Here is a 224,527-nt window from a genome sequence, read left to right as displayed (position 1 = left end):
GCGCGGATGCGGATCTCGTTGTCGGCATAGGCGCGTTCGAGGGTGGCGATCTCGCTGCGGACGATAGTCTCCAGCTCGCCGGCCCGGGCGAGCGCACGCTCGAGCCCGTCACCGACAGCGGCGACTTCCCGGCGCACAGCGCGCGAGACGTTCATCACGGCATCCGTCGCGAAATGCTCCGGCTGTGCGAGGCGGACCGCGACCTCGCCCACGGCGCGGGCGACGAGCTTCATCTCCGCCGAGCGGACGCTGAGCATGGCGGCGACGAAGAACAGGAGGACCGGCACGACCGCGAGGGTCGCCAGCGTGGCCTGCTGCAGGGGCTGGAGGCCGGTGAGATAGGCGGCGACGTCGCCGCCCGCCTGTGAGAAGACGAGGAAGCCGAGGCCGAGCAGCCAGAGGAGGCTCGCCGCGGAGGCGAGCATATACGCGGAGCGGGAGGGGCGAACCTTGAGGGCCTGGAGGAAGAGGCCGACCTCTTCCCGGTCGTCGTTGGCGACCTTCTCCCGGTCTGGGGAGACGACGCGGGACCCATCCGCGCTGCGCGCCCGCGCAGGTGCCTCGCCTGGGCCGCCGGACTGCCCGCCTGCCGGGGCGGTGCGGGCCGGAGCCCCACCCGTCGTCCCTTCGAGCTGCTCCGAGAGAGCCTGCTCGACCGCCGACATCGCCTCTTGTGTCGGATTTGCAAGCTTGGGTTCTGTGGCCATGAGCCGTGCCGCCTCGATCACGCAACCAGCGGGCGCGCATGCCTTTTGCGCTTCGGTGCTGAGAGCATTCCCGCCAGAATGCCGCCAGGCGCCGAAGTTAACCCGCGTTTACCATGGTCAGTGTAGGAGGGGCCCCGGCTGATGGGAACCCGCGAACGGGCTCCTCCTCCGAACGTCGTTAACGTCTTGGTGACGATATCCGGTCCATGAGGGACGCTCCCACAAGGGCGCCCAATGGCTTGCTGCGTGCGGCCCCGCCGGCGAGGGCGCAGGCACCCTTCGATTATCCTGGGGATTGTCTCATGGCTGCCGAGCGGGGTCCATCGGAGGCCATCGATCCGGAACTCCTCGCGTTGCAGACGCTCGGTGACCGCGGCCTCGAAGCCGACCTTTTCGAACTGTTCGACGCACAGGCGACGCGCCTCTGGCCGGTGATCGCAGGAGGCACGGACCGAGGCGCCCGCGCCGAGGCGGCGCATACTCTCAGGGGCGGGGCGGGCGCGATCGGCGCGACGGAAGTCATGCGCCTCGCAGGCGCCCTGGAGGCGGTGTTCGGCAGAGACGGGGAGGAGCCCTCCCAGCTGCTGGCTTCGCTCGCAACGGCGCTCACGGATGTGCGATCCGCCATCGCATCCTGGTGCCGTTCCAACTAAGCAAGGGTGACCCCTGCTCGTGACGGGTTCTCAGCGGAGCCCGTCGCGCTTAAGAGCGCCTCTGCGGCCAAGCGTGCCGCTCCTCCGGAGACCTCATGCCGAAGATCACGTTCATCGATGTCGCGGGCACGGCCCGCAGCGTAGACGCGCCGGTCGGCTGGACCGTGATGGAAGCGGCGGTGAAGAACAACGTCCCCGGCATCGAGGCGGAGTGCGGGGGCGCCTGCGCCTGCGCCACCTGCCACGTCTATGTCGAGGAGCCCTGGATGGAAGTCGTCGGGGAGGCTCAGCCCATGGAGGCGGACATGCTGGATTTCGCCTCCGACCTGCGCGCGAATTCGCGCCTCTCCTGCCAGATCAAGGTGAAGCCGGAGCTGGACGGCCTCGTCGTCCGCACCCCCGAGCGGCAGGGCTAGAGCCATGACCCGTCCCGTCGTTCTCGTGACCGGCGGCAGCCGGGGTATCGGCGCCGCGATCTGCCGGCTTGCCGCCGCGCGCGGCTACGACGTCGCGGTGAACTACCGCTCGGAGCGGGAAGCCGCCGAGGCCGTTGTGGCGGAATGCGCCGCGCTCGGCGCGAAATCCTGCGCGATCCAGGGCGACATGGCCGTGGAGTCGGACATCATCCGCCTGTTCGACGAGGCGTCGCGGGACCTCGGGCCGATCCGGCACGTGGTGAACAATGCCGGCATCACGGGACGCTCCGGCCGCCTCGACGCGACGGACGCCGACGTCATTCGGACCTGCATCGACGTGAACGTCACCGGCGCGATCCTGGTCGTGCGCGAGGCGGCGCGCCGGCTCTCCGCGCGGCATGGCGGCCCGGGCGGCTCGATCGTGAACATCTCGTCCGCGGCCGCCACGCTCGGTTCACCGAACGAGTACGTCTGGTACGCGGCCTCGAAAGGGGCCATCGACTCCCTAACGGTCGGGCTCTCCAAGGAACTCGCGGCCGAGGGCGTCCGCGTGAATGCCGTCTCGCCGGGCTTGACGGAGACGGAGATCCACGCCCGCTCGACGCGCGATGCCGGCCGGATGGAGCGCCTCGCGCCCGCAATCCCCATGGGACGCATCGGCCAGCCGGAGGAGATTGCCGAAGCGGTGCTGTTCCTGATTTCCGACGGCGCGTCCTACACGACGGGTGCGAACATCAAGGTCACGGGCGGGCGGTGAGGGCGTGCGGTCAGCGGGTGTGCCGAAAGGCGCGCCCGATGTCGCGCCCGGCATAAAATATTCGGTCGATCGTGACGGTTCGGTCCTGGATGTGAAAGGCGATCGACACGCGGCGTTTGAAGCCGATCACGCGCAATCCTGCGAAAAGTTCGTCCCGGCGGACACCTCGCTCCGGGAATTCGCGAAAGCCTCGACAGAAGCGTTCGATTGCTTCGATGTAAGAGAGAGCCTGGTTCTCCCCAGCTCGATCCGCAATGAAATCATAAAGCTTTCGCAGGTCTTCGCGAGCCTCAGGCGCGAATACAACCCGGTAGCTCACGAAAGCGAGGCGATCCGGCGCCTGTGGTGCGCCCGTATCTCCTCGAAGACTTGGTCGGCAGGGATTGCCCGCTCGGGATGTCGGGTCATCTGGGCCGCGACGGGTACGACTTCCTCGCGAAGCCAGCTTTCAAGGTCGGCCTCAGTCGTGCGGAGCGCCTCCAGCCCCGCGGCGATTACGTCGTGCTCTGAGCGATACTGGCCCGAGGCGACCAGTTCCTGCACGAAGGCTGCCTCGTCGTCTGTAAGCGTAACAGTGTTTCGCAAGGGCATGCAGCGTCTCGTCACTACAAGGTCACAACGCCATATAGGATCATAACGCCCTTGTTCGACCGTGTCGTGGGCCCTCGGCCACTTCGCCGGAAGTGCGATGGCGCGGCTCATCGCAACCAGCACCGCCGCCGGGATAATCCAGCCGAGACGGTCGTGAGCACCCCCGCCGGGCGGTGTTCTTTGCTCGCGACCGCCCAGAACGAAAAACGCCGGGGCGGTGAGGCCCCGGCGTGCAACCTTGCTGAAGCTCGGCTGAGCGTCAGACCGAGTAGTACATCACGAACTCGACCGGGTGCGGGGTCATCTCGAAACGAGCGACTTCCGCCATCTTCAGCTCGATGAAGCTGTCGATGAAGGCGTCCGTGAACACGCCGCCGGCCTTCAGGAACGACCGGTCCTTGTCCAGGCTCTCGAGCGCCTCGCGCAGCGAACCGCAGACCGTCGGGATTTCCTTCAGCTCGCGCGGCGGGAGGTCGTAGAGGTCCTTGTCCATGGCCGGACCCGGATCGATCTTGTTCTGGATGCCGTCGAGGCCGGCCATCAGCATCGCCGAGAACGCCAGATACGGGTTCGCGGTCGGGTCGGGGAAGCGGACCTCGACGCGCTTGGCCTTCGGGTTCTGCGTCCACGGGATACGGCAGGACGCCGAGCGGTTGCGGGCCGAATAGGCCAGGAGCACCGGAGCCTCGTAGCCCGGGACGAGACGCTTGTAGGAGTTCGTCGACGGGTTGGTGAATGCGTTCAGCGCCTTGGCGTGCTTGATGATGCCGCCGATGTACCAGAGGCATTCCTGGCTCAGGTCGGCATACTTGTCGCCGGCGAAGAGCGGCTTGCCGTCCTTCCAGATCGACTGGTGCACGTGCATGCCCGAGCCGTTGTCGCCATAGACGGGCTTCGGCATGAAGGTCGCCGACTTGCCGTAGCTCTGCGCGACGTTGTGGATGCAGTACTTATAGATCTGCATCTGGTCGGCCATGAGCACGAGCGTGTTGAACTTCATGCCGAGCTCGTGCTGGGCGGACGCCACCTCGTGGTGGTGCTTCTCGACCGAGACCCCCATGGCCTGCATGGCGGCCAGCATCTCGCCGCGCATGTCCTGGGCCGAATCCAGCGGCGGAACCGGGAAGTAGCCGGCCTTCATCTGGATGCGATGGCCGAGATTGCCGCCCTCGTAATCCGTGTCGCCGTTGATCGGCAGTTCGGCGGAGTCCAGCTTGAATCCCGTGTTGTACGGGTCGGCCATGAACTTCACGTCGTCGAAGATGAAGAACTCGGCCTCGGGACCGAAATAGGTCGTGTCGCCGATGCCGAGCGACTTCATGTAGGTCTCGGCCTTCTTGGCGATGCCGCGTGGGTCGCGCTCGTAGGGCTCGCCCGTGGATGGCTCGAGGATGTCGCACACGATGGACATTGTCGGGGCCGAGAAGAAGGGATCCATCTCGGCCGTCGCGGGGTCCGGCATCAGGATCATGTCGGACTCGTTGATCGCCTTCCAGCCGGCAATCGACGAGCCGTCGAACATCGTTCCCTCGGCGAACAGGTCCTCGTCGACCAGCGACACGTCGAAGGTGACGTGCTGCCACTTGCCCCGGGGATCGGTGAAACGGAGGTCGACGTACTTGACGTCGTTGTCCTTGATTGCCGCAAGCACGTCTTTGGCTGTCGTCGTGGCCACTTAGTCCTCTCCGTCGATTGATCGTTTGCCCGGCGGACGCCGAGCATAGAGCGCTGATGCCTAGATCGCGTCGGTTCCGGTTTCCCCGGTCCGGATGCGGATCGCTTCCTCGACGCTTGATACAAAAATCTTGCCATCGCCGATCCGGCCGGTCTGGGCCGCCTTGCGGATGGCCTCCACGGCCGCGTCGACCTGATCGTCGGCGAGCACGATCTCGAGCTTCACCTTGGGCAGGAAGTCGACGACGTATTCGGCGCCGCGATACAGTTCCGTATGACCCTTCTGGCGGCCGAAGCCCTTCGCCTCGAGAACGGTGATGCCCTGCAGCCCCACTTCCTGGAGCGCCTCCTTCACCTCGTCGAGCTTGAACGGCTTGATGATGGCTTCGATCTTCTTCATCTGGGATGCGGCCTGCAACGCGCGTGCAATCTGATCGGGGTCTTACCATCAGGGCGGTGGCGGTGCCATGTCGAATCCGGAGCGTCCGCTCCGGTGCTGATGATCAAGCGTGCAGCGGGTTGCATAACTTCTGTGCAACTGTTGATCCCGCGGGCAGACCGCTACCTTGAGCGATGAATCTCGATGCAAAGATTGCTCAAATCCGATCAGATGCGGGACGCTGATAGCCGAGCGACCGCGGCCGGCACGCCTGGCTTCACGCTCATGATCAGGGCGGGGGAGGCGGCCGCGGAGGCGGCTGCCCGCATGCTGCCCGAAGCGGGCCGGGTGCTGGTCCTGTGCGGTCCGGGGAACAATGGCGGCGACGGGTTCGTGGTCTCGCGCCTCCTGGCGAACAAGGGCCACAACGTCACGGTCGCGGCCATGAAGCTCTTGTCGGGGCTGACCGGCGACGCCGCGGAAGCAGGACATCTCTGGGGCGAGGAGCCGTTGCCCCTCGCGGGAGCCGACCCCGCGGGCGCCGACCTCGTGATCGACGCGCTTTTCGGGACCGGGCTCGCCCGCGACCTAGATGGCGAGGTCGCGGCCCTGATCGCCCGGGTCAATGCGGCCGGCAGGCCGGTCCTCGCGATCGACATTCCCTCCGGCATCGATGCGGATAGCGGCCTGGTGCGGGGAGCCGCCGTCAGGGCGGACCGGACGATCACCTTCGCGTGCCGAAAGCCGGGCCACCTTCTCCAGCCGGGCCGTGCCCATGCGGGCATTGTCGAGGTGGCCGATATCGGCGTCTCCTGCGATGGCCTCTCGGGACCGACGCTCTTCGCCAATGGCCAAGACCTATGGCGCAAGGCGTTTCCGCGCCCCGGCGAGACGGCGCACAAATACGATCGGGGCCATGCGCTGGTCGTCTCCGGCGGCCCCGCCAATACGGGCGCGGCGCGGCTCGCGGCGCGTGGCGCGCTGCGCACGGGAGCGGGGCTGGTTTCCGTGGTGACATCCGCGCGCGCACTCTCGGTCAATGCCGCCCATCTGACGGCCATCATGATGCGGGTCTGCGACGACCCCGACGAGTTTTCCGACCTCCTGACGGACGACCGCTTCAATGCGCTCGCGCTCGGGCCGGCGCTCGGCGTCGGCGAGACGACCCGGCGCTGGGTGGAGACCGCCCTCGAGGCGGACCGGGCGACGGTTCTCGATGCGGATGCGCTGACGAGCTTTTCCGGATCGGCCGAGGCGTTCGCCGCGCTGACGCGCGCGCCGCGCGAAACGCCGGTCGTCCTCACACCGCATGAGGGGGAACTGAAGCGCCTGCTTGCCGGATCGGGCGAAGCCTCGGCGGAGGCCCGCGCCATCGCGGCGCGGCCATCCAAGCTGGAGCGCGCCTTGGGGCTCGCGTCCTTCACGGACGCCTTCGTGATCCTGAAAGGCGCCGACACCGTCATCGCCAGCCCGCAGGGGAGGGCGGCGATCAACCTGAACGGGTCGGCCTATCTGGGCACGGCCGGCTCCGGCGACGTGCTGGGCGGCATCGTCGCGGGCCTGATGGCGCAGGGCATGCCGGGCTTCGAGGCTGCAGCCTGCGCGGTCTGGATGCATGCGGAGGCGGGAGCGGGTTTCGGTCCCGGGCTCATTGCCGAAGACCTTCCGGAACTGCTGCCCCGGGTCATGCAGGACGTGCTCGCCTGAAGCGAGGCCTCGGCCCTCTCGCCGGTCAGTTCCGCTGCTGATCCCCATCGACCGGGACGACTTGGCCGGAAATCGACCGCGCCGCAGGCGATGCGAGGAACACGGCGAGCGCTGCGATCTCGGAAGCCTGGGCGAGGCGCTTGACGGATTGGTGGGCGAGGGCCCCCTCCATCTCCTCCTCCGGGCTTCGACCCGAAATCCGGGCCCGACCTTCAAACACGCGTCGGATCCGGTCACCGTCCACGGCACCCGGCGCGATCGCGTTCACGCAAATCCCGTACTGGCCGAGTTCCATCGAGAGCGTCTTCGTGAGCCCGATGAGGCCCCATTTGGCCGCCGCATACGGACCTCGGTTGGCGTAGCCGAACCGTCCGGCCGCGGAGGCCATGTTGATGATCGTGCCGCCGCCCGACCGGATGAGATGCGGGATCGCGTGTTTCGCGACCAGGAACGCGCCCGTGAGGTCCACCCGTAGAACCGCTTCCCATTCGTCGGGATCGGTGTCCTGGACCGGGCTCGTCGGGCCGGCGATCCCGGCATTGTTGACGAGCACGTCGAGGCCGCCGAGGCGCGTGGCGGCATCCGCCACCATCGCCTGCACGGCGGAGCGATCGCCGATGTCGCAAGGGGCAATCTGCAACCCGGACATCTCGCCCTGCGCCCGAGCGAGTCCCGCCTCGTCGATGTCGCAGGTGAAGACGCTCGCGCCCTCCTGATGGAAGGCCCGGACCATCGCGAGCCCGATCCCCGACGCCCCGGCCGTTACGAGCACCTTCGACGCCATCTCGCCCCCCGCACAGATCCCGCTGCCGGTCCTCTATCTTGCTTGGCGCGAGGAGCAACTCACGAACGCGCCGCGCTCCTGATCCGGCCAGCCAGGGCATCCACATCCGCCCTGTCCGCCAGCAATTCGTCGAAGCCGAGGGGGCAGGACGCGGTCAGCCCGCTAGGTCACCTCGAACCAGCCCCAGAGGCCCGTGTCGAAGCGCTCGAGCACGCTGGAGCCGATCGCCCATTTGCCAGGATTGTCCGCCACGAAGGCGATCCGCGCGGTGCGGCCCTCTGCGACCTGGAAGGTGTCGAGCCAATAGGGCTCCCAGCCGTCGTCCAGCCCGTGCAGAAGCCGGCAGGAATGGCCGTGAAGATGGATCGGCTGGGGGAAGCCCGTCTGGTTGTGGAGCGCCAGGACGACGGGCTGGCCCCGTTTCGCCGTGAACAGGGGAGGGCCGCCCGCATCGCCCGACGTGCCGTTGATCTTCCAGATCGCCCGCGGGTCGCCCGTGTAGACGGGCTCGCCTGCCGGGCCCCGCGTTGCCCCGCCCGTGATGGCGAGGTCCTTCCGGAGCGCGTTCTGGAGCTTGATCTCCGGGGGCAGTGACGCGTTCTGCGGCAGGTTCTCGAGCTCTGGCGGCTTCTCGCCCCCCGGGGCTTGCGTCGCCGCGATCTCGAGGAGCGGCACCCCCTCGCCGACCAGGGCCGTGATGCGGCTCGCGCGGCCGGCCTCGGCCGGAAGCTCGACCAGGAGATCGTAGCGGGTGCCGGGCGGAAAGGGCAGGCTGGCGCGGAGCGGCTCGAAACGGTCCGTCGGCTGGCCGTCCACGCCAGCGACGAACACCTTCATGTCGTCGAAGCGGATGCGCAGGATTCGGGCATTCGCCGCGTTGGCGAGCCTCAGCCGGATCTGCGCGCCGGCAGGCGCCTCGATGCGTCGCGGCGGATCTTGGCCGTCGAGGCTGAGCCGGTTCCCGAGCCGTCCCGCGAGGGCCGCCTCCATCGGCGCGCCGAACGGGGACAGGGCGCCGGTCTTCTCGACGCGCCAGTCCCGCAGGACGAGCGCATATTCGGCCGCGACCTTCGGAGGCGCCGATTCCTCGACGATGAGCAGCCCGCCGATCCCGCGACCGGCCGCCTCGCCGGCGGAGCCGGGCATCATCGGACGGATAAGGCTGATTCCGGGATCGGGGGCCTTGAAGCGGTAGTCGAAGGAGGCGCCCGGCGCGACGGCCGCCTGGGTGAGGCCCGCGACGCCGTCCACGGCGTTCGGGCCGCGCAGGCCGTGCCAGTGAAGGGTGAGTGGTGCCGGCGTGTCGTTCACGAGGCGCGCGAACACTTCGTCCCCATGCTTCGCCCGGATGACGGGAAGCCCGTTCGGCCCGTCGAGCAGCCAGAGATCGGCTTCCTCGATAGCATCCGGCAGGAGCTTGCGGCGGGCCGGCGCGGCGCGGAGGAGAACGGGCTGTGGGCCGGCGCGGGGCGGTACCGCCCGCGACTCCTGTGCATGGGCCCGCAACGGAACGAGCGTCGCGGCAAGGCCGGCGAGCGCGCCGCGCCGGCTGAAGGTGAACGTGTCGGCCATCGATTGCTCAATCCAGGTAGCTGACGACGCAGAAGGGCGACATGCCGTTCCCAGGCCGCACGCCTACTCGTGGTGCTGTTCCTCTACTATATGTCGGCGGGAAGGGTTTCGGCCTCAGGGTTGCCGGAATTCAACATCTATGGGAAGAGCCGCCACGACCGCGACGCGGCGTGAAGCGGGCGTGGCGGAACTGGTAGACGCACTGGATTTAGGTTCCAGCGGCGAAAGTCGTGGGGGTTCGAGTCCCTCCGCCCGCACCATTCCGTCGCGACGGGTTCGAAGATTTGGCAGCCGACGCCCCACCGGAAAATCGGTGCCGGGCGCTGCGGCTGCAGGCACAAGAGGCGATTTCGATGCAGGTGACCGAGACGAGATCAGAGGGTTTGCGGCGTGAGTTCAAGGTGACTCTGCCTGCGACCGAGCTCGAGCAAAGGCTCACCAGCGAATTGTCCACCCTGAAGGACAGGGTGCGGATCAACGGCTTCCGTCCGGGCAAGGTGCCGCTCGCGCATCTGCGCCGGCTGTACGGCCGCTCGGTCATGGCGGACGTCGTCCAGAACGCCGTCAACGAGGCGAACCGCAAGATCATCCAGGACAACAACCTGAAGCTGGCCCTCGAGCCCAAGGTCGACATGGCCAGCGATCAGGCCGAGGTCGAGAAGGCGCTCGACGCCAAGGGCGACCTCGACTTCACGGTTGCGGTCGAGGTCCTGCCGACCTTCGAACTCGCCGATCTGTCGGACGTCACGCTGAAGAAGGTCGTCGCCCCGGTGACGGACGAGGAGCTGGACACGGCGCTCCAGCGCATGGCTGCCCAGAACCGCTCGTTCTCCGACAAGGGCGAGGGCGCAGAGGCCGCCAACGGCGACCGCGTCGTGGTCGATTTCGTGGGCCGCATCGACGGCGAAGCCTTCCAGGGCGGGACCGCGAACGACATCACGGTCGAGCTCGGCTCGGGCTCCTTCATCCCGGGCTTCGAGGAGCAGCTCGTCGGCGCGAAGGCCGGCGAGACGCGGACCGTCAACGTCACGTTCCCGGAGAACTACGGCTCGGCCGAACTCGCCGGCAAGGCGGCCGAGTTCGAGGTCAACGTCAAGGAGGTGCAGGCTCCGGGCGAAGTGACCGTGGACGAGGAATTCGCCAAGGCCTTCGGCATGGAGTCGCTCGAGAAGCTGCGCGATGCGGTCCGCTCCGCCATCCAGCGGGACTTCGACGCCCAGTCCCGCCGGAAGGTGAAGAAGGAGCTCCTGGACGCGCTCGACAAGAAGTATTCCTTCGAGCTCCCGGTCGGCCTCGTCGAGCAGGAATTCGCGGCCGTGTGGTCGCAGGTCGAGGCTGACCTGAAGAACAACAACCGCACCTTCGCGGACGAGGGCACGACCGAGGAAGAGGCCCGTGCGGAATATCGCCGCATCGCGGAGCGCCGGGTGCGGCTCGGGCTCGTCCTTGCACAGGTCGGCTCGAGTGCCGATATCCAGGTGACGGACGAGGAAGTCGATCGCGCCCTCGTGGAGCGGGTCCGCCAGTACCCTGGCCAGGAGCGCCAGGTGTGGGAATACTTCCAGAAGAATCCTGCCGCGAAGGCGGAGCTTCGGGCTCCGATCCTCGAGGAGAAGACGGTCGATCACCTGCTGGAGCGGGTCAATGTCGTCGAGGAGCAGGTCTCCCGCGAGGAGCTGTTCCGCGACGAGGACGAGACGAAGGCGGCCGACAACGCCGCTGCGTGATTGGGGGATGGGGTTCGTCCCGGCCGGCTAGTTCGGCCGGGCTGCCTCCGGAGCGAAGCGACAGATGAGAGATCCGGTAGACGTCTTCAACAACACGCTCGTGCCAATGGTGGTCGAGCAGTCGAACCGCGGCGAGCGTGCGTTCGACATCTACTCGCGGCTTCTCCGCGAGCGGATCATCTTCCTGACCGGCCCGGTCGAGGACTACTCGGCTTCGCTCATCGTGGCGCAGCTGCTGTTCCTCGAGGCGGAGAACCCCAAGAAGGAGATCTCCTTCTACATCAACTCGCCGGGCGGCGTGGTGACCTCGGGGCTGTCGATCTACGACACCATGCAGTTCATCCGCTGCCCTGTCGCCACGCTCTGCGTCGGCCAGGCCGCCTCCATGGGTTCGCTGCTTCTCGCCGCCGGCGAGAAGGATCATCGCTTCGCGCTGTCGAATGCCCGCATCATGGTCCACCAGCCGTCGGGCGGGTTCCAGGGCCAGGCGACGGACATCCTGATCCACGCGCGCGAGATCGAGGCGCTCAAGCGGCGGCTCAACGAGATCTACGTCAAGCACACGGGCCGCGACCTCGAGGCGGTCGAGCAGGCGCTCGAGCGCGACAACTTCATGACGGCCGAAGCCGCCAAGGAGTTCGGCCTCATCGACCAGGTGCTGGTGAAGAGGCCGGAAGCGGCGGCCGCAGCCTGAGCCGCCGCGCGCGGCGGGCGGCGCAGCTGTGCGATTTGACCGCTTTCGTTCCTATTGAATCGGCCTCCCCCGCGTGTTTGCATCCTTCCCGGGGCTTCTCGCGTTTGCGAGAGGTCGGGGGCGGGCGGGGAGCATGGAAGAAGGTGGCTACCTTTTCTTAGCCCGGCGCCACCTACCCTGAGAGACGATTCGCAGGCGCCAGACGCCTGCGATCCGAGCGGAGACATAAGATGAGCAAGGCTGGCGGCACCGACTCGAAGAGCACGCTCTACTGCTCGTTCTGCGGCAAGAGCCAGCACGAGGTTCGCAAGCTCATCGCAGGCCCCACGGTCTTCATCTGCGACGAGTGCGTCGAACTCTGCATGGACATCATCCGCGAGGAGTCGAAGTCCTCGCTGGTGCGTTCGCGTGACGGCGTTCCGACCCCCAAGGAGATCCGGCGCGTCCTGGACGACTACGTCATCGGCCAGGAGCACGCGAAGAAGGTTCTCTCGGTCGCAGTGCACAACCACTACAAGCGCCTGGCGCATGCGACGAAGCACCAGGACGTCGAACTCGCGAAGTCGAACATCCTGCTGATCGGGCCGACGGGCTCGGGCAAGACGCTGCTCGCGCAGACGCTCGCCCGGATCCTCGACGTTCCGTTCACGATGGCGGATGCGACGACGCTGACGGAGGCCGGCTATGTCGGCGAGGATGTCGAGAACATCATCCTCAAGCTGCTCCAGGCCTCCGACTACAATGTCGAGCGGGCGCAGCGCGGCATCGTCTACATCGACGAGATCGACAAGATCTCGCGCAAGTCCGACAACCCGTCGATAACCCGCGACGTGTCGGGCGAGGGCGTGCAGCAGGCGCTGCTGAAGATCATGGAGGGCACGGTTGCCTCCGTTCCGCCGCAGGGGGGCCGGAAGCATCCGCAGCAGGAATTCCTGCAGGTCGACACGACGAACATCCTGTTCATCTGCGGCGGCGCTTTCGCCGGGCTCGAGCGGATCATCTCGGCGCGCGGAAAAGGTACCTCGATCGGTTTCGGTGCGTCGGTTTCGGCCCCGGACGATCGGCGGACGGGCGAGATCTTCCGCGAGGTCGAGCCGGAGGATCTGCTGAAGTTCGGCCTCATCCCCGAATTCGTCGGTCGTCTGCCCGTGCTGGCGACCCTCGAGGACCTGGACGAGACCGCGCTGAAGCGCATCCTCCAGGAGCCGAAGAACGCGCTGGTCAAGCAGTACCAGCGGCTGTTCGAGATGGAGGACGTCCAGCTCACCTTCCAGGAGGAGGCGCTGTCCGTCGTCGCCCGCAAGGCGATCGAGCGGAAGACCGGTGCCCGCGGCCTGCGGTCGATCCTGGAGGGCATCCTGCTCGACACGATGTACGACCTGCCGGGTCTCGAATCCGTCGAGCAGGTCGTGATCGGGCCCGAGGTGGTCGAGGGCAAGACGAAGCCGCTCTTCATCCACTCGGACCGCGAGCGCGAGACTCCGAGCGCGGCGAGCGCGTGATCGCCGTGATGCGAACGGTCCTGGCTATCTCCTCGATGCCGGGACCGTGCTCGCATCCAGGCCGGCCGGCCCTGCGGCGCAGGCATTCGCCCCTCGGACGCGTGCCTGAATCCGCTGTGTGCGGTACCCCGCCTGCGACGGAACGTTGCTTGAAAGCGGGGCTCCCGCTCGCCACTTTAGCGATACGCCCACGGCGTACGCTCATTCCACCGAGGTGCGTTCCAGCGTACCGGTCGCAGCCGATCCAAGTCGGCGTGAGCGCCCGGTTGATCGCTCAAGCTCCTGCTCAGCCGAGGGGACGCGAAGGCGAATATTTTAAGGACGTTCCATGACAGATCCGAAGACCCGCCAGCCCGTCGAGCCTGGCACCGTCGGGAATTATGCTGTCCTTCCCCTGAGGGACATCGTGGTGTTCCCGCACATGATCGTCCCGCTCTTCGTCGGCCGCGAGAAGTCCATCCGCGCGCTCGAAGAGGTCGTGAAGGGCGACGGCCATATTCTGCTCGCGACGCAGGTGAACGCCACGGACGACGATCCGGCGACGGATGCGATCTACGACGTCGGCACGCTCGCCTCAGTGCTGCAGCTTCTCAAGCTGCCCGACGGGACCGTGAAGGTGCTGGTGGAGGGCGCGACCCGCGCCAAGGTGCGCAGCTACGTGCGCACGGAGGAGTTTTACGAGGCCGAAGCCATCGCGCTCGATGACGCCAAGGGCGATCAGGTCGAGGCGGAGGCGCTCGCCCGCTCGGTCGTGTCCGAGTTCGAGAACTACGTGAAGCTGAACAAGAAGGTCTCCCCGGAGGTCGTCTCGGCTGTCACGCAGATCGAGGACCCGTCCAAGCTCGCGGACACCATCGCGTCCCACCTCGCGGTGAAGATCTCCGACAAGCAGGACGTGCTCGCGACGCCGACGGTCGCCCAGCGCCTCGAGAAGGTGCTCGGCCTGATGGAGAGCGAGATCTCGGTCCTGCAGGTCGAGAAGCGCATCCGCACGCGCGTCAAGCGGCAGATGGAGAAGACGCAGCGCGAGTACTACCTGAATGAGCAGATGAAGGCCATTCAGAAGGAGCTCGGCGACGAGGAGGGCAAGGACGAGCTGTCCGAGCTCGAGGAGCGGATCGAGAAGACCAAGCTCACGAAGGAAGCCCGCGAGAAGGCGAAGGGCGAGCTGAAGAAGCTGCGCCAGATGTCGCCGATGTCCGCGGAAGCGACCGTCGTGCGCAACTATCTCGATTGGCTGCTCGGCATCCCGTGGGGCCGCCGCTCCAAGATCAAGAAGGATCTCGTCGGCGCTCAGAACGTGCTCGACAACGATCACTTCGGCCTGGACAAGGTCAAGGAGCGGATCACCGAGTATCTCGCCGTCCAGCAGCGCGTGAACAAGATGACCGGGCCGATCCTCTGCCTCGTCGGGCCTCCCGGCGTCGGCAAGACCTCGCTCGGAAAGTCGATCGCCAAGGCGACGGGTCGCGAATTCGTCCGCATGTCGCTCGGCGGCGTGCGCGACGAGGCCGAGATCCGCGGCCACCGGCGGACCTATATCGGGTCGCTGCCGGGCAAGATCATCCAGTCGATGCGGAAGGCCAAGACCTCGAACCCGCTCATCCTGCTCGACGAGATCGACAAGATGGGCATGGACTTCCGCGGCGATCCGTCAGCGGCGCTCCTCGAGGTGCTGGATCCGGAGCAGAACCACACCTTCAACGACCACTACCTCGAGGTCGATTACGACCTCTCGGACGTGATGTTCGTGACTACCGCGAACACGCTCAACATCCCGGCTCCGCTGCTCGACCGTATGGAGGTGATCCGTATCGCCGGCTACACGGAGGAGGAGAAGAGCGAGATCGCGCGCCGTCACCTCATCCCGACCGCGCTGAAGAAGCACGGGCTGACGGAGAAGGACTGGTCGATCACGGATGATGGCCTGCTGGAGCTCGTCCGGCGCTACACCCGCGAGGCCGGCGTCCGTAACCTCGAGCGCGAGATCTCCAACCTGGTCCGCAAGGCCGTGAAGGAGATCGTGCTGACGAAGGTCAAGACGATCGAGGTCACGGCGGCCAATCTGGGCGACTTCCTCGGCGTGGCGAAGTTCCGCTACGGCGAGATCGAGTCCGAGGACCAGGTCGGCGTGGTCACAGGCCTCGCCTGGACGGAGGTCGGGGGCGAGCTGCTCACGATCGAAGGCATCATGGTGCCCGGCAAGGGCAAGATGACCGTCACGGGCAACCTGAAGGACGTGATGAAGGAATCGATCTCGGCCGCCGCCTCCTATGTGAGGTCGCGGGCGCTCGATTTCGGCATCGAGCCGCCGCTCTTCGATCGGCGCGACATCCACGTCCACGTTCCGGAGGGCGCAACCCCGAAGGACGGCCCGTCCGCCGGTATCGCGATGGCGACAGCCATCGTGTCGGTGGCGACCGGCATCCCGGTCCGGCACGACATCGCCATGACGGGCGAGGTCACGCTGCGCGGGCGGGTGCTGCCGATCGGTGGCCTGAAGGAGAAGCTCCTGGCTGCGCTCCGCGGCGGCATCAAGACGGTGCTGATCCCCGAGGAGAACGCCAAGGATCTGGCCGAGATTCCGGATTCCGTGAAGAACGGGCTGGAGATCGTGCCGGTCTCCCGCATGGACCAGGTGCTCGAGCGGGCGCTGACCGGCAAGCCGGAGCCGATCGAGTGGGAGGAGCCCCTCCCGCTGCCGCGCGGCGCGGCGGAGGACCGAGGCGTCGTCGCCCACTAGACGCCCTCGGGGCTGAGACGGATCGGGGGCTCCCGGCGCAAGCCGGGAGCCCCTCTCGTTTTCGGCCGACGCGGGACTTGCCTGTGCGCGCTCTTTGCGCCAGACGGTACTCCCCTGGCCTGGAATGTGATTTTCGTACCACGGACGGGGAGGACGGAATGAACAAGGGAGAGCTCGTTAACGCGGTTGCTGCGAGATCGGGGCTCCCTAAGGGTGATGTCGTCAGGGCGATCGATTCGGCCGTGGCGGTGATTACCCAGGCGTTGAAGTCGGGCGACGAGGTCAAGCTCGTGGGTTTCGGCAGCTTCGTCGTTTCCGAGCGGGGGGCGGTTGAAGGCCGTAATCCGCGCACGGGAGAGAAGGTCAGCGTTCCGGCCCAGAAGACACCCAAGTTCAGGGCCGGCGCTCAGTTGAGAAGCGCGGTCAACTCGCAGTAATATCCGTTGCCGGCCCGGGCCGGCGGCGCCTCACGGGCGGTTAGCTCAGCCGGTAGAGCATCTCGTTTACACCGAGAGGGTCGGCGGTTCGATCCCGTCACCGCCCACCAATTTCCTTCTGCATCAATGGCAAGCGGAGCGAGGCGAGGGCGCCGCGCTCGCCCAGGCTTGGCTGCAGGCCCGCCGATCAGCGGGCTGCGGCAGGTGCGGCTGCCGCCGGAGCGGTGGCGGCTGGCGTCGGGGTGGCCGGAGCGGCGGGCGTCGCGGGCGCGGCCGGGGTCGCAGGCGCAGCGGCGGCCGCGGCAGGCGCGGCGACGGCTGCGGGAGCCGAGGCGCCGATGCTCTGGATCGCGAGCCCCTGGCTCGATGTGATCGTTCCCGAGATGGTCTGGGCCGCGCCGATGAGAACGGCCGACTGGCTGAGCACCGATGTGGCCAGCGTCAGGAACTTCTGAAGCTCGAATCCCGCGGCATTGGCCACGTAGATCACGTCCTTGTCTCGCATCCTGAAGGTGCGGGCCAGGAAGTAGCTCTTCGGATCCCGCAGGGTGAGCCGGTAGACGACCGGGATGAGTTGCTCGCGCGCATCGATGTCCTGGCCAGGCGCGAGCGCACGGGCCACCGAGGGCGGTTCGAAGCGGAGAAGGAACACGCCGTCCGGGTCGGACCGATCGTCGACCAGGCCGCCGGCGCTCGCGATCGCTTCCTCGAGCGTCAGGGACAAGCGTGGGAACGGGATGAGCCGGGGGCTGCCCGTCGCGCCGAAGGCCGTGAAGGTCTGGGGATCGCGCACGAGCGTCAGCACGTCGCCGGCCCGTGCGAAGATGTTCTCCGATGGTGTGGAGAGAATCGTCTCGAACGGCACCGTGACCGTGCGGTCCTGCCGCGTCAGCCGGACGAGCACCGTGTGGGCCGGCCCCAGGATGCCGCCGCCGGTCGCGATGATGTCGAGCAGCCTGTCGCCGCGCGGACTGAGCGGGATGCGGGCGCCCGGCGTCGCCTCGCCCGTGAGCACGACCGTGCTGGACAACGCGCCCGGTACCCTGACGAGGATCTCCGGCTCGATCGCCTTCCCGGCCAATGCGGAGCGGATGGCCGTCTCCACCTCGGCCGGCGTGCGCCCGACGACGGGCAGGCGGCCCGCATAGGGCACCTGGATCGTGCCATCCTGGTTGACCTGCTGGGGCGTGACGGTGGCGGTCCGCGAGCCGACACCGGCATCGGACGAGAAGAGTCCGCCCGCCGCGGCCTCCCAGATCGTGATGTTGACGACGTCGCCCACGCCGATCCGGATCTGCTGGGCGGCGCGCCGGTCCCCGAAGCTGGTGCGGAACGAGACTCCCGGAGAACGCGAGAGCGTCGCGACGGTCCGGTCGTCGACATCGACCAGGACATAGCGGAACTCGCCCCCGCTCTCGGCTCGGGCCACGACGTCGCCGCTGAGCGGCCCGACGGAAGGAAGGGCGGAGCAGGACGCCAGAAAGGCGCTCAGAGCTGCGGCAAGGAGATTTCGCGTGACCAAAGTTGCGCCCGGATCCAGCCGCCCTTGCTACCCCATTCCGAGCGGGACCGCTGTGGCCCGGAAGTGACGCGCAGGAGTTTGGAGCCCGAACGGGGCAGTGGCGCGGGTCGTCAGAGAGCCGGGAAATGTCCGGTCGCGGCGGCCGCGCCCGCAAGCAGCAGCGCTCCGGCAGCGATCGCCATCCCGGGCGCGACGACCGGCCTCCTGGAAGAGGCGGCCGGCCTGGGGGCAGGGGAGGGCAGAGCGATCGCCCTCATCCCATCCTCCAATGCATCGATCATGGCGAAGTAATCGTCGCTCCGAATATCGATGTCGGCGCGGTGCGCTTCGGGCATGGCGTGCTCTCGGAGAGATGCACGCCATAAACGCTTCGGCAGACCACCGGTTGCGCAAGCTTTCCGGCCTGCCGGTTGCTGGGCAACAGAGCGTCACCCCGCGCTCGACATTTTAGCGAATAGGCTCCGCGTGGGTTGGCCTGAAAAGCCTTCCACCCTCAGTCGCGAGCACGACGAGGAGGACGCTGAGGCTCAAGGCGCCATAGCCCAGGGCGAGGGGGATCACCGTCCCGTCGTAATGCTGGCCGACAAAGGCGCCGCAGATTGCACCGAGGAACGTCGTGTAGAAGCCGATCAGCGATGAGGCGGTCCCGGCGATCCGGCCGACCGGTTCCATGGCGAGCGCGTTGAAGTTCGGCATCGCGAGGCTGGTCAGGAACTGGCTCCCGGCCAGGAGCCCGCCGAAAAGCCAGAGGGGCGGCTTTCCCGCGTAGAGGAACGCGAAGGCGCATTGCAGCAGCGAGACCGCGATGAAGCCCAGGAGGGCGACATGCGAGATGCGATGCATGCCGTAGCGCCGTACGAGGCGCGAATTGAGAAGGGACGCGAACCCCATCGTGACCGCCACGAGGCCGAAGGCGACCGGGAAATAGGGTCCCAGCCCGTAGACGTCCTCGCCGAAGATCTGCTGGGCGGAGCCGACATAGGACATGATGGCCCCGAACATCAGGCCGAACGCCGTGGAGTACCCGAGGGTGACCCGGGTGGTCGCCGTCTGGCGGAAGGCGGACAGGATCCCCCGCGCCGAGAAGCGCTGCTTGTTCTCCGCTCGCAGCGTCTCCGGCATCCGGCGCACGAACCACGCGCCGAGCGCCACCCCGAGCACGAGCATCGAGAGGAAGATGGCGTGCCAGTCGCCGACCAGCAGCAGGAGCCCGCCGATGGCGGGCGCGAAGATCGGGACGGTGATGAACACCATCATCGTCAGCGACATGACCCGCGCCATCTCGCGGCCGACGAAGCGGTCGCGCACGATGGCCACGGCGACGACGCGTCCTGCCGCGGCGCCGCAGCCCTGGAGGCAGCGGGCGGCCAGCAACGTCTCGAAATTGGGAGCCAGCATGGCTGCGATGCAGCCCGCGAGAAAGATCACGAGGCCGGCCAGGAAGGCAGGCCTGCGCCCCAGAATGTCGGCGGCCGGGCCGTAGACGAGATGCGTCGCCCCGAACCCGATCATGTAGATGTAGACGAGGAGCTGAAGCTGGTTCGGATCGCTCACCGCAAAGGTGCGGCCGAGCGCCGGAAAGGCGGGCAGGACGTTGTCGACCGCGAATGCGGTCAGGCCCATCATGAACGCGACAAGCGCGACGAACTCACCGAAGGGTGGTCGTCGCTTCGTCTGGATGTCGGGGTCTAGGGGAGCGTGCATCTCGGGATCTCCCCTGGTCCGACCGTCTCGGGCGCTTAGCGCCGCTTCTTGCTCTTCCGGTTGGCGTAGCGCAGGTCGCGCGCAGCCTTGCGGGCGGCATCCAGCAGCGCCTCTGCCTCGGAGCGACGGCGAGCCTCTTCCTCCTTGCGCTGCAGCTCGGCGAGCTCGGCCGCGAGCTTCTCGGCGGCGATCCGCTCCTCCTCCGCCTTGCGGATGGCCTCGCGCTCGGCACGACGCTTTTCGCGCGCCTCGGCGATCGCGATACGCTCCGCCTGTCGGGCGACCACATCCGGGTCATCCGCCGGGGGGCGAGCCTTGAAACGCTCGAGCATCGCCTTCCTGGCATTCGCCGCGGCTTCGCGGCGATCGTTGAAATCGTTGCGTTTCGCAAACGCCATGTGTGTCGGAACCCTCGTCTTTGTCCGTATCGGTGGGGACGCGAAAAGGCCGCCCGGGTAAGGCGGCCGCGCAATGCCGATGGCCGAAAGCGCTCGACGCCCGAAGGAGGGCAGCAGATGCCCGATTCCGGCTCAGGTCGGCAGAGGGGTAGTTAGGGTGCGGTGGCGGAAAAAGCAAGCTGCGCAAAGCGCTTGGCCGCCATGTCGTGCAGGCGTGCTGACCATCGGGTTAGCGGCATCGCCGATCGTACGGTCTGAACAAAAATTAATCTGCCCGCCAGGACGTTCTCATATTGGGACTGCAATTGATGGACAACGCGGAAGCCTGTGGGGGGAACCCCGATCTCCGCTTCCGAACGGCTTCGGAGGCGCTTCCGAGTATGATTTCGGAGGTAAGTCAGATGAATCAATCACTTCAGAAGAGCGGCACCCTGCGCAACCGGGCCCTGGCATCGGTCGCCGCAGTGGCCATCGTGGCATCGGGCGCGCTCGGCGCGACCATCGTGCAGGGCCAGTACCCGGCCTTCGCCCAGGGGACAGCCATTACGGTGGACGCGGCGCAGGCGCCGGCGTCCTTCGCGGACGTCGTGGACAAGGTGAAGCCTGCCGTCGTCTCGGTCAGGGTTCAGACCGATCAGGGCGGGCAGGCGGGCCGCGACGACGCTTCGCGGCTCGAGAACATCCCGCCACAGCTGCGCGAGTTCTTCCGCCGCTTCGGCGAGAACGGCACGCCCCAGGGCCCGCGTCGCGGTCCGCGCGGCGCAATGGCGCAGGGCTCGGGCTTCTTCATCTCGCCCGATGGCCTCGTGGTCACGAACAACCACGTCGTCGAGAAGGCGAAGTCCGTCGAGATCACGACGGATGACGGCCGGACGCTGAGCGCCAAGGTCCTCGGCACCGACCCGAAGAGCGATCTCGCTCTGCTGAAGGTGAACGAGGGCGGGCCCTTCCCGTTCGTGAAGCTCGCGAGCACGGCGCCTCGGGTCGGCGACTGGGTGGTGGCGATCGGCAACCCGTTCGGCCTGGGCGGGACGGTCACGTCGGGCATCGTCTCGGCCCGCGGGCGTGACATCGGTGCCGGCCCCTATGACGACTTCCTGCAGATCGACGCGCCGATCAACCGGGGCAATTCCGGCGGCCCGACCTTCAACATGAAGGGCGAGGTGGTCGGGGTGAACACGGCCATCGCCTCCCCGTCGGGCGGCTCTGTCGGCCTCGCCTTCGCGATCCCGTCGGAGACGGTCCGGACCGTCGTCGATCAGCTCGAGAAGGGCGGCAAGGTCGATCGCGGCTATCTCGGCCTGCAGATCCAGGCGCTCACCCCCGACCTCGCGGAAGGGCTGGGCCTGAAGACGCAGAAGGGCGCCCTCGTGAATGCGGCCCAGTCCGGCACCCCGGCCGCCAAGGCGGGCCTGCGTGCGGGCGACGTGGTCACCACGGTGAACGGCGAGGCCATCTCCGATGCGCGCGAGCTCAGCCGGAAGATCGCCAGTCTGAAGCCGGGCACGAAGGTCGAGGTCGCCTATCTGCGTGACGGCAGCCCCCGCACGGCCACGGTCGAGCTCGGCGTCCTGCCGAACGAGACGGCCGCGGTCGGGCGCGAGGACGATGCCGGGAAGAGCTCGCTCCGCCTCGGCCTCCAGCTCGCGCCGGGCAGCCGCGTCGGCGAAGAGGGTGTCGAGGTCGTGAACGTGGATCCGGACGGGCCGGCGGCCCAGAAGGGCATCTCGGAGGGTGACATCATCCTCGAGGTCGGCGGCAAGGCCGTGACCACGCCCGACGAGGTCGCCGCCGGCATCAAGGCCGCCCGCGACGGGGGCAAGAAGGCCGTGCTGATGCGGATCAAGAACCGGCAGGGCACGCGCTTCGTGGCCATCGGGCTCAACAACGCCGGGTAATCGATCTCTGTGATCCGGCATACGGCGGGCGGCAACGCCCGCCGTTATCGTTTGGTGCAGGCGAACCTGCACGGCGGGGGCGTCGAGCCGAACGGGGTTTTTCCGATGCGGGCCGCTCTCCTCATCCTGGTCACAGCCGCGAGCACGGCCACGCCCGCGGCGGCGGCCGTGCGGGTGACCTATTCCGATCCGGCGCGCTTCACGGATGCGGACCGGGCGGGCGGCCTGATGACGGCCGACGCGGCGGCGCGCGCTCTGGTCGAACATCTCGTACGTCTCGCGCGGGACCTGCCGCCCGGGCAGGATCTTCGGGTCGAAATCCTGGACATCGACCTCGCCGGGCGTCTCGCGCCGGAGCTGGACCCGAGCGGGTCGAAGCGCGTCATGACCGGGGCGACCTGGCCGCGCCTCCGGTTGCGCTACGTTCTCTCGGCGCAGGGTCGCGTCCTGGCCCGGGGCGACGAGCTTCTGAGCTGGCAGGACTATCTCCAGCGCGCGACGGCGCGCCATGCGGGCGACCCGCTCCGGTTCGAGAAGGCGATGCTGACGGAGTGGTTCGCGCGGCGGATCGCCGGGAGGCAACGCGGCGCGTCGGGATGACGGCGCCCGCCAGCCTCGGCTCCGCTTCGCGACGGCGGAAACCCGGCTGTCCTGCTGCCAGGCGAGTCTCGAGGGGGACGCCGGCACGCGGACCTCGGCCGCCGGGCGGATGGAACCCGCTTCTGAGCTGCGCGCTGTCCGCACGAGCAGCAGAGTTCCCGCAAACCTCGCTCGCACGGGCTTCGCTCCAGTCCTCCTAGAGTTGCCGCCAGAACGGGCCGGTCCGCCGAATGCGCCGAGACGTCTCAGAGGATTTCGGCGCAGCCGCGCCTGCCGCCGCTCCGGAGAGCGGATGGCGGCGCAGCCGCGGTCTCGCCTCGCTGTCCGAGGTTCATTCCTCCATCCCCGTCGCCGGCACGCCCTGGCGCCGGATGATGGCTTTCCTCGGCCCGGGCTATCTCGTGGCCGTCGGCTACATGGACCCCGGGAACTGGGCGACGTCGCTCGCGGGTGGCTCGCGCTTCGGCTACGCGCTGCTGTTCGTCGCGCTTCTGTCCAACGTCATGGCGATCGTCCTGCAGGCGCTCTGCGCGCGGCTGGCGGTCGCCACGGGCCGCGACCTCGCCCAGGCCTGCTGCGATGCCTATCCGAAGCCGGTCGGCTATGCCCTGTGGGCGCTCGCGGAACTCGCCATCGTGGCGACCGACCTTGCGGAGGTGATCGGCACCGCGATCGGCTTGAACCTGCTCTTCGGCATCCCGCTCGAGCTCGGCGTCGTCATCACGGCGCTGGACGTCTTCCTGATCCTCTACCTTCAGAACAAGGGCTTCCGCTGGGTCGAAGCCATGGTGGTGGCGCTCATCGGGGTGATAGGGGTGTGCTTCCTCCTGCAGATCGCGATGGCGCATCCCGATTGGGGGCAGGTGATCCGTGGCTTCGCGCCGACGACCGAGCTCGTGACGAACCCGGACATGCTGTACCTCGCGCTCGGCATCATCGGGGCGACCGTGATGCCGCATAATCTCTTTCTGCACTCGAGCATCGTGCAGACCCGGGCCTACGGGCACACGATGCCCGAGAAACGGGAGGCGATCCGGTTCGCCACGATCGATTCAACGCTCGCGCTGCTCTTCGCGCTCACGATCAACGCCTCGATCCTCATCCTGGCCGCGGCCGCCTTCCACAAGACCGGCCACGTGGACGTCGAGGAACTGGGGCAGGCGCACAAGCTCCTGACGCCGCTTCTCGGCTCGACCCTCGCCCCGACCCTCTTCGGCATCGCGCTGCTCTGCTGCGGCCTGAACTCGACGGTCACGGCGACGCTGTCGGGGCAGATCGTCATGGAGGGCTTCATCAACTTCCGCATCGCGCCGTGGCTCCGGCGCCTCGTCACGCGAGGGCTGGCCATCATCCCGGCGGCCGCGGTGACGATCGCCTTTGGCGATGCGGGCACGGCGAAGCTGCTCATTCTCAGCCAGGTCGTCCTCGGCCTGCAGCTTCCCTTCGCGGTCATCCCCCTGGTGCTGATCACCGCCAGCAGGCGGAAGATGGGAGCCCTCGTCTCGCCCCGATGGCTGACGGCCAGCTCGGCCGCAATCGCCGCCATCATCGTGGGGCTCAACATCAAGCTCGTGGCGGATTTCATCCTGGGGTGACACCCCCGCCACCAGCCGGGCCCTCGCTCAGGCGGGCGCATCGGCCGTCTTCTCCGGTCCGGCGATGGGCGAGAGGCTGCTATTCCCTCAGGGCCATCCAGGGTGGAGCGGCGCGGGGTCAGGAGCGACCTGCTGTGCATTCTGCCGGTTGGGTCGAAGAAATCGTCCAGTGCTGCCCCGCCAAGCTGGCGGACCAAAGGCAGGCGCGCCCCGGAGCGTTCGCCCAAGTCTCCCAGTGCGCTGTCCGGATGTTCGATCCGCGCCGCCTCAGCGGTTGAACAGCAGGTTCGGCAGGAACAGGACGAGATCCGGCAGAAACACCAGCGCCAAGGTCACCAGCGCCACCGCGGCGAAGAATGCCACCGACTCGCGCGTGTATTCGCCGATCGACGTCCGCAGGATCGAGCAGACCGCGTACATGGCGGCGCCAACCGGCGGCGTGAAATTGCCGATCGTCGCGGCGATGATGAAGACCATGCCGAAATGAACCGGGTCGCCGCCGAGCTGCTCGATCAGCGGGAGGAAGATCGGCGTCAGCATGATGATCAGCACGGTCGAGTCGATCACGAACCCGGCGATCAACAGGAAGATGACGATGAGGATCATCACGGCCTGCAGGTTCTCGGTCAGCCCGAGAATGAGCTGCGAGATTTGATCCGGCACCTGCTCGTAGACGATGCCGTAGCTGATGATCGCGGACAGGGCGATCAGGAACATGACGGCGCCGACATCGGCCAGACTGCCCTCGAGCGCCTCCAGGAAGGAGGCTCGCGTGAGCTTGCGGTGCAGCGCGATGCCGACCACGACGGCATAGATGACCGCGAAGGCACCGATCTCGGATGGCGTGAAGACGCCGGCACGCAACCCGACCAGCAGGAACACCGGGAAGAGCAGCGCCCAGATGCCGCCGCGCAGCGCTGTCCCGACCTCGGCGACGCTCGGCCGCCTGTCCCGCTCCGGCGGATAGCCACGCCGGCGCGCCGTGACGTTCACGGCGATGCCGAGCGCGATCCAGAGCAGGATCGCCGGCACGAACCCGGCCGCGAACAGCCGCCCGATGGAGACCTGACCGATCGTGCCGTAGAGGATCATGCCGATGCCCGGCGGGATCACGGGGGTGAGCAGCGATCCGAACGAGAGGACGCCCGCGGCAAATCCCTTCGACATGCCGCGCTTCAGCATGGCGTCGCCGAGCATCCGGGCCTGCATGGCGGCGTCCGCAATGGCCGAGCCAGAAACGCCGCCCATGAGCGCCGATAGCGCGAGCGACACCTGGGCCAGGCCGCCACGAAGCCGGCCGGTCATCACGGATGCGAGCTTGAGGAGCTGTTCCGTGATGCCGGACTTGTTGAGGAAGTTGCCCGCGATGATGAAGAGCGGGACGGCGAGCAGCGCGAAGTTCTGGGTCTGCGAGACGGTCACCTGAACCGGTATCGTGAAGGGCAGGTCCGGGTTCTGCAGGAAGAACAGCGCGCCCGAGATGCCGATCGCAAAGGCGACCGGCATGCCCATGAGGATGAAGACCGTGAAGCCGATGGCGACGAGGAGCATGGCCGGCGCTCAGGCCATCGGCGCCGCAGGGACGGCTGCCGTCAGCCGCCGATGGTCGATAGCCTTGACGATCGTGGTGATGAGGAGAAGCGCCGCCCCGACCGGCAGGCTCATCGTGATCCAGGAATAGCTGACGTCGGGGATGCCCTGAAAGCTGCGCGCCCGGCTGACCCAGGACAGCCACAGACCTGCCCCGACCACGTAGGCGAGAAAGCCGGCAATGATCGCGTAGTTGATCCACGTGACCACATGCTGCGCCCCGGCAGGAAGGCGCTCCGTGACGATCTCGATCGCCATCAAGCCTCCATTCCGCCAAGCGATGTCGGCGCAGAGAAAGCAGGCCCAGGCGAAGAGGCAGGTCGCGAGATCCGTGGTCCAGTTGAGAGGCATGTGCGCAAGGCGCGCCAAGCCGCCCAGGAAGATGAGGAGCACCATCGCGACCAGGAAGGTTCCGGCGACAATGGCCTCGGCGCGGCCGAGCGCGCGATAGGCAGTCCTCATCCTGCTGGCTCCTCGGGATCTGCCTATTGCCGGCCGATTTCGGCCTCGACGGCCTTCTTCACCTCGGTCAGTCCGAGTTTCTCGTAGGCCGCGTTGCCGGCCTGCTTGAATGCTGCGAGGTCCACATCCTCGACGACCGTCATCCCGCGATTCTTCAGCTGCGCCCGCACCGTCGCTTCCGAGGCGAGGATCTTTTCGGACGTTTCCCGGCCAGCCTTCCTGCACTCCTCGACGAGCGCCGTCTGGTATTCGGCCGGCAGGCTGTCGAAGAACTGGGATCCGACGACCTGGAAGTTCACGAGCATGATGTGCTTGGTTTCGTTCGCGAACTTGAGCACTTCGTAGAAGCGCCCGCCCGGGATGTTGTTGTAGACGAGCTCGACCCCGTCGATCGCCTGCTGCTGCAGTGCCGGATACATGTCGCCGAATGCCATCGCGGTCGGCGCGGCGCCGAGCGCTCGGACCGATTCCTGCCAGATCGGCGCAGGCGGGGTGCGGATGCGCTGGCCGGCGAGGTCGGCCGGCTTGCGGACGGGCTTGTTCGTGAAGAAGTGGCGATAGCCCTGCACCCAGTCGAAGCACACGACCCTGAGCCCGTGCTGCTTGGCGAGTTCATCCGCGGCCTTCGTGATGGTGGGCGCCTTGCCGAGCTTCTCGACATCCTCGAGCGATGTCGCGAAGTACGGGCCATTCATCACGGCGAGGCTCTTCACGTAGTTCCCGAGCCGCGCAGCATCGGTGTTCTGGCCGATCGCGGCGCCCTGGCGCATCTGCTCGATGATATCTTCCTCGACGCCGAGTTGCGCGGAGTGGAAGACCTGGATCTTGAGCCCGCCCTTGGTGCGTTCCTCGACCCGCTTCGCCCAGTCCTGGAAGCCGCGGTGGAACGGCTCGTTCGGGCCGAGCACGTGGTTCAGACGCAGGGTGAATGTCTTCTGCTGTGCAACCGCGCTCGGCGCTGCGACCAAGCTCGCCGCCAGGGCCGCGCCGATTGCGACAAACGAGTGAACGGCATTTTTCATCATTCCCTCCCGGTTCATTGGTTCATGTCACATTGAGCGGTCTGCCGGGCTGAGCGGCTGCGGAAGCCCTAGGCCGCGCCGCTCGGCCATGCTGGCGAAAGCCGCGAGCGTCGTTGGGTCGATCGGGATGCCGTCCCGCTCGCGCCGTTCCGCTTCCGCCCATTCGCGGTCGCCCGGAGCCATGACGACTCCGCCCTCGGCTGGACGCGAGCCACGGAGAGCGGAAAGGTAGCGCTCCATCCCGGCCGCGAAGGCGTCCGCCCCTATGAAGGCCGCGGGATCGAGGGCCAGAACGAAGGCGCCCATCTCGCGTGGGGTGGAGAGATCGGGGCCTCCCATCGGCAGGATCTCGGGGCTGAGCCGCATTCCGGTCAGCACCGCGCTGAAGATCTCGGCGACGCCCGCGAGAGCCGCCCCCTTGAAGCCGAACGCAGCACCAAGCGGGGCCAGCATCTGGACCGCCCCCGGGTCGCGCGTCTCGCGTCCGCTCCCGTCGGAGGCGGTCTCCGGGGGGAGCTCGCGTCCGAGCCCGCCATAGAGCAGCACGCGGTTATGCGGGATGGCGCTCGTCGCCATGTCGAGGAGCCACGGGCGCCCGTTCCCTGTGGGGACCGCAAAGGCGAGCGGGTTGGTGCCGTGGAATCGCTCGGCCCCGTCGTGCAGCCGCACGAAGCTGTCCGAATTGCAGGTCGCGAAGCCGATCAAGCCTGCTTCCGCGGCAGCGAGCGCGTAGGCGCCCGCGGCGCCGAAATGAGACGAGTTGCGGATTGCGACCGCGCCGATGCCGAACCGTCGAGCGAGCCCGATGGCGCGCTCCATGCCGGCATAGGCCGCTCGGGCCCCCTGCGCGTGGCCAGCATCGAGGATCGCCACCGCACCTGCGCCCGTCTCGAAGCAGAGCTCCGGCGCTCCCTTCACCCGCCCGGCTTCAATGACGGCAGCGTAGTGAGGCAGGAGGCGGAAGCCGTGGCTGTCCACGCCGAGGCGGGACGCGTGCAGCATGGACCGTGTGGCGGCGTCCGCACTCGCCTCGTCGGCTCCGGCCGCCGCCAGCACGGAACGAGAGAACCAGGAGAGCGCCTGGGCCGCGAAGCGCGCTTCCACCCCTCCGCTCAAAGGGTCTGTCCTCCGTCGACCACGATGGCCGTGCCGGTCGTGAAGGCGGCATCCGCACTTGCGAGGTAGACTGTGACCGCAGCCATCTCCTCGGGCGTGCCGAGGCGGCCCATCGCCTGACGGGCGATGAATTCGCGCCGACGCGCCTCCGGGTCGGGCGCGCTCTGGATCCGCTCCTCGAGCGAGGGCGACAGCGTCGTTCCAGGGCAGAGCGCGTTGCAGCGGACCCCGGCCGAAACGCAATCGCGGGCGACCGCCTTGGTCAACCCGATCACGGCCGCCTTGCTTGCCCCATAGGCGGCACGTCCCGTCACGCCCGTGATGCTCGAGGCAACCGACGCGACGTTGATGATCGAGCCCGAACGGCGCTCCAGCATGGCCGGAAGCGCCGCCTTGATGGTGTGGAACATCGAGGTGACGTTCTGATCGAAACTCCTCGTCCAATCGGCCTCGCTCGTCTCCAGCAGCGTGCCGCCATGGACCCAGCCGGCGCAGTTCACGAGGACATCCAGGGGCGAGACATCTCCGATGATCCGGGCGACCGCCGGCCCATCCGTCACATCGAGAGCGACGGGAGTGATCGCGTTCGAAATCCCCGGCAGGTCGGCCAGCTTGGACGCCGTACGGCTCGCGGCGAAGACCCGAGCGCCCTCTGCCGCATAGGCGAGCGCAATGGCCCGGCCGATGCCCTGGCCGGCCCCCGTCACGAATGCGGTCAATCCCGCAAGCCGCCCCGTCACTGTCCCTCCAACGCGAAACGTCTAATGGATACATTGCTCGATCCGCATCTTGGCCAGCGTCCCTGACGTTGACAAGTACGACGAATGGCGGGTTCCGATACGTCCATCCGAACGGACGCGCAGGATGGAGCGGGATGGGAAGCGCCGGCCTCGACGCGGTTCAGCTGAGCGGGGTTTCCCGTCTGCATAGCCGGGCGGCCGATATCCTGGCCCGCCGAATTCGTGCGGGTGCTCTTCCGGCCGGGACGCGCCTTCTGGAATCCAGGGTCGCTGCGGAGTTCGGCATCAGCCGCGCGCCGGCTCGGCAGGCGCTTGCCTCGCTCGCCGAGGACGGGCTCCTCTCTCGCGCCGAGGGGCGCGGCTATGTGGTGACCAGCCTCGCAGGCACGGGCGATGGTTCGATGGAGGCGCCGGGGCCGATCCAGCTTTCGCCGGCGGCGAGTTGGGAGCGCATCTACGGAGAGGTCGAGACCAGCATCGTGTCCCGCACGGCCTTCGCGAGTTGGCGCGTGGTGGAGGCAGAGATCGCGAAACACCACGGGGTGAGCCGGACTGTGGCACGCGAGGTCGTGGCGAGGCTAAACCAGCGCGGCATCATTCGGAAGGACGAGGGTTCCCGCTGGTTTGCCCCGGCACTTACGCCGCAGCACGTGGCGGAGCTCTACGAGATGCGGTGGACCTTGGAGCCGATGGCGCTCGCGAAAGCCGCCAACTCGGTTCCGAAGGAGCTGGTGAGACGCGCCCTCCAGTCCACGCGGTCCGCCATGGAACGAGCCGAGACGCTCTCGGGGGGCGACCTCGACGTCCTCGAGGCGGAACTCCACGGTGAGATCCTCGGCTTCTGCGGCCAACGTACGATGCTGGAGGCGCTCCGCTCCTATCAGTCCCTCCTCGTGGCGCACAGCTTCCTGTATCGATGGATCCCGGCGCTGTTTCCGTCCGAGCCGTTCCTGCCGGAACACCTTAGGATCCTGGAAGCTCTCGATCGTGGGGAAACGGGTGCGGCCGTGGAGGCTCTGCGGGAGCACCTGCAGGCCTCGCTCGGGCGTGCGCTGCTGCGCATCGAGGCCGTGGCGGCCGAGTTCCGCCCCGAGCCGCTCCCTTACCTGAGGGCCTACTGACGCGCGCCGGCCAGCCACGCCCCTAGGCCTTTTCAGCAAAGCCCGAGAGCATCCTGTGCAGGGACGCTGCGCCATTGGATCTGGCTCGTCCGGTGAAGGCCCGCTCCTGGGCGCGGGTCCGGCCTCCGGCGGCCTACGGTTATGGGTGGATCCGAATTAGGCCGCCCCCTGCAATGCCCCGTTCAGGGCATCGTCTTGCGCAGTTGCGCCAGGGCATCGCGCAGCCCGTGCATCTGATCGACCAGATGGAGGATCACGTCGATCCCTTCGTCGTTCACCCCGAGGTTGTCTCCGAGATCCAGGATGAGGCGGGCGCGCGCCATGTCCCGTTCCGAGAAGGCCGGCTCGGATGCGCTTCCCTCGGGAACGAGCCATCGCTGCTCGATCCATACGTCGAGGGTTCGAATCTCGATCCCTGCCGAGCGCAGAAACTCCTCCTTGCTCATGGTCATGAGAACGCTCCCTCGCGCGGGTCGAACGCCTTGCCCTTCTCCCAGCCTGCCAGGAAGGCCTCGAGATCGGGGTCCGGCTCCTTGGGCAGCACGACCTTCAGCGTCACGAGCTCATCGCCGGATCCGCCGCCGCGCCGCGGCGCACCCTTGCCCCTGAGGCGCAGGACGGTTCCGGTGTTCGACCCCTTCGGCACGCCCATCATGACGTCGCCGGTCGGGGTCGGGACCCGAATGCGGCCACCGAGCACGGCCTCGGTGAGCGACACAGGAATTTCCAGCCGAATGTCGTCGCCCTCGCGCGTGAAGCGCGGATCGGGCAGGACCTCAATCTCGATCAGGGCGTCGCCTGGCCCGCCCGTTCCCCTTCCCGGTGCTCCCTTGCCCCTGAGGCGGAGGGTCTGGCCATCGACCATCCCGGCCGGGATCGTCACATCGAGGGTGCCGCCCTCGGGAAGCGTCAGGCGCTTGGTCCCCCCGGTGATCGACTCGACGAAGCTGATCGGCAGCCGGTAGTGGCGATCCGAACCGCGCTGGTTCGCACGGGCCCACTGCGCCTGCCGCAGAAGCTCCGCGAAGGGGTCCTCGCCCTCCGCGAAATCGGCGAAGCCGGATTGGCTGGCATAGGGACCCCAGTCATCCTCGCCCGCGAAGTCGCGATAGTATCGCTGCTGGGGACGTTCAGCGCCCGACGCATCGATCTCGCCCGCATCGAAGCGGGCCCGCTTGTCGGGGTCGCTCAGCAGGTCATAGGCGGCTGAGACATCCTTGAACTTGGCCTCCGCCTCCGTGTCGCCGGGGTTGAGGTCCGGGTGAAGCGTCTTCGCGAGCTTCCGGTAGGTTTTCTTGACGTCCTCCGCGGACGCCGTGCGGTCGACGCCCAGGACCTCGTACGGATCTCTCAAGACGCGCCTCCCATCGGATCGCCGCGCAGCCCTGAACAGAGCGGATCTTCCCGGAAGGGGCAACTCCGGCCGCTGGGCGCCGAAGTTCGAGCTTGAAGAGCGCAAGGGCAGCAGTACCCTGCGCGTCCGAGCGTCCTGGGATGATCCATGCGCCTCCTGACGATCTTCAGCCTCTCGGCGATGCTGATGGCAGCCGCGCCGCACTGCGCCTGGGCAGAGGTGCTGATCAACATCGATAAGGCTGCCCAGCGGATGGCGGTCTCCGTGGATGGGCAGCAGCGCTACACGTGGTCCGTGTCAACCGGCGCGGCGAACTACGACACGCCGAGCGGATCTTTCCGGCCGCTTCGTATGGCGCGCACGCACTTCTCGCGAGAGTGGGACAATGCTCCCATGCCCCACTCGATCTTCTTCACACCCGACGGGCACGCCATCCACGGTACGAGCCATGCACGCCATCTCGGACGCGCCGTCTCGCACGGTTGCGTTCGGCTGGCGCCCCGGCACGCGGCTACCCTGTTCGCCTTGGTGCAGGCCGAAGGCGTCGGCAGCACGAAAGTCGTGGTGGAGGGCGCGGATGGGTCAACGCTCGGCCAGAGCGGATCTGGTCCGGGCGTGAACCCGCTGCGAGCACTCCAGCGCTCGGCTGCGGCCCGCTCGAAGTGGCAGGAGGAGCCCAAATCACCTCCTGGTCCGGACGCCGCACCGGCTGTCTCCCCCGGCCCGCGGAGCGGCTCCGAGGCGGGCGCATCCTCCAGCCGTGGATTACCCGCCCTGTCCAAACCGCAAGGCGCAGGATTATCCGAGGCGACTACTGCGGCAACGGACACGGACGCACTGCTGACCCGGCTCATGGTCGAGGGTGCGCGAGCCTACAAGTCGATCTGTTCAGGTTGCTAGATCGATCGCTCTCTCGGGTCTGCCTCCCCGGTGCGTAGGAGGCCGGTCTGCTGAAACCTCCTGAGAGGGCGCAAGCTCTACCCGATCGCCTCGCAACGTCAGGAGGGCTGGGTCCCTACCCGGGATGTATGACGACCGGGGGCGTCCGGAGTAGCGCCATGGGACGTCCTGCCTCGGAACGGCTCTTAAGCTGAGATCGCGGCCGGCCGGGTCGACGTAGCCATCATCTACAAGGTGGATCTTCTCACTCCTCCACCCGCAGACCTCGCCGAGATCGTGGAGAGCTGGATGCCAGGCCTGTCGGTGGCTCAGGCCTTCAACACGACATCCGGGAGGAGATCGCGGCATCCAAGAAGAAGGGCGTTTGGATGGGAGCCCAAGCGCCGCCAGGCTACGATGGAGACGCCGGTGCTCCGGGGAGAGCGTCTCCCGTCGTGGGCGACGACATCGGCCTCGGTGAAGCCTCGGAACTAGCTGACTTCTTCCGGTCCTGCGACGCACTCAAGGGGGGCGGTCAACAGCTGAGTATTGGCGGAGGGAGCGGGATTCGAACCCGCGATACCGTTTCCGGTATACACACTTTCCAGGCGTGCGCCTTCAACCACTCGGCCACCCCTCCTAACCCTTTCGCACGTGGACGAAATAGGCCGCCACGCGCGAGAGCGGGCCGAAGCCGGCTCCGCTCGGGTGCGGGATCATCTAGACGGCCAATTGCCGGCGTGCAACCCGGTCCGCGCGGTAGGCGAGCAAGCCGAGATGCGCGCCGCATCTCGGCTTGACCTCCATGAACCGGTCCGGCCAACAAGCTCGGACCGCCCCGTGGGGCAAGGAGCTTCTGTCATCAGATGAGGCAGTTCGACGCCGCAGGCTTTCGCCCTGCTCATTTCGGCTGGTCGGTCGAGGGTGGGGTCGCGACGATCACGCTCGACCGGCCGGAGCGGAAGAACCCGCTGACCTTCGAATCCTACGGAGAGCTACGCGACCTCTTCCGCGACCTCGCCTATAGCCGGGACGTGAAGACGGTGGTCATCACCGGGGCGGGCGGGAATTTCTGCTCGGGCGGCGACGTGCACGAGATCATCGGGCCGCTCGTCCGCATGCAGGAGGCCGGCGACATGGCGGGTCTCCTCGCCTTCACCCGGATGACGGGCGATCTCGTCAAGGCGATGCGTCACTGCCCGCAACCAATCATCGCGGCACTTGACGGCATCTGCGCGGGCGCGGGCGCGATTCTCGCCATGGCGTCCGACATGAGGATCGCCACCGCGCGGACCAAGACGGCCTTTCTCTTCGTGCGGGTGGGGCTCGCCGGCGCGGACATGGGCGCCTGCGCCATCCTGCCTCGAATCATCGGGCAGGGGAGGGCGTCCGAGCTTCTCTTCACCGGACGGGTCATGACGGCCGAGGAAGGCGAGCGCTGGGGCTTTCACAACCGCCTCGTCGAACCGGAACAGGTTCTGGCTGAGGCGCAGAGGCTCGCCGGGCAGCTTGCGGCGGGGCCCACCTTCGCCCACGCCATGACGAAGACCTGCCTTCACCAGGAATGGGACATGGGGATCGACGAGGCGATCGAGGCCGAGGCCCAGGCCCAGGCGATCTGCATGCAGACCAAGGATTTCGGGCGGGCCTATCGGGCCTTCGTGGCGAAGGAGCAACCCGTCTTCGCCGGGGACTAGGAGGGAGACGCCGCGGCCGCCGGGCGGGCGGGAAGGTTCGGCGCACTCTCGCCAAAACCCGACCGGTGGAAAACAACGCCAAAAGGCTCTTGAAATGCCGGCGCGGTTGGGGCACATGGGCGTCGCGGCGCCGCGAAGCAGCGCCGCCGGATGCGGGTGTAGCTCAGGGGTAGAGCACAACCTTGCCAAGGTTGGGGTCGAGGGTTCGAATCCCTTCGCCCGCTCCAGTTTCTCTCAACGAGATCAGGCGTTTAGAACAGGCCCGCTTCGGCGGGCCTTTCTCGTTTTGGTTCCCGGGGCAGCACCGGGGTAGCACCTTCAGCGAACCTCGTGCGGAGGTCGTCAGTGGCAAGCCGGCCGAAGAAGGCAGGCGGAGGTTGCGAAAGCCGCATGGCCGTCGCCGAATGGCGGGCGGCTCGTTGCCGGCGTCGGTGGGTACAAGCGCTTCGACAGCCTAGCCGTGAGCGCTTCAGGGCGCATCTGCGTGGCGGCGCTCGATACATGCAGCATCGCGGAGATCTCCCGGATGGGCGAGGTGTGGTGGCATCCCGTCCCCGATCTCCTTGTCACCAATCTCTGCTTTGGCGGTCCCGACCTCCGGACCGCTTACGTGACGCTCTCCTACGAAGGCAAGCTCGCGGAGATGCAGTGGCACGAGCCGGGGCTGTGTCTGGCGCACCAAAGCGTGGTCTCGTGATCCGGGAGGCTGAACCAGCCAACCCTCCGCCGAAACGGATCGACTCAGCGCGGGAGCGCAGTCGAGCTGTATCGGTCGGCCGCGTTGGACGGTGCAGGCGTTCGGCTGTCGGCAAGCCGGCGAACGGGCCTCCGCCGTCCGCTTCAGCCTCCCGTGGGGTCGAGGAAGAACCGATCGGTGCCGGCTTGCCCGCCCTTCAGGATGACTTCGACGCCGTTCAATTCGTCGGTCGAGAGCAACCGGCAGATATGGCTCGCCTGCCGCCCGTTCGATGAGGCGATCTCGAGTGCGTAGGCACCGCAGCTTCGCATCGCGAAGCTCGAACTGTCGCCTCCCGCAAAGATGACACGGCGCATGCCCGCCTCGCGTACCGCTCGGCGAAAGAGCTCAGCGAGGGCGTGGCCAATCGCCGGTGCGCGGCCGAGATCGAAGCTTTCCGTAGCCTCGCCCCGCGATGTGTAGACGGCAACCGAGTGCCCGGCCCTGAGGGCTGCAATCATGTCCGGAGCGATTGCGGTGGTTGCTCGATGTAAGTCATCGGGTCCGGTGAGGCGTTCAACCGGCAGGTGGATCATCGTCCAGTTGGCCGCTTCAGCGGCGGCCAGTTGCGTTGCGGTGTGGGGCGAGCAACTGCCCGAAAGAACGAGGCCCGGACCCGGCGCCGGCCGCATCTCTAGCGAGGCTCGACGGCCGAGCTTGCCGGCGATCACCCCCCCGATGCCTTGCGGCAGGCCCTGGGCCGCAAGGCAGAAGACGCTCCTGGCCTCGGCCAGCTTCCAGATCGCGGCGCTGAGGCGCGTCAGGTCGTCATTCGTGATGGTGTCGAGAACAACGGGAACACCTCCCTCGCCGCGGACTGCGATCAGTTCCGCCAACGATGTCGGATCGTCCCGGAGTTCCGGCAGCATGATCGTGGCTGCGCGGGGAAGACCAAGCGCGGTCAGGTGGCGGCGCAGATCCGCCTCGTGCATCGGCGTGGAGGGATGCTGGACCAGCGCTGGATTGCGGTCGATCCGCAGGATCTCGCCGCCGTGCCGGGAGAAATGATTGGCGAAGGCGGTGTAGCGCCCGAAATCTGGTGTCGCGGGAAGCACGGGTAGCAGCGCGTCGGGCCAGACGCGGAGTGCTTCCTCCACGGCTACTGCAAAGTTCCCGAGCTCCGGCGCGGAATCGAAGGTCGAGCAGACCTTGTACTGATTGAGACGAGTGCCGAGACGGCCAAACAGCGCGAAGGCTTCCGCCAGCAGCGGGCGCATCTCTGCTGGCGGACGCGACCGGGCTACTCCCGCGATGCCGACGACATCCAGAGTGGCAGCGTCCGCCAGGACGCGGGTGGTATCGGCAGGCTCGAAATAGAGCCGGCTGCGCAGCCCGTGCGCGTGGAACTGCGCCAGGTTCTCCGCAGCCCCAGTGAAGTCGTCGCCATAGAAGCTGACGGCGGGGCCGTTCATGGTGTCTTTCCCGGTCTGTCGTGCTGCGGCGCCTGTTCGAGGACGCGACGGAAATACTCCATGTTCTCGTCCGCTCCGTAGCATTCGCGGGCAGCGGCCGAATTCCGCCCCTCGATCATCGTGTACATGACCTCGTGCAGGCGCACCGTGTCGGCAAGACCGCCATTGGCATGCGAGTGGCGCAGCCAGCCCGACACCATGTTGCTGACGAAGTTCGCGAGCGTCGCGACGAGTTCGTTCTTCGACGCCTTGTAGATCGCGCGGTGGAAGGCGAGATCGGCTTCCACCGTCGCGTCGTAATCCGGCGGGTCGGCTGCAACGAGCGGCCGCAGCCGTTCGATGCAGGCGCGCATCTCGGCCAGATCCTCCTCGGTACGGCGCTGTGCGGCGAGCTCGGCGCAACTCCGCTCGAAGATCCGCCGCACCTCCATGAGCTTCTGGGGCGTCGTGTCCGTGAGATAGGTTTCGAATAGGAGGAGCTGGCCGAGCGAGGCATGTGCGCCGTCGGTGACGAAGGTCCCGCGCCCGTGCCGCACGTCGAGGATGCCGACGGCGGCCAAAACCTTGACCGCCTCACGCACCGGCGTCCGGCTGAGGCCGAGTTCCCGGGCGAGATCGTTCTCGGGCGGAAGCTGATCCCCGGGACGCAGACGGCCTCCCGCGATTTGCGCCTTGATGTGATCGAGCACGGTCTCGAGCCGGCTTCGAGGCTTGCGCCCGCTACCGCCCGTCTTGTCGGAACCGTTCACTCGGCGCTCCTTCGAACACGACGCTCTCACCGTCCGGGTGAGTATTGTCTTGACACCCGGATCGGACAAGACATCATACCTCTCAATGAAGCAGGCCGCCACAAGAGCGGACCGCTGGGTGGAAACGCTGATGTCCGAGATCGCGCCGGAATTCTCCGGCCGCGTCGCCCTCGTCACCGGGGGAGCGCGCGGCATTGGAAGAGCCTGCTGCCTTCGGCTCGCCGCAGGCGGCGCCCGGATCGCGTTGAACTATGCCGCGAACCATGCGGCGGCACGCGAGACCCAGGCCATGGTCGCGGCCGCGGGTGGGGTCTGCGAACTCTTCCCCGCCGATGTCGGCGATGAACCCGCCTTCTCCGCTGCGGTCGAGGCCGCCCGCGAGCGGCTTGGACCGATCACGCTCTTCGTCGCCAATGCGGGCACCACGCGGGCGCGCGGCCATGACGAACTGACGCTCGCCGATTTTCGCGAGACGCTTCGGGTCAACCTCGAAGGCGTCTTCGTCGGCATCCAGCAGGCCAAGGCCGACATGCTTGCGAGCGGCAGCGGCGCGATCGTGTGCCTGAGTTCGATCGGAGCGTTCCGGCCCCGCAAACGTCAGATCGACTATGCGGCGGCCAAGGCCGGCGTCGTCGCAATGATGCGCTGCTACGCCGAGGCGCTGGCTCCGGCGATCCGGGTCAATGCCGTCGCGCCTGGGCTGACCGAGACCGATATGATCGGCGGGCTCGACCAGCATCTTCTGCCCGCACGCATGAAGGCGATCCCGCTCCAGCGGTTTGGCCAGGCGGCAGAGATCGCAGAGGCGGTGGCTTTCCTCCTGTCGGATCGGGCAGCGTTCATCACGGGCCATACGCTCGTCGTGAGCGGCGGGGATGTGATGGCGCCGTGAACGACATCATACATCATACAACTGGTGAGATCCGCGCCAGCTACCTGATCGAAACGCCGTTTCGGATCGAGCAGGCCGCGGCCGCGATCGCAGGTGAGCAATCCACTGGCACCTTCCTGAAGCTCGCCGCGGAGACCGACGCGGTCGGACGGCGGGCGGCGGCGCGGGTCGAGCGGATCGAGCGGCTGGCGGAAGTCGCAGTACCAAGCCTGCCCGGAACGCGCGTGACCGGGCGGGCCCGATACGCGCAGGCCCGCATCGAGATCGCCTGGCCATATTCGAATGTCGGCCCGGACCTGCAGACCCTGATGGCCACGGTTTGCGGCAACCTCGGGGAACTCAGCGAACTCTCCGGAATCCGCCTCCTCGACATCCGTCTGCCGCCGGAATTCGTGGAAGCCTTCCCGGGCCCGCGCTTCGGTGTCGTCGGCACCTGCGAGCGGCTGAAACTCGATGGCCTGCCGGCGATCGGCACGATCGTGAAGCCCAGCATCGGCCTCCTGCCGGAGGAAACAGCGGCCGCGGTCACCGCCTTCGCGGAAGGCGGCATCGATTTCGTGAAGGACGACGAACTTTCGGCCGATCCGCTCTATGCGCCCCTCGAGGCACGCATCGCGGCCGTGATGGCGGCGGTCGAGCGTCATGCGGATGCGACCGGCCGGCGCATCATGTACGCCTTCAACATCACGGGCGATCTCGACCGCATGCGCCGCGGCGCAGAAGCCATTCTCAAGGCTGGCGGCGATTGCGCCATGCTGAGCCTGAACTGGGTCGGCACGCCGGCCGTCTTGGCGCTGCGGAAGGAATTCCCGCTCTTCATCCACGGGCACCGCAATGGATGGGCGCTGTTCTCGCGCGCGCCGATGCTGGGCTTCGATTTCAGCGTCTACCAGATGCTCCACCGGCTCGCCGGGGTAGACCACATCCATGTGAATGGCCTTCGCAACAAGTTCGCCGAAAGCGATGAATCGGTGCTCGCCTCGGCACGCGCCTGTCTTACGCCCATCCGCGAAGGCGATCCGCGCATCATGCCGGTCCTTTCCAGCGCGCAGACGGTCTTGCAGGTGCACGATACCTACGCGGCGTTGGGCACCAGCGAGCTCATCCATGCTTGTGGAGGTGGCATCGTCGGCCACCCCGATGGGATCGCGGCCGGGACGCGGGCGCTGAGGGCTGCCTGGGAGGCAGCCCGTGCGGGCCTGTCGCTCGCTGCTGCGGCGCGGGATCTGCCCGAATTGGCCCGCGCGGTCGAGACCTTCCAACGACACGTCCGATGACGGTTTCTCTCTGGAGATAGAGCGACTATGGCTGAGCGCCTGAAAGACAAGGTAGCGCTGGTATTTGGTGCGGGTTCCGTTGGCGAGGGCTGGGGGAACGGCAAGGCCTCCGCAGTGCTCTACGGTCGGGAAGGCGCCAAGGTTGCTTGCGTCGACCTCAACGAGGAGGCCGCCCGAAGCACCGCCCGCATCATCAACGAGGAGGGCGGTGAGGCCGTTGCGCTGCAAGCCGACGTCACCAAGCTCGCCCGTATTCGCGAGGTCGTTGCGGACGTGAAAGGCCGCTGGGGGCGGATCGACGTGCTCCACAACAACGTCGGCATGAACATCGAAGGCGGCCCTGTCGAGACCACTGAGGAGCAGTGGGACAAGGTGATGGACGTCAATCTGAAGTCGATGTTCCTCACCTGCAAATGCGTGCTGCCGATCATGGAGGAGCAACGAAAGGGAGCGATCGTTAACATCTCCTCGTTGGCCTCGATCCGCTGGATGCACTTCAACTACATCTCTTATTATGCCTCGAAGGCCGCGGTGAATAACTTCACACGCGCGATAGCTCTGCAATATGCGGACAAAGGAATTCGGGCGAATACAGTTCTTCCCGGCCTCATGGACACCCCGCACATCTACGAGGCGATGAAGGCCCATTACACCGACTTCACCGAGATGCAGCGCAAACGCGCTGAAGTCACCCCGATGAAGCGCATGGGCGAGGGGTGGGACATCGCCTATGCGGCGCTCTTCCTCGCATCGGACGAGTCCAAGTACATCACCGGCATCGACCTCTGCGTCGATGGCGGGCTGCACTGCAAGACACACTGAGGAGGAGCGGCGCAGTGAGCACGTTCTCTCCAGGCTCTACGACGGTCGGCTTCATCGGGCTGGGCGTGATGGGCCGGCGCATGGCGCTCAATCTGAAGAGGGCCGGATTTGCGCTCCTGGTCCACGACCTCAACCGCGAGGCGGTGACCGAGCTGGTCGCCTCCGGTGCACGCGATGCCGGTTCGATCGCCGGCACCGCGGAGGCAGACCTCGTCATCACGATGCTGCCCGACACGCCGGACGTGGAGGCCGTCGTGCTTGGCGAAGGCGGGCTCGCCGTCGCGATGCGGCCGGGCAGCGTGCTGATCGACATGAGCTCGATCTCACCCACCGCTGCCATCGCGATGCAATCGGCGCTCGCAGCAAAAGCCGTTGCGATGCTCGATGCTCCCGTCAGCGGCGGCTACCAGGGCGCCGAGGCCGGCACACTTTCGATCATGGTCGGAGGCGATGCGGAGATCCTGGAGCGCTGTCGACCTGTGCTGGAGGCGATGGGCAAGACCATCAGCCACATCGGCGGGCCGGGTGCGGGCCAAGTCTGCAAGGTCTGCAACCAGGTCGCGGTTGCGATCAACATCCAGGCCGTCGCCGAGGCGCTCACATTGGCGCGAAAGAACGGCGTCGATCCGGGGAAGGTCAGGACGGCTCTGCTTGGCGGCTTCGCCCAGAGCAGGGCGCTCGACCTTCACGGCCAGCGCGTGCTCGACGGCAACTACGCCGCAGGCTTTCGCGTCACGCTCCAGCGCAAGGATCTGAAGCTTGCGCTGGAGAACGGTAGCGTCACCGGCGCCGCCCTGCCTGCGACGGCATTGATCCAGCAACTCTATGGCGTGCTCGCGAATACGGGGCGGGCCGATCTCGACAACTCCTCGCTGGCTCTGCTGATGGCGGAGATGTCGGGCCTCTCGGGGGAGGCCGAGCCGTGACCGGCGCGACCGGGTTCGTGATGGTCCGGGAAACTGTCGACACCGTTCGCGGCACCCCGGTGCTGGTGGTCGACACGATCGCTCATCTGCGACCGGAGGATGCCGGAGCAGTGGTGATGACCGGGTCGCATGGCGGAATCAGCTCAGGAGAATACGCCGCCAAGGCACCGATCCGCGCCGTGTTCTTCAACGATGCAGGCATCGGGAAGGACGGGGCCGGCACCGCCGCCCTCGCATACCTCGAGGCACGCGGGATTCTTGCCGGGACGGTCTCCCATGACAGCGCGCTGATCGGCAACGGCAGGGAGACCTGGGACTTTGGCGTGATCTCCGCGCTCAACCGGCTGGCCGAGCGGTCCGGTTTCCGCATCGGAGAGCCTGTCCGGCAGGCGGTCCGCCGAGTGTTCGGAGAGGCTCCATGAGAAACGAGACTGTCGCCACCCTTGGGGGGCGTCGCGTGGTGCTCATGGATTCCATCTCTCTGATCGGACCACAGGACGCGGGAACGCTCATCGTCTGCGGTTCGCATGGCGGCCTGATTTCTGGCGCCTTCGCAAGCCTCTACCCGCCGCGACTGGTGCTCTTCAACGATGCTGGCGGCGGCAAGAACGGAGCAGGCAGGGCCAGCCTCTCGATGTTGGACGAACGGGGGATCGCAGCTGCCACGATCGGGCACGACAGCGCGCGGATCGGCGATGCCCTCGACGCGTGGGAGGAGGGAGTGATCAGCGAGACCGGCAACACGGCGCGCCTGCTCGGGCTCCGCCCAGGCCAGGCCGTCAAGGAGGCAATTACAAGAGCAGCGGGGGTTTAACCCCGCAAGCAAGACTGGCGACAACAAACAAACCGGGAGGACAGGACATGATGAGATTGAAGCTCGCAGCGCCGATTCTGGCGCTGGGCATGCTCGTGGCGTCGACGGCAGCGCGCGCTGTCGACATCAGCTTCGCACTTCACACGTCCCCGCCGGGACCCGAGTTCGACGCCGTCAACAGGTTCGTCGAGCTCGTTAAGGAGCGCAGCAAAGGGAAGATCAACGTCAAGATCTTCCATTCGGCAGTGCTCGGGGGCGAGCGAGACAATCTCGAACAGCTGACCGTCAATGAGGTCCAGATGACGCTGTTCGGAGACACGCTCCCGAATGTGGTTGCGCCCCCCTATGCCGCGACCGTGGTTCCCTTCGTATTCCCTGGACCGGAGGAGATCTTCAAGTTCTGGGACAGCCCGGCCGGGGCCGAGGGCAAGAAGCTCATCAAGGATAAGGCGAAGCTCGACGTTGTCGCCTTCTTCCGTCGCGGCGACAGGCACCTGTCGGCGAAGAAGGCGATCCGTACGCCGGATGATCTCGCCGGCCTCAAGCTGCGCGTCCCCGAGATTCCGTCATGGGTGCGCGTCTGGACCCAGCTTGGTGCCCGGCCGACGCCGGTGGCCTGGCCCGAGGTGTTCAGCGGGCTTCAGATGGGCGTCATCGAAGCGCAGGAGAACCCCTGCTTCAACGTCAATCAGGCGAAGCTGTTCGAGGTGCAGACGCACCTGATGTTCACGGCGCATGTGCCGGCGGTCTGGCACTGGTCGATCAGCTCGCGCTTCCTCGACGGGCTTACGCCCGAACTGCGGGAAGCCGTGGTGAGCTCGGCCGTGGATGCCGCCAAGCACGGCGACGAGGTGACGAAGCAGCAGATCGACGTCGTGTGCAAGGATCTGGCGAATAAGAACAAGATGACGCTCGTCGAGGTCGATCGCGGGCCGTTCATTGCCAAGGCGCGGCCCGCCATCGACGAAATCGCCAAGGGCTGGGCGCCGAGTGTGCGCGAGGCCGTCGCTCAGTACCTGAACTAATCCCTCTCCCGGCGGCGATCCCGGTCGCCGCCGGCATCTTCAATCCGGCCATCGGAGCGCGTGATGGATCATATCCGGGGCACTCGCCGCCACGTCTACCGTCTGTTCGAAATACTGGCGGTCGCCGCCTTCCTGACGATGATCGGCTCCTCGATCTTGCAGGTCTTCTTCCGCTACGTCCTGAACGCTCCTCTGCAATGGACGGAGGAGGTCGCGCGGCTGACTTGCGTGTTGACGACGTATTTCGGCGGAGTCGTCGTCTTGCTCTCGCGGGAAAACATCCGCGTCGACCTGATCGACAATTACGTCAGCGGCCGAAGTGCCGACGCACTCGCAATGTTCTGCGACCTGCTCATCGTCTGGTTCCTGCTCTCGGTGGGTTACGGCTGCTACCTTCTGACGTTTGCCACCTGGGAGACCTTCACGGCCACGATGGACTGGATCCGGATGGGCTACATCTACTTGGCCGTGGGCGTCTCGATCGGCGTCATGGCCGCCCTGATCCTCCTCGATATGTATGAACGCGCGATGAGGCTCGCCCGGCCGCGCAGGGAGACCGCGCTGTGATCCTTGCTCTCTTCATCGGTGGGCTGCTTGTACTGTTCGCGATCGGCATTCCGGCGGCCTTTGCGCTCGGGTTGTCTTCGCTCATCGTTACCGTCGTCGAACGCGGCATCGGCGGGGTGCCCTACACGATCCTCGCGCAACGCATGGTCTACGCGGTCAACAGCTTCCCGCTGCTGGCGATCCCGTTCTTTATCCTCGCCGGCAAGATAATGAACACCGGCGGGATCACCGACAGGATCTACGACTTTGCGCACCGGCTGACCGGGCACCTGCGCGGCGGGCTCGGGCAGGTCAACATCGCCGCCTCGATCATCTTCTCGGGCATGTCCGGATCGGCGGTCGCCGATGCGGTGGGTGTCGGACAGGTCGAGATCCGGGCGATGCGCAAGGCGAACTACCCCGACGACTTCTCGATCGGCGTCACGGCCGCGTCCGCGACCGTCGGCCCCGTGATCCCGCCGAGCATCCCCCTCATCATCTACGCCGTCGTCGGGAACGTGTCCGCGACCGCGCTGCTCATCGCCGGCATCCTGCCCGGCCTGCTCATGGGCGCGTTGATGATGGCGCTGGTCTACTGGCAGGCGATCCGTCGCAATTTGCCGACGCATCCCTGGGAAGGCTTCGCGGCGCTCGTCCGCAGCTTCTTTCGGGCGCTGCCGCCGCTGATCACGCCGGCCATCATCATCCTGGGCATGATGAGTGGTGCGTTCACCCCGACCGAGGCCGCTGCCATAGCGGCCGTGTACGCAACGGTGATCGCGATGCTGGTTTACCGCGAGATTTCCTTTACCCAGCTCGTCCAGGTGCTGCGCGAGACGATGCGCGAGACGGCGGTGATCCTGCTCATCTTGGCCGCGGCCGGATTATACGGGTGGCTCCTCGTCTTCACCCAGATCCCTCAGCAGTTGATCGCCCTGGTGAATGACTTCGACCTGTCGCCCGGGATGCTGCTGCTGGCGATCAACCTGTTCCTTCTGGTCGTCGGCCTGTTCATGGAGACCAACGCCGCGATCACCATCTTCACTCCCATGCTGCTGCCGATGGCGGTGGCCGCAGGCGTCGACCCGGTCCATTTCGGGATCATGATGGTGCTGAACCTCATGATCGGAATGCTCACTCCGCCGGTTGGCATGCTGCTTTTTGCAGTGGCCAAGGTCGCGAACGTGTCGATGAACCGGGCGCTCGTCGCGGTCGCTCCCTACTACATTCCGCTGCTAATCTCGCTGCTGCTGGTGACGTACTTTCCGCAGATATCGCTGATCCTCCCGCAGCTTCTTCTCAGGTAGGGAAAGATCCGATGACCTTCTCCAATCCGCTCCGGCGGAGCTTGGCGTCTGGGAAAACGGCGCTCGGGCTGTGGGTCACGCTGGAGAGCGCGACCGTAACGGAGGTTGCGGCGGAACTCGGGGTCGACTGGGTTTGCGTCGACATGGAGCATGGCAGCCTGGGTTTCCGTGACGTGGTCGACCATCTGCGGGCCGCCAGGGGTAGCGAGCTTGCAGTCCTGGTGCGGGTCCCGACTTCCAGCGTTGACACGATCAAGCGGGCGCTCGACCTCGGCGCCCATGGCGTGCTGCTGCCCCTGATCAGCAATCGAGCCGAACTCGAGGATGCATTCCGCCACGCGCGGTATCCAACCTCCGGCAAGCGCGGGCTCGGCCACGAGCGTGCAACGGCCTGGGGCATGGCGTTGGAGAGTTATGTCGCCGTTGCGAACGAGGAGACAATGGTCATCCCCGTGATCGAGACCGCCGAGGCTTCGGCCAATATCGCCGACATTCTGGCAGCGCCCGGGTTGGAGGCGATCTTCTTCGGCCCTTCCGATCTCTCCCAGAGCTTCGGCCATCTCGCGGTCTGGGAAGGACCGGGCATCGCGGAGGAGATCCTGCGAATAAAGAGCCTGGCCGATGATCGAGGGATCTTCTCCGGCATCATCGGCACAATTCCCGACGATATGGAGAGGCGCCGGCAGCAGGGGTTCGGCATGGTCGCGCTGGGCTCGGATGTCGGCTTGATGATCCGCCAGATCCGTCAACTGCTCGAGCCCTTCCGGGCGCTCCCCGACCGCAAGGGCGGCTATTGATCAGGGGAGGGGGGCGGACACGTCTCCCCCGCGGTCCGGGCGCACCGCGACCGTCCAACGTCATGCAGGCCACGAGGAATACCTCGCGATTTCGTCCTTTCAGGTGATCCCCATGTCTCAGAGCATCCCGACCCAGCAGGATCGGCCCGCCGCAGGCCTGCCCTCGATCTCCCGCGCGGCCGTGCTGCGCCGCTTCGGCGAGCCGGTAAAGATCGAATGTGTTCCCGTGCCATCCGGGCCGGAGCCGGGAGCTCTGATCGTCAAGACCACGGCCTGCTCGATCTGCGGAACGGATGTGCACCTGTCGCGCGGCAATCTTTCCCTGGCCGTGGACCTGCCCGTGATCCTCGGCCACGAGATGGTCGGCCGCGTCGTCGCGATCGGGGAGGGTGCGGAACGCGACAGCGTAGGGCAGCCCCTCGCTCTCGGTGACCGCATCCTTTGGACGCACACCGCATGCGGCCATTGTTTCTTCTGCACGGTGGCTCGCCAGCCGACGCTCTGCGAGAACCGGCGCGCCTACATGTTCGAGAACATCGAGAAGCCGCCTTACCTGCTCGGTGGCTTCTCGGAATACGGCTACGTCCTGCCCGAGGCGGGCCGCGTGCGCGTCCCCGACAACGTCGACGATGCGGTCGCGAGCCTCTGCTCGTGCGCGTTCCGCTCGGTGATGAACGCCTTCGACAATCTCGGGCCGATCGACCCGTCCGAGCACGTCGCGATCCAGGGCGCCGGGCCTCTCGGCATACTCGCGGCGGCAGTGGCGCGGGTGTCGGGCGCAAAGACCGTGTCCGTGATCGGTGCTCCCGAGGCCCGGCTCGAACTCGCGAAGGAGTTTGGCGCGACGCATGTCTTCACGATCGAGGGCACTAGCCACGAGGAACGCGCCACGGCGCTTCGCGCCCTGACGGATGGGCGCGGGCCGGACATCGTGATGGAGTTCACCGGCGTTCCGGACGCGTTCGGGCAGGGCCTCGATCTCGTCCGCAAGGGCGGGCGCTACCTCACCGTCGGCCAGCTCGGCGCTGGTCCGACGACGTTCAGCCCCTCCCTGATCGTCAAGAAGAACATCCGTGTGATCGGATCCTTCTCGGGCGACGTGAAGTCCTATTGGAAGGCGCTGCAATTCGCCTCCGCGCATGTCGACCGGATCCCGTTTGGAAAGATGATCACGGGGCGCTACGCGCTGGAGGACGTGAATCGCGCCCTGGAGCGGATGCACGCCTTGCAGGAGATCAAGCCGTTGATCCTGATCGAGGAGCGCGCCTGAGACATGAGCAAGACCATCAGCTACGCGCCGGACGCGAAAGGGCCGCTCGACGGGGTGCGGGTCGTCGATCTCTCGCGGCTCGTCGCCGGCAACATGACCACGCACGTGCTGGCCGATTACGGCGCGGACGTCATCAAGGTGGAGCGTCCCGGGAAGGGCGACGATCTGCGCAGTTGGCGCGTGAAGGGCATCGAGACCTTCTGGAAGGTCTATGCACGCAACAAGCGCAGCATCGCGCTCGACATCCACGAGCCCGACGGCCGCGAGACCCTGCTGCGCCTGATCGATTCCGCTCAGGTCCTGGTCGAGAATTTCGTTCCCGGCACGCTGGAGCGCTGGGGATTGGGGCCCGAGGACCTGCTTGGCAGGAATCCGGGGCTCATCATCCTTCGTGTCTCGGGCTGGGGGCAGACGGGATCGTGGCGTCAGAAGCCCGGATTCGGCACGCTGGTGGAGGCCATGTCGGGCTGGGCCTACATGAACGGCCACCCGGACAAGCCCCCGACGCTGCCGCCGCTCGCTTTGGCCGACATGATCGCCGGGCTCTACGGCGCGGCCGCCACACTTGCCGCGTTGCGGGCAGTCGAGCATGGCGGAGCCGGACAGGTTCTCGATCTGTCGCTCTTCGAGCCCATACACGCGATGATCGGTGCAGAGGCGGCTCACATCCGGTTGACGGGTGAGCCCACGATGCGCGCCGGGAACCAGTCCTCCCACACGGCTCCCCGCAACGTCTACGTCTGCCGGGATGGCGGCTATGTCGCGATGTCGGGCTCCATGCAGTCCATGGCCGAGCGCATCCTTGACACGATCGGGCGGCCCGAGTTGAAGAGCGATCCGCGCTTTGCCGACAACGCCGCGCGCGTGCGGAACCGGGATACGCTCGACGCCATCATCGGCGGGTTCGTGGCCGAGCGCAGCCAGGCCGAGAACCTCGCCCTGTTCGAGGCGGCGGGCGTGACGGTCGGACCGGTTTGCTCGGTCGCAGACCTGATAGACCACCCCTACGTGCTCGACCGCGAAGCGCTGGTCGAGGCGCCCGACGAGGACATGAAGACGGTGCCGATGCCGAACATCATCCCGCGGTTCTCGGCGGTGGCGCAGCCGTTCCGGCGGCCGGCCCCGCGGCTCGGGGAACACTCGGACGAGATCCGCCGCGAGCTCGGTATGGCGGACGGAGCCACGCGATGACCTCCGGGGCGAGTTCCTGGCGCTCCATGCTGTTCGTTCCGGCGCTGAACGAACGGTTCCTGGCCAAGGCCGCCGAGCGTCGGGCGGATGCGATCCAGATCGATCTGGAGGACGCGATCCCCGAGGCTCTCAAGGACGCGGCCCGACGCAGCATCCCGACGGCGGCCGAGCGTCTCGCCGCACAAGGGATAACCGTCGTGGTCCGCATCAATCGACCGTGGCGCCAGGCGATCGCCGACATCGAAGCGTCCGTCGGGCCGCACGTGTCCTGCCTGACCTTGCCCAAGGTTCCCGATGCCGGTCACGTCAGGGCCATCGCGGAGATCCTCGACGAGGTGGAGCAGGAGCGCGGATTGCCGCGCGGCCACACCCGGCTGGTCGCCATGATCGAGACCTGCGACGGCCTCCTCGACATGCCCTCCATCGCGGCCGCGCATCCGCGGTTGTGCGGCATGACAGTGGGTGCCGAGGATCTGGCTGTCGCACTTGGCGGGCGCCCCTCTTTCGACACGCTCTACGTTCCGAACGCGCAGGCGGTCGTCGCCGCGCGAAACGCAGGTATCCAGCCGATCGGCTATGTCGGAACGGTGGCGGATTTCGCCGATGAGGCGGCTTTCGCGGCAAAGATCGCGCAGGCACGCGACATGGGCTTCACGGGGGGCTTCTGCATCCATCCGAAGCAGGTGCCGATCCTCAACGAGGGCTTCGCTCCCTCCCAGGTGGAGATCGCCTGGGCGCGGGGAGTGATCGAGGCGTTGGACGCCGCGATCAGCGAAGGCCGCGGCGCGGCAACCTACGAGGGTGCGATGATCGACCGGCCGGTCGCGGAGCGGGCACGCAACCTCCTGGCTCGCGCGGAAGGCCTCTCCAACTCGGCCCGGACCGGCTGAGCGGCGGGCGGCGTCGGCTGCCCGTTTGTAGCATCGCCTGTTCCTCACCGGCCTGTCGCTGGTCACGACGCGACAAGCCCGCATTCTTCGGCGGCAGGACGCTCTTGGCCGACCGCGGCGCGTCCTGTCCCGCTGGCGCCGAGCAGGTCACTTGAGGTCGGAGGCGTTGTCGATGTGGCCGGGCCGGGTGCCGCCGGTCATCTGCTCGAAGGCATCCTCGACGAGGCTGACGTGGTCCCCCATTGCGGCGTGGGCGGCGGCCGCGTCGCCGGCCAGGATCGACCGGACGACCGCGCTGTGCTCGGCATGCGACCGCGGCAGGCGTCCGGGCGCGCGGAACTGCGCCCGCCGGTAAGGAAGGAGGCGGCGGCGCAGACCCAGGGCCATGTCGGCGATCACGCCGTTATGGGCGCCGGCATAGATGGCGCCGTGGAAGGCGACGTTGGCCTCTGCGTAGCCTTCCCGGTCATCCGCCTCCACCAGCCCCGCCATGTGGTCGTGGAGGGCGCCGAGCCTGCGGCGCTCGAGCGGCGTCATCCGCATGGCGGCCAGACGGGCGCAGGTGGCCTCGATCTCGCCCATCGCGACGAAGAGCTCCTCGAGCTGCGCGTGAGTGACATGCGCGACGGTCGCGCCGCGGTGCGGCCGGATCTCGATGAGGCCCGAGGCGCCGAGCTGGCGCAGGGCTTCGCGCACGGGCGTGCGGGACACGCTGTAGCGCGCGGCGAGCCCCTGCTCGTCCAGCCGTGAACCGGGCGGGAGTTCGCCCGTCAGGATCGCGTCCGCGATCTCGCCCGCCAAGCGCTCTGCTCGCGTCACGATTGCCTGTCCGCCCACCGCATCCCCTGCTCGACTCTAGCAGAGGGCCGCGGGCCCGCTGCTTACGAAAGCAGCGCTCGACGGCGATTCTTTTCAGCATCGTCGCCGAACATTTGCGCATACATTGCAACTGAATTGTATGCATGATTGTTGCTGTCCATACAACACAACATGCGGGGCCCGGCATGGATCGGCGTGGATTTCTGAAGTCGGCAAGCGCGAGCGCGGCATTGTCCGCCGCCTCGGTCTCGGCCCCGGCCGTGTTCTCTCCCGCCCAGGCGCAGGCGCGCGCCGAGACGCTGCTCATCGTGTCCGAGAGCGGGCCGAACAACCTCGACATCCATGGTGTCGGCACCAACGTGCCCGGCTACGAGGCGTCGTGGAATTGCTACGACCGGCTCATCTCTCACGAGATGAAGGCCGGCCCGAACGGCGTCCCGTATTACGACCGGGACAAGTTCAAGCCCGAACTCGCCGAGGACATGAAGACCGGCGACATGTCGGTCACCTTCCGGCTCAAGAAGAACGCGACCTTCCAGGACGGCACGCCCGTGACCGCGAAAGACGTGAAGTGGTCGCTCGACCGCGCGGTTTCGGTCGGCGGCTTCCCGACCTTCCAGATGAAGGCGGGCTCGCTGGAGAAGCCCGAGCAATTCGTGGTCGTCGACGAGCGGACAATCCGGGTCGACTTCATCCGCAAGGACCGGCTCACGATCCCGGACCTCGCCGTCATCGTGCCTTGCGTGGTCAATTCCGAGCTCGTGAAGAAGCACGCGACCCCGACAGACCCGTGGGGTCTCGAATATACCAAGCAGAACACGGCCGGCTCGGGCGCCTACAAGGTCACCAAGTGGACGCCGGGCACGGAGGTGATCTTCGAGCGCAACGAGAACTGGGTCGGCGGCGACCTGCCCAAGGTCCGGCGCATCATCTGGCGCATGGTGCCCTCGGCCGGCAACCGGCGCGCGCTCCTCGAGCGCGGTGATGCCGACATCTCCTACGACCTGCCCAACAAGGACTTCGCGGAGCTGAAGGGCAACGCGAAGCTCTCGATCGTGTCGACGCCGTACTCCAATGGCATCCAGTATATCGGCATGAACGTGAAGAAGCCGCCCTTCGACAATCCGAAGGTCCGGCAGGCGGTGGCCTATGCGCTGCCCTACCAGAAGATCATGGATGCGGTGATGTTCGGCCTCGCCGAGCCGATGTTCGGCCGAAAGGGCGGCGAGACGAAGGTCGCCTGGCCGCAGCCGCACGGATACGACACCGACATCGCCAAGGCGAAGCAACTCCTGGCGGAGGCCGGCCATCCGAACGGGTTCGAGACGACGCTCTCCTTCGACCTCGGCTTCGCCGGCGTGAACGAGCCGCTCTGCGTCCTCGTCCAGGAGAGCCTCGCGCAGATCGGCATCAAGACGGTGATCAACAAGATCCCCGGCGCGAACTGGCGCACGGAGCTCAACAAGAAGGAGATGCCGCTCTTCACGAACGTCTTCTCCGGCTGGCTGGACTACCCGGAATACTTCTTCTTCTGGTGCTATGACGGATCGAATTCCATCTTCAACACGATGAGCTACCAGAGCCCGGAGATGGACAGGCTCATCGCAGGTGGGCGCGAAGCGGCGGCCATCGGCGACGAGGCGGGCTACGACAAGAGCGTGCGCGGCTTCGTCGACCTCGCCTTCGCGGACATGCCGCGCATCCCGCTCTTCCAGCCCTACGTGAATGTGGCGATGCAGAAGAACGTGTCCGGCTACCAGTACTGGTTCCACCGCCGGCTCGATTACCGCGCCCTCGTGAAATCATAAGCGGCACACGTTGTGCGTGTCGCGGCCCGCGTGCTTCGGCGCGGCCGGCTGACCCGGCCTCCTCGGTGTAACGCGAGGGGTGGCATGCCCACCGCTCGCTCTGGGGAGCATCGCGAAAGCGATGCGTGTCGAAGGACGCACCGCGCGCATCAAGCCGAAAGCGAACGATGACCATCACCCGCCGCACCGCCCTTGCCGCCGGCCTCGCCGCCCCTTTCGTCGCGCGTTCCGCATCCGCCCAGGCGCCGAGCCGGAACGAGACCCTGCTCCTCGTCCAGGAATACGGGCCGAACTCGCTCGACATGCAGGGGATCGGCGCCTCGCAGCCGGTGAACGGCGTCGCGCTGAACTGCTATGACCGGCTGCTGCGCTTCAAGCCGGTGCCGATCCCGACCGGCGGCGGCAACCAGGTCTCGATGACGGAGCTCGAGGGCGAGCTCGCCGAAAGCTGGCAGGTCGCCTCCGACGGCATGAGCTGCACCTTCAAGCTGCGCGACGCCAAGTTCCACTCGGGTCGCGCGGTGACGGCCAAGGATGTGAAGTGGTCGCTCGACCGCGCGGTATCGATCGGCGGCTTCGCGACCACGCAGATGGCGGCGGGCTCGATGGAGAAGCCCGAGCAGTTCGTCGTCCTGGACGACAAAACCTTCCGGATCGACTTCATCCGCAAGGACAAGCTGACGATGCCGAACCTGGCCGTCACGATCCCGTTCGTCTTCGACTCGGAGCTCGCCATCAAGAATTCGGGCGGCGATCCCTGGGCCAAGGACTGGCTGAAGAACAACGTCGCCGGATCCGGGGCCTTCAAGGTCGAGAGCTGGAAGGCGGGCGTCGAGACGATCTATGTCCGCAACGATGCCTGGGCGCAGGGAAAGCTGCCGACGCTCCGCCGCGTCGTCGCGCGCGACATCGCCTCGCCGTCCACTCGCCGCGCGCTGATCGAGCGCGGCGATGCCGACATCTCGTACGGGCTGCCGCCGAAGGATTTCAAGGACCTGATCGATGCCGGCAAGGTGAATGTCGTCGGCGTGCCGATCCCGAACGGCGCCTACGGGCTCTACCTCAACACGCAGGTCGGCCCGTTCACCGACATGCGCCTGCGCCAAGCGGTCGCCTGGGTGCTGCCCTACGAGAAGATCCTGCAGGCGTCGCTCTTCGGCCGCGGCGTCGAAATGTCGGGCGGGCCGGCCACTCCCAAGGCGGCGTGGCCTACGCCCTTCCCTTACCGGACGGATCTCGCCAAGGCGAAGGAACTCGCCAGCGCCGCGGCGCCGGGCGGCTTTTCGACCACGTTGATGTTCGACGCCGGCAACGCCACGGTGGTCGAACCCATGGCGGTCCTCATCAAGGAGGCGCTCGAGCCGCTCGGGATCAAGGTCGAGATCAGCAAGGTGCCGGGCTCGAACTTCCGCGCCGAAATCGCGAAGAAGACGAACCCGATGGTAATCAACCGGTTCGCGGGCTGGCTCGACTACCCGGATTACTACCTGTTCTGGACGCTCCACGGGGCGAATTCGATCTTCAACATCGCATCCTACCAGAACCCGGCGCTCGACAGGCTGGTCGACGCGGCACGCTTCACGGCGGACAAGGCGGAATACGACAGGAGCGTCGTCGAGTTCGTTTCGCTCGCGGCGCGCGAGGTGCCGCTGATCCCGATCGCCCAGCCCACGCACGACGTGGCGATGCAGAAGACGATCGGCGGCTACCAGTTCCAGCCCTGCCGCGAGCCCGATTTCCGCTACCTGACGAAGGGGTGAGGGGGGGTGGACCGCCTGTCATTCCGGGGCTCGCGAAGCGAGAGCCCGAAACCCACGATCAAGCTCCGGAGCCCAGTCGTGGGTTCCGGGTTCGACGCTGCGCGCCGCCCCGGAATGACGGCCCGGCCATGCTGAAGACCTTCGGCGACCGGCTCCTCACCACGATCCCGGCGCTCATCGGGGTGATCGTGGTCTCGTTCCTGCTCACCCGTGTCCTGCCGGGCGACACGGCCGCCTATTTCGCCGGTCCCGCCGCGACCCCGCAGGCCATCGAGGAGATCCGGCGGCAGCTCGGCCTCGATCGGCCCCTGCCCGAGCAGTTCGGCCGCTACGTGGCGGATCTCTCGAAGGGCGATCTCGGACAATCGCTCACGACCGGGCAGCCGGTCCTGGCCGACATCTCCTCGCGGTTGCCGGCCTCGGCCGAGCTGACGCTGTTCGGCCTCATCCTCTCGCTCCTGATCGCGGTGCCGCTCGGCATCACGGCCGCCGTGAAGCAGGGGTCCATGATCGACCACCTCTGCCGCATCGTCGCCACGGCGGGTGTGTCGCTGCCCGTCTTCTTCACGGGTTTGCTGCTCGTCTACCTGTTCTACTTCGTGCTCGGCTGGTCGCCGGCGCCGCTCGGGCGGCTCGATATCTTCTATTCGGCGCCGCCCGCCGTTACCGGCTTCTACCTGGTCGACAGCCTCGTCGCGTTCGACTTCGAGACCTTCCGGGCAGCGCTCTCGCAGGTCCTGCTGCCCGGCATCACGCTCGCGATCTTTGCCCTCGCGCCCATCGCCAGGATCACGCGCGCCTCGATGCTGGCCGTGCTCTCCTCCGAGTTCGTCCGCACGGCGCGCGCCGCGGGCCTGAACGGGCGCACGGTCATCCTCACCTATGCGTTCCGCAACGCGATGCTGCCGGTCGTGACGACGCTCGGCATGGTCTTCTCCTTCCTGCTCGGCGCCAACGTGCTGGTGGAGAAGGTCTTCGCCTGGCCGGGGATCGGCTCGTATGCGGTGGAAGCCCTCATCGCGTCCGACTTCGCGCCCGTCCAGGGCTTCGTCCTCACCATGGCGATCCTCTACATCGTCCTGAACCTCCTGATCGACCTGACCTATGGCCTGATCGACCCGCGCGTGAGGCTCGGCGCATGAGCGTCGCGGCCCGCCCCCTCCGCCAGCCTCCGCCTGGTTCCGCGCCCTCGCAAGCGGGGGAGGAACCCGCTTCGGCCCTGGGATCCTCCCCCGAGAAGCGGGGGAGGGGGACCGCGCGAAGCGCGGTGGGGGCGCGCGCGTCCGGCCTCGCGGCCACGCTCTCCCACGCGCGTTACGTCATCAGCGACAACCCGGTGACCGGGCTGTCCTTCGGGCTCTTCGCGCTGCTCGTGATCGCGGCGCTGATCGGGCCCTGGATCGTGCCCTACGACCCGCTCGCGAGCGACACGTCGTCCGCCCTTCAGGCCCCTTCGGCGAAACACTGGTTCGGCACCGACCAACTCGGCCGGGACATCTTCTCCCGCGTCGTCGTCGCGACGCGGCTCGACATGGCGATCGCGGTGTTCTCGGTCGCGCTGGTCTTCGCGGTCGGTGGTCTCGCCGGCATCGCGGCCGGCTTCTTCGGCGGCTGGACGGACCGGATCATCGGCCGGATCGCCGACACGATCATGGCCTTCCCGCTCTTCGTGCTGGCGATGGGCATCGTGGCGGCGCTCGGCAACACGGTGACGAACATCGTCATCGCGACCGCGATCATCAATTTTCCGCTCTATGCCCGGATCGCGCGCGCCGAGGCGAATGTCCGCCGCAATGCCGGTTTCGTGATGGCGGCCCGGCTCACCGGCAACACGGACCTGCGGATCGTCCTGACGTCGATCCTGCCGAACATCCTGCCCATCATGGTGGTGCAGATGTCGCTGACGATGGGCTACGCCATCCTCAACGCGGCGGGACTCTCCTTCATCGGCCTGGGCGTCAGGCCGCCGACGCCCGAATGGGGCATCATGGTCGCCGAAGGCGCCGCCTTCATCGTCTCGGGCGAATGGTGGATCGGCCTCTTCCCCGGCCTTGCCCTGATGCTCGCGGTCTTCTGCTTCAACCTGATCGGCGACGGCTTGCGCGACATCGTCGACCCGCAGCGGAGGACGTGATGACCAGCCTTCCGCTCCTCGACGTCCACGACCTCACGGTCGAATTCGCGACCCGGCGCGGCATCGTCCGGGCCGTGAAGAAGGTCGACCTCTCGGTCGCCAAGGGCGAGCCGGTCGGCATCGTTGGCGAATCCGGCTCGGGCAAGTCCGTCACTTCCTACGCGGTGATGCGCATCCTCGACCGTGCCGGCCGCATCGCCGAGGGCTCCGTGGCCTTCTCGGGCCTCGACCTTCGCGCCGCCCGCGAGCGCGACATGCGGGACCTGCGGGGCCGCGAGATCTCGATGATCTTCCAGAACCCGCGCGCCGCCCTGAACCCGATCCGCAAGGTCGGGCACCAGATCGAGGACGTGCTGCGCCAGCATGCCCGCGCCGGCTCCGGCGACGCCCGCGCCAAGGCAATCGCGGCGCTGGAGCAGGTTCGCATCGCGCGACCCGAAGAGCGCTACCACGCCTATCCGTTCGAGCTCTCCGGCGGCATGTGCCAGCGCGTCGTCATCGCGCTCGCGCTCGCCTGCCGGCCGCAACTCCTCATCGCGGACGAGCCGACCACCGGCCTCGACGTGACCACCCAGAAGGCCGTCATGGACCTCGTGGTCGAGCTGACCCGCGAGCGCGGGATGTCGACGATCCTGATCACCCACGACCTCGGGCTCGCGGCCGCCTATTGCGACAAGGTCGTCGTGATGGAGAAGGGCGAGGTCGTGGAGACGGCCGCGTCCGAGCGGATATTCCGCCAGCCCGAGCACCCCTATACGCGCAAGCTGATGCGCGCGACGCCGCGCCCAGGCATCACGCTGCGGGATCTGCTGCCGGATGCCGCTGATCCTCCCCCTTCAGGGGGAGGTGGCGGGTGCGCAGCGCCCGACGGAGGGGGACCGGGCCGGACTGACCCCACCCCGCTCGCGCGGCGCGCGAGTCGGCCCTCCCCTTCAGGGGAGGGATCAATCGGAGAGCCCCTTCTCACGGTGTCCGGTCTGGTGAAGGACTATCCGCGCCAGGGCGCGACGAAGACGAGGGGCTGGCTGTTCCGGCGCTCTGCCGCGACCGACGCAGCACCGTTCCGGGCGGTCGACAGCCTGTCGTTCCAGGTCCGCCGCGGCGAGAGCGTCGGGCTCGTCGGCGAATCCGGCTGCGGCAAGTCCACGACCTCGACCATGGTCATGCGGCTGCTCGACCCGACGGAGGGGACGATCGTCTTCGACGGCGAGGATATCTCCCAGATTCCCGCCTCCCGCTTTGCCCGGCACCCGAAGCGCGCAAAGATCCAGATGGTCTTCCAGGACCCGACGGACAGCCTGAACCCGCGCTACACGGCCGCCCGCGCCATCGCGGATCCCATCCTGCGCTTCGGCGCCGCGAAGGGCGGCAAGGCCGTCCGCGCCCGCTGCGAGGATCTCGCGCGCCTCGTCGGCCTTCCGCTCGACCTGCTCGACCGCTTTCCGCACCAGCTCTCCGGCGGGCAGAAGGCGCGCGTCGGCATCGCCCGGGCCATCGCGCTCGATCCCGAGCTCGTCATCCTGGATGAGCCGACCGCCGCGCTAGACGTCTCGGTCCAGGCCGTCGTGCTGAACCTCCTGGCAGACCTGAAGCAGCAGCTCGGCATGAGCTATCTCTTCGTCAGCCACGACCTTCATGTCGTCCGGCTCCTCTGCGACCGCGTCATCGTCATGCGGTCGGGCCGCATCGTCGAGGAAGGCACTGCGGCCGAGGTGCTGGAGGACCCGAAGGCCGTGTATACGCGCGAACTCATCGCCGCGATCCCGCATCCGCCCGTCTGAGCGAGCCATGACCCCTGTGACCGAGCTTCCGCCGCCCCTCGGCGACGAGGATGCCGACGCCATCATCGACGCGATGGCGCCGCTCCTCGGCCTCTCGATCGAGCCTGCCTGGCGCGAGGCCGTCGCCACCAACCTCAAGGTCGTGGCCAACGCGGCCCGTCTGGTGCTCGAGTTCCCGCTCGAGGACGAGCTCGAGCCTGCGCCGGTGTTTCGGGCATGAGCGCGATCGGACCGAATAGCACGGCCGCGGAGATTGCGGCCGCAGTCGCGTCGGGCTCGGTGACGGCTCGGGCGGTCGTCGAGGCAGCGCTCTCCCGCCTCGGGGCGATCAACACGACGGTGAACGCCTTCACGGACGTGACGTCCGGGCGCGCGCTCGCCAAGGCCGACGCGATCGATGCCGGACGCGCCGCCGGCCAGCCGCTAGGAACCCTCGCCGGGGTGCCCTTCGCGGTGAAGAACCTCTTCGACATCGAAGGGCTGCCGACCCGCGCCGGCTCGAAGATCAACCGCGAGCGCCCGCCGGCCTGGCGCGATGGCGCCCTCGTCCGCAAGCTCGACGAGGCTGGGGCCGTGCTCCTCGGCGGCCTCAACATGGGCGAGTACGCCTATGACTTCACGGGCGAGAACGCCCATGACGGCCCCTCCCGCAATCCGCACGACCTCGCGCATATGGCAGGCGGCTCCTCCGGCGGATCGGGCGCCGCGGTCGCGGCCGGGCTCGTACCGATCGCCCTCGGCTCGGACACGAACGGCTCGATCCGCGTTCCCTCGGCCTTCTGCGGCCTGTTCGGCCTCAAGCCGACCTTCGGGCGGCTGTCGCGCGCGGCCTCCTTCCCGTTCGTGACGAGCTTCGACCATCTCGGCCCTCTCGCGCGCTCCGTCGGCGACCTCGCCCTCAGCTACGACGCGATGCAGGGTCCCGACCCCGACGATCCGTGGCAGGCCGCGAGGGTTGCCGAGCCGGTCTCTTCCCTGGTCGACAGCGGCATCTCGGGTCTGCGCATCGCGGTTGCGGGCGGCTACTTTGCCACGGGTGGCGACCCCGCCGCCCACCAGGCGGTCGGCCTTGCGGCGGAAGCGCTCGGCACGGTGCGCACGGTCGAGATCCCCGAGGCGGCGCGGGCGCGCGCGGCGGCTTTCGTCATCACGGCATCCGAGGGGGCTGCCCTGCATCTCGACCGCTTGCGCACGCGCCCGGCCGATTTCGATGCCGCCACACGCGACCGGCTTCTCGCCGGCACGATGATCCCGGCCGCCTGGGTGCAGAAGGCCCAGCGCTTCCGTCGCTGGTACCGCGACCGGGTGCTCGCCCTGTTCGGCGAGGTCGACGTGATCCTCGCCCCGACGACGCCCTGCCGGGCACCGCGCATCGGGCAGCAGACATTCGTGCTCGGCGGGGTCGAGATGCCGGTGCGGCCGAATATCGGCATCTACACGCAGCCGATCTCGTTCATCGGCCTCCCGGTCGTGGCCGCTCCCATCCGGCTGGACGATGGCCTCCCGCTCTCGGTCCAGATCATCGCCCCGCCGTGGCGGGAAGACCTTGCGCTTCGCGTTGCGCGCGAGCTGGAAAGGGTCGGCGCGGCAAAGGCGCCGCTTGCAGCACTCTAGGACACCATCATGCAGATCGACATTCCCGAGGTGAAGGCCGAGGTCGAGGCCGCCTTCGCGGCGTACGAGACGGCGCTCGTCACCAACGACGTCACGACCCTGGAGGCGCTGTTCTGGGATGACGGGCGCACCATCCGCTACGGTATGGGAGAGAACCTCTACGGCATGGATGCGATCCGGGCCTTCCGCCGGGCGCGCTCGCCGGTCGGGCTGATGCGCCGCATCGACCAGACCGTGATCACCACCTTCGGGCGCGATTTCGCCACGGCCTCCACGCTGTTCTTTCGCGAGGGCAACCCCGGCAAGGTCGGACGGCAGCAGCAGAGCTGGGCCCGGCTTCCGGAAGGCTGGCGCATCGTGGCGGCGCATGTGAGCCTGATCGATGAGTGAGGGCGGCCCCTTCACGGTCGCCGAATACCGGGACGCCTACGCGGCCGGCGCGCTGACGCCCGCTGCGGCCGTCGAGGAGGTCTACCGGCGCATCGCCGCGCATGACGATGCCGCGATGTTCATCACGCTGCGGCCGAAGGAGGATGTCCTGGCCGAGGCCGCCCGGCTGGAGGAGGCCGGGCCTGCGGGCCGGGTGCTCTGGGGCATTCCCGTGGCCGTGAAGGACAATATCGACATCGTGCGCCTGCCGACCACCTGCGCCTGCCCGGACTTCGCCTACACGCCGGACGATGACGCCGCCGTGGTGGCGAAACTGCGCGCGGCGGGTGCGCTCGTGATCGGCAAGACCAATCTCGACCAGTTCGCGACCGGCCTCGTGGGCGTGCGCTCGCCCTACGGCGTGCCGCGCAATACGCTGCGGCCGGAACTCGTACCGGGCGGATCGAGCTCCGGCTCGGCCGTCGCGGTCGCGGCCGGCATCGTCCCGCTCGCGCTCGGCACCGATACGGCCGGGTCGGGCCGCGTCCCGGCGGGCCTCAACAACATCGTCGGGCTGAAGCCGAGCCTCGGAGCGCTCTCGACGCGCGGGGTGGTGCCGGCCTGCCGCACGCTCGATTGCGTCTCCATCTTCGCGCTCACGGTCGAGGACGCGACGGAGGCGCTCGGGGTGCTGGCCGGGTTCGATCCGGCCGATCCCTTCTCGCGGCGGATGTCGATCGGCAGCCCGGGGGCGCTTCCGCCCCTGCTTCGCGTCGGCGTACCGAACGCAGCGAGCCGCCGCTTCGGCGGCGACCGGCTCTCCGAGACGGCTTTCGACGCGGCCCTCGCCAATCTCATCGCGCTCGGTGCGGAACTGCGGCCCGTGGATCTGTCGCCGCTCTACGCGGCGGCGGCGCTCCTCTATGACGGGCCCTGGGTGGCGGAGCGCTACCAGGCGATCCGCCCCTTCATCGAGGCGACGCCGGAGGCGCTCCATCCTGTGACGCGCGCCATCACGGAAAAGGCGCTCGGTTTCTCTGCCGCGGACGCTTTCGCGGGCCTCTACCGACTCGCGGATCTGCGGCGCGCTGCCGAACCGATCTGGAACGAGATCGACGTGCTGATGGTGCCGACCTTCCCGCGCCCCCGCACCCTCGCGGATCTCGATGCGGATCCCATCGGCCCGAATTCCGAGCTCGGGACCTACACGAATTTCGTCAACCTGCTCGACCTCTGCGCGCTCGCCGTGCCCGGCCCGTTCCGGGCGGACGGTTTGCCGGCCGGCACGACCCTGATCGCACCTGCCGGCAGGGATCGCATGCTCGCGACGTTGGGCGTGCGCCTGCATCGCGCCTCCGGCACGCCCCTCGGCGCGACGCCGGCCCGGCTTTCTCCCGAACGGCCGCTGCCCGCATCCGAAGGCAGCGAGGCTCGCATCGAGATCGCGGTCGTCGGCGCCCATCTCAGCGGGCTCCCGCTGAACGGCGAGATCCTGGCGCAGGGCGGCCGGTTCGTGCGCGAGGCCGTGACGACGCGGGATTATCGGCTGTTCGCCCTGGATGGCGACGGAGTCCGGCGCCCCGGCCTGCTGCGGGTCGCCGAAGGAGCGGGCAGCTCGATCGCTTGCGAAATCTGGTCTTTGCCGCTGTCGGGGTTCGCTCGTTTCGTCGCCGCGGTGCCGGCCCCGCTCTCGATCGGAACGCTCAGGCTGGAAGGCGGTGCCGCCCCAAAGGGCTTCCTGGTCGAGCCGGAGGCGACGCGTGACGCGGAGGACATCTCATCCTATGGCGGCTGGCGGGCCTTCTTGCGGGGCAGCCGCCAAGGCCGTTCAGACCTCGAAGGCGGTTGTCGGCGCGAAAGCCACCCACATCGCCCGACTTGAGGCAGTGGGGAAGGTTCTGTTCCGCCCGGCCCCGGCAAGCGCGGGATAGCCCGGGAACTCGGTTCGTCAGCCGCTCCACCCCCCCCATGGCTATCCGGTCGTGCATCGGGATGAGCCGATGCTTGAAGAACGTCGCATTCTGGGGAATCCATCTCAGGCGCGCTTCAGGCGCGACAGGACGGGAGACCAAACGTTGCCGTCACTCTTTGAGCCTATCCGTCTCGGTGATCTTCACGCCCGCAACCGCATCCTGATGGCACCGCTCACGCGCGCTCGCAGCACACGTGACCATGTCCCCGTGCCCATGATGGTCGAGTACTACCGCCAGCGGGCTGGAGCCGGGCTGATCATCTCCGAGGCGACCGGCATCAGCCCGCAGGGACTCGGGTGGCCCTACGCGCCCGGGATCTGGAACGCCGAACAAGTCGAGAGCTGGAAAGGGATCACGGACGCCGTTCACGCGGCGGGCGGGCTGATCCTCTGCCAACTCTGGCATATGGGGCGTGTTGTTCACCCGAGTCTTCCGGGCCGGGGCCAGCCCCTGTCCTCCTCCGCGACGACGATGCCGGGGCTCGCCCGGACCTATGACGGCAAGCAGCCTCATGTGCAGGCGCGCCCGATGACCCGTGAGGACATCAGGATCGTTTTGGACGAGTACCGTGCGGCTGCCCGCAACGCCCTTGCGGCAGGTTTCGACGGAGTCGAGATCCACGCCGCGAACGGCTATCTCGTCGACCAGTTCCTCCGGGACAACGCGAACTTCAGGACCGACGAATATGGCGGCTCGATCGAGAGCCGCATTCGGCTCCTGCGCGAGGTCACGGCCGCGGTCGTGGAAGTCGTGGGTGCTGGCCGGACGGGCGTCCGCCTCTCGCCGAATGAGGAGCGGCAGGGCGTAAACGACAGCAATCCGGAGCCCCTGTTCGAAGCCGCATCCGCAGCATTGTCCGAGTTGGGGATCGCCTTCCTCGAGGTGCGCGAGCCCGACTATGACGGCACGAACGGAAAGGCCGAGCGTCCGCCCGTGGCTCCAAGGATGAGGCGGGCGTTCAAGGGCGCTTTCGTGCTGAACTCCGATTACGATCAGGAGAGGGGCCAGGCGGCGCTCGATGCCGGCCTTGCGGATGCGATTTCGTTCGGGCGGCCATTCATCGCCAATCCGGACCTTCCGAGGCGCTTCGCGGAGCGGGTGCCGCTGGCTTCCGACGACATGGAGACCTGGTACGCGGGCGGAGAGCGCGGGTACATCGACTACGCTCCGATAGGCTGAGCCTCGCCAAGTCTCGTCGACCAGCGTCGCAGCGGTCATTCTCCGTCATCTGTTGATCGTCCCATCCTCTGGGTCGCGGCAAAGCAGAGACTGCAGAATCGATCCGATCTTGCTGAACAATCGACTTGGCGGCGGCTCGAATACCGTCCACCATGCCCTTCGATCCGGTGACGCTCGCACGATCACTGGACGAAGGGAGGAATTACATGATCAGAAGGTCAGTTGTCGGGTTCTTACTCGTATTGGCGGCCATGCTGGCGCTTCCGGCAGGTCAGGCACGTGCTGCCTTCCCCGATCGACCGATCACGCTGATCGTCCCATGGGCGGCAGGCGGTGGAACCGATGCGGTCGCACGGATGATCGGCCTGATGCTCGAGAAGGAGCTCGGAGTGCCGGTCAATGTGGTGAACCGGACCGGAGGCAGTGGTGTCGTCGGCCACCAGGCAATCGCGTCAGCCCAGCCGGACGGATATACGATCGGCCTCATCACGCTCGAGATCAACATGATGCACTGGGTGGGCCTGACGAAGCTCACCTACGAGGCCTATACCCCGCTCGCCCTGATGAACGCGGATCCGGCAGCGATCCATGTCAGGGTCGATTCACCCTTCCCGACCCTCAAGGAACTCCTGGCCTTCATCAAGGCCAATCCCGGCAAGCTGAAAGCCTCGGGCACCGGCCAGGGCGGGAGCTGGCATCTCGCGCTCGCCGGCATGCTGAAGTCGCAAGACATCAGCCCGGCCACCGTTCCCTGGGTGCCGAGCACCGGAGCCGCCACCGCGCTGACGGACCTCGCGGCGGCCGGCGTCGATTTCGTGTCATGCTCCTTGCCGGAGGCCGACGCTCTGATCCGGGCAGGAAAGATCCGAAGCATCGCGCTCATGGCAGACAAGCGCGCCAAGAATTTCCCCGATGTTCCGACCCTGGCCGAAGCCGCGGGATCGGATTGGAAGAAGGGTGTGTGGCGAGGGATGGTTGGCCCAAAAGGTCTCTCGCCCGAGCTTGCGAAGCGCTACGAGGCATCGCTCAAGAAGATCTATGACAGCAAGGAGTTCCAGGACTTCATGAACTCCCGCGGCTTCGAAGCAGTCTGGGCGGAAGCTCCAGCTTTCGGAGCTTTCATGGCCAAGGACAACGCTGAAATCGGCGAGATCCTGAAGGAGATGGGCTTGGCCAAGTAGTGTTCGCGCAGCGCGCGGGTGCTGAATCTGGTGCTAGGCCGGGTTCTTTATCTTAGGTTGCTAGTCCTTCAGTGACACATCTCAGGACGGCTGGGGCGGAGCCCCGGCCGTTTCTTCCTGCTCCTCGCCAACCGAAACTTCCGCCACCTCTCGGGCGCCAATGTTCTGGGCACAGACCCTATGCAGACCCAACGCCAGACGCGTTGGCACCCCGAGCGGAGAAGTTTGTAACAGGAGACGGATGGCCACGCTCACGGCGGAACGCACGATTGCTGGAGATCGAGACCTGCTTCACTCCGCAGCCGTCGCTGCGGCGGCTCTCGCCCGGCGGACGAAGTCCGGGTAGCCGATGAAGTGCTCGAACTCCTCGACGGAGCCGCGGACGGACTCGATACCGTCGGCCGATCCGCTCTGACGGAAAGCCGCGAGTGCGTCGCGCACGGCACTATAGGCGGCCTGGAGCGTGAAACCGTAATAAAGGACGATGTCGGCCCCGGCGGCCTCCTCGTCGAGCGTCGAGGCGCCCGGCTTGTTCGTGATCATGACCTTTGCACTTAGCCTCGGCCTGATCTCGGCGAGCATCTTGGTGCTTATGCCGGACGGCATCACGAGGTCCGCGCCGGCCTCCGCGAAGGCGTTCATGCGGCGGATGCCTTCCTCGACATCCTTGAACAGGTAGATGACGTCGGTGCGGGCCACGATGAGGAAGTTCGGATCGGTGCGGGCCTCGCATGCGGCGCGCAGCTTCGCCAGCGCCTCGTCCAGCGTCGCGACCTTCGGCGGCAGGTCGGTGTGCTTGCCGAAGGCGTGGTCCTCCAGGTGGATGCCGGACACGCCGGCCTTCTCGAACCCCCTTATGGTGCGCCAGACGTTTACGGCGCCGTTCCAGCCGTTCTCGGCATCGGCGAGGAGCGGGATGTCGACCGCATCCGCCACCGCGGCGGCATGGTCGAGCATGTCGTTCAGCGTCACGATCCCGACATCGGGCTGGCCAAGCCGCGCGGCCGCGGTCGCATAGCTCCCGACGTAAACCGCTTCGAAGCCGGCCGCCTCGACCTGCTTTGCGCTCAATGGATCGTGCGCGCCGGGCACGGTCAGCATGCGCCCGGAGGCTATCCGATCGCGCAGGGCGCGGCGCTTCTCTTCTGCCTTCTTCATCGGCCTGCCTCAGATCGGAAGACGAGTCATTTCCTGACTATCGGGTATGTCTCGCGTCAGCATCGCGACGGCGCGATAGGCATCGTGGACGGCATCTCCGATGCGGCGGACCTCGCGCCCGTCGCCGATCGCGAAGGTGCGGATGCCGCAACCTTCGAGCTCTTCCGCCATCCCGGTATCCGGCAGCCGCCCTGCAGCCATAAGGACACGGCGGGCCGGCAAGGATAGGAGGTTGGCCTCGCGTCGCAGCACCACATGGTCCGCCGCGACCGAGACGAGTTCGCAGCCCGTCTCGATCGTGATGCGGGAATGCGCCTCCAGCCGCTCGAGCAATCGGCGCCGATAGACGTACTGGGCCCGGCGCGCCAGGCGCCGGCCGGGCGAGCGGGCCACCAGCGTGACCTCCGCGCCCGCTTCGGCGGCATACTCGGCGGCCTCGCACCCGGTCTCGCCCGCGCCATAGACGACCACCGGGCCGTCGCCGAGCGGCTGGATCCCGGCCAGCACGTCGTAGGCATGCGCCACGTGAGGCGCCCCGATTCCCGGCACGTCGAGGCGCCGGTCGACCGCACCGGTCGCCACGATGGCGACATCCGGCTGGAGCGCCGCGACGTCCTCGGGCACGGCGTGGTGGCCGAGCCTGACCTCGATCCCGGAGCTGGCGAGGCGTCGCAGGAGATAGTCGCGATACCAGCGGAACTTGTCCTTGTCCGGCGGCGCGGCGGAGGCGAGGAGGCCCGGCGCCAGCCGCCGGTCGCGCTCGAACATCGTCACGCGGTAGCCTGCTGCGTCGAGCAGGAGGCCCGCCGCGATGCCGCCCGGCCCGCCGCCGATCACGGCAGCCCGCCCCGCGGATTCCAGGCGCCTGGGCCGCTTCTCGGTCTCGCGCCCGGCAAGCGGGTTCTCGGCGCATCCGATCCGCTGCCCCTGCAGAAGCTGATCCACGCACCAGTTGCACGAGGTGCAGGGCCTGATCTCGTCCGGAGCGCCGCGCGCCGCCTTGGCGGGCCATTCCGGGTCCGCGAGGAGCGCCCGGCCGAGCGCGACGAAGTCGGCCGAACCGTCCGCGACGGCTCTTTCGGCGACCTGCGGCTCGCGCAGCACGCCGACGGTGATCACGGGCACCGAGACGAGAGGCCGGATGGCGGCCGCGAGCGGCACGCGCCAGGCCTGCGGCGAGGAGACCGGGTCGACGTTGCAATCCATGCGCTCTGCCGTGCCGGTGGACACGTGCAGCGCGTCCGCGCCGGCCTCGACGAAGCGCGGCGCGAGCCAGCGAGCCTCGTCGAGGTCGGTGCCGCCCTCGACGAACTCCTCCGCCGAGAAGCGGACGATGACCGGCGCATGGCCGGCGCCTGCCTTGACGGCGGCGATGACGGCCGAGGGGAAGCGGAGGCGGTTCTCGAGGCTGCCGCCATAAAGATCCGTGCGCCTGTTGCTGGCAGCGGACAGGAAGCCGCCGAGGAGGTAGCCATGCGCGGCGTGGATCTCGACCGCGTCGTAGCCCGCCGCGATGGCCCGGCGCGCAGCGGCGCCGAACCGCGCGACGATGAGGTCGATCTCGTCGGGCGCGAGCTCGCGCGGCTCCTCCCGGTAGACCTTGCAGGCGATTGCGGAGGCGGCAACCGACTGACGGCCATCGGTGTATTTGCGAAGGGTCTGGCGGCCTGCGTGGAAGAGCTGCAGGCAGGCGCGCGCTCCCGCCGCCTTGATGGCGCTCGCTAGCCGCGCGTGGCTGGCGATCAGCCCGTCGTCGTCGATGGCGAGCTGGGGTGCTCCGCCAAGGCCGAGCGGACGATCGACGCAGGCATATTCGACGATAACCATCCCGACGCCGCCCTGCGCTCTGGCGCGGTAATAGGCAAGGATGTCGTCGGACACGGTCCCGTCCGGCCCGGCGAGGTTCGACTCCATCGGCGCCATGACGATGCGGTTCGGCAAATCGAGCGTGCCGATCCGCCCGGGCGAGAAGAGATGCGGGTAGGGGGAGTTCGATTCCACTTCGGCTCGTCGATTGCGGGTCAAGCTCGCGCGCCCTCACGCGCGGCCTGGGCCGCCAGTTCGGACGCCATCTCCCGCAGCACGTTCCGCTTCACCTTGGTGCCGTTCGGACCATCGGTGACCGGCAGTTCCGGAATCTCGAACAGGTGGACCGGGATCTTGTAGACCGCAAGCTCGCGACGGCAGCGAGCCATGATCGCGTCCGCATCGATGCTGGCGCCCGGCTCCGGCACAAGGAAGGCGACCGGACGCGCGCCCTTCTGGCTCGCGAGCTCGACCACCTGGCATGCCGCCACGCCCGGCTCCTTCTTGACCACTTCCTCGATCTCGACCGGGCTGACGAGGTAGCCGCCGACGCGCAGGATGTCGCCCATGCGGGTCAGGAAGGTGAAGCCGCCATCGGGTTGGCCGATCCCGAGATCGCCCGTCCGCAGGTAGCCGTCTGCCGTGAAAGCCTCGCTCGTGCGCTTCGGGTCATCGAGGTACTCGACCATCATGTTCGGCGACCGGATCTGGATCTCGCCGGCTTCGCCCGTAGCAGCCTCCTGCCCGGTGTCCGGGTTGGCGATGCGCATCGCCGCGTCCGGGCAGACAAGGCTACCGCCGCCCTCGGCGCGCTCCGCGAGCGGTGCATCCGCCGGCCGCGCCGCCACGAAGGCGAGTGTCTCGCTCAACCCATAGAAGCCCCGCATACGCACGCCGCGGCGCTCGGCCTCGGCGGGCAGCGTCGTCAGCCCGGGGGTGAAATTCGCGTGGCCGAACATGCGGAGGCTCGGGAAGGGGCGCTCGCCCTCCACCGCCGCCAGCATCTTGTCCAGCATGTCGTTCGTGCCCATCACGTGCGTCACGCGGTGGTCCTGCACCAGCCGCGAGGCCTCCGCAGGGTCGAACGCATCGACGAGGACGATCGGCACTCCCGCTGCGATGCTGGTCAGGGCGATGGTGAAGCCGAAGCCGCCGCAAAACGGGATCGCCAGCAGCATGGAGCTGCCGAGCTCGAACCCGATGACGCGCGCCGCATCCTCGACGTGGCGCGCGACGCGCTCCTGGATGTGCTTGACGATCTTGGGCAGGCTCGTCGTGCCCGACGTGGACAGGAACAGGCAAGAGTCGCCCGGCTGTCCGGTCAGGGTGGTCTCCCGCGCCGTGGCGAGGTCCTCCAGCATGACATGCCGTGCGCCCGGCACGATCGGCTCCCGATCCGCGGCGCTGCCGCAGCAGAGGACCAACTCGACGGAGGCGAGTTGAGCCGGGTCGGTCTCCCGAACGGCCTGAGCGCAAGCACCCCCGCGCAAGTCCGGCGAGAGGACGATGGCTCGGCTCGCGGTGCGCGAGATGAGGTCGCCGATCTCCTTCGGACCAAGCCGTGGATTCAGGGCAAGGACACCGATCCCGAGGCCCCAGGCCGCGAAGGCGACGGCCAGCCAGTCCGGCGAATTGTTCAGGTACAGCGCCATGCGGTCGCCTCGCCTCAGGCCGGCCTCATGCAATCCGGACGCGATCGCTCGGCTCCGCGACGCCACCGCGCCGTAGCTCACCCGGCCGTCCGGCAGGATCAGTGCAGTGTCGTCCTGGGGCAGCCGCGTCAGGAGCTCGAAGAGCGGGCCCGACATCAGAGATTCACTCCGAGCGACCAACTGAATGCAGGAACGGGTGTCACGGGGTGTCCTCCCGGTTCGCCGCGCCCGGATGGAAGTCGAGGAAGGCGCTTTGCGAAGCCCAAACATTCAATCATGATTGTTTTTTGCTTGTCAATCATCGCCGATGATACAAGGGGGTGTATGTCGCTGCCCTCGGGCAAGGCGGAACGCGAATGCGAGGGGTCATGGGGACGGTGTCGCGGAATTCCGCAAAGGCCAGGGTGTCCGCATCGGACGCGGCTCCGCCCGACGATCGCACGGCCTACACGGCAGTCGGATCCTCACGCCAGCTGCGGCAGGAGAGGGGGGTGGAAACGCGCGAAAAGCTGATCTCGGCCGCGATCGACCTCATGAGCCAGGAGGGTTACGCAAGCTTTTCAACCCTCGGCGTCGCGAAGGCTGCAGGCGTTTCGCGCGGGGCGCTCCAGTATCACTTTGATTCCAGGGAGTCCTTGCTTGTCGCCGTCCGGACGAGGCTGGCGGAGGAGATGCGGGAGAAGATCGCGCCGGACAAGCTGTCGAGCCTGAGCATCTCCGAGCGCGTCGACGCCATGGTGAAGTACTATTGGGACGTGTTTGGCAGCCCTCGCTACGTCGCTGCGCTGGAGATCCGGATATTCGGCCGTTTCAATCCCGAGCTGAGCGCACAGGCAGCCTACGAGCTCGGCTTGATCACCGAAGTGCGCGACAAGAGCTGGCTCGAGATTTTTGCGGATTCGCCCCTCCCCAGGGAGCAACTCGTCGCGTCGCGGCGGTTCATGCTCGACGTCATGAGAGGCTTGGCGGTCCGGCAGATCGAAACGAGGCGGATCGTGTCGGTCGAGCCGGAGCTCGCGCTGTTGCGCCGCATGCTCACGAGCGAGATCAAGCGCAAAAAAAATCAGGCTTGACGGAATTTTTTTAGCCTCGATAGTGGCCGCCAAAGAGCCGTGCGGGCTTTCTCGCACGGCCGCCGCATTTGGGGAGGAAGACATGCTTGATCGCGCAACGCTTCTGCTGGGCGCCGCTGCCATCGCGCTTTTGGCGTCGCATGACGTGGGACGCGCGCAGAGCTCCCCAGCCATGAAGCCCGTCGTCAAGATCGGCGTCCTGACCGACATGACGAGCGTCTTCTCCGATCTTGTGGGGCGTGGCTCGGTGATCGCGACCCAGCTGGCGGTTGAAGATTTCGAGAAGCTGGAAAAGCCGAACTTCAAGGTCGAGGTGATCTCGGCGGATCATTCCAGCAAGGCGGACATCGCCTCCAACACGGCTCGCGCCTGGTTCGACCAGGAGGGCGTCGACGTGATCACCGATGTCGCCGGCGCCGCGGTCACGCTAGCCGTCTCGAAGGTCGGCACGCAGAAGAACCGCATCGTGCTCGCCACCGCTTCGGGGCAGAACAGCCTCTCGAGCGAGGATTGCCAGCCGACGACGCTGCACTGGAGCTACAACACCCGCACTGTCGCGGGCCCGACCGCCGATGCGATCACGCGGGCCGGAGGGAAGAAGTGGTTCTTCCTGACTGCCGACTACGCGGGAGGGCGTTCCCTGGAGGAGGACGCGACCCGCGCGGTGGTGAAAGCTGGCGGGCAGGTGATCGGCTCGGCCAAGCACCCCTTCCCGAACCACGAATTCTCATCGCAGCTGCTCTCCGCGCAGGCTGCTGGCGCCACCGTCGTGGCGCTCGCCAATTCCGGTCCGGACGCGACTACCGCCATCAAGCAGGCGCGGGAATATGGGATCGACAAGACGGCGGTCCTGGCCGGCCTCCTGACCTTCGTCACGGACGTCGATGCAATGGGGCTCGAGGTCGCCAAGGGCATGTACATCACCGAGCCCTTCTACTGGGACACAAATGACGCGACCCGGGCCTGGTCCAAGCGGTTCTTCGAGAAGCACAAGAAGATGCCGACCATGGTTCAGGCTGGCGCCTATTCGGGCGCTCTCCATTACCTCAGGGCGGTGAAGAAGGCTGGCACGACCGAAGCCGATGCCGTTCTGAAGGCGATGCGTGAGATGCCGGTGGACGACATGTTCGCGCCCGGCGCGAAGCTGCGAGAGGATCAGATCCTGATCCACGACATGCAGCTCTACCAGGTCAAGAGCCCTGAAGAATCCAAGTACCCGTGGGACTACTACAAGCATGTCCGCACGGTGCCGGCCGCGGAGGCCTTCGCCCCCTTGTCCGAAAGCAAGTGCTCGCTCGTCAAGAAGAGTAACTGACCCGGCCGGCTGCGATGAACCAGCTTCACAGCGGCGGCACAATCGGCAGCCTGATCATCGATGCGGTCCGCCGCTATGCGGACCGCCCGGCGCTCTCCGATGGTGTGACGAGCTGGACCTACGCCGAGCTCGGCCGCGAGATCGGGCGGATCGTCTCCTTCTACCGCTCGCTCGGACTGGGGCCAGGTTCCGGGGTGGTGATGGTCACAGGCAACCGGGTCGAGGCCTGGGCCGCTCAATGCGCCGCGAACCTGATGGGCGTGCGGCACACGAACCTGCACCCGATGTCGGGGCTCGACGACCACGCCCATGTGGCGGCAGACGCCGAGGCCGACGTCCTGATCGTGGATTCCCGCCGGTTCGCAGCGCGGGCGGCGGAACTGAAGGCGAAGGTGCCTGGCTTGCGGCACGTCCTGTCCTTCGGACCGGCCGAGGGCGCACGCGATCTCCTGGCCGAAGCCGCCCGTCTCGAGCCCGCACCGCTCGAGACGGCTTGTGAGCCGGAGGATCCTCTTCTTCTCGTCTACACGGGCGGCACCACGGGGCGGTCCAAGGGCGTTGTGCTGCCACACCGGTCCATTGCCGCCATGAGCGCGATCCAGGCCGCGGAATGGGAGTGGCCGCGGCCGCTTCGCTATCTCGCGTCGACGCCCATCAGCCATTCGGGCGGCATCAAGATCTACACCGTGATGTCCCTCGGCGGTTACGCGCGGCTGCTCGACGGCTTCGACGCTGAGACCTTCTGCCGGACGGTGGCTGAGGAGCGGATCAGCGCGACCTTCCTCGTGCCGACCGTCATCAGCACGCTGCTCGAGAAGCACGACCTGCGGTCGAAATACGATCTCTCGTCGCTCGACCTCATCATCTACGGTGCGGCCCCGATGTCGCCCGATCGTCTCCGGCTCGCGACGGAGGCGTTTGGCCCTGTCTTCCTGCAGCTCTACGGCCAGTCCGAGGCGCCCGAATGCGTGACGACGCTGCGGCAGGTCGACCACGATCTCGCAAAGCCGGAACGCCTCGGCTCGTGCGGCCGCCCCACGCTGCTGACCGAAGTTCGCCTCTTCGATGCGGAGATGCGCGAGGTCGCAGTCGGCGAGCCGGGCGAGATCTGCGTGCGCGGACCGTTGGTGATGGCGGGCTACTGGAAGCAGCCGACGCTCACGGACGAGGTTTTCCGCGGCGGCTGGCTGCACACGGGCGATGTCGCGCGCAGCGACGAGGATGGCTACCTCTACATCGTCGACCGCACCAAGGACATGATCATCTCAGGCGGGTTCAACATCTACCCGCGCGAGGTTGAGGACGCGCTGATGTCCCACCCCGACGTGGTGCTCGCGGGCGTGGTCGGCATCCCGGACCCGAAATGGGGCGAGGCCGTCAAGGCGTTCTGCGTGCTCCGCGAGAGTGCCGAGGTGGGCGTCGAGGCGTTGCGCGAGCACGTGAAGGCGCGGCGGGGCGGCCCGTGGGCGCCGAAATCCATCGATATCGTGGCAGAGCTGCCGCTGACCGGGCTCGGCAAGCTCGACCGCAAGGCTTTGCGCGCGCCGTACTGGTCGGACCAGTCCCGCTCCGTCGCCTGATACCCGCCATGGCGCTCGACTACGCGGACCTGATGGCTCGCCGCTGCCGCGACCGCGTGACGTGGGGCGAGCGCGACGCGATGCTGTACGCGCTCGGCATCGGGCTCGGGACCGACCCGACCAACGAGCGCGAGCTGCGCTTCGTGACCGAGGAGGACCAGCGCGTCTTTCCAACCTTCGCGGTGGTGCTCGGCTTTGCAGGAGGCCCGCTCTCCAATCTGGAGATCGACCGCCGGTTCCAACTGCACGGCGAGCACGCGATCGAGCTCTTCGGCGCGATCCCGCCGGCAGGCGCGGTCGTCTCGGAGGGGCGGATGCTCGGCGCTTGGGACAAAGGGCCGGGCAAGGGCGCCGTGTTCTGCCAGGAGAAGCTCCTTTACCTCGAGGGGTCGGACAAGCCGCTCGCCCGGATCCTCACGACGGCCTTCGGGCGGGCCGAGGGCGGCTTCGGCGGTCCGCGCGAAGGCCAGCCTCCGCCGCACACCGTGCCGGATCGGCTTCCGGATGCCCGGATCGACATCCCGACGGCCGGCAACCAGGCGCTGATCTACCGTTTCTCAGGCGACTGGAATCCGCTCCACGTTTCGCCGAACTTCGCCCGCAGCATCGGGTTCGAGCGCCCAATCCTGCACGGGCTATGTACCTTCGCGCTGACGGCACGGGCGGTGCTCGCAGCCTTCGCCGAGGGCGAGCCGGCTCGGCTCCATGCCCACCAGGCCCGCTTCTCGGCGCCGGTGTTTCCCGGCGAGACCGTGTCGGTCGATCTGTGGCGAGACGGAGACGTCGTGTCGTTCGAGGCACGCGTGACGGCCCGCAACGCTACTGTGATCCGCAATGGCCGGGCCGTGATCGGCGAGCCGCTCGCATGACGGACACGCTGCATCCGGCGCTGCGCCATCTCCTGTTCGATGTCACGCTGGGTTCCGCGGTGGCCCGCGACCTCGGTATCACGCTGGTCAGCGCGAGCCCTGACGTTACGGTGCTCGCGATGCCGTTCCGGCCCAGGATGCTCACCTTCGGGGACGTCATCCATGGCGGCGTGATCGCGACGCGGATCGACATCGCGGGCGCAGCCGCCTTCGTGGCAGGCGCGGACCCGTCCCTGAAGGGCGGCGCTACGAGCGGGATGACGATCAGCTACCTGGCGCCGGCGCGCAGCGTCGACCTCGTTGCCACGGCGCGCGTCCTCCGCCGCGGCCGCTCGCAAACGGTGAGCGAGATCGAGGTGACGGGCGCAGACCGCCTCGTCGCCAAGGCGATCTGCACCAATAGCGGGTTCTAGATCTTCACCGCGCTGATCGTGAGGCCGCCGTCCACATGCAGGGTCTGGCCGGTCATGAAGCCCGACTGCTCGTGCAGCAGGAAGGCGATGAAATGCGCGAGTTCGGCCGGCTCGGCGACCCGGCGTAGCGGCACGGCATCGAGCAGCGCCTGCGTGCGCGGATGGCCGGGCGGGCTCGCGGTGCGGAACAGCTCGGTCGCGACAGGGCCCGGCGCGATGGCGTTCACCGTGATTCCGTAGGGCGCGAGCTCCAGAGCCCAGGTCCGGCCCATGCCGATGATGCCCGCCTTGGCGGCGCTGTAGGCGGTGCGGTTGATCTTGCCGAGGGCTGCCCGGGAGGACAGGTTCACGATGCGGCCGCCTCTCTGCTCCTTCATGCCCGGGATCACGGCCTGCGTGCAGACGAGCGGCGCGTTGATGTTGAGCGTGATCGAGGCCGCCATGTCCTCGAGCGTCATGTCTTCCAGCGATGTGGTGGGCGACATCGCGGCGTTGTTGACAAGGCCCCAGAACGGCCCCTCGGCCGCCAGTTCCTCGACGAGCGCCTTGGTAGCCGCAAGATCGGCGAGGTCCACCGTGTGGAACTCCTCGCCCGGCTCGAGATCGTTCGGCCGGGTGCGGGCAAGGCCGACTGCCCGGTAGCCGTCCCGGTTCAGCATCGCCAGCGTCGCGCGCCCGATGCCCTTGCTCGCGCCCGTGACGAGGACCTTCTTCTTCTCAGCCATGCGCGTGGTTCCTGGACGTTTCCTGTTCCGCCGAAGAGGTCCCGCGTTCCCGGGCGGGACATGGCGCGGCCGCTTGCATTACGGCCTGCACCCAATAAACATGCAGATATGATTGTTTTATTCGTGTCAAGCCGATGAGAGCCGCGATTCCGGCGACCTGTCTCGCCATCGAGTTCTCCGCTGCCGGCGGTCCGGACGTCGTGCGGCCCGTGCAGCGTCCCGTCGTCCTGCCAGGGCCCGACGAGATCCTGATCCGCGTCGCCGCGGCCGGGCTGAACCGTGGCGACCTTCAGCAGCGCAAAGGGCTTTACCCGCCGCCGCCCGGCACCACCGACATCCCCGGTCTCGAAGTGTCGGGCATCGTCGCTGCCGTGGGGGAGGACGCCTCAGGCTGGGCCATCGGCCAACAGGTCTGCGCGCTCCTGGCCGGCGGCGGCTATGCGGAATACGCGCTCGCGCCGGCCGGCTCGTGCCTGCCGGTTCCGGACGGCATGGAAATCGCCGACGCAGCGGCGCTGCCCGAATGTGTCGCGACGAGCTGGGTGAACCTTGTCGAACACGGACGGCTGGCTGCCGGCGAGAGCGTGCTGATCCATGGCGGCGCGAGCGGCATCGGCACGATCGCCATCCAACTGGTGCGCCACCTCGGTGCCGGCATGGTGCTGGCAACGGCAGGAGACGAAACCCGCTGCGCGCTCTGCCGGACACTGGGTGCCGACGTTGCCATCAACCACCGCGGTGAAGACTTCGTGGACGCTGTGGCGTTGGCGACCGGCGGCCGTGGCGTCGACGTCGTTCTGGACGTGGTCGGCGGCGACTACATCGCCCGCAACGTCGAGGCGCTCGCGCCGCGCGGTCGTCTAGTCAACATCTCCTACATCGCCGGGTCACGCGCGACGCTCGATTTCCGGCCGGTAATGGTGAAGCAGCTCGTCCTGACTGGCTCGACCCTGCGGGCTCGCAGCGTCGCAGAGAAGGCCCGCATCGTCGCGCAGCTGCGCCGTGACGTCTGGCCGGCGGTCGCGGCGGGGCGCATCCGCCCGGTCCTGGATCGCACCTTCCCGCTTGCGGAGGCCGCCGCCGCGCATGCCTACATGGAGCGCGGCGTCCATGCCGGGAAGATCCGGCTCCTGGCGGATGCGTGAGGCGGTCTCAGGCGAGCGGCACGGCCGGCTCGAACGCGTATCCGTCGCCGTCCCGGCGAATGTAGCCGGCATGCGGGTAGCCGAAATGCACCGGCAGGATCAGCGCGCCGCTCTCCGCCCATTCGGCCAGGTAGCGCGCCCGCGTCGCCCGGGCGGTCTCGCCGTCCTCGCAGAAGCAGCTGTTGAGGTGCGGTGCGTAGATCTGGATGGGCTGGTGCAGGACATCGGCCGAGCAGACGAACCGTCGCGGCCCGTCCTCGAAACGGACCACGAACTGATGCGGCTCGTGCCCGGGCGCGGCCGCTACGGTGAGGCCCGGCACGATCGTGTCGCCCGGCTCGATCGTATCGACGAGTCCGGCCTCCACCACCGGCCGGATCGAATCTTCCCACACCGCCACATGCTCGGGCAGGGCAGCCGGCCCGTCACCGCCGGGGAGCCAGCGTGCGAGTCCGGCGCGGCTCATCAGGTAGCGAGCGTTCGGGAACGTCGGGCGCCAGGCGCCATCCTGCCAATGCGTGTTCCAGCCCGCATGATCGACATGCAGGTGCGTCAGGAGAACAATGTCGACGTCCTCGGGCCGCGCGCCCGCCTCGGCGAGCCGCTGCAGGTAGGGTGTGTCGAGGTTGCCGAAGCGCTGGAAGAGGGGCGCTCGCTGGCGGCCGTTCCCCGAGCAGGTATCGACCAGGATCGTCTTGCCGTGCAGGCGGATCAGCCAGGAATGGACGCTGGAGATCACACGCCCGGCGGCCGCGTCGTAGAACGCCTGGTCCTTCAGCAGCGGGACCCGCTCGAACAAGGCCGGATCGAAGCCCGCAAACAGGAAGTCCGGCGGCGCGCCTGGCCCGAGCATTTCCTCGACCCGCGTGATCGTCGCGGGTCCGACCGTGTAGCGCGTCATCGTGAGCCCCTCATGGCGTGTGCCTCCCTGTACTGTTCGGAGATGACCGATGGCGAGTGAGATCGGCTTGACCGCCACCGAGCGCGTGACCCTCGACGAGCCGGCGGCGTCCGCGGTCGCCCGCGAGGCGGAACGGCAGGGCGCGCGGCGCGTGGTGCTGATTGCGAGCCGGCATCTCGCCAAGAACACGGAGGAGATCGCCCACATCGAGGCCGAACTCGGCGACCGCCACGCCGTCACGATCGACGGCATCCGGCCCCATGTGCCGCGCTCGGACGTGATCGCGGCGGCAGACCGGGCGCGCGACGCGGGTGCCGACCTCGTGGTGGCCGTCGGTGGCGGCTCGGTGATCGAGGCCGCTAAGGCGGTGCCGCTTTGCCTCCGGCACGACATCCGCAGCGTCGCCGCCCTCGAGGGCTTCCGGACCCGCGTCGAACCGGACGGTCTGGTCGTGCGCCCCCAATTCGCCGGGCCGGATGTCCGGCTCGTCTGCGTGCCCACCACGCTGTCGGGCGGCGAATGGAGCTTCAGCGCCGGGCTGACGGACGAGGAAACGCGGCGAAAATCCCCCTATGCCCATCGCACGATGGCGCCCGTTCTGATCGTGCTCGATCCGCGGATCACGCTGCACACGCCGGAGTGGCTCTGGCTCTCGACCGGGATCCGGTCGGTCGATCACGCCGCAGAGACACTGGCGTCCGCCCTCTCGAACCCGTTCTGCGATGGCCTCGCGGAGAGCGCGTTGCGGCTCCTCGGGCGCGGCCTTCCTGCCGTGAAGGCGGATCCGGGCAACCTCGCGGCCCGGCTCGAGTGCCAAGTGGGTGCCTGGCAGTCGATGATCCCCGTTTCGGCCGGCGTGCCGATGGGTGCGAGCCACGCGATCGGGCACGTGCTCGGCGCCGACAGCGATGTTCCGCACGGCTACACCTCCTGCGTGATGGCGCCGTTCGTGCAGGCCTGGAACGAGGGTCATTGCGGCGGCCGGCAGGACCGGATCGCAGCGTCACTGGGCGCGCCGGAGCTGACTGCAGCCGCAGCGCTGGACCGGCTGATCTCCGGGCTCGGCCTGCCGCGCAGCCTTGCCGAGGTCGGTGTCACGCGCTCGCGCCTGCCGGCGATCGCCGAGAAGACGATGCACGACCGCTGGGCGCGCACGAACCCCCGGCCGGTTCGGGAGCCGGCCGACGTGCTGGAGATTCTGGAGCGTGCAGGCGCCGCGGAGGGATGACGGCTCAAGCCCGCAGCGCCGCGAGCCGGTCGGCGAGCGCGCGCACCAGCATGCGCCGGTCGCTGCCCGCCACCAGGATGCGGGCGCCCTTCTCGAGCCATTCGGCCTTCTCGCGGGTCATGGAGGCGGGTTCAGCAGAGAACAGCGAGGCGACGACCTCGACGCCGCTGTCGCGGGCCGCCGCCATCACGTCGTCATAGGCCTGCGCCACCTGCGGGTGGCGTGGCTCGCCGGGCCGGCCGATCGCGTGGGCGAGATCGAACGGGCCGAGCATCACGGCCCCGAGCCCGGGCACCGCCGCAATCTCACGCGCGTTGGCCACGCCCTCCGGCGACTCGATCAACACCCAGACCATCGTGTTCGCGTTCGACCAGCGCGCGAAAGCGGGCCAGTCCGTCGTCTGGTGCCAGCTCGCGCGCGTGCCCGGGCATGCGCCCCGCCGGCCGCCATTATCGCCGTCCAGGTACTTCGCGGCAGCCACGACCTGCTCGGCTTCCCCGCGGGTCGACACGTTCGGGACGATCACCCCCATCGCGCCCGCATCGAGAACGCGCGTGATGAAGGTCGGGTCGTGTCCCGGAACACGGATAATCGGGGTCAGCCCGACAGCCTCGGAGGCCCGGATCATCTGCACCGCACCTTCGAGGAAGAAGGATCCGTGCTCGCAATCGATGTAGGTGAAATCGTAGCCGACGGCTCCGATCGCCTCCACCGCCTCAGGGCTGTTCATCTGCGTCGCGACACCGAGCGCCGGACGGCCCTCGGCAAGCGCTTCCAGCACCCGATTCCGGCGGAGCATCATGCGAGCGCCTCCGCGATTTCCTTCTCGCTGAACCCCCATTCGGCGAGGACCTCGCGGCTGTGGTGTCCTATTTCGGGTGGCGGTGACTGGACGCTCCCGGGAGTGCGGCTGAAGCGCGGCGCCGGAGCAGGCTGCACCACGCCGTCGACCTCCACGAAGCTGCCGCGTGCCGCCATGTGGGGGTGGCGCGGCGCCTCCGCGAGGGACAGCACAGGTGCGAAGCAGACATCGGTGCCGTCGAGGATCTCGCACCATTCCGCCCGATCCCGTGTCCTGAAGGCCGACGCGAAGACGTCGCGGAGGCGGCCCCAGTTCTCAGGCGACCTATCCTTCAGCGCCGGATCGTCGAGCCCGAGCTTCTGGAGGAAGAGATCATAGAAGCGTCCCTCGATCGGCCCGACCGCCACCCAGAGGCCGTCCCGTGTCTCGTAGGTGTCGTAGTAGGGCGCGCCGCCGTCCAGAAGATTGGCGCCCCGCCTGTCGGCCCAGAGCCCGGCTTGCAGCATGCCGAAGATCGGCGCGCCGAGTGTCGCGGCACCATCCACCATTGCGGCATCCACGACCTGACCCTTGCCAGATCGTTGCGCCTCGAGCAGGGCGCAGACGACCCCGAAGGCGAGGAACATGGCGCCGCCGCCGTAATCGCCGACCAGGTTGAGCGGCGGATAGGGCTTTCCGGCGGGGCCGACCGCGTTCAGCATCCCGGTCAGGGCGATGTAGTTGATGTCGTGGCCTGCCGCGGCGGCGAGGGGGCCATTCTGTCCCCAGCCGGTGACGCGGCCAAAGACGAGCTTCGGGTTGATCTCGGCAAGACGATCCGGACCGATACCAAGCCGCTCCATCACGCCCGGCCGGAAGCCTTCGATCAGCGCATCCGCCTTCGCGGCCAGCTTCTCCAAGGCCCGGATGCCCGCCGGAGATTTAAGGTCCAAGACCAGCGATCGTCGACCGCGGGCCGACACGTTGGCGGTCCGCGGCATGTCGATGCCGAGATCCGCCTTGCCAGCCCTGTCTACGCGAATGACCTCCGCGCCCATGTCCGACAGCATCATGCCGGCAAAGGGTGCAGGGCCGATCCCGGCCATCTCGATGACCCGGAACCCGGAAAGCGGACCCGTCATTCAGCCTCGTACGCGAAGGATTGGTGGAAAGCGGCTCGGACGAGACCTAGTTCAGCTTGATCCCCATCTTCTCGATGATGGGCGTGAACTTCTTCTCTTCCGCGTCCCGGAAGGCGATGAGCTCTTCCTGTGTCGGCTTCCATGCCGTCGCGCCAAGCTCGGCGTAGCGCTTCTTCAGCGCCGGGTCGTCGAGCGCCTGGTTGGTCCAGGTCGTCAGCGGCTCGACCACCGAGGCGGGCAGCTTGGGTGGGCCGCAGAGGCAGCACCAGGACGTTATGTCGAACCCGGGCACAAACTCGTTCAGCGCTGGCAGATCGGGGAGATTGGGGTCACGCGTCTCGGCCGTGATCCCCAGTCCGATTAGTTCGCCAGACTGGACGAGCGGCAATGCCCCGGGAATGTTGTCGAAATAGAGATGTATCTGGCCGCCCAGCATCGCGGTCACGGCTGGCGCGCCGCCCCGGAACGGCACGTGGTCGATCTCGACCCCCGCGAGCTGCTTGAACATCTCCCCGGCAAGGTGGGTCGTGGTCCCGGCGCCCGAGGAGCCGAAAAAGTACTTGTTGGGGTTCTTCTTCAGCAGCGCGATCAGCTCCGGCATCGTCTTGACCCCGAGAGACTTCGGCACGACCGCGATGTTGGGGAGCTTCCAGAGACCGCCGATGAACGTGAAGTCCTTCGCAGGATCGAACGCCATCTTGGAATAAAGGAGCCGCGGCACCGAGTTCGTGGTGATGGAGCCAAGTCCGACCGTGTACCCGTCGGGCTCCGCCTTCGCGATGCCGTCAGCGCCGATGAGACCGCCACCGCCCAACCGGTTCTCCACGATGAATTGCTGCCCGGCGATCTCGCCGACCTTCTGGCAGTAGATCCGCGCCAGCGTGTCGGTCGCTCCTCCAGCTGACCAGTGCGCGATGAACCTGACCGGCCGGATGGGGTACTTGTCCGCCCGGGCAATCGAAGGTGCTGCGAGCGCGCCGGCCATCAATGCCAGTGCAGTGCGGCGGTTCAGCCGAGCCGTTCCGCCCAGGAAGCGATCGTCTCCCAAGAGTTCCTCCCATTGTTGTCGTGCCCGGCCGATACCTCGGGCCGCAACTTTGCCGCCGCACAGGCCAGCGATCCACCGACTTGTTTGACAAAAAAGCATTCCGGATTGATTGTTGCAACGAATTTCGTGCGCGGGTCGTCGGCTGGCGCGGCTTGCAAGGCGACCGCGAAGCGTTGCTGAGAACGGACAAGGGAGCGAGATGACCAATAGCGCCACTGGAGCGACGCAGCGCGCGATACTGCCCTCGTCTGATCCCGCCTGGCTGGCCAAACGCCAGGAGCCGATCCTGGAGCCCGATCTGCCGATCGTCGATCCGCACCATCACCTGTGGGACGAGCCGCGCGTCCGCTACATGGGCGAGGAGTTCGCAGCCGATCTCGGCGCCGGCCACAACGTGGTGGCGACCGTCTTCGCCGATTGCACGGAGGGCTATCGCAGCTCCGGGCCGGAGAACATGCGTCCGGTTGGAGAGACCGAGACGATGACCCGGATCGGGGAGGAGAGTGACGCCGGCCGCTACGGCGGCAGGACGCGCATCAACGCGGGAATTATCTCATACGCCGACCTGCGCGAGGGGGCAGGGGTGGAGGCGGTGCTCCGGGCCCACATCGAAGCGGGCAAGGGCCGCTTCAAAGGCATCCGCCAGTCCACCTCGTGGGACCCCGATCCGAGCGTTCGTTCGACACTGCGCACGCCGCCGGAGAAGCTGTTGCTCGACCCGACATTGCGGGAGGGCTTCGCCTGCCTCGAGAAGCTGGGTCTCGTCTTCGATTCCTGGGTCTATCACCACCAGCTGTCCGACGTCGCGGACATTGCCGGCGCCTTTCCCGGTACCTCGATCGTGCTCGACCATGTCGGCGGACCACTCGGCATCGGACCTTATGCCGGGAAGCGCGACGAGGTCTTCGCCATCTGGAAGAAGGGCATCCAGGAGGTCGCGCGCCACGAGAACGTGTCGGTCAAGATCGGCGGCCTGGCCATGCGCATCAGCGGCTTCGGTTTCCATGAGCTCGATGTTCCACCCTCTTCGGAGGACCTCGCCAAGGCGTGGCGCCCCTATGTCGAGACGTGCATCGAAGCTTTCGGAACGCGCCGGTGCATGTTCGAAAGCAACTTCCCGGTGGACCAGCTGTCGTGCAGCTACGCGGTGCTGTGGAACGGCTTTAAGCGGACGGCCCAAGGTGCGTCGGCCGAGGAGAAGGCCGACCTCTTCAGCCGTACCGCCGCTCGCGTCTACTCGCTCGAACTTTGACCGCGCCGCATAGCGAAGAAGGGGAGGGGAACTGATGGACGACTGGGCCGTCGTGACTGGAGGAAGCCGCGGTATCGGGCAGGCGGTATGCCGCCTGCTTGCGGACAAGGGCCGGCGCATCATCGTCATGGACCGGATCCGGCCCGAGCACGATCGGGTCGATGAATTCGTGGAGGTCGACTTCGAGCAACCAGAGGCGGCCGCCGCGACGCTGCGGGCCGCGATTGGCGACCGGCGCGTTACCCGTCTCGTCCACAATGCCGGGATATGTGTGCCGGCTTCGCTCCAGAGCCTGACACTCCCCGATGTGCGTCGCGAGATCGAGATCTCGACGACCTCGCCTATCGCACTGGGACAAGTGGTCGTGCCGTCGATGAAGCGTGCCGGGATCGGCCGCATCGTCACGATCGGGAGCCGCGCGGCGCTCGGAAAACAGGAGCGTACGGGCTACTCGGCCGCAAAGGCGGCCATGACCGGCATCGTCCGGACCTGGGCGCTGGAACTCGGCCGGGACGGTATCACGGCGAATGTCGTGGCGCCCGGCGCGACTCGGACCTGGATGCTCCAGGCCCATAACGAGGTCGGCGGCTGGTTCGAGCGCAAGATGAACAGCGGCATCCCGGTCGGCTTCATCGCCGAGCCGGAGGACATCGCCCAGGCCGTCGCGTTCTTCTGCTCGGACGAAGCCCGGTTCGTCACGGGGCAGGTGTTGAACGTTTGCGGTGGCACCTCCGTCAACTTCCTGGAGGCGGACGCGGCAGCGTAAAGCCGCCGCGCGGTCAGCGGCCCGTCCAGACCGGCTCGCGCTTTTCCGCGAAGGCGCGCGCGCCCTCGCGTGCATCGGCGGAGGTCATGACTGGGTCCGTGATCGCCTTCTGCCGCTCGAACATCTCGGCAGACGACCAGTCCTGCGCCTCCACGGCAACCCGCTTCGACATGCGGACCGCCAGCGGCCCATTTCGCGCGATCGAACGCGCGAGTTCCCGCGCGGCCGCGAGCGCTGCTCCGGGCTCCGCGACCCGATTGACCAGCCCGAGCGCTGCGGCACGCTCAGCGGCGACAGGCTCGCCGGTCAGGATCATCTCCATAGCGATGCGCGGCGGGATCTGCCGCGGCAAGCGCAGGAGCCCGCCGGCCGCGGCGGCCAGCCCGCGCTTCACCTCCGGCAGCCCGAACCTGGCCTCGCGCGAGGCCACGATCAGGTCGCAGGCGAGCGCGAGTTCGCAGCCGCCCGCGAGCGCATAGCCTTCGACCGCCGCGATGAGCGGCTTCTCGGGCGGACGCCCGGTCAGGCCGCCGAAGCCCCGGCTCGCGTCGACGCCCAACTGTCCGGCCAGGAAGGCCTTCAAATCCATGCCGGAGCAGAACGTGCCGCCCGCTCCCGTCAGGATGCCGACGCGCAGATCCTCTCGAGTATCGAGCGCGTCCATGGCGGCCGAGATCCCGGCCGCGACCGCATCGTTGATCGCGTTGCGAACCTCGGGACGGTCGATCGTGACGATCGCGATCCCGTCCTCGATCTCAAGGTGGACGACCTCTGCCATAACGATCAGCGCGGCGTCATGCGCAGTGCGCCGTCGAGTCGGATCGTCTCGCCGTTGAGCATCGGGTTCTCGACGATGTGGCTCGCCAGCAGCGCGAATTCGTGCGGCTGGCCAAGGCGCGGCGGGTTCGGCACCGATGCGCCGAGCGCCGCCTTAACCTCAGGCTTCACGCGGGCGAGGATCGGCGTGTCGAACACACCCGGCGCGATGGTGCAGACGCGGATGCCGCGGCTTGCGAGGTCGCGCGCAGCCACGAGGGTCATGCCCACGATGCCAGCCTTCGAGGAGGCGTAGGGGATCTGGCCGATCTGGCCTTCGTACGCGGCGATCGAAGCCGTCATCACCACGACGCCGCGCTCCTCGCCGAGCGGCTCGTTCTTCGCCATGCTGGCTGCCGTGAGCCGCAGGACGTTGAAGCTGCCGATGAGGTTGATGCGGATGATTGCTTCGTACTGCTCCAGCGACCCAGGATTCCCGTCCCGGTCGACGACCCGCACCGGGCCGCCCCGGCCGGCGCAATGGATCACGGCGCGGAGGGGGCCGAACTCCTCGGCGGCCGCCACGGCCCGCGCGACGCTATCCGGGTCGGTCACGTCGGCCGCGGCGAAGCGGGCCGAAGGCCCGAGTTCCCGCGCGACCTCCTCGCCGGGCGAGCCCGGGAGATCGAGGATCACCACCTTCGCGCCAAGCTTCAGCAGGCGCTCGGCCGAAGCGCGACCAAGGCCCGAGGCTCCGCCGGTGACGAGTGCGGTGATGCCGGAAACATCCATGGTGAGTGTCCTCAGAGCCTCTCGATGATTGTGGCGTTCGCCATGCCGCCAGCCTCGCACATGGTCTGGAGACCGTAGCGCCCGCCCGTCTGCTCGAGCGCATGCAGCATCGTGGTCATGAGCCGCGCGCCTGATGCGCCGAGCGGGTGGCCGAGCGCGATCGCGCCGCCGCGTGGATTGAGGCGCTCGGGATCCGCGCCGAGCTCTTTGGCCCAGGCGAGCGGAACCGGAGCGAAGGCCTCGTTGACTTCGTAGTGCCCGATATCGCCGAGCTTCATCCCGCTCTTCTTCAGGATGCGCTGCGTGGCCGGAATCGGGGCCGTGAGCATCAGGAGCGGGTCATCGCCGCAGACGTCGTACGCGACGAAGCGGGCGCGCGGCTTGAGCCCGAGGCGCTTTGCGGCCTCCTCGCTCATGATCAGCAGTACGGCGGCGCCGTCAGTGATTTGCGAGGAGTTTCCGGCCGTGACGTGCCAGCCGATCTCCGGAAAGCGCTCGGCTGCGGCGTCTGTGCGGAACGAAACCTTCAGCTGACCGAGCGCGTCGACGGTGGTTCCCGGCCGGATCGTCTCGTCCGACGACACGTCCCGGCCGTTCACCGAAACCGGCACGATCTCCTGACTGAAGCCGCCCCCCTCACGGGCCCTCGCGGCTAAATCGTGGGAACGAGCGGCGTAGCGGTCGAGGTCCTCGCGGTCGAAACCCCAGCGACTCGCCACGAGTTCGGCCGAGATGCCCTGCGAGACGAGACCCGGTGCGAACCGCTCGTTGACCTTCGGGCCGAATGGATCCTGACCCATGCGCGCGCTGCCCATCGGGATGCGGCTCATCGACTCGATACCGCCCGCGATGACGATGTCGTAGGCGCCTGCCGCGATCCCTTGCGCGGCGAAGTGGATCGCCTGCTGGCTGGAACCGCATTTGCGGTCGATGGTGGTCGAGGGGACATGGGTCGGAAAGCCGGCCGCCAGCAGCGCCATCCGGCCTGGCGTCGCGGATTGCTCGCCGACCTGGCTGACGCATCCGACGATCACATCGTCGACCGTTGTGGGGTCGACCCCGTTGCGCGCGACGATCTCCTTCAGGAGACCGGCCAGGAGCTCCACCGGGTGCACCTCGGACAATGCACCTCCGGCCTTGCCGCGCCCCATGGGCGTGCGGATCGCATCCACGATCACGGCCTGCCTGCTCATCGATTTTCCTCCCAAGGCGAGCGCCCCGCCGTTACGCCCGAGCGCGAAGCATGCTGCGCGCGATCACGACCTTCTGGACTTCAGACGCGCCCTCGTAGATGCGCATCGGCCGCACGTCGCGATAGAGCTGCTCGATCACGCAGCCCTGCGAAACACCCAGCGCCCCGAAGAGTTGGACCGCGCTGTCGATGACGCGGCCTGCCGCCTCGGTGGCGACCAGCTTTGCGAGCGCGGATTCCCGCGACACGCGCCCGCCGACCACATCCGCCGTCCAGGCAGCACGATAGACCATCAAGGCAGCGGTCTCGGTGTCCGCCGTCATGTCGGCGATCTTCGCCTGAACCGATTCCATCTCGGCCATTGTCTTGCCGAAGAGGCGCCGGGTGGTCACGCGTGCGATGGTCTCGTCCAGGGCGCGCCGGGCAGCGCCGACCGCCGCGCCGCCAACGGTCGGGCGGAAGATGTCGAAGGTCGCCATGGCAGCCTTGAAGCCCTCGCCGGCCGGGCCGATGCGGCGCGACCCGGGCACACGGCAGCCCTCGAAGGCGACTGGCCCGATTGGATGAGGTGCGATCATCTCGACCGGGGGCCCGGCCCGGAGGCCGGGCGTGTCGGCATCGAGGATGAAGGCGGAAAGGCCTTTCGCGCCCGGGCCTTCGCCGGTCCGGGCCACGACGACGTAATGGTCCGCGATGCCGGCGCTGGAAATCCAGGCCTTGGCTCCGTCGATGACGTAGTCGTCACCGTCGCGGACAGCCCGGGTGGTGATCGCCGCGACGTCCGAGCCCGTCTCGGGCTCGGTCAGGGCGAGCGCCGCGACATGCGTGCCGCGCCGCGCGCCGTCAAGATAGCGGTCGCGCGCGTCCGTGTCCTGCCAGTTCCAGAGGGCCGCCGTGCCTAGCCCCTGCATCACGAACATCGTGTCGGCGAGGAACGACCGGTAGGTGATTGCCTCCCGCAGGATGCAGATCGAGCGGACGTCCGGCCGCTGGACCCGCCCCTCGACGACATGCGGCACGACATACTCGCCGAAGCCGGCCTCCGAGAGGCTCGACAGGATCGCCCTGCACGTCGCCTCCATCCCGTCGGCATCGGGATGCTGATCGAGCAGCGCCGCATTCGCATCGCACCACGACGCGATCCGCTCCGCGAGACGACGATGCGGCTCGTCGAAGAAGGGAAGCACCGGTAGCTGCCAGGTCATGATCTTCCGTCCATCCCCGCCCCACCAGCACCGGGGCGACGACCTCGGCGACACCCGATCCGGTCCGGCTAGCTGGCGAGGGAGCGTTTCGTCCCGGATGCGCCGGCATGGTTCGTCCGCCGCATTCTCTTGAATCCATCACATATGATTGTTTATTGCGTGTCAATCGGCGCGCGGCCTGCGCGACCTCTGGGGCGGGAAACATGCGCGCGCTGATCTGCACGGCGTTCGGAGACGAGCCTTCGCTTGAGCTCGCCGATGTGCCGGCGCCCAAGCCTGGGCCGAACGAGGTCCTGGTGCGCGTCGAGGCGGTCGGCGTCGGCTTCTTCGATACCGTGCTGCTGGCCGGGCGCTACCAGGAGAAGCCTGACCTTCCCATGATCCCGGGGCGGGAATTCTGCGGCATCGTCGAGGCAGGCGGTCGGGACATCGATCCCGCGCTCGTCGGCAGGCGCGTCGCGGGAACGGCTTTCGGCGGCTGCCTTGCCGAATTCGCCCTTGCGAAAAGGGGCCACTTCGCAGTCCTGCCGGAAGGCACGCCTTCCACGACCGGCGCAGCCTTCCTGTCGTCCTACGCGACCGCTCTCTACAGCCTGGAGAGCTGCGGGCACGTGCGCCCGGGAGAGGTCGTCCTCGTCCTCGGGGCGGCCGGCACGGTCGGGGAGGCCTCCATCGATGTCGCCAAGGCGCTTGGCGCCACCGTGGTTGCTGCCGCTTCCACCGAAGAAAAGCGGGCGCATTGCCTGAGGCGCGGCGCCGACAATGTGATCGACTACACCCGCCCGGATTGGCGTAGGGCGCTGACCGCGGCTGTCGGTCGTCCGGTGAACATTGTCGTCGATCCCGTCGGTGGCAGCCTGTCCGAGACCGCCTTCCGGTCGCTGGGGCCCGGTGGCCGCTTCCTCGTGGTCGGCTTCGCGGATGGCGAGATCGGCCGCATTCCGCTGAACCTGCCGCTGCTGAAGCGGGCCAGCATCGTCGGGGTCGATTGGGGTGGCTTCATGCAGGCCGAACCCGAGGCCAACGAGCGCCTGCTGGCCCGCCTCGTCGGGCTCCTCGCCGACGGGCTCATCCGGCCGTCGCCGACGTCGACCCGGGCGCTCTCCGAGTTCCCGGACGTGCTCGCGGAACTGCGCCGGCGGGCCAGCATCGGCAAGCCTGTGATCGTGCTGGAAGGGGCCTTTTCCAAAAACAATCTTCAGTGAAGAATTTTCTTGCGAGGCTCTGGACGCGGTCCTAGCTTGGCCCGGCCGCTGGCCGCACGAGGCCAGCAGGGAGGACAAGACGCGTGGCAACGCAGGACCCGGCCCTGTTGATCGAACGCGCGGGCGCCGTGGCGTTGCTGACGCTGAACCGCCCCGATTCGCTGAACGCCATCAACAACGAGATCCGCCGGGCATTGCCCGAGGCGCTCGCCTCGTTCGAGCACGATCCTGCGATCCGCGCTGTCGTGCTGCGGGGAGCGGGGCCCCGCGGCTTCTGTGCCGGAGCGGACATCAAGGAATTCCGGGCCGACGAGACTGTGACGCAGGCCCGCCACCGCATGGCGCACGGCGCCTATGTCGAGTCGCTGGAGCGCTTCTCGAAGCCCGTCATCGCAGCGATCCACGGCATCTGCTTCGGCGGCGGCCTCGAGATCGCGCTGGCCTGTGATCTGCGGTTTGCGTCCGCGGACGCCAAGCTGGCGCTGCCGGAGGTCAATCTCGGCCTCATCCCCGGGGCCGGCGGCACGCAGCGTCTTCCAAGGCTGGTCGGCCTCGGGCAGGCACTCGACATGATGCTGACCGGCGAGCGGATCGATGCCGCCGAGGCGCATCGGATCGGTCTGGTATCGCGCGTCTTTCCGGATGCGGACACGCTCTTCGCGGAGGCGATGCGCATCGCGGAGGTGATCGCGTCGAAGCCGCCAGTCGCCGCGAGCTACGTCAAGGAGGCGGCGCGTTCCGGGGCGTCGATGAGCCTGGGCGCTGCCCTGCAACACGAACGCGACCTCTTCGCCCTCCTGCTCTCGACGGAGGACCGCGTCGAGGCCGCCAAGGCTTTCAAGGAAAAGCGCGCGCCGAACTTCACCGGCCGCTGAGGAGAAGCGCAATGGCGCAGGGTACGCAGCCGCGGCGGGTCGTGGTGGTCGGGGCCGGATTGATGGGGACCGGCATCGCCCATGCCTTCGCGACGACCGGGCATCGTACGGTCCTGATGGATGTTCGATCCCAGGCGGCCGAGAAGGCAGCCGAGAACATTCATGGCATCGTGCAGGAGGGTATTCGCCTCGGCAAGCTCGACGCCGAAAAGGCCGGCGCCGTGCGCGAGCTTCTCTCCACGACGACTGATCTGGAGAAGGTCGCAGCCGACGCCGAGCTTCTGGTCGAGACCGCATCGGAAGACCTCGCGATCAAGGCCGACATCGTGCGGCGGGTCGATCCGATCTTGCCGCGCGATGCGATCCTGGCCACCAACACCTCGGCCCTCAGCATCACGGAGATCGCGGCCTTCACGGCCGATCCCGGCCGGGTGATCGGGATGCATTTCTTCAACCCCGTGCACAAGATGAAGCTGGTCGAGATCGTCCGGGGGATCGAGACGTCGGCCGCCACCATCGCCGGCATGCAGGCCTGGTGCGAGGCGATCGGCAAGACCTCCATCCTGGTCAACGAAACGCCCGGCCTGACGACGAGCCGGATGTCCGCAATGGCCGGCAACGAGGCCATGTGGATGCTGCTGGAAGGCACCGCGACGGCCGAGGACATCGATACGGCCATGCGGCTCGGCTTCAACCACCCGATGGGCCCCCTCGAACTCGGGGACCTCACGGGATGGGACACGCGGCTGGCGGTGCTGAACTACCTGCACAAAACGCTTGGCGAGAAGTTCCGGCCCTGCCCGCTGATCACCAAGATGGTCAAAGCGGGCCGCCTCGGGCGCAAGGTCGGCCGCGGCGTCTACGAATATCGCGACGGCAAGAAGGTGCCGGAATCGGGACTGCGCAACGTGATCTGAGCGGGACGAGAAGCCCGCCGGACAAGTCACAATGGGAGGAATGCCGATGGGTGGGTTGAGGTTGGGTACACTGGCCTTGAGCTTGGCGCTCGGCTGGGCCGGCGGAGCCGCGGCGCAGATCTCCGACAATGTCGTGCGGATCGCCGTGATGAACGACCAGTCCGGCCAGTACTCCGACCCGGCGGGACTTGGGTCGGTATCGGCCGCGCAGGTCGCGATCGACGAGTTCGGCGGCAAGGTGGCTGGCGCACGGATCGAACTCGTGCCGATCGATCACCAGAACAAGGCCGACATCGCCGCGACGCAGGCCCGCCAGCTCTATGACGAGCGCGGCTTCGACGTGATTGCTGATCTCGCCAATTCCGCGGTGTCGCTGGCCGTGCAGGAGATCGGTCGCGAGCGCGGGAAGGTCGTGCTCCATGTCGGCTCGGCGCATGCCGACCTCTACGGCAAGGCGTGCTCGCCGGTCGGCGCGCTGTGGATATACGACACCTATGCGCTCGCACAGGGCCTGACCCGGGCGGTGTTCCAGGATGGCGGCAAGACCTGGTACTTCGTGACGGCCGACTACGCTTTCGGCAAGGCCATCCAGGAGGAGGTCGGCAAGATTCTGGCCTCGCTCGGCGGCGCGATCATCGGGTCGGTGCTCCATCCCGTCTCGACGCCGGACTTCAGTTCATACCTCCTCCAGGCCCAGGCCTCGAAGGCCAAGATCGTTGCGCTCGCCAATGCCGGGCAGGACACGCCCAACGCGATCAAGCAGGCGAGCGAATTCGGCATCACGAAGGCCGGCCAGAAACTCGCGGTTCTGATCTTCTATCTCACCTCGGTAAAGGCAGTCGGCGCGGAGGCCGCCCAGGGCCTGCAATACCTGACGGCCTATTACTGGGACCATGACGAGGCGAGCCGCGCCTTCGCCAAGAAGTACGCGGCGCTCCAGAACGGCCGCATGCCCACACAGAACCAGGCCGGCGTCTACAGTGCCGTGCGCCACTACCTCAAGGCGGTCGAGGCCGCGAAGACCGACAAGGGCCTCGACGTGATGCGCAAGATGAAGGAGCTTCCGGTCGACGATTTCATCGGGCGGGGCGCCAGGATCAGGCCGGACGGTCGGTTGCAGAACGACATGATGCTGGCCGAGGTGAAGGCGCCTAAGGACGTCAAATCCGAGTGGGACCTGCTGAGCATCCGTCAGACAGTTAAGGGAGCCGAACTGGTGCGCCCGATCGCGGAGGGCGGCTGCAAGCATCTGGACCCGGCTCAGTAGGCGGCTGCGGCAATGCCGCACCCATCGCAACACGTCGCGACACATCCCGACAAGATCGCGTACCGCATCGCGGACGGCGACGAGACGCTGACCTACCGCGAACTCGACGACGCATCGAACCAGGCTGCGCAGCTCTTCCGGTCACTCGGCATTGGGATCGGCGATCACATCGCCATCCTGATGGAAAACCGGCTGGAACTGTTCGTCCTATGCTGGGGAGCGCAGCGGGCCGGCCTCTATTGCACGCCGATCAGCACGCATCTGCGGCCCGGAGAAGTCTCGTATGTCGTCGGCAATTGCGGCGCCAAGCTTCTCGTCGTCGGCAGCGGTCAGGCAGACATGGCGGGCGCGATCCTCCCCGACCTGCCGGAAAGCCTGCACCGTCTCGCGGTTGGTGGCGACATCCCCGGTTTCGGCTCCTACGAGGAGGCCGCGAACGCGATGCCGCCGCGGCCGATTGCGGACGAGCGCGCCGGCTACATCATGAACTACTCGTCCGGCACGACCGGGCGGCCGAAGGGGATAAAGCCGGTCTTCCGAGACGTGCCCATCGACACGGTCGGGGAACTGCAGCTGGCGCTCTGCCGTGACGTGAGCGGCCTTGGCTCCGATGCCATCTATCTCTCGCCGGCTCCGCTCTATCACGCCGCGCCGCTGCTGTTCTCCATGATGACCGTGGCGCTCGGAGGCACGGTCGTGATCGAGCGCCGCTTCGACGCCGAGAGCTTCCTCCGGCACGTCGAGCAATACGGCATCACGCATTCGCAACTCGTGCCGACGATGTTCGTGCGGATGCTGAAACTGCCGGCGGAGACACGAGCCCGCTACAACCTCGCGAGCCTGCGCATCGCGGTCCATGCCGCCGCGCCATGCCCCATCCAGGTCAAGCGCGACATGATCTCCTGGTGGGGCCCGATCCTCGTCGAATACTATGGTGCGACGGAGGCTTATGGCTTCACGATGGTCGACAGCCCAGCCTGGCTCGCCCATCCCGGCACGGTCGGCCGCGCGGTCGTGGGAAAGCTGCGCATCGTCGGGGAGGATGGGGTGGTGCAACCGCCGGGCGAGATCGGCACGGTCTATTTCGAAGACGGGCCACGCTTCTCCTACCACGAGGAACCGGAGAAGACGGCTGCCGCGTACAATGCGCAAGGCTGGGCCACGGTCGGCGATGTCGGCTATGTCGATGCGGAAGGATTCCTCTACCTCACCGATCGGAAAGCCTATGTCATCAACAGCGGCGGCGTGAACGTCTATCCGCAGGCCTGCGAAGACCTACTGGCGAGCCATCCGAAGGTCCTGGATGCCGCCGTGTTCGGCGTTCCGGACGAAGACATGGGCGAGGTGGTCAAGGCCGTCGTTCAGCCGCTGCCGGGCATCGATGCGGGCGAGGCGCTCGGACGAGAGCTGATCGCCCATTGCCGGGCCGAACTCGCCTCGATCGCCTGCCCGCGCAGCATCGACTTCACGGATGAACTGCCTCGGACACCCACCGGCAAGCTCAACAAGCGCCTGCTGCGGGACCGCTACTGGCCGCAGCCGGCGACTGGCCCTACAGCGAGCGCGCGATGATCAGCTTCATGATCTCGCTTGTTCCGCCATAGATGCGGGCGACGCGCGCGTCCTTGTACATCTCCGCGATCGGGTACTCGGTCATGTAACCGTAGCCGCCATGCAGCTGCAGGCACTCGTCGACGATCTTGCCCTGTGCTTCGCTGACCCAGAGCTTGGCCATCGAGGCCGTTGCGGCATCGAGGCGGCCCTGCAGCAACAGGCCGACGCAGTGGTCGACGAAGACGCGTGCGACGGTCGCGCTGGTCTTGCACTCCGCAAGCTTGAACTGAGTGTTCTGGAACTCGATCAGGCGTCGGCCGAACGCTGTCCGCTCCTTCGCGTAGCCGATCGTGGTCTCGAGTGCGGCCTCGATCATGGCGAGCGACTGGAGGGCGATGACCATGCGTTCCTGCGGCAGCTTCTCCATCAGCATGCGGAAGCCGGTCCCCTCCTGGCCTCCGAGCAGGTTCTCCGCCGGCACGATGACGTCGTCGAAGAACAGCTCGGTCGTGTCCCGTCCCTCCTGGCCCAGCTTGTCGAGCAGTGCGCCGCGCCGAAAGCCCGGGCTGCTCGCCTCGACGAGGAATAGCGACACGCCCTTCGCCCCCGCGGACGCGTCCGTCTTCGCTGCCACGATGACGAGGTCGGCATGGAGTCCGTTCGAGATGAAGGTCTTCTGACCGTTGATCCGATATCGATCCCCATCCCGCGTGGCGGTGGTCCGGATGGCCTGGAGGTCCGATCCGGCGGACGGCTCCGTCATCGCGACCGCCAGCACGGTCTCTCCCCTCACGACGCTCGGTAGCCACCGCCGCCGCTGAGCCTCGCTCGCGTAGCTCACCAGATACGGCGCAACGACGGCGTTGTGCAGCGGGAGGGCAAAACTCCCCGCATGCTTGATGCCCAACTGGCGGATGAGCACAGCCTCATGCCGGAAGTCCCCGCCGTGACCGCCGAATTCCGCCGGGACCGACACGCCGAGCAGGCCCGCCTCGCCGGCAGCGAGCCAAAGGTCCCGGTCGACGCAGCCGTTCTCTCGCCAGCTGCGCCGTTGCGCCGGTGCTGCATGCTTGTCGAGAAAGCGCGCAACCGTGTTCTCGAAGAGGGCAAGTTCCTCATCCAGCATGTAGGTAGGCTTCTCGACGTCGAGGCCGGGCATTGTCGCTCCCCGTTCAGCGCCCAACGAGGGTCGAGCCCGTTGACGCGTTCAGATCGTATGCCAGTATACGATATGGGCAAGAACAATCATTCCCCTAGGGCGGAGGAGAGGCGCCGGGATGATGCCGATTTCGGCGTCCGTGCGGGCTACCTGATGCACGACGTCTCGCGGCTGAGACGTGCCTTCTTCGATGAAGCCATGCGCCCGCACGGCCTCACGCCGTCACAATGGTGGGTCCTGGCGCAACTCGGGCGCCGGCGGGGCCGACCCGTTTCCCAGGTCGAGCTCGCAAAGAGCCTGGATATGGGGAAGGCCGCGCTCGGCGGGCTGATCGATCGCCTGGAAGCCGCGGGCTATGTGCGTCGGGACGCGTCCGAAGATGATCGCCGCGTGAAACTCGTGGCGCCGACGGATCGCGGCCTGCACATGACCGACGCCATGCGTCGGGTGGGGCACGAGTTGAACCTGCGCGTCTTCGCCGGCCTGTCCGACGAGGAAGTCGCAGCGCTGGAAGGCGCCTTGGCTCGCATCAAGGCGAACCTGCTCGCTCTCAGCCACGCGCCTGATGCGCCGGAAGCAGGGACGACGCCCGCAGGAGCGAACCGCGCCTGATCGCGCGGCAACAAGGCAGCAGGGGAGGGCGGCTACGTGGATTTCGGATTGCGGGATTGGGCGCGTAGGGAGCCAGGTCGGATCGCCGCAAAGGCTGGTGATGCGATCGTCACGTATGGCGAGTTGGAGGCGACGGCAAACCGCATCGCGCACTTGTTCCGATCGCTTGGCCTGAGGCGCGGCGACCACGTCGCGGCGAGCGTCGCGAACGATCCGGTGATCTTCGCGCTCGCCTGGGCAGCCTATCGGGCCGGCCTCTACTTCACGCCGGTGTCGAGCGCTGCATCGGCGCGAGACGCGGGCTACGTGATCGAGAACTCGAAGGCGCGGTTCGCGCTGGTCGACAGCACCCTCCAGGCTGCGTCCAGCGTCCGGGCGGAAGTCGGCTCGACGCCGCACTGGTTCTCGCTCGGGGGCAAGCTGGCCGGGATGACGGAGTTGCACGATGCACTCGCGGCGCAGCCGGACACACCGATCCCGGACGAGACGCCCGGGGGACTGATGCTCTACACCTCCGGCACGACAGGCGCGCCAAAGGGAGTGTGGCGGCCGCTCCCGGCGGATGGATCGGGCCCACCCCCCTTCGCAGGCGAATTGCTGCGGCTCTACGGGATCGACCCCGACTCCCGTTACCTGTCCACGGCACCGCTCTACCATGCGGCGCCGCTCCGCTTCAGCCTCGCCACCATCGCGGCCGGCGGCATGGTGCACCTCATGCGCAAGTTCGATGCGGAGGCTGCGCTCGACATCCTCGAGCGCGAGGGCGTGACCCACTCGCAATGGGTCCCGAGCATGTTTCAGCGCCTCCTGTCGCTCCCGGAGGAGCGGCGCGGGCGCCACCGGGCCCCGCACCATCGGCTCGCGTTGCACAGCGCTGCGCCGTGCCCGATCCCCGTCAAGCGCGCGATGATCGCGTGGTGGGGGCCGATCATCCAGGAATATTATGCCGGCAGCGAGAGCATCGGCACCTGTACCATCACGTCGGCCGAGTGGCTCGAGAGGCCGACCTCCGTCGGCCGGTCCGTCCGTGGCACCCTGCACATCCTCGGCGACGATTGGAGCGAACTGCCGGCAGGGCAGGTCGGCCGCATCTACTTCTCCGGCGTTCCACCCTTCGCGTATTTCGATGCACCGGAGAAGACGCGGGACAGAACGTCGCCGCAGGGATACCAGACCATCGGCGATATCGGCTACGTCGATGCGGAGGGCTTCCTCTACATCGTCGACCGCCAAGACGACATGATCATTTCCGGCGGAGTGAACATCTACCCGCAGGAGCTGGAAGCGGCGCTCATCGAACACCCGCATGTGGTGGATTGCGCGGTGGTCGGCATGCCTGATCCCGCGTTCGGGGAGATTGCGGTTGCCTTCGTGGTGCCTCGCACCACGGTGCACGACGATTCACCGCTGGTGTCCGAACTGGATCTGTACTGCCGCGAGCGCCTCGGCAGCGTGAAGCGACCCAAGGAGATCCAGGTCGTCACGGAGCTGCCGCGGACGCCGACCGGCAAGCTGTTGCGGCGGATGCTTCGAGCCTGAGACCCGTTCTCAGCCGGATCTGACGGTCAGGCCGCCGTCCAGCACGATCTCCGCGCCGTTGATGTAGCTTGCCTCGTCCGAGGCGAGGAATGCGCTGAGACTGCCCGTGTCGTGCCCGGTTCCCATGCGGCGCAACGGCACGCGCTGGACGTAGCCATCGTAGATCTCGTCGATCTCCCGCCCGGCCTGCGCGATGCCGCCTCGGGCGAGCGGGGTGTCCATCATCCCGACCACGATCGCGTTCGCCCGGATCCCCTTCGGCCCGTATGCGACCGCGATGTGCCGTGTCAGCGCGTTGAGGCCCGCCTTCGTCACGTCGTAGAGCGGCGCGTTGATGCCGATGTGCCGGATGCTGGAGATCGATGAGACGTTCGTGACGATCCCTGATCCCTGCTTCTCCATCGCCGGCAGCACATGCTTGCACAGCCACATGATCGATTTCAGGTTGACGTCGAATCCGCGATCGATTTCGGCCTCGGTGAGCCGGGTGATGCGGCCCGGGCAGGCGATGCCGATATTGTTGTGAAGGACGTCGATCCTTCCCTCCGACGCCAGGATCTTGGCGACGGCCGCCTCGACCTCCGCCTCTCGGGTGGCGTCGAGAGGCATGGTCGCAGGTTCGTGCCCGGCCTCCACCACGGCCCGACGGCAATCGTCCAGGGCCTCTGGGTCCTTGTCCGCGAGGACCAGCCGGGCTCCGCTCGCGGCATAGGCGAGGGCGGTCGCCCGGCCATTGCTCATCGTGGCGCCCGAGACGCCGACGCCGACCAGGAGCACCACGCGGTCAGCCAAGTTTTTCGTCATGTTCTTTTTGCGCCTTCGATTTCCGCAGGCCCGGAGCCGGTACCATGCGCGCCGGATCTGCCTTGCGACCAGCTTCTTGCGTTGAGCGAGGGACTATCAGCGCTGCGCGTGGGTCTCTGCGGGCGCGTTGATCTGCGCCCGCAGCACGATCCGATCGAACTTGCCGTTGGCGTTCAGGGGCAACTCGGTGAAGGTCCTGACGACCTCGGGCCACTTGAACTTGCCGAGTCCTTCCTGATCGAGGAACGACGTCACCTCCGGGAGCGACAGGGTCTTCTCGCCGCGCGGGATGAGGCAGGCCACGGCGCGCTCGCCGACCTGCGGATCGCGCATCCCGACGATGACGGCATGGGCAATCGCCGGGTGCCGCAGGAGCACCTCCTCGACCTCCTCGGCCTGGATCTTCAGGCCCGAGCGGATGATCACGTTCTTGATCCGTCCGGTGACGCGGACGTTGCCGTTCTCGTCGAGATAGCCGAGATCGCCCGTGTGGAACCAGCCCTCCTTGTTGAACGAGAGATCGGTCGCGGGCTGATTGGCGTAGTAGCCGGCAGACACGAAGGCTCCGCGGAAGACGAATTCGCCTGAGTTGCCCTCGGCGGTGCCAGTTCTATCGACCGCGATCTCCATGCCCGGGATCGGACGTCCGCTCGTCTGGAGCACCTCCAGCGGATCCGTCGGACGCGTGACGGTCGCGTACCCCGTCTCGCTCGTGCCGTAGCCTGTCACCGGCGCGCAGTTCGGCCACTGGTCGCGGACGCGTGCGACGAGCTCGGGCTGCACGGGCGCCCCGGCCAGCATGACGACCCGGAGGCTGTCGGCCCTCCGACCGTTCCGGGCGCAGGTATCCAGGAAGTCGACCAACTGGTTGGGGATCGCGAAGAAGGTCGCGACCTGCTCCCGCTCGATCAGCTCGACGATGGCGTCCGGGTTGTACTCGCGCTGGAGGATGAGCGGAGCGCCGGCCGCGATCGCCTGGACCAGGCCCCACATCAGCGCGCCGCGATGCGTGATCGGCGCGAAGGCCAGGAACGGATCCTCCTCCTCGAGCCCCATCGCGGCATTGAGCGAGCGGGCTTCGTTGAACTGCGTATTCTGCGTGTGCATGAACAGCTTCGGATCGCCGGTCGAACCGGAAGTCGCCCCGAGCAGGAACAGCGCGTCGGGATCGGCCGGCGGCAGCTCGGAGGTGGCCTCAGGCGTTCCGAATGCCTCCTCGGCTGGGCGATCGACATCCACGAGGATGCGCCGGAACGAAAGGCCGCCATCGGCTTGCACGCCATCGAGCAGCGGCTCGTAGACATACGATTTGAAGCGCCTCGTATGGACGTAGAACGGCGGACGGGAGGTCTTCAGGATGTTCAGGACGTCGTTCTGCCGATAGCTCGTATTCAGCGGGTGATAGACCGCGCCGACGCGGAGCAGCGCCAGGCAGACCACGACGAGATGGATGCTGTTCGGCAACTGGACCGCGACGACATCTTCCGGCCGGACGCCCTCCCGGACGAGCCTGTGCGCAGCCGCGTCGACGAGCGCCGCGAGCTCCACACGGCTGACACGACGGGCACCGTCCACGAGAGCCAGCCTGTCCGGGGCCGCGGCCGCATGTGCCGCGAGCGCGTCGAGGAGGGTATCTCGCGTCCAATGCCCGGCGGCATAGAAGCTCTCGAAGTCACGGCGTCCAAAGCGCTGCAGGATCGGCATCGGCTTATCTCCCCGGGCGTGCGGCGGCTGCGAGCGCTTCGGGCCATGTCGCGTGGCCGTGCGCTGCGTTGTTGGTCATGCGCGCGTCTGCTTGGCGCGGGTCACAGCAGGAAGCCGCCGTCGACGATCAACGTTCCCCCGGTCATGTAGCGGGAGGCGTCGGAGGACAGGTACACGATGGCGCCGTCGAGATCGGACGGGTCGCCGAACCGCTTCAGCGGGATACGGCTCTTCAGGCGGTCACCCTCCGGGCCGTCCAGGAAGCCGTCGTTCATCGGCGTGCGGATGTAGCCCGGCGCGACGACGTTCACCCGGATCTCGCGTTCGGCGAATTCCAGGGCGAGGCTGCGGGAGAGAAGAAGGAGGCCCGACTTCGAGGCAGCGTAGGCCGCGAGGCCCACGATCGCCTTGAAGGCGCCGATCGAGGCGATGTTGATGATGCTGCCGCCGGGCGGCATGAGCGGCGCCGCGGCGCGGCTCATCAAAAAGGGGCCGGAAAGATTGGTCTCGAGAACGCGGTCCCAATCCTCCGGCGTCGTGTCGAGCACACGCTTCGGGGTGACGCTTCCGGCATTGTTGAGGAGGACGTCAATCCGGCCGAACGCCGATCGTACCGTCGCGACAGCGCCCGCGATCGACTCCGGTTGCGTCACATCGAGGTCGATCGGGTGCACGTCTCCGCCGAGAGCCGCAAGGGCGGAGCTTTCCGTCGCGCGCCGCGACACCGCGACGACCCGGGCACCACGGCCCGCCAGCATGCCGGCGAGGTGGAGGCCGATGCCGGACGAGGCACCGGTCACCAGAACAACCTTGTCGTCGATGCTGAACATCTCGTCACCGCACCATCGGGTTCAGGCTGCCGCGCGCGGGCGCATCGCGATCCGCAGCGAGCGCGGGGAATGGGCCAGAAGCTCGTCCCGCCAGCGGATATCGGACTCGCGGATCTCGAACGCGTGGAAGCGTTTCAGGATCTCCTCGAAGGCCACCTTCGCCTCGAGCCGTGCCAGAGGCGCCCCGATGCAGAGGTGAAGGCCGGTCCCGAAGCCGAGGTGCTGAAAGCGCCCGCGCCCAAGCCTGAGCTCATCGGCCGCCGGAACGCACGATTCATCGCGGTTGGCCGACTTCAGGAGAAGGAAGATGCGATCGCCCGAGCGGATCGTTGTCTCGCCGAGCGCGATGTCGCCCTTGGCGACCCGGACCACCGCCGGAACAGGACCGTCGTAGCGGAGAAGCTCCTCGATCGCGCCGGGGATCAGCGAAGGGTCTGCCCTGATGGAATCGAGTACCTCCGGGTGCAGGGCGAGGTTCAGCATTGCGTTGAGGATGAGGTTCGCCGTCGTCTCAGGCGCCGCGAACAGGATCAGGATCAGCGTCGAGGCGATCTCGTCGTGCGTCAGGCCGTCCGGAGTGTTACGTGCGGCGAGCAGGAGATCGAGCAGCGACTCGCCACCCGACACCGCTCCCGAGGCGATCGCGGCCGCCCGCTCGGCGATGTGGGCTCGGAAGAATTCCTCCATCTCCCGCATCATGCCGGCCGTCGTCTCGTAGCGGTCCGGGTTGGTCGAGCCGAGAACCAGCTCCGCGATCCCCGCCGACCAGCGCTTGATCCGGTCCACCTCGCCCCGCGGGAGATTGTACAGCTCCGTGATCACCAGCGCCGGGATCTGGAAGGCGACGTCGTCCAGGAACTCGATCTCCGGGCGGTCGGCGATCCGGTCCAGGACGGATTGCGTGATCGCCCTGATCATCGGCTCGTGTGACGCGATCGAGCTCGGCATGAAGCCGCGCTGCAAGGCCTTGCGGAGCCGCGTGTGCACGGGCGGGTCGTTGAATGGGATCCAGTGAGCCGTCACGCGGCCGATCGTGTCGATCGTCTCCTTGTGATGGGGCGTGCCGCGTGCCGCCACGGGCGCGAATGTCTCGACCGAGGCGGCCGGATGCAGCAGGACGGCGCGGACGTGGTCGTAGCTGGAGACGATCCAGGCCTTGTGACGCCGGCTCCAGAGGACACCGCCGGCCTCGCGGAGGGCGGCGTAGATCGGGAACGCGTCCTGCGCGACCGCCGGGGAATTGAGCTTGATCTCGGCGAGGTCCGGAAAGGCTCGTGCGCCTGCGGTCAGGTGCGCGTCGGCGTTCGGAAGCGAATGTTCCACTCTGGAGCCTCTTGGGTGATGCGGGGCAGTCAGGCGCGGCGCGCCGCGGGCCATGCGGCCTCGCCCGCGTCGGGCTGCTGTGCCCCGGGAACCTGGGTAAAATCGACGATCCGCTCGTCCGACCGGAGCCCGATCAGCTCGTAGCCCCGCTTGAAGTCCGCCGAGTGCTTGCGCATCCAGTGGGCGGAGAGTTCCTCGTCGCGACCGCGCAAAGCCGCGAGGATCAGACGGTGTGCGGCGATGACCCGGTCGTAGGTCTTGAGCTTGGGCAGGATCGCTTGGGCAGCCGGCATCATCAGGGTCTTGATGGGCTCGCGTGCGAGGAGCAGTGCGCGATTGTTGGCGGCCCGCGCGATCATGCCGTGGAATTCGATGTCGAGCGCGAAGAAGCGGCTGAGATCGGAGACGCTGGCCTCCATCTCGGCGAGGTTCGCCTCCATCTCGTCGAGCGCGGCGTCGCTTGCCTTGGCAGCCGCGAGTCCGGCCGCGACGGGCTCGATCGCCATATACATCTCCCAAAGCTCCAGGAACGTCACGTCGTGGAGCACGAGGGCGCGGCTCACCTGGGAGGCAAGCCCGACGATCTGCGGCACCGCGACCGTGAGGCGCTTCGCGGCGCCTCGTTCCACGAGCCCGTTCTGCTCCAGAAGCCGGATACCCTCCCGCAAGGTGGACCGATTGATCTGGAATCGCTCGGCGAGTTCGGTCTCGGTCGGCAGCACGTCGCCGGGCTTGAGCTGTCCCTCCATGATGAGCCGCTCGACAGTGTCGAAGACCACCCGGTAGGCGGGAGCGACATCGAGCTTGCGAAAGGGAATCGGATCGCGGGCCACGTCTCATGTCTCCTAGGTCACGCCGCACGCGGCGTGACGCATTGCGCTAGCGCGCCCGGCCTCAGTTCTTCCTGACCAGGCTGCAGCGGCTCTTCTCCATCGGTTGATAGGCCTTTTCGGCCGGAACGACGGCGAGGATCTTGTAATAGTCCCAAGGTGCCTTCGACTCGGACGGTTTCTTCACCTCAGCCAGGAACATGTCGTGCATGACGCTGCCGTCCTCGCGAAGGCGGCCGTTCTTGAAGATGTCGTTGACGGGGATCTCGCGCATCTTGCGCATGACGGCAGCAGGTTCGTCCGTGCCGGCCTGCTGGATCGCGTTCAGGTAAAGCTTCGTGGAAGAGTACGTCCCGGCCTGGGACATGGTGGGCATCTTGTTCATGCGCTGGAAGAAGCGCTTGGCAAAGGCGCGCGTCTGGTCGTCGTAGTCCCAGTAGAACGAGGTCGCGAGGAGCAGACCCTGTGCGACCGGTAACCCGAGCGCATGCACGTCCGTGATGAACACGTTGGTTGCGGCGAGCTTCTGCCCGCCCTGGACGATCCCGAATTCCCTCGCGCCCTTGATCGTATTGATCAGCTCGGATCCGGAATTGGCGAGAGCGATCACTTCCGCCTTCGAGGCTTGAGCCTGTAGGAGGAAGGAGGAGAAATCCTGGGCGTTAAGTGGGTGGCGCACTGCACCGATCTTCCGGCCGCCGGCGACGCCGAGGAACTTCGTAACCGTCTCCTCAAGCGAGCTGCCGCCCGTTGTGTCCTGGGTGAGGAAGAACCACGTCTTGCCTCCTGTCTTGACGATCGGCTCGACTGTGGCGCTGGCAATTGAATAGATGTCGTACGCGAAGTGGACGGTGTTCGGCGAGCATTGCTCGTTCGTCAGTGCAGTGACTGCCGCGCTGTTGACGATCGCAATGCGGTTCTTTTCGCGTGCGAGCTGCGAAATCCCGAGCGCGATCGTTGAACCTGTTAGCTCATTGATCATGTCGACGCCCTCGACGTCGAACCATTCACGAGCCCGTGCGGAGGCGACATCAGGCTTCAGCTCGGAATTGGCTGAGAGGATCTTGACCGGCTTGCCGAGCACTTTCTGACCGAAGTCCTCGACTGCAAGCTCAGCCGCGACGACCGATCCTGGCCCCGCGAAATCCGCGAAGGGACCGGACATGTCGGTTAGGATGCCGATCTTGACCGCATTATCCGAGATCTGCGCGTTTGCCGCATTCGGCATCAGGGCCGTCGAGGCCGTCAGCAGCAGTGCGAACGGGGCTGCCAAAGCTATCTGTCCAATCTTCAATGTTTCCTCCCTCGTGTTTTCGTTTTGTTTAGATTGCTTGAAATGCGCCTCAGCTTGTTCCGGCCAAGTCCTCCGCCAAGACGAACTGCGGCAAAGCCACGCCATTCGGCGTGTCGTGCCAGTGGACGCGGACTGGCGCGCCGACGCGGAGCGCTTCGATCGGAGCGTCCACGACGTTGCTGATCAGCCGCACGCCGTCCGCGTCGGGCAGGCTGATCACGGCCGGCACGTACGGGACGCTGTCGGCCATCTCGGGCGTGATCGGGACGGACACGATCGTGTAGGAGTAGATCACGCCGTCCCCGGACAGTTCGGGCCACTCGAGTTTCTGAGATCGGCAATGCGGGCAGAACGGGCCTGGTGGCATGCGGAAGCGCCTGCAGGAGCCGCAGCGCGGTGCCACGAGGCGGTGTGCGGCGGCGGCCTGCCAGAAGGGAGCGGTCCAGGCGTCGGTCACGACCTCCATGAACATCTCTGGCGGGGATTTGGAGATCGGGCCCGACATCGTCACGCCGCCGCGAGAATGAGGCCGCTGACCGGCACGTTCGAGGGTCCCCCAGTCACGAGCGCAGTCTCGACCCCGTCGATCTGATTGGCGGCCGTGCCGCGGATCTGCTCCACCGCCTCCCGGATGTGGGTCATGCCCCAGATGTAGCCGCATGAGAGCTGGCCTCCATCGGTATTGATCGGCAGCGAGCCACCTTCGCGCCGTATGGCGCCGCTCGCCACGAACGGCCCCCCTTCACCGATCTCGCAGAACCCATAATCCTCCAACTGCATGATCACCTGCGACGTGAAGTGGTCGTAGATCTGGGCGCAATCGATGTCCTGCGGTCCCAGTCCGGCATCCGCGTACAACCGGCGAGCGACACTGCGATGCCCCGACGAGGCGAAGAGGTCGTCCGACATGTTCATCCAATAGAGTGAGCGGCCCCATTCCCGTTCGCCGCCATGAGTGCTGGCGAGTATACTGACCGGCTTGCGGCGCAGGTCCCGCGCACGCTCGGCGCTCGTCACGATCGCCGCGATGGCTCCGTCGTTCTCGAGGCAGAAATCGAACAGACAGTGCGGATCGGCCAGCAGCGGCGCCGCGAAATAATCCTCCCGCGCGAGCGGCTTTTGGATCGTCGCGTCCGGGTGCGTGAGCGCGTTGATCCGGTTGGAGATGGCGACCTCGGCGAAATGGTCGCGCGTCGTCCCGTAGAGGTGCATGTGCCGGCGGGCGAGCAGCGCGAACATGTGCCCCGGCCCGACAAGTCCGGCCGGCAGGAAGAAGGCGTTCTCCGGATCTGGAGCATAAGCCGACGTGATCGTGCCGTAGCGCTGGGCGGTCTGCTGCATGCCTCCGACGCAGACAACGGTTTCGGCCAGCCCGGCTATCACCGCTGCCGAGGCCAGCCCGATCGCTCCAGCCGAACCGCCGCCGCTTCCCGTGAGCCCGGCCGTGAAGCGCACCTCGGGGATGCCGAGCATCTCGCAGAGATAGGGCGTGTCGAAGCCGCCTCCGTAATAGGCGAACCCGTCGACATCCTCGATCTGCAGGCCCGCATCCGCGATGGCGGCCAGGATGGCGGTGCCGACGAGTTCGTTCAGCGTCCGCGGCGCCGACCGCCCACGTCGGTAGTACGGCGTGGCACCGATGCCGACGATCGCAGTCTTCCGTCGCATGGACATGAACGGCGCTGCCTCCCTGCAGCGGGATCAATTTGACAGAACACACGGCCGCCCGCAATACATTGTTGGACAATACGACAATGGGGGCGAGGGTGGACGCCAGGAAGGTGCTGATCGCCGGGGGACTGGGAATGGTTGGGCGCTCTGCGCTCACGCATTTCGAAGCGCTTCCGGAATGGGAGATCATCGGGTTGTCCAGGCGGCGACCCGAGTTCGAGACCCGCGCGTCCTGGGTTTCTGTTGATCTCCGGGACCGCCAAGCCGTCGAGGACGCGCTGTCGGGCGTCTCGGGCATCACGCACGTCGTCTACGGGGCCGTCTGGGAGAAGCCGGACATCGCCCGCGGCTGGATCGAGGCGGAACATGCCGCATCGAATCTCGAGATGCTGCGCAACCTCGTCGAGGCCGTGGAACGCAACTCGCCGGGGCTTCGCCACGTCGGCGTCGTGCACGGGACCAAGGCGTACGGCGCCCATCTCGGGCCGTTCCGCATGCCGGCGCGCGAGACCGATCCGCGCTCGATGCCACCCAACTTCTACTATGATCAGGAAGACTGGCTCCGCGGGCGCCAGGTCGGCAAGGACTGGACCTGGACGATCCTGCGTCCGCAGATCGTCTGTGGCATCGCACTCGGATCACCCCTGAACATCGTCAACGCGATCGGCGTCTTCGCGGCTATCTCTCGCGAGTGCGGCATCCCGCTCCGCTTCCCAGGCGGCCCGGAGAAGGTCGGGGAGGCAACCGACGCACGTCTGATCGCGAAGGCGCTGGAATGGGCGGCGACGTCCGAGGAGGCGGCGAACCAGGCATTCAATGTCGCGAACGGCGACGTATACATCTGGCAGAACCTCTGGCCGCGGATCGCCGATCTCTTCGGGATGGCGCATGCCGGGCCGCAGCCTTTCTCGCTGGCCCGCGTGATGCCGGAGAACGAGGCCATCTGGAACGGCATCGTGGACAAGTACGAACTCCAGCCCAACAGCTACAGGGACATGGTGCCGGCCTGGCAATATGCCGATTACCTCTTCGGTTTCGGCCAACGGCCCAATCCGCATCATGTCAGCACAATCAAGATTCGGCAGGCGGGATTTCATCACTGCCAAGACACGGAGGAGATGTTCCTGGACCTTCTCCGGACCTTGCAGAACGGCAACATCCTCCCGCGTTGAATTCCCGAACTTGTGTTTCGGGGTTAGACCGGGCGCAGCTGTGGAGATCCGCACGCTAGTTCCGGCCGCGGAGAGCGTCTTTGTCCCGAAGTAAGCCCCGGATCTGAACGAAAGAACGAGCTAAGCAAGTACAATCGATCCGCCCTGGAAGATAACGGAGGAAGTCGGTCCATGCTGCTGCAAGGAAAGATCGCTGCTGTGACGGGAAGCGCCGGCGGGCTCGGGATGGGGATCGCTCGCGTGCTTGCCGAGCATGGTGCCGTCGTAGTCGCGATGGATCTCACGTCGGACAAGGTGGAGGCGGCATGCGGCGAGCTTCGATCCGGCGGCGCAGCTCATGTCGAGGGCGTCGTCGTCGACGTAAGCTCGGCTTCTTCCGTCGCCGATGCGTTTTCTGCTCTCAAGGAGAGGCTCGGCGGGCTGGACATCCTGGTTAACAACGCAGGGATCCGCGAGATCGAGACCGCCTTCGACCTGGCCCCCGATGAATGGAACCGCGTCATCGGAGTGAACCTGAGCGGTCCCTTCTACTGTTCCCAGCAGGCCGGATTGCTGATGAGGGCGCGCGGCGGCGGATCGATCATCAACATCGCATCCGTGGCTGGCGTGATGGGAATAACACACCGCCCCGCCTATACGGCGGCCAAGCACGGCCTGATCGGACTGACAAGGAACCTCGCCCGTGATTTCGCCGCGGCGGGGATCCGGGTGAACGCAGTCGCTCCGGGCCTGATCCGCACGCCGATGACGCAAGCCTATTTCGATGATCCGGATTTTCGGGAGGGCCTGTCCGGCTCCGTGCCGCTTCAGATCGTCGGCACTGAGACCGACGTAGCCAATGCCGCCCTTTTTCTTGCGTCCGACCTGGCGCGGTTCGTCACCGGCATCGTTCTACCCGTGGATGGGGGATGGTTGGCGGAGAAGAATTTCGGCGTGTCGGCGTCGAGCAGCTTCCTACGCAGCGAACATTCGACCTCCTCTTCCTGAGAGGTGCTCTGCGCGCCGTACAGCTCCTGCTCGGGCACACGAAGATCGAGAGCACGTGCGCTGCCTGGGCCTGGGGATGGAGGACGCGCTCATGCTCGCCGAAGGCACCGAGGTCTAACCGGCTTAGCTCCTCGACACCCGTCGAGGAGCCTTCAAGCGGCAGCCGCACTCCGCCCGAGCCAGCCACTCAGCTCGCCGGAAGCACCGCCCAACAGCAGACATCGCCGGCGTCACTCATCCATAAACACCATCGTGCTTTGCGCGTCCCACCGGAGTGTCACCGCCTGGCCGATCGCCAGGGTGGTGCCCGTGTCGGTCGTCGTGCTGAACTGGTGCACCTCGACGGTGCCGATCGGGGTTTCGACCCAGATCCCGACCTTCTCTCCGGAGAAGATAATGTCCGAGACGGTGCCGGGCAGGCGGTTCTGCGCTGCGCCCTCCCCAACGGTCGCGATCCGGATGCGCTCGGGCCTGACCATCACGATGACAGGCGTCCCCGTCGGGATGTCGCCCCCGCCGCCTTCCGCACGCAGCGGCTCATCAAGACCCGCGACGGTCACTGCGCCCCCGGTGCTATCGGTAGGAGCGTACGTGCCGGCGAACCGATTTACCTGCCCGATGAACTGCGCGACGAACGGGGTTGCGGGCCGATTGTAGATCGCGCTCGGCTTGTCGAATTGCTGCAGTGTGCCGCCCGATAGGACGGCGACGCGATCGGCCATGGTGAAAGCCTCACGCTGGTCGTGCGTGACGAACACAGCGGTGATGCCGAGCTTCCGCTGCATGCGGCGAAGCTCGATCTGCATCGAATCGCGCAGCTGAGCATCAAGGGCGCCGAAGGGCTCGTCCAGAAGCAGCACCGACGGGCTCGTCACGAGCGAGCGAGCGAGGGCGACCCGTTGCTGCTGGCCGCCCGACAGCTGCGCCGGATAGCGCTCAACGAGCCCCTCCATGTGGACGAGGCCGAGCGCCTTCGCGACGGCGGCGGCCCGATCGGCCTTCGGGACGCCGCGCATGCGGAGCCCGAAGGCCACGTTCTCGCCCACCGTCATGTGCGGGAACAGGGCGTAGCTCTGGAACACCATGCCGAGCCCGCGCCGGTGAACGGGGAGCGCCGTGATGTCACGGCCGGCGACCAGCACGTCGCCACCAGACGGTGCGATCAGGCCGGCGATGCAGCGCAGGAGCGTCGTCTTCCCGCAGCCGGATGGCCCCAGCAGCGCGACGAACTCGCCCGGTGCGATCGAGAGGTCGATCGCCTTCAGGGCCACCACAGCGTCGTACGCCTTGGTCAGCGAGCGGACGTCGACCGAGGCGCCGGCGTGGCGGGCAGGGTCAGCTGAGGTCGACGTCATGGTTATGCTCAACGGGCGGTAAACATCACGGTCTTGAGCCCGACCAGGCGCTCAAGCACGAGGAGGACGGCTAGCACGAGCCCGATCTGGATGGCCGAGATGGCCGCGATCGACGGGTCGTAGTTGTAGACGAGATAGCTGAGGATCGAGACCGGCAAGGTCGTCGTATCCGAGTTCGTCATCAGCAGCGCGACCGCGACCTCGTCGAACGAGATCAGGAAGGCGAAGATCGTGCCCGCGATCAGGCCGGGGCGAAGCATCGGCAGCGTGACGTGCCAGAGCACCCGGAGCGGCGGCGCGCCGAGGATGGCGGCGGCCTCCTCCACCTCGCGGTTCGCCCGCGCGTAGACGCTCACCAGCGATCGCAGGATGTAGGGCACGGTGACGACGACGTGCCCGGCCAGGAGGCCGACCCACGATTCGGACAGGCCGATCCGGGCCGAGAAGAACAGGAGGCCAACCGCCAGGATGATGGTCGGCAGGCTCAGCGGCGACAGCAGGAACGTCTCGATCGCGGCGCGTCCGGGGAAGCGCCCGCGGACAATCGCGACCGCCGCCGGGAGGGCGAGCAGGCTGCCGAGAGCGGTCGCGGCGATCGCAAGGGTCAGGCTGTTCCCGAGTGGCACGATGAATTCGGGCTCGCTCAGCACCTTCTCGTACCACCTCACCGAGAACGCGCCCGGCGGGAAGGTGATGAAGTCGGAGGCCGTGAACGAGGCGACCACGACCACCACGATGGGTGCGAAGAGAAAGAGGACCAGGAGGACGAGGACGGCCCGGAAGATGGATTGCCCGATGCTCACGCGCGCATCCACCTTGGGCGAAGAAACGTCTGCGACCACAGGATAAGCGACACCAGCACGAGCAGCACCACGCCCATGGCGGCCGCGAACGGCCAGTCGGACGCAGTGGTCAGTTGCTGGTAGATCAGGAGCGGCAGGACCATCGTGGACGTCTTGCCGAGGAGCAGGACGGTGACGAAGCTTCCGATCGAGAGGCAGAAGACCAGGATCGAGCCCGTTATCAGCCCCTCGAGGCTGAGGGGCAGGGTGATCGAGCGGAAGACCTGCAGGTTGGACGCGCCGAGCACGCCGGCCGCCTCCTCCAGGCGCGGGTCGAGCGTCTCGAGCGCGCTCGCCACCGACAATGCCATGAAGGGCAGCAGGACATGCACCATGGCGATCGAGACGCCGGTCCAGTTGTAGATCAGGTCGAGCTTGCCGAGGCCGAGGGCGACGAGGCCTGCATTCAGCGCTCCGCTCCCGCCAAGGATCACCATCCAGCCGAAGGACCGCACGACGACGTTGACCAGGAGGGGCGCCACGATGGCGAAGATCAGGAAGGGCTTCACCCAGCCCTGGCTCCGCGCGACGGCGTAGCCGAGCGGGTAGCCGAGCAGGGCGGTGATGAGCGTCATCGCGACCCCGAAGGCCAGCGTCTGCCCGATCACGAGCAGGTAGTAGCCGTCCCCCAGAATTCGCCCGTACTGCGCCAGGCCGAGGCTGCCATCGGGCCCCCGGAGGCTCTCCGTCCCATTCACGACCAGCGGGGCGACGAAGAAGACGCAGAGAAACAGGCAGAGCGGGGCGAGGCCGAGCCAAGCTCCCGCCGCTGCAGTTCCGGATCTCGCCATCATCGTCCCGTCGCCCTGCGCGATCGTGGCGTCAGCGCATTTCCTTGTTCCAGCGCTCGATCCACTTCGGGAAATTGGGGAAAATCTCCGTATAGGGCGGGATGACGACCTCGGAGGCCGGCGTCAGCTTCGCCTTCACGTCGTCCGCTACCACGACCTTCGGGTTGCTGACCGAGTAGAGGATGGTCGTGGAGTGGCCGGCCTGCGCCTCCGGCGAGAGCGCACAATCGATGTAGTCCCAGGCCACGTCCGGAGCGTTCTTCACCTTGGACACGAGGACGGAGCCCGCAATGGTGTTGGGCTTCGGGATGTAGAAGGCCGTCCAGGGATTACCCTTGTCGATGAAGCTGACCGCGCGGCCGTCCCAGTAGGCCATGATGTCGACTTCCTTCGTCCCGTACAGGTTCAGCGCCTCCACGGGCGTCGCCCAGAACTTCACGACGTTCGCCGACGCCGCCTTCACCTTCGCGAACGCCTCATCGATGTTGCCGCCATATTGCTGGGACAGCAGCCACAGGAATTCCGGCCCCCAAGTATAGGTGCCCGACGGCATGGAAACGCGCTTGCCGTACTTGCCGGCGGCGGTGTTGTCGATGAACTCCTTCCAGCTCTTCGGCGGGTCCTTGATCACGTCCTTGTTGTACATAATGCCGAGGGCGCCGAAATTCTGGACCACCGAGGTGTCGTTCCAGGGCTTGTGGAACTGATCCGGGATGTCCTTGAAGTGGGGAACCTTGTCGGCCGTGATCGTCTCCAGGAGGCCGTCCTGGCCCGCCCGCAGGCTGTCGGCCTCCGCCAGCGCGACGACGTGGATCGGCGGGTTCTTCGGATTGGCGCGGATTCGGGCGAGCCAATCGGCCGACTCACCTGTCACGATGTCGACCTTCACGCCCGTCTTCTTCTCGAAGCACGAGACGAAGTTCTTCCGGACCGACTCGGCCCAGATGCCGCCATAGGCGGCGACGACGATCTTGTCGGGCTTCTTGGTCTGCGCGAACGCGCCGAGAGGCGTCAGCGACAGGACCAGGGCAGAGGCAACCGAGATGATGCTCTTCACGTCGCAAACTCCTCGTTTGGGGGGTGGATGGAGGGGTTGTCCCGGCTTCGCCTATTTCAGGCCGTAGATGTCCCGCGCGTCTGCTTCGCTGATCTTTCCGTCCGCGACGTCGAGGCGGACCAGCTCACGGTCGCGTTCGCTGACGTCGCCGTTCCCGCCCGCGCCGGCGGTCTCGATCCTGACCCGGTCGCCTTTGTGCAGGACCGTCATCAGCTTCGAAGGGACGACCTCCTCGCGGCCGTCCGTTCGGATCACCACCGAATACGCCGAGGCGCCGGGCTGGCCGCCGGCGGTGCCGGAAGCCTGATGGAAATGGCGCTCGCCCCGGTGCGTAAAGCGAACGTCGCCGTCGAGGATCTCGTATTCCTTCACGAGCCCGAGCCCGCCGCGCTGGCGGCCCGGCCCGCCCGACCCCTTGCGCAGGGCGAATTGCCGGACCCGAATGGGCGTCTCGATCTCCATCGCCTCGGCCGGGAGGTTCATGCAGTTCGTGGCGTCGGTCTCGATCACGTCCACGCCATCGGAATGCGGGCCGGCCCCGCTGCCTCCTGAGATCAGCTCGCCCGTGACGTAGAGCTTGCCGTCGCGCTGCCCGCCGAACATCACGGCGAGAAGTTCGCCCGCATTGTCCGCCGGGATCTTCTCCGGAAGAACCTCGCGGAGAGCGCCGAGGATCGTGCCCGTGATCCGCTTGATGGTGGCGCTGCGCGCGTTCACCGGCGCGGGCTCGATGGGGTTGACGATGCTGCCCTGCGGCAGATTGAGCGTGATCGGCCGGAAGCATCCCGCATTGGTCGGGATGTTCGGATCGGTCGCGGCCCGGATGGCGAAGCAAGCGGCCGCGAGCGATCCCGAAGGGACGGTGTTGAACGGGCCCGTGACCTGCGGCGACGAGCCGGTGAAATCGCAATGGAACACGCCGTCACCGACCGTCACCGCGACCTCGATCCGGATCGGCCGGTCGAGATGGATGCCGTCATTGTCGTTGAAGTCGACGAAGCGGTAGGTGCCAGGCGGGATCTGCCGCAGGGCGGCCCGCGTCATCGCCTCCGAGCGGTCGAGCAGCTCCTCGAAGATCGCGCCGGCGGTGTCGCGGCCGAGCGAGGCGGAGAGCTCCGCAACGCGCCTCGCGCCGACCATGCAGGCGGCGAGCTGCGCATTCAGGTCCCCCATCACCGTGTCGGGGATGCGCACGTTCTGCCGGATCATCGCGACCAGCGTCTCGTTGTAGCGGCCGCGCTCCCTGAATTTGAGCGGCGGGATGCGCAGGCCCTCCTGAAAGACCTCGACAGCATCGGTCGGGAGCGAGGCGGGCGCCATGCCGCCGAGATCCTGATGGTGCGTCATGGTCGCCGAGAAGGCGACGGGCACGCCGCCGGAGAAGATCGGCATGACGAGCGCGATGTCGGGGATGTGCGTTCCGCCGAGATAGGGATCGTTCATGATGTAGACGTCCCCATCCTCCATCGTCTCGACGGGGAACGTATCGAGGATCCGCTTGAGGACCGGGATCAGCGTCGCGAGGTGGATCGGGATGGCGATCGCCTGAGCGAGCGTCTCGCCCTTGATGGTGAAGAGGCTCGACGATGCATCGAGTCCTTCCTTCACGATGGGCGAGAACGACGAGCGCAGCAGCGTCTGCTGCATCTCGTTCGCGATTCCCTCCAGCTTGTTCCGCACCACCTCGACGGTGATCGGATCCAGCTGGCGCGTAGCGACAATCCCGTCCAAGGCTGGGTTCCTCTCAATGGGCCGTGAGCACGAGGTTGCCGGCGGCATCGACGACGCCCGACCACCCCGGCTCGACAAGCGTGGTGGTGTCCGGCTGCTGCACGATAGCGGGCCCCTCGAAGCGGTAGCCGACCGGCATCGCCTCCCGGTCGAGGATCTGCGCCTCGACCCAGTCCGGATAGGCTTCGACGATGATCTTCCGCGTTCCGATCTCGACCGGGCCCTCCTTCACGGCGAGCCGCATCTCGTCGAGCACGGCGCTTCCGCCGGCCTGATGGACGGCGCGAAGCGAGACGATGCGGGCCGGCGCCCGGACGCTGTGGCCATAAACCCGGTCATGCGCCTCGAGGAACAGCTCGTAGAGCCGCGCGCCGAGATCCCCGGCGCCAGGATCCAGGGGGATCTCCAGCGTATAGGACTGGCCGATGTAGCAGATGTCGGCGAAGTAGGTGATCCGGATTGCCGTGTCGACGATGCGTTCCGCCCCCATCAGCCGCCCCGCGCGCTCATCGAGCGCGTCTAGAGCGTCGCGTAGCGCAGCCCGATCGAGATCCGGCAGCCTGACCGTGTAGGTGGCGGAGACTTCGTGCTCGACCGGCGCGGCCAGGAGCCCCGCCGCCGCGAGTACGCCCGGAATACGGGGCACGACGACCCGGGTCATGTTAAGCTCGCGAGCGAGCGCAGTCGCATGGATGCCGCCGGCGCCTCCCAGCGGAACAAGCGCGAATTCGCGCGGATCGATCCCCTGGCGGACCGAGACGAGCCGGATGCCCTCCGCCATGTGGGCGTTCAGCACGCGGTGGATGCCGAGCGCAGCCTTCTCGCGCGACATTCCGAGCGGCCGGGCGACCTTCTCGTCGATGACGGCTTCGGACAGCCGAGGATCCAGGCGCATGCTGCCGCCGGCGAAGAAACCGGGATCGAGGTACCCCATGACCACGGACGCATCCGTCACGGTCGCGTCCTGCCCGCCGCGCCCGTAGCAGGCCGGGCCCGGCTCCGAGCCGGCCGAATGAGGGCCGACCCGCAAGCCCGCCGTGGCATCGACCCGCGCGATGCTGCCGCCGCCCGCGCCGATCGTGTTCACGTCCACCATGGGCACGCGGACGGAATGATCTCCGATCAACCCTTCGGGGCGGAGCATCGGCTTGCTGCTCGCGATCAGCGCGATGTCGGCCGAGGTCCCGCCGATGTCGATGGTGATCAGGTTGTCGCAGGCCGCCGACCGTCCGACGATCTGCCCGCCGATGGCCCCCGCAGCAGGCCCCGACAGGAACAGGCGAACCGGGCGCTCCCGCGCGACCCCGGCGACGCTGAGGCCTCCGCGCGACTGCATCACCTGCAGCGGAACGGCGATGTCGGCCGTGGCGAGGCCACCCTCGAGATCCGCGAGGTAGCGGTCGACCACCGGCTTCACGTAGGCGTCGAAGGCCGTCGCGACCGTCCGCTCGTATTCCCGGAAGTTCGGATCCACCTCGTGCGAGACCGAGATCATCACGTCCGGATGGGCGGCTTCGATCAGCTCTCGCGCCCGCTTTTCATGCGCCGGATTGGCGAACGAGAACAGGAAGCAGATGGCGATCGACGTCGCGCCACCTTCGACCAACTCGGCGGCCGCGGCGAGCAGCGCCTCCTCGTCGAGCGGCGTCACAACCTCGCCGGTCGCCGAGACGCGCTCCGGTATCTCGCGACGGAACCGGCCCGGCGCCAGGAAGACCGGCGTCTCCGGCTGCAGGATCACCTGGTAGACGGCCTTCCGCAGCTGACGGCCGATCTCGAGGATGTCCTTGAAGCCGTGGCTGGTGATGATGCCGATGCGGGCGCCCTTGCGCTCCAGGACGGCGTTTGTGGCAACCGTCGTACCGTGCGCGAAACGCGAGATCGTGGCCGGGTCGAGCCCCCACGCGTCGCGCATCGCTTCGACCGCTTTGAGAACGGCCTCGCTCGGGTTCTTTCGGGTCGTCGGCACCTTCATGAGCCGCAACGGACCGCCCGGCGTGCGGCACACCACGTCCGTGAACGTGCCGCCGATGTCGACGCCGATCTCCATCTTCGACAAGGCCTGTCCAGTCATCGCGAGGCTCATTGAAAAACCGACCTCATCGCTCATCGCGCACTGCGCGAGGGCGTGACTCTTGCAAAAGACCCCGGTGCGGAGCTCCGGCCAATCTTCAATCCGGATGAATGGCGCTGTCAACTTTTCATTCTGGTTGATCCACCCCGGCGAGAGATTAAGATGTCCGACTGAGACGACGGCTCGGAAGATCGGTGTGAACACCACCAGCGCAGCGGCGACGGAACCCGCCTCGGCGGATCACGACGAGGAGGATCGCCGGCTAGGCTCTCAGGTTCGGGCGATCCGAAGGGAACGATCCCTATCGATCCAGGCCTTGTCGGACCGGTGCGGCCTGTCGATCGGCATGCTGAGCCAGATCGAGCGCGGGCTCTCGACACCCTCCATCCGCTCGCTGCGGCTCCTATCGCTCGCGCTCGATGTGCCGATCTCCGAGTTCTTCGCCGCGCAGGACCTGCTGGAGCTGCCGAAATCCTCGCCCTACATCCTGCGGCGGGCGGCTCGGCGAAAGCTGCACCTGACCGCAAGCGGCGTGCGTAAGGAGGCGCTCGCTCCGGAGGCCAAGGGTTCGCTCGAATTCTATCGCGTCACCCTCGCCGCCGGCGGCACCTCCGGTCCGGAATTCTACAGCCATCTCGGCGAGAAAGCCGGCCTAGTCCTGGCCGGGGAACTCCGTCTCTGGCTGGCGGAGGAGCCCTTCGACCTCGAGGCGGGCGACAGCTTTCGCTTCCCGAGCGAGATTTCCCATCGCTTCGAGAACGTCTCCGACGTCAGCGCAGACGTGTTGTGGATCGTGTCGGCCCACAAGCGATGACCTCGTAGCAACCGGACCTCAGAGCGGTACTCATGTCACCATCCCTGAACAGGATCGAAAGCGACGGGCCTCCCCCGAAAGCGGCGGATACGGTGGTTATCGGCGGGGGAATCATCGGCGTCGCGGCAGCCTACTACCTGGCGCAGCGTGGGCGATCCGTCGCTCTCGTCGAGAAGGGGCATGTCGGGGCGGAGCAATCAAGCCGGAACTGGGGCTGGTGTCGGCAACAGTTGCGGGCACGGCAGGAGGTCCCTCTCGCGCGGGAGAGCCTCCGGTTGTGGGAGGACCTGCAATCGGATTCCGGCACCGACATGGGTTTTCGCCGGACGGGCGTTCTCTTCCTGACCAAGGATCCGGCCGAACTCGCAAGTTGGGGACGGTGGGCTGAGATGGCCCGCAAGGAGCAGGTGCACAGCGAGATCCTGGACGGCAACGAGGTCGCCAGGAAGCTGCCGGGCAATGCGGAAGGTTGGCTGGGAGGGCTGTGGACGCCGAGCGACGGGCGCGCGGAGCCCTCGCTTGCCGTGCCTGTCCTGGCGAGCGCTGCCCGGAATGCGGGCGTGACCATTCACCAAGGCTGCGCCGCACGCGGCCTCGAACTGGAGCGGGGCGCGGTGGCGGGCGTCGTCACCGAACAAGGCCTTATCCGGACCGCTTCTGTCATTCTCGCCGGCGGAGCCTGGTCGTCGCTCTTCTGCCGCCAGCATGGAATTGAGCTGCCGATCGGGCTGGTGAACGCAACCGCGTGTCGCACGAGCCCCGCCCCGGAGATCGGGCCGGGGGCCGTTGGCACGGACGGATACTGCGTCCGCCGCCGACTCGACGGGAGCTACACGCTCGCGCTGCGAGGCCGCGGTACCGTCGAGATCACGCCCGATCTCATCCGCTATTCGAGACAGTTCCTGCCGACTTACCTGGAGCGTCGCAGAGGGCTGAAGGTGCGCTTCGGCGCCGAGTTCTTCCGGCAGCTGACGCGAGGGAACGCTGGGCGCGGGGACGCACCTTCGCCGTTCGAGAAGACGCGGGTGCTGGATCCCGAGCCGGATCCCAGCTTGTCGCAGCAGGCGCTTGCGGTGTTCACGGCCTCCAATCCTGGCCTTGAGGGACTCCAGATCGCCGAAGCCTGGGGTGGCACGATCGATTCAACTCCCGACGCCGTCCCGGTAATCGGGACCGTCGATCGCGTCCGGGGTCTGACGCTCGCCACTGGGTTCAGCGGACATGGGTTTGGGATCGGTCCCGCCGCCGGTCGGCTGGCAGCAGAGATCGCATGTGGCGAGCGGGGTTTCGTCGACCCGAGCCCATACGAGTACTCGCGGCTCGTCGATGGGCGGAAGCTTCGCCCGCCGGCGGCATTCTAGAGCGCCAGTCCAAGAACGATGCCCACCACCGCTCCTGTGGAGGGCACTCACTCGAGTTGCTGGCTCCCGCCGCGACGTTCAGTCATTCGGCCAGGTAGAGGCGGCCGATGACCTCGGGCGATTCAAGCGCCCGCGCCCGCCACCTTGCGGTGGTGTACCTGACGCTAGCCGTCATCGGCTGGGGCCTAAACTGGCCGCTCGTCAAGATCATCCTCCGGGAATGGCCGCCGCTTTCCGCGCGCGGAACGGCGGGGCTGGCAGGCGCCATCACCGTTGGCATGATCGGAATTGCGCTTGGCGAACGATTGAAACTCGACCGCAGCGTCCTGCCGAGGCTCGGGCTCGCATCGCTCACGAATGTCTTCGCCTGGATGGGTCTGCCGACGGTCGCGCTACTCTGGCTGACGATCAGCGAGGGCACGCTGCTCGTCTACACGATGCCACTCTGGGCGACGCTTCTCGCCTGGCCTCTCCTTGGTTCCCGTCCGACGTTTCGAGATTTGCTCGCGCTTGCCGTTGGACTTGGCGGCATCATGCTGCTGCTAAGCGGGACCGATCTCAGCCTAACGGGCGACAAGGTACCCGGGATCGCGCTTATGCTCATCGCGGCCGTGTTCATGGCGTTCGGAACGGTGCGCGGTCGCCGGTATCCACTGCCCCTCCCGCCCGTCATCGGCACTGCTCTTCAGATTGGGCTTGGGTGCCTGCCCATGGTCGCCATCGGGATTGCCTTCGAACGGCCAGACCTGTCTGCGCTGAGCATGCACGGTGCCGCTGCGATGCTCTACATGGCGATCTGCCCGATGGGTCTGTGTTATCTTGGATGGTTCGCAAGCCTTCGCCACCTCCCGCCGTCCACCCCCGCGATGGCGATGCTCCTCGTCCCGATCATCGGCGTCGGGTCTGGAACCTTGGTCGTCGGCGAGGCGCTCGGCGTACGCGAGTTGCTGGCTCTGATCCTGACCGTAAGTGCAGTCGGGCTTGCGACCGTCAAAGCGTAGCCCGAAGCGGAAGGTCGCGAGCACATCTCACGTCGTCGATGCCGTGATTATAGCCCTTTCAACGCTTCTGCGGCTGGAGGCCGAGGGCCCGTCGCGCAATGTCTTTGGCATCTGGAGGCGTCGTCGCTCCAGAGCTCGAGCGTCGATCGCTCGAGGCCCAATCCCGAAATCGCTCGCGGCAAACGGCTGCTCCACTAAGCCCGCTTGCACAACCCGCGTACGCGAAAGCTGCCGATCTGCTTTCGGCCAGACTTGGCCGAAGACGCGTCAGAATTGGACTCCAGGTGCCTGGCCGAACGTGGACATCAGCAGCGCAGATCAGCGAGGGCCGCTTCCGACCCGATCCGAGCCTTCACGGTTACGGCGGGTATGAGCCGCCGGTGCGGGCCTGCCGGTCTTCTGCTGTACGATGGTGGCTGGAAGCCGGACTGGATCTCCGAGGTGAATATCGGCGACACGAAGTCGGACGAGGTCGCAGCCCCGGAGCTTACCGTCGATTGCGGCATTGGACATTGCGAGGTCGCGAACCCGCCCTTCGTGCTGCAACCGGGTCCGAATGGCCAGATATGTCTTGGCTTTAGAGGCGGCTTTGGTCCGAGGAGAGGTCAGAACCACAGCCACCCGATCCCGGATCAGCACCGGGCTGCGCCACAAGCGGAACTTTGGGTCGGCGCCCGAGAGCGGACGTTCCGGACTGCGCCTATTCCCGGCCACCCGAGATTACGCAGCTTTTCCTCGAAAGCCGACGTGCTCGACCGTCAACACACTGAACCTAAAGCGTCGCTCCCTCCTTAGCCGGACGACAAGCCGGGCCACCTCCTGACCGGGTTGGCTCCGCGAGAGTGTCCGCTCCATAGCGTTACAGCCGGTTGACAGCTTATCAGCTTGTAAGACAATCTGTCCTTTGAGGCAGGGCGAATGCTCGCTTCGCGAAAGATGATGGAGGGACGTGTTGGGCGATACGCGCAGAACCGTCGTACTCGGGGCCGCGGCTGCGGCAGCCTTGGTTCGAGCCCCTCACATCGCACAAGCGCAAAGCAGACCTCTGAAGATCGGCTGCCTAGCAGGCCTGACCGGGCAGCTATCCGCCCCGGGCATCGCCGCCGAAGCCTCGGCGCGCTTCGGCGTCAACGCCATCAATGCGGCCGGGGGCATCAACGGGCGGCAGATCGAGATGATCACGCGGGACACGCAGGCAGAGCCCGCGAAGGCCGTGAACGCCGTCCAGGATATGATCAGCAACGCCAAGGTCAACGCCGTGATCGGCCCGATCAGCTCGGGCGAGGCGCTGGCCACTACGCCGATCATGGCGCGCGCCAAGATGATGAATCTGCACGGATGCTTCGTCGACAAGCTCATCGACCCGAAGCTGTACCCGAACGCCTTCCGCATGGCGCCGATGAACTCGATGGTCATCAACCTGGCGGCGAACTACGTCTTCGACAAGCTCGGCGCGAAGCAGGTCGCGGTGATCGGCGATCCGACCGGCTATGGGCAGAGCACTGTCCAGGAGTTCAACCCGGCCTACAAGGCGAAGGGCGGGAATGTGGTCTACCAGGGCACGATCGACTCGAATCAGCCGGACGTCGTCCCCGACCTCATGCGGATGCGGAACGCCGGAGCCGAGGCGATCCTCGTCTGGTCGGTCTCCCCGGCGCTGGGTGCACGCGTGCTGAATGCGCGCGCGACCCTGAACTGGGACGTCCCGGTCGTCGGCCACAACTCGCTCGGCACCGGCGAAACTGGGAAGCTGCTGGAAACGCGCAAGAACTGGGAGAAGGTCTATGTCCAGACCTTCAGGAGCTGTTCCTTCGACGCAAGCGGTCGGCTGCCGGCGAAGACGGAGGAATTCCTCCAGCGGACGCGAGGCAAGCTCGATGTCGGCGACTGGATGTTGTACTGGATCATCTACGGCATCGACATGGTCGACATGATCGCTCTTGCCGTGAAGACGACTGGCAGCGTCGAGTCGCAGGACATCATCGCGTTCTTCAAGACGCTCAAGCACTATTCCGGATATTTCACGGATTATTCCTACTCAGAGACCAACCATAACGGCTTCCCTGCGAGTTCGCTCTGCATGGGCGAGGCGAATTCTCTGCGCGATGGCGGATACAGGCTCGCTCCCGGTTACACCTGAGTGAAGGCGGCGGCCGCTCGCACTGGTCAGCGGCTGCGCTCCGCAATCGGCGATACACGAGGGAGGTTCGGCGTTGATTGCCTCGATCATCGCGTCCGGTCTGGCGATCGGGGCGGTCTATGCCCTCATCGGTATCACCTACAACACGATGTACTCGGCCTCGCGCGTGATGAGCTTCACGGCGGGCCAGTTCGGGATGCTGGGCGGGGTGTTCGGCGCGCTCTTCATGACCTCCACGGGCCTGCCGGCCGCCGCGAGCTTCGTGCTCACGGTGGCGGCCTGCGCTCTCGCCGGGGTCGTCACCGAGATCGTCGCGGTGCGCAGGGTGCTGCACAAGCTTGAGCAGCACCTCTACGTGCTGTCGACGCTGGCCCTCGCCCAGATGATGGCGCAGCTTACGGCCATCGGCTACGGCACTGAGCCAAAACCCTTCCCGCGCATCTTCGGGATCGGGCGTGGCGACCCGCTGGACGAGAAGTTCTGGCTGCCGCTCCTCGCTTGCGGCGCGATCATCATCGCGCTCGAGCTTCTCTACCGGCACTCGCTCCTCGGCTTCGCTTTCCGGGCCATCGCGGAAGACCAGTTCGCCAGCCGGGCGCTCGGCCTTCCCGAGGCGGGACTGCGCGTCGCGAGCTTCGCGATCGCGGGCGCCATCGGCGGCGCGGCGGGCTTCGCCGGCGGCCAGCTTCTGCTGGCCTTCTTCGGCAATGGCGGGCTCCTGACCTTCTATGGCTTCATACCCGTGGCGATCGGCGGAGTCGGCAACAATCGGGGGGCGCTCGCAGGCGGGCTCGCGCTCGGCTTGTTCCAGCAGGCCGCCAACTTCGTCTTCGGGGGCGTCTTCGCATCCGTCGCGGTCTTCACGGCCTTCATCGTTATTCTCCTGCTCGCGCCAAACGGCATCTTCGGTGCGGTCCGGACGAGGCGCGTATGACGAGCGCGGCGCTCCGGACCGCCGTCGGTCCAGGCAGCAGCTGGCTGTTGTCCCCCTACCTGGCGATCCTCGTCGTCGCTCTGGTCGTCCCGCTTCTCGGCAACGATTACTGGACGGTCGTCGCAAGCCGCGTGGCGGTCTACTGGGTCCTGATCGCGGGCCTGAACCTCGCGGTCGGGTTCGCCGGGCAGCTCGCCATCGGCTGGATCGCGCTCCTCACGCTCGGCGCCTATACGGCGAGCGCCCTCGTCGTCGGCAATCTCGGTCCTGCCTGGCATCCGGCTGCCGCGCTGGTGGGCGCCACCGTCATCGGCGCGCTTGCAGGGCTCGTCGTCGGGCTGCCTGCCTTGCGCCTCGGTGGCTTCTACTTCGCCATGACGACGCTCGGCTTCGCCACGATCCTGACCCAAGTGGCGCTGGCCTGGGAACCGGTTACGGGCGGCGGGACCGGCATCCCCGGGCCGATCTTCCCGCACCCGTTCGATTCGGTGCCTGGTTTCTATCTGCTCTGCGTGGTCCTGGCGGTCGCGGCGACATGGATCACAAGCAATCTGGCGCAGAGCCGCGTCGGCCGATCGCTGGTCGCCTTGCGCGACACGGAGGTCGCCGCGGAATCGGTCGGCATTTCGCGGCCGCGGCTCTTCGCGGCGATGTTCCTCGTGAGCGGTGGGTTCGGCGCGCTTGCCGGTGGGCTGTTCGCAACGCTCCAGTCCTACCTGTCCTACGAGGCATTCACGCTCGACCTGTCGATCCTGTTCTTCATCGCCATCCTGATCGGCGGGCGGAACTCGATTCTGGGCCCGCTTCTCGGCACGATCCTGCTGACGCTTCTGCCGGAGGTGGCGGCGCCGCTCGTGCGCTGGTCGGCCTTCCTCTACGCGGTCCTCCTGCTCGCCATCGTCCTGGTCATCCCGGGCGGGATCGCACAACTCATCGACTTCGCGAACCGCAAGCCGCTGCCGGCTGGCCGGACGATCAAGCCGCGGCCCGACCTCCTCCCGCGGCTGGCTGCCCACGCCGAATGGAGAGGCCCGCTGCGCCTGCAGAACCTCGTCATGAACTTCGATGCGGTCCGCGCGATCGACGACGTCACCTGCACGCTGCATTCAGGCCGGATCCACGGGCTCATCGGGCCCAACGGCTCCGGCAAGACGACGCTTCTCAACATCATCAGCGGCTACAACGTCCCGTCTGCCGGGTCGGTGAGCCTCGGCGACCTGCCGCTGCCAAGGGCGGAGCCTGAGGTGCGCGCCGAGCTCGGAATCGCGCGGACCTTCCAGCGGCCGCGCATCGCCGGCGAGCTATCGGTGCTCGACAACGTTCTCGTCGGCGGGGCGATCGGCGGGACGGCGACCTTCCCCGAGATCATGGCCGGGCTGCCGCGCTACCGGCGCGACGAGGCACGGCTCGCCGAGGAGGCCATGACCGCGCTCCGGATCGTCGGGCTTGAGGCGCTCGCCGGCGCCCGGGCGGAGAGGCTCCAGCACAGCGAACTGCGCTTCGTCGAGATCGCCCGCGCGCTCATGCTGAGGCCGCGCTTGATACTGATGGATGAGCCGGCCGCGGGCCTCTCCGCGGCCGAGATCGCGGAGCTCGACGGCCTGATCAAGGCCCTCGCCCAGAACGGGGTGGGGATCGTCCTGGTGGAGCATCACGCCGACCTGATCTTCGGCATCTGCGACGAGATCACGGTCATGAATGGCGGCCGCATCCTGGCGGAAGGCTCGCCGGCCGAGATCCGGCGCCACCCGGAGGTGATCGATGTCTATCTTGGTGCCTGAGCCGCTCCTCCAGGTCCGCGACCTGCGGGCCGGGTACGGCAACGTCGCCGTCCTGCACGACGTCAGCGTCGAGGTGCGAGCCGGCGAGCTCCTCGCGCTCCTGGGGCCGAACGGCGCTGGCAAATCGACGCTCCTGCGGGTCATTTCGAACCTGCTTCCGACGGCCTCGGGCAGCGTCCGCTTCGACGGCCGGGACCTCCGCGGCCGCAGCCCCCGGGATGTCGTACGCAACGGCCTGGTGCATGTCCTCGAAGGTCACCGTGTCTTCTCCGGCCTGTCGGTGCGCCACAACTTGTTGCTGGCCGGCTACGACGTGCCTCGAAGCGAGCGAGCGCAGCGCGTGGAGGAGGCTTTCGCCTACTTTCCGGAGCTCGCCGCAAAGCGCGACGATCTGGGCAGCCTTCTCTCGGGCGGCCAGCAGCAGATGCTCGCCGTCGCGCAGGGCATCGTTCGCAGGCCGAAGCTGCTCATGCTGGACGAGCCCTCCGCCGGCCTGTCGCCCGTCCTGGTCGATCGCGTGCTCGCAGTCGCCACGCGCCTCAAGGAGACCGGGACAGCCATCCTCCTAGTCGAGCAACTAGTCGAGAAATCCATTCGCTGCGCCGACCGCGTATGCGCGCTCGCTCAGGGACGGATCGTGCTCCGGGCAGACGCCCAGGATGCCGACTTAGTCGAGCGAATTCAGGACGCTTATTTCGGCGGCTCGCTGGAGCGGTCGCATTGACCCGGTGCTCGAGCCCGGCAGGCGGGCGCGCCGCCCCGAGCGGCGCTGCCTTACGCCCTTCCGCGAAGCAGGACTCCTGAGACATGCCCCGACCGAACCGAAAGCCGCCCAGCCGCGTAGCGCTGCTCACAGGCGCGGCCGGACAGTTGGGGCGTGCGACGGCCGTCCGCCTGCACGAGGACGGCTACCTGATCGCGCTCGTCGACCGTGATGCCGAGGGGTGCAAGACGTTGGCTGAAGCGCTCGGGGATCGTGCACTCGCCATCGGAGCCGACCTCCTCGCCCGCGATCAGGTCGAGGAGGTGGTGGCGCGCTGCCAGGGCCATTTCGGCCCGGTCGACATCCTCGTGAACAATGCGGGCGTCTATACCGCTCACAAAATCGCCGACACGAGCGACGAGGAATGGCGGCGCGTGCTCGGCATCAACCTCGACGCCGCATTCTACCTCAGCCGCGCGATCCTGCCCGGCATGATGGAGCGGCGGTTCGGCCGCGTCGTCAATGTTTGCTCCATGGCGATGAAGAACGGGGGCCTCCTGGCCGGGACGGCGTATGCCGCATCGAAGGGAGCCCTCGGCGCAATGACCTTCTCGCTCGCCCGCGAGGCCGCACCGTTCGGCGTGACCGTGAATGCGTTGGCACCCGCTTTCGTGGCCAGCCCCATGCTGTCCGGCAACCTGTCCCGGAGCTCACTGGCGCGCGCGAAGCGCCAAATCCCCGTCGGCCGCTTCTGCGAGCCGGACGAATTCGCCCATTGCGTGTCGTTTCTGGTGTCGCCGAAATCCGGGTTCATCACCGGCGAGATCCTCGACCTGAACGGCGGGCTCCACTTCGACTGACGCGAGGGAGGCGAGGATGCAGACGGCAACGCGCGACGGCCCGCAGCCCTGGAACGAACAGGCACTCGAGACAGCCGATCCCTTTCTCGTGCTGACGGTGCTCGCCTATCTCACGGGCGAGCAGGATTGGCTGGCGCAGGCCGACGGCGCCGCGTCGAAGCCGGGCAGGGGCCCAGGCGACGTGCCCGAGACGCTTCGGCGATCCGCGATCGCCCGCCTCGGATCAATCCTGGCTTCCGGCGATGTCGCGCCGAAGGCCGACGTGACGCTCCTGCCCAGGATCGTCCGCTTCTGCGTCGGTGAGCCGGTGCCGGATGAATACATGCCGATGCTGCTCGAAGAGGCGGGACTTGCGCCGCGCCCGCTCGACCAACTTCCGCCGCTACGCGCGAGCTACAGCGCGGAGGGCAGGCCCGAGGTCGCCATCGTTGGCGCCGGCCTGTCCGGTGTTGCCCTCGCCGTCCACCTCAAGCGCCTCGGCATCCCGTTCGTCATCTACGAGAAGAACGAGGGTGTCGGCGGCACGTGGTACGACAACCGCTATCCTGGCTGCGGCGTCGACACGACCAGCCACTTCTACACCTATTCCTTTGCCCTGAACCCGAACTGGTCGCGCTACTTTACCAAGCAGCCCGACATGCTCGCCTATATCGACAACTGCGTCGACCGGTTCGGGATTCGGGATCACATCCGCTTTGGCCACACCCTGGCCGGCGCCAGCTATGACGAGACGCGGGGGCGGTGGCGGCTTTCCCTGCGCACGGCAGACGGGGAGACGGCCGGGGAGGCGGCTGTCCTGGTCAGCGCGATCGGCCAGCTCAACGTCCCGTCCACGCCGGGCATCCCAGGGCTCGACACCTTCGCCGGGCCGGTCATGCACACCTCGCGCTGGGATCCGGATTTCGACCACCGGGGCAAGCGGGTCGCGCTCCTCGGCAGCGGCGCCAGCGCCGTGCAGGTAGGGCCGTCCATGGCGCCCGAGGTGGAGCGCCTCATCGTATTCCAGCGATCGCCGCAATGGCTGTCGATCCGTCCGAACTATCATTTGCCCGTTCCGGCCGACGAGCTCTGGCTGCTTGGCAATATCCCATCCTACGTGAACTGGCACCGGCTGCGGATCATCTGGCAATTCAGTGACCGTCTCTATCCCGCGCTTCTTCGAGGCGACACGGGAGCGGAGTCTGGCCGCAACAGCGTCGCGACGGAGTTGCGCCAGCAATGGTCGGATCACATCCGGCGTAAGCTGCGCTCCAGGCCGGATCTCCTTGCCAAGGCTCTGCCCGACTATGCTCCCCTGACGAAGCGCGTCCCAGTCGATTTCGGCTGGTTCGACATGCTGCTCCGCGAAAATGTCGAGCTCGTAACCGAGCCGATCGCGCGTGTCGAACGGGGTGCGATCGTAACGGAGGACGGTGCGTCGCATGCGGTCGACGCCATCGTCCTGGCGACCGGGTTCCAGGCGACCCGTATTCTGGAAGCAATCGATGTCACCGGCCGCAGCGGCGTGTCCCTGCGCGAGCGCTGGGGAGAGGATGATCCGCGCGCCTATCTGGGGATGACGGTGCCTGGCTTCCCCAACTTCTTCGTGATGTACGGACCGAATACTAATCTCGGCCATGGCGGCAGCCTAATCCTGCAGGGCGAGTGCCAGGCCCGCTACATCGCGACGGCGATCCGGCACATGGCTGAGACCGGCTGCCGCGAGCTCGATTGTCGTGAAGACGTCTTCGCGCGCTACAACGACGATGCAGACGGCCAGCTCGCCAGGATGGTGTGGAGCGACCCGAAAGTCGGCAACTGGTTCAAGAATAGGGCTGGCCGGATCGTCACCAACTCCCCTTGGCGCGTCCTCGATTACTGGCAGATGACCCGCGACTTCGATCCTGCGGATTACGAGTGGAGCGCCGACCGGGCTCGCGGCGCTTCGTAGTGTCCTGCCTTTCCGGCGCGCCCATAGCAAGCGCACCCTGCTTGACAGTAAGACTGTCAGACAATCAGTATCTCACTTAGCCCGCGGCCGTAACAGCGGGGAGGAACGAGGTGTGGCCGTTTGCTGTCGAAGCGATCGGCGACGAACCGGAAAGCAGAGGGAGGAGCTCGTGACGTTGATGAGGAGCGCAATCGCGGCTCTCGCGATCTTCGCGGCCGGCACCCAGGCCTTTGCCCAGACCGAACAGCCCAAGGAGGTGAAGGTCGGGCTACTATTGACGTTGTCCGGTATCTGGGCCCGTCCCGGCGAAAGCGAGCTCTACGGAGCTGAACTCGCCGCGAAACACATCAACGAGCAGGGCGGCATCAAGTCCCTTGGAGGTGCCAAGCTCAAACTCGTCGTGATGGATGCCGGCGACAGCGTGGAGCGCAGCAAGAACGCCGCGCAACGGCTGGTCGCGCAGGAGAAGGATCTCGCCGCAGTGAGCGGTGCCGTGATTAGCTCGCTGACCCTCGCCGCGACCGAGGTCACGGAGCGCGCGAAGCTTCCATTCCTCACGCTCTCCTATTCGGATCTCATCACGGAGCGCGGCTTCAAATACGTCTTCCAGACATCGGCCACGGGAAAGGCGCAAGCCGAGAAAGCAATGCCCGAGCTTATGAAGCTCGCGGCGAGTGCCGGCGCGAAGCCGAAAACCGTCGGGATCATCATGGACAATACGGCGGCGAACTACGCCTTCGTAAATCCCATGAAGGAGAAGATCTTTGCGGATCTGGGCACAAAGCTCGTGCTCGAGGAGGTCTACACACCTCCGCTCGCTGACGCGACGCCGATCGTGCAGCGTCTGCGTGCGTCACGCCCCGACATTCTGCTGCTGCTCTCCGTGGCCGTAGCCGATTCCAAGCTGCTGCTTGAGAAGATTAATGAGTTCGGCCTGGGTCAGGGCCGCATCCCGATCATCTCGAACGGCAACGGCATCGCCGAGCCGAGCATCCTCGCCAACATGGATGCCAAGCTGCTGCAGGGCGTGATGAGCGTGATCGGCAACTTCGGCGGCAAGGGCCAGGAGGCGCTCGCAGCCGAACTGAAGACCACCTACCGCGAGCCCTGGACCGTCCAGGGGCCGGTCTCCGGCTACGGAACCGTCATGATCATCAAGGAAGCGCTGGAGATATCCGGGCGGGCCGATCCGGAGGCCGTCACACAGGCATTGCGGACGATGGATCTCCGAGACGGGCCTGCCAAGTACTTCCCGGGCGGCCGAGTGAAATTCGACGACAAAGGCCGGCGGGTCGATGCCGGCCTGGTCATCGTGCAATGGCAGGATGGCGTTCCGAAGGCCGTGTTCCCGCCGGAGCTTGCGACTGCAGAGGCCTTCTGGCCGAAGCGCAGCCAATAGCCCTTGGTGCCGGCTCGCCGGCATCATCCATCTCGATCGCCGCGTCTGGCCACCTCCGTGCCCCGGCGGCCGCGGGTGCCACTGCGCCATGGGTGGAGCTTTGGACAATGGAACGGATCAGGTGCGTCGATGTGGTGGTGGTCGGGGCCGGCTTCGCCGGCCTCTACATGCTCCATCGGCTCCGCTGCCTCGGGCTCACGGTCCAGGCTTACGAAGCCGGAGATGACGTCGGCGGCGTTTGGTACTGGAACCGCTACCCCGGCGCGCGCTGTGACGTCGAGAGCATGCAGTACTCGTACTCCTTCGACGAGGACCTGCAGCAGGAATGGCGTTGGACCGAGCGCTATGCGTCTCAGCCCGAGCTCCTCGCCTATGCCGGCCATGTCGCGGACCGCTTCGATCTCCGACGCGACATCAAATTCGCCACACGAGTGAGATCGGCCCGCTTCCTCGAGACAAAGGCCCTGTGGGAGATGGTGACGGCAGCAGGCGATGTGCTGCACGCCCGCTTCTGCATCATGGCGACAGGGTGCCTGTCCTCCGCGCGGATCCCGCGCCTGCCCGGGATGGAGCGTTTCCGGGGCCGCAGCTTCCACACCGGCGGCTGGCCTCACGAGCCGGTGAGTTTCGAAGGCGAGCGCGTAGGCGTTATCGGCACCGGATCCTCCGGCATCCAGGCGATACCTCTCATTGCCCGGGAGGCTGCCAATCTCTTCGTCTTTCAGAGGACTCCGAATTTCAGCGTGCCAGCGCAGAACTGGCCGATGCCCGAGGAATATGAACGGTCCTGGAAACGAGACTATCCGGCACTCAGGCGCCGCGCCAGGGAGGCGAGCACGTCGGGCAGTCTGACCGACCCGGGACAGCATAAGGTCCACGACATTCCGCCGCAGGAGCGCGAGCAACTATTCGAGGCGCGCTGGAAAAAGGGCGGCGTCTACTTCCTGCATGCCTTCACCGACCTCCTGCTGGACGAGGCGTCGAACAAGGAGGCAGCGGATTTCGTACGGCGAAAAATCCGCTCGATCGTAAAGGATGCCGCGGTCGCGGACCTACTCACGCCGACAGACCACGCGATCGGCGCCAAGCGCATCTGCGTCGACACGGACTATTACGACACGTTCAACCGGCCGAACGTCACTCTCGTCGATCTCCGAAGCGACCCCATCGAGGAGGTTACCGTGACGGGACTGCGAACGACCCGCAAGGAGTACGCGCTCGACGCGATTGTCTACGCGACCGGCTACGACGCGATGACCGGGGCACTCCTGAACATGGAGATCATCGGACGCGGCGGGCTCACGTTGCAGGACAAGTGGCAGGACGGCCCACGGAGCTACCTCGGCATGATGGTGGCGGGCTTTCCGAACCTCTTCACGATCACCGGCCCGGGCAGCCCGTCGGTCCTGAGCAACATGATCTTCTCGATCGAGCAGCACGTGGAATGGATCGGCGACTGTCTCGGGTATCTCGAGCAAAACCGGCTCAGCACGATCGAAGCGGAGGCTGCTGCCGAGGAGGAGTGGGTGGAGCACGTCAATGCGGTTGCGGATCGCACGCTCTATCCAAAGGCGGCGTCGTGGTACACGGGCGCCAACGTCCCTGGTAAGCCTCGGGTATTCATGCCCTATGTGGGCGGCGTGGTCGCCTATCGGCGCAAGTGCGATAAGGTCGCCGCCGCCGGGTACTCAGGATTCACACTCGCCCGAGCCGAAGTTGCCGAAACGAGCATGGCATGACGAAATGCCGTCCCCTCTTTGCAAAGCTAACACGAGAACGACAGTCCCGCGGTTGTTTTCCGTTCGGCGTCCCGACACATTGCGTCAGTTCCTGGCCAAGCCGGACCGCAATGGGCGATGGCTACTCCGCTCCCACCCTGGCTTATAGCCGGGAGGCCGCCTCCGGACTGCCCGCCGAAATCGCACTGTTCCTCTAGCCCCGTGTAGGGACGGGCAGAACTTCTCTTGGCGATCCCGGAGCGCAAGGTTGCTTTGCCGGGCGGGCGTCGAGAGAGCCACTGCGGTGTGTTCGCACTTTTCCGAGGTGAGGCTCACAGGCGGCTCTCGGTCAAAAGATTGGACCGGATCCGACGAACGTCTACTAGGGCCGTACCACCGTTGATGGCAAAGGCACTTCTGCAGATCGCAGAACCTCGCTAACTGTCCCCTGTAGAGGAGAGGTGATTCGGTTGGCGACGCTGAAGACGGCGGATAATCTGGGGCAAAGCCTGAGCGAGAATTCAGAATACCCGAGTATAGTTGCCGATCTCGCCGCAAGCTTCACCTATGCGTCGCACCAGAACGCTGTGCCGGTTGTTCGTGCAATCATGATCGAGAACAAAAGCAGAGAACAATTTGAAAGCTGCTCTGTCGAGCTGACGTCTGCGCCTCCGTTCCTGAGGTCGAAAACGTGGACAGTCGATCGGCTTATTCCCGGTGACCGTCTTCCGCTTGCCGATCGCAGGGTTGAGCTTGATGCTGGTTACTTGGCCGGCCTGAACGAAGCCGAGCGGGGCGAGATCATGCTTCGCCTCTTCTGCAGAGGAGAGGTCGTCGACGAACGGCGTGTCGCCGTCAGGCTGTTGGCTCGGGACGAATGGGGCGGTGTCGCCGACATGGCGCAGCTGCTGCCCGCCTTCGTGATGCCGAACGACCCGGGGATCCCGCCGATCCTGCGAAAGGCCGCAGAGCGGCTCGCATCGCATGGCCACCCGAGCGGACTGGATGGCTACCAGTCGGAGAGTCCGCAACGGGCTTACATGCTCGCGGCCGCGATCTACTCGGCGGTGGCGGGAATGTCACTGCACTACGCCGAGCCGCCGGCGAGCTTCGAGAGCCGGGGTCAGAAGGTCAGGCGTCCGAGCACGATCGCCGAGGAGCGGCTGGCGACCTGTCTCGACACGACGCTGCTCTTCGCCGCGGCGCTGGAGGCGGCCGGGCTGCATCCCGTCATCCTGCTGTTTCGAGACCATGCGGGGGTCGGCCTCTGGCTCGCGAAGAGGACCTTCGCCAACGCGATCGAACCGGATCAGATGGAGGTCCGGAAGGCGCTGGCCTCGCGGGAGCTGATCGTCTTCGAGACGACGGGAGTTACGCATCGTCCGGCCATGACGATGGAGGCTGCGCAGCAGGCCCTGGAGCGTCGGCTGGGCGAGGCCGAGGCGGAATCCTTCGTGGCGGCGATCGATGTCAGGCGCTCCCGAAGCGGCGGCATCACGCCGCTCGCCTCGCACGAACCCATTCGCCGCAACGTTCTCGAAGAAGAGCTTGCGCCCGCAGCGGACCTGCCGCTCCCGGCCCCACCCAGCTTTGGCGATCTGCCCCGCGACGAGGTCGAGGTGAAGCCGACCAGCGCTGCCGGCCGCATCGATCGCTGGCAGAAGAAGCTGCTCGACCTGACGCTTCGCAACCGGCTGCTGAATTTTCCGGATTCGAAGAAGACCATTCCGTTCCTGTGCACGGACGTGGCTTATCTGGAGGACCGGCTTGCCCACGGCGCCGCGATCCGGGTGATCTCGCTGCCCGAGCAGAACCCGCTCGGAGAACGCGATGCGGCGCTGTATCGGGACGTGCATGGACGGGATCTTCAGCGGAGCTTTGCAGCGGAGGCCCTCCGCAGGGACGAGCTGCCTTCTCCGCTAGACGCCCGCCAGCTCGAGGCCCGATTGATCGACCTGCACAGGCAGGTCCGCAACGATTTCGCGGAGGGCGGAGCCAATACGCTCTTCCTCGCCGTCGGCTTCCTGCGCTGGAAGAAGAAGCCGCAGGACGAGCGCAGCTATAGGGCGCCGCTCCTGCTGGTGCCGGTGAAGCTCGAGCGAAGGAGCGCCAGCTCGCGCTTCTCGATCCGCTTCCACGAGGACGAGCCGCGCTTCAACGCCACTCTCCTTCAGTTTCTCGAGCGCGACTTCGACCTGAAGCTCCCGCAGTTCAGCGGCGACCTTCCCCTGGACGAGAACGGCGTCGATGTGCAGCGCCTCCTCGCCTCGATGCGGCAGGCTGTCCGCGACGTGCCGGGCATGGAGGTTCTGGACGAGACTGCGCTCTCGACCTTCTCCTTCGCCAAGTTCCTGATGTGGAAGGATCTTGTCGAGCGCACCGAGGCGCTTCGGCAGAACCGGGTCGTTCGCCACCTGATCGACTCGCCGGAACAGGGGTTCCAGCCGGACGATGGATCCTCCGCCTTCCGCAACGAGCGCGATCTCGACCGCGCCTACGCGCCAGCCGACATCATCTGCCTTCTGCCCGCGGATTCGTCTCAGCTCGCCGCGAGCCTGGCGGCGGCGGAGGGACGGGATTTCGTCATCATAGGGCCGCCGGGCACCGGCAAGAGCCAGACGATCGCGAACATGATCGCCAACTGCCTAGCTGTCGGAAAGACGGTGCTGTTCGTCGCCGAGAAGACGGCGGCCCTCGACGTCGTCTACCGCCGGCTTCGGGAGCATGGGCTCGGACAGCATTGCATCGAGCTGCATTCGAACAAGGCCGATCGCCGCCATTTCCTCGGCCAGCTCAAGGCTGCGTGGGAGCATGGCGGCCGGGTGGATGCCTCCGAATGGGTGGCGATCAACGAGCGGCTGCGCCTGCGCCGGGACCAGCTCAACGCCTATGTCGAGGCCCTGCACCGGCGCTATCCGAACGGCTGGACGCCGTATCTGGCGCTCGGGATCGCGCTCAAGGCTGCGGAGCAGCCTGCGCCTGTCTTCCAGTGGGCCGAGCGGGATTCTCACGACAGCCAGGCGCTTCGCGATCTCGAGGAACTCGCTGCGGAGCTCGGCCTTGTCTTCGCGTCGGTCGAGCGGCATCCGGCTCTCGACCTCGTCGATGTCGGAGAATGGAGCTCCGGCTGGCAGGACAACCTGCTCGCGGCAGGCCAGTCCCTGCGGAACGCCGTGAACCTGCTGGCGAGCGCCATCGAGGGTTTCCTCGCAGCACTCGGGCTCAAGCCGCGGGCAAGCCTGTCCGAGCAGGAGGTCCGGGCATTCGGGACGCTGGCCGGGACACTGGAGAAGACGCGCGGGCGCGACATCCGGCTCGCCTTCGATCGGGAGTTCGCTCAGGCCCCCGAAGCGCTTGCGAAACTCGAAGCATCCATCGGGAGCTACCGCGACGCGGAGCGCCAGCTCGCCGCATCCTATCGCATGTCGGCCATCCGCGATCTCGATGCCAAGGAGCTGGAGCGGCAATGGCAGGAGGCGAACGCCACCTTGTGGCCGCTCTCGCTGCTCGGCAGGCGCAAGATCCAGAAGCTGCTTCAGGACTGCGCCGAGGCAGGGATCGTGGATCCGGAACGGGACCTGCCCCCGCTGCGCCTGATGAAACAGGCTCTCGATGCGATCGATCGTAACCCGCTTGCTGGAAAGTCACCGCTGATCAAGGGGCTCGAAACCGATCTGAAGGCCGTCGCGGAGGTTCTTGAGCTCGGGCGGGAACTCCGCCGCTCGCTGGACCTTCCGGGACTCGCCTCCGACGAGATCCCGTCCCTGCTCCGCTCAGTCGCCCCGTGCCTCTCCGGAACGGGCGAGCATGACGCGATCCGCCAGGCCGGAAGCCGGCTCATCGCTGCAATCGATGGCCTCCAGGCTGCGTCCCGGCACTTCGGCGGGATTGCGGGGCGAGAGCTCCCGCCCTCCTTGGATCTCGGGGTTCTCGGCGAGACGACGGCAAGGCTGGAAGAGCTTGCGAACGCAAGGCGCCTGCTGCGCGACTGGTCCGCCTGGTGCCGCGTCAGGAGCAAAGCTCTCCCGCGCAACCTCGCGCCGCTCATCGAACAGATCGAGGCAGGAACGATCGCGCCTGGGGCGGCACGCGAGGCGTTTCGGCTGGGATACGCCCGGTGGTGGCTTCCCAACGCGCTGGACGGCGACCCCGTCCTGCGGAGCTTTAGACGCTTCCAGCACGAGAACGCGATCAAGGAGTTCCGGGAGATCGACGATCTGGTGCGATCGCACGCCACCAGCCGCGTGATCAGCGTGCTCGCCCACGGGCTCCCGCCCGTGCAGAGCGTGGCCAGGAATTCCGAACTCGGATTGTTGCGCCATCAGATGGAGCTGCAGCGGCCGAGCGCCTCGATCCGCGACATGATCGGGAAAATGCCGGAGAACTTCTCGAAGCTCGCGCCGTGCATGCTGATGTCGCCGCTCTCGATCGCGCAGTATCTCCCGCCAAATCACGCCCTGTTCGACGTCGTGATCTTCGACGAGGCCTCGCAGATCACGACCTGGGATGCCGTCGGCGCGATTGCGCGCGCACGGCAGACGATCATCGTGGGAGATCCGAAGCAGCTCCCGCCGACAAACTTCTTCGGCCGCAACGAGGAGGACGAGGAGGTTGCCGACCATGAGAAGGACCTCGAGAGCATCCTCGATGAAGCCCGGGCCGCCGGCGTCCCGGTGCGCGACCTTCGCTGGCACTACCGCAGCCGCAGCGAGTCGCTGATCGCCTTCTCCAACCATCACTATTACCAGAACAGGCTGGTCACCTTTCCGTCGCCCGTGCTGGATGACCGGGCGGTGCGCCTGCGCAAGGTGCCGAACGGCGTCTACGACCGCGGCAAGAGCCGGACGAACCGCATCGAGGCAGAGGCGGTCACCGGCGAGGCCGTCGCCCGGATGAAGGGCTGGCTGAAACTGCCCGAGAAGGAACGCCCCACGCTCGGCGTGATCACCTTCAACGCCCAGCAGCAGGCACTCATCCTGGACCTCCTCGACGCTGCGCGGCGGGATGATCCGGAGCTCGAATGGTTCTTCGCCGAGGAGCGGGTCGAGCCGACGATCGTCAAGAATCTCGAGAATGTGCAGGGCGACGAGCGGGACGTGATCCTGTTCTCGATCACGTTCTGGAAGGATGCCGCCGGCAAGCTGACGATGGATTTCGGCGCGCTGAACCGGGATGGCGGCGAGAAGCGCCTCAACGTGGCGGTGACGCGATCGCGCCAGGAGCTTGTTGTCTTCTCAGGCTTCACCGCCGATCAGATCGACCCGTCTCGGACCAAGGCGGTGGCGGTGCAGCATCTGAAGACCTTCCTGGACTTCGCGGAGCGGGGCGCGATCGCGCTTCCGGCCCAGGATGAGGGTTCGGTCGGCGGCTTCGATTCTCCCTTCGAGGAGGCGGTGGCCGCGCAGCTGGAGCAGCGGGGCTGGAGAGTGGTGGCGCAGGTCGGGATCTCGGGTTTCCGGATCGATCTCGGCATCCGCCACCCGGACCTCGCCGGTGCGTACCTGGCGGGCGTCGAATGCGATGGGGCGAGCTATCACGGCTCGGCGACGGCCCGAGACCGCGACAAGGTCCGCGAGCAGGTCCTCCGAGGGCTCGGTTGGAACATCCTGCGGGTCTGGTCGACCGATTGGTGGTTCGATGCCAGGGGCTGCGCCGACCGGCTGCACGAGAGCCTTCAGGCGCTGCTCGAGGACAGCAGGGCGCGACGCGCCGTCCAGGAGGACGACGTCGCAACCCATTGGGACATGGGCCACGAGGTCGAAGGGATCGAGGAGATCCGCGACGACGAAGCACTCGTCGCGTCGGATGAAGAGCCTTCCGCCCCGGCCGGCTCTCCCGAGACGGAGCTTGTCTCGGCGGTAGCCGAACCCGGCCTTGCCGAACCGGAGAGCATGGCTGCCGGAACAGCTACGTCTTCGGTCGCCTTGAACCAGGGCTCGTACATGCTCGCCGATCTCTCCGACTTCCGGGCAGATCCCGACGCGTTCTACGAACTCGGCTATCGCGACACGCTGCGCAGCATGGTCGAGGCCGTCATCGAGGCCGAGAGCCCAGTGCGAGCGGACATCCTGGCCCAGCGCATCTCCCGCGCCCACGGTTGGCTCCGGACCGGCGGCAGGATCCGCGAGAGGATCGATCTCCACCTCAAGGACGTCGACCGCACGGTCGAGTCGAGCGGCGAGTTCATCTGGCGGAAGGGCACCGTCGTGGACATCCTCCCGTATCGTCGGCCGGGCAGCCCGGAATCCCGCCGGTCGATCGCCGAGGTGCCGCTCGCCGAGCTCGCCTGCGTCGTCGTCGATCACCCCGCCCTGCTGGACCAGACCGATCCTGCGCGGGACCTCGCGCGTCTTCTCGGCGTCGAACGCCTTGCTGCCGTCGCACGTGCGCGGCTGGACGAGGCGATCGCGCGCGCCCGCGCCCATAAGGCGACAGCCCAAACTTCCGTGCAGACATGATCCGTTTCATCCATTCGAGCGACCTTCATCTCGGGAAGCGCTTCGGCAATTTCTCCGGCGACCTGCCGAGCAGGTTGCGGGAGGCGCGGCATGCGGTGATCGGGCGGCTCGCGCAGCACGCGCGAGAGGGGGGCGCGACCACGATCCTTCTCGCCGGGGACACGTTCGATACGGAGACCCCGGCGCCGGATATCCGCCGGCAGGCGCTCGCGGAGATGCGGCACCATGCATCGCTCCGCTGGGTGATCCTGCCGGGGAACCACGATTCGCTCCAGGCCTCGCAACTCTGGACGACGCTGCGGGCGGAAGCGCCCGACAACGTCGTGCTCGCGGTCGAGGCCCGACCCATCCAGCTCGACGCCGGCGTCGTGCTGCTGCCGGCGCCCTGCACGACCCGCCGCCCCGGGCGAGACCTGACCGAATGGATGGATGGCGAGCCGACATCGGACGGAGTGCTCCGCATCGGCCTCGCCCACGGCGCGGTGCAGAGCTTTTCCGAGGAGGCCAACGCGGCGGACGTCATCGCGCCCGACCGGGCGCGCAGGGCCGGTCTCGCCTATCTCGGCCTCGGCGACTGGCACGGGCCGGTCGAGGTGGATGCGCGGACGCGTTACTGCGGTACGCCCGAGCCGGACCGGTTCAAGCACGAGCGCCCCGGCGAGGCATGCCTGGTGAGCATCGCCGGGCCGACTGCCCCGCCCGAAGTGACCTGCCTGAGGACGTCGAGCTTCGACTGGCGCACGATCGAGCTGCACCTCCTCGATGGCGATGATCCCCCGGACCGCCTGGAGCACCAATTGCCGGACGCGAGGGAGCGCCGGCAGACGCTGGCGCGGATCAAGGCGACGGGGCGTTGCCGGCTGCCCGGCCGGACGGCTTTGTTCGAGGCGATCGAGCGGGCGGCTCCCGATTTCGCCTTTCTGGAACTGGAGGCCGGTGAACTCGCGACGGAGTGCGACGTGAGCGACCTCGACGGCATCGATCGCGCCGGCGCCTTGCGCGAGGCCGCGAACGCGCTGCTTACGGAAGCGAACGACGAGGCCCGCGCGGCATCCGAGCGCGACATCGCGCGGGCAGCCCTTGCCCGGCTTCACTCCTACGCGCAGGCGGTCGCGCCATGAAGATCTCGGCCCTTCGGCTCTACAACGTGAAGCGGTTCGCCGGCCGGGGCGTCGCCATCGAGGGGATCGGCGACGGCGTGAACGTGCTGTGCGCCGCGAACGAGTTCGGCAAGTCGACCAGCTTCGAGGCGCTGCATGCCCTGTTCTTCCAGCCGCATTCTGGAACGCCGCAGGATGTGCGGAGACTTCAGCCCTATAGTGGCGGCAGCCCGCTGATCGAGGCCGAGATCGCCACCGCCGAGGGGCGCTTCCGCATCACCAAGCAGTTCTATAGCGGCCGCTCGGCCCAGGTGACCGATCTCGACAGCGGCAGGCTGGTCGCGCAGGCCGACGAGGCGGAAAATTTCATCGCGGGGCTGGTGAGGGGCGGAACGGCCGGGCCGGCCGGCCTGCTCTGGGTTCGCCAGGGCGTCACCGGGATCGAAAAGCGCCCGAAGGCCGAGGAGGACAGCGAGAAGCAGGTCCGGGCGAGCCTGCTGGAATCCGTGCAGGGCGAGGTGGAAGCGGTGACCGGCGGCCGACGCATGGCCGAGATCATGGCGACCGTGGTCGACGAACTCGACAAGCTGGTGACCAAGAAGGGGCCGAAGGCCGGCGGGCGCTACGCCGCCGCCATCCAGGAGCGCGATCGGCTTGCGGCGGACGAGGAGAGGCTGCGCGCCGAGGTTGCCGCGCTGCGCCAGGCTCTGGACCGGCGAGCCACCGCCGCGAAGCGCTTGGCCGAGCTCGACACGCCAGAGCACCGGCAGGAGCGACGGCAGGCGATCGAGGCCGCGCAGGCAGCCTTCGACGCCGCCAAGGCGCAGGGTGAGATGCTGAAGACGGCGGAGGCGGAGCTGAAGCTCGTCCGGGAGCGGCGAGATGGCGCCGACCGCAATCTGAAGGCGTTCAGGCATGCCCTCCAGGTGGCGGGCGAGTTGCGAAAGGAGATCCAGGCCGCGGAGCGGCGGCGGAGCGACGCCCTCGCGCTGCGCCATGAGATCGCCGATGCGATTGGCACGGCGACGGCCGATGCCGAAGCGGCCGAGGCGAAGGAGGAGGCGGACCGTAAGCTCCTCGAGCGTCTGGATGCGGCCCTGAAGGCGCGCGAGGCCTGGGAGCGACTGGCCGAGCTGCGGGAGCAACTGCGCCAGGCCGAGGCAACCCGCGATGCGCTCGAGGCGGCCGAGGCGGAGCTCGCGCTGACGAAAATCCCGCCAGACGCGCTCAGCGAGCTGCAGGGACTGGAGGTCGAGCTCGCCAGGCTGCGCGCCGTCGAGCACGCGGCTCGCCCGTGCGTCATCGTGGACTACGAAGGCGCAGCCGCCGATCTCGTGACGATGGACGGCGTTCCGCTGAATGGCGGCGAGCAGCGTGCCTATGAGGGCCGGGCCCGGTTGGCTGTGCCGGGCATCGGCACGATCACGCTGCACTCGAACCAGCCGCCCAGGAACGACGACCGCCTCGACCGGGTCGAGCGGAAGCGTCGAACCCTGCTCGCCTCCATGGGGGTCGAGGATTTGGCCGCCGCCCAGGAAAGGCAGATCCGCTCGCAGCAGCTGGAGGCGGATATCCGTGAGTTGCGCGCCCGGCTTCCGCTGCTCGCCCCTAAGGGCATTCCGACGCTCAGAGCGGAAATTGCGGGGCTCGAGGCGGTCGACCTCGCCGCCCTCGAGGTGAAGGAGGACCCCGCGCAGGTCCGATCGTCCCTCGCCGCCGCGGAGGAGAGGCGAAAGGCGGCCCGGCAGCTTCTGCGCGAGGCCGAGCCTCGGCGGGCGAGCGCCGAAGCCGCCCTCCACCAGGCCGGGGCGACCCTGGCCAAGCTGCGTGCGGAGCTGACAGCGCCCGAAGCGACGCTCGGACCGGATTCGCAGCGCAGGGAACGCGAGCAGGAGCTGGCGAGCACGCACGAGGATCTCGAGCGGCAGCTGGCCGCCGCCCAGGCAAAGGCCGATCAGCTGCGGGAGAGTGCTGCCGACCTGGATCTGGCCGAAGCGAAGTTCGACCGCGCGCGCTCTGCCGAGGCTGCGGCCGAGAAGGAGATCGCCTCGCTCCGCGAAAGCATCGCCGGCTGGAACGCCGAGATCCGCACGCGCTCCGACGAGGCCGTGGAGGAGACGTGGCGGGAGACCGCGGAGGCGCTCTCCGCCGCCTCGGCCCGCGTCGCGGCGTTCGAGAAGGAGGTCGCGGTCCTGCAGCGGCTCCGCTCGGCTCTCGAAAGCGCCCGCGCCGAGGCGCGCGAACTCTATCTGAAGCCCGTCATGACGGAGTTGAAGCCTCTTCTCGGGCTGCTCTTCGACGACGTGGCGATCACGTTCGACGACAAGACGCTCCTGCCCCACAAGATCCGGCGCAACGGCCAGGAGGAGGAGGTCGAGCGGCTGAGCGGCGGAATGCGCGAACAGCTATCGGTGCTCACGCGGCTCGCCTTCGCGAGACTGCTCGCCCCCAACGGGAGGCCGGCCCCCGTCATCCTCGACGACGCGCTCGTCTACTCGGACGACGACCGCATCGAAAGAATGTTCGACGCGCTCCACCGGCAATCCAGGAACCAGCAGATCATCGTCTTCTCCTGCCGTCAGCGCGCGTTCCAGAAGCTCGGCGGAAAGGTTCTCGATCTGACCGAGTGGCACCCGTAGCCGTATAGGGAGGACGACGTTCGGCCGCTCGGTCGCGTCGTCCTCAAAGGCTGAGACCGCTCCCTGCCATGGGAAAAGCGCCCGCAAGCGGACGCTCTCAATGGCAGCAACGGGGTCAGGTCGAGACTTCAGCAGTTAGTCAGGCCGTCCTTCGATGCAGCAGGCTTGGTCACCATTTGGTCACCAGAGTCAGCGGCAAGAGTTGGTATCGGTGCTACGTGCTTGACTTAAATGGCGCGCCCGAAAGGATTCGAACCTCTGACCCCCAGATTCGTAGTAAGCGGGTAAGAGCCGACAGAGGACGACACGGCCCGCCACTAACCCTTGCGTATCAAGGGCTTCTAGCTAAGGATACCGACAGAAGCTGACACGCGGACCCAGGAGATACACTCCTGCCGGGTCCGCATGGGGTCCGCAAGTTCGATGCCGAAGTTCACCGATCGCTCTCTCGCCGCCCTGAGGGTCGAGTCAGGCCGTAAGGACCGGCTCCTGTTCGATACGGAGTGCACGGGCCTAGGAGTTCGCATCACAGCGAAGGGGACCAAAACGTTTCTGGTTCAATGGACGGATCCGGCCACTAAGCGGAAAGTTCGCCAGCCGCTCGGCGTCTGGGGCGCGATCACGATCGAGCAGGCGAGGACTGCAGCGAGGGCCCGGCTCGGTGACGTAGCGAAAGGGATTGATCTCGCGGCCGAGCAAAAGCGCAAGCGGGACGCCGCAGCAGCCGAACGAGCCGAGAAGGCGCTGACCGTAGATGCCCTGATCGAGCAATGGGGAGATAAGCACCTCGCTACCCGCCGTCCGCGGTATGCCGCGGAAGCTCAGCGTGCGCTGCGGTTCGCGTTCGCTAAGTTCCTGAAGCGCCCTGCCGCCCGGCTCACGCGAGGGGACGTGATAGCCACCCTCGACGGGATCGCGGGGGCGGGGAAGGGCACCACGGCAGGTCGGACGATGGCGTACGGGCGCGCTTGTTACGCTTGGGCCGAGAAGCGCGGGCGGGTCCCGACCAACCCCTTCCGCAACATCCCGATCGGATCTGCCGCTACGGAGCGGGACCGCGTTCTCACCGAAGTCGAGCTAGCGGAGGTCTGGGCGGCGGCCGGAACGCTGCCCTATCCGTTCGGCCCCTTCTTCCAGATAGCAATTCTGACGATGCAGCGGCGCGAGGAGGTCGCCGGCATGCGCTGGTCCGAGCTATCCGCCGACCGGACGATCTGGACCATCCCGGCAGAGCGGATGAAGAACAATCGGCCTCACGACGTGCACCTGTCGCCCATCGCCCGCCAGATCCTCGAACCAATCCCCAGGCGCGATAAGGTCGACCTCGTATTCACCACCACAGGTAAGACGCCGATCTCAGGCTACTCCCGCGCCAAGATCGCATTGGACGCTGCAATTGCAGCGGTGCGAAAGGAAGCAGCCGAGGAGATGGGCACTGAGCCGGTGCTGCTCGTTCCGTGGCGCCTTCATGATATCCGGCGGACGGGCGTGTCGCACCTTGCCGCGCTCGGCTTCGACTCGATCGTTGCGGACAAGCTCCTCGCCCACAAGCCAGCGAAGTTGAGGGGGGTCGCCAGCGTGTACCAGCGCCATGACTTCGCGCCGGAAAGGAAGCGCGCCCTAGAGGCTTGGGCCGCTTACGTTCTCGGCCTGCGCACCGGAACAAATGTTGTCCCACTGACTAGACCGGAGGCGTCCTGATGCCCGAGTTCACCGTCATCGAGGGTGGGGGAGGGGAGCCGGGCGGTCCGGGCGATCGCGAAGCTGCACGAGCCAGATATGCGCTCAAGGTGCTGCTCATGGAATGTCTTCGTGCCGTAGCTCGAGGAGACGATCACGGGGTTCGGGTCACAAGGGCGTTGCTCGACCTGTACGAGCGTCTGAGCGCAGTGAATGCCCCGATCTATAAGGTCGTGCAGCCTGTCGTTGAGGAAGCTTACAAGGCGGCCGTAGAGGTGCCTTGGGACACTGATGAACGGTACCTTGACTACCGCCGGCCGATCATCGAGGCGTCCCTGCGAGTTGCCGCTGAAGCTATAGCGGACGATCCCGCTGCGCGAGGGCGGAAGTCTCAACGCGAAACTTCACTCGATCGGGCGATTGAGGAGAAGATCCGCGACAGCGAGGAACGCTCTCGTGAACACGGCTGGAGCTATACGCAGCATCTGACCCGGCACCTCGGTCCGTGGCCGGTCCGCGCTCCTCGGCTGCCAGCTGCGAAGCGGCGGAGAAAGACCACGAAGGCTGTGTCAAAAGTGCCAAAAGCGTCAAAATAGCCGGACTGGACGCGCTCGGCTCCGGGCGGGCGGGCTTTTTCGGTCAGGAGGGTTGGGCAGCTCTTGCGCTCGCCATCCAGCCCAGCCGCCCGGCTCCTGCGGGGAGCACGAGAGCGGGCGACCGTCGACATCGTCCACGACAGGACCGAGGCGTCACCTACCTCGAAATGGGTATTGGCCGGGTGCCATTAGCCCCAGAATATCGGCCATCTCCCATCGGGAGACGTCGACAAAGACTGACTGCCCGCCCGGCTCAGCTGGGCGGGCTTTTTGCGTTTCAGGGGCTCGCGCGTGGGGCATCCGCTCTGGAACGAGCAAATTGAGGCGGAACCCCCCGATTATCATTCATCCTGCATTAACGGCGTCGACCGGCGTGGGAACTGCGCTTGGATCATCGATACCGCCCCGGGGTTTTCATCCCGGGAGGTAGGTGATGTTGTCGAACGTCGCTCACTGGTCAGCGCTGGCTCTTCTGCCGTCGGTGACGATGGTCTGTGTGGGGTTCCTTGTGGCATTGGGCGCTTACCGATCGACCACAACCCGGGTGAGCTCTGCGCGGATCGAGAACGCGGAGCTGCTCCAATACGTCGCCGTAGCGGTGTCGCTCAGTTCTCTGGCTCTAATTGCGGATCTTACAAATCCCGGCTGATGCTCGCGCGTTCGCCGGTCGAGCCTGACGCGCGTCGAGAGGGGCGCTAAGAGAAGAGCCAGCTTCCACTTGCTCCTGACGCCCCTCCGGGATCCTATCGCTGAGACTCACGCTCTCCAGGAGGCTCTGCCAGTCCGCAGCCATCTTAAGCCACGCGGCGCTGTCCTCGTCGAAGGTGGCCTGGGCGGCCCTGATCCGACACTCCTCCGCCTGCTGACGATACCTGTCCGCTTTTGTCATCGTGTCCCCTACGACACCCCGCCAGCGGAGTAGGGAGGGCAAGCCGGGCGTGGTCCGCATTGGTACAGCTCTGACCCGCAAACCTCAATCGCGATCGCTGGTGCCGGCCAGGCGGGCGCGTGCTCGATCAAGGCAAGGGCCGACGATCACGACGGTGGCGCGGCGTGGTGGGGAGGCGACCCGGCTAGGGCAAGCTCCCTTGCGTCCCGATCAGGTATCCTGGCGGCGCGTGTGCGAGTTGTCGACGATCCAGACCAGGCGGACGTCTTCGCTCATCAGGCGTGTCCCGCCGGCGGTGCCTGCCGAACCCATGCCCAGCGGATCACGTCCGTGATGCTCATCGCGTCTTCAGGTGCCGGCATGACGTGGGAAGGGTGGAGTTCGTGCCTCACGTCGAATGCGAGCACCCACCGGCCCGGTCCGTCCATCTCCCACCACTCTCCGACATGCCAGCCTCCGTGCTCCGGGCAGTAGAGCAGGTAGCTCGTGTCGGGCTCCGGCTTGAACTCGTGCGCGGGGATCGGGTGGCTCATGCGGTCGGACTACGCCTGACCGCGGCCCACGTCAGCCTGTACGATCGTCGCGCAAGTCCCACACCGTACCGCAACCGGGAGCCGCTTGAGTCATTGTGAGCGGAAGCGGCAGTCGCGTCCTCCAGACTGCCGTATTCGCCCCGTCGGCAGCAAAAGTGCCCGCCGCGCCGTCGGCGGGGCGTCTTACTCTGAATTCGGCTCGCGAACCGGCAGTGTCTCAGTCGCGCTTAGACTGTGCGGCAGCAGACACAGCAACGATATCAACGGTTCAGAAGACAGGATCTGGTCAAAGTCGCACAATGACGCGCTATTTCTTCCACCTCCGCACCGCCAACAGGCGCGAGATCACTGACGAGTTCGGCGATGAACTTTCCAGCGCCGAAGCGGCGAGGCTCACGCCATTGCCTCGGTGAAAGAACTCGTCAAGGGATCGCCTCTGGATTGGAGCAGCGCCTCATTTGACGTCTATGACGATACCGGCAGCCATGTCGTGACTGTCTGGTTTTGCGAAGCGGCCACTGCGGCCTTGGGATCCGGTCACCACATGCGACCAGACGACCGACACGCCTGAAAGGGTAGCGCCCCGCCAGAGGGTTTGCTGCTGCGGGGCGCCCGTTTCGGCCCGTCTCCTTCCGATCGCGTGGTTGAGATGTGCAGAGAACCCGCAGATTAGATCCGGTGTTCCGGAGCGTAAGCGGCTGACGAACGGCGCCCCATGAGGGCGGAAGCGGCAAGCGGGGCGTTGCCCCATCGCGGGTACTAGGAGTGGGTTCGTGCGGTGCTACTTTCACCTTTACGGAAATGGCGAAGAGATCCTCGACGAAGGCGGTGTCGAGGTCGCATCAGCCGATGAAGCGCGCGCCGAAGCCCTCAAAGCCGTCGCAGAGCTTCGCGGCGAGGACGCGAGTGTGCAAGCAGACTGGAATGGCTGGTATCTACAGATCGTTGCCGAGGGCGGGCAGGTACTGTCTACCGTCCCGTTGAACTCGATCGTTCACTCGGCGGGTGGGCAACACTCGGTAAACTACGCCCGCAACACGGACGGCAGTCCCGGCATCCTTGATCCGGACTAGCATTCGCCTGACGTGCGCTCTGACCAGCGACTTGTACAGTTGCTTGCCGTTCATGAGTGCAGCTTTCGCGTCAGAACGTCACAACATACCACAAAGTGTGGGGGCTCGCGAACCACTTCGACGCTGCACGCGCGCCGACTCCCGATTCGGCCGCCGCGCCCGTATTCCTCCCATGAGTACCTGGGGTGCCTGCGTTTCGGCGCGCGACCAGCGACGGCCGGAGGGCTTCATCGCGCCGTGCCTGCTTATGGCTTCCACCGTGATCCCGAGCGGGCCGGGGTGGACCTTTGACGCCAACAGCTGTGGGATGGCGTCGGCCAGCGCAGATGTCGCCATGTGATACCTCAGCGCTAGCTTCCGCCCGAACGATAGACCCGCACGCGTCCGATACGCCGACCATCGGTCTCAAGCACCTCGAAGCGCACGCTTCGATCCCCGTCTATGACCTCGCCGGTCCGAGGCAAGTGTCCGATCCGATGGAGAAGGTAGCCTGCGAGCGTGGCGTACCGATCGCCTTCGTCGACCAGGTCGATGCCAAGCATTTCCGAGATGCGGCGCACGTCAATGGCAGCATCGACCACGAGCGTCCCATCGGACTGCTCTTTCGGCTCGAGTGCTTCTTCCCGCCCATCCGGTAATTCGCCGACGATCGCCTCGAGGATGTCCGTAGGCGTGACGACGCCTTCAATTGCGCCAAACTCATCGGTCACAATGGCGATCTGCCCCGTTGTGGACCGGAGCTGATCCACAACCCGCAGCACGCTTGTGCTATCTGGGACGACGAGCGGCGCCTGCTGCACGCTGGAGAGGTTGATCTGGCCCGTAGAGAGCAGGTCGCGGATCAGTTCGCGGGTGAGTGCGACGCCGACAAGCCCGTCGAGGCTGCCGCGGCAAACGGGATAGGCGGTATGGCCCGAAGCCATGATCTGGCGCCGCAACTCCTCCTGATCCCCATCGAGATCAAGCCAGACGACCTCCGTCGAGGGCGTCATGATCGAGCGAACGGGTCGTTCGGCGAGGGCGAGGACACCCCGGATCATCGTTCGCTCCTCCGGGGCGAACACGGGCGCGCCGTCCGGTGAACGTCCAGCGTTGCTCGGACTCGGCTCGCCAGCGTCGCCGCTCGCGGACCGGCCTCCTCCGCCGAGGAGACGCAGGACAGCCTCGGCCGTGCGGTCTCGCAGGTCGCCCATGGTGGCGAGCTTCTCGCGGTTGCGACGCGCGATCTGGTTGAAGGCTTCCACGATAACCGAGAAGCCAATCGCCGCGTAGAGGTAGCCTTTCGGAACATGCGCCCCGAACCCTTCCGCCACGAGAGAGAAGCCGATCATCAGAAGGAAGCCGAGGCACAGGATCACGACAGTCGGGTGCCGGCTCACAAAGGCCATCAACGGCACGCTAGCCAGCAGCATGACAGCGACAGCGATGATGACTGCGATCACCATCACCGAGAGCTCGTCCACCATCCCGACTGCGGTGATGACGGAGTCGAGGGAGAACACCGCATCGAGAACGACGATCTGGACGATCACCTGCCAGAAGGATGCATAGGCTCTCTTGCCCTCGTCGCGCCCGTGGCTGCCTTCCAGCCTCTCGTGGAGCTCCATCGTCCCCTTGAAGAGGAGAAAGAGGCCGCCGACGATCAGGATGATGTCTCGACCTGAGATCTCGGAGCCGAGGAAGGTGAAGAGCGGAGCGGTAAGCGTGGCGATCCAGGAGATGCCGGCCAGCAGCCCGAGGCGCATTATGAGCGCAAGGGACAAGCCGATGATGCGAGCGCGGTTTCGCTGCTCGGGAGGGAGCTTCTCAGCAAGAATGGCGATAAAGATGAGGTTGTCGATGCCAAGGACGATCTCGAGCACGACAAGCGTGCCGAGGCCGAGCCAAGCGGTGGGATCCGCCAGCCAGGGAAGAAGGGTCATGTCGATGCCTGATTAACCGCCGATGAGTGCCGCGGCGGTGCCGAAAGCGAGTTTCAAGGCGTAGAAGATCGTGCCCGAGACCAGGGTCACGAGCACAATGCTCGCGATGGTGGCGGCCCAGCCTACCATCACGGCAAGACCGTCCCGCTGCAGGAGGCCAAGTGCGAAGGCACAGATGGCGAAGGCGGGCAGCATGTTTCCGAGCGGGATCGGCAGCGCCAGAACCACCGCGAGGACGGTACAGGCCAGCCCGATCAGCCGGTCATTCACGAGCATTGGTAGACGCGGAGCCAGAAGGCGCTCGGTCCGACGCAGCGGTGGAACGCCGTGATGCACCACGCGCTTCAACTCGGTGCGACGGATTGATCGGCTTCCCACGGCCTGGGGCAGCCACAGCTCCCTCCGACCGAGCGCAAGCTGAGCCGAAATCAGCACGAGCGGAAGGCCGAGCAGCGTGGAGCTGCCCGGCGGGAGAGGCAACAGGTTCGGGAGCGCAAATACGAGCAGGAGAGCCGCGAATGTCCGGTCTCCGAACGCGCGCGCGAGGGCGTCGATCCTGATCCGTTCCTCGACCTGCTCCGCGGTCTGCCGCAGCAGCGTGGACAAGCGCCGGCTGCCCAAGGACACGCGGCGGCGCACGCATGGGCGCGTGGCGAGGAAGGAGGGTCGGTACTGGTGCATTATTCGCAGAGCGGGGCCGCCGACAGACCGCCATCGCGGGTCGAACACGAGTGAGGCGCCGCCATGTGTAGGCGGCGCCTCTCGTTGCACGACGCCAGCCTAGGCTCGTCGCCGATGGCGGACCTCATCGGCCCGTGTTCACTGAACCGAGATGCTCACCTGCTGGGCATCGTCCAGATCGCGATATGCGCCGTTCTCGTTCTTGAACTCGGGCATGCTTTCGAGCCGGGCAGCATCGAGGTCGCGCAGGGTCAGCTTGTTGTTCCGGAAGGCCACGTTTTCGAGCGGAACGGCGACCTGCTTGGCGAAGAAGCCCAAGAACCCGCCCCGTTCGACGACGACGACCTGCTTCTTGTCGGCATTGCTCTCCGCCACGGCTTCGATGTCGCCGACCTTGCCCCCGTCTGGCTTCAGGAGGTCCATGTCCTCGAGCGCGTCGACCGTGACCTGACGCACCGGCGTGCTCGGGGCCGGAGCCGCTGCCGACGAACTCGTGCCGGTCGGGGCGGCCGAGGGTGTCGTCGGCACTGGCGCCGTGGCCGGCGCCTGGAGAGCCGGCGTGTTCTGGTCGGTGGTAGCTCCAGGCGCACCGGTTTGTGCGACAGCCTGAAACGAGGCGCCGGTGAGCAGCAAGGATGCCAAAGCCGATCTAGCGATATTCAATTAGAAAACTCCGTTGAAAGTGCGTCCGGGTTCAGAACCCGGACGCCGTGCCTCGGGTTCAGATGAAGTCGTCGTCCATGCCGCCGCCGAAGTCGTCGGCGGGCTCCGGCTCAGCGGCCGCCGTCTGGGGAGCGGCCTGGGCGCTCCCGCCGCCGAAGGCGCTGCCCAGCATGCTGCCGAGCATCATGCCGCCCGCGACGCCCATCGCCGTGGACGCAGCGCCGGCGAGGAAGCCGCCGCCGCGCCCGGGCTGGGCCATCGTGCTGGGCGCGCCGAAGCCCGACGGTCCGCCGGCCATCCCTGGGCCGCCCGGCTGCGCCATCGGCGCGGGCGCCGGGCGCTGCGGCTGGCTGCCGCCACCGAACAGGCTCGACAGGAAGCCGCCCCCACCCTGGGGCTGACGCGCGAGCTCTCCTTCGAGCTCCTGGATGCGGGCCTGTGCGTTCGCGAGCGCCTGTTCCTGCACGAGGATGGTCTGCGCCATGTAGTAGGGCGCGGCAGGTTGTGCCTCGACCCGAGAGCGGATGTGCCGCTCGGCGTCCCCGTCCCGAGCGCCGGACTGCCCTTCGACGTGTTTCAGCTTGCCGAAAAGCTCGTCGATGATCTGACGTTCTTGCGCTTCCATTGATGTTCTCTGCTCGCTTGTTGATGACGGGTGTCGACTACTCTTCGCGCTGGCCGGTTAGGCTCAGGAGAAGCTGGAAGATGTTGATGAAGTTCAGGTACAGGGAGAGCGCACCCATGACGGCGAGCTTGGAATTGGCCTCCTCGCCGAAGCTCTCGGCGTACTGCTCCTTGATGGTCTGCGTGTCGTAGGCGGTGAGGCCGGTGAACACGAGGACACCGATGATGGAGATTGCGAACTGAAGGGCGCTCGAGCCGATGAACAGGTTCACCAGCGAGGCGATCACCACCCCGATCAGGCCCATGATGAGGAACGAGCCGAGCTTCGAAAGATCGCGGCGCGTCGTATAGCCGTAGAGCGAGGTCGCCCCGAACATCGCGGCCGTGATGAAGAACGTGCGTGCGATGCTGACGCCCGTGAACACGAGGAACACGGAGGCGAGCGACAGCCCCATCAATGCGCAGAAGCCCCAAAAGAGGGCCTGCGCCGTGCCGGCCGAGATTGCCTGGATCCGGAAGGAGAAGAAAAAGATGAAGGCGAGCGGCGCCAGCATCACGACCCATTTCAAGGGCGTGCCGAAGATCGGCTGGTAGATCGCCGGGCTTGATGCGACCAGGAGCGCGACCGCACCCGTCAGCACCAGGCCAAGGCCCATGTAGTTGTAGACCCGGAGCATGTGGCGCCGCAGGCCTTCGTCGAAGGCCGCGTTCCGCGCCGGTGCGTAGCCGCCTTGCCACGCGTATTGCGTGCTCATCCCTCGTTCTCCCATCTGCAGGTGCTTCTCAGCGCAGGCTCTTGCTCAGCCGTCCGGCCGCCCGTTCGATCGCCTGCTCGGCCTCCAGCGGCCCGGTGAGCGCATAGACGAGTTCGCCGGACTGCCAGTACGCGGTCGCCCCGGTGTCCGAGCGGGCGAGCGTTGTGGGAATGACTCCGAACGACGGGGCTCTCGCGGCGAACAGCGAAACGCGCCCCATGCCGCCCGCGTCGAGTGCGACCTCGACCGAGTGCCCCAGACGCGACGGGAATACCTGCACGTCCGCAACGCGCCACTCCTGCGGCATCGTGGGAAGCTTGATCCCTGTCTCGGCCAGGATCTCGTCCGGATCGTAGGACGAGGTCTCGGGTTGCGAGCTCATCCTGGCCCGGATGAGGGTGGTCTGGTGGGAGTGCCGAGCGTCTTCCACGAAGGCCGGCGCCCGGGGCGAAGCCCCGCTCTCCAGTCCGAATAAATCGGCTTCTTCATGAGCGAACCAGCCGGCGCCGATGAGCAGCACGATCGCAGCGGCGCGCCTCAGCCGGAGACCGATACGGCGCCACGTCAGACCTCGCTCAAGCCGTAGGGCCGCCTCCATGAGGCGCGCTGGCTGACGCCGCTCCGGCTCACTGCGGAACGCGAGCACCAGCGCATCCCGCGTCCTGAGGTCCCCCATCACGCGTGCGGCGATCTCCGGATGGCGCGACAGGTGGTCTTCCACCTCCAGCCGCCTCGCAGTCTCGAGCTGGCCGTCGATGAAGGCATGCAGATCCGCCTCGGTGACCGGGTCAACCATCGCGGCCTCCGATGACGCGAAGCTTCGGACGGAACGAGGGCTTAGAGAATGCCGGGGCCCCTGACCGGTCCGGGCTCGTCTCCGCCTCGAAGGCTCGCAGAGCCGCCCGCGCTCGTCCGAGGCGGGACATCAGAGTCCCCACTGGGATACCCAAGGCCTCCGCGGCCTCCGAATAGGCGAGCCCTTCCACGGCGACGAGATGCAGAGCCGCGCGCTGCTCCTCGGGCAGGCTGAAGAAGGCCTGCTTAACCTGCGCCAGCCGGACGGCGCTTTCCTGTCCGGCGGGAAGCGCCACGTCGGCCAGCCGCGCTGCCTCGGCTTCCCCGCGGCGCTGCGCGGCCGCGCGGCGTCGCCCGTCGACGAAGACGTTGTGCAGAACCGAAAGCAGCCACGAGCGGATATTTCCGCCGAGCCGGAATGTCGACCGTCGCTCGAATGCGCGCAGAAGCGCGTCCTGGACGAGGTCGTCCGCGGCGCCCTCGTCCCGCGTCAGCGCCTGGGCGTAGCGGCGCAGGCTCGGAAGCTCTGCCGCCACGTCGTCATTCCGGCTCTTGGTGGAACCCGATCTCATGTCCCGTATACGGAGCTGGCGTAGGCTTTAATCCCAAGATTCTTCGGCCTTCTGAGCGCCGCTGTTTGCTGCCTCTCGGTTTCCCATGCTCGCTACCATTGCCCTCGGCTGTGCCTCGGCCGCCCTTCTGAGGCAGGTCTTGCCCTAACGCAGGCAAGGTCCGTTTTCGGAGACAAGCGCGGCCATCCTCTACGTCTTAAACGGGCGGCGATCCCGCCAAGCCGCCTGCGAGGTGAAAGGTCCGGTTCGACCTCATTCCGTTGAACGACTCGGCCCAACGGTCCGAGTGGGTCCGATCCGCCGCGGCACCTATCCGGTTACGAGCTGACGCGTCAGCAGTACTGTGCGAGGTGGGGATTGCCATCAGACTACCCGATGGTCGCGCCGAACTAGGCAAAGCGACGCTCTGAGCTCGCCAAAGCTCTCGGCCTTGGCCGTAAGCGCGAGCCCGAGCCGGTGAAGCCGAAGCGTGGGGGACGGCGGAAGGCCACCTGACAGAGCAAGGGGCGTGGCGGGTCGTGGCGGGTGGAGATTCTGCGGCCTAACCGCTGATCAGCGGCCACGCCCACTTCGCGGGCGCGGCGCCTGATAGGATGCCGGTCGCGGCGGCGAGCGCAAGGCGAAGGCCGGGGCGGATGGAGCGGACCTCGGCTCAGGCTCGGCGAGGAGGCGGAGCGCATGGCCGGGCCGGAAGAGCCCCGGCGGCCGAGCTAGCTCTGGTGCCCTCGCCGAGAGGAAGGCCCCTCAGCTCGCAGCAGACGGGGCCAAGCACGCGGCTACCTGCTTCCAGAGCCGTTGCCCGACGGCGTCGAACTTGCACGAGAAGGCATCTGTGCGTTGCTGGCTCCCGCAGGGTTGTTCGACATGCTCCCCGCGCCGGTGCCCTCAGTTCGAACCGTGCCCGTCGCGCCGGGTCCTGAGTTGACCGCGCCAGGTCCGCCCGGGTTGACGACAGTTGGAGCCGCAGCATTGGGTGCGGCGCCCGGTGCAACAACATCTCCAGAGCGCACCGAATTTGCAGGTCCGCCCGCATCTGTGCCGCTACGCTGCACTGCCCCCTGTGCGAAGGCCGAGGATGACATTGCGCCCGTGATGCCTAGGGCAGCCAGAGCCAGAAGAGTACGTTTCATGTTGAAAGACCTCCTGAGCGGCGAAGCATGCTTGCTTGCCGATACACGCCGAGGCCAACCCACAACGCGCTGGTAGGTTGCTCACTGTCAGTTTGCACGTGGTCCTCAGCTAAAGGAGGGGTCGGGCGCACCGCTACGCATTTCGGTGTCTTCGTCTGGGCTGGAGTCGTCGCTTGCTCCGGCAGCCTTCAACTCGCGTTCTGCCTGGAGCCAAAACCCGAGATCCTTTCCGAGCGGCCGACCGCTTTGCTCCCAGAGCTCCAATGCTCGAGTTCGAATCTGCTCCTTAGTGACCTGATTGCTCACGTCAGCCTCCTTCGACCTTGTCGCGGCAAACACCGTCAATGCACTTGCGACATGGGGGCAGTAAGGCGACGCGAAAAGGCTCCGCGCATTCGGGAACTCGCCTAGTTGTGCGGGGAATTTGTCCGGAGCAGGATCGACCCGAAGTTGATTCACCAAAGCCCGAGCCATCGTCCTGTCGCACGAACCGCCTGGATGACCAGGATAGTTGCGACAGCGACGCCGACGATGATGCCGAGCCGCGCGGCGGACATGGTGAACCCAACTGCGTAACGATGCCCGGCAACTTCCGGTTCCGTACAGACGGGTCTCGACACGGCCATCTTCAGTCCGCTTCATGAGTTTTCTGTTTGTAGCGTGCGAGGCTTCGCGTCTCAGTGAGCTTGACTAATCGGCCCGTCGAGACAAGAAGGCCAAATTGACTCACAGCAGAGTAAGTGCCATGGCAGAAACCGAAACCAGTATCTCTTCCGGTGAGCTGGTGGAACTCGCGGCAGTGATCGTCAGGGCCTTCGTTGGAAACAACACCGTACCTTCAGCAGATCTCCCGAGCGTCATCAGCGATGTCCACGCCGCACTGGCTAAGCTCAACACGCCTGCGGACGTTGCGCCGGAGAGGCCGGTTCCGCCCGTATCGATCCGCAAGTCGATCACGCCCGATTACCTGATCAGCCTTGAGAATGGGCGTCAGTACAAGTCGCTGAAGCGGCACCTATCCAGTTACGACCTGACGCCTGAGCAGTATCGGGAGAAGTGGGGACTCCCGTCTGATTATCCGATGGTAGCTCCGAACTACGCCAAGCTCCGGTCAGAGATGGCGAGCGCGTTCGGGCTTGGCCGGACGCGGGGACCAAAGCAAACAGAGCCGAAGCGTGGAGGCCGGCGGAAGGCCGCCTAGGCAGCAAGAAGGGCGTGGCGGGCGCAAGAGCTGCCGGCCCACAGATTCAGTCTGAGATCGGAGTTGACGCGCTCAGGTCAAAGCCGCCCGATCGGATGCGTCATGAGCATCGCGAGGAGCACCACGACCGGAGGGTAGAACAGCCCAAGGAAGAGGAAGGCCACACCGTCCATGACCGATAACGCGCGACACGGCCGGGTGGCGGGTCGTGCTCAGACCCGGTCCAGTTTCGAACCGGGTCTACCGCCAGATCAGCGGCCACGCCCAGTTCGCGAACGCGGCGCCGGACAGCGCGCCCGCAATGAAGGTGAGCAGAAGGGCGCCGCGGGTCATTCCTCGCCCTGAGAAGCGGGAGGGGCCAGGCGACTATCGCTCGAGCGCTACCATTGCCACCAGCGGGGCTCTGTCCAGCCCCTATCGCGCGCCCTTCGGATACGGCGGCTCTCGCCTCCGTCAGGGGGCCTGCATCCACTGACGGTGGCCTTCTGCATTCTTCCGCCTTGCTCAGTCCAGGTGATTGTCTGGCTGAACGTCACTGGGAGCCTTCCCATGTCGCTGTCCCACTGTACCGGGGCGGGTAACCGTACGAGGCTAGACCGAAACGCGAGAGCGGGGTAGGGCGGAGACCGAAGGGAAGGGACCCCGCCAACCTGCTGGATACCGCGAAGCTCGAGGCGGAGCAGATTTCAAAACGGGCCCGGGTAGCAGACGAAGAGCGAAAGGCCGGCCCGGACGAGTTCTAGGGGCCGATCTAGCCAACACGCCCGTCGCTCGTCGCGGATGCCCAGCCAACGCCTGAGGACGAATATCCAACGCCTACCCTGTCCATGAGCACGCCGGCCGCGAAGCCGAGCACGACGGACAGGCCGTGGTTGGGCGCACGGCGGCGTTCCGATCAGCATTGACCCGGAGCCGGAGCATGACCCGAATAAGGGTGCAAGATGTGCGGGGCGCCGCCTCTGCGGTCTTGCCGGTGTGGGCTTCCGCGGCGATCTCGATCGCTCGTTCGAGGTTGCGAAGGCGGCCGCCACTTATCCGACAGAGCACCCTGGATCAGCTCGAGATCGCCCATCCAGCGTCAGCGAACTGGAGCCACTCTATTCCGGTCACGGATGAGAAATGGCCATCCGTGAAGCTGATTGTCGTGTAGCCATTCCCAGTCTGAGCGATCGAGCTGAGCTCCGCACTCGCGCGGTCCGCGAAGTAGACCGTGTCCGCTCCGGCTTCACCGAAGATGATGTCCTCCTGGTCGACGCGTGCAACCAAGAAGACGTCGTTTCCCTCCCCGCCGTAGAGAAGATCGTAGCCGGTTCCGCCGATGATGTAGTCGCTTCCCGAGGCGCCTGAGATCACGTCGTTGCCGGCGTCGCCCCAGATCGCGTCATTGCCATCTTCGCCGAGGAGCCAGTCGGCATCTGCACCGCCCCCGATCACATCGTCCTCTGTCCCGCCGTAGATGAAATCCGCGCCCGCATCGCCCTGAAGCCAATCCTGCCCGCCGAGGCCAACCAGCGTGTCCGCACCGTCCCCCCCGTACAACGCGTTCACCAGTTCGTTACCCTGCATGTAGTTGGCGCTGCTCGTACCGGCTCCGATCGCGACGTTGCCGCCTAGGATTAGATTCTCGATGGATTCGGGGAGATAGTACGTGTTGCTCGCGTCCGTCCCTCCCGCGAACGTCACGATCACTGTGTCAGCCCCAGAGGTGCCGCTATCGGACAACGTATCCGTGTCGTCGGCGTAATAGGTGTCCCCGGCTTCGCCTCCGTCCATGAAGTCTCGGCCGAGACCCCCGTCGAGCACGTCGCTTGCTGCTCCGCCCTGCAGGGCGTCGTCGCCACTATCGCCGGACGCCCAGAGCTGGTCGGCGCTGGTGGCGGCAGTGATCGTGTCGTTCCCGGCGCTGCCGAACACGGTATGAACGCCGCCTGTGATCGTGACGTAGTCGTCCCCGCCTAGGGCGTCGAGCGTCGCCGGGCCCGATGGCCCAAGCGTGAGGACGTCCGGGCCTGGTGTGGGAACGTTAGGCTGTCCGTTCTGGACTGCAGCGTTGACGAGCGACGCCGCATCATTGCCAGCCACATCTTGGATTGCGAACGCGTCATTTGCGCCGGTCGGGTCGGTGTAGCTGACCCTAACCAACTGCCCGGCCGCTGCAGAGGCGTTGAGAACGACAACTACGGTGTCCGGCGACTCGGGGCGGTACCCGACATGGCCCACGCCAACGCTGACACCATCGATCGTGACCGCGAATGCGGACGTTCCCGGCAGGTGGTCGGCGTCAATGGGCCCGTCATAGGTGAGGAGGAGGGTCGGACCGCTGATCGAGGCGGAGCTGAACGCGGGCGGCGTCGTGTCCGTCGGCGCCGGCGGTGGCAGTATCTCCACCGTGACCGTCTGCGTGTCAGAGCGACCGCCTGCGTCCGTTACCACGATGGGGACCGTAATCGTGTGATCGTTCGCGTCGTAAGCTCGAGGGCTGCTGAACCGAATAGCACCCGTCAAACCATCGAGCAGGAACTTGCCCTGAGACTCGTAATCGCCCGGCACGAAGGAGAACCGCAGCGCGTCACCCGCGTCCGGGTCAACGGCTCCGATCGTCCCGATAGCGGTTGCGCCGCTCGCGACCGTGAAGGTCCGGTGCGTGATCGTGGGAGCCTCGTTCACATCCGTCACGCGGATGGAAACCGTCTTCGCACTCGCCGCGCCGCGATTATCCGTTGCAGTGATCTCGACCTCGTAGAGGTTGTCGCCTCCGCTGTCCCGCGGCGCGTCGAAGTCCGGCGCGCTTTTGAAGGTGAGCGCCCCGCCCGCCGAGATCGCGAACAGCGTGCCGTCCGCCCCGCCCGTGACCGAGAAGGAGACGGTGTCGTTTGTCTCGTCGAAATCCTGGACCGCGGGGCCGTAATCGATGATCGCGGTCGAGTTCTCAGCGATCTCGGGCGTGTAGCCGTCAAGGTACGAAGCAAAGACGGGCGCCTCGTTCACGTCGCGCACGTCGAGGAAGAATGTCGTGCGCTGCGCCGAGCCCGGGTGGCCGTCGGAAGCGATCACCTCGACTGCAGTGAGCGCGCCGCCCTCGTAGTCGATCCTGGCGCCGGCCTTGACCGTTACCACCCCCGTCTGCGGGTCGATCGTGAAGGGCGACGTTTCGGGGTCGCTGATCGCGTAGCTCACAGCCGTGTCGCCCGGGTCGGTGGCGCGCGCCGTGATCCCGACAAGCGTCCCGGCCGCCGCGTTCTCAACCACGGACCCACTCAGAGTGTAGATGCCCTGCGTGCCGTTCCCGCTCGCGTCCGTGTCGACCGGCGCCGTCGGCAGGACATTCAGGACTTCGATCGGGATCCGGGCCTCTCGTGTCGAGGTGCCATCGGTGACCGCCAGGGTGATGTAGCGGGTCGGGGCCGTCCCGTCCGGTCCGACCTGCAGGGACGAGCCTGCGGCGGTTCTCAGCGTGTAGACGTAAGGCGCCGTCTCGATCACCTCAAAGTTGCCGCCGTCATTGTCGGTCAGACTGTAGACCACCGGCCCGCCGTTCTGGGCGTCCTCACCCGGCGTGCGGTGGCTTGCGCCGAGTTCACTCGACAGCACGCGACCGGTGCCGCGCCCCTCGTCGACCCTGAACGGGTACTGTTCCAGAGAACTGATGTCGGGCGGCGGCAGATCCGTGATGTGCAGTTCGAAGGTCTGCGTGGCCGTGTTCGAGTGCGGATTGCCGCCCACGTCGTACCAGAAGCTCGTCGCCCGGACCTCGAGCGTGTAGACGTTGTTCGGCCGCACCGGACGGTCGTAATCGATGCCTGTTGGGAAGTACTGGCTCGCGGCGTGGCGGCCGAGAATGTGATCCCAGCCGGAAACGTCCCACAGCTCGACATCGCCACCGATGACCTCGACAGTGACCGCTGCAGGCCCCCACTCGCTTTCCGAGGCGCCGATGTTGATCCCGGGGTTTCCGCCTTCGGTCGCGTACGAGATTCGAGGACGACCAAAGACAATTGCCATGGGAACGACCTTGCAGCAGCGGGACTATTCTGCCGATAGCAGAAGATTACCGCTTCGATACCGCCACTTCTGATGATTGACTTTCCAGAAGAGGTGTGACTCGCGCGAACCGGACGGCCAAGCCCTCCGCGATCAGGATCTCCGCCACGTCCCGCCCGCCGACATAGAGCCGACCGCAGCTCCGGCCCCAGTTGCACGACGAGGTGCCCTCCGCTCCCGCCTTGCAGGCGCAGGGCATGGCTAGAATGTCTCAGGCTAGAGGGCCGCCCTGAACCGCTGCAGCGCCGCGCCAGCCCGCTCGGCCGGGCCCGGGTACTGGCCCGCGGCCAGCGCCGTCGCGCATTCCGCGCCGGCTCGCGCCAGCTGCTCACAGGCGGCGATCAGCTCGTCTCCCGCCCGTACGAGCCCAGGCCTCGATCGGCCGGAATCACGATCGGGCAAACGGTTGCGGACCGCTACGAGGCGGCCGAGCGCCGCGAGCCGACGCCGGTGCCGCGGGAGATCGCAGGCGCGCTGGCCGACGTCGCCCACGGGATCGCCGATCTGACCCGCGGCCGATCCGACGCGAGCACTATGCACAACATCGGCGCGAGGGTCCGCCACGTGATCGGAATGGGCCGATCGAGGCCTGGGCTCGTCCGGGCGGGAGACGAGCCGGGCGGCCGCGCCCCAAACCTTGCCGCCGTCGACCTGCTCGACGCATGGATCAGCCAGGTGCCTCCCCTAGCGATGTTCCTCAGTTCCTGGCGCCTGGCTTGATCATGCACGCCCCCTGGGAGGGGGGTGCCGGATCCATGCCCAGCGGATCACGTCCCGTTACGCCCATTACGTCCTCCCGCGGCCACGTCGAAGGCCAGCACCCGTCTGCTCGGGCCATCGACGTCCCACCCCCCGTTCCCCCAAAGGCCGGCTGCGTGCTCCGGCGCATGCTGAACAGAACGGGCGGGCGATTGCTGGCGCGCGTCAGCCTGTTGTCCCACCCGCCCATTGAGGTCAGTGGATGTGGCTTCCCCCGTTCACGTCAATTTCCGCTCCCGTGACATAGGCGGACAGGTCCGAAGCGAGGAAGAGGCACACCCCCGCGATATCTGACGGCTGGCCGACACGTCCCAGAGGCACGTTGGCAACGATCTGTTTCCGACGCTCGTCACTGAGCTTGTCTCCATGAATGGCCGTCTCGACGAGAGATGGACAGATCGCATTCGCCCGGATGCCCTTGGGACCGTACTCCCGCGCGAGCGCTTTTGTCAGGCTGAGTACGCCACCTTTAGCCGCACAGTAATGGGCGCCGCCAAAGAGCCCACCGCCCCTCTGAGCTGCGACCGAGGCCAAATTGATGATTGATCCTGCCCCCGCCGAAACCATGAAGGGCATCACAGCCTGACACACATGAAAGGTTCCGCGGAGGTTCACGTCGAGCATCAGATCGTATGCGTCGCGTGTGATCCCGAGGAACTCAGTCGGCTCCGCAACGCCGGCGCAGTTCACAACGACGTCGATCCGACCGAAAGCTCCGTGAGCACGCTCTGCCACGCTCTTGCATCCAGCGAGGTCCGTGACGTTGCAGCTGTAGCCCGCGTGGCGCTCGTAACCGGGGAGATCACTAGCAGCAGCCACCGAAGCACGCTCATCGAGGTCGAGGATGGCTACCCGTGCACCGTGTTCGGCAAACAGGCGGGCGGCTGCCCGCCCTATACTGCGCTCGCCCGCCGCGCCGGTCACCAAGCAGGCTCTACCTTCAAGCAACATGCAGAACTCTCCGTCTCTGGAATTCACGGAACCGACCGGACCCGTCAGCGCTTGGCTTGCGCCTGCTGCGAGACGAAGGCGTCGAACGGCAACTCGGCGATCCGGAACCAGGTCTGCTCCTTGCGCCAGTACGGGAGCCATGACTGGTACATTTTCGCGAAATTCGGCGACTTATCAGCGAGTTCGTTGTACAGGGCGTAAGCTTCGCGGAAGCTCGCTGCCATAACGTCTTGAGGGAACGCACGCAGTTCCGCTCCCGCGCCAAGCAATCGGAATAATGCGTCAGGATTTTGGTTGTCGTACTTCGCGAGACTCCAAGTCACGGTTTCTGCGCAGGCGGCCTCAAGCACCGCCTTATAGTGAGCTGGAAGGCTGTTCCACTTGTCCATGTTGATGAACATAGAAACGTTCGGGCCGCCCTCCCACCAACCCGGATAATAGTAGTATTTCGCTACCTTGAAGAAGCCGAGCTTCTCGTCGTCATGCGGCCCTGAAAACTCGGCCGCATCGAGAGTGCCGCGCTCGAGAGCGGGATAGATGTCGCCGCCTCCGAGCTGCTGAGGAACGACGCCCAGCCGCGAGAGGATCTGACCGGCGAGGCCGGCCACACGGAACTTGAGGCCCTTCAGGTCATCAACCGTCTTGATCTCCTTCCGAAACCAGCCGCCCATCTGCGCGCCAGTGTTGCCGGCGGGGATGGAGTAAATGTTGTATGAGCTCATAAACTCCCGAATAAGCTCAAGCCCTCCACCTTGGTACAGCCAGGCATTCTGTTGTCGGGCATTCAGCCCAAATGGCACGCAGGAGTCGAAGACGAAGGCAGGATCCTTTCCTATATAGAAGTTCGACAACGTGTGGCCGCATTCGACCGTACCGTTCTGAACAGCGTCCATCACCTGGAGCGCCGGCACGATTTCGCCAGCCGCAAAGACTTGGAGCTGGAACTGATTGTCGGTTGCCTCAGCGACCCGCTTCGCGATCTGTGGGCTGCAGCCAAAGAGGGTGTCAAGGCTTTTTGGATAGCTGGAAACGAGTCGCCACTTGATCGATGGCATTGATGTTGCGATCGCAGGGCTGGCCACCATCGCTGTCGCCGCAGCCGGCGCGGCCGCCATCACGAAATCACGACGCTTCATATGTTCCTCCCAGGGACGCAGCTCTTTTGTTCGGCTGCAATATTGGATTGTTAGACTGTCAGTAGAACCTTCACTTGGTCTTCGTCGTTCTTGAAGATATCCATGCCTTTTGCTGCTTCCTTGAGCGGGAATTTCGCAGTGACCAATGGTTCGATCCTCACGGTTCCATCGACCACGGGCCGAAGAACGCGCTGCACCCATTGCTCACGAAAGTGAGGACCGTGATGCATGATCGCTGGGAAGCGCACATCCAGCGCATGATGGTGCGCCCTATGCAGGTTCGCGGTGATCGGCGACATGATGTCCGTGACTGAGGCCACGATGCCCTCATCACGCGCCACTTCAAGCGAGATATTGAAGTATTCCTCGGCCCGCGGGTTCCAGTAACCACAAGAGTGATACGAGACATCCACGCCTACGCCGCGCGTCAGTTCGCGAACTTCGCTGATCGCGTCAGTCTTGGTGGTATTCAGGACGACGTCGGCTCCGAGGTCCTTGGCCATCTGGAGGTGCTTCTCGGAGTAGTCGATCGCGATCACGCGCCGGGCGCCCTTCGCCTTGAGCCCCTGGACAGCGATGAGTCCCTGAAAGTTGAGACCCGCTACGGCGACATCATCTCCGAGCTGAACGCCGGACGCGAACACCCCATACATGCCAACCGCGACTGGCTCTCCTAAGTACGCTGCGGTGTCGCTCAATCCGTCCGGGGCCAAAAAGATGTTCCGCTCCGGTGATTTGAAGTGTGTGGCCCAACAACCGTCGAGACCGAACAGCATCACGCGATCGCCGGGTTTTACTTTCCGGACCTTCGATCCGACCTCCGCGACGATTCCGCCACCTTCATGGCCTGGCCAGTCGAACGGCGGGAGGTCATTGGGCCACGCCATCCCGCTTGCATAGCGGAGGTCGGCATCACAGATCGAAGCCTGCCGAGTCTCAACCAGGATCTCGTGCTCCTGGAGCTCGATTGCTCTCTCTCCGGGTACTATGTCAAATTCCTGCTTGTTCTGACCTGGCTCCTTGGTCATACGAATCGCCTGCGCGAGCATTGTTATCTCCTTTTCAGTTGTTGATCATTTTCGGCGCTGCTTCCCGGGTCGTGACCGGAAAGCAATCGAGGCAATCGGTTGACCGCCCTGTGTAGTGGCGTGGTCAGCTAGGATTTCCGCGATGATGCGGAAGTGGCCGGCCATAGCAGCAGCGGCTCGATCCTCGTCCCCTTCCAGAATGCATTCGAAGATTTCTTGGTGGACCCTATTGAGTGCGTGAAGAGATTCTTCGATGCAGAACAGCGTGAGCCAACGCTCGTGATGGCTACGTTTCAGGAGACTGGTGATCGCGCTGTAGAGGAAGACGAAGGTCGCGTTCCCTGTGGCCTCCATGATAGCGCTGTGAAACTCGTGGTCCGCTTGAGCGCCCTGTTCGCCACTACGGCTAACAGCCTCCGCTTGGAGCGATGACAGGGCCAGCCGCATACGGTTGATGTCGCGGGTGCGCGCGTTTCGGGACGCGAGCCGAACAGCCTGACACTCCAGAGCAATTCGCGCATCCATGATGTCGTCGTGCTGGCCGGGCTGCATCGAAAGAAGCGTGCCGAAGATCTTCGACAGCGTCTCCGGCTGAGGCAGGGAGACGTAGGCTCCGAGCCCGTGCCGGAGCTCGATGACATCCAGGACCTCGAGCGTCTTGAGCGCTTCACGCAGGCTCCCCCGCCCCACTCCGAGCTCCGCAGCCAGTTCGCGCTCGGGCTTCAGCCGGTCCCCGGGCCTAAGCCGGCCAGCCTCAATCTCAGCCCTGAGGAATTCCACTATCCGCTCGAAGACGCGCGGCTTTGCGGGAGCGATGAGGGAGGTGTCACCGGGCTTGGCCGGGGCAGAGGTCGGCATGTGACGTACTCGTGGTAGGGGAGTGATCGGACCACGCACGAAAATGGGTGTCAAGCTTGTTGCGTGTTTCTTGGCCTGCCTAGGCGTCGGCAGCACGACCACGATTTCGACGGCCGCCCGATGGGCGACGGGGGCCGTTGACTTTCAGGGTCTTAGCGGCGCGGCGATGTCGTGATCCTCGATGTCCCGGCCGCTAGGATGCCCTTGCGTCCGTCCGATTGGCGGTTCCGCCTGGCCCGCTCTGCTGGAGCAGCTGCTTCGGCTTCCTTCGCGGGTTCAGGAGCCGAGACCTTCGGGGCTAAGCCCCCGCTCAGGTTCGCCAGAGAGGTGGACTACCTGATCGCGTCGACGATCGCGGCCGAGTTGTGAGGCGGCGTGTTGATGAACGCCCACTGGATCCCGTCGCGGCGCGCGGCGTCCAGGGTCTCCGGCAGCTCGCGAGCTTGGCAGTTTACGAGGATCGGCATCTCGGCCGGACGTAGCTCATGCCAGAAGGCGAGAGATCCTTGCGGATCCGCCGTTCGATCAGGCCATGAAGGCCCGAGCTACACCGGCAGCCATCTTGTAGCCTTTCCTCCTGCTTCGGCGCCTTCAATCGGTCGCAGCGTATCGCGTGCCGCAAGCTGCAGGAGATCCAGAGCGACAGCCAGGGCGAGCCGATCGGCTGCGGGCATGCCTTCTGCTCCGACAATCCGGGTGGCCAGCGCCCGCTCGTCTCCGAGCGCTTCCTGCACGAGCCTAGCCTTCCTGATGATGTCGTCCAGGCTCTCAGCTGGCGTCATGGCGAGGGTGACGATCGCCTCGAGTTTGGCGGCGCGCGCCGAGGAGGCGCGCTTCTGAGCGAGGCGGGCGGCTCGGCGGGAGACCTCCTGCTCCTGCCGGACCTCCGCATGATCCGCTTCTGCGGCGTGGTAGCGTTGGACCGCGCGCGCAATGGCCGTCATGCTACCCTCGTCAACTTGTGAAGGTTACGGGTAAGTGTCAGGGCGAGAGCGGGTCCGGCAAAAGCTTCCTCGACGTCGCTCGCGAAATCGATTTCGCCATCCGCACCTGGATAGCAGCACTCCATGATCGCAGCGGCCTTGGCGATCACCCCTTCAATCGTGCGGGCTTCGGTTTCGAGCAGCACGTCTCTCGCGTTCGCGTAGGCCAGCTGAGTGGTTTCTAGGGTGGCGTGCGTGGCTGTCAGCCCACAAGCATCCTGCCGGCGCTGCAGTTCGGCCTGCAGCGCATCCCAGGCCGATACGATCTCATCTGCGCGGGCCTGGGCCTCGGGCCATGGCTCACGAGTATGTCGCACGAGGATGTCGATGCCGGAGGTGACCTCCTTCTCCGTGAAGCCGTCCTCCATGGTAGCCGGCCGGGCATGGGTGACCACGCGCTCGCAGGGAACCGTCCGCAGGTACTCGATTGTGACCTCTTTGAAGTAGCGCCGTTCGCCTCCGCGGCCTGAGTAACCGACAGGCACCACAAGCCCGCAATCCGTGTTCCTGACGTACAGCGTCTCGGGGAACTCAGGCGCCTCATAACGCTCCATCGCGTCATCATCGGCGGCGATGGCGGCATTGTGCGCTGCCACCGCGTTCCGGAAGCAATCGATTGCCGCAAGAAGGACCCCATCCGTCTCAGCGGCTGTGGCGACGGCAGGGATCACCCCCGCCGCAGTGACGGGAAGCGTAGCAAGGCTCGCAAGAAGCGAACGACGGGAAGCGTTCTGGGCCATCGCTCAGGTCTCCTGCTTCGAAACAGGACGGCCGCGGAGATCCACCCCGGCAACGCCACACAGGCTCACAATGAGAGACCGCACGGCGACCTTGTCCCAGTCGAGGTCGCCGATGTCTTCCTCGAAGTCCTCCGAACACAACGTGTACTCGGCCGCGTGCCGAGCATGGACGGCGAGGCCCTCGATCGTCGTAGCAGGCATCTTGGCGATCCGATCCGCCAGCGCGTCCCGACGCGAGTGGAGATCGTGCATCGGGTGAGGGTCGTACCCGGTCTGCTCGGCGATGCTCCGCATGGCCGTGGCTACGAAGACGTGCCGCTTTTGGCGGGCGTCCGCCATCTCGGTTTCCGACAGCCCGGAAGGGTAGTAGGCCGGGTTCTGCGCCGCCCAGGCGCGCTCGGCCGCAATGTATCGCTCCGAGATCTCATCGAACTCCGGCTTCAGGCGATCCATTTCGATGGAAATGGCGTCGAACTCCCGGCCAAGGGCGATGAGCTCGGCATCTGGCGAGGGCTGCACCGCAACAGCAAGAGCGCCGAACGTGGGAGCAGCAGCTAGGCCGGCTAGGATAGCTCGGCGGGATTGGGGGCGAGCGATAGGGTTCGCAGACATGGTGGTCTCCGTTGCTGATGGGTGGTGAAAGGAAAGCGCCGGCTACGCGGCGCGGTGGTTACGCGACGCGGAACACGATCGGGTCAGCCCAGGGCGGATCGGACCCGTTCGGGCGATCAGGGCTCGGACCTTCTCCGAACAGGTCGGGATAGTGGTTGTGGAGCAGGGTCCGGATCTCGACCGCAGCTTCGTCGGCGTTCAGCTCGGCATCCTCCTGGCCGTCCAGGTCGAGATACCGAACGCCCTCGCCAAGCTGGTCGCCCACAAGATACTCTGCGGCGAAGCGGAGGAACGCCTCCTTCAGCACGAGAGCGCCGATCTCGTCGCGCGTGGAGCCGGACAGGCAGAGCCAGGCGGAGGAGAAATCGATTTCGGGGAGCTTGCTCACGCCGTTCTCCCTCACGCGCGTGCTTCGTAGCGGGTGACGTGAGCCTCGAGCTCGGCCCGGCTGTCGCAGAAGCCGGCCCAGGTCATGATGTCCTGGCTGATGTTGGCGGGATGGTTTTGCGCACGCGTGAGACGCGCCATCAGGTCGGTTTCGGTTTTCCAGGGGCGAGCAGGCTTCGCGACCGGAGCGGGCGCCCTGACGATGGGGAGCGCAGGAGCGGCATCCTGTTCGCGCTTCGCCCAGCCCCAGACAGTGCGGAGAGCCACTTTCATGCGCCTCTGCCAGGACGCACCGCCGGCACGGAGCGTGCGGGCAACCTGAACGGCCCGGCGCATGATTGCGGCGCGATCGAACCGGCCAGCGACCACGAAGGGCGAAGCAGCAGGACGGCTCTCGGTTCGGTAGTCCCGCATGGAGGTGGACCAGGAAAGCTTACGGCGGATGCTCATGGGCCTAGAACCTCTTCACTTGGTGTGATACCAAGCAAGCCTGTTATAACCGCTGCTTTGGTGTAGTCAACACCTGAGTTGGTAAAAAACCAAGCGAGGGCTCGTGCTCACGACCGGAAATCAGCTTCGCGCCGCGCGCGGACTCATCGACATGGATCAAGTCACGTTGGCGCAGCGTGCGGGCGTGAGCGCGAACACGATCCGTTCCATGGAAGGTCGCGGAGCGCAGCTGCTAAGCAGCAGCCTCTCGACAGTCAGCGCCGTTCAGCGCGTGCTTGAAGAGGCCGGCGTTGAATTCCTGAATCATGGCCGACCCGGCGTCCGATTGAAGGCGCAGAGTTAGGGAGCCCGGATGATGAAGCGCCGGAGAACCGAGCCCGCAGGGCTCGTGATACGTGCTCTGCTCGCCCTCGCGGTTCTCGCCGACTGTGTCGGCACCGCTCAGGCCGACGTTGTCACCGTCTGCCGGTCGCCAGCTGGAAAGAGCATCTACCAATCGGGTCGGACCGGTTGGCAGGACGACGGGATTGCGGACGCCACGATCACGATCAGAAACGATGCGCTGAACGGCTACCACGTCCGCATCAAGTCGCCCGCGAACGACTTCAGCGCTCGTGATGACGGGGCCCGAATTCGCCGGGTGCTGGGCGACGACGCAGGCAACCTCACCATCTCTGCCGAGTACCCGTTGGGGGCGGTGGAAATCTATCAAATCGCCCTAAATCAGACAGGCTCAGGCAGCCTGATCATGGCAGTCCTGAAGAACGGAGCGGCCGGGGTGACGAAGGGTAGCCTCTTCACGGCATCGTGCGCGCGACCCTGAGCCAGCCTGGGTTCTAGCGGAAAGTTGCCGTTATCGTTGTTAGAGTGCTTCCAAAGAGAAGGAGGCGCTAGATGGTCCTTAGAGAAGCGAGGGTTCGCGACCCGGATGCCGTAACGGTGACGCTGACATACCTCGGCTCCGATGAGGTCGGGTTTGTCGAGCTTCCGGACCGTTACGTCGCCCGCGAGGTCGACGGGCATCTTGTCTCCGGGACAGCTCCGCTCGCGCCAGATGCCATCTCATTCGCCAAAGCCGAAGCCGCGCGGATCGGGTGCGATCTAGCGATCATCGATCCTGACGGGCTTTGGACGAGCGCTTGGGGTGCTCTCGAGACCGCCTCAGACCTGCATGAGCCGGCTTAGCGGTCCGCCCGATCAACCGTCTCAATCGATCGGCGGCTGCCGATTCAGAACTGTCATACGTTAAGCGGCGCTTTGAGCCTTTCTCCCCGGACGGCAGTCCAAGTAGGCTCACCGGCACGGGAGGGATTCGATGCCGATACGTTTCCGCGCCTACCTTCTGGAAGAGAGCGGCGCGCAGGAAGGCGCTCTATCTCAAGAAGCATCCCGAGACTGCGCACGGAGGGGACCGAGACCCAAGTCGCCAAGTTGGCGACTTGCCCCGCTTCACTGCTGAAACTGCCGCTGTCACCGGCAAGAGCGAGCGCGCGATCCAGCGTGACGCCGAGCGCGGCGAGAAGATATCCGAGCGCGCCTTGCAGCTCGCCTGGTCTGTGATGAACACGAAAACGCCCGCGCGGCTCTCACCGGCGGGCGCTAAGCCCTACTCGATCACAGCGCCGGACTGTCTGCCGGGACGGGTGCGGTTGGAGTCGAGGGTCGCTCAAGCCGAGGCGAGTCCAACTCTCTGAAAGAGATATGGTGTCGACCAGACCCCGTTCAAGGGTCAGCCGGGCAATGCGGCCGAGGCAAGCCACTCCTCTTCCGTCAACTCGGGACTGTGGAAGCAAAGGACGCGGCCGGAGACGTTCGCCCGCCCGCTCGCGACGTAGTGGCGCCAGTTTTCGAGCGCGTCATCGGGGATCTCTGGGCTGTCGGATAGGATCATGTCCGGGGCCGCGGTGTGCCGATCCCGCTCGAGGCGGATTACGCGGCGTTCGATGTCACGGCTCATGCGCGCCTCCCCTCGACCGCCAGGCGGATATTCCGTAGCTCTAAGCCGAGCATAGCGCGCCCCCTACCCCAGTGACGACCAGCACCGGATTCCTGCCTGTCAGGCGTCCTGCGGCGCCGTGAGCGGCAAGCTGCCGGTCAGCATCGGCACGGTCTGCTGCGAGCACGATGATGGCCTCCCGCGGGATAGCATCCCTCCTGGCCTGTTCCAGGCGGGAGAGGCGGCGCGCGAGGGATGTGGTCACAGCGAACCTCCTCGCGCAATCCTCATGAGCCGAGCATCGAACATGCGGGCGAGCCGGGGATCGTGTCCGTGCTTCGAGTAGCCGGAGACATCGAAGACGATTGGTGCTTCGGCGGTCTGAAACCAGGTAACGAACGCCTCCGTGGCCGGCCCGGGCTTCGCCTCGCGGAGGATGGCGATCCGTTCCTCGTCAGTCATGCCGTGCAGGGCGATGACATTTGCAGGGTCCGCCTCAAGCTTGCGCAGGCGGTGCTCAAAGGCCGTGCTCATGTGTCCGCCCTCACAGCGGCCTGCAGCACCGCCATATGCCGCGCGTGCACCGCGTCACTGATGTCGGCCGGCTTGCACCCGAGCAGCCTGGCGCTGATCTCGCGTACGCGCTCTGGGTCGCTCAGGACTTCGCGGATCATGGCGTCCCGCTCCGCCTTCGTGCGCCGGTCGCCGGAGATGCGCCTGTGCTTGTCCTCAACGGCCTTTAGCCGGCGCTGGATCTGAGCAGGGATCATGGACGGCCCTCCTCAAGGCGCGCCAGGCGCTGGTGCAGGTCTACGGCTTCCACGGCCCGGACATGGGCGTCGACCAGCTTCCCGAGCTCTGCGGCTTCGGACGGAGTGAGGTCGCCGGCAGCAACGGCCGCGAGCAGGGCGCCGGTCGCCTTCGTCAGATCTTCCGTCTTCTCGATCGCCGGCAGCGCGAACTTGATGGGGCGATCCTTCCGAACGGGGATCAGGCGCTCGAGGCAGAGCCGCAAGCCGGTCGGATCGCCTGAAAGGGCCATCTCGGAGGCCTTCCGGACGATGTTCTCCGCGTCGCCGGCAAGCAGTTCCTCAAGAGCACGGGTGGCACGATTCCTCGTCCCGGGCGCCTTACCGTTCGGATTGCCGCTCTGGCCCGGCTTAAACCGGCCGCGGTGGGTGGCCTTCATCGTCATGACTCAGGTGTCCTACCACAAAATCACGGTATCATAGTACCGCCTGCAAAAGCAGACGGAAAGCAGGACAGGCGCTGGAGAGACTGGCGGATCATTGAGGCTTCTCCGCAGACCGGCTGTCGATCTCTCTCCAGCGCGCTTCGAGGTCAGCGAAGTCCCGGGGCGAGAGGATGGACCGAAGGCGCTCGCGGCTCGCCTCCTGCTCGTTCTGGATCTTCCGCAACTCGGCACAGGCGCACTCGCCAAAGTGAGCACCGCACGACACGCATCGGACGGTCTTGAGGATCAGCCGGTCGAGAGGCGAGGCACGGCGTCCCATCAACCCGCCCCCACGGTCGTCTGACCCTCGAACACCTGCAGCATCCGATGGCTGAGCTTCGGCCATCCTGAGCCGCGGTAGGTGTTCTCCTGCTCGGTCGCCCAAAGGAGCAGAGCAGGCTGCTCAGCGAGGATATCGAGATACGGCTCGACGAGCTTGGGCCGGCGGGCAAGGGAACGGGCCATGGCTGCCTGCCATTCGTCTTTGGCCCGCTCTTCCCCGACACGCGGCCGTCGTTCCCGCGTCCAGGTCGGGAGGGCCTTCAGGCGCTTCAGCACCTCGGGCTCGAGTTCCCTGGCCGCTTCTTCGCGGGCCTGGCTCTCACGAGCGGCCGCGGCAGCCTCCTCCTGCATTTGGCGGATGGTAGCTTCACGCTCCTGGTGCATGATCGCCTCCTGAGCGTCGAAGCAAGCGCTCTCGTAGCGACGTATCCGCTTCTCGCACCACGCCACGAGTTCGGCGATGCGCGGCAGATATCGCTGCTCGCGAACGATCCCAACTTTCGGGTCCGCCATCTCCTCGATGATCAACGCCGGGAAGTCCTCGAGCGCCAGTATGGCCTGGTCCAGGAAGTCCTGCGGATTGGCGAAGTCCTTCGGTACCGGATATGCGCCGATGATCTGCTTCAAGGCCTCGCCGACAAGCGATCCAGCCGGCCGGCCGAGCTCAGCCTGAACCTTTGCGATCCCGCGCTGAAGCTCGGCTGGCGTGAGACGGAGCGCGTTGTCACCGTCAAGGGGCAAGTTCAGTCGACACGCTGATACTCCGCTTCGATGATGAGACCGCCTTCCCGCCGACGCGAGGGTGAGCCGAAATCGAGTTGAGACCAAGCATGGATAGCCTCCTTTCCGTTCGGGGAGCTTGAGGTGGGTTGAGTGTCGGGCTCGTCAGCCCAGCAGCCCTTGTTCAGCCAGACCTCGGGGCTTTTGATGTATCGGCGGTCGGTTCCGCGGGCCTCGCACTGCCGGCGGTAGGCGTCGGCCCCGGCGTTGAGCAGTTCTGCGGTCGCAGACCGGGCTTTCAGGACGCTGCCGAAACGTCGTCGGGCTCCGAGCTTGTCGACGTGCTTGGGGTACCTGGGCCACCAGTCCGCGAACGCTTGGTCGATTTCAGCTTCGCTTTGACCTGCTTTCGAGGGCCGAGGTTGCTTGGTTGCGGGAGATATCTCTCCTGGGTTCCAGTTCACGGGTTTATTGTTCATGGGTTTGGGTGCACCGCCGTGCACCGGGGGAGGTGCATCTCTGTGCACCGGGGGTAGTGCATCGTCGTGCACCGGGGTGGTGCATGGCCGTGCACCCGGCCCCGGTGCATCCAGGTGCACTCCGGGGGGTGCATCTCCGTGCACCGGGGGGTGGATGCGAAAGCGGTTCGTCACCCAGCCATTTGGCTCGGTCGGATCGCCGCCTCGGACCCTAGCAACGGAGACCCACCCGTGCTGCTCGAGGTCCCGGATGGCGTTGATCGTCGCTCTACGTCGCAGGCAGGCGGCCTGGGCCAAGGTCGCGTAGCTTGGGAAGCACTCGCCCGACTGCCCGTTCACGAAGCCAAGCAGAGCGATGCCGACAGCCCGCGTGCTCGGCCGAAGCCGAGGGTCGCGAAGCAAAGCTTGAGTGAGATCGGCCTTCTCGCCGAGGGAGAGCGCGCTCAAGGCAGCCCTCCTGAACCGGTGTTTCGGAAGGCCTCCGGCCCGGCGGCGTGGAGGGGAACGGTGGCCATTGCTCAGGCCCTCCGAACACAGGGCGTCAGCTCGATCGTGGCGAGCGCGCGAGCGACGGCGAAGGGGATGCACCGCCTGCGCACCAATGCGAGGGCGAGACGCTGGATGGCGATATCAAGTTCGGGTGACATGGTCCGATCCTTCTTGGGATCGGCGTCAGAGGGCTTGGCGCGAGAGGGGCGAACTGTTAGATCAGAGCTGCTTACACACCGATCTGAGTTCGATGCCATCGGCCGGGAGAGCCCTCCTAGCCGGTGGTTTCGTTCTGAGCGGATGCACGGGCCAACTCGGCGGCCCGATGCGGGAAGCAGCGGGAGGCTGCCCAGGCCCGGCACGCGTCCGGGCTATAGCGGATCAGGCGGGGACCGATCCGATGAAAGCCGGGACCAGTGCCGTCCCGGTCGTATCTCTCCAAGGTGCGGGTGCTGATCCCGAGAAGGTTCGCTGCCTCCGCCCGGGTGATCAGGCTTTTCGGGCCAGTAGTGATGCCGAACTGGTCGCTGGCCGACCTGCCGGCCTTCCGGCCCGTGATTTCGGCTGCGGGTACGGCCGACATGTTCAAGCCGCCTCCGATCGGGAGGCGCCCGCGACCTCGGGGAGTTTCAGCAGCTTCCGGGCGATGTGTGCCGGAATGGTGATGCGCTTCCCGATCTGGATAGCCTCGATCTCTCCCCTACTGATTGCGCGGTAGAGCGTGGCGGGGCAGACGCCCGCCGCCTTCGCGAGGGGGCGGACGTTGACGCTCCCTCCTTCTCGTAGGGCCTTCTGGATTGCGTCGTTCATCGTCAGGGGCTCCCCGTGCGAGTGAATCATAGACGAAACACCTGAGCGTTATCGCGGCGGCACAGGTTGCTTGTCAAGTGGCTGAATGATAGACGCTACACCTGTTCACAGCCGCGACAGGGGAGACGGAAGAATGCCGAAGCGGGTTGTCCCAGAGGGGGAGGGGAAGCGCGTTCCGGTGATGTCGCGCACGACGAAAGAATTGCGGGCCAAACTCGAGGAAGCCGCGGCTGCCTCCGGGCGCTCGCTGGGGCAGGAGGTTGAGTACCGGCTAGAGCAGTCTTTCGCCCGTCCGCCGAGCACCACTGAATTGCTAGGTGGCCCTGGCCCGGCCCTGCTTGCCAAGCTTGTCGCGGTCACTACCCAGGCCGTTCAGGCTCAAACCGGGGCTTCCTGGGAAACGGACCCCAGGACGCGCTCAGTTCTGTATCGCGCTCTCAAGGCAACGCTTGTAGGCACTCTGGGGGATGGCGAACATCCGCTGAGCAATGACGAGGCCGATCGGGAGGGCTTCCTTCTCGGTCACTCGGTTATGGAGTTGCTGCGGCAACGAGGCGCCGGCTCCCTATTTCCCGCCTTCTCGATCATCGGGGAGCCAGAGGAGAAGAGGCAAGCCAAACTGGCCGAATATGAACGCGAAGCGAGCACGCCCGGGACCTTCGCTCACATGATGCGGCACCCCGAAGCGTATCCCCTCAATCCTGAAGAGCCGACTGAAGCCTTCGAAAAGTAGCGGCATTTATCACAGATTGTGATAGCAAGCCGGCCACATCATAAGAACAGAGCAGCTAAAGCGACGGACGCCACAGAGGCAATAACAAACAATCGTAAGACATAGACCGTCGTTTGTGGTGTATTCCTGGCTGAATACGAGACCAGGACATGAAGCCAGCGTTTAAGGCGCTCATTCAAATCCGGACAGAGCCGGAATTGCGCGCGGCGATCGAGGCCGCTGCCGAGCGCGATCGGACGAGCATTTCCGAATACCTGCGGCGCGAGCTGCGGGCGGTTGTTTCCGGCTCGCGGGGCTCCGCTCAGCAATCCGCGAGGGCGGCATGAGCGCGGACCTCGACCTTAGCCCCGCCTTCACTCCGGGGGTTGGGTCTCTCCAATCCCCGGCTGCGCTTGCGCCTCTCAGCGAGCATCATCTGGTCGCGGCAGCTCTGAACGTTCAACTGGTTCAGACCCACACGGCCACGCTGCTGACGCGGTTCATGACGAATCCGCGGGCCGAGGGCGAGATCCTCGGGTTGCTCGTCGATCTGCAGAGCGCGCTCGAGCGGGCCGGGGGTGCGTATCGCGCGTACTGCGAAGTCCGCTCTTGCGTGGGGAGGGCGTGATCGTGGGACTTTTCGACGCCTTCGACGCAGCTGGCACCCGCCGCGGCATGTGGGCCGGCATCAACGTCAACAATCAGGCCCTGGGCCAGATCGTCCCGATCGCTGACGCTGCCAAGCAGGAGACTTTCCAGCAGGCGACAAACGCGCTTCAGGGCGGGCTCTACTCGCTCGGGCAGGGCTATGACACGGCTCGAGCCGAGTACGGCGCAGCGCGGGACATGTACGCCCCGTTTGCCGAAACGGGGCTCCGTGGCTTCAATCTCTACGCGGACACGCTCGGGGCGAATGGCCAGGCCGGCTATGACAACGCGGTCGCGAGCTATCGAAAGTCCCCTGGCTATGACGAGATGGTCCGTGGCGCGACTGACGCGGTCGCCCGGCAGCAATCAGCAACGGGCTCGCTCGCATCCGGCAACACGCTCCAGGCCATTGCCGATCGGGGCGCGCACCTTGCGAACCGCGAGTTCACCGGGTGGCAGGCAGGCCTCGCCGGTCTTGGCAACATGGGCCTCCAGGCGATCGGGCAGCAGGCGGGCCTCACCAAGGGACTCGGGGACCTAGCGACGAACTACGGCACGGCTCAGGCGAACCTCTTTGGCCAGAGCGCAGACCGGAACATCGGCGCGATCAACAACTACACGGGCACTGTCGGCGGGGCTTTCGCCAACAACGCGGCGCAGAACTCGAACCTGCTCCTTCAGGGCGGGCGAGCTCAGGACGCGGCGAGCGGGAACCTCTGGGGGGCGATGCTGGGCGGAGCAAATCTCCTGGCTGGTGGGCTCGGCCGCACGGGTGGGCTCTCCAATCTATTCGGGGGCTCCCGCTTCACCATCGACCCCAACGAGAGCTGGACGTAAGCCATGGCATTCGCTGATTTCTACCAGGGCTTCGCGGGGCTCGGGAAGGCCTATTACGACGGCCTCGACGAGTACACGAAGAAGCAGACCCTCAGCAGCCTCGGCGATCTCGCGTCGAGCGGGGACTACGCGGCGGCGGCGAAGCTCGGCTTTGCTTCTGGCAGGCCTGAGCTTGGACTTGGGCTGCTTCAGCTCGGGCGGGAGACGCAGGCCGCGGCGGAGTTCGGGCGCCTCATGGGGGGCGGCTCGCCTTCGGCTTCGGTGGCGGCCCCGGCGGCTCCGTCCGGTGCCCTCCCGACCCTTGCCGGCGGTGGCGGACAGTCCATGCGGCAGCCGGCAGATCCCGCAATCCGCGGCAGGTTCATCGACACGGTCAAGGCCGGCGGCCTGACGAACCCGCATGCTCTCGCTGTCGTGGACGCATACGGGCAGGCCGAGAGCGGCTGGAACCCTGGCAACGTCGCCCGGACGTGGTCGGACCCGAGCCAGTCGGGGCAGCCTGGCACGTCGGGCGGACTGTTCTCGTGGCGCGGGCCGCGTCTTGCCGCCATGCAGGCCGCCACGCGTGGAGCAGAGGACCCGATCGTCGCCCAGGCGAAGTTCTTCCTGACCGAGAACCCGGAGGTGACGGTCGCCCTCCAGAACGCGAAGAGCGTGGAGGAGGCGCACCAGATCCTCGCGAATGCATGGCGCTTCTCCGGCTACGACCAGCCCGGGCAGGGCGAGTACCAGAAGCGCTACAACATGGCGCGCTTCCTCTCGCGTCGGTATGCCGGCGATCCGCCGGCACCGCAGCCGGCCGCGGGCGGCGAGCAGGTTGCGCAGGCGGATTTGCCCGCTCAAGGCGGCCGTGAGGTCCAGCAGTTCACCATCCCGGGCGATCCGAGCCAGATCCCGATTCCCGCGAACATCACGCAGCGGATGACGCAGCTCCGGCAGGCGCTCGCCATTCCCGGGCTCCCCGCCGCGCAACGGCAGGTTGCCCAGGCCGAGATGAGCCAGCTTCAGCAGGAAGCCCAGCAGTATCGGACCAACGAGTTCGCGCGGCTTCGTGAGGATCGGCGGGAGGCGCAGCGCACCGAGCGCGAGCGCGTCAGGACGGTTACGGACCCGGCCGAGCGCACGTCGCTAGGCGTGGATCCAAACTACAAGGGCGTCGTGCAGGTCGATGGGAATGGCCGCGTCACTCTTCCTGGGAAGGCGACGAATGAGGTGAACGTCGACCTCAAGGGGGAAACGGAGTTCACGAAGAAGACGGCTGGGGCGATGGCAGAACGGTTCGACGCCATCTCGAAGGAAGGTGATGCCGGCCGGCTCGACAAAGCCATGCTAGGCCAGCTTCAGGCGTACGGCGAGGTCATCAACAACGACACGCTGCCTGCCGCTCGCGCGAAACTCGCCGAGTTCGGGATCAAGATCGGCGCCGACATCGGCGCAGTCGAGGCCTACGGCTCCCTTATAGACAAGCTGGTTCCGGCGCAGCGCATCCCAGGTTCGGGCACCACGTCTGACTTCGACGCGAGGGGCTTCAAGGCATCCCTGCCCAGCCTGATGGCCACGCCTGAAGGGCGAGGCCTGATCAATAGGACGCTCCAAGCGCTCGCGGACGACAAGGTAGCACGGGCCGAGATTGCCGACCGTGCGATTACAGGGGAATTGAAGCCCGCGGACGCCATCCGCGAGCTTCGCGCGCTCCCCGCCCCGAACCTCGCGTTCAAGTCGGGCCTGTCGGAACTCGCGAAGTCAGGAAAGCTCGGGGCAAAGGCGCAAGACAGCGCTCCCGCGCGCCAAGCGGTGCCCGCCGGAACGCAGAAGCTGCTTCAGCCGGGTCAGGAGTTGGTCCGCAACGGTGTTACGATCCGGAGGATCGACTAGGTGCCTACCTTTGAGATCAGCGACGGCAGTGGGCGCTATCAGGTCACGGCGCCTGATGAGAATGCAGCCTTTGAGGCGTTCCGCAGCATGTCGTCGGCTGCCCCGCCTGCCCCTGAAAAGCCGAGCGTCGCCGCAGACATCGCGGGTGGCGTTCAAGGCGGGGTTATCCGCGGTGCCGCCGGCATGGCGGGCCTGCCGGGATTCGCGGTTGGGCTGCTACAGCAAGGCGCCGACGAGGTGAGCCGCCAGACGGTTGGTCGCGTTTATAACCGCTTTGCGCCGGGTGGGACCGGGGCATGGGACCAGGATGCTCGCCCTCGGCAGGAGCACTGGACGGACCAGCTTTCGCCCACCTCCGTCCTGCCGCAGCCGCAGGGGGCCACCCGGGCCGTGGAAGGCGTGATCGGCGAGACGTACCGCCCCCAGACGATCGCGGGGAAATATGCCGCCTCTGTCGGGGAGATGGCAGGCGGGGGGCTCCGCGCGGTTCCATCTCTCGCCGCGGGCCTCCTTAGTGAGGGGGCGGGGCAGGCGACGGAAGGGACGGCCCTTGAGCCTTGGGCGCGTGCTGGGGGAGCGATTGTGGGCGGCCTAGGGGCGGCTGCGCTCTCCCGCCCCACGACCGGTGCCCAAGCAGTCGCAGACTTCACGGAAAGGATGGCGCCGGCGCAGGTCGATGCGATCGAGGCACTTATGTGGGATGCCGCCGCACAGGGCGTTCCACTCACGCGCGCGGAGGCGGCCCAGGCCGTTACGGGCGGGTCAACCCGCCTTGGTGATCTCCAGCGGCTTGTGGAGGGGAGAGGCGAGCTTCGGGAGTTCATGGCGCAACGGCCCGCGCAGGTCGAAGGGGCCGCCCGGAGGGCCTTCGATGACGTAGCCCCTCCGATTACGTCCCCGACGCAACTCGGCCGAGAATTGCAAGATGGGGGGCAGGCAGCTGTCGCACGCACGCCGGAGGCGCAGGCTCTTGAACAAGCCAGGTGGGCAGCCGGCCCGCGCGTGACCCCTGAAGAGGCAGGGCGGGTCATCCAGCCCGAACTACGTCAGGTCTACGAGCGCCGCGAAGGAATGCGGGCTGCCTTGGGCGACCAGGACTATACCGCCGCCCGGAACGCCCCGGCCGAGATCCCGCTTGATGGCGGGTTCGGGTTCCGCGACGTGACCAAGCACTACGATCGCCCCGGCCCTGGCATCTTCCTCGACCCCGTCGAGCGGGAGGCAGCCACGCAGCAGTGGATGGCGGCGAACAACGTGACCGAGCGTATGCCGGTCATTGGGCTTGCGCCAACACGGTTCGGGCAGGCCGATGTCACGACCGTCTTGGAGCACCTCGACGAGGTTCTCGGCACTGCGAAGGGGTCTGTCCGGCAAGGGCTTGAAGCGGCGCGGAAGGCGCTGTTCACCAACACGGGGGAACTGGACACCACGATCGCAGGCCTGCATGGCTCTCGCACCGCGATCACGGACCTGATCGACCAAGCGAAGCGGGCTGGCGCAAATGGCGCCGTGCGGGAACTAGAAGGCGCGCTCGGGACCCTAGACCAGGCGCTAGAGCGGGTCCCGGCCTATGGTCAGGCGCGCCGCCACTTCGAGGCAGCAAGCCGTCCTCTCGCCCCCTTTGGCGACACCAAAGCCCCCGGCCGGATCGTCGAGCGCGATCAGTACGGGAAAGAGTTCGTCCTACCCGTTGAGCGCGTCCCCGCCGCGATAGACCAGGGATCGTCCGCCGCCCGTGACTTCTCCTCGGTCGCGTCGGACCCGGCTCGGCGCGCATATGAAGGCCACCTGACGACGCGGGTGCTCGATGCGGCAACGGACGGGGGCGGCAACGTCTCTGCCGACGCTCTGCGGAGCCTCATGCGGGACAACGAGGACATCCTCCGGCAATTCCCAGACGTGCGGGACCGCTTGGGGGCGGTCGCGATTGCGCGCGACGGCCTCGCGCGGGTTGAGCAGACCTTCATCGGGCGTCTTGCGAGCCGGCCGGACGTGCGCGCCGCGATGGATGCGCTCTTCCCGGCCAATCCTGTCCCTGGGAGCGCAGGGGAGGTACTCGATGCCGTCTCAGCCCTCGCGAAGAGCCAGCCGACTGCCGCCCGGCAACTGGTCCGAGCGCACGCCGAGAGCACCTTCAATCACGCCGCACGTTCGCTGACTGCGGGCGACAACCAGTTTGGGGGGGCGAAGTTCGTCTCGCAGTTGAAGGGCAACCGCCAGCAGGCCGAGAACCTCGCAGCGGCGATCCGTGGGCTCCCGGGCGGGGATGCCATACTACCCGGGTTCGATAGGTTCCTCGAAATAATGGCGGCGACAGGCCAGCGGCAGCGCCCCGGCTCTCTGACCGCGTACAACATCGAGGCGCTGAACGAATTGAAGGGGGGCGGCGCAGTGGGCACTAGCCTCACGATGGCAGCTGGCGCCGGCACCCAGCTCCCGCGAAAGGTGCTTGAGCGCTTCCAGCAGTGGAACCTTGGGCAAAACACTGCTGAGATCGCCCGTATCCTAACCGATCCGGCGGCGGCCCCGCTCTTCCGGCATCTGGCTACTGCCCAGCCTGGGGCGGCTCGGACCAATGCGCTGTTGGGGCGACTCGTCAGCATGGCCGGGACTAGCGCGGCGGCGGCGGAAAGGTCGCGCCAGCCAGTCCCATAGATTGACACTCACCGCCGTCAGAAATGCCACGATGATCACGCTCAGGATCAAGGCCCCGATCGGATGGATCGGGTCAGGTCTAGGCGCGCTCGCGAACATCCACGTCAGCCCGATCACGGCGGCTGACTGAACAAGCATCCAGGCGAAGCGGCTCACCCCTGCCGCTCCTCAGTAGCAAGTTGTCGTGAAACCAAGACGAGTGCAGGTGACAGGGTGGGGGTCCGCTGCACGGGCGAGACTTCTCGCGTTCATGGCCTGCAAGGCGAGTGATGCTGAGGCCGCTTGGCGCGAGCGCTCTTCCGCCGTGATTCGAGACATCGCGGTCGCGAACTGAAGGTCATAATCAGGCTGGGTAATCTGCCCGGCGTCTAGCTTCGCCGCCAAGGACGCCCGCGTGGCAATCCTGAGGTCAAGAAGGTCCGGGTGGGGGTAAGTCGCGCGGACCAAGTTATCGGCCTCAGTTAAGCAGGCAGCCTGCGCAGTCATTGTTCGGAACTGGCGGCCCGCACAGGCGGCGTGAGCGCTGTTGGCGGCGTCCCAAGCAGCCCGGCCCGCAGCCTGCCTTTGCTCAGCTTGGTCTCTACTGACGCTGTTGCAGCCCGAGATCCCGACAGAAAGTGTCGCAAGTAACAAAGCGTAGGCGAAGCGCATCCCGCCAGTCTACCCGATCCGACCCAAGCCACCTAGAGAGAAGGTGAGAGAATGCTACGGACGTCTGGGCTCAATGGACGGGGCAACCCGCTGTGCAGCGGACATTCCGCCAAGTCTCGGCTCAAACCTGCGGGCAAGCCTCGTCGAACGCGTCATCGAGCATCTTGAGCGCAGCCTCGACTTCGAACACTACGAGCAGCGCCCGGCCGAACCGTCCGACACCTCTGCTGACGTCAAGTCGCATAGCCGTCCGCTCCGCCCCAATACTAAGCCGCTGAATCGACCATGCCGTCAGGCGCCGACGCAAAGCGTCATAGCGCCGATTTTTGGCACCATTGCAGATTTTGTCATCCAGAACTGACAAACGGCTGCGCTCGCCCGGCCCGGTTCGGTTAGGGCGAGAGCCTTCACCTGAAACCGTTCGATTTGGAGTACCTCTTCGCTCATCGCTGCCGCTTGCTCCCCTTCGTGCTCATTCACCGAGCTGAACGATCTTGTCGAACGCTGCCAGCTTCGCCGCCCGAAGCGTAGACCATCTTCGTTTCGAGAAGATCGGCTCACCGCCGAGCGGCGCGACAGAGGCCGCCCATGCGCCTGCCCGCGAGAACACCGTCACTCGGTAACCATAAGCCCTGATTGTCGGGTTGCCGTTCTGCGAGACGCGCCAGCCTTTCCGACTCAGCCAGCGTGCGCGGCGAGCTGCCGCGTTTCTCATCCGCTTGTCGCGGTCGGCCGCGGCGGATGGGTCGCCTTCCATGTGCCCGGCGCAGACACATCCGCAAGCCAACGTGCCCCCATAACGAGGATGGCTCATGTGGTGCACGTAACGGATCTCCTGCGCCTCGCACATCTCACACACGGCCGCGAGTTCGCCGAGATCTTCGATGTCGTCGCACGTCCAGCCGCGATGCGGGACGCCGGCCTGGCCCCACTTGCCATAGCCGTTCTCTGGGCCTTCGCGGCTCATCGCATCGCTCCGCCCCGCGCCTGGCGTGACCGGTGAGCGTCGATCATCGCGGGCGTCACGTCCGACTCGTAGCAGAGCGGCGATCGGCCTTTCGGTTTGGAATACGCGCTCCGTCGCCCGCACGATCGGCCAGCTCGGTCCCGGCTGTACGGACAGGCACACGACCCAGGGTAGCTCGCGAGCGACTGCCTGATCAGAAGCGCCGCTATCGCCGCCGTGGCGACAGCGGAACCGCTTGGGGTCGCAATCTCCTTTACTGGTTCACCGGAACGCTTCTGGGCCGGCGGTGCCGTGTCCTGCAGGCGCCGGGCATCGATCCACCCCTCGCGGACGGTGAGAGGGTGCCGCACCCTCACCCAGCCGTCCTTCCGCTCGATTTCGCCGATGGCCTCTCCGTCCGAGAAGCGATCGAGGATAGGCCCGTTCTTGCGCGGCTCGGACCGCAGCGGAACGTCCTTGCCTCTCACGTAGACGGTTCGGGCCGTAGGTTCGTACGCCGCGGCCGAAGGTGCAGCTGATGTCGCGCTCGGCAAGGCTGCCGGCGCGTACACCGGTGCCCACGACGGCGAACTGTTCGCGGACGAAGCTGTGAAGGTCACCGAGGGCTGTAGATGCGCGCCGTTGCCGGGCGCCTTCTTGTCAGAGACGCACCACCCGAGAGGAAGCAGGATCAGCAGGAGCGGCCACGCTCCGCCGCGACGTGCCATGCCCGACGTTCACCGTGATGTCCTAACGGGCCACGGGTATATGCAAGGAGTCAACGATCAATCCGAACGCCAGATGATCACCTTCCCCAAGAAGCTCACTCCAGGTCTGCTTGCTTTCTGCCGGTCGATCTCCTCCGAGCGGCCAGTTGTCGTTCGATCAAAACCGCACGCCGACGCGCGTCCATCCGAGTGCTTCAACAACGTGCTCCACTCAGTAGCTATCTCGGGAGGAAGCACAGCTTATGGATGGGCAATCTGGTCCATTCCCGGCATCTACTTCGAAGCTGAGCATCACGGTGTCTGGCGCGATGATGGGGGAAAGCTGCTCGACGTCAGTCCTCAGCTGAGAGGAGCCGGAAAGATACTCTTCCTTCCTGATCCAATGGCCGTCTTCGAGCCGGGGCGATACCGACCGAACGTGATCGGGCCGGCCACGGCAGGAAAGCTCGCAGCCGAATTCGTGGAACTCGCCACGCGACGAAACGCGATCCGAGACAGCTACCGCCGGAGCGGCGTCAGTTTGACGACCTTCACCGTCGATGATCAGATCGAGCTCGCGCGGATAGAGGGGCGCTTGAGGCAGCTCCTCGCCTATGCCGGTATCTCGTAGGTCCAGCACGTAGCGAAGGCGCCAGATCATCGTCGCCACCGCCAGGCGATCTTCCGGGCTCCGGCGACAGAGAGGCGTCGGCGGGCCGGCACGAAGGCTATATCGCGCTTATCCACCCACCCGGCTTGATTCCTGAATCGAGATAGCCGAACGGCTTCGGCTCGCCCCCTCGAACATACACGCATCCGCAGTAGGTGCATCGCTGCGGCGCGCAGCTGGTCGCAACGATCTTCGACTTGTCCAAGCCCTTGATCACGACGTCCGATCGGCCTCGTCCCGGGCCAGCCGCAAGCCCTTCAGCCGGGCCGTATTGTCGTCCCTGGCCTGGATCTGGGTCTCGCGCTCGCTCAGCGTCTTCTCACGAGCTCGAGCTTGGCTCTGCAACTTCTCGAATTCGGCGTCGGCCTTGGCGCGTGCGCTCCTAGTGTGATCATTCAAGGCCGCTTCTTCCCGGATTTCATGCTGGGCATTGGTCGACCACCGCGATTGTCGTTGGATGGCGGGCGGGAGCGGCGTGTCATGCGCCGAACCCTACCCGATTCGTGGTCATCAGAACTGCACCCTCACGCAGTCGAGTGCGAGATCACCCAGGTCTAGGGTCAGCAGCGGAGCGCCTCAGAGCAGCACAGATATCTGTGCTGATGTTATCGAGGACGGGGCAGGCATTGGCGATGTACCAGTCGCGCACGGCGGGCTGGGAAGGTGCGACCGTCATCGCGACGATGATGAAGCCGCCGACGATCGCAAGCAGGACAATAATCAGTCTCACGCGCGTGCCCTTTCAACGGGCGATCAACCCGGAGGCATGTTGAGCGTTCCGGGTTAGGTTAGCCGGTCATCCGTGGGCGGTGTAGAAGGTTGAGATCCTTCTCAGCTGCGGCCGAGGCGCTGACCCGCACCGCAGCTTAACCTTCTTATCCCGGAGCTGATGGTGAGTCTGAAAAAGGTCCTGCTTGTGCTGTCAGCCGTGGTGATGGCCTTCGCTGTTGCGGGCACATTCGAAGATCCGACCGAGGACGGGATGTCGGCAGTCGCGGCTCAATCTTCCCCTGACGTTCAAGTTGAGGCACGCCGGCTGGCCAGAGAGTCGGAGCAGCTTGCCCGAGCCGAGCGTGACAGGAGGATCGAGGTTGCAGTCGCGGCCCTCCAGTCAGAGGGGGTGTCCCGAAAGGAGATCCTTCGGCATTTCACGGATGAGGTTCTGGACACGGTCGATCTGGACGATCTGTGCCACGAGCGACTCGTCGAGCCGCAATGATGACCCTGGTTGCATCGGCAGAGGGATCGAACCGCTGCCGGCTGGCGTACGTTCTGAGGTGAGCAGCGTCAGCCATGGAGCCGTGACGTGTACCTCGCCCGCTTCTCCTACGGCATCAGGCCAGCCGACCGGGAACGAGCCCTCGAGCTGATCCGCCGCGAGGTGGCCGCCGCGCAATCGGAAGGGCTGAACGCCCGGCTACTCATCCCGCTCACCCGTGCTCAGGGTGGCCCTGCGCTTCAGTTCGAGGTGGAGCTGACGAGCCTCGATCAGCTGGACGGCCTGAGGCAGAGGACGCCGAAAGAGGGCGAGGGAGACTGGATGCGCGATTTCAGCCAGATCCTCCTCACGCCGCCAGCGGTCGAGGTTCTCCGCGTCGGCTGAGGTTTGGCACTCCAACCTGAAGGCCAGATCAGGTCCAGGACCGTTTTCCTCAGAGGACGATCCTTGGATCACAGGAAGCCCTCATCTGGCTGTGTAGGCGCCGACCAGAGTGTGCGGAATCTTCTCAAGTGTCGTCCGTACCTCTGCCAGCGGTACTGGACGCTGGCTCGAAGCCGCTATTGCGTAGCGGAACGTGAAGGGCGGGCCGGGTAGGGGCGCTGAGTTCACGAAGGTGACACGGAAGCCTAGTCCGTTCAGGGCCGCGATCGCTGCTCCGAGGTTTGCCGACCGTCCGGGTGCTTCGACCAGCAGGACCACACGGTCGGGCGCTTCGGATGGCTCAGACGTTCCAGATCCAATGACCCAGAACAGGGTGGTGTTGTTCGGATCGTCCTGAATGCCCTCGGCGAGAGCGACAAGCCCGAAGAGCGGCATGGCTGCCGGCCCGGCAACAGCGGCGATCGTTCCGTCGCCCGCTGCAACCTCGCGAGCCGCTGCCGCTGTCGAGGCCGTCTCGACCTGTTGCAGGTTCCCGAAGTCCCGGCGCAGGACAATGGAGGCCTCTTTGAGCGCGTTCGGGTGCGAGAGCACCTTTCGGAGATCCTCCTTCCTCGTTCCCGGCTTAACGAGAAGGTTGGAGAGGATCGGCAGCTCAACTTCCCCAACCACCCGCCAGCCTGGGTCTGGAGCACGAAGAAGTGCGGCGTGGGATGCCGCGGGGAAGCTGCTGACAGTTGCCGCGATCGGGAGAATGCCGAGGCGAGCCCGACCTGCCGCTACGGCTTCGGTGACCGCGCCGAGGCTCTCCTCAGTCGTTGGTTCCACCGCAATGCCGCGTGCTGAGCGAACGGCGAGCGCTGCCTGCTCCGAGTAGGTGCCACGAGGACCGAGGTAGGCGAGTTCAGACACCTGCGATGAGGCGGACGTGGAAAGCGGCAGCGCAGCCATCAGCAGGAGGCCGCTGAGCAGGGATTGGCACCGAAGAACGCGGGAATGCGGCACGTGGCTAGTTCCTCCGGCTGTCCCAGGGGGCTGTCGATTGTGCCTAGTATGGATTGTAGGATGCAGGCTGGCCAGATTGCCCGAACAGGATCGCGGCAGATCCGAAATGCTGCTGGCCGGGTCCGCGTGGGGTCCGCAGAAAAGTCAGGCTGCGGCGGACCTCGGCTAAGTCATTGATTTAATGGCGCGCCCGAAAGGATTCGAACCTCTGACCCCCAGATTCGTAGTCTGGTGCTCTATCCAGCTGAGCTACGGGCGCCTGTCGGGGGCGGCTCGTGGCGCCTCGGACGAGCGGTGAGATAAAGGCTCTTGGGCGGCTTGGCAACCGGTCTCGGCAGGTTTGGGCGGAAGCTTTCCACCGAAAGTGTCTCCCGGAAGGGCAGGGGGCGGCCGGGTGCCTCTGCGGCCAGCCCCTGCGGCAGGGCGGCGGCGAGCCTGGATGGTCCGTCAGAGCTCGGTGCGAAGGCGCCACAATTCCGGAAACAGCACCACGTCCAGCATCTTGCGCAAATAGGCGACGCCGGCGGTCCCGCCCGTGCCGCGCTTGAAGCCGATGATGCGCTCGACCGTCGCGACGTGGCGGAAGCGCCAGAGCCGGAACGCCTCCTCCACGTCGACCAGCTCCTCGGCGAGCTCGTAGAGGTCGAAATGGCGGTCGGGCTCCCGGTAGACCTCCGTCCAGGCGGCGAGGATCGAAGCGTCCTCCGGCATGTGCTCGCGCAGGTCGCGCTCGAGAACCCGTGGCGCGATCGGAAAGCCCCTTCGGGCGAGGCAGCGAACCGCCTCGTCGTAGAGCGAGGGCTCGGCATAGGCCGCCTCGACGACCGCCAGCCGGGCGGGATCGTGCCGGTGCGGCTCGATCAGGGCCGCGTTCTTGTTGCCGAGCCGGAACTCGATCGCCCGGTACTGAAAGGATTGGAAGCCCGAGGAATTGGCGAGATGCGGGCGGATGACGCTGTATTCGGAGGGCGTCATGGTCGCGAGCACGCTCCAGGCATTCACGAGCTGCTCCATGATGCGCGAGACGCGTGCCAGCGCCTTGAAGCCCTGCGGCAGGTGGTCCTCGCGGAGCGCCGCGATCGCGCCGTCGATCTCGTGCAGCATCAACCGCATCCAGAGCTCCGAGACCTGGTGCTGGATGATGAAGAGCAGCTCGTTGCGGTCCTCGGAGAGCGGATGCTGGGCCGCGAGGATGCGGTGGAGGTCGAGATAATCCGCGTAGGACATGTCCCGGCGGAAATCGAGCTTGGCGTCGTGCCAGGCCGAGGTTTCCCCTCCCCCTTGTGGGGAGGGGGCAGGGGCGGGGGGCGTGCCGGACGGAACCGCGGGGGTGCCTTCTGCCGGCCCCCCACCCGGCCCTCCGCTCCGCTCGGGCCACCCTCTCCGCGAGGGGGAGGGGGCATCGCTCCCGCTCACGTGACCGCTCCCGCCTCGACCGGCGCGAGGTCGCGCCAGGCTTGTGTGCCGATGACCTCTTCCATGGCCAGGACTGCGTCGTAGATGTCGGCGAAGCGAATATAGAGCGGCGCGAAGCCGAACCGCATCGCGTCCGGCGCGCGGAAGTCGCCCACGATGCCGCGGGCGATCAGCGCACGCACGATGCCGAAGGCCTCCGGGTGGCGGAGCGACACGTGGCTGCCCCGGCGCGCTGCCTCGCGCGGCGTTGCGAGCGTCACGCCGAACCGCGCAAGCCGCTCGTCCGTGAGTGCGATGAACAGGTCGCAGAGGGCTCGGCCCTTGGCGGCGACCTCGCGCATCTCGACGCCGTCGAACGCCTCGAGCGCGGCCTCGAAGGCGAGGAGCGACAGCATGGGAGGGGTGGAGCAGAGCGCCGCCCGGATGCCGGGCGCCCGGGCGAAGCCGTCGTCGAAGCGGAAGGGGTCGGCATGGCCGAACCAGCCCTGGAGCGGCTGGTCGAAGGCGGCCTGGTGCCGCTCGGCGACGAAGACGTGGGAGGGCGAGCCCGGGCCCCCGTTCAGGTACTTGTAGCCGCAGCCCACGGCGAAATCCGCGCCCGAGCCGTCGAGGTCCAGTTCGACCGCGCCGGAAGAATGCGCGAGGTCCCAGATGGCGAGCGCGCCGGCCGCGTGGATCGCCGCGGTCACGGCCGCCATGTCCTGCATCGCGGCCGTGCGGTAGTTCACATGGCTGAGCGTCGCGACCGCCGTCTCCTCCGTCACGGCGGCCGCGATCTCGCCGGCGGGCACGAAGCGCGCCGCGAGGCCGAGCATCCGGGCGGCGCTCTCGACGATATGGTTGTCGGACGGGAAATTGCCGGCCTCGGCCAGGATCTCGCGCCGCCCGGGCCGCATTCGGGCCGCGGCGACGAGCAGCTTGAAGAGGTTCACCGAAATCGAATCCGTGACCGTCACCTCGCCGGGCTTCGCGCCGAGCAGGCGGGCGAGTTTCGCGCCGGCCCGGCCCGGCGCGGTGTACCAGCCGGCTTTGTTCCAGGAGGCGATCAGGTCCCCGCCCCATTCGCGCGCGATCACGTCGTCGATCCGCGGCCGCACGGATTTCGGCAGCGCACCGAGCGAGTTGCCGTCGAGATAGATCACGCCCGCCGGCAGCTCGAAGCGCTCGCGGGCGAAGGCGAGGGGATCGTCCCGGTCGCGTGCGAGGCAGGCGTCGCGCTGGATCATCTCGGCTCCGTGACTGCCCGGCCGGGCGCCATTACAGACGATCCCTGAAGGCTAGACCGGAATGCTTGAAGCTTAAAAGATCTTCTTTTCATCCCGGGCGGCCACGTTATCGTGCAGACGAACGGGAAGAGAGCAGATGGACCAGGCGACGACGACCCCGGACGGGCGCTTCAGCTATCTGGCTGCAGGCGCGCCGGATTCCACGCCGGTCGTATTCCTGCACGGCGTCGGGGGCGGCGCGCGGCTCTGGACGAACCAGCTCCGGAGCTTCGCACCGCGTTTCCGGGCCATCGCGCTCGACCTGCCGGGCTATGGCGGGTCGCAGCCGCTCCCCGAGACGAGCATGAGGACCTATGCCGAGGCGGTCGCGGCTTTCGTCGCGGCGCTCGGCCTCAGCGAGCCGGTGCTGGTCGGGCATTCGATCGGCGGCATGATCGTCCAGACCTACATGGCCGAGGCGCTCGGGCCTGTCCGGGCGGCGGTGCTCGCGCAGACGACGCCCGCCTTCGGCGGCAAGGATCCGCGCTGGGCGGAGGAGTTCGTGGCCGCCCGCCTCGGCCCGCTCGACCGGGGCGAGACGATGCAGTCGCTCGCGCCGACCATCGCGGCTTCCCTGCTCGGCGAGGATCCCCATCCGGGCGCCTTCGAGCTCGCGAAGGCATCGGCCGCCGCGGTGCCGGAGGAGACCTGGCGGGCGAGCGTGCTCGCGCTCGTCGGGTTCGACCAGCGCGCGGCGCTCGCGCGGATCGCGGTTCCGACCCTGGCCGTTGCGGGCTCCAAGGACGGGAATGCGCCTGCCCCCACCGTCGCCAAGATGGCCGAGAAGATCCCGGGCGCGGAATATGTCTGCCTCGACGGCATCGGCCACCTCGCCTTCGCGGAGGCGCCGGACGCCTTCGATGCCGCGGTCCTCGACTTCCTCTCGCGCCGTCTCTGAGCCAAGGATTTCCCGTGAGCACCAGCGCCCCGGACCTTTTCGAAGCCGCCGCCGCGCCGGCGGATCTCGATCCACCTCTGTTCGACCCTAAGGCGTTCCGCCTCTCCGCACACACGGCCGCGCTGGCCGACCGGGCTCGGGCGCTGGCCCAGACGGTCTTTGCCGGGCGCGCGGCCACCTATGACCGCGAGGCCCGCTTCCCGACGGAGAACTACGCGGACCTGCACAAGGCGGGTCTCCTCGGGATCTGCATCCCGAAGGACCAGGGCGGCTCCGGCGCCGATTACCGGACCTACTCGATCGTCGCGGCCGAGATCGGCCGCTATTGCGGCGCGACGGCGCTCTCCTGGAACATGCATGTCTGCTCGACGCTCTGGTCGGGCGCGATCGTCGACGACCTCGACCTGAACGAGGTCGAGCGTGCGGAGCACGAGGCCCGGCGCGCGCTGCATTACCGGCGCATCGTCGAGGACGGCGCGATCTACTCGCAGCCCTTTTCCGAGGGAGGTGCGGCCGCCGCCGGCGGCGTCGCCTTCGAGACGCGGGCGGTGCCGACGGAGGGGGGCTGGCTCGTCTCGGGCAAGAAGATCTTCGCCTCGCTCGCCGGCCATGCCGATTACTACGGCATCCTCTGCACGGAGGTGGGGCCGGACGAGAGGGCGTCGCGGCGCAATACGCTGTACCTCGCGATCCCGGCCAAGGCCGAGGGTGTCTCGGTCGTGGGCGACTGGGACCCGCTCGGCATGCGCGGGACGGTCTCGCGCACGCTGATCTTCAAGGACGTGTTCGTGCCGGAAGACGCGGCGCTGATGCCGCGCGGCACCTATTTCCAGGCGGCTTCGCGCTGGCCGCACATGTTCCTGACGCTGTCGCCGACCTATGTCGGCCAGGCGCAGGCCGCCTACGATTTCACGGTGCGTTATCTCCGCGGCGAGCAGCCCGGCACGCCGCCCGTGAAGCGGCGCCAGTACCCGACCAAGCAGATCGCCGTCGCCGAGATGCGGATCAAGCTCGAGCAACTGAAGGCGACCTGGTTCCAGGCGATCTCGGAGGCCGGTCCCGACCCGTCAAAGGATCAGGTGATCCGGGCATGGGCGGCGCAATACGCCGTCATGGAGGGGGCGAACGACATAGCGCGCCTGGCGATCCGGACCTGCGGCGGCCAGTCCATGCTGAAGTCGCTGCCCCTCGAGCGCATCTACCGCGACAGCCGTTGCGGCGCGCTCATGCTCCCCTGGACGGCCGAGCTCTGCGTCGACCGGATCGGCCGGGCGGCGCTCTACGAGCCCGGCGAGACGGACGAGTGAGGATGAGGGCATCGTCCCCTCTCCCCGTGCAGCGGGGAGAGGTCGAGCAGGCGCGAAGCGCCGCCCGGGTGAGGGGCCTTGCGCGCTGCCCGTCATCCGGTCGCGGACAACCGCGGCTCGACTTCTTCCCGCGGTCGCGGGGAGAAGGGGGAGGGGAACCGTGAACCTCGCGGACGTCATCGCCCGCAATGCCGCCTTCGCGCCCGGGAAGGTCGCGCTCCGGTTCGAGGGCGAGACGATCGCCTACCGCGCGCTGAGCGGCCGCATCGAGCGCGCCGCGGCGGCGCTGGCTGCGGCGTTCGGAATAGGGAAGGGGGACCGGGTCGCGGTCCTCGCGCTGAACCACCCGGATACGCTCGTCCTCCTCTATGCCTGCGCGCGACTCGGGGCGATGCTGGTGCCGCTGAACTGGCGGCTCGCCCGGCCGGAACTCGCCTATATCCTCGGGGATGCCGATCCGGCGCTGCTGGTCGCCGATGCGCATTTCGCCGGCGAGGCGGCGGAGCTCGCCGAAGCGCGCCCGAACCTGCCCGTGCTGTCCGTGGGGGATGGACCCGGGAGCCTCGGCGAGCTGATCGCTCCTTTCGAGGGCGAGAGCGCGCGCGAGGGGAAGCTCACGGATCCGCTGCTCGTCGTCTACACGTCCGGCACGACCGGACGTCCCAAGGGCGCCGTGCTGGCGCAGGAGGCGCTCGTCTGGAACGGCGTCATGAGCCAGCACATGCACGGCCTCACGTCGGACGACCATGTCCTCACCGTCCTGCCGTTCTTCCATGTCGGCGGGCTGAACATCCAGACGACACCGGCGCTGCATCACGGCGCCACGGTCACGATCCACTCGCGTTTCGCGCCGGACACGACGCTCGCCGCCATCGCGGACGACCGGCCGACCCTGACGGTCCTTGTCCCGGCGACGCTCGGCGCGCTGCTGGCGGATCCGGGCTTCGCCTCCGCGGACCTCTCCAGCCTCCGCGCGATCACGACCGGCTCGACCTATGTGCCGCAGGGGCTGATCGATCCGTTCGAGCGGCGGGGCGTCCCCGTGCTCCAGGTCTATGGCGCGACCGAGACCTGTCCGATCTCGATCTACACGCGTCTCGGCGGCCCGCGTCCGGAGGGCTCGACAGGGTGGCCCGGGCCGTTCTGCGAGGCGAGGATCGTGGATGATTCCGGCCGCGACCTGCCGGACGGGGCCTCGGGCGAAATCATGGTGCGGGGGCCGCAGATCCTCTCCGCCTATTGGCGCAACGCGGCGGCGACGCGGGAGAGCATCGTCGATGGCTGGTTCCGAACGGGCGACATCGCCACCCGGGACGAAACGGGCGCCTACTACGTCCATGACCGCAAGAAGAACGTCGTGATCTCCGGCGGCGAGAACATCTATCCGGCCGAGATCGAGCGCGTCCTGCTGGAGCACGAGGCGGTCGCCGAATGCGCCGTGGTCGGCCGGCCCGATCCGCGCTGGGGCGAGGTGCCTGTCGCGCATGTCGTGGTCCGGGCGGGGGTCGCCTGCACGGCGGAAAGCCTGTCGGCCCACGTCCTGTCCCAGCTCGCCCGGTTCAAGGCGCCCAAGGATTTCGTCTTTGTCGAGGCGCTGCCGAAAAGCGCGCTCGGCAAGGTGCAGCACCACCTGGTGCGGGAGAGAGCTTGATGCGGATTGCGGTACTCGGCGGCGGCAACGGATCCTTCGCCGCTGCGGGTGATTTCGCGCTGGCCGGCCATGACGTCCGCCTTTGGCGCCGCGATGAGGAGGCGATCCGGGACCTCGTCCGGAACGGCTCGACCCTGACGGTCAAGGACCACGCCGGCCGGCATGAAGCGAGGCTCGCGCTCGCGACGACCGACATCGCTGCCGCGGTGGACGGCGCCGACCTGATCCTGTGCCCGGCGCCGGCCTTCGCCCAGCCCGATATCGCCGCCGCGCTCGCGCCGCATCTCAGGCCGGGGCAGGTGGTGTTCCTGCCGCCGGCGACCTTCGGGTCGATGATCTTCGCCGAGGCTGCCCGGCAGGCGGGCACGGCCGAGGGCGTCGCCTTCGCGGAGACGGGAACCTTGCCCTGGCTCGCCCGCAAGCACGGGCCGCGCGAGGTCGCGATCACCGTGCGGGCCAAGCACCTGCCGGTCGGGACCTTCCCGGCGAGCGCCTCCGGACGGGCGATCGAGGTGATCGCCAGGGCCTTTCCGGACGTCATCACGTCGTGCGGCGATGCGCTTTCGGGCGCCCTGATGAATGCCGGGCCGATCATCCATCCGCCGCTCATCGTGATGAATGCCGGCCCGATCGAGCATTTCGAGCGCTGGGACATCCACAAGGAAGGCACGCAGCCCGCGATCCGGCGCGTCACCGACCAGCTCGACGCCGAGCGGATGCGCGTACGCGAGGCGCTGGGCTACGGCGCGCCGCATTTCCCGCTTGCCGACCACTATGCCCGCGAGGGCACCGAGTGGATGTACGGTCGCGGCTCCCACGATCGCTTGACCGATTCCGGCGACTGGCGCGAGACGCTGGTCCTCACCCAGCACCGCTACATGCGGGAGGACCTGCTTCTCGGGCTGTCCTTCCTGATCTCCGTGGCCGAGCTGGCCGGCGTCGAGACGCCGCTCGCCCGCGCCTTCCTGGCGATCGGAAGGGCGATCTGTGCCGATGCCGGCGAGGTCAGGAGCCGCACCCTCGCCGATCTCGGGTTCGGAGGGCTCGGCAGGAGTGAGCTTCAGCGGCTGCTGAAGGAGGGCTTCTGACGAAGACCATACCGAGCCGCGCTCCCGCTATCATATCATCACAGGATAGGGTACGTGGACCATACGCTGGAATACCTGCTCGGCTTCGATGGCCGCATTCATTGGCTGGAGCAGGGATACTGGCTGAAGTTCGAGATCGCCCGCACGATCCCGAGTCGGGAGAGACCTCATGGGCTGCGGTACTCCTTCACGCTCCACAAGCCTTCGGGTGAGCGCATCCTCGGCTTCGACAACGCTCATGCCGTGCCGAAACGGGCTGGAATGAAGGCGAGGCCGGTCAGCCACGATCATTGGCATCGGACGGAAGCCGATGAAGGTCGGCCATACGAGTTCGAGGACGCAGACCGGCTGCTGGCTGACTTCTTCTCGGAAGTTCGGCGTGTGCTCGGTGAGCATGGGATTGGAGACACGGTGGTCGGCGTGACGGTGCAGGGGAGGCGACGGTGACTGAACATCGAGTCATGAGCCTGAGCGAGCTCGAGGCCCAGATGCGGGCGGTCGCGCGAGGCGAGCGGCCGGCCCCGTCGGGCGCCAACGCCGCGAGCTTCAATTCGCTCGAGGCCCTTGCCCGCATTCTCACGCCGGAGAACAGGGTCCTGATGCGCGTGATCCGCGACGAGAGACCGCAATCGATCGCCGAGTTGGCCAGAAGGGTGGACCGCGCCGAATCGAACCTGAGCCGCACTCTCGAGAAGCTCGCCGGCGCCGGTCTGCTCGTCCTGAAGCGCGTCGATAATCGACGCGTGCCCGAAGTGGTCGTGCGGGAACTCCAGGTGACGATTGATCCATTCGGCGAGCAGGATCGGATCGAGATGGCCTCGGCGTGAAGGTCGTTCATCGTCCCGATCCGGCCATGGCAGCTACCCCATGACCCGCCCCCTCATCGCCTGCCTCGGCGCGGGCCGGATGGGCCGCGGGATCGCGGTCGCCTTCGCCTATGCGGGCCACGAGGTCCGTCTCGTCGACGTGAAGGAGCGCGACGGGGCCGGTTTCCGAGACCTCCAGAGCGCGGCCTTGGCGGAGGTGCGCGCGACCTTTGCGAGCCTCGCCGGCCTCGGGCTGTTCGACCCCTCCGCGGTCGACCAGCTCTCCTCGCGGATCGGCGTCGTTCCCGCGTCCGGGCGCCGGGCGGCTTTGTCCGAGGCCTCGATCATCTTCGAAGGGGTGCCGGAGATCCTCGAACACAAGCGCGAGGTCCTGGCCGACGCCTCGGCCCTCGCGCAGCCCGACGCCATCATCGCCTCGACCACCTCGACCATCATGGTCGACGACATGGCCGGCGCGGTCGCCGGACCCGAGCGCTTCCTCAACGCCCATTGGCTGAACCCGGCCTACCTCGTGCCCCTCGTCGAGGTATCGCCGGGCGGGAAGACCGATCCGGCCGTCACGGAGCGGCTGAAGGCGCTGCTCGAGGGCATCGGCAAGGTGCCGGTCGTCTGCAAGTCGAGCCCGGGCTTCATCGTGCCGCGCATCCAGGCGCTCGCCATGAACGAGGCGGCCCGGATGGTGGAGGAGGGGGTCGCCTCGGCCGAGGAGATCGACAAGGCGATCCGGGTGGGGTTCGGCTTCCGCTTCGCCGTGCTGGGCCTCCTGGAATTCATCGATTGGGGCGGGGGCGACATCCTCTTCCACGCCAGCCGCTACCTGGAGGGCGCGCTCGGCAACGAGCGGTATCGCGCACCCGAGGTAATCCATCGGAACATGGAGGAAGGCCGGATCGGCCTGCGCACGGGGCAGGGCTTCCTGGATTACGCCGGTCTCGACGTCGTGGCCTATCGGAACGAGCGGCTGGCAGCGTTCATCGGCCTTTCGAGGCACCTCGGCCTGTCGAGGGCGCCTGAGCTCGACCCGAACTCGCCCTCATGTTGCGATGGCGAAGGCTCACCTGTGGCCCGGAAGGCACAACGAACATAGGTCCCCTAGGGTAGGTCAGGCGATCCGATTCTGATCCATCGTAGATCATGACCTCCCGACGCGCCTTCTTCGGCCTGCTGGCCGGCCTGCCTCTCGCCGCCTGCCAGTCGACCCAGATGGCGGCCGTGCCGCCTCAGCAGGCGGCGGATTCCGATTACGACCGCTGGTACATCGGTACGGTCAAGGACGAGCCGCACGACTACTACCTGGTCGACCGCCGCCTCATGAAGCCGGAACTCGCCCGGCAGGTCGTGCCCTACAAGGGCGACCAGCGGGCCGGGACCATCATCGTCGATATCGACGAGCGTTTTCTCTACCTCGTCCAGGATGACGGGACGGCGGTCCGGTATGGCGTCGGTGTCGGCCGCCAGGGCTTCTCGTGGCGAGGGGTCGCCCGCGTCGGCCGCAAGGGCAAGTGGCCGACCTGGAACCCGACTACCACGATGGTCAGCCTGAAGATCGCATCCTCCGGGACGCGCGACGCGGGCATCGACAATCCGCTCGGGGCCCGGGCGCTCTACCTCTACCAGGGCAACCGCGACACGCTGTTCCGCATCCACGGCACCAACGAGCCCTGGTCCATCGGCGAGCAGGTCTCCTCGGGCTGCGTCCGCATGCTCAACGAGGACATCGTGGATCTTTATGAGCGGGTCCCGGTGGGCGCCACCGTCCTCGTCAGGCGAAATGGCCGCTGGCGCGTGTGAGCCATGCGGCCCATGTGGCCGAAAAGTGTCACGTGACCCACAAGTTGTCTTGAAGGCCTAAGCGCCGGGCCTATATCGGATGTCACGGGAGGGCAGCGCCGGTCCGGCCGAAAGCCTGCTGTCGCACCTTTCCGACTTCACGCAAGAACAGAGCCATGGACCGGGCTGCCTCGCGAGGGGCCCGGTGGTCTGCTTAAGGAACGAGGGATCCCCCCATGGGTAAAGTGATCGGTATCGATCTCGGCACCACGAACTCCTGCGTCGCAGTGATGGAGGGTTCGCAGCCGAAGGTCATTGAGAATGCGGAAGGCGCGCGGACGACCCCGTCCATCGTGGCCTTCACGGATGACGGCGAGCGGCTCGTCGGCCAGCCTGCCAAGCGACAGGCGGTCACGAACCCCGACCGGACCTTTTTCGCCATCAAGCGCCTGATCGGGCGCACCTTCGACGACCCGATGACCAAGAAGGACATCGGCCTTGTCCCGTACAAGATCGTGCGCGGCGACAACGGCGATGCCTGGGTCGAGGCGGATGGCAAGAAGTACTCGCCATCGCAGATTTCCGCCTTCACGCTGCAGAAGATGAAGGAGACGGCAGAGTCGTATCTCGGCCAGCCCGTCACGCAGGCCGTCATCACGGTTCCGGCCTACTTCAACGACGCGCAGCGCCAGGCCACCAAGGACGCCGGCAAGATCGCCGGTCTCGAAGTCCTGCGCATCATCAACGAGCCCACGGCGGCGGCGCTCGCCTACGGTCTCGACAAGAAGTCCTCCGGCACGATCGCGGTCTATGACCTCGGCGGCGGCACCTTCGACGTGTCGATCCTCGAGATCGGCGACGGCGTGTTCGAGGTGAAGTCGACGAACGGCGACACGTTCCTGGGCGGCGAGGACTTCGACAACCGCGTCGTCGAGTACCTGGCGGCGGAGTTCAAGCGCGAGCAGGGCATCGACCTGACGAAGGACAAGCTCGCCCTGCAGCGCCTGAAGGAAGCTGCCGAGAAGGCGAAGATCGAGCTGTCGTCGGCCGCTCAGACCGAGATCAACCTGCCGTACATCACGGCGGACGCGACCGGTCCGAAGCACCTCGCGCTCAAGCTGTCGCGCGCCAAGTTCGAGAGCCTCGTCGACGACCTGATCCAGAAGACGATCGAGCCCTGCCGCAAGGCGCTGAAGGACGCGGGCCTGACGGCTGGCGACATCGCCGAGGTGGTGCTCGTCGGCGGCATGACCCGCATGCCGAAGGTCCAGGAGGTCGTGAAGCAGTTCTTCGGGAAGGAGCCCCACAAGGGCGTCAACCCGGACGAGGTCGTCGCAATCGGCGCCGCCATCCAGGCCGGCGTTCTCCAGGGCGACGTGAAGGACGTGCTCCTGCTCGACGTGACCCCGCTGTCGCTCGGCATCGAGACGCTCGGCGGCGTGTTCACCCGGCTGATCGAGCGGAACACGACCATCCCGACCAAGAAGTCCCAGACCTTCTCGACCGCCGAGGACAACCAGAACGCGGTGACGATCCGGGTCTTCCAGGGCGAGCGCGAGATGGCGGCGGACAACAAGCTGCTCGGCCAGTTCGACCTGATGGGGATCCCGCCGGCGCCGCGCGGCATGCCGCAGATCGAGGTCACGTTCGACATCGACGCCAACGGCATCGTCAACGTCTCGGCTAAGGACAAGGCGACCGGCAAGGAGCAGCAGATCCGCATCCAGGCGTCTGGTGGCCTGTCGGAAGCCGACATCGAGAAGATGGTCAAGGAAGCCGAGGCGAACGCTGCCGAGGACAAGAAGCGGCGTGAGCTTGTCGAGGCCCGCAACCAGGGCGAGGCCATGATCCACGCGACCGAGAAGTCGGTCGCCGAGCATGGCGACAAGGTCGAGGCTGCGGACAAGTCTTCGATCGAATCGGCCATCGAGGCGCTTCGCACCGCCTTGACGGGCGACGATGTCGAGGCGATCAAGGGCCGGACCAACGACCTGATGCAGGCTTCGATGAAGCTCGGCGAGGCGATGTACAAGGCTTCGCAGGGCGAGGCGGGTGCCGAGCCCGGCGGCGAGGCCGGGGCCGGTGCCTCTAAGAAGGACGATGTCGTTGACGCCGACTTCCAGGATGTCGACGACGACAAGAAGAAGCGGGCGTAATCGCCGTTTCGGAACTGCTGCCGTGGCCGGGCTTGCCCCGGCCATCTTGCTGAGGATCGGGGCGGCAGAGCGTGAATGGCCGGGCCAAGCCCGGCCATGACGTGTTTGGGGGTCTAAGCGGCGACCAATGTCAAAGCGCGACTATTACGAGGTGCTCGGCGTCTCCCGCACCGTGGCGGAGGGCGAGCTCAAGACGGCTTTCCGCAAGCTCGCCATGAAGTATCACCCCGACCGCAATCCGGGGGACGGCGAGGCCGAGGTCAAGTTCAAGGAAATCAACGAGGCCTACCAGGTCCTCTCCGACGGGCAGAAGCGGGCCGCCTACGACCGGTTCGGCCATGCCGCCTTCCAGGGCGGGGGAGGGCCGGGTGGTCCCGGCTTCGGCGCCGATTTCGGCGACGTCATGTCGGACATCTTCGACACCTTCTTCGGCGGCGCGCGGGCCGGACGGGGCGGCGGGCCGGGCCGCGAGCGCGGCACCGACATGCGCTACAACCTCGAGGTTACGCTCGAGGAGGCCTATGCCGGCAAGACGGCGTCGATCACCATCCCGACCTCCGTGTCCTGCGAGGTCTGCTCCGGCACGGGTGCCAAGGCGGGCTCGAAGCCGCGCGCCTGCCCGACCTGCGGCGGCGCGGGCCGGGTGCGCGCAGCGCAGGGGTTCTTCTCCATCGAGCGCACCTGCCCGAACTGCCACGGCCGCGGGGAGGTCATCGACGATCCCTGCCCGAATTGCAGCGGGGCGGGCCGCGTCACGCGCGAGCGGACGCTGACCGTCAACGTCCCGGCCGGCGTCGAGGACGGCACGCGCATCCGCCTCGCGGGCGAGGGCGAGGCCGGCGTCAGGGGCGGCCCGGCGGGCGACCTGTACATCTTCGTGTCGATCAAGCCGCATCCGTTCTACCAGCGGGACGGGGCGGACCTGTTCTGCCAGGTGCCGATCTCCCTCGTGACCGCCGCGCTCGGCGGCGAGTTCACCGTCCCGACCCTCGACGGGCTGGATGCCCGCGTGAAGGTGCCGGAAGGGACGCAGTCCGGTCGCCAGTTCAGGCTCCGCGGCAAGGGCATGACGGTGCTCAGGTCGCGCGATATCGGCGACCTCTACATCCAGGTCGCCGTCGAGACGCCGCAGAACCTCACCCGCCGCCAGCGCGAGCTCCTTCTCGAGTTCGAGCGCGAATCGTCGGGCGACACGCACCCTGAAAGCAGTGGATTTTTCGCTCGGGTGCGTGATTTCTTCGACGGTATCGGTGGATCAAGTCGCGCATAATCGCATTGTGTAGCTGCCCAGCTTCGGCCGGGTCGCGGGGGACGAGTCGTTGCTTCAACTTTCCCGGAAACCGGCGCCGCGGAAGCGTCTCTTCGGCCGTGACAGGTTCGAGGACGAGGCCCGATTCCTCCGCTCCTGGATCGAGCGCCCGCTTCTGACCGGCGCCGTCGCCCCGTCGAGCAAGTATCTGGCGCAGGCCATGGCGTCCTACATCGACCCCCGTGCGCAAGGGCCGGTGGTGGAACTCGGGCCAGGCACCGGCCCCGTGACGGATGCGCTCGTTCGCTGCGGCATCGAGCAGGAGCGCCTCGTCCTCGTCGAGTTCAATCCCGAATTCGCCCAGCTGCTGAAGCGGCGTTTCCCGCGGGCCGCCATCGTCTGCGGCGACGCCTACGACGTGAAGGAGACGCTCGCCGGCGTGGTGAGCGAGCCCTGTTCGGGCTTCATCTCCAGCCTGCCGCTCTTCACCAAGCCCGTGCAGCAGCGCATGCAGCTCGTCTCCGCCGCGCACGAATTGTCCCGCCCGGGCGCGCCCTTCGTCCAGTTCACCTATGCCGTGGTGCCGCCGATCCCGGCGCGATCCCCGAACTATGTCGTGACCGCCTCGGAGCGGATCTGGCGCAACATGCCGCCCGCGCGCGTCTGGGTCTACCGCGGCCGCTGATCACCAGAGCAGCACGATCAGGTCGATGGGGGCGCGGGGGCTGCCACCCGCTCTCCGCGAGTTCGACCGGGGCATCGCGACCGGGAGCAACCCGGAGCCGTGCTTGCCGACGCGGCGAGAGGGCCCGCTATGCGGGCCGGCGTTGTTGCCGTGATGAGAGCCTCTCGCTAGTCAACAAACCAGTCAACTCGGGAAGCCCAGGCAAGGAGCCTGGCGGGGAGGGCGGATGCCGAAGGCCTATTGGGTAGCGCGTGTCGATGTGCACGACGCGGAGAGCTACAAGGATTACGCCGCCTCGAACGGTGTCGCCTTCGCGAAGTTCGGCGGCCGTTTCCTGGTGCGGGCGGGCAAGTTCGAGAACCCGGTCGGCACGAGCCGCGCCCGGAACGTGGTGATCGAGTTCCCGTCCCACGAGGCGGCGCTCGCCTGCTGGCAGTCACCCGAATACCAGGCCGCCAAGGCGAAGCAGAAGGGCGGCGCCGAGATGGACGTGATCATCATCGAGGGCTACGACGGGCCGCAGCCCGGGGCCTGAACGGACAGGATGGACGAGATGCGGCTGGTCGTTGTGGGCGCTGCAGGCCGGATGGGTCGGATGCTCGTCCGGGCGATCGAGGAGGAGCCGGGGTGCCGGCTCGCTGCGGCGGTCGAGCAGCCGGGCTCCCTCGCCCTCGGGGAGGATGCCGGCCTGCTCGCCGGCATCGGGCGCCTCTCCGTTCCCATCACGGATGACCCCGCGGCCGCCTTCCGCGAGGCGGATGGCGTCCTGGATTTCACCGCCCCGGCGGCGACCCGCCGCTTCGCGGAGACCGCTGCCGCTGCGGGTCTCGTGCACGTCGTGGGAACGACCGGTCTATCCGAGGACGACCTCCGGGCTCTGCGAGGCGCCGCGGGCCGCGCCCGCATCGTGCAGTCCGGCAACATGTCGCTCGGCGTGAACCTTCTGGCGGGGCTGGTCCGCAAGGTCGCCGCCACCCTCGGGACCGACTGGGACGTCGAGGTGCTGGAGATGCACCACCGCATGAAGGTGGATGCGCCTTCGGGCACCGCATTGCTTCTCGGCGAGGCCGCCGCGGAGGGGCGGGCAGTCGCGCTCTCCGAACGCTCGGTGCGGGTCCGCGACGGTCATACCGGGGCCCGCGTGCCGGGCGATATCGGGTTCGCCACCCTGCGCGGCGGCACGGTCGTGGGCGAGCACAGCGTCATCTTCGCTGGGGCAGGCGAGCGGATCGAACTCACGCACCGGGCGGAGGACCGCGCCATCTTCGCCCGCGGGGCCGTCAAGGCGGCCCTCTGGGCGCGCGGGAAGCCGCCGGGCTTCTACACGATGGCCGACGTGCTCGGCCTGTCGGATCTTTGAGCGAGACCGCGCAGGACGGCATGCCCGCCAGCGCGAAGGCGCCGGCCCTGCAACTCGGGCCGGGCCTGACCTATGTTCCGGATTATCTCGATCGCGCAGCCCAGGAGACGCTCCTGGCGGAGATCGACGCGATCATCCGGCAGGCGCCGCTCTTCACGCCGCGCGTGCCCCGCACGGGAAAGCCGTTCACGGTCCGGATGACGAATTGCGGCGATCTGGGCTGGGTCTCGGACACCGACGGGTATCGATACCAGCCGACCCACCCCGAGACGGGGGAGCTGTGGCCGCCGATGCCGCCGACCCTGCTGGCGGCATGGCGCGATCTGGCCGGTTTTCCGCAGCCGGCCCAGGCCTGCCTGATCAACTTCTACGGGCCGCAGGCCCGCATGGGCCTCCACCAGGACCGGGACGAGCGCGAGTTCGACGCCCCGGTCGTATCGCTGTCCCTCGGCGCGACGGCGGTCTTCCGCATCGGCGGAGGCGACCGGCGGGACAGGACGCGGTCGATCCAGCTCCGCTCCGGCGACGCCTTCGTGTTCGGCGGGCCGGCGCGCCTCGTCTTCCACGGGATCGACCGCATCGTCCCGGGCACGTCGAGCCTGGTCGAGGGCGGCGGGCGTATAAACCTCACGTTGCGGCGGGTCGACCCTCTTTGACATCGGGGCCGCAGGAGGCCACGTTTCCGCCTGCTTTCGGCGCTCCTTCAAACACCCTCTCAGTTTAGCGAGCGAAGATGCTTCGTCTCACGACAACCATAGTGGCCGCTCTCGCCGCCGGGGTGGCGTTCGCGGCGGAACCAGTCTTCCCGCCCGGCTCGCGAATCGGCCTGGTCCCACCCAAGGCCATGAAGCCGACCCGCGGCGTCTCCGGTTTCCACGATCCCGTCACCGGCGCCGCCATCATGGCGATCGAGATGCCGGCGGAAGCCTTCCCCAGCATCGAGGCCAGCCTCGGGGAAGAGGCCCTGAAGAAGCAGGGTTTCGCCGCCAAGTCGCGCGACAAACTTAAGGTCGGAAAGGCCGACGCCACGCTCGTCTCCGGGGAGCAGACCGAGAACGGCCGCACCGTGCCGAAATCCATGCTCCTCATCGGCGATCCGAGCCTCACGGCCCTGGTGATCGCGCAACTGCCGCCCGGGGCCGCGCAGCCGGCCCAGGACGACGTCAAGGCGGCGTTGAAGACGGTCGCGCTCCGTCCCCCGCTGACGGTGGATCAGCAGGTGGCGGCGCTTCCCTTCAAGGTTTCGGATCAGGCGGGCTTCAGGCCCGTCCGGGCGATGGGCGGCAGCGCGATCCTCATGACGGACGGCCCCAAGGACGTCGTGCAGGAGGCCGAGCAGCCGATCATGATTGTCGCCCAGTCCTTTGCGCCGGCGCCCAACACGCCCGAGCAGCGCGACGTTTTCGCGCGCCAGGCGCTCCAGGCGAGCGGGATGCTGAAGGAGACGGTGTACGAGCGTGCCCAGAGCTTCCGCCTTGGCGGGGCCGACTGGCACGAGATCGTCGCCAAGGCGAAGGACGGGCTGTCGGAACAGCCCGTCGTGGTGATGCAGACGATCCGGTTCGCGCCCGACGGCTACCTTCGCATGCTCGGCATCGCGCGGGCGGACAAGCGCGACGATGTCATGCCGCGCTTCCGCCGGATCGTGGACGGGGTCGCGTCGAAGTAGTCAGGCCCCGTTCGAGGCGGGGCCTTCGGTCCCCTCGGCCGGCACCGGCTGGGCCGAGGCCTTCGGGCCGCCCTTCGAGACGCCGACGAGGGCGGGGCGCAGCACGCGGTCGCCGATGGCGTAGCCGGTCTGGATCACCTGCGTGACCGTGCCTGCCGGAAGCTCCTCGTTCGGCACCTCGAACATGGCCTGATGCATGTTCGGGTCGAACTTCTGCCCCTGCGGCTCGACCTTCTTCACGCCATGGCGCTCGAGCGTCTTGAGGAGGTCGCGCTCCGTCAGCTCGATTCCCTCGACAAGAGCCTTCGTGGCGCCATCGGCCGCACCGGCCGGAACGTTGTCCAGCGCGCGGCGGATGTTGTCCGCAACTGTCAGCATGTCGCGGGCGAAGTTCGTGACGCCGTAGGTGCGGGCGTCCTGGATCTCCCGCTCGGTGCGCCGGCGCAGGTTCTCCATCTCCGCCAGCGTCCGAAGGAGCCGCTCCTTGAGGTCGGTCTTCTCGGCCTCGAGCTCCGCGATCCGATCGGGCGTCTGAAGCGCCTGTTCGGGCGCCGCCTCGGCACCGCTCGCCTGCCCGTTGGGTTCCGTTGCGCCGCCGCCCGGCGTGGTGTCGTTCGTCATCATTCCGGTATCCGTCGAGTTGTCCGTGATATCAGCGTTTCAGCGTGCAAGATCAAGGAGTTCCACCCATATCTTCCTTCACTGATTCTGCTCCAGGACGCTCATCAGCCCACGCCGGATCGAAGCTTGCCGGGTGGGATGGCTCACCTTCGTACCGGTGAGGTCCGTCACGTAGAAGACGTCGGCCGCCCGCTCTCCGAAGGTCGCGACGTGGGCGGAGGCGATGTTGAGGTTCAGCTTCCCGAGCGCAGTCGTCAGGTCGTAGAGGAGGCCCGGCCGGTCAAGACCCGATACCTCGACGACGGTGTGCCGGGACGAGAGCTCGTTGTCGATATTGACCTCGGGATTGACGTGGAAGGCCTTCGGCAAGGGCTTGCCGGGACGGCGGTTCCGCACGAGGTCGGCGATCTTCACCTCGCTACGCAGGGCCTTCTCGATCGAGGCCGCGATGCGCTCCGCGCGCCGGATCTCGTCCTCGTCGCGGTCGAAGGCCCGGGACAGGAAGATGGTGTCGAGCGCCATCCCGTCCGCCGACGTGAAGATCTGCGCATCGACGATGTTGCCCCCGGCAACCGCGCAGGCGCCGGTGACGATCGCGAGGAGGCGAGGGTGGTCGGGCGACAGGACGGTGAGTTCCGTCACGCCCTTGAACTCGTCCGTCTCGACGGCGGTGGCGACCGTCTTGCCGGCCCGCTCGGCCTCCCGCACGAACCCCGCATGCTTGAGCTGCCGCTCCGGCGGCGTCTTCATCCAATAGGCGGGGTAGAACCGTCCCGCATAGGCGTCGAACTCGGCATCGCTCCAGTCGGAGAGCTCCTGCCGGAGCTGGGCCTGGATCGTGCGGGCGCGGGCCGGCCGCACGCGCTCCGAATGTCCGCCGCTGAGGTAGAGCTCGGTCTCGTAATAGAGCGTGCGCAGGAGCTCGCCCTTCCAGCCGGTCCAGACCCCGGGCCCGACCGCCTTGATGTCCGCGATGGTCAGCACGAGCAGGAGCTTCAGCCGCTCCATCGTCTGCACGATTGCGCCGAAGGCCTCCACGGTCTTCGGATCGGAAAGGTCACGGCCCTGCGCCGTGAAGGACATGAGCAGATGGTGCTCGACCAGCCAGGCGACGGTGTCCGTCTCGGCCGGATCGAGGCCCAGCCGCGGCCCGAGCTTGCGGGCGATCGCCGCCCCGGCAATCGAGTGGTCCTCGCGCCGGCCCTTGGCGATGTCGTGCAGGAACAACGCGAGGAACAGCGCGCGCCTGTTGCGGACCGAATGGACGATGGTGTTGGCGAGCGGGTGCTCGTTTTCCGCCCGGCCCGAATAGATCTCGGACAGGACCCCGATCGACCGGATCAGATGCTCGTCCACCGTGTAGTGGTGGTACATGTTGAACTGCATCATCGCCACGATGCGGGCGAAGTCCGGGATGAAGCGACCGAGCACGCCGGTCTCGTTCATGCGCCGGAGCACGACTTCGGGAGCGTTCTGCGAGGTCAGGATCTCCAGGAACAGGCGGTTCGCCTTCGGGTCGTGACGCAGCCGGGGACCGATCAGCCGGATCGACCGGGAGGCGAGGCGGGTCGCATCGGGGTGGATCGGCAGGTTGTGGCGATCGGCGAGCCAGAACATGCGGATCAGGTTCACGGGATCCCGCTCGAAGGCATCGAGGCCCTTCACGTTGATCCGGTCGTTCTCGACGACGAAGTCGCCCGGCTCGAGCGGGCCGCGCCGCCGCTTGAAGCTGCGCAGCATCCTGTCGAGCACGGGCCTGTTCTTCGCGTGTCGCGCCTCGAGGCCGGCGCAGACGATCGCCGTGAGGTCGCCCACCTCTTTCGCGATCCGGAAATAGGCCTTCATGAAGCGCTCGACGGCCTGCTCGGCGCCGCGATCCTTGAAGCCCATGCGGGTGGAGACGACTCGCTGGTTGTCGAAGGTCAGGCGCTCCTCAGCCCGCCCGGTCGCGAAATGAAGGTGGCAGCGGACGCGCCACAGGAAGGCCTCGCAGCGCTTGAAGAGCCGCGCCTCCTCCGGCGTGAACAGGCCGAGGCTCACGAGGTCGTCCGGGTTGGCAGTCCCGTAGACGTAGCGGGCGATCCAGGAGAGCGTGTTGAGGTCGCGCAGGCCGCCCTTGCCGTCCTTCACGTTCGGCTCGACGAGGTAGCGGGATTCGCCCGCGCGCCTGACCCGCGTATCCCGCTCCTTCAGCTTGGCGTCCACGAAGGCCGCGGCCGATCCCTTCACGACATCCTTGGCGAAGCGGGCCTGGAGCTGCTTGAACAGGCGCTCGTCGCCGAACAGGAACCGCGCTTCGAGCAGGGCCGTGCGGGTGGTCATGTCCGCCCGGGCCTCGCGGACGCACTCGTCCACCGTGCGGGTCGCATGGCCGACCTTCAGCTTCAGATCCCAAAGCGCGTAGAGCATCGTCTCGAGGACGCCCTGGTCGGCGCCCGCCCCACCGGCCGGCAGGAGAAACAGGAGGTCGACGTCCGAGCCCGGGGCCATCGTGGCGCGCCCGTAGCCGCCGGTCGCGACCACGGCCATCCCGCCCTGCTTGGGCGAGGCGCCTGTTTCCGCCGAGATCGCCGCGTAGGCCGAGCGGAGCAGCCGATCCATCCCGTCCGACAGCGAGCGTGCGCAGGCGAGCCCGTCGCGATCCCTGATGAGGCGCCGTTCCGCAGCCGCCTGGTCCGCCTCGAGTTGCGCTCGCAGTTCCGGGACGAGGCGCTCGCGAAGGTTGTTCGGACTCACGGCCCGGGTTTCGGGCCGGGCAGGGGCGACTTGGGCTGACATCTTGGCTCGCGGGTGACGCAGCGATGCTCTACCACCGCAAGGCTGAGCGAGCCATTGCGGTTCCGTCATGGTCGTTTGACAAAACGAACGAACACACCCTACAAAACGAACGATGCCGCGCAGCTGACGCGGCCATGTGGGGAGTGCCAAGCCGTGATTGCCAACCGACGGAGCCTCTTTTCCCTCCTCGGCCTAGCGCTGCTCGCATCCGGCTCCGCCATGGCGGCCCCGGCTCCGCGCGAGATCCGGATCGACTGGGCTACCTACAACCCCGTCAGCCTCGTTCTCAAGGACAAACGATTCCTCGAAGAGGATCTCTCGAAGGATGGCATCGGCGTGCGCTGGGTCCAGACGCTCGGCTCCAACAAGGCGCTCGAGTTCCTGAATGCCGGCTCCATCGACTTCGGCTCGACGGCCGGCGCCGCGGCCCTGATCGGCCGGATCAACGGCAACCCGATCAAGTCGATCTACGTCTATTCGCGCCCGGAATGGACGGCGCTGGTGACCCGCAAGGATTCCGGCGTCACGAAGGTCGAGGACCTGAAGGGCAAGCGCGTGGCCGTCACGCGCGGCACCGACCCGCATATCTTCCTCGTCCGGACCCTCGCGGCCGCGAAGCTCACCGAGCGCGACGTCCGGCTCGTGCTGCTCCAGCATCCGGACGGACGCACCGCGCTCGAGCGGGGCGACGTCGATGCCTGGGCCGGGCTCGACCCGATCATGGCGGCATCCGAGATCGAGAGCGGCGCGGTGCTCTTCCATCGCGACAAGGCCGCCAATACCTGGGGCATCCTCAACGTCCGCGAGGAATTCGCCAAGGACCACCCCGAACTCGTGAACCGGGTGCTCGCGGCCTACGAGAAGGCCCGCAAGTGGTCGCTCGAGAACCCGGCTGAGCTGCGCCGCATCCTCGGCCAGGCGACGGGCCTCTCCGCACCGATCATCGAGCGCCAGCTCGAGCGGACGGAACTCACCCATTCGGCGATCGGCGAGCACCAGCGCGAGACGATCCTGCAGGCCGGGCTCGCCCTGAAGGACGCCGGCGTGCTCCCGGCCGACACCAACGTCGCCCAGGCGGTCGACGCCCTCGTCGACCGGCGCTTCGCCCCGGCATCGCCGTGAGCGAGGCCGCGCTCGCCGCAACTCCCGTCGAGGCGGAAAGCCGGCCGGACGCGCGGGGGAAGCCCGTTCCCCGCGCAGCCGCCGGTCCCGCCCTGGGGACGCGCGTCGCCCTTGGACTTCTGCTCCCGGTCGGGCTCGCGCTCGGCTGGGAGCTCGCCGTTCGGTCGGGGCTTGCGCAGGGCAGGCTCGTGCCGCCGCCGAGCCGCATCCTCGACACCTTCACGGCGCTCGCCGAGACGGGCGAGCTGTGGCTGCATCTCTGGGCGACGCTCTGGCGGGTCGGGGTCGGCTTCGCGCTCGGGGCGGGGGCCGGGATCCTGTTCGGTGCGCTGTCGGGCATCAGCGAGGCCAGCCGGCGCCTGCTCGACCCGACCCTGCAGGCCCTGCGCGCCATTCCGTCCATCGCCTGGGTGCCGCTCTTCATCCTGTGGCTCGGCATCTTCGAGGCCTCGAAGGTCGCCCTCATCGCGGTCGGCGTGTTCTTTCCCGTCTATCTGGGCGTCGCCGGCGCGATCATGTCGGTCGACCGCAAGCTCGTGGAGGTCGGACGCGTCTTCCGGCTCACGCGGGTCCAGCAGGTGAGGCGCATCCTGCTTCCCGCGATCCTGCCGGAAACCATCATCGCGCTGCGCTCCGGACTCGGGCTCGGCTTCATGTTCGTGGTCGCGGCGGAGTTCATGGGAGCGTCGGAAGGGCTGGGCTACCTGCTCGTCGACGGCCAGCAGATGGGCAAGCCGGACCGGATCCTCGCCGCCATCATCGCCTTCGCGATCCTCGGCAAGATCGCCGACGCCGTGCTGGTCGCCGCGACCCGGCCGCTGCTCGGCTGGCAAGACGTCTCGCGCGGGCGGCTCTGATGCTCGAGCTCGACCGCCTCACCAAGACCTATGCCGACGGCACCAAGGCGCTGTCGGACGTGACCCTCACGATCCGCCCCTCGGAGATCGTGGCCCTGATCGGGGGCTCCGGTTGCGGCAAGACGACCGCGCTCCGGCTGATCGCCGGCCTCGACCGCCCGAGCGCCGGCGCCGTCCGGTTCGGCGGCGACACCGTCACCGATCCGCACCCGGCCATCGGCATCGTGTTCCAGGAGCCCCGCCTCCTGCCCTGGTACAACGTCGCGGAGAATGTCGGCTTCGGCATCATGGACCGGCCGGCCGGCGAGCGGCGCGAGATCGTGGAGCACGCGCTCGAACGGGTCGGCCTCGCCGACCACGCCCGCCGCTGGCCGAAGGAGCTGTCCGGCGGGCAGCAGCAGCGCGTCTCGATCGCGCGCTCCTTCGTGACCCGGCCCAAGGTGCTGCTCCTGGACGAGCCCTTCTCCGCCCTCGACGCCTTCACGCGGGCGAGCCTGCACGAGCACCTCTTCCTGCTCTGGCAGGAGAGCCGGCCGACGGTCGTCCTCGTGACGCACGACGTCTCCGAGGCCGTGACCCTCGCGGACCGGGTCGTGGTGATGCGGCCGAAGCCCGGACGCGTGGACGACGTGCTGGATCTCGGGCTCGCCCGGCCGCGCGACCGGATCTCCGCGGCCGTCGAGGTCGCGACCCGGCGGGTTCTCTCGGCGCTCGACCGCTCGCTCAAACCCGTGCAGAACGCGCCGACCGGCGGACCGGCCGGCAACGCATTGTGGTGGTAGGGAGACTGAGATGGACGCGGCTGCATTGAGGGCCATGCAGGCTCCCCTGAAGGAGCGCTATCGCGGGGAGCCGGATGCCGCGACGATCACCCTGAAGGCGGAAGGCACGCTCGACGAGAGCAAGATCGCCTGCAAGGTCGAGACGGGCCGGGCGCTCGCGGTCGCGGGCCTGCACCCGGCGACGGGCGGCTCGGGCGCGGAGCTCTGCTCCGGCGACATGCTGCTGGAGGCGCTGGTCGCCTGCGCGGGCGTAACCCTGAAGGCGGTGGCGACCGCGCTCGGCATCGAGCTCCGGAGCGGCAAAGTGAAGGCCGAGGGCGATCTCGACTTCCGGGGGACGCTCGGCGTCGACAAGGGCGCGCCGGTCGGGTTCAGGACGATCCGCCTCGCCTTCGAGGTCGACACGGATGCGCCGCAGGACCAGATCGACACGCTGCTGAAGCTCACCGAGCGCTATTGCGTGGTGTTCCAGACCATCAACCAGCGCCCGCAACTCGACGTGGAGTTGCGCCGGGCTTGATCCCGCAACCGGGGAACTTGCAAGCCGGGCCCGGCATTTCCAGCTGAGCTCCCGCTCCTGCGGGGTCCTTGTCGGTCCCTGCGGGACGATGTGGATCACGCAAGGCTCTCTCGCCGGACAGAAGCGGGTGACGGGGGCTGCGTCAGGTCGGAGCAGCCCCGTGGAAGTGTTGGACGAGGAAAGCGCGAGCCCCGGCCGGGTCACGACCCGGCGCGCGCTGCTGTTGTTGAATCGCAAGGCCCGCAATGGCGGGCTCGACATCGCGGACGCCCTCCAGGTCCTGCGCGATGGGGGCATCGAGCTGGAGGAGCGGGGCTGCGACAGCGCCGCCTCGGTCGCCACCACGATCCGGGAGGGCGCCCGCGAATTCGATCTCGTGATCGTGGGCGGGGGCGACGGCACGCTGAACTGCGCGGCGCCCGGTCTGGTCGAGACGGGCCTGCCCCTCGGCGTTCTCCCGCTCGGCACCGCGAACGACCTCGCCCGGACGCTCGGCATCGGGCCCGATCCGGTCTCCGCCGCGCGGACGATCGTGGAGGGGCGGCTCAGGGCCATCGATCTCGGCGAGGTGAACGGCCGGCTCTTCTTCAACGTCGCCTCGATCGGCTTCTCGGCCGAGCTTGCGCGCGAACTGACCCGGGAGGCCAAGAAGCGCTGGGGCACCCTCGGCTATGCGCTCGCCGGCGCCCGCCTTCTCGCCAGGACGCGGCCCTTCACGGCCTTCATCGAGCACGACGGCGAGACGCTGAAGGTGAAGACCGTGCAGATCGCCGTCGGCAACGGCCGCCATTACGGCGGCGGCCTCACCATGGACCCGGATGCCCAGCCGGATGACGGCTGCTTCCACGTCTACAGCCTCGAGGTCGACCATTGGTGGCGGCTCGTCGCCCTGGCGCCCTACCTGAAGCGCGGCACCCACGGGAGCTGGCGCGACGTGCGGGCCTTCACGACCTCGGAGGTCACGATCCGGACGCGCCGCGCCCGGTCGGTGAACACCGACGGTGAGCTGACGACGGCGACGCCCGCCGTCTTCCGGGTTCGTCCCAAGGCCGTCCGCGTCTTCACGCCGGCAACACCGGGGGGGTGACCCCGTTGGACCAGGTCGTCCCGCTCCTCACCGATCCGACCGCCTGGGTGGCCCTGGCCACCCTGATCGTGATGGAGATCGTCCTCGGGATCGACAACCTCATCTTCCTGTCAATCCTGACGAACAAGCTTCCCGAGCGGCAGCGACGTCCCGCCCGCATGATCGGGCTCAGCCTCGCGCTCGCGATGCGGCTCGTGCTGCTTGCGGCCATCGCCTACATCGTCGCCCTGACCGCGCCCGTCTTCACGCTTGCGGGCCACGGCTTCTCCTGGCGCGACATGATCCTGATCGCGGGAGGATTGTTCCTGGTCTGGAAGGCGACGCGCGAGATCCACGAGAACGTGGATCCGGGCGACGCCGAGACGAGCGAGCGGGTCGTCTCGGGGTTCGGGGCAGCGATCGTGCAGATCGTCCTTCTCGACCTCGTGTTCTCGATCGACTCGATCATCACGGCTGTCGGCATGACGGAGCACCTGCCCATCATGATCGCCGCCGTCGTGGTCGCGGTGGCCGTCATGGCCGCAGCGTCCGGGCCGCTCGCCGCCTTCATCAAGCGCAATCCGACGATCGTGATGCTCGCGCTCGCCTTCCTCCTGATGATCGGCATGACGCTGATCGCGGATGGCTTCGGCATGCATGTGCCGAGAGGCTACATCTATACGGCGATGGCCTTCTCGGGCCTGGTCGAGGCGCTGAACGCCCTGTCGAGGAGGGCGCAGCGCCGGCGCAAGCGCGCCAGCGCGTCAGCCGGCCATGTGGAGGCGGCCGCCCTGCGTCGGGTCGAATAGGTGCACCTGGGCGGGGTCGATCGCGAGGCCGAGCGTGCCGGTCGAACGCGGCTCTCCCGCCGGTACCTGGACGGTCACGGCGCCGCCGGGCGAGCGGCCGTGGATCAGGCGCGTGGCGCCGAGCTCTTCGATGAACTCGACCTCCATGGTGAACTGCGCCTCGCCATCCGCGGCCAGCCGGAGATCTTCCGGCCGCATGCCGACATCGACCGCGGCGCCGGGCTGGGCCCCCTTTGCCGCCCTGCCGAGCTCGATCCGCCGGCCGCCGACCGTGACCGCGCCCTCGTTCTCGATACGGCCGGAGAGGAAGTTCATCGCCGGCGAGCCGAGGAACCCGGCCACGAACCGGGTCGCCGGCCTGCGATAGAGGTCGGTCGGCGTCCCGATCTGCTCCACCCGGCCCGCGTTCATGACGACCAGCTGGTCGGAGAGCGTCATGGCCTCGACCTGGTCGTGCGTGACGTAGACGGAGGTCACCCCGAGCGCTCGCTGCAGGCGCTTGATCTCGACCCGCATCTGCACGCGCAGCTTCGCATCGAGGTTCGAGAGCGGCTCGTCGAACAGGAACACCTGCGGCTTGCGGACGATCGCGCGGCCCATGGCGACGCGCTGGCGCTGCCCGCCCGAGAGAGCCTTCGGGCGCCGGTCCAGGAAGGGCTCGATCGCCAGGATCCGGGCGGCCTCCCGCACGCGGGTGTCGATCTCGGCCTTGGGCGTGCCGCGGTTCCGCAGGCCGTAGGCCATGTTGTCGTACACGCTCATATGCGGGTAGAGCGCGTAGTTCTGGAACACCATCGCGATGTCGCGGTCGGCCGGCTCGATGTCGTTCACGACGCGGTCGCCGATCCTCACCGTCCCGCCCGAGATCGTCTCCAGCCCGGCGATCATCCGCAGCAGGGTCGATTTTCCGCAGCCGGACGGGCCGACGAGCACGCAGAACGACCCGTCCTGCACCTCGAACGAGACGCCGCGCACGGCTTCGACACCGCCGTGATAGACCTTGCGGACGCCTTCGAGCGTTACCGAAGCCATGCTGTCAGGATCCTTCCGGGTTTCGGCGCATCAGAGCGGCGCTGCATAGTGGATGGTGCTGTAGCCGCCATAGACGCCGAGTTCGAGGCTGACGCCGCCGAGGTCGATGAAGTCGAAGCCCTTGCTCGACCCGTCCACGCCCAGGCAGGCGAGCAGGGTCTTGGCGAATTCGACCGTGTTGGCGCTCTTGCTGGCCTCGGCCAGCGCGCCTCGGACGCCGGGGGCGCCGAAGATCTTAGCTGCCGACTCGACGGCCTTCGCCCGCCCATCCCAGGTCTTGCTGACCTCCAGCAACTGGCCGACCGGGACCGCGCTCTTCATCGTCGAGAGCGCCTTGAAGGCGGGCGTGAGCGCCGTGGTGAGCTGCGCACCGCGCGTGCAGGCGCCAGCGAACTCGGCCCATTTCTTGCCGATGTTCACGTCGAGGCCGTAGTCGAACTTGGTGTAGTTCACCATCTCGGCGGCCGAACTGAACCCCGTCATGATGCCGATCGCGGCGCCCGCATTGGCACCGGCTCCCGCGGCCAGGAAGCCGCCATTGCCGACGACGAGGTGGAACCGGTTCACGGTCCCGATCTTCCAGACCACGCCCATGAAGAAGCGCGCTTTGGCGGCGACGACGGTCGCGCCCGCGTTCACGAAGAGTCCGAGCCAGACCTCGGACGTGTCGAGGCTCGGCGTCGATCGCCACAGGACGCTGTGGGGCCGCTGGAAATAGGCCGGCGCGCTCATCTGGTTGCGGGCGGCGACATCGCGGGCGGAGAGCATGTAGCCCTTGCGCCAAGCCTTGGTCTCGTTCGGGACGCCCGCGCTGTCGCTGTAGCCAAGCGAGATGCCGGTACTGGCTCCGTCGATCTCGGTCAGGATGGATTCCCACGCGCCGGTGTTCCCGATCGCCACGGGCCTGATGGCGCCGTTGGCGCGCTGGATCGCCCTGCGGTCCGCAGGCGGGTGCGGCTTCTGGAGCGACCAGCTCGGGCCGTCGGCGGTTGCGTATTGCAGCGCGGATCCGGTCCAGATCGTGACGTTCGGCAATTCAGCTCTCCGATCTAAAGATCTTGGCCGAAGCTTGGCCGAGCTGTTTACTGCCAGATTGAAGATCTGCTCACCAGTGTTCCTGCACACATCGCCGGCTCCGGCGATGCTCATTTCTCCGTTTCCACGAGGCCGCGGACGAAGAGCTTCTGCATCAGGATCACGACGAGAACCGGCGGAAGCATCGCGAGCACAGCGGTCGCCATCACGATCTGCCACTCGGTGAGGGCGTCGGAGGTGACGATCATCTTCTTGATGCCGATGACGATCGTCTGCATGTCGTCGCGCGTCGTGATTAGCAGCGGCCAGAGATACTGGTTCCAGCCATAGATGAAGAGGATCACGAACAGGGCCGCCATGTTCGTGCGCGACAGCGGCAGCAGCGTATCCTTGAAGAACCGGAACGGTCCGGCGCCGTCGATCTTGGAGGCTTCCACCAGCTCGTCCGGCACGGTCATGAAGAACTGCCGGAACAGGAGCGTGGCGGTCGCCGAGGCGATGAGCGGCAGGGTGAGGCCGGCCATGGAATCGAGAAGGCCGAGATCGGCGACGATCTTGTAGGTCGGGTAGATGCGCACCTCGACCGGGAGCATCAACGTGATGAAGATCGTCCAGAACGCCGCCATCCTGAGCGGGAAGCGGAAATAGACGACCGCATAGGCGGACAGGATCGAGATCGCGATCTTCCCGACCGCGATGATCATGGCCATCAGGAAGCTGTTGAGCAGCATCCCCGAGACGGGTTCCCGGGTCGTGCGGCTCGGGCCGATGACGAGGGTCCGGTAATAGGTCTCGGCTGCTTCGCTCCCGGGATAGAGCGGCATCTGGCCGTTCGCGATCACGGCGGATTCGTGGGTGGAGCCCACGACCGCGAGGTAGACCGGGAAGGCGACGACGGCGACGCCCGCCAGCAGGACGAGGTGGGGCAGGAAGGTGCCGAAGAACGTGCGGCGTTCGACCATCAGTAGGTGACCTTGCGCTCGACGAACCGGAACTGGATGGCGGTCAACCCGATCACGATGACCATCAGGATGACGGATTGTGCGGCAGAGCCGCCGAGGTCGCCGCCGAGCCGTCCGTCCGCATAGACCTTGTAGACGAGGGTTTCCGTCGCCTTGGCCGGGCCGCCGCCCGTCATGGCGTCGATCGTCCCGAAGGTCTCGAAGAACGCGTAGACGATGTTCACGACGACGAGGAAGAAGGTCGTCGGCGAGAGCAGCGGCAGGATGATGGTCCAGAAGCGCCGCCAGGGACGCGCCCCGTCGATGGCCGCGGCCTCGATGACGCTCTTCGGGATCGCCTGGAGCCCGGCCAGGAAGAACAGGAAGTTGTAGGAAATCTGCTTCCAGGACGAGGCGAGCACGACCTGGGTCATGGCCTGCCCGCCGTTGAGGCGCGGGTTCCAGTCGATGCCGATCCGGCGCAGCCCCTGCGCGATGATGCCGAGCGAGGGATCGAGCATGAAGATCCACAGCACGCCGGCCACCGCGGGTGCCACCGCGTAGGGCCAGATCAGCAGCGTCCGATAGCCGGTCGCTCCCTTGATCTCCCGGTCCGCCATGATGGCGAGCAGCAGCGCGACCGAGAGCGACATGACCGTGACGGCCGTCGAGAAGACCACCGTCGTCCAGAGCGTGCGGTAATAGCTCGGGTCGGTGAAGAGGTGGATGTAGTTCTCGAACCAGACGAATTCGGTCGAGAGGCCGAATGCGTCCTCGACCAGGAAGGACTGGCGGACCGCCTGGGCGGCCGGCCAGTAGAAGAAGATCAGGGTGATGGCGATCTGCGGCGCGAGAAGCGCGTAGGGCAGGGCGCGGTTGCCGAAGACGGCGCGCTTTTCCATTCTTTACGACCTGTCATTCCGGGGCGGACCGAATGTCCGAACCCGGAACCCACGACTTGGCATGTTCATCGGGAGCTTGATCGTGGGTCCCGGCTCGGCGGCGCAGCACCTCATGCTGCACCGCGCCCGGGCTGACGCCCTCGGATCACCGGCTGACCGAGCGCTCGAACTGCCTCAGCATCTGGTTGCCGCGGGAGACCGCGGAATCCAGCGCCTCCTTGGGGCTCTTCTGGCCGACCAGCGCCGACTCGATCTCCTCGGCCCACACGTCACGCAGCTGGACCATGTTGCCGAGGCGAAGCCCGCGCGAATTCTCCGTCGGCTCCTTGTTGGTGAGCTCGATCAGGGCCGTCTGGAGCGAGGGGTTCTTGTCGTAGAAGCCGGAGGCCTTGGTCTTGTCGTAGGCCGCACGCGTGATCGGCAGGTAGCCCGATTCCTGGTGCAGCTTGGCCTGGCGGTCCGTGTCGGACAGGAAGGCGAAGAACTTCGCCACGCCCTTGTACTCCGCGGCGCTCTTGCCACCCATCACCCAGAGCGAGGCGCCGCCGATGATCGAGTTCTGCGGCGCGCCCTGCACGTCCGGGTAGTAGGGCATCGGCACGGCCGCCCAGTCGAACTTCGCGTTGCCCTTCACGTTGCCGTAGAAGCCCGAGGAGGTGAGGAAGAGCGGGCATTCGCCGCTGGTGAACCGGCCTTCGCCGGCATTCGTGCGGCCGGAATAGTCGAAGGTCTTGTCCTTCTGCAGCTCCACGAGGTTCTGCAGGTGCTTCACCTGCAGCGGGCCGTTGAAGCTGAGGACGGTGTCGAACCCGTCGAGCCCGTTCGCCTTGGTCGAGAGCGGCAGGTTGTGCCAGGCCGAGAGCTGCTCGATGTTCGCCCAGGTCGTCCAGGCGGTCGAGAACCCGCAGGTATTGTAGCCGGCGGCCTTCAGCTTCTTGGCCGCGTCGAACACCTCGGGCCAGGTCTTGGGCGGCTGGTCGCCGTTGAGCCCCGCCTTCTTCAGCGCGTCCTTGTTGATCCACATCACCATGGAGGACGAGTTGAAGGGCATCGACAGCATGTCGCCCTTGGCGGTCGAGTAGTAGCCCGTGATGGCCGGCAGGTACGACTTCGGATCGAAGGGCTCGCCCGCGTCCTTCATCAGCTCGAAGACGGGCTTCACGGCGCCCTTGGCGGCCATCATGGTGGCGGTGCCGACCTCGAAGACCTGCAGGATGTGCGGCGCGTTGCCGGCCCGGAAGGCCGCAATGCCGGCATTCATCGTGTCCGGGTAGCTGCCCTTGTAGGTGGGCACGATCTTGTAATCGCGCTGCGAGGCGTTGAACTCCTCGGCGAGCTTCACGACGACCTCGTTGTTGCCGCCGGTCATGGCGTGCCACCACTGGATCTCGGTCTGCGCGAAGGCCGGGGATGCGACGGCGGCTGCGGTGAGCGCGGCCGCCAGGCGGGCAAAGGATCTCATTGCGTTCTTCCCTGAACTGGAGCCCTTGAAGCCAGATCCCGCGTTCGACGGAGGTGAGCGCGAAACCCGGTCAGGCCCGTCTCGTGTTGGTGCGCCGGCACGATGCCCGCGTGACAACCATATGACGAAACGATGACAGTTGCGCCTGCAACAATAGATGAAGCGGCCCGTCAAGCAGCCTTGGCGTGATCGAGCCGCGCTGCGATCAGGGACCGCAGCGTGCGCAGGTCGCGGACGAAGAGCCGGATGCCCTCCGACAGCTTCTCGGACGCCATCGCATCCTCGTTCAGGCAGAAGCGGAACTCCGCCTCCTCGAAGCTGCGCCAGGCCGGGTGCGCGGCCGGGGTCTGCGGCGAGAGCCGCCGGGGCAGGGCGCCCTCGTCCTTGGCGAGCTCGTCCATCAGGGCGGGCGAGATGGTGAGGCGGTCGCAGCCCGCCAGCGCCTCGACCTCGCCGACGTTGCGGAAGGACGCGCCCATCACCACCGTCCGGGCGCCGTGGGCCTTGAAGGCGCCGTAGATGCTGGCGACGGACATCACGCCCGGATCCGTCTCGGCCGTGTAGGGGCCGCCGCCGTTCTTCACGTGCCAGTCGAGGATCCGCCCGACGAAGGGCGAGATGAGGAACACGCCCGCATTCGCGCAGGCCATCGCCTGGACTGACGAGAAGACGAGCGTTACGTTGCAGTCGATGCCCTCGCGCTGGAGGATCTCGGCGGCCCGGATCCCCTCCCAGGTCCCGGCGATCTTGATCAGGATGCGCTCGCGCCCGACGCCGAGATCGGCGTAGTCGCGGATGATGCGGCGGGCCGCCTCGACGGTCGCCGCGGTGTCGAAGGAGAGGTCGGCGTCGACTTCGGTCGAGACGCGGCCCGGGACGATGCCGGCGAGCTCCGCCCCGACCGCCACGGCGACGCGGTCGGCGATCGCCGCGATCGTCGAGTCCTTCGCGCCGGATTGCCGCCGTCCCCAGTCGAGCGCGCGCTCCAGCATCTCCGAGCCGCCCTCCGACTGGGCCGCCTTGAGGAGGAGGGTCGGGTTGGTGGTGCAGTCTTCCGGCTTCAGCCGGCGGACCGCCTCGATGTCTCCGGTATCGGCGACCACGGTCGTCATGGACCGCAATTGTTCGAGCTTGGACGGCATGGCTTTCTGCTCCCTGGCGCAGCTCATACGGCGGGCAGACGCTTGGCTGCAATGCGCTTGTGCAGATGAACCATGAAGGCAATCCCGAAGAGCGGGATGAGGAGGTTCACCACCGGGATGAGCACCAGCCCGGCCAGCACGGCGCCTGCGGCGAGGATCGTGACACGGTTCTCCCGCCGGAGGCGGCGGGCCTCCTCCAGCGGCCTGAAGCGCCCGGCCGCCATCTCGAAATATTCCCGGCTGAGCAGGTAGGCGTTCGCGGCGAAGAAGGCGACGATGTTCACGCCCGGCACGAAGATGAGCATCAGGGCGGCGAGGTTCACGGCGAGCGCGAGCGCGGCGAAGCGCAGCCCGTAGCCGATCGACTTGCCGAGCGAGATCGGCTTGCCCGGCGGGTCGGCGGGGAAATCCTTCCGCTCCACCGCACCCGCCGCCTCGTCCAGGAAGAAGCCTGCGACCAGCGCGGACGTGACCGGCAGGATGTAGAGCAGCCCGACCAGGAGGCCTGCGCCGGCCAGGAAGACCAGCGCCGCGTTGACGAACGGGTAGTCGGCGCTGACCGGATGGGCCGCCACGATGGCCGAGAGCCCCTGCGTCAGCCCGTACCAGAGGAGGCCCAGCAGAAGCAGCGTGAAGCCGATCGTGCGCCAGAAGAGTCCGCGGAGCTCCGGCGAGAAGACCTGGCGAACGGCCGCATAGGCCGAGGGAAGAATGACGGCGAGCATTCGGCCCGCATAGCACGAGCTTGCGGGAACGCGCTCGGCCGGCCAGGCTTGAACCGCGAGCCACGGGCCGGCATGACGCCGCGCCACCCTCGAGTCCTTCCTTGCGCCGCCCCATCTCCACGCCCCTGCTGACAGAGCCCGCCGCGGAGGTCGACGTCGCGATCGTCGGCGCCGGGGCCGCCGGCATCGCGGCCGCCCGCGCCTGCCTCGCCGAGGGCCGCACGGTCGCCGTCCTGGAGGCGCGGGATCGCGTCGGGGGGCGGGCCGTCACGGTGCGGCTCGGCGGCCACCCGGTCGATCTCGGCGCCCACTGGCTCCATGCCGGCGGCCTGAACCCGCTCGTGCGGCTGGGCCGGCAACGGGGAGAGCCGCTCCGTCGCGCGCCCGGAAAAGGGCATCTCGTCGTGGACGGCCGGAAGGCGACGCGTGCGGAGCGCCGCGGCTATGATGGCGGCTTCGACCGGGCGGACCGGAGCTTCAACGCGGCCGGACGGGCCGCCGAGGATTGCTCTCTCGCGCAGGCGCTTCCGCCCCTCGGGCAATGGCGTTCCGCCCTCGCGGCCACCATGGCCCTGATCAGCGGCCGTCCCCTGGAGGAGGTGAGCGCGCGGGATTTCCCGAGCGACGAGTTCGGCGACAACTACTTCATCCGGGGAGGCTACGGGGCCTTCCTGTCGCGCCTTGCCGCGAACCTGCCGATCCGGCTCGGCTGTCCGGTGACGGCGATCGACTGGTCCGGGCGAGGCGTCCGCCTCACGACGCCCCAGGGTTCGGTCAAGGCATCCGCCGCGATCGTCACGGTGCCGACGCCCGTCCTGGAGGCCGGCGCGATCCGGTTCCTCCCGGCGCTCCCCGCCGGCATGACGGAGGCGATCGCGGGCTTCCTGCCCGGCGCCTACGAGCATGTCGTCCTCAACTGGCCGGGCGCCCCTTTCCCAGGCCCGGACCGGCTCACGAAGCTGATCACCCCGACCCGGAACCTCGGGCTGCTCACGAATATCGAGGGCGCGCCAATCCACTACCTCGAGCTCGACTACCGAACGGCCGTGGAGGCCGGCAGCCGCGACCGGAGCGCCCGGCTGGCGCGGGATTTCCTGCGCGGGATCTTCGGGGCGCGGGCTATCCGCGACCTCAGGGTTCTCGAGGTCACCGACTGGCTGAACGACCCGTGGGCGCTCTCCTCCTGGTCGGTCGTCCCGCCCGGGCGCGTGCCGATCCGCGAGGATTATGCCCGGCCGGTGGGCGACCGCCTCTGGTTCGCGGGCGAGGCCGCGTCGCGCTCGCTCTGGGGCACGGTCGGCGGCGCCTGGGAGGAGGGCGAGCGCGCGGCCGGCGAGGTCCTGGCGAGGCTGGGGTCTTCGGCCGGATAGCCCGCCCGGTCAGTGCTCCTGGGCGGCCAGCACGGCCTCGGCGCGGATCTCCTCCGTGAGCCGGGCCTTCAGCGCGTTGAACTCGGGCGTCGTCTTTACGCGGTAGTCGCGCGGATGGGGCAGGTCGACCACGACCTCGGACTTGATGCGTCCGGGCCGCGCCGTCATCACGAGGACGCGCGAGGCGAGGAAGATCGCCTCCTCGATGTCGTGCGTGACGAAGAGCACCGTCTTCTGGTCGCGTTCCCAGATGCCGAGCAGCAATTCCTGCATCAGGGCGCGGGTCTGGTTGTCGAGCGCGCCGAAAGGCTCGTCCAGCAGCAGCATGGCGGGATCGTTCGCCAGCGCCCGCGCGATGGCGACGCGCTGCTGCATGCCGCCCGAAAGCTGCTTCGGCCAGTGGTTGGCAAAGCCCGTCAGGCCCATGCGGCCGAGGTAATGGTCGACGATCTCGCGCCGCCGCGCCTCCGGCACGCCGCGCTCCTTGAGCCCGTAGGCGATGTTCTGGGCGACGTTCAGCCAGGGAAAGAGCGTGTAGGACTGGAACACCATGCCGCGCTCGGGCCCCGGCCCGGTCACCTCGCGGCCGTCCAGCAGCACGCGCCCGGTGGTCGGCCGGTCGAGGCCCGCCACGATGCGCAGCAGGGTCGACTTTCCGCAGCCCGACGGCCCGAGCAGCGTGATGAAGTCGTTTTCCGGCACGGAGAGGTTCGTCGGCTGGAGCGCCGTCACGGGCGCCCCGCCATGCACGCCCGGGAAGACGCGCGAGACGTTCTCGACGAGAAGCTTGGGGTTCATGTCGGATTCCTGCCTCTCCCTGCCCCGGCGGGGAGAGGTCGAGTCCGCGCAGCGGAACCGGGTGAGGGGCATGCCCGGCAGGGGACAGGCCCCTCATCCGGTCGAAAGCTGCCGCTTTCGCTCGACTTCTTCCCGTCGGCGACGGGGAGAAGAGACAGGGGAACCCTCATGCCAGCCGCCACGGGAACAGCGTCCGGTTCGCGGCCTTGAACGCGAAATCCGACACGAGGCCGATCAGGCCGATGACGATGATGCCGAAGATCATCTGCCCGGTCGCCAGCAGCGACTGCGAGTCGATGATCATGTGGCCGATGCCCGAGGACGAGCCGATCAGCTCGGCGACGATCACGTAGGTCCAGGCCCAGCCGAGGACGAGCCGCAGGATCTCGGCGATGTCCGGGGCGTTCGCGGGCAGCAGGACCCGGCGCACGACGGAGCGCTGCGTCGAGCCGAGCGTGTAGGCAGCCTCGACGAGATCGCGCCGGGTCGAGCCGATCGCGACCGCGATCATCAGGATCAGCTGGAACACCGAGCCGATGAAGATGACGAGGAGCTTCTGGAATTCGCCGATTCCCGCCCAGAGGATCAGGAGCGGGATGAAGGCGGAGGCCGGCAGATAGCGGGCGAAGGAGACGAAGGGCTCCAGCAGCGCCTCGATCGGCTTGTAGGCGCCCATCATGATGCCGACCGGCACCGCCACGATGGCGGCCAGCACGAAGCCGCCGAGCACCCGCCACACCGTCATGCCGATATCGTGCAGGAAGCCGAACTTCGTCAGCAGGAGCCAGCCGTCCTGCACCATCGAGATCGGGTCGGCCAGGAAGGTGCGCGACACGAAGCCGCCGAGGGTCGCGATCGCCCACGCGCCCACGAAGAGCGCGAAGAAGAGAAGGCCGAGCGCGATGCGCGCGCCCTGGCTGACGGGTTCGAGGGGGCGAAACATCATCGCGGGCCGACACGCGACAGGCTCCCTCTCCCGTTCGGGAGAGGGTTGGGGCGAGGGCAGGACATTTTAGTGTGTCGCATTACCGGGGCGAATGACGGAGTGGGGCTGGGCCGGGTGCGAATTCAGGCGCGCCCTCACCCTCACCCTAACCCTCTCCCGCACGGGAGAGGGAACAGGTCGCGGCTTCCAGTTACTGGATGAACTGCGTATCCGCCAGCTTCGACAGGTCCGGAATCTGCTTGATCACGCCCGTTTCCAGCAGGAGGTCGGCCGCGTCCTTGGAGAACTTGGCGTGCTCGCCCGCGAAGAAGGTCTTGTTGGCGGCCTTGTCCTGCCAGCGGAGGTACTTCGCCGAATTGCCGAACTGCTCGCCGGTCTGCTTCACGTCCGCGCCCATGATCTCGTAGGCCTTGGCCTGGTCCTTGGCGATCATCTCGAGCGCCTCGAAATAGCTGTCGGCGAGCGCCTTGGCGGCTTTCGGGTTCGCGTCGAGGAAGGCCGGCGTGCAGCCGACCGTATCCATCACGACCGGGTAGTCGAGCGTGGTCGCGATGATCTTGCCGGCTTCCGGCTTCGCGCGCACGGAGGAGAGATAGGGCTCGTAGGTCATCGCGGCGTCGTTCTGGCCGGCGATGAAGGCCTGCGCGGCCGGGCCGGGCTCCATGTTGACGATCGTGACGTCCTTGGTGGTGAGCCCGTTCTGCTTCAGCATCCAGGCGAGGACGAAATACGGCGAGGTGCCGGGCGCCGAGGCGGCGACCGTCTTGCCCTTCAGGTCCTTGATCGAGCCGATATTGCCCCGGACGGCCATCCCGTCGGCGCCGTAGCTCTTGTCGAGCTGGAAGATCTGCCGCGTCGTGATGCCGGCGGCGTTCCAGACGATCCAGGTCTCGACCGTGGTCGCTGCGCACTGGATGTCGCCGGACGCGATCGCGAGGTGGCGGGAGGCCTGCGGGATCTTCTTGATGGTGACGTCGAGGCCGTTCTTCTTGAAGATGCCGGCCTCCTTGGCGAGGGTCAGCGGGGCGAAGCCGGTCCATCCCGAGATGCCCATCGCGATCTTCGTTTCCTGGGCCGAGGCCGCACCCGCCATAACCATGGCGCAACCCAGCGCCAGACCCGCAACCCGACCCGTCTTCATGCCTTGCTCCCCTGTTTGACGACCATCATGCATCATGCGGGCCAGGGTGGAGTCAAACGGGGATGACGCGCATGCCTCTCCCGGGCGGGGAGACGGTCGGAGGGCGAAGCCGGCCGGGGTGAGGGCGGGACGGCGGGAGGTGGAGCGCAGAGCAAGGGACAGCACGAGCGTCGCGCGTTAGTTTGAGCCGTCCTGCCCTCACCCCATCCCTCTCCCGACCGGGAGAGGGTGCGCGGCGGCGCCTTGACATTTATTCCTATATCTGTCACAAGCCCTGCGCCGCTTCCGACGGGCAGGCTCGTCTGATCACCGGATCCGACTGGCGGAAGAGGGCGGCGGGTCCCGAGGTCCGGTCCGGTGACCGGGCGCCCGGGCGGCTGACCGGGCGTGTGCCTAGGGGCCGAAAAGACCGCCAGAAAGGACGCCGGGCTCCGGCATACCTTTCCAAAATCGAAGCTGGGACCCGGCGTCCTTCTTCCCACCCGCTCTTTGACAGTGCCGACGGACAGGACCACGGGCCGGGGACGGACGGCGCGTGCGCATTTTCCCGCTCATCCCGGCGGAAGCCGGGATCCAGCCGCCGGGGGCCTGGGCACCGGCTTTCGCCGGTGCGAGCGGAAGAGCCAGCCGCTTGGCACCCGGTCGAGGCGGAACGCCCCACCGCTCGCCCTTCCAGCCCGCCCGCAAGCGCGAGCCATTCATCCCGGCGGCCGCTATCGTGCGGGGGAAAGCTTCGGTAAGGCGGGGCGATATCTTCGACCTGCCCGGAGTTCGACATTTGACCGGCCTGTGGGAATTCTGGATTGATCGCGGCGGCACCTTCACGGACATCGTCGCCCGCCGCCCGGACCGCTCGATCGTTGCGCACAAGCTCCTGTCGGAGAATCCGGGCCTCTACCGCGACGCCGCCATCCAGGGCATCCGCGAGCTGATGGGCCTGAAGGCCGGCGAGGCGATCCCATCCGACCGCATCGCCGCCGTGAAGATGGGGACGACCGTCGCCACCAATGCGCTGCTCGAGCGCAAGGGCGAGCGGACGCTCCTCGTCACGACGCGCGGGTTCCGGGATGCGCTCCGCATCGGCTACCAGGCCCGGCCCGACATCTTCGCCAAGAAGATCGTGAAGCCCGACCAGCTCTACGAGCGCGTTGTCGAGGTGGACGAGCGCGTTCTGGCCGACGGGACGGTGGAGCGCGAACCCGACCTCGCCGGCGCACGGCGCGAGCTGGAGGCCGCCTTCGCCGACGGCATCCGGGCCTGCGCGGTGGTGTTCATGCACGCCTATCGCTCGCCCGAGCACGAGCGCCAGGTCGCCGAACTCGCCCGCGAGATCGGCTTCCCGCAGGTCTCGGCGAGCCACGAGGTCTCGCCGCTGATGAAGCTCGTCGGCCGCGGCGACACCACGGTGGTCGATGCCTACCTGTCGCCCATCCTGAAGCGCTACGTCGACCAGGTGGCGGGCGAGCTTTCTCCTCCCCCGCAGGGTGAGGTGGCAGGCCCGAAGGGCCTGACGGAGGGGAATGGGGTCACGCATATCCCCACCCCGGCTCGCGCTGCGCGCGACTCGGCCATCCCCTCCGGGGAGGGAGAGGGCGCGCAGCCTAGGCAAACCCGCCTCATGTTCATGACCTCGGCCGGCGGCCTGACCGATGCCCGCCTGTTCCAGGGCCGAGATGCGATCCTATCCGGCCCTGCGGGCGGGGTCGTCGGCTGCGTCGAGACGGCCGGCATCGCCGGTCTGCCGAGCGTCATCGGCTTCGACATGGGCGGCACCTCGACGGACGTGTCCCACTACGACGGCGAATACGAGCGCGCCTTCGAGACCGAGGTCGCCGGCGTCCGCATGCGGGCGCCCATGATGCTGATCCACACGGTGGCGGCCGGCGGCGGCTCGATCCTGCATTTCGACGGCCGCCGCTTCACGGTCGGGCCGGATTCGGCCGGCGCCGATCCCGGCCCGCGCTGCTACCGCCGCGGCGGCCCGCTCGCGGTCACCGACGCGAATGTCATGGTCGGGAAGCTCTCGCCCGAGACCTTTCCCAAGATCTTCGGGCCGAACGGGGACGAGCCGCTCGACCTGCCATCCGTCCAGGAGGCCTTCGGGCAACTCGCCTCCGAGATCGGCGACGGACGGCCGCCCGAGGCGGTGGCCGACGGCTTCATCCGCATCGCGGTCGAGAACATGGCGAGCGCCATCAAGAAGATCTCGGTCCAGCGCGGCTACGACGTCACCCGCTACGCGCTGAACTGCTTCGGCGGGGCAGGGGGGCAGCATGCCTGCCTGGTCGCCGATGCGCTCGGCATGAAGACCATCCTCATCCACCCGCTCTCGGGCCTGCTTTCGGCCTACGGCATGGGGCTCGCCGACATCCGCGCGACGCGCCAGCGCACCGTCGAGGCCGGGCTCGACGAAGCCGGGTTGGCGGAGACCGCCGCCGTGCTCGATGGCCTGTCCGATGAGGTCCGGCGCGAGGTGGAGGGGCAGGGCGTCCCGGCTGGCGGGATCACGGCCCATCGCCGCGCCCATATCCGCTACGCGGGCACGGATACCTCGCTCGTGGTGCCCTTCGGTCCGCGGGAGGAGATGGTCCGCGCCTTCGAGGCGGCGCACAAGTCGCGGTTCGGCTTCATCGACGAGACGAAGGCGCTGACGATCGAGGCCGCCTCGGCGGAGGCGGTCGGAGGCGGCACGGCACCGGACGAGAGGGATCACGCGGCACGGGCCGGCATGCCCGAGACCTCGCGGACGACGCGCTTCTTCTCGGGCGGCGAGTGGCACGATGCGCCCGTCTATTTCCGCAAGGACATCGGGGCTGGGGCGAAGATGAAGGGCCCGGCGCTCCTCATCGAGCCGCACCAGACGATCGTGGTCGAGCCCGGCTGGACCGCCGAGGTGACGACGAAGGACCACGTCGTCCTGACCCGCACGGAAGCCCTGCGCTCGGCCGCGGCGGTCGGCACGAAGGCCGATCCGGTCATGCTGGAGGTGTTCAACAACCTCTTCATGTCGATCGCCGAGGAGATGGGGCTGACGCTCCAGAACACTGCCTATTCGGTCAACATCAAGGAGCGGCTCGACTTCTCCTGCGCGGTCTTCGACCGTGACGGCGCGCTCGTGGCCAATGCCCCGCACATGCCCGTGCATCTCGGCTCGATGGACAAGTCGGTCGAGAGCGTGATCCGGGCGCATGGCGCCTCGATCCGGCCCGGCGACGTCTACGCGATCAACGCGCCCTATAACGGCGGCACCCACCTGCCCGACATCACGGTCGTCACCCCCGTCTTCGACGAGGCGGAGCGCGAGATTCTCTTCTACGTCGCCTCGCGCGGCCATCATGCCGATGTCGGCGGCGTGAGCCCGGGCTCGATGTCGCCGCTCGCCACCCATATCGACGAGGAAGGCGTCTACATCGACAACTTCAAGCTCGTCGATCAAGGCCGTTTCCGCGAGGCGGAGCTGCGCGATCTCCTCACCGGCGCCAGGTATCCCGCCCGCAACCCGGTCCAGAACATCGGCGACCTGAAGGCCCAGATCGCCGCCAACGAGCGCGGCGTCGCCGAGCTAAAGCGCATGGTCCGGCATTTCGGGCTGGATGTCGTGCAGGCCTATATGGGCCACGTGCAGGACAACGCCGCCGAGTCGGTCCGGCGCGTCCTCGACAACCTGCCGGACGAGTGCTCGTACGATTACGAGTTCGACCAGGGCTGTGTCGTCCGGGTGCGCATCACGGTGGATCGCGAGAAGCGCGAGGCGACGGTGGATTTCACCGGCACCTCCGAGCAGCGGGCGGACAACTACAACGCCCCGGCGCCCGTGACCCGGGCGGCGGTGCTCTACGTCTTCCGCGTCATGGTCGAGGGCCGCATCCCGATGAATGCCGGGTGCCTGCGGCCGATCAACATCGTCGTGCCCGAGGGCACCATGCTGTCGCCGCGCTATCCGGCGGCCGTGGTGGCCGGGAATGTCGAGGTGAGCCAGGGCGTCACGAACTGCCTGTTCGGCGCGCTGGGCGCCATGGCGGCCGCGCAGGGCACCATGAACAACCTGACCTTCGGCAACGACACCTACCAGTATTACGAGACGATCTGCTCGGGCTCGCCGGCCGGCCCCGGCTGGGACGGAACGGACGCCGTCCACACCCACATGACCAACTCGCGCCTCACCGATCCGGAGGTGCTCGAGTTCCGCTACCCCGTGGTGCTCGAGGATTTCCACATCCGGACGGGCTCAGGCGGGCGCGGCAAGTGGCATGCCGGCGACGGCACGGAGCGGCGGATCCGCTTCCTCGAGCGCATGGACCTGGCGCTGCTCACCAGCCACCGTCGCGTGCCGCCTTTCGGGGCGCACGGCGGCGAGCCGGGCAGGGTCGGCGAGAACTTCGCCCGGCGCCGGGACGGACGGCTCGAACAGCTCGGGGGCTGCGACCAGACCGTGATGGAGCCGGGCGACGCGATCATCATCCGCACGCCGACGGCGGGCGGATTCGGAGAGGCTTAGATGCGGGGGCAGCTCCGCCCGGCTGCAGAAGGCGTCCGGGAGGCGCTACCGCCTCCCGGGCCACACGCGACTCGCGTCAGCACTCGCGGCGGGTGCGGGTCACCCGGTCGCCATACTCGTTGCGTTCCCGCACCGTGACCTCGCGGCAGCCGCGGACGCTGCCGGTCTCGTCCCAGCGGCGGCGTTCCCTGGCCCGCTCGCGGCGCCACTGATCACGCTCCCAGTCGCGCTCGCGCTGTCCTGGGGACCGGAGATCGACGCCGACCCCGCGCGGGCCGACCTCGATGGACTGAGCCGCCGCGGGCAGGGCGGTTCCGATGCATGTGGCCGCCGCGAGGGCGATTACCGTGAAGCGCATGTCAAAACTCCCGGAATAGTTCGGGGGCTTCAACTGCGCCGGCGATTAAGTTGTTCCGCAGCTGGTCTGTCGATCGTCTCGGGACAGCTTGCGATGAGAAGGTGAGCGCCCGGCTTTATTGCGCTGCACTGTTCGGCCGGGAACCTCCTGGAGGCCAGCCCGCTCCCATGTCTGGATCGCCTCGGAGCCCTGGCCCCCGTGCTTACCCCATCGTGAACGGCGCCCGTCCGGCGGACACCGGCAGTAACCATAGCGGCACGCAGCGCCATCTTCCCCGCTGTCCCCACTTTTCACGCGGAACAAAACATGAACATATGGCGAGGAGAACGACGGAGGAGCTGATGTTCGGTTTGCTTCAGGCCCGGGGCGGAGAGACGGTGACGGCAAGGCTGGCCGTCCGCACGGCCCGCCGGCTCGACCAGG

Annotated in this window: 211 protein-coding genes, 5 tRNA genes and 3 pseudogenes (1 of these 219 cut by a window edge); 118 read left to right on the top strand and 101 right to left on the bottom strand. The window is 67.0% G+C overall.

The window, feature by feature from the left end; all coding sequences use genetic code 11:
- Positions 1 to 707 carry the 5' portion of a hypothetical protein gene (locus ACO2SS_RS09630; RefSeq protein WP_423277416.1) on the bottom strand. It extends 8,341 nt beyond the left edge of the window, so 707 of the gene's 9,048 nt are visible here — the first part of the coding sequence; the start codon lies at positions 705 to 707; its stop codon lies beyond the left edge, outside the window.
- A 302-nt stretch (positions 708 to 1,009) separates the two neighbouring features.
- On the opposite strand from ACO2SS_RS09630, the gene ACO2SS_RS09625 reads away from it, so the two are divergent.
- The 3 genes from ACO2SS_RS09625 to ACO2SS_RS09615 all read left to right on the top strand — a co-directional run bounded on the left by ACO2SS_RS09625 (position 1,010) and on the right by ACO2SS_RS09615 (position 2,533).
- On the top strand, positions 1,010 to 1,360 hold the full coding sequence (locus ACO2SS_RS09625) for an Hpt domain-containing protein (protein WP_423277415.1): 351 nt from the start codon (positions 1,010 to 1,012) through the stop codon (positions 1,358 to 1,360).
- A 95-nt stretch (positions 1,361 to 1,455) separates the two neighbouring features.
- Positions 1,456 to 1,776 (top strand): 2Fe-2S iron-sulfur cluster-binding protein, encoded by a 321-nt coding sequence (locus tag ACO2SS_RS09620; protein WP_423277414.1) that lies wholly within the window; start codon positions 1,456 to 1,458, stop codon positions 1,774 to 1,776.
- 4 nt (positions 1,777 to 1,780) lie between these two features.
- Positions 1,781 to 2,533: an SDR family oxidoreductase gene (locus tag ACO2SS_RS09615; RefSeq protein WP_423277413.1), complete on the top strand. Its 753-nt coding sequence runs from the start codon at positions 1,781 to 1,783 to the stop codon at positions 2,531 to 2,533.
- Positions 2,534 to 2,543: 10 nt separating this feature from the next.
- On the opposite strand, the gene ACO2SS_RS09610 is transcribed toward ACO2SS_RS09615, so the two are convergent.
- From ACO2SS_RS09610 to ACO2SS_RS09595, 4 genes are all read right to left on the bottom strand, one after another.
- Positions 2,544 to 2,852 carry a type II toxin-antitoxin system RelE/ParE family toxin gene (locus ACO2SS_RS09610; protein WP_423277412.1) on the bottom strand — a complete coding sequence of 103 codons (309 nt, stop codon included), beginning with the start codon at positions 2,850 to 2,852 and terminating at the stop codon, positions 2,544 to 2,546.
- Positions 2,849 to 3,124 carry a ribbon-helix-helix domain-containing protein gene (locus tag ACO2SS_RS09605; RefSeq protein WP_423277411.1) on the bottom strand — a complete coding sequence of 92 codons (276 nt, stop codon included), beginning with the start codon at positions 3,122 to 3,124 and terminating at the stop codon, positions 2,849 to 2,851. Before ACO2SS_RS09605 ends, ACO2SS_RS09610 begins: the two co-directional genes overlap by 4 nt.
- Positions 3,125 to 3,383: 259 nt before the next feature.
- A complete protein-coding gene (gene glnA, locus ACO2SS_RS09600; RefSeq protein WP_423277410.1) occupies positions 3,384 to 4,799 on the bottom strand; it encodes a type I glutamate--ammonia ligase in 1,416 nt (471 codons plus the stop codon).
- Positions 4,800 to 4,859: 60 nt separating this feature from the next.
- Positions 4,860 to 5,198, bottom strand: coding sequence for a P-II family nitrogen regulator (locus tag ACO2SS_RS09595; protein ID WP_423277409.1), 339 nt, complete (start codon positions 5,196 to 5,198; stop codon positions 4,860 to 4,862).
- 183 nt (positions 5,199 to 5,381) lie between these two features.
- Here ACO2SS_RS09595 and ACO2SS_RS09590 point away from each other — a divergent pair, with 183 nt between their 5' ends.
- A complete protein-coding gene (locus tag ACO2SS_RS09590; protein WP_423277408.1) occupies positions 5,382 to 6,884 on the top strand; it encodes an NAD(P)H-hydrate dehydratase in 1,503 nt (500 codons plus the stop codon).
- 25 nt (positions 6,885 to 6,909) lie between these two features.
- Here ACO2SS_RS09590 and ACO2SS_RS09585 read toward each other — a convergent pair whose 3' ends face one another.
- Together ACO2SS_RS09585 and ACO2SS_RS09580 are read right to left on the bottom strand one after the other, a co-directional pair.
- Positions 6,910 to 7,668: an SDR family NAD(P)-dependent oxidoreductase gene (locus tag ACO2SS_RS09585; RefSeq protein ID WP_423277407.1), complete on the bottom strand. Its 759-nt coding sequence runs from the start codon at positions 7,666 to 7,668 to the stop codon at positions 6,910 to 6,912.
- Positions 7,669 to 7,830: 162 nt separating this feature from the next.
- Positions 7,831 to 9,240 carry a multicopper oxidase family protein gene (locus tag ACO2SS_RS09580; RefSeq protein WP_423277406.1) on the bottom strand — a complete coding sequence of 470 codons (1,410 nt, stop codon included), beginning with the start codon at positions 9,238 to 9,240 and terminating at the stop codon, positions 7,831 to 7,833.
- Positions 9,241 to 9,415: 175 nt separating this feature from the next.
- Between ACO2SS_RS09580 and ACO2SS_RS09575 the strand changes: the two genes are divergently transcribed.
- The 7 genes from ACO2SS_RS09575 (at position 9,416) to ACO2SS_RS09545 (ending at position 16,453) form a co-directional block, all read left to right on the top strand.
- Positions 9,416 to 9,500: transfer RNA gene (locus ACO2SS_RS09575), tRNA-Leu, on the top strand.
- 93 nt (positions 9,501 to 9,593) lie between these two features.
- Positions 9,594 to 10,967, top strand: coding sequence for a trigger factor (tig, locus tag ACO2SS_RS09570; RefSeq protein WP_423277405.1), 1,374 nt, complete (start codon positions 9,594 to 9,596; stop codon positions 10,965 to 10,967).
- Between the two features lie 64 nt (positions 10,968 to 11,031).
- On the top strand, positions 11,032 to 11,661 hold the full coding sequence (locus ACO2SS_RS09565) for an ATP-dependent Clp protease proteolytic subunit (RefSeq protein ID WP_423277404.1): 630 nt from the start codon (positions 11,032 to 11,034) through the stop codon (positions 11,659 to 11,661).
- A 230-nt stretch (positions 11,662 to 11,891) separates the two neighbouring features.
- On the top strand, positions 11,892 to 13,163 hold the full coding sequence (clpX, locus tag ACO2SS_RS09560; protein WP_423277403.1) for an ATP-dependent Clp protease ATP-binding subunit ClpX: 1,272 nt from the start codon (positions 11,892 to 11,894) through the stop codon (positions 13,161 to 13,163).
- A 328-nt stretch (positions 13,164 to 13,491) separates the two neighbouring features.
- Positions 13,492 to 15,906 carry an endopeptidase La gene (gene lon, locus ACO2SS_RS09555; protein WP_423277402.1) on the top strand — a complete coding sequence of 805 codons (2,415 nt, stop codon included), beginning with the start codon at positions 13,492 to 13,494 and terminating at the stop codon, positions 15,904 to 15,906.
- A gap of 158 nt (positions 15,907 to 16,064) precedes the next feature.
- Positions 16,065 to 16,343, top strand: coding sequence for an HU family DNA-binding protein (locus tag ACO2SS_RS09550; RefSeq protein ID WP_423277401.1), 279 nt, complete (start codon positions 16,065 to 16,067; stop codon positions 16,341 to 16,343).
- A 34-nt stretch (positions 16,344 to 16,377) separates the two neighbouring features.
- Positions 16,378 to 16,453, top strand: a tRNA-Val gene (locus tag ACO2SS_RS09545).
- Between the two features lie 77 nt (positions 16,454 to 16,530).
- Here ACO2SS_RS09545 and ACO2SS_RS09540 read toward each other — a convergent pair.
- The 4 genes from ACO2SS_RS09540 to ACO2SS_RS09525 form a co-directional block, all read right to left on the bottom strand.
- On the bottom strand, positions 16,531 to 17,772 hold the full coding sequence (locus tag ACO2SS_RS09540) for a polysaccharide biosynthesis/export family protein (protein ID WP_423277400.1): 1,242 nt from the start codon (positions 17,770 to 17,772) through the stop codon (positions 16,531 to 16,533).
- A gap of 203 nt (positions 17,773 to 17,975) precedes the next feature.
- Complete coding sequence (locus tag ACO2SS_RS09535) at positions 17,976 to 18,200, bottom strand: hypothetical protein (protein ID WP_423277399.1); 225 nt, start codon at positions 18,198 to 18,200, stop codon at positions 17,976 to 17,978.
- A 112-nt stretch (positions 18,201 to 18,312) separates the two neighbouring features.
- On the bottom strand, positions 18,313 to 19,569 hold the full coding sequence (locus tag ACO2SS_RS09530; RefSeq protein WP_423277398.1) for a multidrug effflux MFS transporter: 1,257 nt from the start codon (positions 19,567 to 19,569) through the stop codon (positions 18,313 to 18,315).
- Between the two features lie 35 nt (positions 19,570 to 19,604).
- Positions 19,605 to 19,967 carry a DUF6481 family protein gene (locus ACO2SS_RS09525; protein ID WP_423277397.1) on the bottom strand — a complete coding sequence of 121 codons (363 nt, stop codon included), beginning with the start codon at positions 19,965 to 19,967 and terminating at the stop codon, positions 19,605 to 19,607.
- Positions 19,968 to 20,368: 401 nt separating this feature from the next.
- Between ACO2SS_RS09525 and ACO2SS_RS09520 the strand changes: the two genes are divergently transcribed.
- From ACO2SS_RS09520 to ACO2SS_RS09510, 3 genes are all read left to right on the top strand, one after another.
- Positions 20,369 to 21,865 (top strand): Do family serine endopeptidase, encoded by a 1,497-nt coding sequence (locus tag ACO2SS_RS09520; RefSeq protein ID WP_423277396.1) that lies wholly within the window; start codon positions 20,369 to 20,371, stop codon positions 21,863 to 21,865.
- A gap of 9 nt (positions 21,866 to 21,874) precedes the next feature.
- Positions 21,875 to 22,465: a DUF3016 domain-containing protein gene (locus ACO2SS_RS09515; RefSeq protein ID WP_423277395.1), complete on the top strand. Its 591-nt coding sequence runs from the start codon at positions 21,875 to 21,877 to the stop codon at positions 22,463 to 22,465.
- A 230-nt stretch (positions 22,466 to 22,695) separates the two neighbouring features.
- Positions 22,696 to 24,060, top strand: a complete 1,365-nt coding sequence (locus ACO2SS_RS09510) for an Nramp family divalent metal transporter (protein ID WP_423277394.1) — start codon at positions 22,696 to 22,698, stop codon at positions 24,058 to 24,060.
- A gap of 267 nt (positions 24,061 to 24,327) precedes the next feature.
- On the opposite strand, the gene ACO2SS_RS09505 is transcribed toward ACO2SS_RS09510, so the two are convergent.
- Genes ACO2SS_RS09505 through ACO2SS_RS09485 form a run of 5 tightly spaced genes read right to left on the bottom strand, consistent with a single transcriptional unit; the run spans position 24,328 to position 28,990 of the window.
- Positions 24,328 to 25,611, bottom strand: a complete 1,284-nt coding sequence (locus tag ACO2SS_RS09505) for a TRAP transporter large permease (RefSeq protein ID WP_423277393.1) — start codon at positions 25,609 to 25,611, stop codon at positions 24,328 to 24,330.
- A 9-nt stretch (positions 25,612 to 25,620) separates the two neighbouring features.
- Positions 25,621 to 26,112 carry a TRAP transporter small permease gene (locus ACO2SS_RS09500; protein WP_423277392.1) on the bottom strand — a complete coding sequence of 164 codons (492 nt, stop codon included), beginning with the start codon at positions 26,110 to 26,112 and terminating at the stop codon, positions 25,621 to 25,623.
- 23 nt (positions 26,113 to 26,135) lie between these two features.
- On the bottom strand, positions 26,136 to 27,137 hold the full coding sequence (locus tag ACO2SS_RS09495) for a C4-dicarboxylate TRAP transporter substrate-binding protein (RefSeq protein WP_423277391.1): 1,002 nt from the start codon (positions 27,135 to 27,137) through the stop codon (positions 26,136 to 26,138).
- 24 nt (positions 27,138 to 27,161) lie between these two features.
- On the bottom strand, positions 27,162 to 28,250 hold the full coding sequence (locus ACO2SS_RS09490; protein ID WP_423277390.1) for an Ldh family oxidoreductase: 1,089 nt from the start codon (positions 28,248 to 28,250) through the stop codon (positions 27,162 to 27,164).
- Complete coding sequence (locus ACO2SS_RS09485) at positions 28,247 to 28,990, bottom strand: SDR family oxidoreductase (protein ID WP_423277389.1); 744 nt, start codon at positions 28,988 to 28,990, stop codon at positions 28,247 to 28,249. The genes ACO2SS_RS09490 and ACO2SS_RS09485 overlap by 4 nt, the downstream gene beginning before the upstream one ends.
- Positions 28,991 to 29,124: 134 nt before the next feature.
- Here ACO2SS_RS09485 and ACO2SS_RS09480 point away from each other — a divergent pair, with 134 nt between their 5' ends.
- Positions 29,125 to 30,111, top strand: a complete 987-nt coding sequence (locus ACO2SS_RS09480; protein WP_423277388.1) for a GntR family transcriptional regulator — start codon at positions 29,125 to 29,127, stop codon at positions 30,109 to 30,111.
- 182 nt (positions 30,112 to 30,293) lie between these two features.
- Here ACO2SS_RS09480 and ACO2SS_RS09475 read toward each other — a convergent pair whose 3' ends face one another.
- Both ACO2SS_RS09475 and ACO2SS_RS09470 read right to left on the bottom strand, forming a co-directional pair.
- Positions 30,294 to 30,563, bottom strand: coding sequence for a chaperone modulator CbpM (locus ACO2SS_RS09475; protein WP_423277387.1), 270 nt, complete (start codon positions 30,561 to 30,563; stop codon positions 30,294 to 30,296).
- Positions 30,560 to 31,465: a DnaJ C-terminal domain-containing protein gene (locus ACO2SS_RS09470; protein ID WP_423277386.1), complete on the bottom strand. Its 906-nt coding sequence runs from the start codon at positions 31,463 to 31,465 to the stop codon at positions 30,560 to 30,562. The genes ACO2SS_RS09475 and ACO2SS_RS09470 overlap by 4 nt, the downstream gene beginning before the upstream one ends.
- A 147-nt stretch (positions 31,466 to 31,612) precedes the next feature.
- On the opposite strand from ACO2SS_RS09470, the gene ACO2SS_RS09465 reads away from it, so the two are divergent.
- Entirely contained in the window at positions 31,613 to 32,365 is a 753-nt protein-coding gene (locus ACO2SS_RS09465; protein ID WP_423277385.1) for a L,D-transpeptidase, read from the top strand.
- Positions 32,366 to 32,894: 529 nt separating this feature from the next.
- On the opposite strand, the gene ACO2SS_RS09460 is transcribed toward ACO2SS_RS09465, so the two are convergent.
- A tRNA-Ser gene (locus ACO2SS_RS09460) sits at positions 32,895 to 32,984 on the bottom strand.
- 226 nt (positions 32,985 to 33,210) lie between these two features.
- Here ACO2SS_RS09460 and ACO2SS_RS09455 point away from each other — a divergent pair.
- From ACO2SS_RS09455 to ACO2SS_RS09445, 3 genes and pseudogenes are all read left to right on the top strand, one after another.
- Positions 33,211 to 34,041: an enoyl-CoA hydratase family protein gene (locus ACO2SS_RS09455; protein ID WP_423277384.1), complete on the top strand. Its 831-nt coding sequence runs from the start codon at positions 33,211 to 33,213 to the stop codon at positions 34,039 to 34,041.
- Between the two features lie 152 nt (positions 34,042 to 34,193).
- Positions 34,194 to 34,268 (top strand) — tRNA-Gly (locus ACO2SS_RS09450).
- A 197-nt stretch (positions 34,269 to 34,465) separates the two neighbouring features.
- Positions 34,466 to 34,738 (top strand): annotated as a pseudogene (locus ACO2SS_RS09445) (SMP-30/gluconolactonase/LRE family protein); the annotation flags it as partial.
- Positions 34,739 to 34,881: 143 nt separating this feature from the next.
- Here the strand turns inward: ACO2SS_RS09445 and ACO2SS_RS09440 are convergent.
- Positions 34,882 to 36,189 (bottom strand): four-carbon acid sugar kinase family protein, encoded by a 1,308-nt coding sequence (locus ACO2SS_RS09440; RefSeq protein WP_423277383.1) that lies wholly within the window; start codon positions 36,187 to 36,189, stop codon positions 34,882 to 34,884.
- Complete coding sequence (locus ACO2SS_RS09435; protein ID WP_423277382.1) at positions 36,186 to 36,938, bottom strand: FadR/GntR family transcriptional regulator; 753 nt, start codon at positions 36,936 to 36,938, stop codon at positions 36,186 to 36,188. Before ACO2SS_RS09435 ends, ACO2SS_RS09440 begins: the two co-directional genes overlap by 4 nt.
- 130 nt (positions 36,939 to 37,068) lie before the next feature.
- Here ACO2SS_RS09435 and ACO2SS_RS09430 point away from each other — a divergent pair, with 130 nt between their 5' ends.
- The 13 genes from ACO2SS_RS09430 (at position 37,069) to ACO2SS_RS09370 (ending at position 48,695) form a co-directional block, all read left to right on the top strand.
- Positions 37,069 to 37,830: an SDR family NAD(P)-dependent oxidoreductase gene (locus ACO2SS_RS09430; protein ID WP_423277381.1), complete on the top strand. Its 762-nt coding sequence runs from the start codon at positions 37,069 to 37,071 to the stop codon at positions 37,828 to 37,830.
- Positions 37,827 to 39,107, top strand: a complete 1,281-nt coding sequence (locus ACO2SS_RS09425) for a RuBisCO large subunit C-terminal-like domain-containing protein (RefSeq protein WP_423277380.1) — start codon at positions 37,827 to 37,829, stop codon at positions 39,105 to 39,107. The genes ACO2SS_RS09430 and ACO2SS_RS09425 overlap by 4 nt, the downstream gene beginning before the upstream one ends.
- A 27-nt stretch (positions 39,108 to 39,134) precedes the next feature.
- Positions 39,135 to 39,929 (top strand): SDR family NAD(P)-dependent oxidoreductase, encoded by a 795-nt coding sequence (locus ACO2SS_RS09420; protein ID WP_423277379.1) that lies wholly within the window; start codon positions 39,135 to 39,137, stop codon positions 39,927 to 39,929.
- 14 nt (positions 39,930 to 39,943) lie between these two features.
- Positions 39,944 to 40,855: an NAD(P)-dependent oxidoreductase gene (locus ACO2SS_RS09415; RefSeq protein ID WP_423277378.1), complete on the top strand. Its 912-nt coding sequence runs from the start codon at positions 39,944 to 39,946 to the stop codon at positions 40,853 to 40,855.
- Complete coding sequence (locus ACO2SS_RS09410) at positions 40,852 to 41,277, top strand: hypothetical protein (protein ID WP_423277377.1); 426 nt, start codon at positions 40,852 to 40,854, stop codon at positions 41,275 to 41,277. The genes ACO2SS_RS09415 and ACO2SS_RS09410 overlap by 4 nt, the downstream gene beginning before the upstream one ends.
- Positions 41,274 to 41,669 carry a hypothetical protein gene (locus ACO2SS_RS09405; RefSeq protein ID WP_423277376.1) on the top strand — a complete coding sequence of 132 codons (396 nt, stop codon included), beginning with the start codon at positions 41,274 to 41,276 and terminating at the stop codon, positions 41,667 to 41,669. The genes ACO2SS_RS09410 and ACO2SS_RS09405 overlap by 4 nt, the downstream gene beginning before the upstream one ends.
- 47 nt (positions 41,670 to 41,716) lie before the next feature.
- On the top strand, positions 41,717 to 42,694 hold the full coding sequence (locus ACO2SS_RS09400) for a TRAP transporter substrate-binding protein (protein WP_423277375.1): 978 nt from the start codon (positions 41,717 to 41,719) through the stop codon (positions 42,692 to 42,694).
- A 63-nt stretch (positions 42,695 to 42,757) separates the two neighbouring features.
- Positions 42,758 to 43,261, top strand: a complete 504-nt coding sequence (locus ACO2SS_RS09395; RefSeq protein WP_423277374.1) for a TRAP transporter small permease — start codon at positions 42,758 to 42,760, stop codon at positions 43,259 to 43,261.
- Entirely contained in the window at positions 43,258 to 44,547 is a 1,290-nt protein-coding gene (locus ACO2SS_RS09390; RefSeq protein ID WP_423277373.1) for a TRAP transporter large permease, read from the top strand. Before ACO2SS_RS09395 ends, ACO2SS_RS09390 begins: the two co-directional genes overlap by 4 nt.
- 11 nt (positions 44,548 to 44,558) lie before the next feature.
- Positions 44,559 to 45,344 carry an HpcH/HpaI aldolase family protein gene (locus ACO2SS_RS09385; RefSeq protein ID WP_423277372.1) on the top strand — a complete coding sequence of 262 codons (786 nt, stop codon included), beginning with the start codon at positions 44,559 to 44,561 and terminating at the stop codon, positions 45,342 to 45,344.
- Between the two features lie 112 nt (positions 45,345 to 45,456).
- Positions 45,457 to 46,614: a zinc-binding dehydrogenase gene (locus tag ACO2SS_RS09380; RefSeq protein ID WP_423277371.1), complete on the top strand. Its 1,158-nt coding sequence runs from the start codon at positions 45,457 to 45,459 to the stop codon at positions 46,612 to 46,614.
- Positions 46,615 to 46,617: 3 nt separating this feature from the next.
- Positions 46,618 to 47,805 carry a CaiB/BaiF CoA transferase family protein gene (locus tag ACO2SS_RS09375; protein WP_423277370.1) on the top strand — a complete coding sequence of 396 codons (1,188 nt, stop codon included), beginning with the start codon at positions 46,618 to 46,620 and terminating at the stop codon, positions 47,803 to 47,805.
- Positions 47,802 to 48,695 carry an HpcH/HpaI aldolase/citrate lyase family protein gene (locus ACO2SS_RS09370; RefSeq protein ID WP_423277369.1) on the top strand — a complete coding sequence of 298 codons (894 nt, stop codon included), beginning with the start codon at positions 47,802 to 47,804 and terminating at the stop codon, positions 48,693 to 48,695. The genes ACO2SS_RS09375 and ACO2SS_RS09370 overlap by 4 nt, the downstream gene beginning before the upstream one ends.
- A gap of 147 nt (positions 48,696 to 48,842) precedes the next feature.
- Here ACO2SS_RS09370 and ACO2SS_RS09365 read toward each other — a convergent pair whose 3' ends face one another.
- Complete coding sequence (locus ACO2SS_RS09365) at positions 48,843 to 49,514, bottom strand: GntR family transcriptional regulator (RefSeq protein ID WP_423277368.1); 672 nt, start codon at positions 49,512 to 49,514, stop codon at positions 48,843 to 48,845.
- Positions 49,515 to 49,699: 185 nt separating this feature from the next.
- Here ACO2SS_RS09365 and ACO2SS_RS09360 point away from each other — a divergent pair, with 185 nt between their 5' ends.
- The 11 genes from ACO2SS_RS09360 (at position 49,700) to ACO2SS_RS09310 (ending at position 63,313) form a co-directional block, all read left to right on the top strand.
- Positions 49,700 to 51,322: an ABC transporter substrate-binding protein gene (locus tag ACO2SS_RS09360; protein ID WP_423277367.1), complete on the top strand. Its 1,623-nt coding sequence runs from the start codon at positions 49,700 to 49,702 to the stop codon at positions 51,320 to 51,322.
- 167 nt (positions 51,323 to 51,489) lie between these two features.
- Positions 51,490 to 53,082: an ABC transporter substrate-binding protein gene (locus ACO2SS_RS09355; RefSeq protein ID WP_423277366.1), complete on the top strand. Its 1,593-nt coding sequence runs from the start codon at positions 51,490 to 51,492 to the stop codon at positions 53,080 to 53,082.
- A 128-nt stretch (positions 53,083 to 53,210) separates the two neighbouring features.
- On the top strand, positions 53,211 to 54,224 hold the full coding sequence (locus tag ACO2SS_RS09350; RefSeq protein ID WP_423277365.1) for an ABC transporter permease: 1,014 nt from the start codon (positions 53,211 to 53,213) through the stop codon (positions 54,222 to 54,224).
- 125 nt (positions 54,225 to 54,349) lie between these two features.
- Positions 54,350 to 55,216, top strand: coding sequence for an ABC transporter permease (locus ACO2SS_RS09345; RefSeq protein WP_423277364.1), 867 nt, complete (start codon positions 54,350 to 54,352; stop codon positions 55,214 to 55,216).
- Complete coding sequence (locus ACO2SS_RS09340) at positions 55,216 to 56,997, top strand: dipeptide ABC transporter ATP-binding protein (RefSeq protein WP_423277363.1); 1,782 nt, start codon at positions 55,216 to 55,218, stop codon at positions 56,995 to 56,997. The genes ACO2SS_RS09345 and ACO2SS_RS09340 overlap by 1 nt, the downstream gene beginning before the upstream one ends.
- Before the next feature lie 7 nt (positions 56,998 to 57,004).
- Complete coding sequence (locus tag ACO2SS_RS09335) at positions 57,005 to 57,217, top strand: DUF4089 domain-containing protein (protein ID WP_423277362.1); 213 nt, start codon at positions 57,005 to 57,007, stop codon at positions 57,215 to 57,217.
- Positions 57,214 to 58,611 (top strand): AtzE family amidohydrolase, encoded by a 1,398-nt coding sequence (locus tag ACO2SS_RS09330; RefSeq protein ID WP_423277361.1) that lies wholly within the window; start codon positions 57,214 to 57,216, stop codon positions 58,609 to 58,611. Before ACO2SS_RS09335 ends, ACO2SS_RS09330 begins: the two co-directional genes overlap by 4 nt.
- Positions 58,612 to 58,620: 9 nt before the next feature.
- Complete coding sequence (hpxZ, locus tag ACO2SS_RS09325) at positions 58,621 to 59,001, top strand: oxalurate catabolism protein HpxZ (RefSeq protein ID WP_423277360.1); 381 nt, start codon at positions 58,621 to 58,623, stop codon at positions 58,999 to 59,001.
- Positions 58,994 to 60,862 carry an allophanate hydrolase gene (gene atzF, locus ACO2SS_RS09320; RefSeq protein WP_423277359.1) on the top strand — a complete coding sequence of 623 codons (1,869 nt, stop codon included), beginning with the start codon at positions 58,994 to 58,996 and terminating at the stop codon, positions 60,860 to 60,862. The genes hpxZ and atzF overlap by 8 nt, the downstream gene beginning before the upstream one ends.
- Positions 60,863 to 61,055: 193 nt before the next feature.
- Positions 61,056 to 62,132: an alkene reductase gene (locus ACO2SS_RS09315; protein ID WP_423277358.1), complete on the top strand. Its 1,077-nt coding sequence runs from the start codon at positions 61,056 to 61,058 to the stop codon at positions 62,130 to 62,132.
- 206 nt (positions 62,133 to 62,338) lie between these two features.
- The gene (locus ACO2SS_RS09310; RefSeq protein ID WP_423277357.1) at positions 62,339 to 63,313 is read left to right on the top strand and encodes a tripartite tricarboxylate transporter substrate binding protein; all 975 of its coding nucleotides are present in this window, start codon (positions 62,339 to 62,341) and stop codon (positions 63,311 to 63,313) included.
- 291 nt (positions 63,314 to 63,604) lie between these two features.
- Here ACO2SS_RS09310 and ACO2SS_RS09305 read toward each other — a convergent pair whose 3' ends face one another.
- Genes ACO2SS_RS09305 through ACO2SS_RS09295 form a run of 3 tightly spaced genes read right to left on the bottom strand, consistent with a single transcriptional unit; the run spans position 63,605 to position 68,085 of the window.
- The gene (locus ACO2SS_RS09305) at positions 63,605 to 64,471 is read right to left on the bottom strand and encodes an isocitrate lyase/PEP mutase family protein (protein ID WP_423277356.1); all 867 of its coding nucleotides are present in this window, start codon (positions 64,469 to 64,471) and stop codon (positions 63,605 to 63,607) included.
- Positions 64,472 to 64,480: 9 nt separating this feature from the next.
- On the bottom strand, positions 64,481 to 66,472 hold the full coding sequence (locus ACO2SS_RS09300) for an FAD-dependent oxidoreductase (protein ID WP_423277355.1): 1,992 nt from the start codon (positions 66,470 to 66,472) through the stop codon (positions 64,481 to 64,483).
- Between the two features lie 20 nt (positions 66,473 to 66,492).
- Positions 66,493 to 68,085, bottom strand: a complete 1,593-nt coding sequence (locus tag ACO2SS_RS09295; RefSeq protein WP_423277354.1) for an AMP-binding protein — start codon at positions 68,083 to 68,085, stop codon at positions 66,493 to 66,495.
- A gap of 200 nt (positions 68,086 to 68,285) precedes the next feature.
- Here ACO2SS_RS09295 and ACO2SS_RS09290 point away from each other — a divergent pair, with 200 nt between their 5' ends.
- The 5 genes from ACO2SS_RS09290 to ACO2SS_RS09270 all read left to right on the top strand — a co-directional run bounded on the left by ACO2SS_RS09290 (position 68,286) and on the right by ACO2SS_RS09270 (position 73,179).
- Positions 68,286 to 69,002 carry a TetR/AcrR family transcriptional regulator gene (locus ACO2SS_RS09290; RefSeq protein ID WP_423277353.1) on the top strand — a complete coding sequence of 239 codons (717 nt, stop codon included), beginning with the start codon at positions 68,286 to 68,288 and terminating at the stop codon, positions 69,000 to 69,002.
- Positions 69,003 to 69,084: 82 nt separating this feature from the next.
- Positions 69,085 to 70,317, top strand: coding sequence for an ABC transporter substrate-binding protein (locus tag ACO2SS_RS09285; RefSeq protein ID WP_423277352.1), 1,233 nt, complete (start codon positions 69,085 to 69,087; stop codon positions 70,315 to 70,317).
- A 14-nt stretch (positions 70,318 to 70,331) separates the two neighbouring features.
- Positions 70,332 to 71,897, top strand: a complete 1,566-nt coding sequence (locus ACO2SS_RS09280) for an AMP-binding protein (protein ID WP_423277351.1) — start codon at positions 70,332 to 70,334, stop codon at positions 71,895 to 71,897.
- 8 nt (positions 71,898 to 71,905) lie between these two features.
- Entirely contained in the window at positions 71,906 to 72,766 is an 861-nt protein-coding gene (locus ACO2SS_RS09275; RefSeq protein ID WP_423277350.1) for a MaoC/PaaZ C-terminal domain-containing protein, read from the top strand.
- Positions 72,763 to 73,179, top strand: coding sequence for a PaaI family thioesterase (locus ACO2SS_RS09270; RefSeq protein WP_423277349.1), 417 nt, complete (start codon positions 72,763 to 72,765; stop codon positions 73,177 to 73,179). Before ACO2SS_RS09275 ends, ACO2SS_RS09270 begins: the two co-directional genes overlap by 4 nt.
- On the opposite strand, the gene ACO2SS_RS09265 is transcribed toward ACO2SS_RS09270, so the two are convergent.
- Positions 73,176 to 73,904: an SDR family oxidoreductase gene (locus ACO2SS_RS09265; protein WP_423277348.1), complete on the bottom strand. Its 729-nt coding sequence runs from the start codon at positions 73,902 to 73,904 to the stop codon at positions 73,176 to 73,178. The genes ACO2SS_RS09270 and ACO2SS_RS09265 overlap by 4 nt on opposite strands.
- A 134-nt stretch (positions 73,905 to 74,038) precedes the next feature.
- Between ACO2SS_RS09265 and ACO2SS_RS09260 the strand changes: the two genes are divergently transcribed.
- On the top strand, positions 74,039 to 75,049 hold the full coding sequence (locus tag ACO2SS_RS09260) for an NAD(P)H-quinone oxidoreductase (RefSeq protein ID WP_423277347.1): 1,011 nt from the start codon (positions 74,039 to 74,041) through the stop codon (positions 75,047 to 75,049).
- Between the two features lie 7 nt (positions 75,050 to 75,056).
- Here ACO2SS_RS09260 and ACO2SS_RS09255 read toward each other — a convergent pair whose 3' ends face one another.
- Complete coding sequence (locus tag ACO2SS_RS09255; RefSeq protein ID WP_423277346.1) at positions 75,057 to 75,950, bottom strand: MBL fold metallo-hydrolase; 894 nt, start codon at positions 75,948 to 75,950, stop codon at positions 75,057 to 75,059.
- 49 nt (positions 75,951 to 75,999) lie between these two features.
- On the opposite strand from ACO2SS_RS09255, the gene ACO2SS_RS09250 reads away from it, so the two are divergent.
- Complete coding sequence (locus ACO2SS_RS09250; protein WP_423277345.1) at positions 76,000 to 77,178, top strand: iron-containing alcohol dehydrogenase; 1,179 nt, start codon at positions 76,000 to 76,002, stop codon at positions 77,176 to 77,178.
- Positions 77,179 to 77,182: 4 nt separating this feature from the next.
- Here the strand turns inward: ACO2SS_RS09250 and ACO2SS_RS09245 are convergent, their stop codons facing one another.
- The 3 genes from ACO2SS_RS09245 to ACO2SS_RS09235 are packed head-to-tail and all read right to left on the bottom strand — an operon-like array spanning position 77,183 to position 80,149.
- The gene (locus ACO2SS_RS09245) at positions 77,183 to 77,980 is read right to left on the bottom strand and encodes an HpcH/HpaI aldolase family protein (protein ID WP_423277344.1); all 798 of its coding nucleotides are present in this window, start codon (positions 77,978 to 77,980) and stop codon (positions 77,183 to 77,185) included.
- Positions 77,977 to 79,101: a CaiB/BaiF CoA transferase family protein gene (locus tag ACO2SS_RS09240; RefSeq protein WP_423277343.1), complete on the bottom strand. Its 1,125-nt coding sequence runs from the start codon at positions 79,099 to 79,101 to the stop codon at positions 77,977 to 77,979. The genes ACO2SS_RS09245 and ACO2SS_RS09240 overlap by 4 nt, the downstream gene beginning before the upstream one ends.
- Before the next feature lie 46 nt (positions 79,102 to 79,147).
- A complete protein-coding gene (locus ACO2SS_RS09235; RefSeq protein ID WP_423277342.1) occupies positions 79,148 to 80,149 on the bottom strand; it encodes a Bug family tripartite tricarboxylate transporter substrate binding protein in 1,002 nt (333 codons plus the stop codon).
- 199 nt (positions 80,150 to 80,348) lie between these two features.
- On the opposite strand from ACO2SS_RS09235, the gene ACO2SS_RS09230 reads away from it, so the two are divergent.
- Together ACO2SS_RS09230 and ACO2SS_RS09225 are read left to right on the top strand one after the other, a co-directional pair.
- Positions 80,349 to 81,401 (top strand): amidohydrolase family protein, encoded by a 1,053-nt coding sequence (locus tag ACO2SS_RS09230; protein ID WP_423277341.1) that lies wholly within the window; start codon positions 80,349 to 80,351, stop codon positions 81,399 to 81,401.
- A gap of 34 nt (positions 81,402 to 81,435) precedes the next feature.
- Complete coding sequence (locus ACO2SS_RS09225) at positions 81,436 to 82,167, top strand: SDR family NAD(P)-dependent oxidoreductase (protein ID WP_423277340.1); 732 nt, start codon at positions 81,436 to 81,438, stop codon at positions 82,165 to 82,167.
- 13 nt (positions 82,168 to 82,180) lie between these two features.
- Here the strand turns inward: ACO2SS_RS09225 and ACO2SS_RS09220 are convergent, their stop codons facing one another.
- From ACO2SS_RS09220 to ACO2SS_RS09205, 4 genes are read right to left on the bottom strand one after another with little or no spacing between them, the layout of a single operon-like run.
- On the bottom strand, positions 82,181 to 82,945 hold the full coding sequence (locus tag ACO2SS_RS09220; protein WP_423277339.1) for a crotonase/enoyl-CoA hydratase family protein: 765 nt from the start codon (positions 82,943 to 82,945) through the stop codon (positions 82,181 to 82,183).
- A gap of 5 nt (positions 82,946 to 82,950) precedes the next feature.
- Positions 82,951 to 83,715 carry an SDR family NAD(P)-dependent oxidoreductase gene (locus ACO2SS_RS09215; protein WP_423277338.1) on the bottom strand — a complete coding sequence of 255 codons (765 nt, stop codon included), beginning with the start codon at positions 83,713 to 83,715 and terminating at the stop codon, positions 82,951 to 82,953.
- Positions 83,716 to 83,726: 11 nt separating this feature from the next.
- Positions 83,727 to 84,908: a thiolase family protein gene (locus ACO2SS_RS09210; RefSeq protein ID WP_423277337.1), complete on the bottom strand. Its 1,182-nt coding sequence runs from the start codon at positions 84,906 to 84,908 to the stop codon at positions 83,727 to 83,729.
- Between the two features lie 31 nt (positions 84,909 to 84,939).
- Positions 84,940 to 86,112, bottom strand: a complete 1,173-nt coding sequence (locus tag ACO2SS_RS09205; protein WP_423277336.1) for an acyl-CoA dehydrogenase family protein — start codon at positions 86,110 to 86,112, stop codon at positions 84,940 to 84,942.
- 203 nt (positions 86,113 to 86,315) lie between these two features.
- Between ACO2SS_RS09205 and ACO2SS_RS09200 the strand changes: the two genes are divergently transcribed.
- From ACO2SS_RS09200 to ACO2SS_RS09180, 5 genes are all read left to right on the top strand, one after another.
- Positions 86,316 to 87,317, top strand: a complete 1,002-nt coding sequence (locus ACO2SS_RS09200) for an NADPH:quinone oxidoreductase family protein (protein WP_423277335.1) — start codon at positions 86,316 to 86,318, stop codon at positions 87,315 to 87,317.
- A gap of 83 nt (positions 87,318 to 87,400) precedes the next feature.
- Positions 87,401 to 88,192 (top strand): enoyl-CoA hydratase/isomerase family protein, encoded by a 792-nt coding sequence (locus ACO2SS_RS09195; protein ID WP_423277334.1) that lies wholly within the window; start codon positions 87,401 to 87,403, stop codon positions 88,190 to 88,192.
- 11 nt (positions 88,193 to 88,203) lie between these two features.
- Positions 88,204 to 89,109 (top strand): 3-hydroxyacyl-CoA dehydrogenase, encoded by a 906-nt coding sequence (locus tag ACO2SS_RS09190; protein ID WP_423277333.1) that lies wholly within the window; start codon positions 88,204 to 88,206, stop codon positions 89,107 to 89,109.
- Between the two features lie 46 nt (positions 89,110 to 89,155).
- On the top strand, positions 89,156 to 90,376 hold the full coding sequence (locus ACO2SS_RS09185) for an ABC transporter substrate-binding protein (RefSeq protein WP_423277332.1): 1,221 nt from the start codon (positions 89,156 to 89,158) through the stop codon (positions 90,374 to 90,376).
- A 12-nt stretch (positions 90,377 to 90,388) separates the two neighbouring features.
- Positions 90,389 to 91,948 (top strand): acyl-CoA synthetase, encoded by a 1,560-nt coding sequence (locus ACO2SS_RS09180; RefSeq protein ID WP_423277331.1) that lies wholly within the window; start codon positions 90,389 to 90,391, stop codon positions 91,946 to 91,948.
- Here ACO2SS_RS09180 and ACO2SS_RS09175 read toward each other — a convergent pair.
- Positions 91,929 to 93,089, bottom strand: a complete 1,161-nt coding sequence (locus ACO2SS_RS09175) for an acyl-CoA dehydrogenase family protein (protein WP_423277330.1) — start codon at positions 93,087 to 93,089, stop codon at positions 91,929 to 91,931. The genes ACO2SS_RS09180 and ACO2SS_RS09175 overlap by 20 nt on opposite strands.
- A gap of 72 nt (positions 93,090 to 93,161) precedes the next feature.
- On the opposite strand from ACO2SS_RS09175, the gene ACO2SS_RS09170 reads away from it, so the two are divergent.
- Together ACO2SS_RS09170 and ACO2SS_RS09165 are read left to right on the top strand one after the other, a co-directional pair.
- Positions 93,162 to 93,701, top strand: a complete 540-nt coding sequence (locus ACO2SS_RS09170) for a MarR family winged helix-turn-helix transcriptional regulator (protein WP_423277329.1) — start codon at positions 93,162 to 93,164, stop codon at positions 93,699 to 93,701.
- A gap of 36 nt (positions 93,702 to 93,737) precedes the next feature.
- Positions 93,738 to 95,240: an AMP-binding protein gene (locus ACO2SS_RS09165; RefSeq protein ID WP_423277328.1), complete on the top strand. Its 1,503-nt coding sequence runs from the start codon at positions 93,738 to 93,740 to the stop codon at positions 95,238 to 95,240.
- Positions 95,241 to 95,249: 9 nt separating this feature from the next.
- Here the strand turns inward: ACO2SS_RS09165 and ACO2SS_RS09160 are convergent, their stop codons facing one another.
- The 8 genes from ACO2SS_RS09160 to ACO2SS_RS09125 form a co-directional block, all read right to left on the bottom strand.
- Entirely contained in the window at positions 95,250 to 96,044 is a 795-nt protein-coding gene (locus tag ACO2SS_RS09160; protein WP_423277327.1) for an SDR family NAD(P)-dependent oxidoreductase, read from the bottom strand.
- Between the two features lie 96 nt (positions 96,045 to 96,140).
- Positions 96,141 to 97,748, bottom strand: coding sequence for a class I adenylate-forming enzyme family protein (locus tag ACO2SS_RS09155; protein ID WP_423277326.1), 1,608 nt, complete (start codon positions 97,746 to 97,748; stop codon positions 96,141 to 96,143).
- A gap of 101 nt (positions 97,749 to 97,849) precedes the next feature.
- Positions 97,850 to 98,578, bottom strand: coding sequence for an SDR family NAD(P)-dependent oxidoreductase (locus tag ACO2SS_RS09150; RefSeq protein WP_423277325.1), 729 nt, complete (start codon positions 98,576 to 98,578; stop codon positions 97,850 to 97,852).
- Positions 98,579 to 98,599: 21 nt separating this feature from the next.
- Positions 98,600 to 99,901: a cytochrome P450 gene (locus tag ACO2SS_RS09145; RefSeq protein ID WP_423277324.1), complete on the bottom strand. Its 1,302-nt coding sequence runs from the start codon at positions 99,899 to 99,901 to the stop codon at positions 98,600 to 98,602.
- 29 nt (positions 99,902 to 99,930) lie between these two features.
- Positions 99,931 to 100,734 (bottom strand): FadR/GntR family transcriptional regulator, encoded by an 804-nt coding sequence (locus ACO2SS_RS09140; RefSeq protein ID WP_423277323.1) that lies wholly within the window; start codon positions 100,732 to 100,734, stop codon positions 99,931 to 99,933.
- Positions 100,735 to 100,795: 61 nt separating this feature from the next.
- Positions 100,796 to 102,130: an ABC transporter substrate-binding protein gene (locus tag ACO2SS_RS09135; RefSeq protein ID WP_423277322.1), complete on the bottom strand. Its 1,335-nt coding sequence runs from the start codon at positions 102,128 to 102,130 to the stop codon at positions 100,796 to 100,798.
- Positions 102,075 to 102,491 (bottom strand): Zn-ribbon domain-containing OB-fold protein, encoded by a 417-nt coding sequence (locus tag ACO2SS_RS09130; protein WP_423277321.1) that lies wholly within the window; start codon positions 102,489 to 102,491, stop codon positions 102,075 to 102,077. The genes ACO2SS_RS09135 and ACO2SS_RS09130 overlap by 56 nt, the downstream gene beginning before the upstream one ends.
- A gap of 41 nt (positions 102,492 to 102,532) precedes the next feature.
- Complete coding sequence (locus ACO2SS_RS09125; RefSeq protein ID WP_423277320.1) at positions 102,533 to 103,699, bottom strand: thiolase C-terminal domain-containing protein; 1,167 nt, start codon at positions 103,697 to 103,699, stop codon at positions 102,533 to 102,535.
- 80 nt (positions 103,700 to 103,779) lie between these two features.
- On the opposite strand from ACO2SS_RS09125, the gene ACO2SS_RS09120 reads away from it, so the two are divergent.
- Both ACO2SS_RS09120 and ACO2SS_RS09115 read left to right on the top strand, forming a co-directional pair.
- The gene (locus ACO2SS_RS09120; RefSeq protein ID WP_423277319.1) at positions 103,780 to 104,868 is read left to right on the top strand and encodes an SDR family oxidoreductase; all 1,089 of its coding nucleotides are present in this window, start codon (positions 103,780 to 103,782) and stop codon (positions 104,866 to 104,868) included.
- Positions 104,869 to 105,039: 171 nt separating this feature from the next.
- The gene (locus ACO2SS_RS09115; RefSeq protein WP_423277318.1) at positions 105,040 to 105,855 is read left to right on the top strand and encodes an SDR family NAD(P)-dependent oxidoreductase; all 816 of its coding nucleotides are present in this window, start codon (positions 105,040 to 105,042) and stop codon (positions 105,853 to 105,855) included.
- Positions 105,856 to 106,085: 230 nt separating this feature from the next.
- Here the strand turns inward: ACO2SS_RS09115 and ACO2SS_RS09110 are convergent, their stop codons facing one another.
- Genes ACO2SS_RS09110 through ACO2SS_RS09085 form a run of 6 tightly spaced genes read right to left on the bottom strand, consistent with a single transcriptional unit; the run spans position 106,086 to position 113,741 of the window.
- Entirely contained in the window at positions 106,086 to 107,210 is a 1,125-nt protein-coding gene (locus tag ACO2SS_RS09110; RefSeq protein ID WP_423277317.1) for an ABC transporter ATP-binding protein, read from the bottom strand.
- Positions 107,211 to 107,218: 8 nt separating this feature from the next.
- The gene (locus tag ACO2SS_RS09105; RefSeq protein ID WP_423277316.1) at positions 107,219 to 108,013 is read right to left on the bottom strand and encodes an ABC transporter permease; all 795 of its coding nucleotides are present in this window, start codon (positions 108,011 to 108,013) and stop codon (positions 107,219 to 107,221) included.
- On the bottom strand, positions 108,010 to 108,846 hold the full coding sequence (locus ACO2SS_RS09100; RefSeq protein WP_423277315.1) for an ABC transporter permease: 837 nt from the start codon (positions 108,844 to 108,846) through the stop codon (positions 108,010 to 108,012). The genes ACO2SS_RS09105 and ACO2SS_RS09100 overlap by 4 nt, the downstream gene beginning before the upstream one ends.
- 28 nt (positions 108,847 to 108,874) lie before the next feature.
- Positions 108,875 to 109,900 (bottom strand): ABC transporter substrate-binding protein, encoded by a 1,026-nt coding sequence (locus tag ACO2SS_RS09095; protein ID WP_423277314.1) that lies wholly within the window; start codon positions 109,898 to 109,900, stop codon positions 108,875 to 108,877.
- Between the two features lie 51 nt (positions 109,901 to 109,951).
- On the bottom strand, positions 109,952 to 111,631 hold the full coding sequence (locus tag ACO2SS_RS09090; protein WP_423277313.1) for a hydantoinase B/oxoprolinase family protein: 1,680 nt from the start codon (positions 111,629 to 111,631) through the stop codon (positions 109,952 to 109,954).
- Between the two features lie 13 nt (positions 111,632 to 111,644).
- Entirely contained in the window at positions 111,645 to 113,741 is a 2,097-nt protein-coding gene (locus ACO2SS_RS09085) for a hydantoinase/oxoprolinase family protein (RefSeq protein ID WP_423277312.1), read from the bottom strand.
- 160 nt (positions 113,742 to 113,901) lie between these two features.
- On the opposite strand from ACO2SS_RS09085, the gene ACO2SS_RS09080 reads away from it, so the two are divergent.
- The 17 genes from ACO2SS_RS09080 to ACO2SS_RS09000 all read left to right on the top strand — a co-directional run bounded on the left by ACO2SS_RS09080 (position 113,902) and on the right by ACO2SS_RS09000 (position 140,819).
- Positions 113,902 to 114,519, top strand: coding sequence for a cupin domain-containing protein (locus ACO2SS_RS09080; RefSeq protein WP_423277311.1), 618 nt, complete (start codon positions 113,902 to 113,904; stop codon positions 114,517 to 114,519).
- A 32-nt stretch (positions 114,520 to 114,551) separates the two neighbouring features.
- Positions 114,552 to 115,880, top strand: coding sequence for an NAD(P)/FAD-dependent oxidoreductase (locus ACO2SS_RS09075; RefSeq protein ID WP_423277310.1), 1,329 nt, complete (start codon positions 114,552 to 114,554; stop codon positions 115,878 to 115,880).
- A gap of 107 nt (positions 115,881 to 115,987) precedes the next feature.
- Positions 115,988 to 116,881, top strand: a complete 894-nt coding sequence (locus ACO2SS_RS09070) for a DMT family transporter (RefSeq protein WP_423277309.1) — start codon at positions 115,988 to 115,990, stop codon at positions 116,879 to 116,881.
- A 952-nt stretch (positions 116,882 to 117,833) separates the two neighbouring features.
- Positions 117,834 to 119,021: an ABC transporter substrate-binding protein gene (locus ACO2SS_RS09065; RefSeq protein WP_423277308.1), complete on the top strand. Its 1,188-nt coding sequence runs from the start codon at positions 117,834 to 117,836 to the stop codon at positions 119,019 to 119,021.
- A gap of 73 nt (positions 119,022 to 119,094) precedes the next feature.
- Complete coding sequence (locus ACO2SS_RS09060; protein WP_423277307.1) at positions 119,095 to 119,955, top strand: branched-chain amino acid ABC transporter permease; 861 nt, start codon at positions 119,095 to 119,097, stop codon at positions 119,953 to 119,955.
- The gene (locus ACO2SS_RS09055; RefSeq protein WP_423277306.1) at positions 119,952 to 121,736 is read left to right on the top strand and encodes an ABC transporter permease subunit; all 1,785 of its coding nucleotides are present in this window, start codon (positions 119,952 to 119,954) and stop codon (positions 121,734 to 121,736) included. The genes ACO2SS_RS09060 and ACO2SS_RS09055 overlap by 4 nt, the downstream gene beginning before the upstream one ends.
- Positions 121,717 to 122,460, top strand: a complete 744-nt coding sequence (locus tag ACO2SS_RS09050; protein ID WP_423277305.1) for an ABC transporter ATP-binding protein — start codon at positions 121,717 to 121,719, stop codon at positions 122,458 to 122,460. The genes ACO2SS_RS09055 and ACO2SS_RS09050 overlap by 20 nt, the downstream gene beginning before the upstream one ends.
- Before the next feature lie 83 nt (positions 122,461 to 122,543).
- On the top strand, positions 122,544 to 123,299 hold the full coding sequence (locus ACO2SS_RS09045; RefSeq protein ID WP_423277304.1) for an SDR family NAD(P)-dependent oxidoreductase: 756 nt from the start codon (positions 122,544 to 122,546) through the stop codon (positions 123,297 to 123,299).
- Positions 123,300 to 123,315: 16 nt separating this feature from the next.
- Positions 123,316 to 125,229 carry a flavin-containing monooxygenase gene (locus ACO2SS_RS09040; protein WP_423277303.1) on the top strand — a complete coding sequence of 638 codons (1,914 nt, stop codon included), beginning with the start codon at positions 123,316 to 123,318 and terminating at the stop codon, positions 125,227 to 125,229.
- Between the two features lie 178 nt (positions 125,230 to 125,407).
- Positions 125,408 to 126,628 carry an ABC transporter substrate-binding protein gene (locus tag ACO2SS_RS09035; protein ID WP_423277302.1) on the top strand — a complete coding sequence of 407 codons (1,221 nt, stop codon included), beginning with the start codon at positions 125,408 to 125,410 and terminating at the stop codon, positions 126,626 to 126,628.
- A 107-nt stretch (positions 126,629 to 126,735) separates the two neighbouring features.
- On the top strand, positions 126,736 to 128,367 hold the full coding sequence (locus ACO2SS_RS09030; RefSeq protein ID WP_423277301.1) for a flavin-containing monooxygenase: 1,632 nt from the start codon (positions 126,736 to 126,738) through the stop codon (positions 128,365 to 128,367).
- Positions 128,368 to 128,592: 225 nt separating this feature from the next.
- On the top strand, positions 128,593 to 128,787 hold the full coding sequence (locus ACO2SS_RS09025) for a hypothetical protein (RefSeq protein WP_423277300.1): 195 nt from the start codon (positions 128,593 to 128,595) through the stop codon (positions 128,785 to 128,787).
- Between the two features lie 38 nt (positions 128,788 to 128,825).
- Complete coding sequence (locus ACO2SS_RS09020) at positions 128,826 to 134,804, top strand: DUF3320 domain-containing protein (protein ID WP_423277491.1); 5,979 nt, start codon at positions 128,826 to 128,828, stop codon at positions 134,802 to 134,804.
- Complete coding sequence (locus ACO2SS_RS09015) at positions 134,801 to 135,925, top strand: metallophosphoesterase family protein (protein ID WP_423277299.1); 1,125 nt, start codon at positions 134,801 to 134,803, stop codon at positions 135,923 to 135,925. Before ACO2SS_RS09020 ends, ACO2SS_RS09015 begins: the two co-directional genes overlap by 4 nt.
- A complete protein-coding gene (locus ACO2SS_RS09010; protein ID WP_423277298.1) occupies positions 135,922 to 138,543 on the top strand; it encodes an AAA family ATPase in 2,622 nt (873 codons plus the stop codon). Before ACO2SS_RS09015 ends, ACO2SS_RS09010 begins: the two co-directional genes overlap by 4 nt.
- 423 nt (positions 138,544 to 138,966) lie before the next feature.
- Positions 138,967 to 140,244, top strand: coding sequence for a tyrosine-type recombinase/integrase (locus ACO2SS_RS09005; RefSeq protein WP_423277297.1), 1,278 nt, complete (start codon positions 138,967 to 138,969; stop codon positions 140,242 to 140,244).
- Positions 140,244 to 140,819, top strand: coding sequence for a hypothetical protein (locus ACO2SS_RS09000; RefSeq protein ID WP_423277296.1), 576 nt, complete (start codon positions 140,244 to 140,246; stop codon positions 140,817 to 140,819). The genes ACO2SS_RS09005 and ACO2SS_RS09000 overlap by 1 nt, the downstream gene beginning before the upstream one ends.
- Before the next feature lie 1,164 nt (positions 140,820 to 141,983).
- On the opposite strand, the gene ACO2SS_RS08995 is transcribed toward ACO2SS_RS09000, so the two are convergent.
- Positions 141,984 to 142,241: a hypothetical protein gene (locus ACO2SS_RS08995; protein WP_423277295.1), complete on the bottom strand. Its 258-nt coding sequence runs from the start codon at positions 142,239 to 142,241 to the stop codon at positions 141,984 to 141,986.
- 299 nt (positions 142,242 to 142,540) lie between these two features.
- Here ACO2SS_RS08995 and ACO2SS_RS08990 point away from each other — a divergent pair, with 299 nt between their 5' ends.
- Together ACO2SS_RS08990 and ACO2SS_RS08985 are read left to right on the top strand one after the other, a co-directional pair.
- Positions 142,541 to 142,654: a DUF6894 family protein gene (locus ACO2SS_RS08990; RefSeq protein ID WP_423277294.1), complete on the top strand. Its 114-nt coding sequence runs from the start codon at positions 142,541 to 142,543 to the stop codon at positions 142,652 to 142,654.
- 360 nt (positions 142,655 to 143,014) lie between these two features.
- A complete protein-coding gene (locus tag ACO2SS_RS08985; protein WP_423277293.1) occupies positions 143,015 to 143,314 on the top strand; it encodes a DUF6894 family protein in 300 nt (99 codons plus the stop codon).
- 350 nt (positions 143,315 to 143,664) lie between these two features.
- Here the strand turns inward: ACO2SS_RS08985 and ACO2SS_RS08980 are convergent, their stop codons facing one another.
- The 7 genes from ACO2SS_RS08980 to ACO2SS_RS08950 all read right to left on the bottom strand — a co-directional run bounded on the left by ACO2SS_RS08980 (position 143,665) and on the right by ACO2SS_RS08950 (position 149,326).
- Entirely contained in the window at positions 143,665 to 145,236 is a 1,572-nt protein-coding gene (locus tag ACO2SS_RS08980; RefSeq protein WP_423277291.1) for a TerC family protein, read from the bottom strand.
- 12 nt (positions 145,237 to 145,248) lie between these two features.
- A complete protein-coding gene (locus tag ACO2SS_RS08975; protein WP_423277290.1) occupies positions 145,249 to 145,842 on the bottom strand; it encodes an exopolysaccharide biosynthesis protein in 594 nt (197 codons plus the stop codon).
- 213 nt (positions 145,843 to 146,055) lie between these two features.
- Entirely contained in the window at positions 146,056 to 146,373 is a 318-nt protein-coding gene (locus tag ACO2SS_RS08970) for a hypothetical protein (protein WP_423277288.1), read from the bottom strand.
- Positions 146,374 to 146,638: 265 nt separating this feature from the next.
- Complete coding sequence (locus tag ACO2SS_RS08965; protein WP_423277287.1) at positions 146,639 to 147,205, bottom strand: DUF2076 domain-containing protein; 567 nt, start codon at positions 147,203 to 147,205, stop codon at positions 146,639 to 146,641.
- 37 nt (positions 147,206 to 147,242) lie between these two features.
- Entirely contained in the window at positions 147,243 to 147,959 is a 717-nt protein-coding gene (locus tag ACO2SS_RS08960) for a Bax inhibitor-1/YccA family protein (RefSeq protein ID WP_423277285.1), read from the bottom strand.
- Between the two features lie 28 nt (positions 147,960 to 147,987).
- Positions 147,988 to 148,755 carry an anti-sigma factor family protein gene (locus ACO2SS_RS08955; protein WP_423277284.1) on the bottom strand — a complete coding sequence of 256 codons (768 nt, stop codon included), beginning with the start codon at positions 148,753 to 148,755 and terminating at the stop codon, positions 147,988 to 147,990.
- Positions 148,748 to 149,326 (bottom strand): sigma-70 family RNA polymerase sigma factor, encoded by a 579-nt coding sequence (locus tag ACO2SS_RS08950; protein ID WP_423277283.1) that lies wholly within the window; start codon positions 149,324 to 149,326, stop codon positions 148,748 to 148,750. The genes ACO2SS_RS08955 and ACO2SS_RS08950 overlap by 8 nt, the downstream gene beginning before the upstream one ends.
- 303 nt (positions 149,327 to 149,629) lie before the next feature.
- Between ACO2SS_RS08950 and ACO2SS_RS08945 the strand changes: the two are divergent.
- Positions 149,630 to 149,821 (top strand): annotated as a pseudogene (locus tag ACO2SS_RS08945) (MucR family transcriptional regulator); the annotation flags it as partial.
- Between the two features lie 740 nt (positions 149,822 to 150,561).
- Here the strand turns inward: ACO2SS_RS08945 and ACO2SS_RS08940 are convergent.
- Positions 150,562 to 150,930, bottom strand: a complete 369-nt coding sequence (locus ACO2SS_RS08940; RefSeq protein WP_423277282.1) for a DUF2934 domain-containing protein — start codon at positions 150,928 to 150,930, stop codon at positions 150,562 to 150,564.
- Between the two features lie 271 nt (positions 150,931 to 151,201).
- Between ACO2SS_RS08940 and ACO2SS_RS08935 the strand changes: the two genes are divergently transcribed.
- Positions 151,202 to 151,657 (top strand): MucR family transcriptional regulator, encoded by a 456-nt coding sequence (locus ACO2SS_RS08935; RefSeq protein WP_423277281.1) that lies wholly within the window; start codon positions 151,202 to 151,204, stop codon positions 151,655 to 151,657.
- A gap of 1,053 nt (positions 151,658 to 152,710) precedes the next feature.
- Here the strand turns inward: ACO2SS_RS08935 and ACO2SS_RS08930 are convergent.
- From ACO2SS_RS08930 to ACO2SS_RS08875, 12 genes are all read right to left on the bottom strand, one after another.
- The gene (locus ACO2SS_RS08930; RefSeq protein ID WP_423277280.1) at positions 152,711 to 155,659 is read right to left on the bottom strand and encodes a cadherin domain-containing protein; all 2,949 of its coding nucleotides are present in this window, start codon (positions 155,657 to 155,659) and stop codon (positions 152,711 to 152,713) included.
- A 255-nt stretch (positions 155,660 to 155,914) separates the two neighbouring features.
- Positions 155,915 to 156,190, bottom strand: a complete 276-nt coding sequence (locus ACO2SS_RS08925) for a hypothetical protein (protein ID WP_423277279.1) — start codon at positions 156,188 to 156,190, stop codon at positions 155,915 to 155,917.
- 462 nt (positions 156,191 to 156,652) lie between these two features.
- A complete protein-coding gene (locus ACO2SS_RS08920; protein ID WP_423277277.1) occupies positions 156,653 to 157,408 on the bottom strand; it encodes an SDR family NAD(P)-dependent oxidoreductase in 756 nt (251 codons plus the stop codon).
- A gap of 44 nt (positions 157,409 to 157,452) precedes the next feature.
- Complete coding sequence (locus ACO2SS_RS08915; protein ID WP_423277275.1) at positions 157,453 to 158,544, bottom strand: TRAP transporter substrate-binding protein; 1,092 nt, start codon at positions 158,542 to 158,544, stop codon at positions 157,453 to 157,455.
- Between the two features lie 50 nt (positions 158,545 to 158,594).
- On the bottom strand, positions 158,595 to 159,593 hold the full coding sequence (locus ACO2SS_RS08910) for a zinc-dependent alcohol dehydrogenase (protein ID WP_423277274.1): 999 nt from the start codon (positions 159,591 to 159,593) through the stop codon (positions 158,595 to 158,597).
- 24 nt (positions 159,594 to 159,617) lie between these two features.
- Positions 159,618 to 160,430 carry a FadR/GntR family transcriptional regulator gene (locus tag ACO2SS_RS08905; protein WP_423277273.1) on the bottom strand — a complete coding sequence of 271 codons (813 nt, stop codon included), beginning with the start codon at positions 160,428 to 160,430 and terminating at the stop codon, positions 159,618 to 159,620.
- A 332-nt stretch (positions 160,431 to 160,762) separates the two neighbouring features.
- Positions 160,763 to 160,897, bottom strand: coding sequence for a hypothetical protein (locus ACO2SS_RS08900; protein WP_423277272.1), 135 nt, complete (start codon positions 160,895 to 160,897; stop codon positions 160,763 to 160,765).
- Positions 160,898 to 160,975: 78 nt separating this feature from the next.
- Positions 160,976 to 161,374 (bottom strand): hypothetical protein, encoded by a 399-nt coding sequence (locus ACO2SS_RS08895; protein ID WP_423277271.1) that lies wholly within the window; start codon positions 161,372 to 161,374, stop codon positions 160,976 to 160,978.
- Entirely contained in the window at positions 161,371 to 162,153 is a 783-nt protein-coding gene (locus ACO2SS_RS08890; protein WP_423277270.1) for a hypothetical protein, read from the bottom strand. The genes ACO2SS_RS08895 and ACO2SS_RS08890 overlap by 4 nt, the downstream gene beginning before the upstream one ends.
- A 3-nt stretch (positions 162,154 to 162,156) precedes the next feature.
- The gene (locus ACO2SS_RS08885) at positions 162,157 to 162,672 is read right to left on the bottom strand and encodes a hypothetical protein (protein ID WP_423277269.1); all 516 of its coding nucleotides are present in this window, start codon (positions 162,670 to 162,672) and stop codon (positions 162,157 to 162,159) included.
- Positions 162,673 to 162,823: 151 nt separating this feature from the next.
- Entirely contained in the window at positions 162,824 to 163,153 is a 330-nt protein-coding gene (locus ACO2SS_RS08880) for a hypothetical protein (RefSeq protein WP_423277267.1), read from the bottom strand.
- A gap of 11 nt (positions 163,154 to 163,164) precedes the next feature.
- Positions 163,165 to 163,602: a hypothetical protein gene (locus ACO2SS_RS08875; protein ID WP_423277266.1), complete on the bottom strand. Its 438-nt coding sequence runs from the start codon at positions 163,600 to 163,602 to the stop codon at positions 163,165 to 163,167.
- Positions 163,603 to 163,705: 103 nt separating this feature from the next.
- On the opposite strand from ACO2SS_RS08875, the gene ACO2SS_RS08870 reads away from it, so the two are divergent.
- The 3 genes from ACO2SS_RS08870 (at position 163,706) to ACO2SS_RS08860 (ending at position 164,787) form a co-directional block, all read left to right on the top strand.
- The gene (locus ACO2SS_RS08870; protein WP_423277265.1) at positions 163,706 to 163,945 is read left to right on the top strand and encodes a hypothetical protein; all 240 of its coding nucleotides are present in this window, start codon (positions 163,706 to 163,708) and stop codon (positions 163,943 to 163,945) included.
- 9 nt (positions 163,946 to 163,954) lie between these two features.
- Complete coding sequence (locus ACO2SS_RS08865) at positions 163,955 to 164,425, top strand: hypothetical protein (RefSeq protein ID WP_423277264.1); 471 nt, start codon at positions 163,955 to 163,957, stop codon at positions 164,423 to 164,425.
- 71 nt (positions 164,426 to 164,496) lie between these two features.
- Positions 164,497 to 164,787: a hypothetical protein gene (locus ACO2SS_RS08860; RefSeq protein ID WP_423277263.1), complete on the top strand. Its 291-nt coding sequence runs from the start codon at positions 164,497 to 164,499 to the stop codon at positions 164,785 to 164,787.
- 544 nt (positions 164,788 to 165,331) lie between these two features.
- On the opposite strand, the gene ACO2SS_RS08855 is transcribed toward ACO2SS_RS08860, so the two are convergent.
- The 10 genes and pseudogenes from ACO2SS_RS08855 to ACO2SS_RS08810 form a co-directional block, all read right to left on the bottom strand.
- A complete protein-coding gene (locus ACO2SS_RS08855) occupies positions 165,332 to 165,559 on the bottom strand; it encodes a hypothetical protein (protein ID WP_423277261.1) in 228 nt (75 codons plus the stop codon).
- Between the two features lie 240 nt (positions 165,560 to 165,799).
- Positions 165,800 to 166,072, bottom strand: coding sequence for a hypothetical protein (locus ACO2SS_RS08850; RefSeq protein ID WP_423277260.1), 273 nt, complete (start codon positions 166,070 to 166,072; stop codon positions 165,800 to 165,802).
- A complete protein-coding gene (locus tag ACO2SS_RS08845; protein ID WP_423277258.1) occupies positions 166,069 to 166,308 on the bottom strand; it encodes a hypothetical protein in 240 nt (79 codons plus the stop codon). The genes ACO2SS_RS08850 and ACO2SS_RS08845 overlap by 4 nt, the downstream gene beginning before the upstream one ends.
- Positions 166,305 to 166,733: a DUF5681 domain-containing protein gene (locus tag ACO2SS_RS08840; protein ID WP_423277257.1), complete on the bottom strand. Its 429-nt coding sequence runs from the start codon at positions 166,731 to 166,733 to the stop codon at positions 166,305 to 166,307. Before ACO2SS_RS08840 ends, ACO2SS_RS08845 begins: the two co-directional genes overlap by 4 nt.
- A gap of 318 nt (positions 166,734 to 167,051) precedes the next feature.
- On the bottom strand, positions 167,052 to 167,795 hold the full coding sequence (locus tag ACO2SS_RS08835) for a hypothetical protein (RefSeq protein ID WP_423277255.1): 744 nt from the start codon (positions 167,793 to 167,795) through the stop codon (positions 167,052 to 167,054).
- Positions 167,796 to 167,797: 2 nt separating this feature from the next.
- Positions 167,798 to 168,253 (bottom strand): hypothetical protein, encoded by a 456-nt coding sequence (locus tag ACO2SS_RS08830; protein WP_423277496.1) that lies wholly within the window; start codon positions 168,251 to 168,253, stop codon positions 167,798 to 167,800.
- Positions 168,254 to 168,487: 234 nt separating this feature from the next.
- Positions 168,488 to 168,655: pseudogene (locus ACO2SS_RS08825) on the bottom strand (helix-turn-helix domain-containing protein); the annotation flags it as partial.
- A gap of 116 nt (positions 168,656 to 168,771) precedes the next feature.
- A complete protein-coding gene (locus tag ACO2SS_RS08820) occupies positions 168,772 to 168,900 on the bottom strand; it encodes a hypothetical protein (protein ID WP_423277253.1) in 129 nt (42 codons plus the stop codon).
- Between the two features lie 116 nt (positions 168,901 to 169,016).
- The gene (locus ACO2SS_RS08815; protein WP_423277252.1) at positions 169,017 to 169,325 is read right to left on the bottom strand and encodes a helix-turn-helix transcriptional regulator; all 309 of its coding nucleotides are present in this window, start codon (positions 169,323 to 169,325) and stop codon (positions 169,017 to 169,019) included.
- 2 nt (positions 169,326 to 169,327) lie between these two features.
- Complete coding sequence (locus ACO2SS_RS08810; RefSeq protein WP_423277251.1) at positions 169,328 to 169,552, bottom strand: hypothetical protein; 225 nt, start codon at positions 169,550 to 169,552, stop codon at positions 169,328 to 169,330.
- Positions 169,553 to 169,685: 133 nt separating this feature from the next.
- On the opposite strand from ACO2SS_RS08810, the gene ACO2SS_RS08805 reads away from it, so the two are divergent.
- The 7 genes from ACO2SS_RS08805 (at position 169,686) to ACO2SS_RS08775 (ending at position 177,291) form a co-directional block, all read left to right on the top strand.
- The gene (locus ACO2SS_RS08805; protein ID WP_423277249.1) at positions 169,686 to 170,285 is read left to right on the top strand and encodes a TraY domain-containing protein; all 600 of its coding nucleotides are present in this window, start codon (positions 169,686 to 169,688) and stop codon (positions 170,283 to 170,285) included.
- 149 nt (positions 170,286 to 170,434) lie between these two features.
- Positions 170,435 to 170,611: a hypothetical protein gene (locus ACO2SS_RS08800; RefSeq protein WP_423277248.1), complete on the top strand. Its 177-nt coding sequence runs from the start codon at positions 170,435 to 170,437 to the stop codon at positions 170,609 to 170,611.
- Entirely contained in the window at positions 170,608 to 170,892 is a 285-nt protein-coding gene (locus ACO2SS_RS08795) for a hypothetical protein (protein ID WP_423277247.1), read from the top strand. Before ACO2SS_RS08800 ends, ACO2SS_RS08795 begins: the two co-directional genes overlap by 4 nt.
- 2 nt (positions 170,893 to 170,894) lie before the next feature.
- Positions 170,895 to 171,749, top strand: coding sequence for a hypothetical protein (locus ACO2SS_RS08790; protein WP_423277246.1), 855 nt, complete (start codon positions 170,895 to 170,897; stop codon positions 171,747 to 171,749).
- 3 nt (positions 171,750 to 171,752) lie between these two features.
- Positions 171,753 to 173,624 carry a hypothetical protein gene (locus ACO2SS_RS08785; protein WP_423277245.1) on the top strand — a complete coding sequence of 624 codons (1,872 nt, stop codon included), beginning with the start codon at positions 171,753 to 171,755 and terminating at the stop codon, positions 173,622 to 173,624.
- Complete coding sequence (locus ACO2SS_RS08780) at positions 173,625 to 176,279, top strand: hypothetical protein (protein ID WP_423277244.1); 2,655 nt, start codon at positions 173,625 to 173,627, stop codon at positions 176,277 to 176,279.
- 724 nt (positions 176,280 to 177,003) lie between these two features.
- Positions 177,004 to 177,291 carry a hypothetical protein gene (locus ACO2SS_RS08775; protein ID WP_423277242.1) on the top strand — a complete coding sequence of 96 codons (288 nt, stop codon included), beginning with the start codon at positions 177,004 to 177,006 and terminating at the stop codon, positions 177,289 to 177,291.
- Between the two features lie 111 nt (positions 177,292 to 177,402).
- Here the strand turns inward: ACO2SS_RS08775 and ACO2SS_RS08770 are convergent, their stop codons facing one another.
- A complete protein-coding gene (locus ACO2SS_RS08770; RefSeq protein WP_423277240.1) occupies positions 177,403 to 177,897 on the bottom strand; it encodes a hypothetical protein in 495 nt (164 codons plus the stop codon).
- On the bottom strand, positions 177,894 to 178,604 hold the full coding sequence (locus tag ACO2SS_RS08765; protein WP_423277239.1) for an SH3 domain-containing protein: 711 nt from the start codon (positions 178,602 to 178,604) through the stop codon (positions 177,894 to 177,896). Before ACO2SS_RS08765 ends, ACO2SS_RS08770 begins: the two co-directional genes overlap by 4 nt.
- On the opposite strand from ACO2SS_RS08765, the gene ACO2SS_RS08760 reads away from it, so the two are divergent.
- Positions 178,603 to 179,214 (top strand): hypothetical protein, encoded by a 612-nt coding sequence (locus ACO2SS_RS08760; RefSeq protein WP_423277238.1) that lies wholly within the window; start codon positions 178,603 to 178,605, stop codon positions 179,212 to 179,214. The two genes, ACO2SS_RS08765 and ACO2SS_RS08760, sit on opposite strands and share 2 nt — an antisense overlap.
- A gap of 252 nt (positions 179,215 to 179,466) precedes the next feature.
- Here ACO2SS_RS08760 and ACO2SS_RS08755 read toward each other — a convergent pair whose 3' ends face one another.
- Positions 179,467 to 179,652 carry a hypothetical protein gene (locus ACO2SS_RS08755; protein WP_423277237.1) on the bottom strand — a complete coding sequence of 62 codons (186 nt, stop codon included), beginning with the start codon at positions 179,650 to 179,652 and terminating at the stop codon, positions 179,467 to 179,469.
- Positions 179,653 to 179,797: 145 nt separating this feature from the next.
- Complete coding sequence (locus tag ACO2SS_RS08750) at positions 179,798 to 179,983, bottom strand: hypothetical protein (protein ID WP_423277236.1); 186 nt, start codon at positions 179,981 to 179,983, stop codon at positions 179,798 to 179,800.
- 159 nt (positions 179,984 to 180,142) lie between these two features.
- On the opposite strand from ACO2SS_RS08750, the gene ACO2SS_RS08745 reads away from it, so the two are divergent.
- Together ACO2SS_RS08745 and ACO2SS_RS08740 are read left to right on the top strand one after the other, a co-directional pair.
- Positions 180,143 to 180,472 carry a hypothetical protein gene (locus ACO2SS_RS08745; RefSeq protein WP_423277235.1) on the top strand — a complete coding sequence of 110 codons (330 nt, stop codon included), beginning with the start codon at positions 180,143 to 180,145 and terminating at the stop codon, positions 180,470 to 180,472.
- Positions 180,473 to 180,559: 87 nt separating this feature from the next.
- A complete protein-coding gene (locus ACO2SS_RS08740; RefSeq protein ID WP_423277234.1) occupies positions 180,560 to 180,856 on the top strand; it encodes a hypothetical protein in 297 nt (98 codons plus the stop codon).
- A gap of 81 nt (positions 180,857 to 180,937) precedes the next feature.
- Here the strand turns inward: ACO2SS_RS08740 and ACO2SS_RS08735 are convergent, their stop codons facing one another.
- The 4 genes from ACO2SS_RS08735 to kynU all read right to left on the bottom strand — a co-directional run bounded on the left by ACO2SS_RS08735 (position 180,938) and on the right by kynU (position 184,500).
- Positions 180,938 to 181,804 (bottom strand): prephenate dehydratase, encoded by an 867-nt coding sequence (locus ACO2SS_RS08735; RefSeq protein ID WP_423277233.1) that lies wholly within the window; start codon positions 181,802 to 181,804, stop codon positions 180,938 to 180,940.
- Positions 181,805 to 182,040: 236 nt separating this feature from the next.
- Positions 182,041 to 182,117, bottom strand: a tRNA-Arg gene (locus tag ACO2SS_RS08730).
- 188 nt (positions 182,118 to 182,305) lie between these two features.
- Positions 182,306 to 183,274, bottom strand: coding sequence for a tryptophan 2,3-dioxygenase (kynA, locus tag ACO2SS_RS08725; protein WP_423277231.1), 969 nt, complete (start codon positions 183,272 to 183,274; stop codon positions 182,306 to 182,308).
- Entirely contained in the window at positions 183,271 to 184,500 is a 1,230-nt protein-coding gene (gene kynU, locus ACO2SS_RS08720; RefSeq protein ID WP_423277230.1) for a kynureninase, read from the bottom strand. The genes kynA and kynU overlap by 4 nt, the downstream gene beginning before the upstream one ends.
- A 136-nt stretch (positions 184,501 to 184,636) precedes the next feature.
- On the opposite strand from kynU, the gene ACO2SS_RS08715 reads away from it, so the two are divergent.
- The 15 genes from ACO2SS_RS08715 (at position 184,637) to ACO2SS_RS08645 (ending at position 199,199) form a co-directional block, all read left to right on the top strand.
- Positions 184,637 to 185,437 (top strand): alpha/beta fold hydrolase, encoded by an 801-nt coding sequence (locus ACO2SS_RS08715; RefSeq protein ID WP_423277229.1) that lies wholly within the window; start codon positions 184,637 to 184,639, stop codon positions 185,435 to 185,437.
- Between the two features lie 77 nt (positions 185,438 to 185,514).
- Entirely contained in the window at positions 185,515 to 186,744 is a 1,230-nt protein-coding gene (locus ACO2SS_RS08710) for an acyl-CoA dehydrogenase family protein (protein ID WP_423277490.1), read from the top strand.
- Positions 186,745 to 186,904: 160 nt separating this feature from the next.
- Entirely contained in the window at positions 186,905 to 188,395 is a 1,491-nt protein-coding gene (locus ACO2SS_RS08705; RefSeq protein WP_423277228.1) for a class I adenylate-forming enzyme family protein, read from the top strand.
- A complete protein-coding gene (locus ACO2SS_RS08700) occupies positions 188,395 to 189,483 on the top strand; it encodes an NAD/NADP octopine/nopaline dehydrogenase family protein (RefSeq protein ID WP_423277227.1) in 1,089 nt (362 codons plus the stop codon). Before ACO2SS_RS08705 ends, ACO2SS_RS08700 begins: the two co-directional genes overlap by 1 nt.
- Before the next feature lie 54 nt (positions 189,484 to 189,537).
- Positions 189,538 to 189,930 carry a toxin-antitoxin system TumE family protein gene (locus ACO2SS_RS08695; protein ID WP_423277226.1) on the top strand — a complete coding sequence of 131 codons (393 nt, stop codon included), beginning with the start codon at positions 189,538 to 189,540 and terminating at the stop codon, positions 189,928 to 189,930.
- Complete coding sequence (locus ACO2SS_RS08690; RefSeq protein ID WP_423277225.1) at positions 189,927 to 190,310, top strand: helix-turn-helix domain-containing protein; 384 nt, start codon at positions 189,927 to 189,929, stop codon at positions 190,308 to 190,310. The genes ACO2SS_RS08695 and ACO2SS_RS08690 overlap by 4 nt, the downstream gene beginning before the upstream one ends.
- A 40-nt stretch (positions 190,311 to 190,350) precedes the next feature.
- The gene (locus ACO2SS_RS08685; RefSeq protein WP_423277224.1) at positions 190,351 to 191,397 is read left to right on the top strand and encodes a 3-hydroxybutyryl-CoA dehydrogenase; all 1,047 of its coding nucleotides are present in this window, start codon (positions 190,351 to 190,353) and stop codon (positions 191,395 to 191,397) included.
- A 47-nt stretch (positions 191,398 to 191,444) separates the two neighbouring features.
- Entirely contained in the window at positions 191,445 to 192,101 is a 657-nt protein-coding gene (locus ACO2SS_RS08680; RefSeq protein ID WP_423277223.1) for a L,D-transpeptidase, read from the top strand.
- A 215-nt stretch (positions 192,102 to 192,316) separates the two neighbouring features.
- Positions 192,317 to 194,236, top strand: coding sequence for a molecular chaperone DnaK (gene dnaK, locus ACO2SS_RS08675; protein WP_423277222.1), 1,920 nt, complete (start codon positions 192,317 to 192,319; stop codon positions 194,234 to 194,236).
- A 127-nt stretch (positions 194,237 to 194,363) separates the two neighbouring features.
- Positions 194,364 to 195,506, top strand: coding sequence for a molecular chaperone DnaJ (gene dnaJ / locus ACO2SS_RS08670; RefSeq protein WP_423277221.1), 1,143 nt, complete (start codon positions 194,364 to 194,366; stop codon positions 195,504 to 195,506).
- Between the two features lie 49 nt (positions 195,507 to 195,555).
- A complete protein-coding gene (locus ACO2SS_RS08665) occupies positions 195,556 to 196,170 on the top strand; it encodes a class I SAM-dependent methyltransferase (RefSeq protein WP_423277220.1) in 615 nt (204 codons plus the stop codon).
- Positions 196,171 to 196,396: 226 nt separating this feature from the next.
- Positions 196,397 to 196,705, top strand: coding sequence for a DUF1330 domain-containing protein (locus ACO2SS_RS08660; RefSeq protein WP_423277219.1), 309 nt, complete (start codon positions 196,397 to 196,399; stop codon positions 196,703 to 196,705).
- An 18-nt stretch (positions 196,706 to 196,723) separates the two neighbouring features.
- Positions 196,724 to 197,530 (top strand): 4-hydroxy-tetrahydrodipicolinate reductase, encoded by an 807-nt coding sequence (dapB, locus tag ACO2SS_RS08655; RefSeq protein WP_423277218.1) that lies wholly within the window; start codon positions 196,724 to 196,726, stop codon positions 197,528 to 197,530.
- 20 nt (positions 197,531 to 197,550) lie between these two features.
- The gene (locus ACO2SS_RS08650) at positions 197,551 to 198,186 is read left to right on the top strand and encodes an alpha-ketoglutarate-dependent dioxygenase AlkB family protein (RefSeq protein ID WP_423277489.1); all 636 of its coding nucleotides are present in this window, start codon (positions 197,551 to 197,553) and stop codon (positions 198,184 to 198,186) included.
- Between the two features lie 77 nt (positions 198,187 to 198,263).
- Positions 198,264 to 199,199, top strand: coding sequence for a hypothetical protein (locus ACO2SS_RS08645; protein ID WP_423277217.1), 936 nt, complete (start codon positions 198,264 to 198,266; stop codon positions 199,197 to 199,199).
- Here the strand turns inward: ACO2SS_RS08645 and grpE are convergent, their stop codons facing one another.
- Together grpE and ACO2SS_RS08635 are read right to left on the bottom strand one after the other, a co-directional pair.
- On the bottom strand, positions 199,200 to 199,823 hold the full coding sequence (gene grpE / locus ACO2SS_RS08640) for a nucleotide exchange factor GrpE (protein WP_423277216.1): 624 nt from the start codon (positions 199,821 to 199,823) through the stop codon (positions 199,200 to 199,202).
- A gap of 75 nt (positions 199,824 to 199,898) precedes the next feature.
- Entirely contained in the window at positions 199,899 to 202,598 is a 2,700-nt protein-coding gene (locus tag ACO2SS_RS08635; protein ID WP_423277215.1) for a [protein-PII] uridylyltransferase, read from the bottom strand.
- A gap of 153 nt (positions 202,599 to 202,751) precedes the next feature.
- Here ACO2SS_RS08635 and ACO2SS_RS08630 point away from each other — a divergent pair, with 153 nt between their 5' ends.
- The 6 genes from ACO2SS_RS08630 to ACO2SS_RS08605 all read left to right on the top strand — a co-directional run bounded on the left by ACO2SS_RS08630 (position 202,752) and on the right by ACO2SS_RS08605 (position 207,754).
- On the top strand, positions 202,752 to 203,720 hold the full coding sequence (locus tag ACO2SS_RS08630) for an aliphatic sulfonate ABC transporter substrate-binding protein (protein ID WP_423277214.1): 969 nt from the start codon (positions 202,752 to 202,754) through the stop codon (positions 203,718 to 203,720).
- Positions 203,717 to 204,577 (top strand): ABC transporter permease, encoded by an 861-nt coding sequence (locus tag ACO2SS_RS08625; protein ID WP_423277213.1) that lies wholly within the window; start codon positions 203,717 to 203,719, stop codon positions 204,575 to 204,577. Before ACO2SS_RS08630 ends, ACO2SS_RS08625 begins: the two co-directional genes overlap by 4 nt.
- Positions 204,577 to 205,359: an ABC transporter ATP-binding protein gene (locus tag ACO2SS_RS08620; protein WP_423277212.1), complete on the top strand. Its 783-nt coding sequence runs from the start codon at positions 204,577 to 204,579 to the stop codon at positions 205,357 to 205,359. Before ACO2SS_RS08625 ends, ACO2SS_RS08620 begins: the two co-directional genes overlap by 1 nt.
- Positions 205,360 to 205,369: 10 nt before the next feature.
- Positions 205,370 to 205,879 carry an OsmC family protein gene (locus tag ACO2SS_RS08615; protein WP_423277211.1) on the top strand — a complete coding sequence of 170 codons (510 nt, stop codon included), beginning with the start codon at positions 205,370 to 205,372 and terminating at the stop codon, positions 205,877 to 205,879.
- A gap of 160 nt (positions 205,880 to 206,039) precedes the next feature.
- Complete coding sequence (locus ACO2SS_RS08610) at positions 206,040 to 206,966, top strand: lipid kinase (protein ID WP_423277210.1); 927 nt, start codon at positions 206,040 to 206,042, stop codon at positions 206,964 to 206,966.
- 5 nt (positions 206,967 to 206,971) lie between these two features.
- Positions 206,972 to 207,754 carry a TerC family protein gene (locus tag ACO2SS_RS08605; protein WP_423277209.1) on the top strand — a complete coding sequence of 261 codons (783 nt, stop codon included), beginning with the start codon at positions 206,972 to 206,974 and terminating at the stop codon, positions 207,752 to 207,754.
- Here the strand turns inward: ACO2SS_RS08605 and ACO2SS_RS08600 are convergent.
- The 7 genes from ACO2SS_RS08600 to ACO2SS_RS08570 form a co-directional block, all read right to left on the bottom strand.
- Positions 207,710 to 208,786, bottom strand: a complete 1,077-nt coding sequence (locus ACO2SS_RS08600) for an ABC transporter ATP-binding protein (RefSeq protein ID WP_423277208.1) — start codon at positions 208,784 to 208,786, stop codon at positions 207,710 to 207,712. The two genes, ACO2SS_RS08605 and ACO2SS_RS08600, sit on opposite strands and share 45 nt — an antisense overlap.
- A gap of 30 nt (positions 208,787 to 208,816) precedes the next feature.
- Entirely contained in the window at positions 208,817 to 209,821 is a 1,005-nt protein-coding gene (locus ACO2SS_RS08595; protein WP_423277207.1) for a hypothetical protein, read from the bottom strand.
- Positions 209,822 to 209,931: 110 nt separating this feature from the next.
- Complete coding sequence (gene ugpE, locus ACO2SS_RS08590) at positions 209,932 to 210,783, bottom strand: sn-glycerol-3-phosphate ABC transporter permease UgpE (protein WP_423277206.1); 852 nt, start codon at positions 210,781 to 210,783, stop codon at positions 209,932 to 209,934.
- Positions 210,783 to 211,664: a sn-glycerol-3-phosphate ABC transporter permease UgpA gene (ugpA, locus tag ACO2SS_RS08585; RefSeq protein WP_423277205.1), complete on the bottom strand. Its 882-nt coding sequence runs from the start codon at positions 211,662 to 211,664 to the stop codon at positions 210,783 to 210,785. Before ugpA ends, ugpE begins: the two co-directional genes overlap by 1 nt.
- Positions 211,665 to 211,809: 145 nt before the next feature.
- Entirely contained in the window at positions 211,810 to 213,126 is a 1,317-nt protein-coding gene (gene ugpB, locus ACO2SS_RS08580) for a sn-glycerol-3-phosphate ABC transporter substrate-binding protein UgpB (RefSeq protein WP_423277204.1), read from the bottom strand.
- Positions 213,127 to 213,296: 170 nt separating this feature from the next.
- Positions 213,297 to 214,268 carry a transaldolase gene (gene tal / locus ACO2SS_RS08575; protein ID WP_423277203.1) on the bottom strand — a complete coding sequence of 324 codons (972 nt, stop codon included), beginning with the start codon at positions 214,266 to 214,268 and terminating at the stop codon, positions 213,297 to 213,299.
- A 23-nt stretch (positions 214,269 to 214,291) separates the two neighbouring features.
- Positions 214,292 to 214,993: a sulfate transporter family protein gene (locus tag ACO2SS_RS08570; protein WP_423277202.1), complete on the bottom strand. Its 702-nt coding sequence runs from the start codon at positions 214,991 to 214,993 to the stop codon at positions 214,292 to 214,294.
- A gap of 101 nt (positions 214,994 to 215,094) precedes the next feature.
- On the opposite strand from ACO2SS_RS08570, the gene ACO2SS_RS08565 reads away from it, so the two are divergent.
- A complete protein-coding gene (locus ACO2SS_RS08565; protein ID WP_423277201.1) occupies positions 215,095 to 216,363 on the top strand; it encodes a flavin monoamine oxidase family protein in 1,269 nt (422 codons plus the stop codon).
- Positions 216,364 to 216,372: 9 nt separating this feature from the next.
- On the opposite strand, the gene ACO2SS_RS08560 is transcribed toward ACO2SS_RS08565, so the two are convergent.
- From ACO2SS_RS08560 to ACO2SS_RS08550, 3 genes are all read right to left on the bottom strand, one after another.
- On the bottom strand, positions 216,373 to 217,161 hold the full coding sequence (locus ACO2SS_RS08560; RefSeq protein ID WP_423277200.1) for an ABC transporter ATP-binding protein: 789 nt from the start codon (positions 217,159 to 217,161) through the stop codon (positions 216,373 to 216,375).
- Between the two features lie 166 nt (positions 217,162 to 217,327).
- On the bottom strand, positions 217,328 to 218,104 hold the full coding sequence (locus tag ACO2SS_RS08555) for an ABC transporter permease (protein WP_423277488.1): 777 nt from the start codon (positions 218,102 to 218,104) through the stop codon (positions 217,328 to 217,330).
- Positions 218,105 to 218,297: 193 nt separating this feature from the next.
- Complete coding sequence (locus tag ACO2SS_RS08550) at positions 218,298 to 219,206, bottom strand: ABC transporter substrate-binding protein (RefSeq protein ID WP_423277487.1); 909 nt, start codon at positions 219,204 to 219,206, stop codon at positions 218,298 to 218,300.
- 820 nt (positions 219,207 to 220,026) lie between these two features.
- Between ACO2SS_RS08550 and ACO2SS_RS08545 the strand changes: the two genes are divergently transcribed.
- On the top strand, positions 220,027 to 223,746 hold the full coding sequence (locus ACO2SS_RS08545) for a hydantoinase B/oxoprolinase family protein (protein WP_423277199.1): 3,720 nt from the start codon (positions 220,027 to 220,029) through the stop codon (positions 223,744 to 223,746).
- Between the two features lie 76 nt (positions 223,747 to 223,822).
- Here ACO2SS_RS08545 and ACO2SS_RS08540 read toward each other — a convergent pair whose 3' ends face one another.
- Positions 223,823 to 224,104: a hypothetical protein gene (locus tag ACO2SS_RS08540; protein ID WP_423277198.1), complete on the bottom strand. Its 282-nt coding sequence runs from the start codon at positions 224,102 to 224,104 to the stop codon at positions 223,823 to 223,825.
- Positions 224,105 to 224,527 lie beyond the last annotated feature (423 nt).

Source organism: Enterovirga sp. CN4-39 (assembly GCF_049446235.1).
Classification (GTDB): domain Bacteria; phylum Pseudomonadota; class Alphaproteobacteria; order Rhizobiales; family Beijerinckiaceae; genus Enterovirga.
This window is presented reverse-complemented; position numbering and strand designations above follow the sequence as displayed.

What these genes read in the sequence shown, in the direction of transcription:
- ACO2SS_RS08850 (WP_423277260.1), bottom strand. Translation starts at nt 166,072, where the DNA reads ATGAGCACGGCCTTTGAGCACCGCCTGCGCAAGCTTGAGGCGGACCCT.
- ACO2SS_RS09290 (WP_423277353.1), top strand. Translation starts at nt 68,286, where the DNA reads ATGCGAGGGGTCATGGGGACGGTGTCGCGGAATTCCGCAAAGGCCAGG.
- ACO2SS_RS08920 (WP_423277277.1), bottom strand. Translation starts at nt 157,408, where the DNA reads ATGTTGCTTGAAGGTAGAGCCTGCTTGGTGACCGGCGCGGCGGGCGAG.
- ACO2SS_RS09230 (WP_423277341.1), top strand. Translation starts at nt 80,349, where the DNA reads ATGACCAATAGCGCCACTGGAGCGACGCAGCGCGCGATACTGCCCTCG.
- ACO2SS_RS09525 (WP_423277397.1), bottom strand. Translation starts at nt 19,967, where the DNA reads ATGGCGTTTGCGAAACGCAACGATTTCAACGATCGCCGCGAAGCCGCG.
- ACO2SS_RS09310 (WP_423277357.1), top strand. Translation starts at nt 62,339, where the DNA reads ATGATCAGAAGGTCAGTTGTCGGGTTCTTACTCGTATTGGCGGCCATG.
- ACO2SS_RS08770 (WP_423277240.1), bottom strand. Translation starts at nt 177,897, where the DNA reads ATGAGCCGCGAAGGCCCAGAGAACGGCTATGGCAAGTGGGGCCAGGCC.
- ACO2SS_RS08830 (WP_423277496.1), bottom strand. Translation starts at nt 168,253, where the DNA reads ATGAACAATAAACCCGTGAACTGGAACCCAGGAGAGATATCTCCCGCA.
- ACO2SS_RS09625 (WP_423277415.1), top strand. Translation starts at nt 1,010, where the DNA reads ATGGCTGCCGAGCGGGGTCCATCGGAGGCCATCGATCCGGAACTCCTC.
- ACO2SS_RS08680 (WP_423277223.1), top strand. Translation starts at nt 191,445, where the DNA reads ATGACCTCCCGACGCGCCTTCTTCGGCCTGCTGGCCGGCCTGCCTCTC.
- ACO2SS_RS09620 (WP_423277414.1), top strand. Translation starts at nt 1,456, where the DNA reads ATGCCGAAGATCACGTTCATCGATGTCGCGGGCACGGCCCGCAGCGTA.
- tig (WP_423277405.1), top strand. Translation starts at nt 9,594, where the DNA reads ATGCAGGTGACCGAGACGAGATCAGAGGGTTTGCGGCGTGAGTTCAAG.
- ACO2SS_RS08765 (WP_423277239.1), bottom strand. Translation starts at nt 178,604, where the DNA reads ATGGCACGTCGCGGCGGAGCGTGGCCGCTCCTGCTGATCCTGCTTCCT.
- ACO2SS_RS09595 (WP_423277409.1), bottom strand. Translation starts at nt 5,198, where the DNA reads ATGAAGAAGATCGAAGCCATCATCAAGCCGTTCAAGCTCGACGAGGTG.
- ACO2SS_RS08795 (WP_423277247.1), top strand. Translation starts at nt 170,608, where the DNA reads ATGAGCGCGGACCTCGACCTTAGCCCCGCCTTCACTCCGGGGGTTGGG.
- tal (WP_423277203.1), bottom strand. Translation starts at nt 214,268, where the DNA reads ATGCCGTCCAAGCTCGAACAATTGCGGTCCATGACGACCGTGGTCGCC.
- ACO2SS_RS09370 (WP_423277369.1), top strand. Translation starts at nt 47,802, where the DNA reads ATGACCTCCGGGGCGAGTTCCTGGCGCTCCATGCTGTTCGTTCCGGCG.
- ACO2SS_RS08760 (WP_423277238.1), top strand. Translation starts at nt 178,603, where the DNA reads ATGCCCGACGTTCACCGTGATGTCCTAACGGGCCACGGGTATATGCAA.
- ACO2SS_RS08935 (WP_423277281.1), top strand. Translation starts at nt 151,202, where the DNA reads ATGGCAGAAACCGAAACCAGTATCTCTTCCGGTGAGCTGGTGGAACTC.
- ACO2SS_RS09205 (WP_423277336.1), bottom strand. Translation starts at nt 86,112, where the DNA reads ATGACCTGGCAGCTACCGGTGCTTCCCTTCTTCGACGAGCCGCATCGT.
- ACO2SS_RS08775 (WP_423277242.1), top strand. Translation starts at nt 177,004, where the DNA reads ATGGACGGGGCAACCCGCTGTGCAGCGGACATTCCGCCAAGTCTCGGC.
- ACO2SS_RS09000 (WP_423277296.1), top strand. Translation starts at nt 140,244, where the DNA reads ATGCCCGAGTTCACCGTCATCGAGGGTGGGGGAGGGGAGCCGGGCGGT.
- ACO2SS_RS09615 (WP_423277413.1), top strand. Translation starts at nt 1,781, where the DNA reads ATGACCCGTCCCGTCGTTCTCGTGACCGGCGGCAGCCGGGGTATCGGC.
- ACO2SS_RS09225 (WP_423277340.1), top strand. Translation starts at nt 81,436, where the DNA reads ATGGACGACTGGGCCGTCGTGACTGGAGGAAGCCGCGGTATCGGGCAG.
- ACO2SS_RS09305 (WP_423277356.1), bottom strand. Translation starts at nt 64,471, where the DNA reads ATGAAGAAGGCAGAAGAGAAGCGCCGCGCCCTGCGCGATCGGATAGCC.
- lon (WP_423277402.1), top strand. Translation starts at nt 13,492, where the DNA reads ATGACAGATCCGAAGACCCGCCAGCCCGTCGAGCCTGGCACCGTCGGG.
- ACO2SS_RS09010 (WP_423277298.1), top strand. Translation starts at nt 135,922, where the DNA reads ATGAAGATCTCGGCCCTTCGGCTCTACAACGTGAAGCGGTTCGCCGGC.
- grpE (WP_423277216.1), bottom strand. Translation starts at nt 199,823, where the DNA reads ATGATGACGAACGACACCACGCCGGGCGGCGGCGCAACGGAACCCAAC.
- ACO2SS_RS08810 (WP_423277251.1), bottom strand. Translation starts at nt 169,552, where the DNA reads ATGAACGACGCAATCCAGAAGGCCCTACGAGAAGGAGGGAGCGTCAAC.
- ACO2SS_RS09030 (WP_423277301.1), top strand. Translation starts at nt 126,736, where the DNA reads ATGGAACGGATCAGGTGCGTCGATGTGGTGGTGGTCGGGGCCGGCTTC.
- ACO2SS_RS09170 (WP_423277329.1), top strand. Translation starts at nt 93,162, where the DNA reads ATGGGCAAGAACAATCATTCCCCTAGGGCGGAGGAGAGGCGCCGGGAT.
- ACO2SS_RS08950 (WP_423277283.1), bottom strand. Translation starts at nt 149,326, where the DNA reads ATGAGATCGGGTTCCACCAAGAGCCGGAATGACGACGTGGCGGCAGAG.
- ACO2SS_RS08660 (WP_423277219.1), top strand. Translation starts at nt 196,397, where the DNA reads ATGCCGAAGGCCTATTGGGTAGCGCGTGTCGATGTGCACGACGCGGAG.
- ACO2SS_RS09455 (WP_423277384.1), top strand. Translation starts at nt 33,211, where the DNA reads ATGAGGCAGTTCGACGCCGCAGGCTTTCGCCCTGCTCATTTCGGCTGG.
- ACO2SS_RS09160 (WP_423277327.1), bottom strand. Translation starts at nt 96,044, where the DNA reads ATGACGAAAAACTTGGCTGACCGCGTGGTGCTCCTGGTCGGCGTCGGC.
- ACO2SS_RS08875 (WP_423277266.1), bottom strand. Translation starts at nt 163,602, where the DNA reads ATGAGCATCCGCCGTAAGCTTTCCTGGTCCACCTCCATGCGGGACTAC.
- ACO2SS_RS09120 (WP_423277319.1), top strand. Translation starts at nt 103,780, where the DNA reads ATGGGGGCGAGGGTGGACGCCAGGAAGGTGCTGATCGCCGGGGGACTG.
- ACO2SS_RS08900 (WP_423277272.1), bottom strand. Translation starts at nt 160,897, where the DNA reads ATGCCGATCCTCGTAAACTGCCAAGCTCGCGAGCTGCCGGAGACCCTG.
- ACO2SS_RS09115 (WP_423277318.1), top strand. Translation starts at nt 105,040, where the DNA reads ATGCTGCTGCAAGGAAAGATCGCTGCTGTGACGGGAAGCGCCGGCGGG.
- ACO2SS_RS09240 (WP_423277343.1), bottom strand. Translation starts at nt 79,101, where the DNA reads ATGACGGGTCCGCTTTCCGGGTTCCGGGTCATCGAGATGGCCGGGATC.
- ACO2SS_RS09385 (WP_423277372.1), top strand. Translation starts at nt 44,559, where the DNA reads ATGACCTTCTCCAATCCGCTCCGGCGGAGCTTGGCGTCTGGGAAAACG.
- ACO2SS_RS08965 (WP_423277287.1), bottom strand. Translation starts at nt 147,205, where the DNA reads ATGGAAGCGCAAGAACGTCAGATCATCGACGAGCTTTTCGGCAAGCTG.
- ACO2SS_RS09265 (WP_423277348.1), bottom strand. Translation starts at nt 73,904, where the DNA reads ATGGCTGAGAAGAAGAAGGTCCTCGTCACGGGCGCGAGCAAGGGCATC.
- ACO2SS_RS09070 (WP_423277309.1), top strand. Translation starts at nt 115,988, where the DNA reads ATGACCTCGGGCGATTCAAGCGCCCGCGCCCGCCACCTTGCGGTGGTG.
- ACO2SS_RS08990 (WP_423277294.1), top strand. Translation starts at nt 142,541, where the DNA reads ATGACGCGCTATTTCTTCCACCTCCGCACCGCCAACAGGCGCGAGATC.
- ACO2SS_RS09125 (WP_423277320.1), bottom strand. Translation starts at nt 103,699, where the DNA reads ATGTCCATGCGACGGAAGACTGCGATCGTCGGCATCGGTGCCACGCCG.
- ACO2SS_RS08860 (WP_423277263.1), top strand. Translation starts at nt 164,497, where the DNA reads ATGGTCCTTAGAGAAGCGAGGGTTCGCGACCCGGATGCCGTAACGGTG.
- ACO2SS_RS08785 (WP_423277245.1), top strand. Translation starts at nt 171,753, where the DNA reads ATGGCATTCGCTGATTTCTACCAGGGCTTCGCGGGGCTCGGGAAGGCC.
- ACO2SS_RS08890 (WP_423277270.1), bottom strand. Translation starts at nt 162,153, where the DNA reads ATGGCCCAGAACGCTTCCCGTCGTTCGCTTCTTGCGAGCCTTGCTACG.
- ACO2SS_RS09510 (WP_423277394.1), top strand. Translation starts at nt 22,696, where the DNA reads ATGCGCCGAGACGTCTCAGAGGATTTCGGCGCAGCCGCGCCTGCCGCC.
- ACO2SS_RS09580 (WP_423277406.1), bottom strand. Translation starts at nt 9,240, where the DNA reads ATGGCCGACACGTTCACCTTCAGCCGGCGCGGCGCGCTCGCCGGCCTT.
- ACO2SS_RS09395 (WP_423277374.1), top strand. Translation starts at nt 42,758, where the DNA reads ATGGATCATATCCGGGGCACTCGCCGCCACGTCTACCGTCTGTTCGAA.
- dnaJ (WP_423277221.1), top strand. Translation starts at nt 194,364, where the DNA reads ATGTCAAAGCGCGACTATTACGAGGTGCTCGGCGTCTCCCGCACCGTG.
- ACO2SS_RS09330 (WP_423277361.1), top strand. Translation starts at nt 57,214, where the DNA reads ATGAGCGCGATCGGACCGAATAGCACGGCCGCGGAGATTGCGGCCGCA.
- ACO2SS_RS09475 (WP_423277387.1), bottom strand. Translation starts at nt 30,563, where the DNA reads ATGACCATGAGCAAGGAGGAGTTTCTGCGCTCGGCAGGGATCGAGATT.
- ACO2SS_RS09245 (WP_423277344.1), bottom strand. Translation starts at nt 77,980, where the DNA reads ATGATGCTCCGCCGGAATCGGGTGCTGGAAGCGCTTGCCGAGGGCCGT.
- ACO2SS_RS09495 (WP_423277391.1), bottom strand. Translation starts at nt 27,137, where the DNA reads ATGATGAAAAATGCCGTTCACTCGTTTGTCGCAATCGGCGCGGCCCTG.
- ACO2SS_RS08980 (WP_423277291.1), bottom strand. Translation starts at nt 145,236, where the DNA reads ATGACCCTTCTTCCCTGGCTGGCGGATCCCACCGCTTGGCTCGGCCTC.
- ACO2SS_RS09270 (WP_423277349.1), top strand. Translation starts at nt 72,763, where the DNA reads ATGACGGACACGCTGCATCCGGCGCTGCGCCATCTCCTGTTCGATGTC.
- ACO2SS_RS08555 (WP_423277488.1), bottom strand. Translation starts at nt 218,104, where the DNA reads ATGTTTCGCCCCCTCGAACCCGTCAGCCAGGGCGCGCGCATCGCGCTC.
- ACO2SS_RS08550 (WP_423277487.1), bottom strand. Translation starts at nt 219,206, where the DNA reads ATGGTTATGGCGGGTGCGGCCTCGGCCCAGGAAACGAAGATCGCGATG.
- ACO2SS_RS08910 (WP_423277274.1), bottom strand. Translation starts at nt 159,593, where the DNA reads ATGCTCGCGCAGGCGATTCGTATGACCAAGGAGCCAGGTCAGAACAAG.
- ACO2SS_RS09605 (WP_423277411.1), bottom strand. Translation starts at nt 3,124, where the DNA reads ATGCCCTTGCGAAACACTGTTACGCTTACAGACGACGAGGCAGCCTTC.
- ACO2SS_RS08700 (WP_423277227.1), top strand. Translation starts at nt 188,395, where the DNA reads ATGCGGATTGCGGTACTCGGCGGCGGCAACGGATCCTTCGCCGCTGCG.
- ACO2SS_RS08735 (WP_423277233.1), bottom strand. Translation starts at nt 181,804, where the DNA reads ATGGCTGCGCTGCCGCTTTCCACGTCCGCCTCATCGCAGGTGTCTGAA.
- ACO2SS_RS09215 (WP_423277338.1), bottom strand. Translation starts at nt 83,715, where the DNA reads ATGGATGTTTCCGGCATCACCGCACTCGTCACCGGCGGAGCCTCGGGC.
- ACO2SS_RS09405 (WP_423277376.1), top strand. Translation starts at nt 41,274, where the DNA reads ATGAGAAACGAGACTGTCGCCACCCTTGGGGGGCGTCGCGTGGTGCTC.
- ACO2SS_RS09220 (WP_423277339.1), bottom strand. Translation starts at nt 82,945, where the DNA reads ATGGCAGAGGTCGTCCACCTTGAGATCGAGGACGGGATCGCGATCGTC.
- ACO2SS_RS09130 (WP_423277321.1), bottom strand. Translation starts at nt 102,491, where the DNA reads ATGGAGGTCGTGACCGACGCCTGGACCGCTCCCTTCTGGCAGGCCGCC.
- atzF (WP_423277359.1), top strand. Translation starts at nt 58,994, where the DNA reads ATGAGTGAGGGCGGCCCCTTCACGGTCGCCGAATACCGGGACGCCTAC.
- ACO2SS_RS09465 (WP_423277385.1), top strand. Translation starts at nt 31,613, where the DNA reads ATGCGCCTCCTGACGATCTTCAGCCTCTCGGCGATGCTGATGGCAGCC.
- ACO2SS_RS08615 (WP_423277211.1), top strand. Translation starts at nt 205,370, where the DNA reads ATGGACGCGGCTGCATTGAGGGCCATGCAGGCTCCCCTGAAGGAGCGC.
- ACO2SS_RS09275 (WP_423277350.1), top strand. Translation starts at nt 71,906, where the DNA reads ATGGCGCTCGACTACGCGGACCTGATGGCTCGCCGCTGCCGCGACCGC.
- ACO2SS_RS08960 (WP_423277285.1), bottom strand. Translation starts at nt 147,959, where the DNA reads ATGAGCACGCAATACGCGTGGCAAGGCGGCTACGCACCGGCGCGGAAC.
- ACO2SS_RS09520 (WP_423277396.1), top strand. Translation starts at nt 20,369, where the DNA reads ATGAATCAATCACTTCAGAAGAGCGGCACCCTGCGCAACCGGGCCCTG.
- kynU (WP_423277230.1), bottom strand. Translation starts at nt 184,500, where the DNA reads ATGATCCAGCGCGACGCCTGCCTCGCACGCGACCGGGACGATCCCCTC.
- ACO2SS_RS08620 (WP_423277212.1), top strand. Translation starts at nt 204,577, where the DNA reads ATGCTCGAGCTCGACCGCCTCACCAAGACCTATGCCGACGGCACCAAG.
- ACO2SS_RS08840 (WP_423277257.1), bottom strand. Translation starts at nt 166,733, where the DNA reads ATGACGATGAAGGCCACCCACCGCGGCCGGTTTAAGCCGGGCCAGAGC.
- ACO2SS_RS08745 (WP_423277235.1), top strand. Translation starts at nt 180,143, where the DNA reads ATGGTGAGTCTGAAAAAGGTCCTGCTTGTGCTGTCAGCCGTGGTGATG.
- ACO2SS_RS08805 (WP_423277249.1), top strand. Translation starts at nt 169,686, where the DNA reads ATGCCGAAGCGGGTTGTCCCAGAGGGGGAGGGGAAGCGCGTTCCGGTG.
- ACO2SS_RS08820 (WP_423277253.1), bottom strand. Translation starts at nt 168,900, where the DNA reads ATGTCACCCGAACTTGATATCGCCATCCAGCGTCTCGCCCTCGCATTG.
- ACO2SS_RS08865 (WP_423277264.1), top strand. Translation starts at nt 163,955, where the DNA reads ATGATGAAGCGCCGGAGAACCGAGCCCGCAGGGCTCGTGATACGTGCT.
- ACO2SS_RS09185 (WP_423277332.1), top strand. Translation starts at nt 89,156, where the DNA reads ATGGGTGGGTTGAGGTTGGGTACACTGGCCTTGAGCTTGGCGCTCGGC.
- ACO2SS_RS08635 (WP_423277215.1), bottom strand. Translation starts at nt 202,598, where the DNA reads ATGTCAGCCCAAGTCGCCCCTGCCCGGCCCGAAACCCGGGCCGTGAGT.
- ACO2SS_RS09440 (WP_423277383.1), bottom strand. Translation starts at nt 36,189, where the DNA reads ATGAACGGCCCCGCCGTCAGCTTCTATGGCGACGACTTCACTGGGGCT.
- ACO2SS_RS08855 (WP_423277261.1), bottom strand. Translation starts at nt 165,559, where the DNA reads ATGAGCCGTGACATCGAACGCCGCGTAATCCGCCTCGAGCGGGATCGG.
- ACO2SS_RS09350 (WP_423277365.1), top strand. Translation starts at nt 53,211, where the DNA reads ATGCTGAAGACCTTCGGCGACCGGCTCCTCACCACGATCCCGGCGCTC.
- ACO2SS_RS09500 (WP_423277392.1), bottom strand. Translation starts at nt 26,112, where the DNA reads ATGAGGACTGCCTATCGCGCGCTCGGCCGCGCCGAGGCCATTGTCGCC.
- ACO2SS_RS09200 (WP_423277335.1), top strand. Translation starts at nt 86,316, where the DNA reads ATGCGCGCGCTGATCTGCACGGCGTTCGGAGACGAGCCTTCGCTTGAG.
- ACO2SS_RS08845 (WP_423277258.1), bottom strand. Translation starts at nt 166,308, where the DNA reads ATGATCCCTGCTCAGATCCAGCGCCGGCTAAAGGCCGTTGAGGACAAG.
- ACO2SS_RS09210 (WP_423277337.1), bottom strand. Translation starts at nt 84,908, where the DNA reads ATGAGCAGGCAGGCCGTGATCGTGGATGCGATCCGCACGCCCATGGGG.
- ACO2SS_RS08895 (WP_423277271.1), bottom strand. Translation starts at nt 161,374, where the DNA reads ATGACGGCCATTGCGCGCGCGGTCCAACGCTACCACGCCGCAGAAGCG.
- ACO2SS_RS09050 (WP_423277305.1), top strand. Translation starts at nt 121,717, where the DNA reads ATGTCTATCTTGGTGCCTGAGCCGCTCCTCCAGGTCCGCGACCTGCGG.
- ACO2SS_RS08800 (WP_423277248.1), top strand. Translation starts at nt 170,435, where the DNA reads ATGAAGCCAGCGTTTAAGGCGCTCATTCAAATCCGGACAGAGCCGGAA.
- ACO2SS_RS09375 (WP_423277370.1), top strand. Translation starts at nt 46,618, where the DNA reads ATGAGCAAGACCATCAGCTACGCGCCGGACGCGAAAGGGCCGCTCGAC.
- ACO2SS_RS09535 (WP_423277399.1), bottom strand. Translation starts at nt 18,200, where the DNA reads ATGCCCGAAGCGCACCGCGCCGACATCGATATTCGGAGCGACGATTAC.
- ACO2SS_RS09360 (WP_423277367.1), top strand. Translation starts at nt 49,700, where the DNA reads ATGGATCGGCGTGGATTTCTGAAGTCGGCAAGCGCGAGCGCGGCATTG.
- ACO2SS_RS09380 (WP_423277371.1), top strand. Translation starts at nt 45,457, where the DNA reads ATGTCTCAGAGCATCCCGACCCAGCAGGATCGGCCCGCCGCAGGCCTG.
- ACO2SS_RS08650 (WP_423277489.1), top strand. Translation starts at nt 197,551, where the DNA reads ATGCCCGCCAGCGCGAAGGCGCCGGCCCTGCAACTCGGGCCGGGCCTG.
- ACO2SS_RS09285 (WP_423277352.1), top strand. Translation starts at nt 69,085, where the DNA reads ATGCTTGATCGCGCAACGCTTCTGCTGGGCGCCGCTGCCATCGCGCTT.
- ACO2SS_RS08995 (WP_423277295.1), bottom strand. Translation starts at nt 142,241, where the DNA reads ATGAGCCACCCGATCCCCGCGCACGAGTTCAAGCCGGAGCCCGACACG.
- ugpA (WP_423277205.1), bottom strand. Translation starts at nt 211,664, where the DNA reads ATGGAAAAGCGCGCCGTCTTCGGCAACCGCGCCCTGCCCTACGCGCTT.
- ugpB (WP_423277204.1), bottom strand. Translation starts at nt 213,126, where the DNA reads ATGAGATCCTTTGCCCGCCTGGCGGCCGCGCTCACCGCAGCCGCCGTC.
- ACO2SS_RS09155 (WP_423277326.1), bottom strand. Translation starts at nt 97,748, where the DNA reads ATGCCGATCCTGCAGCGCTTTGGACGCCGTGACTTCGAGAGCTTCTAT.
- ACO2SS_RS09335 (WP_423277362.1), top strand. Translation starts at nt 57,005, where the DNA reads ATGACCCCTGTGACCGAGCTTCCGCCGCCCCTCGGCGACGAGGATGCC.
- ACO2SS_RS08715 (WP_423277229.1), top strand. Translation starts at nt 184,637, where the DNA reads ATGGACCAGGCGACGACGACCCCGGACGGGCGCTTCAGCTATCTGGCT.
- ACO2SS_RS09180 (WP_423277331.1), top strand. Translation starts at nt 90,389, where the DNA reads ATGCCGCACCCATCGCAACACGTCGCGACACATCCCGACAAGATCGCG.
- ACO2SS_RS09040 (WP_423277303.1), top strand. Translation starts at nt 123,316, where the DNA reads ATGCAGACGGCAACGCGCGACGGCCCGCAGCCCTGGAACGAACAGGCA.
- ACO2SS_RS08645 (WP_423277217.1), top strand. Translation starts at nt 198,264, where the DNA reads ATGCTTCGTCTCACGACAACCATAGTGGCCGCTCTCGCCGCCGGGGTG.
- ACO2SS_RS08570 (WP_423277202.1), bottom strand. Translation starts at nt 214,993, where the DNA reads ATGCTCGCCGTCATTCTTCCCTCGGCCTATGCGGCCGTTCGCCAGGTC.
- dnaK (WP_423277222.1), top strand. Translation starts at nt 192,317, where the DNA reads ATGGGTAAAGTGATCGGTATCGATCTCGGCACCACGAACTCCTGCGTC.
- clpX (WP_423277403.1), top strand. Translation starts at nt 11,892, where the DNA reads ATGAGCAAGGCTGGCGGCACCGACTCGAAGAGCACGCTCTACTGCTCG.
- ACO2SS_RS09045 (WP_423277304.1), top strand. Translation starts at nt 122,544, where the DNA reads ATGCCCCGACCGAACCGAAAGCCGCCCAGCCGCGTAGCGCTGCTCACA.
- ACO2SS_RS09295 (WP_423277354.1), bottom strand. Translation starts at nt 68,085, where the DNA reads ATGTCGGGCCCGCTCTTCGAGCTCCTGACGCGGCTGCCCCAGGACGAC.
- ACO2SS_RS08560 (WP_423277200.1), bottom strand. Translation starts at nt 217,161, where the DNA reads ATGAACCCCAAGCTTCTCGTCGAGAACGTCTCGCGCGTCTTCCCGGGC.
- ACO2SS_RS09015 (WP_423277299.1), top strand. Translation starts at nt 134,801, where the DNA reads ATGATCCGTTTCATCCATTCGAGCGACCTTCATCTCGGGAAGCGCTTC.
- ACO2SS_RS08930 (WP_423277280.1), bottom strand. Translation starts at nt 155,659, where the DNA reads ATGGCAATTGTCTTTGGTCGTCCTCGAATCTCGTACGCGACCGAAGGC.
- ACO2SS_RS09085 (WP_423277312.1), bottom strand. Translation starts at nt 113,741, where the DNA reads ATGAGCGATGAGGTCGGTTTTTCAATGAGCCTCGCGATGACTGGACAG.
- ACO2SS_RS09255 (WP_423277346.1), bottom strand. Translation starts at nt 75,950, where the DNA reads ATGACGCGCTACACGGTCGGACCCGCGACGATCACGCGGGTCGAGGAA.
- ACO2SS_RS08905 (WP_423277273.1), bottom strand. Translation starts at nt 160,430, where the DNA reads ATGCCGACCTCTGCCCCGGCCAAGCCCGGTGACACCTCCCTCATCGCT.
- ACO2SS_RS08600 (WP_423277208.1), bottom strand. Translation starts at nt 208,786, where the DNA reads ATGGCTTCGGTAACGCTCGAAGGCGTCCGCAAGGTCTATCACGGCGGT.
- ACO2SS_RS09035 (WP_423277302.1), top strand. Translation starts at nt 125,408, where the DNA reads ATGAGGAGCGCAATCGCGGCTCTCGCGATCTTCGCGGCCGGCACCCAG.
- ACO2SS_RS09585 (WP_423277407.1), bottom strand. Translation starts at nt 7,668, where the DNA reads ATGGCGTCGAAGGTGCTCGTAACGGCCGGGGCGTCGGGGATCGGGCTC.
- ACO2SS_RS09505 (WP_423277393.1), bottom strand. Translation starts at nt 25,611, where the DNA reads ATGCTCCTCGTCGCCATCGGCTTCACGGTCTTCATCCTCATGGGCATG.
- ACO2SS_RS09110 (WP_423277317.1), bottom strand. Translation starts at nt 107,210, where the DNA reads ATGACGTCGACCTCAGCTGACCCTGCCCGCCACGCCGGCGCCTCGGTC.
- ACO2SS_RS09590 (WP_423277408.1), top strand. Translation starts at nt 5,382, where the DNA reads ATGCAAAGATTGCTCAAATCCGATCAGATGCGGGACGCTGATAGCCGA.
- ACO2SS_RS09175 (WP_423277330.1), bottom strand. Translation starts at nt 93,089, where the DNA reads ATGCCCGGCCTCGACGTCGAGAAGCCTACCTACATGCTGGATGAGGAA.
- ACO2SS_RS08940 (WP_423277282.1), bottom strand. Translation starts at nt 150,930, where the DNA reads ATGGCTCGGGCTTTGGTGAATCAACTTCGGGTCGATCCTGCTCCGGAC.
- ugpE (WP_423277206.1), bottom strand. Translation starts at nt 210,783, where the DNA reads ATGGTCGAACGCCGCACGTTCTTCGGCACCTTCCTGCCCCACCTCGTC.
- ACO2SS_RS09250 (WP_423277345.1), top strand. Translation starts at nt 76,000, where the DNA reads ATGGCGAGTGAGATCGGCTTGACCGCCACCGAGCGCGTGACCCTCGAC.
- ACO2SS_RS09430 (WP_423277381.1), top strand. Translation starts at nt 37,069, where the DNA reads ATGTCCGAGATCGCGCCGGAATTCTCCGGCCGCGTCGCCCTCGTCACC.
- ACO2SS_RS09400 (WP_423277375.1), top strand. Translation starts at nt 41,717, where the DNA reads ATGATGAGATTGAAGCTCGCAGCGCCGATTCTGGCGCTGGGCATGCTC.
- ACO2SS_RS09055 (WP_423277306.1), top strand. Translation starts at nt 119,952, where the DNA reads ATGACGAGCGCGGCGCTCCGGACCGCCGTCGGTCCAGGCAGCAGCTGG.
- ACO2SS_RS09480 (WP_423277388.1), top strand. Translation starts at nt 29,125, where the DNA reads ATGGGAAGCGCCGGCCTCGACGCGGTTCAGCTGAGCGGGGTTTCCCGT.
- ACO2SS_RS09340 (WP_423277363.1), top strand. Translation starts at nt 55,216, where the DNA reads ATGACCAGCCTTCCGCTCCTCGACGTCCACGACCTCACGGTCGAATTC.
- ACO2SS_RS09355 (WP_423277366.1), top strand. Translation starts at nt 51,490, where the DNA reads ATGACCATCACCCGCCGCACCGCCCTTGCCGCCGGCCTCGCCGCCCCT.
- dapB (WP_423277218.1), top strand. Translation starts at nt 196,724, where the DNA reads ATGCGGCTGGTCGTTGTGGGCGCTGCAGGCCGGATGGGTCGGATGCTC.
- ACO2SS_RS09420 (WP_423277379.1), top strand. Translation starts at nt 39,135, where the DNA reads ATGGCTGAGCGCCTGAAAGACAAGGTAGCGCTGGTATTTGGTGCGGGT.
- ACO2SS_RS08815 (WP_423277252.1), bottom strand. Translation starts at nt 169,325, where the DNA reads ATGTCGGCCGTACCCGCAGCCGAAATCACGGGCCGGAAGGCCGGCAGG.
- ACO2SS_RS09005 (WP_423277297.1), top strand. Translation starts at nt 138,967, where the DNA reads ATGCCGAAGTTCACCGATCGCTCTCTCGCCGCCCTGAGGGTCGAGTCA.
- ACO2SS_RS09530 (WP_423277398.1), bottom strand. Translation starts at nt 19,569, where the DNA reads ATGCACGCTCCCCTAGACCCCGACATCCAGACGAAGCGACGACCACCC.
- ACO2SS_RS09280 (WP_423277351.1), top strand. Translation starts at nt 70,332, where the DNA reads ATGAACCAGCTTCACAGCGGCGGCACAATCGGCAGCCTGATCATCGAT.
- ACO2SS_RS08540 (WP_423277198.1), bottom strand. Translation starts at nt 224,104, where the DNA reads ATGCGCTTCACGGTAATCGCCCTCGCGGCGGCCACATGCATCGGAACC.
- ACO2SS_RS09190 (WP_423277333.1), top strand. Translation starts at nt 88,204, where the DNA reads ATGGCGCAGGGTACGCAGCCGCGGCGGGTCGTGGTGGTCGGGGCCGGA.
- ACO2SS_RS09150 (WP_423277325.1), bottom strand. Translation starts at nt 98,578, where the DNA reads ATGTTCAGCATCGACGACAAGGTTGTTCTGGTGACCGGTGCCTCGTCC.
- ACO2SS_RS08915 (WP_423277275.1), bottom strand. Translation starts at nt 158,544, where the DNA reads ATGAAGCGTCGTGATTTCGTGATGGCGGCCGCGCCGGCTGCGGCGACA.
- ACO2SS_RS09100 (WP_423277315.1), bottom strand. Translation starts at nt 108,846, where the DNA reads ATGATGGCGAGATCCGGAACTGCAGCGGCGGGAGCTTGGCTCGGCCTC.
- ACO2SS_RS08955 (WP_423277284.1), bottom strand. Translation starts at nt 148,755, where the DNA reads ATGGTTGACCCGGTCACCGAGGCGGATCTGCATGCCTTCATCGACGGC.
- ACO2SS_RS08685 (WP_423277224.1), top strand. Translation starts at nt 190,351, where the DNA reads ATGACCCGCCCCCTCATCGCCTGCCTCGGCGCGGGCCGGATGGGCCGC.
- ACO2SS_RS09565 (WP_423277404.1), top strand. Translation starts at nt 11,032, where the DNA reads ATGAGAGATCCGGTAGACGTCTTCAACAACACGCTCGTGCCAATGGTG.
- ACO2SS_RS09075 (WP_423277310.1), top strand. Translation starts at nt 114,552, where the DNA reads ATGTCACCATCCCTGAACAGGATCGAAAGCGACGGGCCTCCCCCGAAA.
- hpxZ (WP_423277360.1), top strand. Translation starts at nt 58,621, where the DNA reads ATGCAGATCGACATTCCCGAGGTGAAGGCCGAGGTCGAGGCCGCCTTC.
- ACO2SS_RS09135 (WP_423277322.1), bottom strand. Translation starts at nt 102,130, where the DNA reads ATGGCGTGGCTTTGCCGCAGTTCGTCTTGGCGGAGGACTTGGCCGGAA.
- ACO2SS_RS09260 (WP_423277347.1), top strand. Translation starts at nt 74,039, where the DNA reads ATGAGAGCCGCGATTCCGGCGACCTGTCTCGCCATCGAGTTCTCCGCT.
- ACO2SS_RS09550 (WP_423277401.1), top strand. Translation starts at nt 16,065, where the DNA reads ATGAACAAGGGAGAGCTCGTTAACGCGGTTGCTGCGAGATCGGGGCTC.